This window comes from Variovorax sp. Varisp46, from assembly GCF_059491885.1.
Genome location: NZ_CP168515.1, coordinates 5,518,515 through 5,744,031 on the forward strand (window position 1 = coordinate 5,518,515; position 225,517 = coordinate 5,744,031).

Below are 225,517 nucleotides of genomic sequence, written 5' to 3' on the forward strand. Positions count from 1 at the left end.
GACCTGGCTCGGAGCGTGCTTGGTGTACACGGCGGTACCGGCGTAGCCCTTCTTCTCGGCGAAGTGGAAATGGCCCTTGAGGCCGGCCATTTCTTCGAACCGGCCCTCGACGTCGCTGGCCTGGACGCGTATCTCCTGCATGCAAATACAATCCGGCGCAAGTTCGGCCACCCAGTCGGCCACGCCTTTGGTAGCGGCCGAACGCAGGCCATTGAGATTGAGACTGGTCAGTTTGAACACAAGGAATTCCCGATGGCTGTAGATGGTGAGAAAAGCAGCGCGGTTGCACAGGACTTCGTCCAGTTCGCCCTGGATGCCGGCGTGCTGCGCTTTGGCGAATTCAAGACCAAGGCGGGCCGGATGAGCCCGTATTTCTTCAATTCGGGACTCTTCGACGACGGCGGCAAGATCGCCCGGCTCGCCGGATTCTATGCAGACCGGCTGATCGAGAGCGGGCTCGAATTCGACATGATCTTCGGCCCCGCCTACAAGGGCATCCCGCTGGGCGCCACGGTGGCCGCGGAACTCGCGCGACGCGGACGCAACTACCCCTTTGCCTACAACCGCAAGGAAGCCAAGGCGCACGGCGAGGGCGGCAACCTCGTGGGCGCCCCGCTCAAGGGCCGCGTGCTGATCGTCGACGACGTGATGTCGGCCGGCACCGCGGTGCGCGAGTCGATTGCGGCGATCCAGGCGGCCGGCGCCACGCCGCATGCCGTGGCCATCGCGCTCGACCGGCAGGAGAAGGCGACCGAGAACGGCGTCGACGTGGACCACAGCGCCGTGCAGTACGTGCGCAACCAGCTCGGCCTGTCGGTGATCGCCATCGCCACGCTGGACGACCTGCTGAGCTACCTCTCGGGCAATGCCGCGGCCGACCTGGGCGCGCACCGCGAGCGCGTGCTGGCCTACCGCACGCGCTACGGCGCCAGCTGAGGCAAGGCCGCCCGATGCACGACGCAAGCGCCCCTGGCATGCCGATCCGCCGGTTGGTGTCGGCCTCCCTGTTCCTGGTTGTTTCTTCGTTCTGCGGCGCGCTGCAGGCGCAGTCCCCGAAAGTGGAGGGCGCCTCCCCCGGCATCTACACCTGCACCGACGCCCGTGGCCGCACGCTGACCGCCGACCGGCCGATTGCCGAGTGCAGCGACCGCGAGCAGCGCGAGCTGAACCCGAGCGGCTCCACCCGCCGCAAGGTCGAGCCGACCTATACCGCGCGCGAACTGCAGGAGCGCGAAGACCGCGCCCGCGAGGCCGCCATCCAGGCCGCGCGCCAGACCGACGAGCGCCGCCGCGAGCGGGCCCTGCTGGTGCGCTACCCCAATGCCGCCACGCACGACCGTGAACGCGCCGAGGCGCTGTCTCAGATCGACGTAGTGACGCAGGCCGCGAAGAAGCGCATCGCCGAACTCGGCGAAGACCGCAAGAAGATCGACGAGGAGCTCGAGTTCTACAAGCAGGACACGAGCAAGGCGCCGGGCGCGGTGCGCCGCAAGCTCGAAGACAACACGCAGAGCGTGGCGGTGCAGAATCGCTTCATCGGTGAGCAGGAAGAAGAGAAGAAGCGGGTGAATGCGCGCTTCGATGAAGAGCGCACGCGCTTGAAAACGCTGTGGTCGCCGCAGAACGGCGGGAATCCCAGGTAACCCCCCAGGCTTCGCGCACTTCGTGTCGCTTCGCCCGCCCCCCTGCCGGGGGCAACACCGGCGGCCCGGCGAAGCCGGTTCCGCGGTGTTCCCCGAAGGGCCTTAGCCGAGCTTCGCCTTGAGCAACTCGGTGACTTGCGCCGGATTGGCCTTGCCGCCGCTGGCCTTCATGACCTGGCCCACGAGGGCGTTGAGCGCCTTCTCTTTGCCGCCGCGGTATTCCTCGACGTTCTTGGCGTTCTTCGCGATCACCTCGTCGAGGATCCTGTCGAGCGCGCCGGTGTCGGCCATCGGCTTCAGGTCCTTGGCCTCGATGATCGCGTCGACATCGCTGCCTTCGCCGGTCCACAGCGCGTCGAACACCTGGCGCGCGGCGTTGTTCGGCAGTGTGCCGTCGGCGATGCGCTTCACCAGTTGGGCCAGCTGCTGCGCCTTCACCGGCGCGGCCTCGATGCCGATCTCGGCGGCGTTCAGGCGGCGCGCCATCTCGCCGGTGATCCAGTTGCTCGCGAGCTTGGGCGTGGCGCCCGCGTTCACGGCTTCGTCGAAGTAGGCGGCCAGCGCAGCGCTCTGCGTGAGCTGGGCGGCGTCGTATGCCGACAGGCCGTGCTCGCGCACATAGCGCTCGGCCATCGCGCGCGGCAGCTCGGGCATGGTGGCCTTCACGCGCTCGATCCAGTCGGCAGCGATGACCAGCGGCGGCAGGTCCGGGTCGGGGAAGTAACGGTAGTCGGCCGAGTCTTCCTTGGCGCGCATCGCGCGCGTCTCGCCGGTGTCGGGGTTGAACAGCACGGTGGCCTGCTCGATCTTGCGGCCGTCCTCGATCTCCTCGATCTGCCAGCGGATCTCGTAGTCGATCGCCTGTTGCATGAACTTGAAGCTGTTCAGGTTCTTGATCTCGCGGCGCGTGCCTAGCTTGTCGCCGGGCTTGCGCACCGACACGTTGGCGTCGCAGCGGAAGCTGCCTTCCTGCATGTTGCCGTCGCAGATGCCGATCCAGGTGACGATCTTGTGCAGTTCCTTCGCATAGGCCACGGCCTCGGCGGTGGAGCGCATGTCGGGCTCGGTCACGATTTCAAGCAGCGGCGTGCCGGCGCGGTTCAGGTCGATGCCGCTCTGGCCGATGAAGTCCTCGTGCAGCGACTTGCCCGCGTCTTCTTCGAGGTGGGCGCGCACGAGGCGCACGGTCTTCTGCTCTTCGCCGAGGAAGAACGACACCGTGCCGCCCTGTACCACGGGAATCTCGAACTGGCTGATCTGGTAGCCCTTGGGCAGGTCGGGGTAGAAGTAGTTCTTGCGCGCAAACACGCTGCGCGGCGCGATGTGCGAGCCCAGCGCCAGGCCGAGCTTGATGGCGCGTTCGACCGCGCCCTTGTTCATCACGGGCAGCGTGCCGGGCAGCGCGAGGTCGACCGCGCAGGCCTGCGTGTTGGGCTCGGCGCCGAAGGCGGTGGAGGCGCGGCTGAAGATCTTGCTCGCGGTCGACAGCTGCGCGTGCGTCTCGAAGCCGATGATGACTTCATAGCCGCGCACCAGCGGGCCGGTCGGGCGGCCCTGTTGTTGTGCTTCGAATGTGTTCACGGTTTCGCTCATCTCAAAAGCCCCCCGGCGTGCGTGCGTGCCAGTCCGTGGCCTGCTGGAAGCGGTGCGCTGCGTTCAGCAGCTTCGCTTCGCCGAAGTAGTTGCCGATCAGCTGCAGGCCCACGGGCATGCCGCCGTCGAAGCCCGCAGGCACGCTCATGCCGGGCAGGCCGGCCAGCGATGCGGGCAGCGTGAAGATGTCGGCGAGGTAGTCGGCCACGGGGTCGCCGCCGTGCTCGCCGATCTTCCAGGCGGTGGTGGGCGCGGCGGGGCCGGCGATCAGGTCGCACTGCCTGAAGGCCTGCTGGAAGTCGTCGGCGATCATGCGGCGCACTTTCTGCGCCTGCAGGTAGTAGGCGTCGTAGTAGCCGTGCGAGAGCACGTAGGTGCCGATCATGATGCGGCGCTTCACTTCGTCGCCGAAGCCTTCGGCGCGCGTCTTCTCATACATGTCGGCGAGGTCCTTGTACTGCTTCGCGCGATGGCCGAACTTCACGCCGTCGAAGCGGCTCAGGTTGCTCGAGGCCTCGGCCGCGGCGAGGATGTAGTACACCGGAATCGACAGCTCGGTGCGCGGCAGGCTCACCTCGACGCGCTTCGCGCCGAGCTTCTCGTACTGCGAGAGCGCCGCATCGATGGCCGCGTGCACGCCGGGCGCCACGCCTTCGCCGAAGAACTCCTTCGGCACACCGATGCGCAGGCCGTCGAGCGAGTCGTTCAGCGAGCGGCCGAAGTTCTCGGCGGGCTTGTCGAGCGAGGTCGAATCGCGGTCGAGATCGGGGCCGCAGAAGGCCGACAGCAGCAGCGCGCAGTCTTCGGCCGAGCGGGCCATCGGGCCGGCCTGGTCGAGGCTCGATGCGAAGGCCACCATGCCGTAGCGCGAGGCGCGGCCGTAGGTCGGCTTGATGCCGGTCACGCCGCAGAACGACGCGGGCTGGCGGATCGAGCCGCCGGTGTCGGTGCCCGTGGCCGCGGGGGCCAGGCGTGCCGCGACGGCCGCCGCGCTGGCGCCGGACGAGCCGCCCGGAATGCGCTCGCGATTCCACGGGTTCTGCACCGGCACGGCGGTGTCGTGGCCGACGGCGGGCACGGCGACGTTCTCGTTGGCCGAGCCCATCGCGAACTCGTCGCAGCTGAGCTTGCCGAGCGTGACTGCACCAGCTTCGGCCAGGCGGCGCACCACGGTCGCGTCGAAGGGCGAGCGGTAGCCCGCGAGCATCTTCGAGCCGGCGGTGGTGGCGAAATCGGTGGTGACGAAGATGTCCTTGTGCGCGATCGGCACGCCGGCCAGTGCGGGGGCATTGCCCTTGGCGATCAGTGTGTCGGCGGCGCGGGCCTGGGCCAGCGTGACTTCTTCATTGATGTCGACAAAAGTGCCCAGCGATTCGTGCGCCTTCATGCGGCCCAGGAACGCCTGCGAGGCTTCGACGGCCGAGACCTTGCGTTCGGCCAGGGCGCGGGCCAGGGCGACCACGCCCATCTGGTGCAATCGTTCGCCGCTCATTATTCGATCACCTTCGGCACGAGGAACAGGCCGGCTTCGACGGCCGGGGCGCTCTTCTGGTTGGCTTCGCGGTTGTTCGGTTCGCTCACCACGTCGTCGCGCAGGCGCAGCGTGATGTCTTCGAGCGCGGCCACGGGATGGGCCAGCGGCTCGACGCCGGTGGTGTCCACGGAACGCATACGTTCGACTAAATCGAAGAAGCCGTTGATCTGGCTGAGCATGCGCTCGCTTTCACCGGAAGCAAGCTGCAGCCTCGCCAGCGAGGCAATGCGCGCAATATCTGAAGCGGAGAGTGACATAGGTCGGGACGGCCAAAAAAAGCGGGGGTAATCGCACGCCGAAACGGGTGCTAATACAGGAACCAGAGGGGATTCGGTTATTATCCCGCCTTTGCCGCAACCCCCGCGAACACGCCGGCTTTTGCGCCAAAAACGATCAATTCACCCCGTCACACGACCCAAAAAATAGAGCGACGACCTGCCGATGCGCAGGCCGTGCTCAGAGGATTCCGCACATGTTTGGAGCTTTCCGTCGGTACTTTTCCACCGACCTTGCGATCGACCTCGGCACCGCCAACACCCTGATATTCGCCCGCAACAAGGGCATCGTGCTGGACGAACCCTCGGTTGTCGCGATCCGCCACGAAGGCGGCCCCCACGGCAAGAAGGTGATCCAGGCCGTCGGCCGCGAAGCCAAGGCCATGCTGGGCAAGGTGCCCGGCAACATCGAGGCGATCCGCCCGATGAAGGACGGCGTGATCGCCGACTTCGTGATCACCGAGCAGATGATCAAGCAGTTCATCAAGATGGTGCACCCGCGCACGCTGCTCACGCCGAGCCCGCGCATCATCATCTGCGTGCCCTGCGGCTCCACCCAGGTCGAGCGCCGCGCCATCAAGGACGCGGCCGAAGCCGCTGGCGCCACCTCCGTCTATCTCATCGAGGAACCCATGGCTGCAGCCATCGGCGCCGGCCTTCCCGTCAGCGAAGCCTCGGGCTCGATGGTGGTGGACATCGGCGGCGGTACCACCGAGGTGGGCGTCATCAGCCTGGGCGGCATGGTCTACAAGGGCTCTGTGCGCGTGGGCGGCGACCGCTTCGACGAAGCCATCATCAACTACATCCGCCGCAACTACGGCATGCTGATCGGCGAGCCGACGGCCGAAGTCATCAAGAAGAACATCGGCTCGGCCTTCCCGGGCTCCGAAGTCAAGGAGATGGAAGTCAAGGGCCGCAACCTGTCCGAAGGCGTGCCGCGCAGCTTCACCATCAGCAGCAACGAAGTGCTGGAAGCCCTGACCGATCCGCTCAACAACATCGTCTCGGCCGTGAAGAACGCGCTGGAACAGACGCCGCCCGAGCTGGGCGCCGACATCGCCGAGCGCGGCATGATGCTGACCGGCGGCGGCGCGCTGCTGCGCGACCTCGACCGCCTGCTGGCCGAGGAAACCGGCCTGCCGGTGCTGGTGGCCGAAGACCCGCTGACCTGCGTGGTGCGCGGCTGCGGCATCGCGCTGGAGCGCATGGACCGTCTCGGCAGCATCTTCACGAGCGAGTAAAACGCGAAAGCCATCATCGGCCGGCCTCTGCTTGCGCAGGCCGGCTTTTTGTTATTTGATTCCGCACCACCGCCGGGTCTGAATTCATGCCTCTGGGCACGCTCGATCGCACAGCGCCACCCCTGTTCAACCAGGGGCAGTCGGCACTCAGCAAGCTGATCTTCTTCGGCGCGCTCGCCCTGTTCCTCATGGTGGCCGATTCACGCTTCCGCATCGTGCAGCCGATCCGTGCGGGTATCGGCGCGGTGCTCTACCCGGTGCAATGGGTGGCGATGAAGCCGGTGCAGGCGGTGCTCGGCGGCGGGCGCTACCTCGAAGACTTGCAGACCGCCCAGCGCAACGAGGAAGACGCGCGCAAGGCGCTGATGATGCAGGCCGAACGCGCCGCCCAGGCCGACACGCTGACGCAGGACAACGCCCGCCTGCGCGAACTGCTCGAACTGCGCCAGACCACCACGACGCCGGGCCGCGCGGCGGAGGTGCTCTACGACGCGGCCGACCCCTACACCCGCAAGATCGTCATCGACCAGGGCATGACCCAGGGCGTGGCGCCCGGCTCGCCGGTGATCGACGCGCGCGGCGTGCTCGGCCAGGTCACGCAGGTGCTGCCCTTCACGAGCGAGGTCACGCTGGTGATCGACCGCGACCTTTCCATTCCCGTGCAGAACACCCGTACCGGCGTGCGCAGCGTGGCCTTCGGCGACGCCTCGGCCCACGGTGGCGGGCTGGAGCTGCGCTTCATGGCCGCCAACGCCGACCTGCAGGAGGGCGACCTGCTCTCCACCAGCGGCGTCGACGGCATCTATCCCGCCGGCCTGCCGGTGGCGAAGATCGAGCGCATCGAGCGCCGCGCCGACTCCGCCTTCGCCCGCATCTACTGCGTGCCGCTGGCCCACGTGACGGCCGCGCGCTACGTGCTGGTGCTCGAACCCACCGGTGCCCCGATGGCGCCGCCGCCCGCGCCCGCGGCGGCCACGCAGCGCAAGCGGCCTGAAGGCAAGCCCGGCGCGGGCAAGAACGAGAAGAAGCCGGGAGCGCGCCAATGATCAAGCGTCCCGGCCAGCAGCAGCTCCTGCTGCCCGTCAGCCCCGTCTTCATGTGGTCGAGCCTCATCGTGGCGCTGCTCGTCAACATGATTCCCATTGGCCGCGCCGTCTGGATGCCCGACCTGCTGGCGCTGGTGATCGTGTTCTGGGGCGTGCACCAGCCCGCACGCGTGGGCGTCGGCGCGGCCTTCGTGTTCGGGCTGTGCATGGACGTGCACCAGGCCTCGATGCTGGGCCAGCACGCGCTGGCCTATACGACGCTGGGCTTCTTTGCGATCACCATCCACCGGCGCCTGCTCTGGTACCCGGTGGCGTCGCAGGCGCTGCAGGTGCTGCCGCTGTTCGCGCTGTCGCAGCTGATCGAGGTCATCACGCGGATGGTCGGCGGCGGCGTGTTCCCGGGCTGGACGGTGCTGGTCTCGCCTGCCATCGAGGCTGCGCTCTGGCCACTGGTCACTGCCTTGCTGCTCGCACCACAGCGCCGCACCCCGGAACCCGACGAGAACCGTCCGCTATGAGCTCTCCCCCAGGCTTCGCGCACTTCGTGTCGCTTCGCCAACCCCCTCGCCGGGGGCAACACCAGCGGCCGGGCAAAGCCCGTTCCGCGGTGTTTCGCGATGAATCCGCGCCGCTTCCGTTCGGCTCGGGAGGCGCATTTGCCATCGCACCTGCGCGCGCCTAAGCTCCCTCCGCCATGACCGAAATCCGCAACGTAGCCGCCGACCTTGCGCGCTTCAAGCGCCGCGTGATCGTCATCGGTCTTGCCGTACTGTTTGCCTTCGGCCTGCTGTGCGCGCGGCTGGTGTACCTGCAGGTCGTGCGCCACGAAGACCTGGCCGAGCAGGCCGAGAGCAACCGCACGGCCATCGTGCCGGTGGTGCCCAACCGGGGGCTGATCCTCGACCGCAACGGCATCGTGCTGGCCTCCAACTACTCGGCCTACACGCTGGAGATCACGCCCTCGAAGGTGGGCGACGTCGAGGAAACCATCGACAGCCTGACGCAGGTGCTCGAAGTCTCGCCGCGCGACCGCCGCCGCTTCAAGCGCCTGCGCGAGGATTCGCGCAGCTTCGACTCCATTCCGATCCGCACCCGCCTGAGCGACGAGGAAGTCGCGCGCTTCGCGGCGCAGCGCTACCGCTTTCCGGGCGTGGAGATCAAGGCGCGCCTGTTCCGCAACTACCCGCAGGGGGAGCTGGCCTCGCACGTGCTCGGCTACATCGGCCGCATCAACCAGCGCGAGAAGACCGCAATGGAAGACTGGGACGAGGAAGACCAGGCCAACTACAAGGGCACCGACTACATCGGCAAGCTCGGCATCGAGCAGAGCTACGAGAAGACGCTGCACGGCCAGACCGGCGTGGAACAGATGGAAACCTCGGCCGGCGGGCGCGCCGTGCGCCGGCTCGCGAGCCACCCCGCCACGCCGGGCAACACGGTGATGCTGTCTCTCGACATCAAGCTGCAGAAGCTGGTGGAAGACATGTTCGGCGACCGCCGCGGCGCGCTGGTGGCCATCGACCCCAAGACCGGCGAGGTGCTGGCCTTCGTAAGCAAGCCCACCTTCGACCCGAACCTGTTCGTCGAAGGCATCGACAACGAAAGCTGGGCGGCGCTGACCGAGTCCATCGACAAGCCGCTGCTGAACCGCGCGCTGCGCGGCACCTACCCGCCCGGCTCGACCTACAAGCCCTTCATGGCGCTCGCCGCGCTGCAGACGGGCAAGCGCGGGCCCAGCGTGGTGATCAACGACCCGGGCTATTTCAACTTCGGCGGCCACCGCTTCGGCAGCCCTGAAGGCAACATCGGGGGCGTCGACATGCGCCGCTCGATCCAGCTGTCGAGCAACATCTACTACTACTCGTTGGCCAACGAGATGGGCGTGGACCTGATCCACGACTTCATGAAGCCGCTGGGCTTCGGCCAGATCACCGGCATCGACCTGGGCGGCGAAGTGCGCGGTGTGCTGCCGAGCACCGAGTGGAAGCGCAACACCTACAAGCGGCCCGAGCAGAAAAAATGGTACGCGGGAGAGACCATCTCGCTGGGCATCGGCCAGGGCTACAACGCCTTCACGATGCTGCAGCTCGCGCAGGCCACGTCCATCGTGGCCGACGGGGGCATGAAGCACAAGCCGCACCTCGTGCTGGCCACGCGCAACACGGTGAGCGGGCAGGTGGTTCCGCTGCCCCAGCCCCCGGCGGAAAACCTCGGCTTTGCGGCAGCCAACGTGGCGGTGGTCCGTGAGGGCCTGACCAGCGTGGTCACCAGCGGCACCGCGCGCGGTGTGTTCGCGGGCGCGGGCTACCAGGCGGCCGGCAAGACAGGCACGGCGCAGGCGGTGACGCAGGCGCAGAACACCAAGTACAACGCGCGCGCACTCGAAGAGCATCAGCGCGACCATGCGCTGTTCATGGCCTTCGCACCGGTGAACGATCCGAAGATCGCGGTCGCGGTGATCGTGGAAAACGCGGGTTGGGGCGCCGGCGCCGCGGCGCCCATTGCGCGCCGCGTGTTCGACTACTGGTTGATGGACCAATACCCGAGCGAAGCCGACATGGCCGCGATCAAGATCGGCAAGGCCGCCGCGCCGATGGGCAAGCCGCGCGTGGCGAGCGAAGTGGCATGGCCTGCCGCTGCGGCGACTCCTGCAGCCGCGCCCTGATCTCCTGCTCCCTCTCCCCTTGGGGAGAGGGTTGGGGTGAGGGTGAGCGGCAATGAAGTCCGCGCGATGTTGCAAGGCCGGCTGCCCTCACCCTGGCCCTCTCCCAGAGGGAGAGGGGACAAGACGTCAGACCACGGTGCCGGTGACTTCACCCAGGCCGATGCGCACCGCACCGTCACGTTCGCACCAGCCACGCATCACCAGCGTATCCCCGTCCTCCAGGAACGTGCGCTTCTCGCCGTTCGGCAGCGTGATCGGTTGCTTGCCGCCCAGCGTCAGCTCGATCAGCGAGCCGGCTTCGTCGGCCTTGGGGCCCGACAGCGTGCCCGATCCCAGCAGGTCGCCCGGTTGCAGGTTGCAGCCGTTCACCGTGTGGTGCGCGACCAGCTGCGCGGCTGTCCAGTAGGCGGCCTCCGTGGTGTTGCCGCGCGTGAGGCGCACGGGCGCGACGCCCTCGGCGCGCATCTTCGCGGTCTGCAGCAGCACTTCGAGCGTGATGTCGAGCGCGCCGCTCTCGCGGTTCGGCGCCGAGTCGAGGTACGGCAGCGGCTGCGGGTCTCCGGCGGGACGCTCGAATTTCGCGCGGAAGGGCGCCAGCGCCTCCATCGTCACGATCCAGGGCGACAGCGTGCTCGCGAAGTTTTTCGAGAGGAAGGGGCCGAGCGGCTGGTATTCCCAGGCCTGCAGGTCGCGTGCCGACCAGTCGTTGAGCAGTGTCACGCCGAACAGGTGTTCCTCGGCATCGGCGATGGCGATGGGCTCGCCCTGCGCGTTGCCACGGCCGATGAAGAAGCCCAGCTCCAGCTCGTAATCCAGCCGCTTCGACGGGCCGAAGCTCGGCTCGGCCGCGTCGGGCGCCTTGGTCTGGCCCTGCGGGCGCTTGAAGACCTGGCCGCTCACGCCGATGGACGAGGCGCGGCCGTGATACCCGATGGGCACCCACTTGTAGTTGGGCATCAGCGGCTGGTCGGGGCGGAACAGCTTGCCGATGGTGGTCGCGTGGTGGATGCCGGTGTAGAAGTCGGTGTAGTCGCCGATGCGGCAGGGCACGGTCATCTCGGCCTCGGCTTGCGCGAGCAGCGCCTTCGACCACGCGGCCTGCTTGTCGCTGCCTTCGGCCAGGCCGGCGGAGATGGCGGCACGCAGTGCCTGCCGCTCCTTCGTGCCGGCTTCCATCAGCGCATTCATGTCGTCGGTGTCGACGAGGCCCGCCGCGCGCAGGTCCAGCACCTGGTCGCCGATGGCGACGCCGATGCGGAAGGCTTCATTGCTGCCGGCGAAGCGGAAGCGGCCGAAGGGCAGGTTCTGGATCGGGAAGTCGCAGCCGGCTTCATTGGCCGAGGCGACCCAGCTGCGCAGCTTCGGGTCATGGGTGGCGTTCAGTGCGGTCATGGATGTCTTTCTGCTCGATGTCTGTTTGTCTGTCTGATCAGTCTGCGGTCATGCCGGCCTTCTTGGCCACGTCACCCAGGCGCTGGTATTCGGTCTCGGTCAGCGTCGCCAGCTCATGCGGCGTCGAGCCGCGCGGCGAGAAGCCGGCCTGCGCCAGCTTGGCCTTCACGTCGGGCATCGCGAGCGCCTCGACGAAGGCGTCGTTCAGCGCCTTCACGACCGGTGCCGGCAGCTTCGCCGGCCCGTACACGCCGAACCACGGCTCCAGCGCGTAGCCCTTCAGGCCCGCCTCGGCCATCGTCGGCACGTCGGGCAGCGAGGGCGAGCGGCTCGGCCCCGCCACCGCCAGCGCGCGCAGCTTGCCAGCCTGGATGTGCGGCAGCGAGGCCGGCAGGTTGTCGAACATCACGCCGATGTTGTTGCCCAGCATGTCGGTGATGGCCGGGCCGCTGCCCTTGTAGGCCACGTGCACGAACTCGGTGCCGGTCATCTGCGCGAACATCACGCCGGCCAGGTTCATCGAGGTGCCGGCGCCCGCGGTGGCGTAGGGCAGGCCGGGGGTCTTCTTCGCGGCCGCGATCAGCTCGGGCACCGACTTCACGGCCGAGGCCGCCGGCACTTCGAGCACGATGGTCGAGGTGCCCAGCAGGCTGATGGCGGTGAAGTCCTTGCGCGGATCGAAGGCCATCGACTTGTAGATGTGCGGGTTCAGCGCATTGGTCGAGATCGCGCCGAAGCCGATGGTGTAGCCGTCGGGCGCGGCCTTGGCCACCGCGTCCATGCCGATGTTGCCGCCCGCGCCGCCGCGGTTGTCGATCAGCACCGGCTGGCCCAGTTTTTCCGACACCTTCTGGCCCACGGTGCGTGCCACCAGGTCGGTGGTGCCGCCGGGTGTATAGGGCACGATGAAGCGGATGGGCTTCGAGGGGTAGTCGGCGGCCTGCGCGAACAGGGGCGCGGCCAGCAATGCCACGGCCGCAGCGCGGCGCGTGAGGGTGAACGGTGTCTTCGTCATGCCTTGAACTGGTCCTTGAGGCCGGCCCAGCAATCGGCGTAGTCCGTGTCGAGCGCCGGGCTCTTCAGCGCGAAGTTCGTCGGCACGAAGCGATAGCGGCTCTCGAACATGAAGGCCAGCGTGTTGTCGAGCTTGTGCGGCTTGAGGTCGGCGTGCGTGGCCTTGTCGAAGGCTTCCTCGTCGGGGCCGTGCGGCACCATGCAGTTGTGCAGGCTCGCGCCGCCGGGCTTGAAGCCGCCCGGCTTGGCGTCGTACTCGCCCAGCACCAGGCCCATGAACTCGCTCATCAGGTTGCGGTGGAACCACGGCGGGCGGAAGGTGTTCTCCATCACCATCCAGCGCGGCGGGAAGATCACGAAGTCGCAGTTGGCCGTGCCGGGCGTGTCGCTCGGCGAGGTCAGCACGGTGAAGATCGACGGATCGGGATGGTCGAAGCTGATCGAGCCGATCACCATGAAGTGCGCCGTGTCGTACTTCACCGGCGAGAGGTTGCCGTGCCAGGCGACCACGTTGAAGGGCGACTGCTTCATCGGCGCCTGCCAGAAGCGGCCGCCGAATTTCTTGACGATCTCGTAGGCACCTTCTTCCGATTCGAAGGCCGCCACCGGCGCCTGGAAGTCGCGCGCGTTGGCCAGGCCGTTCGAGCCGATCGGGCCGAGTTCGGGCAGGCGGAAGTGCGCGCCGTAGTTCTCGCAGACGTAGCCGCGCGAGAGGCCGTCGGGCAACGCCACCTTGAAGGCCATGCCGCGCGGCAGCAGCGCGATCTCGCCGGGCTTCACGTCGAGCACGCCGAGTTCGGTGGTGATGACGAGGCGGCCCTGCTGTGGGACCACCAGCATCTCGCCGTCGGCGTTGACGAAGGCGCGGCGCTCCATCGAGCGGCCCGCGAGGTACATCAGCGAGCCGATGCCGACCTGCGATTCGGCGTCGCCATTGGCCGCGATGGTGCGCATGCCGTCGATGAAGTCGGCCTTGGCCGCCGCTTCGTCCAGCGGCTGCGGGTGCCAGCGCAGCGGCTCCGGCGGCAGCGCGACTTCGCGGTCGGCGCCGGTGCTCCACAGCGGCTGGGCGTACGGCTGGTAGCGGCCCGACACCACCGAGGGCTGTCGGCGATACAGCCAGCTGCGGCGGTTCTCGTGGCGCGGCGCGGTGAAGGCGGTGCCGGAGATCAGCTCGGTGTAGAGGTCGAAGGGGCCGCGCTGCGGATTGTTGCGACCCTGCGGCAGCGCGCCGGGCACGGCCTCGGAGGCATATTCGTTGCCGAAGCCGCTCTGGTAGCGCCGTTCGGGGGACCGGGTTGCTTGGGTCATGTGCTTGCTCTTTCGGGAGTCGCGATGAGGTTGGAATGCGGTGGTGCTCAGCCCGCGCGGGCCGCGTCGAAGGCTTCGCGCAGCACGGCCAGCGAACCGACGTGGTTGGCCAGCACGAGTACGAGGCGCGCGTTGAAGGCGTGGCTCTCCTCGGTCGAGAGCCCCTGGTGCGCCTCGATGAGCGCTTCGTAGAAATCGTCGGGGGCGTCGAGGTTCGGCGCGGTGATCAGGTGTTGTTGCTGCATGGTGTTCTTCACGCCTTTGCGAGTGCGCGGTCGATGGCCGCGCGGATGTCCGCCGCCGCGGGCTGGCGCCAGCGCGCGCACACATGCTGGTCGGGCCGCAGCAGGTACACGGTGCCGGGCCGGGCGTCGTAGCGCTGCGCGGCGAGTTCGCTGCCCCGGGCGCCGTCCTCGACGCGCACCACGTGCAGCGGCAGGTCGCTGGCCTTGAGCTCGCCCAGGCTGCGCTCGGCCGCCTCGCCCTCGCCGAAAACCAGCGCGGTGAATTGCGAGACGTGGCATTCGCGCAGCAGCCAGCCGGTGCTGCCGTCCGCATGCACCACCGGCGCGTCGGCCGCCGCGGCGCCTGGCACCATCGCGCCCGAGAAGGTGTCGGCATCGGCCGTGTTCAAAGGCGAATCGCGCAGCACCGTGGCCACCGACAGCCGTCCGCTGTTGACCAGCGTGCGTGCAAAGGCGTGGCGCTTCGTCAGCTCCAGCACCGCGTCGCGGAAGAGGCGGCTCACCTCGCTCTTGGGCGTGATGAAGTCGGTGGCACGGGTGGAGTTGCGGATGTTCTCGTCGGCGGCGTATTCGCGCTCGCTGGCGTAGCTGTCGAGCAGCGTGTCGGGCGCGTTGCCCTGCACCACGGCCGCGAGCTTCCAGGCGAGGTTGTCGGCGTCCTGCACGCCCGAGTTGGCGCCGCGCGCGCCGAAGGGCGACACGCCGTGCGCCGAGTCGCCAGCGAACAGCACGCGGCCTTGGCGGAAGTGCTCCATGCGCTGGCAGGCAAAGGTGTAGACGCTGGCCCAGCCGATCTGGAACTGCACGCCCTCGAAGCCGATGCTGTCGAGCAGCGCGCGCACGCGCGGCGTGATGTTCTCGGGCTTGCGTTCTTCCACCGGGTCGGCGTCCCAGCCGAGCTGGAAGTCGATGCGCCACATGCCGTCGGCCTGCTTGTGCAGCAGCACGCTCTGGCCCGGATGGAACGACGGGTCGAACCAGAAGCGGCGCTCGGTCGGCAGGTGCGCGTCCATCGTGATGTCGGCGATCAGGAAGCGGTCGCGGAACACGCGGCCCTTGGCTTCCAGGCCCAGCAGCTGGCGCAGGTTGGAGCGCGAGCCGTCGCAGGCGGCGACGTGGTCGGCCTGCAGTTGGTAGCTGCCTTCGGGCGTCTCCACGGTGAGCACCGCGCCGTCGCCGCGCTGCGCGATGCCGGTGACCTTGTTGTTCCAGCGCAGGTCGATCAGCGGCAGCGTGGCCGCGCGTTCGACGAGGTAGCCTTCGACGTAGTACTGCTGCAGGTTGATGAAGGCCGGGCGCTCGTGGCCGGGCTCGGGCAGCAGGTCGAAGCGGTAGACCTGCTCGTCGTGGAAGAACACCTTGCCCACGTTCCACGATACGCCCTTGTCGACCATGCGGTCGCCGCAGCCGAGGCGGTCGAACACTTCGAGCGTGCGCTTGGCGAAGCAGATGGCGCGCGAGCCGCTGGACAGGGTGTTGTCGTTGTCCAGCAGCACCACGGGCACCTGCCGCAGCGCGAGGTCGATGGCGAGCGTGAGGCCGACGGGGCCGGCGCCGACGATCACCACGGGGTGATGGGCGGGTGTGGCCGCGTCCTGGTCGGCGTGGCGGCGGTAGTCGAAGCGCAGACTTTGATAGTCGATCACGTGTTGTCTCCGTGTCTTTTGCCTTGCTCCTTCCCCCTTTGGCGGAAGGTCGGGATGGGGCTCGACGGCGCTCGAAACTGGCGCTCTGCCTGCCCCCGCCCCAGCCCTCCCCCAGCGGGGGAGGGAGCAATGCGGGATCAGCCTTCGAGGGCCTTCCACATGTCGATGTCGCGCTGCGCCGTCCACACGCGCGGGTCTGCATGGCCCGAGGCTTCGTCGTACGCCCGGCTCACGTCGAACGGCATGCAGTGGTCGAAGATCACCCACTGGCTGTATTTGGGCTTGAGCTTTGCGTACGTGTCCTTGTAGACCGTGTTCAGGTCGCGCCCGGCCTTCACGCCCTCCTGCACGCTGGCGTACACGTCGGAGATGAAGTTGCGCGTGCCCGTCAGGCCCTCGGCCACCTCGGCCGGCGTGGTCAGCGCTGCGCCGCGGCCCGGCACCAGCGCGGCGGGCTTGAGTGCGGCGATGTTGTCCAGCGTTTGCGGCCAGTCCTTGAAATAGGCATCGCCGGCGTACGGCGTGGCGCCGAATTCCACCAGGTCGCCCGACAGCAGCGTGCGCTCCTGCGGCAGCCAGACGACGGTGTCGCCCTTGGTGTGGCCGCGGCCCAGCTGGATCAGTTGCACTTCGAGCTTGCCGAGCCACAGCGTCATCTTGCCGGTGAAGGTCATGGTGGGCCAGGTCAGGCCCGGCGGCACGGTCTCGACGTTCTGGAACAGGCGCGGGAAGCGGCCGATCTCGCTGGCCTTGTCCTGCTCGCCGCGCTCCACGATCAGGTCGCGCGTGTCCTGGCTGGCCAGGATGTGCTCGGCACCGTAACCCGCTGCGCCCAGCACGCGCACCGCGTGATAGTGCGTGAGCACCACGTACCTGATGGGCTTGTCGGTCACTTCGCGGATGCGGCGCACCACGTCGGCCGCCATGGCGGGCGTGGCCTGGGTGTCGGCCACCAGCACGCAGTCGTCGCCGATGACGATGCCGGTGTTCGGGTCGCCCTCGGCGGTGTAGGCCCAGGCATGTTCCGAGATCTGGCTGAAGGTGACCTTTTTCTCTTCCATGTCGGCCTGGCTGGCGAATTTCTTGGCTTGGCTCATCGGGTGTCTCCGTCGGTGGGTGGGTCTTGGATTCGTTTAAAGCAAACGAATTCGCGGTTAACGAATTTCCGCAGTGTAAACCGCGGATCAGTTAATGTCTAATCCCTTCTTCATGAACGAACGACCAGAAGGCGAGGCCGGCCATGGCAGCCAATGACACCGACCGCGCCCAGCGCGGCATCCAGAGCATCGAAGTCGGCGGCCAGCTGCTGCGCGCGCTGGTGCACCACGGCCGGCCCATGGCGCTGAAGGACCTTGCGCGCGAGGCCGACATGACGGCCGCCAAGGCGCATCCGTACATGGTCAGCTTCGGGCGCCTGGGCCTGATCGAGCAGGACCGCGCCAGCGGCCACTATCTGCTTGGCCCGCTCGCCTTGCAACTGGGCCTCATCAGCCTGCAGCAGGCCGACCCGGTGCACATCGCCACCCCGCTGATCGGCCAGCTCGCGCAGCAGACCGGCCACACCGTGGCGCTGGCCGTGTGGGGCGCGCGCGGCGCGACCATCGTGCGCACGGCCGAGTCGCCGTCGCCGGTGCACGTGAACATGCGGCACGGCACGGTGTTCTCGCTGACCAACACGGCTTCGGGCCGGGTGTTCGCCGCCTACCTCGATGCCGACGCGGTGCGCCAGCTGCTCGAGGAAGAGCGCCAGCGCCGGGGCCAGCGCAAGGGGGCAGAGCCGAACCCGCCCGCCGGCATGCCGCCGGTGCAGCCTCTGCCGTCGTGGAGCGATTTCGAGCGCCAGCTGCAGGAAGTGCGCACGCACGGCATCAGCCGTTCCGACGGCGAGGTCATCCAGGGTGTCAGCGCCATGGCCGCGCCCGTCTTCGACCACACCGGTGCCATCGTGCTGGCCCTGACCGCCATCGGCCCGGCGGGCATCTTCGATACCGCGTGGGATGGCGAAATTTCCCGTGCGCTCAAGGCTTGCGCGGGCACGGTGTCGCAGCGGCTGGGCGCCACCCCCGCGCCGGCCACCCCGGGCTGAAGGTTCAGCCCTTCCTGCCGCCCAGCAGCACCAGCGCGCCGCCCACCACGATGGCGGCCACGCCGGCCCAGGCCGGGAGGTTGACGGTCTGCTTCTCCTTCATCGAGAGCTCCAGCGGGCCCAGCTTGGCCTGATGAGTTTCCTTGGTGAAGCTGAAGCTGCCGAGGCCCAGGACGGCAATGCCGCCCACGATCAGCAGGATGCCGACGATGCGTGTCGCGTTCATGGGATCGATCCTCCGTCCATCAGGTTGTGACTACCGGGGCGCCTGCGGCGATTGCTGCTGCAGCTGCCCCACCCACTGCACCACCTCGGCCACCGCGGCATCGCTGGCTGCAATCAGTGCCTTCACGCCGCCGGGCGCGTCGGCGCTGGGCGCGGGGCGGCGCACGGTGAACACGCGCTGGCCCAACACGCGGTCACCGCCGGCCGTGCTGCGGACCAGCGTGGCGCGCAGGCGCACCAGGCCGACGCTGGCGCTTGCCGAGTCGAAGTACTGGCTGAATTCGTCGAGCGAGATGCGCAGCATGTCTGGCACCTCGCCCTTGCTGCGCGAGATGGTGGCGCTTTCTGCCGGGCCGAGCACGGTGCGGCGTTCGGCCAGCGTGTCGCTGAGCCGCTGGCGCAGCAGTTGCGCCGGCGGCAGGCTCCAGCGCGACTGGCCGTAGGGGCGCAGCTCGTTGGCGTCGGCGTAGCCCAGCCGGTAGAGGATCTGCGTGCCATCCAGGCGCGTGTTACTGTCGAACTCGGCCAGCGCCAGCGTGGGGAGAGGGGCGGCGGAGGAGGGCGCGGCCGCGGCAGGCGCCGCCAGGCCGGGGCCGAAGTCGTAGAGCGTGGCGCGCGCGGGCTTGTCGGGCAGCGCGCCGCAGCCGGCGGCCAGCAGCACGCAGCCCAGGACGGCGGCAGCCGGGTTCATCAAGGAGCGAATGGCGTTCATGGTCGATGGTCCTCCCTCAATCAGGGCCGTGTCGCGGCCGGCGCGCTGAAACCCGGTTCGCCCGGACCCGCGGCCGCGCCGCCGTTGCCGAACAGCAGCGATTGCGGGTTGTCGTTGATGCTGTCCGCCGCGCGGCCCAGCCGGCGCACGGCGTGCGAGGTGTCGTCGGCTACGCGGTTCACGCGCGGCAGTGTGGCCGCGTTGAACGAATCGACCGCCTGCGCCAGCGCCTTGGTGCCCTCGCTCAGCCGTTCGACGGGGCCTTCGGGTGCGTTCAGCCGGCCCACGGTGGTGTTGAAGTTGTTGGCCACGCGCGAGACGTCGCCGGCCGCCTTCTTCACCGAGGCCATCGTGTCCGGCAGTTTGGTCAGCGCAGGGTTCAGGCCGGTCTTCACCGTGTTGTCCAGCGTCTTCAGCAGCGTGTTGGCGCTGGCCGAGGCGGCCGCGATGCTCTCCAGCGCGTCGGCCGCACGCTTCTGGTTGGGGTCGCTCAGCAGCGTGTTGGCGCGCTTCGTCACTTCCTCGACCTGGTTGATGATGGCTTCGCCGCGATCCTGCAGCTGCGCCAGTATCGACGGCTTGAGCGGGATGCGCGGCGGGTTGTCGTCGTCCGGCTTCAGTGCCACGTTCGACTCGCCCTTGTCGTCCAGCGCGATGAAGGCCAGGCCGGTCACGCCCTGGTAGCTCAGCGTGGCGAAGCTGGAGGTGGTGAGCGGCACCCGCTCGTCGACCGAGATGCGCACGCGCACATTGCCCTTGACCTTGGGGTCGAAGTCGATCGACGTCACCTTGCCCACCGCGATGCCGCGGTAGCGCACCGTCGCCTGCGGCTGCAGGCCGCTCACGGCGTCGCGCGTGGAGAGTTCGTAGATGTTGCGCACGGTGTTGTCGCGCGTGAACCAGATCACCAGCGCGACGAGCGCGGCGATCAGGCCGAGCACGAAGGCGCCGGCGGCGAGGGCGTGGGCCTTGTTTTCCATGGTGTGTCTGCCTTTCAGCGTTCGCCCGCGCTGGCGGGCTGCGATGGTGCATCGGCGGGCTTGTCGTGCAGCGCCTCCAGGGCGCGCTGGCCGCGCCCGCCGAGAAAGTATTCGTGGATGAAGGGGTGCGGATACGCGATGACCTCGCGCGCCGTGCCGGTGACGATCACCTTCTGGTCGGCCAGCACCGCGATGCGGGTGCTCAGGTCGAACAGCGTGTCCAGATCGTGCGTGACCATCACCACCGTGAGGCCCAGCTCGCGGTGCAGGCCGCGCAGCAGGTCGCAGAAGCTGTCCGACGCCTCGGGGTCGAGGCCGGCCGTGGGCTCGTCGAGCAGCAGCAGCGGCGGGTCCATGATGAGCGCGCGCGCCAGCGCCACGCGCTTGATCATGCCGCCCGACAGGTCCGCCGGGCTCTTGTTCGCATGCTGCGGACCCAGGCCCACCATCTGCAGCTTCACCAGCGCCGCGTGGCGGATCAGCTCGTCGGGCAGCAGCTTCAGCTCGCGCAGCGGAAAGGCGATGTTCTCCAGCACGCTGAAGGCCGAGAACAGCGCGCCGTGCTGGAACAGCATGCCCACGTTGGCCGCGCCCGAGGCGCTGAGCTCGCCGGGCTCCTGGCCCAGCACCTCGACATGGCCGCGCGTGGGTTTTTCGAGCCCGAGGATCTGGCGCAGCAGCACCGTCTTGCCCGTGCCCGAGCCGCCGACCAGCGAGAGCACCTCGCCGCGGTCGATGTGCAGCTGCAGGTCGCGGTGCACCACCTGTTCGCCATCGGCGCTCTGGAACGCCGTCCACAGGCCACGGATGTCCACCACGGTGGTGTCGGTGTCGGGGCGCACGGGCATGCTCATGGTTTCACGCCCTCACGCACGGAAGCCGATGCCCTTGAAGAGCACGGCGAACAACGCATCGACCAGGATCACCGCGGTGATCGAGGTGACCACCGACGAAGTGGTGCCGTGCCCGAGGCTTTCGGTGTTGGGCTTGACCTTCATGCCGAAGTAGCAGCCGATCAGCGCGATCAGGACGCCGAACACCGCCGACTTGGCCGTGGCCAGCCAGAGGTTCGAGATCGGCACCGCGCGCGGCAACGCCGAGAGAAAGTAGGCCGGCGAGATGTCCAGCGCCGCGTCGGCCGCCAGCATGCCGCCTGCCAGCGCGGCCATCGAGGTCCACAGGCTGATCAGCGGCATGGCGATGGCCAGCGCCAGCACGCGCGGCATCACGAGGCGAAAGCCGTGCGGAATGCCCATCACGCGCATCGCGTCGAGCTCTTCCGTCACGCGCATCACGCCGATCTGCGCCGTGATGGCCGAACCCGAGCGCCCGGCGATCAGCACGGCCGCCAGCACCGGCCCGAGCTCGCGCACCAGCGACAGCCCGAGGATGTTCACCACGAAAGTCTCTGCGCCATATTGGCGCAGCTGCTGCGAGATCAGGTAGGCCAGCACCACGCCGATCAGCAGCCCGACCAGCGCCGTGATGTGCAGCGCCGTGGCGCCGAACTGGTAGAGGTGCCCCGAGAAATCGCGCCACGGCCCGCGGTGCGGCGCGCGGATCAGCTTGCCGATGTCGAGCGCGAGCTGGCCAATGAGTTCCGTCAGGTCGCGCATGACGAACATCGCGCGCGGCCCGAGGTGCGTGAACGCGCGGACGCGGTCGTTCAGCGAAGGCCCGGGTTCGGCCGGCGTCGGCACGGTGTACTGCGCCACCTGGTCGAGCACTGCCTTGTGCTGCGGCGACATCTCGAGCGTCGCGGGCCATTGGTGGTGCCAGTGCTCCCACAGCAGCTGCGCGCCGATGTGGTCGAGCTGTTCGATGGGGCGCAGGTCCCAGGCGCGGTCGTCCGCGGGCGGGGCGGCTGCCAGGTCTTTCGCCAGTGCCTGCCAGGCCGGCTTGGACGACATTGCCAGCGTGGTCCAGCAGCCGCTGGCCACCGTCCATTGGCGGCCGTCCTGCTCCCGCCGCCCGACGCGGGGCCGCGCGCTGTCGGCGGCGGGAGCGTCGGCAGGCGATGTGGCAGGGGACATAGGGCGGATGAGAGGGAAAGTTAACAGGTGCAGGGCTGGATGCGCGCATCGTAACCGGGTGCATCCGTGCGCCATGTGTCGCAGACCCCTCGTTTGCGTAGGGCGCGACGCCGTTTTTCGGTTTCCTTTTTCACGATTCGCGCCGGCCTCCGGCCCGGCCGCGGCCCGCTCATGCCGCGAAGCCCGCCGCCAGCGCCTCGCGCAGCCACGCCACGAAGGCCGTCACTGCCTGCGGCACGTGCGTGGCATAGGGCCGGATGGCATACAGCCGCTCGCCGAACGCGCCCACCGAACGCCATTGCGGCAGCACCTGCTGCAGCTTGCCCGACTGCAGCGCCGATTGGGCGCTGAAGTCCGGCACCAGCGCGATGCCCAGGCCGCCGAGGGCGGCGTCGCGCAGCGCCTCGCTGTTGTTGGCGACCAGCGGTCCCGAGACCGGCACCGTGATGCGCGGCGCCGCGGCCTTGCCCTTCTGCGGCGCGCGGGCCTCGAAATGCCAGGTCGGCGTTTCCTGCGCACGCGGGTAGTGCAGGCAGTCGTGGCCGGCCAGCGCCTGCGGCTCGCGCGGCGTGCCGCGGCGGCGCAGGTAGGCGCGGCTGGCCACCAGCACCGAGCGGGTCTCGCACAGCGTCCAGGCCACGTGCGTGTCCGGCGGCGCGGCCGTGTGGCGGATGGCCAGATCGAAGCCTTCCATCGCGAGCGAGCTGAGCCGGTCCGACAGGTCGAGCTCGATGCGCACCTCGGGCTGCGCGCGCAGGAAGTCAGCCAGCCGGGGCACCAGCTGCTGGCGCGCGAAAGCCACCGGCGCCGTCACCCGCACCAGCCCGCGCGGCACGCCCGCGAGGTCGCGCACGCCGGCGAAGCTGTGGGCGATCTGCTCGAACGGGCCGCGCATGTCCTCCACCAGCCGCTGGCCGGCCTCGGTGAGCCGCACGCTGCGCGTGGTGCGCTGCACCAATGGCGCACCGGCCGCGCGTTCCAGCTCGGCGATGCGCTGGCTCATGGCCGCCTTGCTCACGCCCAGGCGCAGCGCCGCCGCCGTGAAGCTGCCCTGCTGCGCCAGCACCGTGAGCCAGTGCAGGTGCGTCCAGAGCGCTTCGATATTTTGGGGTTTCATGTATCCATTGTTCAGCAGGATGAACAATAAGTTCAAGCTTCGCGTCTAGGCGCGCGCCGAGGTGCTGCCTAAACTGGCCGCACCCCCTCATTCTTCTGCGTCAGCGAAAGCCTTCTCCATGCCCACCTCCATCGATCATTTCATCGGCGGCAAGCCCGCCGCCAACACCTCCGGCCGCAGCCAGGACGTGACCAACCCCGCCACCGGCGCCGTGACCGGCAAGGTCGGCCTGGCCGACGCCGCGCAGGTCTCGGCTGCCGTGGCCGCCGCGCAGGCCGCCTTCCCGGCCTGGGCCGACACGCCGCCGATCCGCCGCGCGCGCGTCATGTTCAAGTTCCTGCAACTGCTCAACGAGCACAAGGACGAGCTGGCCCACCTCATCACCGCCGAGCACGGCAAGGTCTTCACCGACGCGCAGGGCGAGGTCTCGCGCGGCATCGACATCGTCGAGTTCGCCTGCGGCATTCCGCAGCTGCTCAAGGGCGACTTCACCGACCAGGTGAGCACCGGCATCGACAACTGGACGCTGCGCCAGCCGCTGGGCGTGGTCGCCGGCATCACGCCCTTCAACTTCCCGGTGATGGTGCCGATGTGGATGTTCCCGGTGGCGATTGCCGCCGGCAACACCTTCGTGCTCAAGCCCAGCCCGACCGACCCGAGCGCATCGCTGCGCATGGCCGAGCTGCTGAAGGAAGCCGGCCTGCCCGACGGCGTGTTCAACGTCGTGCAGGGCGACAAGGCGGCGGTGGATGCGCTGCTCGAGCACCCCGACGTCAAGGCCATCAGCTTCGTGGGCTCCACGCCGATTGCCAACTACATCTACGAGACCGGCGCCCGCCACGGCAAGCGCGTGCAGGCCCTGGGCGGCGCGAAGAACCACATGGTGGTCATGCCCGACGCCGACATCGACCAGGCGGTGGACGCGCTGATCGGCGCGGGCTACGGCTCGGCCGGCGAGCGCTGCATGGCCATCTCGGTGGCGGTGCTGGTGGGCGACGTGGCGGACAAGCTGCTGCCCAAGCTGATCGAGCGCACGAAGACGCTGAAGGTGCTCGATGGCGAGAACCTCGCGGCCGAGATGGGCCCGATCGTCACGCGCGCCGCGCATGAGCGCATCACCGGCTACATCGATCTGGGCCAGAAGGAAGGCGCGAAGCTGCTGGTCGACGGCCGCGAGTTCGACGGCAACAAGGCAGGCGCAGGCTGCGGCGATGGCTTCTGGATGGGCGGCACGCTGTTCGACCACGTCACCCCCGAGATGCGCATCTACAAGGAAGAGATCTTCGGCCCGGTGCTCGGCTGCGTGCGCGTGGCCAACTTCAAGGACGCGGTCGACCTGATCAACGCGCACGAGTTCGGCAACGGTGTGAGCTGCTTCACCCGCGACGGCAACGTGGCGCGCGAGTTCGGCCGCCGCATCCAGGTGGGCATGGTGGGCATCAACGTGCCGATCCCGGTGCCGATGGCCTGGCACGGCTTCGGCGGCTGGAAGCGCTCGCTGTTCGGCGACATGCACGCCTATGGCGAAGAGGGCGTGCGCTTCTACACCAAGCAGAAGTCGATCATGCAGCGCTGGCCCGAGAGCATCGGCAAGGGCGCCGAGTTCGTGATGCCGACGGCAAAATAGGCTCACCCCCGACTCTCGCGCACTTCGTGTCGCTCGCATCCCCCCTCAAGGGGGCGCTCCCGGCGGCCCGGCGGAGCCGGTTCCGCGGGAGCACTGGTACTGGCAAATGGCAACGGCGCGGTGGGGCGCCGTGGGCAAATAAGAACGAGCAGAAGGAGACAACCAATTGAGCGACACCACCTTCGACTACATCATCATCGGCGCCGGCACTGCCGGCTCGCTCATGGCGAACCGGCTCAGTGCCGACAAGAGCAAGCGCGTGCTGCTCATCGAGGCCGGCCGCAAGGACGACTACCACTGGATCCACATTCCGGTCGGCTACCTCTACTGCATCGGCAACCCGCGCACCGACTGGCTCTACAGCACCGAGCCCGACGCCGGCCTCAACGGCCGCGTGCTGCGCTACCCGCGCGGCAAGACGCTGGGCGGCTGCTCCAGCATCAACGGCATGATCTACATGCGCGGCCAGTCGCGTGACTACGAGCATTGGGCCGACCTCACCGGCGATGACGGCTGGCGCTGGCAAAACGTGCTGCCGGCCTTCAGGAAGCACGAGGACTTCTACCTCGGCGCCGACGAGATGCACGGCGCGGGCGGCGAATGGCGGGTGGAGAAGCAGCGCCTGCGCTGGGACATCCTCGACGCCTTTGCCGAAGCTGCGGTGCAGGCCGGCGTGCCGCACTCCACCGATTTCAATCGCGGCAGCAACGAGGGCGTGGGCTACTTCCAGGTCAACCAGAAGAACGGCTGGCGCTGGAACACCGCCAAGGCCTTCCTGCGCCCGACCTGCTACGGCCGGCCCAACTTCGAACTCTGGACCGGCGCGCAGGTCTCGCGCCTGCTGTTCGAGACGCTGCCCGACGGCACGCGTCGCTGCACGGGCGCGGAAGTGTGGAACGGCAGCGAGATGACCACCGCGACCGCGTCGCGCGAGGTTGTGTTGAGCGCAGGCTCCATCGGCTCGCCGCAGATCCTGCAGCTCTCGGGCGTCGGCCCGGCCGAGCTGCTGCGCCAGCACGGCATCGACGTGGTGCTCGATGCCCCTGGCGTCGGCGCCAATCTGCAGGATCACCTGCAGATCCGCGCGGTCTACAAGATCGCCGGCGCGCCCACGCTCAACGTGATGGCCTCGTCGATGGTCGGCAAGGCAAAGATCGGCCTCGAATACCTGCTCAAGCGCAGCGGCCCGATGAGCATGGCGCCCTCGCAGCTGGGCGCCTTCACGCGCAGCTCGCCCGAGCACGAATGGCCCAACCTGCAGTACCACGTGCAGCCGCTGTCGCTCGATGCCTTCGGCGATCCGCTGCACAGCTTTCCGGCCTTCACCGCGAGCGTGTGCAACCTCAACCCCACGAGCCGGGGCTCGGTGCGCATCAAGAGCAAGCGCTTTGAAGATGCGCCGGCCATCGCGCCCAACTACCTGAGCACCGACGAAGACCGCAAGGTGGCAGCCGACTCGCTGCGCGTGACGCGCCGCATCGCCGAGCAGCCCGCACTGGCCAAGTACAACCCGCAGGAATGGAAGCCCGGCGTGCAGTACCAGAGCGACGAAGATCTCGCGCGGCTGGCCGGCGACATCGCCACTACCATCTTCCATCCGGTCGGCACCACGAAGATGGGCGCCGAGGGCGACCCGATGGCCGTGCTCGATTCGCGGCTGCGCGTGCGCGGCGTGCAGGGCCTGCGCGTGGTCGATGCCGGCGCGATGCCGACCATCACCAGCGGCAACACCAACAGCCCGACATTGATGATGGCCGAGAAGGCAGCAGGCTGGATCGTCGAAGACAACCGCTGAGGTCGCGCGCAGGGTGACAACGTGAAAGGCGCAGGCATTTTGTTCAAGATTTGCCGCGCCGTTTAGCCGACAGTGCGTTGTCCGGCGAGGCAATTCCGCTTTCGCTGCCCAACAACCCTGCCCTGGAAAGAAGCATGTCCGACATCAAGACGACCCCCGCGACAGGCGCCTCGCGGCGGCGTATTCTGGCCGGCGCGGCCGGCATCGCGACCGTGTCCGCCCTCGGTACTTCGAGCGCGGCTGCCGCGCAAAAGCACGCTGACCACACGAAAGGATCCCCCATGAGCTTTGTCACCACCAAGGACGGCACGAACATCTTCTACAAGGACTGGGGACCGCGCAACGCGCAGCCCATCGTCTTTCATCACGGCTGGCCCCTGAGCGCCGACGACTGGGACACGCAGATGCTGTTCTTCATCGGCAAGGGCTACCGCGTGATCGCGCACGACCGCCGCGGCCACGGCCGCTCCTCGCAGACCGCGGGCGGGCACGAGATGGACACCTACGCGTCGGACGTGGCGGCGCTGACCGACGCGCTGGACCTGAAGGACGCCGTGCACATCGGCCATTCGACGGGCGGCGGCGAGGTGGCGCGCTACGTGGCGCGCGCCAAACCGGGCCGCGTGGCCAAGGCCGTGCTGGTGGGCGCCGTGCCGCCCATCATGCTCAAGACAGCGGCCAACCCCGGCGGCCTGCCGATGGAGGTGTTCGACGGCTTCAGGGCCGCGCTCACGGCCAACCGCACGCAGTTTTTCATCGACATACCCACCGGCCCGTTCTACGGCTTCAACCGGCCGGGCGCGAAGGTCTCGCAGGGCCTCATCGACCGCTGGTGGCTGCAGGGCATGATGGGCGCGGCCAATGCGCACTACGAGTGCATCAAGGCCTTCTCCGAGACCGACTTCACCGAAGACCTGAAGAAGATCGACGTGCCGGTGCTCGTGATGCACGGCACCGACGATCAGGTCGTGCCCTATGCGAATTCGGGGCCGCTCGCGGCCAAGCTGCTCAAGCGCGGCACGCTGAAGAGCTACGAGGGCTACCCCCACGGCATGCTGTCCACGCATGCGGACGTGATCAACCCCGACCTGCTGGCGTTCGTGAAGAGCTGAGGCCGGGCGCGCCGCGGTGTACGAACGCCGCGGCGTGTCGCATCAACGCTCGATGGTCTTGTTCCAGCGCGCGTTCCACGCCGGCCGGTTCGCGTTGATGCTTTCCCAGTCGATGGTGACGGCGGTCTTCATCCACTTGTTGATGTCCGCCACCTGCGCCGCGCCTTCGCCCACGGCCGGGGCCTTGGGGTTGGTCGGAATCTGCGCGCCGTACTGCAGCACGTTGGCCTGAGCCACGGGGCTCAGCAAAAACTCGGCGAGCTTCTGCGACAGCTCGGGCTCGCTGTTGTTGGCGATCACGCACTGGCCGACCATGAGCACCACGGCGCCTTCCTTGGGCGGTGCGTACTCGACCGGAATGCCCTTGGTCTTGAGCGCGGCCACGGCCGTGGGCGTGAGCGGGAAGATCGCCGCTTCGCCGGTCTGCACCATCTCCGAGAGCTTGGCCGAGCTGGGGATGTACTCCAGCACGTTCGGCCCGATGGTGGTGGGCCAGGCCTTAAAGCCGGGCTCCACGTTCTTGTCGTTGCCGCCCTGGATGCGGTTGAACATCAGGAAGCCGTGCAGCCCGAAGGACGAGGACGACATCGACTGGAACACCACCTTGCCCTTGTACTTCGGGTCGGCCAGGTCCATCCACGAGGTGGGCGGCGCCCAGCCCTTTTCCTTGAACATCTTGGCGTTGTAGGCGAGGCCGGTCATGCCCAGGCTCACGCCGCTGGCCATGTCGTCCTTGAAGCGCGCGGCCGGGTAGATCTCGCTGAGGGACTGGCTGGGCTTCTGCTTCTGGCACAGGCCCATGCCGATGGCGCGCACCATGATGCCGTCGTCCAGGAACATCACGTGCATCTGCGGCTTGTCCTTGTTGGCCTGCGCCTTCGCGAGGATGTCGGAGGAGGTGCCGGGCACCACCACCACCTTCGCGCCGTAGGCCTTCTCGAAGGCGGGGAACACGTACTGCGTGTACGCCTTCTCCATGGTGCCGCCGTTCATGCCGATGTAGATGGTCTTGGTCTGCGCGCTGGCGATGCCCGCGGCTGCGAGCAGCGCGGCGAGGAGGAGGGGGGACTTGGCGGTGCGGGACATGGTGATGCTCTCCAATCAGTTCAGGTGGGGGAAGCGGCGAGGGATGGGGAAACGGGTTCTTCGTCGAAGCGCTCGATGGCGAAGGCGTCGATGGGCGTGTCGCTGCGGCCGTCGCGCGCCAGCTCGGCCAGCACTTCGCCGGCGGCCGGGCCGATCTGGAAGCCCGCACCCGCGAAGCCGAAGCCGTGGAACAGCCCCGGTGTGGTGCGGCTCGGTCCGAGCACTGGTTCGCGGTCGGGCAGGTAGCCTTCGGTGCCGCCCCAGGTGCGGATGATGTGCGCGTGGCGCAGCGCGGGCAGCAGCTCGACGGCCTGCCGCGCGAGCACGGCGATGGCGTCGCTTTCGGCGCGAGCGCGTTCGGCATCGAGCGTGATGCCCGTGCCGCCGCCCATCACGAGGTTGCCGCGAGCCACCTGCCGGCAGTAGATGCCGCCGCCTTCCACGCCGAGGCTCCATTGCATGAAGTGCGGCACCGGCTCGGTCACTGCCATCATGGGGCTGCGCGAGAACATCGGCGGCTTCTCGCCGAACTGCGCCGCGATGGCGCCGGCCCATGCGCCCGCGCAGTTGAGCAGCAGGGGCGCCTGCACTTCGAGCGCGTTGCCGCTGCGCACCATGAACGTGGCGCCGTCGTGCGCGACCTCGTCGACCTTGTGCCGCTCGAAGACCAGCGCACCCGCGCGCTGCGCCGCCAGCGCGAAGGCCGGCGACACGAGACGCGGATTGGCCTGCCCGTCTTCCGCGCACAGCGAGCCGCCCACGGCGCGGGTGCCGAGCCAGGGGCATTGCTGTCGCAGGCGCGTGGCGGAGATCAGTTCGAGGCCCAGGTCGAAGTCGCTGCTCATCGCGCGATAGCGCTCCAGCGAGGCCATGTCGGCTTCGCTGCGCGCGATCTTGAAATGGCCCGAGCGGACGTATTCGCCGTCGGTGCCCAGCAGCTCGGGCAGCCGGCCCCAGATGCGGTGCGCGCGCTGCGTCAGCGGCAACTGGCTCAGGGAGCGGCCCTGACGGCGCACGCCGCCGAAGTTCACGCCGCTGGAGCGCGAGCCGCAGAGGTCGCGCTCGAGAAGCACCACGCTGGCGCCCATGCGGCGCAAGGCCAGCGCGGCGGAGGAGCCGACGATGCCGCCACCGATGATGGCGACGTCGGTTTGCAACTTCTTGATCGAGCTCATTCAATAACCTCCGCGCTTCGCGCTGCGGTGCGCGCTTGCTTGGTGCGGCCCGGCGCGGCGCTCATGCGTCGGCCCCCTCGGCGGGCACGAGCCGGATCGGGATCGGCTTGATCGGCGCCTGCCCGCGCAGGCGGCCGACCTGCTGCAGCGGCTGCTGCGTCGCATGCGCGAGGATCTCGGCCGCGGCCACGCCGCACATGCGGCCCTGGCAGCGGCCCATGCCGACGCGCGACAGGGCCTTGAGCCGGTTCAGCTCGTCGGCACCGGCCGTGGCGACGGTCTGGCGCAAGGTGCCCGCCGTGACGTTTTCGCAGCGGCAGATCACGAGCTCGTCGGGCGCATGCGCGGCCCAGTCCTGCGGTACCGGGAAGGCGCGTTCGAGGCCCCGGCGGAAGCCAGCGAGCTTGTGCAGCCTGCGTTCGAGTTCGGCTGCGCGTGCCGTATCGACCGCCACGCCGTTGTCCGCCAGCAGCGCCAGCGCCGCTCGTTCGCCCGCCCACTCGGCCGCGTCCGCGCCCATGATGCCGGCGCCGTCGCCCGCGAGGTACACGCCCTCGACGCTGGAGCGCCCAGCCGCATCGCGCACCGGCAGGTGCGCGCGGTGCAGCGGCACGTAGTCGAAGCGGCAGCCCAGCAGGTCGGCCAGCTGTGTTTCGGAGCGCAGCGCGTAGCCGAAGCCGACGGCGTCGCAGGCCAGCGTGCGTTCTTCGGCACCGTCCTGCCAGGCCACGCCGGTCACGCGGCTTTGCTGTTCGTCGCCGAGCACGCGCAACGGACGCACGCCGCTGTGCAAGGCCACGCCGTGCGCGCGCAGCCAGCCGACGTAGTACACGCCCTTCGCGAACACCGCGGGCTGGGTCAGCATCGCGGGTGTGGCCGCGAGCTGGTCGGCAAGGCGCGCGGTGTCGAGCACCGCGGCCACCTTCACGCCGGCCTTCGCATATTGATAAGCCACGAGGTACAGCAATGGCCCCGTTCCCATGAACACCACGCGCTGCCCGATGGCGCAGCCCTGGAACTTGAGCGCCACTTGCGCGCCGCCCAGCGTGTAGACGCCGGGCAGCGTCCAGCCCGGCACCGGCAGCACGCGGTCGGTGGCGCCCGTCGCCGCGATCAGGTGGCTGTAGGGCACGCGGCGGTTGCTGCGCGTGGGGTTGTGCATCACGTCGAGCCGATGGTCCTGGGCGTTCCACACCAGGCTGTCGCCCAGATGCTCGATGCGGCCCTGCAGCGCGTCGAAGGCCGCGTGCACGGCATCGGCGCGCGTCGACTCGAAGCCATAGAGCGTTCGCGCCGTGCGCTGCGCGAGGCCGGCGGGCGGGCGGCGGTAGATCTGCCCGCCGGCGCGCGGCGCCTCGTCGATCACCACGGGCCGCAGGCCATGCGCCACCAGTGTCTGCGCGGCGCGCACACCGGCCGGGCCGGCGCCGACGATCACGGGGCGGATTGCGTCTGCCTTCGTCATGCGCCGTTCTTTCCGGTGACCAGCGCCATGCCCGGCGCGATGAAGGTCGAGCAGGCGCGCAGCCGCTCGCCTTCGTCCGTGGCAATCCAGCAGTCCTGGCAGGCGCCCATCATGCAGAAGCCCGCGCGCGGAAGGCCGCTGAATTCGTTGCGCCGCAGCTGGTCGCATTGCGTGAGCACGGCAGTCAGCACGGTGTCGCCGGCCAGCGCGCTCGCGGGCGCGCCATCGAGGGTGAAGGGCACGGCTTCGCGCCCGCTTTTCTCGGCCACGCGGTGAAGCAGGGCGTGTGCAGTCATGGTCATCTATCTGCGCCCCACCAGCACGCGGTCGAGTCCGTAGACACGGTCGAGCAGCACCATTGCGAAGGCCGTGACGGCCACCATCAGCGCCGACACCGCGGCCATCAGCGGATCGATCGACTCGGTCGCGTACATGTACATGCGCACCGGCAGCGTCACCGTGCTCGGTGCGGTCACGAAGATCGACATCGTCACTTCGTCAAAACTGTTGATGAACGACAGCATCCAGCCGCCCGTGACACCCGGCAGGATCATCGGCAGCGTGATGCGGCGGAACACCGTGGCCTGGCTCGCGCCCAGCGACAGCGCGGCCTGCTCGGCGCTGCGGTCGAAGCCCACCAGCGCCGCCACCACCAGCCGCAGCGTGTAGGGCGTGACGATGAGCGCATGCGCCATCACCAGCCAGCCGAAGCTGCCCGTGCCGCCGACCAGCGCGAACAGCCGCAGCAGCGCCACGCCCAGCACCAGGTGCGGCACGATCAGCGGCGAGAGGAACAGGCCGTTGAGGAAGTCGCGCCCCGGAAACGCGTAGCGCGTGATCGCCATGCCGGCCGGCACCGCGAGCAGCGTGGCGATGGTGGCCGAGCTCAGTGCGAGCCACAGGCTGTTCCAGAACGACTGCATGAAGTCGGGGTGCGCGAACACCGCCTTGAACCAGCGCAGCGAGAAGCTGGTGGTCGGAATGGTCAGCGTGTTCTCCGGCGTGAACGCCACGATGCACACGACCACCAGCGGCGCCAGCATGAAGGTGATGACGAGCGCGTTGAACGCGAGGGCGATGGGGCCGTTTCTTTTCATCCCAATGCCTTCTTGTAGCGGCCTTCGACCAGGCGGTTGTAGCTGAGCATGACCACGAGGTTGGCCACCAGCAGCACCAGCGCCACGGCCGCGCCCAGCGGCCAGTTGAGTTCGCTCAGGTATTCGTCGTAGACGATGGTCGCGACCATCTTCAGCCGGCGCCCGCCGAGCAAGCCGGGAATCGCGAACGAACTCGCGGCCAGGCCGAACACGATCAGGCTGCCCGAGAGAATGCCCGGCATCACCTGCGGCAGCACGATGCGCCGCAGCGTGGTGAAGGGCGTGGCATTGAGCGAGAGCGCCGCGTTCTCCACGCCGGGGTCGAGCTTTTGCAGCGAGGTCCACACCGGGATCACCATGAAGGGCAGCATCACGTGCACCAGCGCGATGATCACCGCCGTGTTGGTGTAGAGGATCTTCACGGGCCCGACGCCCAGCAATTGCAGCAGCGCGTTCACCGCGCCCTCGGGCCCGAGCAGCATGCTCCAGCCGAAGGCGCGCACCACCACCGACACGAGCAGTGGTGCGAGCACCACCAGCAGCAGCACCGAGCGCCACGGGTTGCGCATGCGGCTCAGCACGTAGGCCTCGGGCGCGCCGACGAGCACGCAGATCAGCGTGACCAGGCCCGAGACCCAGAAGGTGCGCCAGAAGATGCCGAGGTAGTACGAGTCGGAGAACACCAGCGCGTAGTGCGCCAGCGTGAACTCGCCGGACTTCGGGCCGGTTGCCGGGTCGTACACGTTGAACGACAGCACGGCCGTGAGTGCGAGCGGCACCAGCAGCAGCGCGCTGAACAGCAGCAGCGCGGGGCCGGAGAGCCACCAGGGCGTGGCCTTGTTCTGCAAGGTGCTCATGCCATCACGGCCTTCGCGGTGGCGTCCGCGGGCAGCAGCCGCATGCAGTGCGCCGGCCAGTCGATGCCGGTGCGGGCGCCTTCTTCGAGCGCATCGCGCCCATCGTTGGGGCTCAGCACCGTGAGGTCGCCGATGGGCGTGGCCACGCGGTAGAGCCACTGACTGCCGAGGAAGAAGCGTTCCTGCACCTCGCCGTCGAGCCGGCCCCGGCTCGTCGGCACGAGTTGCAGCTTCTCGGGCCGCACGCTCAGCAGCGCGGCCGTGTCGACGCCGAAGCCCGTGTCGTCCACGTCGAGCGAGAGCGCGCCGACTTCGACGCAGGTGCGCGCGGCGCCGCTGCCGGACACGCGGCAATCGAGCAGGTTGGCCTTGCCGACAAAGGTGGAGATGAAGCGCGTGCTCGGATGTTCGTACACGCGCTGCGGATGGTCGATCTGCGTGGCGCAGCCGCCTTCCATCACCACCACGCGGTCGCTGATCGACATGGCCTCGCTCTGGTCGTGCGTGACCATCACCGTGGTGGTGCCGACCTTGCGCTGGATCTGCCGCAGCTCGAACTGCATCTCCTCGCGCAGCTTGGCGTCGAGGTTGGACAGCGGCTCGTCGAGCAGCAGCACCGGCGGCTCGATCACCAGCGCGCGCGACAGCGCCACGCGCTGCCGCTGGCCGCCCGAGAGTTCGCGCGGATAGCGCGTGGCATGCGCTTCGAGGTGCACCAGCGCCAGCGCCTGCTTCACGCGTTCGGCGCGCTCGGCCTTGGGCATCTTGCGCATCTCGAGGCCGAAGCTCACGTTGTCGGCCACCGTCATGTGCGGAAACAGGGCATAGGTCTGGAACACGATGCCCAGCCCGCGCGTGTTGGCCTTGGCATGCGTGATGTCCTTGCCCGCGAGCTCGATGCGGCCGCTGCTCACCGCCTCGAAGCCCGCAATCATCTGCAGCGTGGTGGTCTTGCCGCAGCCCGAAGGGCCGAGCAGCGAGACGAACTCGCCCTTTTCTACCGTGAGGTTCATGGCCGACACCGCGCGGGCGGAGCCATAGAACTTGGTCACGTCGGTGAGCCGGAGGAATGACATGGGAAAGCCTTTCTGTCGGTGGCAAAAGGGGCGTGCGACACCTTGGTGCGTGCCATGGACCACTTGCCGATTTCAATTCACTCTATTGCAATGAATGCGCCAGTTCGCTTCGGGTATTCCATTAATCAGAATCTTTATTCAATTTATTCCGTTCAATGGAATATGATTGTCTTAATAGATAGATTGAATTCCACAGGAGCAAGGTATGGAAACCCCATCGGCGGCCAGCGGCGGCGTGCCGCGCGTCTTCTCGGTGATCCGCGCGCTCGGCGCGGTGCAGGGCGAGGGCGGCCGCGTGACCCAGATCGCACGTTCCGTGGGCCTCACGCAGGCCACCACGCACCGTTTGCTGCAGTCGCTCATGGCCGAAGGCATGGTCGAGCAGGACGAGCGCAGCAAGCTCTATCGGTTGAGCATTGATTTCTTCGCGCTCGCAGCGAGCGCGGGCAACCCGGGCGACCTGCGCTCCATCTGCCGGCCCGTGCTGCTGCGCCTGTGCGCGAGCCTGGGCGACAGCATCTTTTTATTGGCGCGCAGCGGCTTCGACGCCATCTGCTTGGACCGCAGCGAAGGGCCGTTCCCGATCCGCTCGTTCACCGGCGACATCGGCGGGCGCATCGCGCTGGGTGTGGGGCAGGGCGCGCTGGCGATCCTTGCCTTCCTGCCCGAGGCCGAGCGCGAGGAAGTGATCCGCTTCAACCTGTCGCGCGTGCGCGAGTACGGCGTGTACGACGAGGTGTACCTGCGCACCGAGATCGAGCGCGTGCGCCAGGCGGGTTATGCCGGGCGCAACACCGGGCTGCTCGAAGGCATGGCGGGCGTGGCGGTGCCGATCCTCGACCGCGAAGGGCGCGCGGTGGCGGCATTGAGCGTGGGCACGATCGCCGACCGTCTCAATGCGGACCGCATGCCGACCGTGGTCGAGTTGCTCAAGCGAGAGGCGGCGGCCATCGGGCCGAAGATCAATCCGTTCGATGCGACGTTGAGGAGGCCGGCGCAGAGCCTGGCAAGCTCGCCGGCTGGGCAGCGCATCAGCCTGCCCGAGGCTCCGGCCTGAAGTCAGAGGCCGAAGAATCTTGACCACGACACCCGGGGGGCAGCGAATTTGTGTACATGTTGGTTCTGATCCGCAGCACATTGCGCAGGCCTGCTTCCGCCCTCGTGGGTTGCCCGTCAATGAAGGTGATGCCGTTATATGCGTCGTCAATGATGATGAGCGAAATGTGCAAGCTTGGATGCGGGTGGGTGATGGCGGCCGCCCGGTTGGTGCGCCAGCCGCACATGAACCGTGCGAGTTCATTCCTGAAACGCATCAGGTCCTTCCATATTTTCACTAGGCAAGCGCGCGGGATTCGCAGATATTGGCCGGGTCCTCCTTTCTCCTCCTTCCCGGAGCGCGTCCATGTCCGAAGCCAACACCTCCCCCTCCGTCGCCACCGAAGTCGAGCAGCTGCTGCAGCGCCTGGGCGTGCCCCCCGAGGCCCATACCGGGGGCACACTGACGGTGCGCTCGCCGGTCAGCGGCGAGGTCATCGCACAGGTGCCACAGACCACGCCGGCCGAGGCCACCGCTGCCATCGGCCACGCGCACGAAGCCTTCAAGGCCTGGCGCAGCGTGCCGGCCCCGCGCCGCGGCGAGCTGGTGCGCCTGCTCGGCGAAGAGTTGCGCGCCGCCAAGGCCGACCTCGGCCGCCTCGTCACGCTCGAGGCCGGCAAGATTCCGTCCGAAGGTGCGGGCGAAGTGCAGGAAATGATCGACATCTGCGACTTCGCGGTCGGTCTCTCGCGCCAGCTCTACGGCCTCACGCTGGCCACCGAGCGCGCCGAGCACCGCATGATGGAAACCTGGCATCCGCTGGGCGTGTGCGGCGTGATCTCGGCCTTCAACTTCCCGGTGGCCGTGTGGTCGTGGAACGCGGCGCTGGCGCTGGTGTGCGGCGACTCGGTGGTGTGGAAGCCTTCCGAGAAGACGCCGCTGACCGCACTGGCCGTGCATGCCATCGCGCAGCGCGCCGTCGCGCGCTTCGGCGATGCGCCCGAGGGCCTGCTCGGCCTGCTGCTGGGCCAGCGTGACATCGGCGAGGTGCTGGTCGATGACCATCGCGTGCCGATCCTCTCGGCCACCGGCTCGACGGCAATGGGCCGCCAGGTGGGACCGAAGCTGGCCGCGCGCTTCGCCCGCGCGATTCTCGAACTCGGCGGCAACAACGCGGCCATCGTCACCCCCTCGGCCGACCTCGACCTCACGCTGCGCGGCATCGCGTTCGCTGCCATGGGCACGGCCGGCCAGCGCTGCACCACGCTGCGCCGCCTGTTCGTGCACGACAGCGTGTACGACGCGCTGGTGCCCAAGCTTGCGAAGGTTTATGGCAACGTGCAGGTGGGCGATCCGCGCGAGGCCGGCACGCTGGTCGGCCCGTTGATCGACCGCGCAGCCTTCGACGGCATGCAGAAGGCGCTCGGCGAAAGCCGCGAGGCCGGCGCCACGGTGCACGGCGGCCAGCGCGTCGAAGGCCTCGGCACCAAGGACGCGTACTACGTGCGCCCCGCGCTGGTCGAGCTGAAGACGCACGACGGCCCGGTGCTGCGCGAGACCTTCGCGCCCATCCTCTACGTGGTGCGCTACAGCTCGCTCGATGAGGCCATCGAATGGCACAACGCGGTGGGCGCGGGCCTGTCGTCGTCGATCTTCACGCTGAACGTGCGCGAGGCCGAGCGCTTCATGTCGAGCTCGGGCTCGGACTGCGGCATTGCCAACGTCAACATCGGCCCGAGCGGCGCGGAGATCGGCGGCGCCTTCGGTGGCGAGAAGGAAACCGGCGGCGGCCGCGAAGCCGGCTCCGACAGCTGGAAGGCGTACATGCGCCGTGCGACGAACACCATCAACTACTCGACGGCATTGCCCCTGGCGCAGGGCGTGACCTTCGACATCGGAGAGTAAGACTCACCCCAGGCTTCGCGCACTTCGTGTTGCTGCGCCAACCCCCTTTGGGGGGCGGCATCTGCGGCCCGGCGAAGCTGGTTCCGCGATGTCTCGCGAATCAAGAATAACCACCAGGAGACAGAAGACATGAGGACGAGATTCAAGACCATCGCCGCCGCAGCATCGCTCGCGTTCGCATTGGGCGCCGCCGCGCAAACCGCCGGCGGCACGCTCGACAAGATCAAGGCCAGCGGCAAGGTGGTGCTCGGCGTGCGCGAAGCCTCGCCGCCGATGGCCTACATGCTGGGCGCGGGCGAGAAGTACGTGGGCTACCACGTCGAGCTGTGCGAGCGCGTGCTGAAGGACATCGTGCCGCAGGCGAAGCTCGAATACATGGCCGTGACCGCGCAGAACACCATCCCCCTGGTGCAGAACGGCACGCTCGACATCGGCTGCGGCCCCACCACCAACAACACCGCGCGCCAGCAGCAGGTGGCGTTCGCGCTCACCACGTACGTGAGCGAAGTGCGCATGGCGACCAAGGTCGACTCGGGCATCGCCAACCTCGACCAGCTCGCGGGCCGCAACGTGTCGGCATCGACCGGCACCACCGCCGTGCAGCTGCTGCGCAAGCGCGAGCGCGCGCAGAATGTCTCGTACAACACGATGCTCGGCAAGGACCACCTCGAGAGCTTTCTGCTGATGGAGTCGGGCCGCGCCGACGCCTTCGTGCTCGACGACAACCTGCTGGCCGGGATCATCGCGAACTCCAAGAACCCCGCGGCCTACCGCATCGTGGGCGAGCCGCTGGGCTCGGAGCCGATCGCGCTGCTGTTCCGCAAGGACGACCCGGCCTTCAAGGCCGCGGTGGACGATTCGCTGCGCCGCATGATGAAGAGCGGCGACCTGGAGAAGATCTACGCCAAGTGGTTCGTGGCGGCCATCCCGCCGAAGAACACGAGCCTGAACCTGCCGATGAGCACGGCGCTCAAGCAGCTGATGCTCGAACCCAACGACAAGCCACTGGAGGCCTACGCCAAGTGACCACGGACACTGTCGTCTTCTCGCCGGCGCAGCGCGTGCGCGCCATCGGCGTCTCGGAAATCCTGCGCATCACCGACCACGCCAACGCGCTCAAGCGCGCGGGCCGTCCGGTGATCGTGCTGGGCGCGGGCGAGCCCGACTTCGACACGCCGCAGAATGTGCGCGACGCGGCGGTGCGCGCCATCGGGCGGGGCGACACGCGCTACACGGTGCTCGACGGCAGCCCGGCGATGAAGGCGGCAGTGCAGCTGAAGTTCAAGCGCGACAACGCGCTCGACTTTGCACTCGACGAGATCAGCGTGAGCGCAGGCGCCAAGCAGGTGATCTTCAACGCGCTGATGGCCAGCCTGGACCCGGGCGATGAAGTCATCCTGCCCGCGCCGTACTGGACCTCGTACGCCGACATCGTGCAGATCTGCGGCGGTGTGCCGGTGCCGGTGGCGTGCACCGAGGCGAATGGCTTCCGGCTCGATGCCGCGCAGCTCGAGGCGGCGATCACGCCGCGCACGCGCTGGCTGTTCGTCAATTCGCCGTCGAACCCGAGCGGCGCGGCCTACAGCGCGGCGCAGCTGAAGCCGCTGTGCGAGGTGCTGCTGCGGCATCCGCAGGTGTGGGTGCTGGCCGACGACATCTACGAACACATCCTCTACGACGGGCTGGCCTTCGCGACGCCCGTGGCGGTAGAGCCGCGCCTGCGCGAACGCACGCTGACCGTCAACGGCGTATCGAAGGCCTATGCGATGACCGGCTGGCGCGTGGGCTACGGTGCGGGGCCGCGCGCGCTGGTCGCGGCGATGGCCGTGGTGCAGAGCCAGACGACCTCGTGCCCTTCGTCGATCAGCCAGGCCGCGGCCATCGAGGCGCTGACCGGGCCGCAGGAGATCGTGGCCGGGCGCTGCGCCGACTTCCAGGCGCGGCGCGACTTCGTGGTGGCCGCGCTGAACCGCGCGCCGGGGCTGCATTGCCGCGTGCCCGAAGGCGCGTTCTATACCTTCGCCAGCTGCGCCGGCGTGCTCGGCAAGCGCACGCGCGGCGGCACGCTGCTGCAGACGGACAGCGACTTCTGCCGCTACCTGCTGCAGGACTTCGAGGTGGCGGTGGTGCCGGGCAGCGTGTTCGGGCTGGCGCCGTATTTCCGCATCTCGTATGCGACGTCGATGGCGCAGCTGGAAGAGGCATGCCAGCGCATCGCTGCTGCATGCGAAGCCCTCGAATGACCCCGCATTTCTCCCTCCCCCGCTGGGGGAGGGAGCAAGACCCAACACCTTCATTCCATTGGACACAGCATGACTTCCTCCCGCACCGGCGGCCAGATCCTGGTCGACCAGCTCATCACCCACGGCGTCAGGCAGCTGTTCTGCGTGCCCGGCGAAAGCTTTCTGGCCGTGCTCGACGCGCTGCATGACGCATCGATCGACGTGACCGTGTGCCGCCAGGAAGGCGGCGCGGCGATGATGGCCGAGGCGCAGGGCAAGCTCACGGGCCAGCCCGGCATCTGCTTCGTCACGCGCGGCCCCGGCGCCACCAACGCGGCGGCCGGCGTGCACATCGCGCACCAGGACTCGACGCCGCTGCTGCTGTTCGTGGGCCAGGTCGCGCGCGACGCCATGGGCCGCGAGGCTTTCCAGGAGCTGGACTACGGCGCGGTGTTCGGCACCATGGCCAAGTGGGTGGTGCAGATCGACGATCCGGCGCGTGTGCCCGAGCTCGTGTCGCGTGCCTTCCATGTCGCCACCTCCGGCCGACCCGGGCCGGTGGTGATCGCGCTGCCCGAGGACATGCTGACCGAGGCCGCAGCGGTGGCCGACGCGCAGCCCTACGCGGTGACCGAAACCCATCCCGGTGCGGCGCAGCTCGCCGAGCTGCAGCAGCGGTTGTCGCAGGCGCAGCGCCCGGTGGTCATCCTCGGCGGCAGCCGCTGGTCGGAGCAGGCGGCGCTGCAGTTCGCTGATTTCGCGGCCGCGTTCTCGCTGCCCGTGTACTGCTCGTTCCGCCGCCAGATGCTGATGTCGGCCGAGCACCCCTGCTATGCGGGCGACCTGGGCCTGGGCGCCAACCCGCGCATGCTGGAGCGCATCCGCAATGCCGACCTCGTGCTGCTGGTCGGCGGGCGCCTGTCGGAAGTGCCGTCGCAAGGCTATGAACTGCTGGCGATCCCGCAACCGAAGCAGGCCCTGGTGCATGTGCACGCCGATGCCGACGAGCTCGGCAAGCTCTACCGCCCCGCGCAGGGCATTCACGCCACGCCGCGGGCGTTCGCCGAAGCGGTGTCCACGCTGCGCCCCGCGCAAGCGCCGGCCTGGCAGGCAGAGACAAAGACCGCACGCGAAGACTTCCTGCGCTGGAGCGACCCGGCCCCCATCCGCATTCCCGGCCCGCTGCAGATGGGCGAGGTCATGCGGCACCTGCGCGAAGTGCTGCCGGCCGACACCATCTTCTGCAACGGCGCGGGCAACTTCGCCACGTGGGTGCACCGCTTCTGGCCGTTCCGCGCCTTCGCGAGCCAGCTCGCGCCCACCAGCGGCTCGATGGGCTACGGCCTGCCGGCCGGCGTCGGCGCCAAGAGGCTGTGGCCGCAGCGCGAGGTGGTCGTGTTCGCGGGCGACGGCGACTTCATGATGCACGGCCAGGAGTTCGCCACCGCCGTGCAGTACGGCCTGCCGATCATCGTGGTGCTGCTGGACAACGCCATGTACGGCACGATCCGCATGCACCAGGAAAAACACTATCCCGGCCGCATCAGCGCCACGCAATTGAAAAACCCCGATTTCCGCGGCTATGCCGAAGTGTTCGGCGGCCACGGCGAACGCGTGACCAGCACCGAAGAGTTCGGCCCCGCGCTGGCCCGTGCGCGTGCGAGCGGCAAGCCGGCGATCCTGCACTGCCTGCTCGATCCGGAAGCGATCACGCCGGGCAGCACGCTGCAGTCGATCCGCAAGGCCGCGCTGGCCGCGTCCTGAACAGCGCCGCGGCAGGAAGGCGTCAGCCCAGTCCGTCCGCGTGGCGAATGGGTGTGGGCAGGGCGCCGTCGGGCTGCCGCGCCGCCAGCCGCTTGGCCCGAGCCAAAGGTTCCATCGCCTGTTCGAGCCGCATCGCGAGCTGGTAGAGCTCCTCGTCCCTGGTGTCCGCGGCATGCGCGCGCGTCATGCGCACGATCTCGGCGGCGTATTCGGCGTTGGTGGCCATCCATTCGGTGTCGGTCACGCGCCCGTGCTTTCGCCGAAGCGCCACATGAAGGCGCGCGGCGAGGGCGATGCGTTCGCTTTCGGACATGGATGGCATGCTTCCTCCGTCGGGTGGGCGACTCCCGGGTTCTTCCTGATGTGCAAGATCGGGGCCTGACCGCGCGTGCATGAATTGTGCCGCGCCGTTAACCATCGGAAACACTTTGGTTTGCGAATCGGGCTTTCCGGGCCGGCAAAGCGGGTAATTCCCAATGCACTGAGGCGGTGCGCCCCCTAAAGTCTGCGCACTCGCGAACGGGCCCTGCTCGTGCTGCCGAGGGTCCGAGGAGACAAATCTCGAGCAACTATAAAAATGCTTCCAAGGCTCCGTACGAGATGCCGTGTTTGACTTTGAAGGGCGCCGCTGGTCGGCGCCTTTTTTATGCCCGCGCGCGCCGTGCCCGAAGGGTTTTTCCTCAGTGCCAAATTGACCTCCCACAAAGGCCACGCGTGCACATGAAGCTATATTTTCGATAGCGCCACGAGTGAGACAATCGCCGCCATGGAAATGCTGGTGGTGACGGGCGCTTCGCTGCTCGCGGGTTTTGTCGATTCGATCGTGGGCGGAGGCGGGTTGATCCTGGTGCCGGCGCTGTTTGCCGTGTTCCCGGGCGCGACGCCGGCAACGCTGCTGGGCACCAACAAGAGTGCGTCCATTTGGGGCACGGCAGCCGCCGCGGCCCAGTTCAGCCAGCGGGTGCAGATGCGCTGGGGCGCGCTTTGGCCTGCTGCGGTGCTCGGTTTCGCCGGCTCGATGCTGGGCGCCTGGGGCGTCACGCTATTCCCGGGCGACTTCCTGCGCCGGGCGCTGCCGGTCATCCTGCTGGGCGTGCTGCTCTATACGCTGGCGCGCAAGGACATGGGGCGGATGCATGCGCCGCGCTTCTCCGGCCGGGCCGAGACGCTGGCGGCCTGCACCATCGGCCTGTCGATCGGGTTCTACGACGGCTTCTTCGGGCCGGGCGCGGGGAGCTTCCTGGTGTTCCTGTTCGTGCGCTGGATGGGCTACGACTTCCTCAACGCCTCGGCCTCGGCCAAGATCATCAACACGCTGACCAACGCCGCGGCGCTGATCCTGCTGGCTGCCAAGGGCCATGTCTGGTGGCACTACGGGCTGGTGATGGCGGTGGCCAACGTGGCGGGCAGCCTGCTCGGCACGCGGGTTGCGCTGAAGCACGGGGCGGGCTTCGTGCGGGTGGTGTTCATCGTGGTGGTGAGCGCGCTGATCCTGAAGACCGCCTACGACGCGTTCCTGAAATAGCGAAACACGAAAGTCAGCCGATGTCCTCCTCCGAAGCGCCTGCCGAGCCGCCCGTCCCCGTCAGCTTCTGGCAGGCCTTCGGCTATTGGCTCAAGCTGGGCTTCATCAGCTTCGGCGGGCCTGCCGGGCAGATCGCGCTGATGCACCAGGAACTGGTGGAGCGCCGCCGCTGGATCTCGGAGAAGCGATTCCTCCATGCGCTGAATTACTGCATGGTGCTGCCCGGCCCCGAGGCGCAGCAGCTTGCGACCTACATCGGCTGGCTCATGCACCGCACCTGGGGCGGCATCGTGGCGGGAGGGCTGTTCGTGCTGCCGTCGCTGTTCATCCTGATCGCGTTGTCGTGGGTCTACATGGCGTATGGACAGGTGCCGGCGGTGGCGGGGCTGCTCTACGGCGTAAAGCCTGCGGTGACGGCCATCGTGCTGTTCGCGGCCTGGCGCATCGGCTCGCGGGTGCTGAAGAACGCCTGGCTCTGGGCGATCGCGGCGGCCGCCTTCGTGGCGATCTTTGCGCTTCGCGTGCCGTTTCCGCTGATCGTGCTCGTGGCGGGGGCCATCGGCTACCTTGGCAGCCGGGTGGCGCCAGAGCGCTTCGCGCCGGGCGGCGCTCACGCCGCGGCGGCCGCCTCGGTCGGTCCCGCACTGATCGACGACGACACGCCGACGCCCGCGCATGCGCGCTTCGGCTGGGGCCGCTTCTTGCGCGTGCTGGGCGTGTTCCTCGCGCTGTGGCTCGTCGCCATCGGCGCCCTCGCGGCACTGTTCGGCTGGCACGGCGCGCTCACGCAGATGGGCTGGTTCTTCACCAAGGCCGCGCTGCTGACCTTCGGCGGCGCCTATGCGGTGCTGCCCTACGTGTTCCAGGGCGCGGTCGACCACTACGGCTGGCTCAGCGCCACGCAGATGATCGACGGGCTCGCGCTGGGCGAAACCACGCCGGGGCCGCTGATCATGGTGGTGTCGTTCGTGGGCTTCGTGGGCGGCTGGAACCAGGCGTTGTTCGGTGGGCAGTCGCTGTTCCTGGCGGGCGCGGTGGCGGCGACGGTGGTGAGCTTCTTCACCTTCCTGCCATCGTTCCTGTTCATCCTGCTGGGCGGGCCGTTCATCGAATCGACGCACGGCAACCTGAAGCTCACCGCGCCGCTGACGGCCATCACGGCGGCCGTGGTGGGCGTGATCGTCAACCTCGCGGTGTTCTTCGCCTGGCACGTGCTGTGGCCGAAGGGCGCGGGCGGTGGCTTCGACGCAGCATCGGCGGCGATCGGGCTGATCGCCGCCGTGGCGCTGTTCCGCTTCAAGGCCGGGGTGATCCCGGTGGTGCTCGGCGCGGCCCTGCTCGGACTGGCCTGGCAACAGGCGCTGCTGCCGCTACTCCAGCGCTGACTATTCCAGGAACACCGCGGAACCGGCTCCGCCGGGCCGCAGGTGTTGCCCCCGGAAGGGGGTTGGCGCAGCGACACGAAGTGCGCGCAGCCTGGGGGCGAGCCAATTACTCCTCGACGAAGGCTTCTTCGCGCTTGGCCTTGATCGCCGGCAGCAGCACGATGCCAAGCAGCAGCGCCGCAGCCACCAGCAGTCCCGCCGACAGCGGCCGCGTGACGAACACGCTCCACGCACCGCGCGACAGCAGCAGCGCGCGCCGCAGGTTCTCTTCCATCATCGGGCCCAGGATGAAGCCCAGCAGCAGCGGGGCGGGCTCGGTGCGCAGCTTCAGGAACAGGTAGCCGATGAAGCCGAAAGCCGCCACCATCCAGATGTCGAAGGTGTTGTTGTTGGTCGAGTACACGCCGATCGCGCAGAACAGCACGATCGCCGGGAACAGGAATTTGTAGGGCACCGTCAGCAGCTTGATCCACATGCCGATCAGCGGCAGGTTCAGCACGATCAGCATCGCGTTGCCGATCCACATCGAGGCGATCAGGCCCCAGAACAGCTCGGGGTTGCTGGTCATCACCTGCGGGCCGGGCTGGATGTTGTGGATCGTCATCGCACCCACCATCAGCGCCATCACCGCGTTGGGCGGAATGCCCAGCGTCAGCAGCGGGATGAAGGAGGTCTGCGCGCCGGCGTTGTTGGCCGACTCGGGCGAAGCCACGCCGCGGATGTTGCCCTTGCCGAAGGGCACTTCGCCGGGGCGCATCTTGATCTTCTTTTCCAGCGCATAGGCCGCGAAGGCTGCCAGCAGCGCGCCGCCGCCGGGCAGGATGCCCAACGCCGAACCCAGTGCCGTGCCGCGCAGCACCGCGGGCGTCATGCGCTTGAAGTCTTCCTTGGTGGGCCACAGGCCCTTCACCTTGTGCGTGAACACCTCGCGCTCGTCGTCGGGCTGCGAGAGGTTGCCGATGATTTCGCCGTAGCCGAACACGCCCATGGCGATCACCACGAAGCCGATGCCGTCGGTGAGCTCCGGAATGTCGAAGCTGTAGCGCGCCACGCCCGAATTCACGTCGGTGCCGACGATGCCCAGCAGCAGGCCCAGCACGATCATCGCCACCGCCTTCAGCAGCGAGCCCGAGGCCAGCACCACCGCGCCGATCAGGCCCAGCACCATCAGCGAGAAATACTCCGCCGGGCCGAACTTGAAGGCCAGCTCGGTCAGCGGCGGTGCGAAGGCGGCCAGGATCAGCGTGCCCACGCAGCCCGCGAAGAACGAACCCAGGCCCGCCGCGGCGAGCGCCGGGCCTGCGCGGCCCTGCCTTGCCATCTGGTAGCCGTCGATACAGGTGACCACCGAGGACGACTCCCCGGGCAGGTTCACCAGGATGGCCGTGGTCGAGCCGCCGTACTGCGCGCCGTAGTAGATGCCGGCCAGCATGATCAGCGCCGACACGGGCGGCAGCGCGTACGTGGCGGGCAGCAGCATCGCGATGGTCGCGACCGGGCCGATGCCCGGGAGCACGCCGATCAGCGTGCCCAGAATGCAGCCGATCAGGCAGTACAGCAGGTTGGTGAAGGTGAACGCGACGCCGAAGCCGGTCGCGAGGTTGTGGAACAGTTCCATGGCGGTGCGCTCCTCAACCCGAAATGAAAGTAGGCCAGACCTGGATCTGGAGCTTCAGCGCCCAGATGAAGGCCACGTAGCTGCCGGCCGCCAGGATGGTGGAGAGGATCAGCACGTCGCGCAGCTTGAAGTGCTCGCCCGCCATGCTCGAGATGATCGTGAGCGCGTAGATCGCGATGATCATCCCCATCGCCGGCAGCCCGATGCTGGGCAGGCCGCCCAGCAGCACGCCGAAGGCGAGGTTGGCGCCGAGCACGAAGGCCAGCGGCTTCCAGGCCCATTTGCCGATCGGGTCGCCGGTGGGGGTTTCGACCACCAGCGCCTGGAACATGATGATGGCGCCGAGGACGGCCAGCAGGATGCCGAGCATCAGCGGGAAGTACCCCGGTCCCATGCGGGCACCGTTGCCGACGGTGTAGGTGGTGGCGCCTATCGCAAAGGCCCCTCCCACGGCAGTGAACATGACTCCTGAAAAGAAGTCCGCCTGACTCTTGATGCGCATGTCTCGCCCCTCTTATATGAAGGGTCGAGGGTCGTTCTGCGCGGCTGACTGTTGGCTGACCGCGGAGGTACGGACTATTGCTTACCGGGTTTTCATTAGGCCGAGCTGACCAAGGCGCTCGAGCCTGGCGCAGAAACGAAAAAAGCTCCCGAAGGAGCTTTTCATTCAGAAGCCCGAAGGCTCTGGAGGGAAGGGCTTAGTAGCCGCCGCGACCACCGCCGCCGCCGCCGTAGCCGCCGCCACCACCGCTGCGGCCACCGCCGCCGCCACCATAGCCGCCGCCACCACCGCCGTAGCCGCCACCGCCGCCACCACCGTAGCCGCCACCACCGGTACGGGGGGGACGGGCTTCCATCGGACGGGCTTCATTCACCGTCAGGGCGCGGCCCTGCAGCGAGTGGCCGTTCATGGCTTCGATGGCTGCCAGTGCTTCGGCATCCGAACCCATTTCGACAAAGCCGAAGCCCTTCGAACGGCCGGTGTCACGTTCCATCATGACCTTGGCACTGACGATGGCGCCGAACTCGCCGAAGGCTTGTTCCAGATCGTTGTCACGCACGGAGTAGGCGAGGTTGCCTACGTAGAGTTTCTTGCCCATTGAGGGACTCCTAATTCAAACCAACAAGACAAAGCGATGGAGTCCCAGAATCACAACAAACAAAATGCGCTGTGGCGCGAAACTGACCGATCACCGAATTACGTGCACGGGAGACAAAGCTCACAGACACGTAAACCGGATTATCCGGCCCGATTTACAAAAAGCGTGGGGAAATCGTGTGTTATTGAGAAACATCTCGGCCCGATGGGCGGTTTCGCAACGGTTTCAGCAGGCCGGAGAGCCCGTTGTGGTCTATTTCATGCATCAGCGCGAGCAGCCGGCCAATTTCTCCTGAGGGAAAACCCTCGCGTGCAAACCAGGTCAGGTAATTTCCGGGCAGATCGGCAATCAGCGTGCCCTTGTGCTTGCCGAAAGGCATTTGGAGCGTCACCAGACGCTGCAGGTCTTCGGGTTGCATCGGTGCTCAGCCTCCCGCCCGCTTGACCGTGTGGCCCTGCTTCACGAGTGCGGCGATCACTGTTTCGCGGTGGTCGCCCTGGATCTCGATCACGCCGTCCTTCACCGTGCCGCCCGAGCCGCAGGCCGTTTTCAGCTGCTTGCCGAGCGCCGCCAGCGCCGCCGCATCGAGCGCCACGCCCTTGACGACGGTCACGCCCTTGCCCTTGCGTCCCTTGGTTTCGTGCGATACGCGGACAATGCCGTCCGTGGCCGGCAGGCGCGCCTTGAGCTCCTTGCAGCGGCACCGGGCCATGGGCTCGCCGCAGTCGGGGCACATGCGGCCGCCCGCTTCCGTGGAGTACACCAGGGCGCTGCCGGCCTGATTGCGCTGCTGTTTCATCGTCGACATCCGATCCGTCTTTCTTCTCTTCTGTGTCTGCTTACATGCCATTCGACTCACTGGGCCTGGCCCCCGCGCTCGTGCAGGCCGCCGCCGAAAGCGGCTATGCCGCGCCGACCGCCATCCAGGCCGCGGCCATCCCCGCGATTCTGCAAGGCCGCGACCTGCGGGGCTCGGCGCAGACCGGCTCCGGCAAGACCGCCGCATTTTCCCTGCCCCTGCTGCAGCGCCTGGTCGCCGAGCGCGCACAGGGCTCGCGCCGCGTGCGCGCGCTGGTGCTCGTGCCCACGCGCGAGCTCGCGGCCCAGGTGGGCGAGACCATACGCAGCCTGGCGCAGCACCTGCCCGAGCGCCTGAAGATCGTCGTCGCCTTCGGCGGCGTGTCGATCAACCCGCAGATGATGAGCCTGCGCGGCGGCGCCGACATCGTCGTCGCCACGCCGGGCCGGCTGCTCGACCTCGTCGACCACAACGCGCTCAAGCTCGATGCCGTGTCGACGCTGGTGCTCGACGAGGCCGACCGCCTGTTCGACCTCGGCTTTGCCGAAGAGCTCGGCCGCATCCTCGCGCTCTTGCCGAAGCAGCGCCAGAACCTGCTGTTCTCCGCCACCTTCCCGAGCGCCATCCAGGCGCTGGCCGACGGCATGCTGCGCGATCCGGCCGTCGTCGACGTGCAGGGCGAGCCCGGCACCGAGCCGAACATCGTGCAGCGCGTGATCGAGGTCGACGCCATCCGCCGCACGCAGTTGCTGCGCCATCTGTTGAAGCAGCACGAAGGCGAATGGGATCGCGTGCTGGTCTTCGTCGCCACGCAGCATGCGGCCCAGACCGTGGCCGAGAAGCTCTACAAGAACGGCATCTACGCCGTGCCCTTCCACGGCGACATCGCGCAGGGCACGCGCACCGACATCCTTTCGCAGTTCAAGCAGAGCCGCTGGGACGTGGTGATCGCCACCGACCTCGCAGCGCGTGGCATCGACATCGCGCAGCTGCCCGTGGTCATCAACTACGACCTGCCGCGCTCGCCGATCGACTACATCCACCGCATCGGCCGCACCGGCCGCGCGGGCGAGAGCGGACTGGCGATCAGCTTCGTGAGCGCGGCCACCGAGGCGCACTTCCGGCTGATCGAGAAGCGACAGGGGCTGAGCCTGCCGCGCGAACGCGTCGAAGGCTTCGAGCCGACGGAGGTGGCAGTGCCCGTGGTCGATGCGTCGGGTACCGGCGGCGTCAAGGGCAAGCGGCCGAGCAAGAAGGACAAGCTGCGCGCGGCGGCCGCGCTTGCGGCTGCACGGGGCGAAACGCCCGAGAAGAACGACTGACCCCGTGCCGCGCAGGCTAGGAACGCTTGCCCAGGAAGCTCGTCAGCAGGTCCACCGGCAGCGGAAACACGATGGTCGTGTTCTTGTCCGCGCCGATCACCGTCAGCGTCTCCAGGTAGCGCAGCTGGATGGCCTGCGGCTCCTGCGCCAGCACGCGCGCGGCCTGGAACAGCTTTTCCGAGGCCTGCAGCTCGCCCTCGGCGTGGATCACCTTGGCGCGCCGTTCGCGTTCGGCCTCCGCCTGCCGCGCGATGGCGCGCACCATCGATTCGGTGAGGTCGATCTGCTTGATCTCCACGTTCGACACCTTGATGCCCCATGACGCCGTCTGCACGTCCAGCGACTCGCGCACGTCGAGGTTGAGCTTCTCGCGCTCGGCCAGCATGTCGTCGAGCTGGTGCTTGCCGAGTACCGAGCGCAGCGTGGTCTGGGCCAGCTGGCTGGTGGCGTTGAAGAAATCCTTGACCTGGATGATGGCCTTCTCGGCATCGACGATGCGGAAATACACGACCGCGCTGACCTTGACCGACACGTTGTCGCGCGAGATCACGTCCTGCGTCGGCACTTCGAGCACCACGGTGCGCAGGTCGACGCGCACCACCTGCTGGATGGCCGGTATCACGATCACCAGCCCAGGCCCAGAAACCTTGGAGAACCGTCCGAGCGTGAACACGATGCCGCGCTCGTATTCCCGGAAGATCCATATCGCGGAAAAGAGCAGCACCGCCAACAGGACAAGAATGACGGTGCCGATGCCGGAGGTGAGAGAGAGCATGTCGGGCTCCTGCGACCCAGCGAAAGCGCTGGCTCGTTGGACACCCGGCGCGCGGCGGCGTTCCCTGGCGCCTACCAGCCCATCTGCCTGGCCGCCAGTTCCTTCATGATCTCCTCGGCCCCGCCGCCGATCATCATCACCTTCACCTCGCGGTAGATGCGCTCGCTCACCGTGCCGCGCATGAAGCCCATGCCGCCGAGGATCTGCACCGCCTGGTCGGCGCAGAACTGCATGGTCTGCGTCGCATGGTTCTTCAGCATGCAGACCTGCGCGACCCATTCGGGTGCGTTGAAGCGCCCGGCCGCTTCGTGCGCGTCGCCTTCGGCCGAAACCGCCTCGATCCACGCCTCGGTGGAGGCGATGCGCATCTGCATGTCGACCAGCTTGTGGCGCACCGCCTGGTGCTCGATGAGCGCGGCACCGAATGTCCTGCGATCGCGCGCCCAGGCCAGCGCCTCGTCGAGGCAGGCTTGCGAGAAGCCGAGTGCGCCCGCCGCGAGCCCGATGCGCTCGCCGTTGAAGTTGCCCATGACCATGCGGAAGCCCGCGCCTTCGTTGCCGAGCAGGTAGCGCGCCGGCACGCGCACGTTGTCGAAGTGCAGCGTCGCGGTGTCGGAGCACAGCCAGCCCATCTTCGCGAGGCGCGTGCGCGAAAGGCCGGGCGCATCGCCGGGCACGAGGAGCATCGAGATGCCGCTCGCGCCGTGCCCTTCGCCGGTGCGCACGGCCACCGTGATCCAGTCGGCGCGCATGCCCGAGGTGATGAAGGTCTTCTCGCCGTTCACCACGTAGTGATCGCCGTCGCGCCTTGCCATGGTGCGCAGCGCGGCCACGTCGGAGCCGCCGCCGGGCTCGGTGATGGCGAGCGCGGCAATCTTCTCGCCGCGCAGCACCGGCGGCACGACCTCGCGGCGCACCGCATCGCTCGCATGCAGCACCACGGGCGGCAATCCGATGTTGTGCGAGAACAGGCTTGCGAGCACACCGCCGCTCTTGCCGTGGCGCGCCAGTGCGATCCATGCGGGCAGCTTGAGCGAATACGAAGCGGGCGTACCGCCCAGGTCTTCGGGGTAGCCCAGTCCGAGCAGTCCCAGTTCGGCGGCGCGTGCATAGAGCGCGCGCGGAAACTCGCCCGCGTCATCCCAGGCCTGCACGTTCGGCGCGATCTCGCTTTCGGCAAGGCGCCGCACCGTGTCGGCGAGCGCCGCGCGGTCGGCTTGCAGTTCGGCGTCCATGGGCGCCTCAGCCGCGCGGCGGCCGCTTCGCGATGCCCATCGTCTTTGCGAGGATGCCGAGCATGACCTCGTCCGCGCCACCGCCGATGGAGCCGAGCCGGCCGTCGCGGTACAGGCGCGAGACGCGGTTCTCGAGCGTGAAGCCCATGCCGCCCCAGAACTGCAGGCAGGTGTCGGCCACCTGCCGCGTGAGGCGGCCGGTTTTGAGCTTGGCCATCGACGCGAGCTCGAGCACGTCCTCGCCCTGCACATGCAGGTCGCAGGCACGGTAGGTCAGCGCGCGCAGCGCTTCCACCTCGGTCTTGAGTTCGGCCAGCTTGAACTGCACCCACTGCTGGTCGGCCAGCGTGGCGCCGAACATGTGGCGCTGCTGCGCCCACTCGATGGTCTGCGCGATGCAGTCTTCCATCGGCTCCAGCGAACTCGCGGCGGCCCACAGGCGCTCTTCCTGGAACTGCTGCATCTGGTAGACGAAGCCCTGGCCTTCCTCGCCGATGCGAAAGCGTTGCGGCACACGCACGTTGTCGAAGTAGATGAGCCCGGTGTCGCTCGAGTTCATGCCGATCTTGCGGATCTTCTTTGCCTTCTCGATGCCGGGGCTGTCCATCGGCACCATCACGAGCGACTTGTTTCGGTGAACCGGTCCGTCGCTGGTGTTGACCAGCATGCACATCCAGTCGGCCTGCAGGCTGTTGGTGATCCACATCTTCTGGCCGCTGATGAGGTAGTCGTCGCCGTCCTTGCGCGCGTGGCTCTTGAGGCCCGCCACATCGCTGCCCGCGCCGGGCTCGCTCACGCCAATGCAGCCGACCGTGTCGCCGGCGATGGCGGGCACGAGGAATTCGCGGCGCAGTTCGTCGCTGCCGAAGCGCGCGAGCGCGGGCGTGCACATGTCAGTCTGCACGCCGACGGCCATCGGCACGCCGCCGCAACTCACGTGGCCGAGCGCCTCGGCCATCGCCATCGCATACGAGTAGTCGAGCCCCGCGCCGCCGAAGGCCTCGGGCTTGTTCAGCCCCAGCATGCCCAGGTTGCCGAGCTTCTTGAAGACCTCGTGCGCGGGGAAGATCTCTGCCTCTTCCCATTCGTCCACGTGCGGGTTGATTTCTTCGTCGATGAAGCGGCGCAGGGTCTTCTGGATCTCGAGGTGTTCGTGGGTGTACTGCATGTCGCTTGTCTCCAATCAGTCGTTGGGCTCGTCGTTCCGGAACACGCGCGGCGTCTGTGCGAGGTGAAAGCCGTCGAAAGGCCTTACCGCCGCGCGCTGCTGTGTCTGCGCATCGGGAATCTCCATTGGCCAGCCCATGCGCACCTGCGGCCGCGCGCCGTCCACGCGCAGCACGCTGCCGCTGATGAAGCTGGCAGCGGGGCTCAGCAGGAAGGCGATGGCGGCGGAGGTCTCGGCCTCGTTGCCGAAACGGCCCGCTGGCACGGTGTTGCGCATGGCGCGCAACATGCCGCCGGCCTCGGGCGGGTAATGGTCCATGCCGCTGGACGCGATGTAGCCCGGCGCCACCGCGTTCACGCGCACGCCGCTCGCGGCCCATTCGAGCGCGGCGGTCTCGGTGAAGCTCACCATGCCGGCGCGCGCCGCGCCGCTGTGGCCCATGTTGGGCATCGAGCCCCAGATATCGGCCACGATGTTGACGATGGCGCCGCCGTTGGCCTGCATGCTTTGCACGTAGCACTCGCGCGCGACCAGGAAGCCGCCCGTGAGGTTGGTGTGGATCACCGCCTCCCAACCCTTGGCCGTGATCGCGGCGAGCGGCGTGATGTACTGGCCGCCCGCGTTGTTCACCAGGCCGTCGATGCGGCCGTGGGTGGAAATGACAGCGGCGATGGCCGCGCGCACCGCTTCCTCCTGCCGGATGTCGAAGGCCTGCGTGGTTGCCTTGCCGCCGCTGGCTTCGATCTCGGCCTTCACCTGCTCGAGCTTCTCGGGCTTGCGGCCGACCAGCACCACCTGCGCGCCGAGCGCGGCAAGCTCGTGCGCGGTGCAGCGGCCGATGCCGGAGCCGCCGCCGGTGACAACGATGACCTGTCCGTCGAACAGGCCGGGCGCGAAGACGGAGCGGTAGCGGGAGGAGGGGGCGTTCATGCGAATGACCTTCGGAAATTGGCAGGAGCCGTCGCCGTCATGCGTCCGCGACCTGCGCGACCACATGGCGCGCGGCCACCTGCGCGCCCACCGCGACATGCAGGGCGACGCGGCCGGCGCGCGGCGCGCAATGGACGTGCTCCATCTTCATCGCCTCGAGCGTGACCAGCGGCTGGCCCGCAGCGACCGCATCGCCTTCGGCCACGAGCAGCGCGATCACCCGGCCGTTCATGGAGGCGCGCAGCAGGCCGTCGCTGCCGGTGCCGTCGGTGCGCGCCACCGCGACGTGCGTGAGGTTCTCCAATCGGAACGACTGGCCGCGAAAGTGGAAATCCACGCGTTCGGCTTGCCGCGCGACGAACGCCTGCTCGGCCAGCCCGCCGCACGAGAAGCGCAGGCCGCCGTCGCCAGGCAGTGCGAGCAATGCGAGCTGCACGGGGGCTGCGCCGTCCAGTGCGATGTCGAATCGGCCGGCACCACGCGGTGTCACGCGGGCCGCACGCACCACGCCGTCGAGCGAGAAGCGCAGGGAATTGGGAAGCTTGTGCGCCAGCGGCGAGGGCCGGCCGCGCTCGCCCAGTTGCAGCAACAGCGCCGCCAGCAATGCAGCGCGGGTTTCGTTGACGGCATCCGCGGCAAGCAGCGATTCGAGGTGATCGCCGATGAAGGCGGTCGTTGCCGCGCCGCTCGCGAACACATCGTGCGACAGTGCACGCTGCAGCAGTTGCTGGTTGGTCGAGAGGCCGAGCGCCACCGTGTCCTGCAGGCCCGCGGCCAGCCGCTGCCGGGCTTCCTCGCGCGTGCGGCCGTGCGCCACGAGCTTGGCGATCATCGAGTCGTAGAAGGGCGGCACGGCGGCACCGTCGCGCAAGGCGTGCTCGGTGCGCAGCGCGGGCGAAGGCCGCCATGCCGCGAGCGCACCACTTTGCGGCAGGAAGCCCTGCCGTGGGTCTTCGGCGCACAGACGCACCTCGATGGCGTGGCCGGCGATGCGCACGTCCTGCTGCGTCAAGGGCAGGGGCTCACCGGCCGCGACGCGCAGTTGCAGCTCGACCAGGTCGAGGCCCGTCACTGCTTCGGTCACCGGGTGCTCCACCTGCAGGCGCGTGTTCATTTCCATGAACCAGTACTGGCCCTCTGCATCGAGCAGAAATTCCAATGTGCCCGCGCCTTCGTAGGCGATGGCTTTCGCCGCCGCGACGGCGGTCGCGCCCATGCGTTCGCGCAGCGCGTCGGACACGGCCGGCGAGGGCGCTTCCTCGATCACCTTCTGGTGCCGCCGCTGCACCGAGCAGTCGCGTTCGCCGAGGTGGATGGCGTTGCCGTGCCGGTCGGCGAACACCTGGATCTCGATGTGGCGCGGCGCGATGATGGCGCGCTCCAAGATCACGGTGGCATCGCCGAAGGCATTGAGCGCTTCGGATTGCGCGCTGTGCAACTGCTCGGCGAAGTTGGCCGCCGAGGTGACGAGCCGCATGCCGCGCCCGCCGCCGCCCGCGGTCGCCTTGATCATCACGGGCCAGCCGATGCGCGCCGCCTCGGCCGCGAGCTTTTCCGTGCGCTGGTCTTCGCCCTGGTAGCCCGGAATGCATGGCACGCCCGCCGCCTGCATCAGCCGCTTGGCGCCGGCCTTGTCGCCCATCGCGCGGATGGCTTCGGGCGATGGCCCGATGAAGACCAGCCCCGCATCGCGGCAGGCCTGTGCGAATGCCGCGTTCTCCGCGAGGAAGCCGTAGCCCGGGTGCACCGCATCGGCGCCGCTCGCATGCGCGGCCTCGACGATCGCGGCGATGTTCAGGTAGCTCTGCGCGGGCAGCGACTCGCCGATCCACACCGCCTCGTCGGCCTGCCGCACGTGTTCAGCATCCGCGTCGGCGCTCGAATACACGGCCACCGTGCGGCAGCCCATGGCGCGCGCGGTGCGCATCACGCGCGCCGCGATCTCGCCGCGGTTCGCGATCAGGATCTTGTGGAACGCGCTGCTCATGGCCGTGCCACCGAGAACTGCATGGCCTGCGGCACGCGCGCATCGGCATCGCGGCACACGGAAAGAACTTCGGCCAGCACTGCGCGCGTGTCGCGTGGATCGATCACGCCGTCGTCCAGCAGCAGCGCGCTGGTCGTGAACACGCTCATCTGGCTCTCGAAGCGCTCGACGACCTGCTGCTGCATCGCCTCGATCTTCGCGTGATCGACCGCGCCCTTTCTTGCCATGCCGGCCTCCATCACGATGGCCATGGTCTTCGCCGCCTGCTCGCCGCCCATCACCGCGGTGCGCGCGTTGGGCCACGAGAAGCAGAAGCGCGGCGCGAAGCCGCGGCCGCACATGCCGTAGTTGCCGGCGCCGTACGAGGCGCCGCAATGCAGCGTGATCTGCGGCACCGTCGCGCTGGTCACGGCCTGGATCATCTTCGCGCCATGCTTGATGATGCCGGCCTCCTCGTGTGCGCGGCCCACCATGTAGCCCGTGATGTTCTGCAGGTAGACGATGGGCGTGCGCGACTGGCAGCAGGCCTGGATGAAGTGCGTGGCCTTGGTCGCGCCGTCGGAGTCGATGGGGCCGTTGTTGGTGACGATGCCCACCGCATGCCCTTCGAGCCGGATGTGGCCGCAGACGGTGGCGCTGCCGTAGTGCTCGCTGAACGCCAGGAACTCGGAGCCGTCGGCGATGCGCGCGATGACCTCGCGCATGTCCACCGGCCGGCGGCCGTCGCTCGGCATGATGCCGAGCAGGTCTTCGGCGTCGTAGCGCGGCGGCGCGAACCGGCGCGGCTCTTCGTCGCGCGCCCAGTCGATGCCGCCGAGGATGGCGCGCGCGATGCGGATGGCGTCGCGGTCGTCTTCCGCCAGGTAGTCGCCCAGGCCCGAGATGTGGGTGTGCATCACGGCGCCGCCCAGCTCTTCTTCGGTCGCGATCTCGCCGGTGGCCGCCCTCAGCAGCGGCGGCCCCGCGAGAAAGGCCCGCGTGCGGTCGCGCACCATCACGATGTAGTCGGACAGCCCGGTCTGGTAGGCGCCGCCCGCGGTCGAGGAGCCGTGCGTCACCGTCACCACCGGCAGCCCCGCGGCCGACAGCCGCGCGAGGTTGCGGAAGATGTTGCCGCCGCGCACGAAGTCCTGCACGCGGTATTGCATGAGGTTGGCGCCGGCGCTTTCCACCAGCTGCACGTAGGGCAGCTTGTTCTCGAACGCGATCTCCTGCACGCGCAGCTGCTTGTCCAGGCCCATGGGCTGCAGCGCACCGGCATCGATGCCCGAGTCGGAGGCGCTGACCATGCAGCGCACGCCCGACACCTGGCCGATGCCGGAGATCAGGCCGCCGCCCGGCACGCTCCTGGCCAGATCGGGCTCGTCATGCCCCAGCCCCGCGAGCGAGGCCAGCGGCAGGAAGGGCGCGCCCGTGTCGAGCAGCAGCGCGAGGCGCTCGCGCGGCAGCAGCTGCCCGCGCTTGGCAAAGCGCTCGGCCGAGGCGCCGGAGGCTGCGACGGCGCGGGCCTCGTGTGCGCGCACCTGGCCGAGCAGCGCGAGCATGCCGGTGCGGTTGGCCTGGAAGGTGTCGCTGGCCGCTTGCAGCCGGGATTCGATGACTGGCATGTGGAGTCTGTGCAGGTCGCTTGTTTTCGCTCTGCACCGACTCTAGGGGGCGGGCGCCGCCCCCGCTTGCGCTTACTGGCTGGCCGCAGGGAGGTCAGCTTGCGCGGGCGCGCCGCGCGGCCACCGGGGCGTCGAGGCTGCTGCCGGTGACCACCCAGTAGATGAAGATCAGCACCGCGCCGGCCGTGCCGAACACCGTGAGGCCCATGTAGCTGCCGCCGATGGCCAGCGCGTCAGTGGGCGCCGTGGCGATGCACACCATGCTGGCCGCGCTCATGCCCACGTAGTGCATGGTGCAGACCGCCACGCCCATCACCACGGCCGCCGCAACCTTGTGCGTGAACTTGCGCAGGTTGAACGCCAGCCACAGGGCCGCCCCGGCGGCGGTGACGGCGATCAGCACCGACAGCCCGACCCTCGTCAGGTCGAAGTCCATCGAGGCGCGCATGTTCATCGCGAACATGCCCATGTAGTGCATCACGCAGACACCGATGCCGGCCAGCAGGCTGCCGCCGAGCCACCCCGATTTGCTGAACTTGCGCCGTCCGCCGGCCATGTAGAGGGCAATGCCGGAGATCAGGATGGCCGCCACCAGCGACACCACCGTGAGCGGCATGTTGTACGAGATGGCCACCGGCAGGCGGTACGCCAGCATGCCGATGAAGTGCATCGACCAGATGCCGATGCCGCCCAGCGCCACTGCTGCGCAGGCCACGACGGCGAGGTTGGGTTTGCCGTCCGCCCCGACCATGCGGCCGGCGCAGATGAGGGCCACCAGCGAGCCCGCGAAAGAAATGACGAACGAAAGCGCGACCATGCCCAGTGCGTACTCGGGCGACAGAAGTTGGCCTGTGACGAGCGGTGTCATGCGATGTCCCTTTCAAGAAAAGAGCGCCTCGCGGACTCCCGACCACCGGATGCGATCGGGACGCTGCAAGACGTCCCGCGCAGTCTGTAATATTTGTTTTTAAAAGTAAACCGAAATCTAAACTTTTCGTTACGCTACCTTACGGGCCGAATTCGATATATCGCATTGTTGCGATCGGCAGCCATGTAGATCGTGCCGTCGCGGCCCACTGCAACGCCTGTCACCACATAGGGCGGGGGCAGTCCCGGCCCGGGCGCGAGGCCGATCGGCAGGTTCTCGGCGACCGTCCGGCGCGTGCCGTTCACGGGGTCGATTTCCACCAGCCGGCGCGCCGCGCTCTCTGCCACGATGAAGCTGCCCCACGGCGTTTGCGCCAGCCCCTCGGGCAGCGCCAGCCCGTCGGCCACGGTGCGCAGCGGCGCACTGGCGTCCAGCGGAATGCGCAAGAGCTTGCCGGCCGCCTCGGTCACGTAGAGCGCGCCGTCTCGGCCGACGACCATCTGCACCGGGCCGTTCAAGCCGCTAGCAAGCACTGACTTTTCGGAGAACTTCGGCCCACTCGCGCGGGTGATGCTGCCGGTGGCGATCTCGGCGTAGATCACGCTGCCGTCGGGCATGGGGATGGCGTCGAACGGCGCTTTCAGGCCGTGAATGGTTTCGACGGTCTTCAGCGTCTGGCGGTCGACCAGCTGCACCGTGCCCGTGAACCACGAGCTCAGCGCGAAGAGCCTGGCCGAAAGCCCGACCGCGAACGGATAGTCGAGGTCGGGGTCGCGCTGCATGCGGAACACGTCGCGCACCTCGCCGGTGCGCACGTCGACCTGGCGAAAGCCGAAGACGTCGGCCACCCAGAGGTCGTTGCCGTCGATCTTCATGCCGGCCGGCACGGCCAACTTGCCGCTGGTGAGCGTGCGCAGGTCACCGGTGGCGGGGTTGAAGGCCTGCACCTCGTTGTTCGCCATGTTGGAGACGTAGATGGTTCCGTCCGGCGCGATGGCGAGGTTGTCGAGCGAGGGCCGCAGCTGTTTCGCGACGGTCTTGCGGCCGGTGGCGAGGTCCACCCGCACCAGCTCGCCGCTGCGCGCATCGACCACCCAGAGGTTGCCCTTGCCGTCGAGGTTGGCGGCGGCCGGGATCTTGAAGCCATCGGCGAGCACGGTCATGGCGCCGGTCGCCGGGTCGATCTTCACGACCTGGCCCTTGAACCAGAGCGGCCCGTAGAGCATGCCGTCGGACCCCACCTCGAAGCCGTTGAAGCCGCCCATGTCCTTCTTGATGAGCCGCGGCGGCTTCTGGCCTTCGCGGTCGATTTCCCACAGCGCGTCGCCCAGGAACACCTGCGAGGCGTAGAGCCTGCCGTTGCGGCGGTCGAAGTCGAGCGAGTTGAGGCCGGGCAGGTCCTTGGCGAGCACGCGCATGGGCGCGGCGTCGCTCTCGCGGTAGCGCAGCATGCCCATGAGGTAGTTGGTCCAGGCCAGCTCGCCCTTCGGGCCGACGGCGATGTCGTCGGCCTGGCCCTCGGGCGCGTCGATCAGCACCTTGGCTGCGCCGGTGCTGCGGTCGACCTCCCACAGCGTGTTGCCGAGCACCGAGCCGGCGAGCAGCCGGCCCTTGGCGTCGATGGCCAGCCCATGCACCCCGGCGAAGGACGACGGGGCGACCAGCGCCTCGGGCGGGCCCCAGGAAGCGGGCCGCGTGGCCGATGGCGGCGCGAGGCTGCCGCAGGCGCCCAGCAGGGCGAGGGTGGCGGTCAGCGCGAGGGCGCCGAGGCTGCTTCGACGGGGCATGGTGCGTGTCTCCTCTGGTTGATCGATGCGCGAAACAGTCTAGGAGGCGGGAGGGGCCGCGGGGTCTCTCCGGAGACAGGATGCGGACTTTCGTCCGCTGTGGATTACCCGGGGCCGCTCAGCCGCGCAGCAGCTGCGTGACCGTGTGGATCAGCAGTCCCACGAGCCCGCCCACCAGCGTGCCGTTGATGCGGATGAACTGCAGGTCGCGCCCGATGTGGCGCTCCAGCTCGAGCGTCATTTCCTGAGCGTTCCACTCGCCCACGCGTTCCTCGATGTAGCGGCGGATGTCTTCTCGGTAGCGCTCGATGGCCAGCGGCGCGGCCGCCTCGATCTGCTCGTTGATCCAGCGGCGGATGGCCTCGTCGCCCTGCAGCCGCGTGCCCAGCGCGGCGGCCATCGAGGCGATGCGCCGGCGGATGGTCGAGTCGCCGCGGCCCAGGTCGTCGTGCAGCCACGCCAGCAGCTCGCCCCACAGGCCATGCAGGTAGTCGCCCAGGGCCGGGTGCGCGACGAGCTCGGCGCGGATCTGCTCGCCGCGCTGCTGGAACTCGGGGTCGAGCTTCAGGCGCACCACGAAGTCGTCGACGAAGTGATCGAAGCGCCTGCGCATCGGATGGTCGGGCTCGGCCGCCAGCTCGCCGATGGTGCGCGCCACGGCTGCGACGATCTTGCGCGTGGCCAGCTTGGCGGCCACCTGGTCGAGGCCGACGTAGCGCAGCGTCTTGATCTCGCGCGCGATGGCCTCGGTGATGTGCGCCTGCACCTCGTCGCCTTCGAGCAGGCCGGCCACCTGCTGCAGCACGTCGTCGAGCAGGGCCTGGTGGCGCCCGCCGGCGGTGAGCGCGTCGAGCGCCTGGCCGGTGAGGCGCGAGAGATCGATCTTCTCGAGGCCCGCCGCGGCGGCGCGCCCCAGGAAGTCGCGCACCCGCTCGTCGTCGAAGGCCGAGAGCCCGTAGCGCGCGGCGGCCACGCCCCATTCGCCGAGCTTCTCGCCGCTCGCGGGCCGGGCCAGCCAGTCGGCGATGCGCCCGGCCGCATCGAATTCCCGCAGCTTGCCGAGCACCTGCCCGGTGCTCAGGAAGTTGTCGCAGATGAAGCCCGCGAGCTTGGCGCCGATGCGGTCCTTGTTGCTCGGGATGATGGCGGTGTGCGGAATCGGCAGGCCCAGCGGATGGCGAAACAGCGCCACCACCGCGAACCAGTCGGCAATGGCGCCGACCATCGCGGCTTCGGAGAAGGCGGCGACGTAGCCCCACGCCGGGTGCTGCGCATGCAGTGCACTGGCCACTGCGTAGAGCACGGCGGCGCCGCACAGCAGGCCGAGGGCGACGCGCTTCATGCGCTGCAGTGGAGTGCTGCTTTCGGTCAATTCAAGCCCGTCAGTCTTCCATCGCACAGCCGCGATGCTCCGGGGTGCGTGCACAGGGCACCGGGTACCCCCCTCCGCGAATGTCCCCCGTCGGCGTGAGCGCGCCCCGAACGACGCCCCGGAAAGCAATGCCCATCTCAGCCGATGGCAGAAGAAGAAGCCAGCCGCTCCATGAACAGCTCGCAGCGCGCCAGCTGCTCGAGGCTCACGTACTCGTCGGGCTGGTGCGCCTGCTCGATGCTGCCCGGACCGCACACCACCGTGGGGATGCCGGCGTTCTTGAACAGGCCCGCTTCGGTGCCGAAGGCCACCAGCGTGGTGCGATCCTCGCTTGCCAGGCGCTGCGCCAGCAGCGTGACGGGGTCGTTGGCAGAGCCCAGGAAGCTCGGGATCTCGCAGATGGTCTCGAAGCTGAAGCCCGCATCGGGCGCCACCTTCTTCATCGCGGGCTCGATGCTGCCCGCGTAGGCCACCACGTCGGCCTGCATGCGCTTCGCATCGGCGGTCGGCAGGTCGCGGAACTCGTAGCGGAACTCGGCGTCGCGCGGCACCACGTTGTCGGCGATGCCGCCGTGGAACTGGCCCACGCTCGCGGTACTGAATGGCACGTCGAAGCCCTCGTAGCGCGGCTCGCTGCGCTCGAAGCCTTCCGCCATGTCGCGCACCTTGCCGATCACGCGCGCCGCCATCTCGATGGCATTGACCGACTTCGGCGTGAGCGACGAATGCGCCTCCTTGCCGCGCACGCAGCACTTGTAGCGGTAGACGCCCTTGTGCGCGATGGCGGGCACCATGCTGGTGGGTTCGCCCACGATGCAGGCCAGCGGCTTGATGTTGGCTTCGCGCATGTCGGCGATGAGTTCCTTCACGCCGAAGCAGCCGATCTCTTCCTCGTAGCTGAATGCGAAGTGCACCGCGAAGGGCGAGTCGCTTTCCAAAACGCGCTTCGCGTTCGACAGCGCGATGGCGATGAAGCTCTTCATGTCGGCCGAGCCGCGGCCGTACAGCCGCTCGTCGCGCACCACGGCGGAGAGCGGGTCGACGCTCCAGTCCTGCCCGTCCCACGGCACCGTGTCGGTGTGGCCCGAGACGATCACGCCGGCCGGCTTGCCTTCGCCCAGCGTGGCGAACAGGTTCGCCTTGGTGCGCTCGGCGTTGTAGGTGATGCGGCTCTTGACGCCCAGGGCCGCGAGGTGGCTCTGCGCGAAGTCGATCAGTTGGAGGTTGCTGTTGGCACTGACGGTGTTCATGCGCACCAGGGTCTGGGCCAGCAGCAGGCTTTGGGGGGAAAGCGTATGGAGCATGCAACACATTCTCCAGGAAGTCGGCGCCGCGCGAGCGTGGGTGCCGAAGCTGTCACGCGAAGCGGTTACCCTGCGCCTCTTCATTCGGACGGAGAAACCACGACCATGCGCACCCTTCAGATCGCCCTGACCGCCACAGCCGCCCTTTGCGTGGCAGCCTGCAGCAGCACCGGACCCTCCAGCAACAAGCTGCTGACGCTCGACGGCAACCCGCCGCTGGTCATCGCCCACCGCGGCGCATCGGGCTATCTGCCGGAAGAAACGCTCGAAGCCTATGCGCGCGCCATCGAACTCGGCGCCGACGTGATCGAGATGGACCTGGTCTCCACCAAGGACGGCGTGCTCATCGCCCGCCACGACCCCAACCTCGCCATCAGCACCGACGTGGCCAAGCACCCCCGCTTCGCTTCGCGCAAGAAGACCATCAAGGTCGACGGCGAGACCCAGACCGGCTGGTTCAGCAACGACTTCACGCTGGCCGAGATCAAGACCCTGGGGGGCATCTCCACCGATGCCGAGCGCCCGCAGGAGTTCAACGGCAAGTACAAGATCCCGACCTTCCAGGAGATCATCGATTTCGCCAAGGCGAAGTCGAAGGAAACCGGCCGCACCATCGCCATCTACCCCGAGACGAAGAACCCGACCTACTTCCGCGACCTGGGCCTGCCGCTGGAAGACAAGGTCATCGCGGCCATCAACGCCGCCGGCTGGAACAGCAAGACCGCGCCGATCTACGTGCAGTCGTTCGAGCCGGGCAGCCTGAAGTACATGAAGAGCAAGGGCCTGAACACGAAGATCGTCCAGCTGATCGACGGCGACAGCGTCGACCTGAAGACCGGCGCGGTGACCTTCGCCGTGCCCAGCGACCGCCCCTACGACTGGACCAAGGCCGGCGACAAGCGCAACTTCGACGCCATGGTCACGCCCGCGGGCCTGGCCGAGATCAAGACGTATGCCGACGGCATCGGTCCCTGGAAGCGCTACATCGTGTGCATCAAGGGCACCATCGGCGCCGACGGCAAGCCGGTGGACGTCAACAAGGACGGCAAGATCAACGACGCCGACGCCACCTCCACGGCGCCCACCTCGCTGATCGCCGACGCGCACAAGGCGGGCCTGTTCGTGCACCCCTTCACCTTCCGCAACGAGTCGCGCCGCCTGGCCTCCGACTACAACAAGGACGGCAAGAACGAATACGGCGTGTACTACAAGCTCGGCGTGGACGGTGTGTTCACCGACTTCACCGACACTGCGCTGGCCGCGCGCGCCGACTACCTGAAGAGCATCGGCCGCTGAACGCGGGGCGTCGTCCAGACATGAGCGCCGACCTGTCCCCGCGCGACCTCGAACTGCTTCGCATGGCCATCCGGCTGTCGGACGAATCGAAGGCGCGTGGGCGCCATCCCTTTGCCGCGCTGGTGGCGAACGAGCACGGCGAAGTCGTGGCCACCGCGGGCAACAACTCGATGCCGCCCGAGGGCGACCCCACGCAGCATGCCGAGCTGGCGGCAGCGGCGCAGGCCGCGCGCCTGCTTACGCCCGGGCAGCTGGAGCGCTGCACGCTGTACACCAGCGCCGAGCCCTGCTGCATGTGCGCGGGCGCCATCTACTGGACGAACATCGGGCGGGTGGTCTACGCGCTGTCCGAGCATGCGCTGCTCGGCCTGACCGGCGACCATCCCGAGAACCCGACCTTCTCGCTGCCCTGCCGCGAGGTCTTCGCGCGCGGGCAGCGGCGCGTCGAGGTGGTGGGGCCGCTGCTGGAGGAAGAAGCCTCCGCGCCGCACATCGGCTTCTGGACCGCCGGGCACTGAATACCGGATAACGAGGCTTTGCGGGTGCCTCGAAACGCCGGAGTGGATAGACTGGCGTTTTGAGACGACCACGCCATGAAACTCATCGACTCGCTCGTCACGCAGGCCGCCGGCATCGCCGCCGTCCGACGTGACCTCCACGCCCATCCCGAACTCTGCTTCGAAGAAGTCCGCACCGCCGACGTGGTGGCAGGCAAGCTCACCGAATGGGGCATTCCCATCCACCGCGGCCTGGGCACCACCGGGGTGGTGGGCATCGTGAAGAACGGCACCAGCAGCCGCGCCGTGGGCCTGCGCGCCGACATGGACGCGCTGCCCGTCACCGAGCTCAACACCTTCGCCCACGCCAGCAAGCACCACGGCAAGATGCACGCCTGCGGGCACGACGGCCACACCGCCATGCTGCTGGCGGCCGCGCAGCACCTGGCGAAGCACCGCAACTTCGACGGCACCGTGTACCTGATCTTCCAGCCGGCCGAAGAGGGCGGCGGCGGTGCCCGCGAAATGATCAAGGAAGGGCTGTTCGAGCAGTTCCCCATGGACGCCGTCTTCGGCATGCACAACTGGCCCGGCATGAAGGCCGGCCAGTTCGCCGTGAGCCCCGGTCCGGTGATGGCCTCGGGCAACAAGTTCTTCGTCAACGTGATCGGCAAGGGCGGCCACGCCGCGCTGCCGCAGACCGGCATCGACCCGGTGCCGATCGCCTGCGAGATCGTGCAGGCCTTCCAGACCATCCTCACGCGCAAGATGAAGCCGACCGATTCGGCCGTCATCTCCGTCACTACCATCCACGCCGGCGAAGCCAACAACGTGATTCCCGACAACTGCGAGCTGTCGGGCACGGTGCGCACCTTCTCGATCGAGGTGCTCGACATGATCGAGGCGCGCATGAAGCAGATCTGCGACCACATCTGCGCGGCGCACGACGCCACCTGCGACTTCCGTTTCGAGCGCTACTACCCGCCCACCGTCAACACCGAGGCCGAGGCCGACTTCGCGCGCCGCGTGATGGGCGGCATCGTCGGCCCCGAGAACGTGCTGAAGCAGGAGGCCGCCATGACCTCGGAAGACTTCGCCTTCATGCTCCAGGCCAAGCCGGGCGCGTACGCCTTCATCGGCAACGGCGACGGCACGCACCGCGACATGCACCACGGCGAAGGCCCGTGCACCCTGCACAACGCGAGCTACGACTTCAACGACGATCTCATCCCGCTGGGTGCCACCTGCTGGGTGCAGATCGCCGAGCAGTTCCTCAAGCCCGGCGGCGCAAGCGCCTGATCGCCACATGATCGGAATCGCCGAAGCCTTCTCGCCGCGCTATGCCCAGGCGCGCCAGAAGTTCCTGCAGGGTTGCGTGAGTGCCGGCCTCTCGGTCGAGCCGCATGCGCATCCGCTCAAGGGGCGCGACGGCGAAGACCTGTCGATGGACGTCGCGCTCGACGGCGACGCGAACGCGCAGAACCTGCTGATCGTCACCAGCGCCTGCCACGGCGTCGAGGGCCACTGCGGCAGCGGCGTGCAGGTGTTCGCGCTGCACGACGCCGAATGGCGCGAGAAGGCGAAGGCGCAGGGCGTGGCGGTGCTGTATGTGCACGCGCTCAATCCGCACGGCTTTTCGCACGGCCGTCGCGTGACGCACGAGAACGTCGACCTGAACCGCAATTTCATCGATTTCTCGAAGCCGGTGCCGGTCAACGAGCCCTACGCCAAGCTGCACGAGCTGCTGCTGCCCGCCACCTGGCCGCCCACCCCCGAGAACCAGGCGGCGGTCGCCAAGTGGATCGAGAAGCACGGCGCCACTGCCTTCCAGGCGGCAGTGACTAGCGGGCAGTACCAGTTCGACGACGGCCTGTTCTTCGGCGGCAGGGCGCCGACCTGGAGCAACAAGACGATTCGCAGCGTGCTGAAGCGCCATGCGGGCAATGCTCGGCGCATCGCCTGGATCGACCTGCACACGGGGCTAGGCCCCAACGGGCTGGGCGAACGCATCTTCGCCGGCCGCGACGACAAGGCCGCCTATGCTCGCGCCAATGCATGGTGGGGCACGCCGGCCGCGCCCGTCACCTCGATCTACGACGGTTCTTCGACATCGGCGCTGCTGCGCGGGATGATGTGGGATTCGGCGTACGAGGAATGCCCGCAGGCCGAGTACACCGGCATCGCGCTCGAATACGGCACGCTGCCGATGCTCGAAGTGACCGGTGCCCTGCGCGCCGACCACTGGCTGCACAAGCATCCCGAGGCGCCGGCCGATCTGGCCGACGGCATCCGCGCGCGGATGCTCGAGGCGTTCTATACCGACACCGATGCCTGGCGCGGGCAGATCGTCAGCCAGGCTCGGCAGGCGATGTTCCAGGCTGTGGATGGCCTGACGGCCTGACCCCCCCGGGGGCTTCGCGCACTTCGTGTCGCTACGCCAACCCCCTCAAGGGGGCAATACCTGCGGCCCGGCAAAGCCGGTTCCGCGGTATTCCACGAAAGAAGTTCAGGTCCTGACGCGGCCGTCGCCCGTCAGCATCGAGAGCTCGACGAACTTCGAGCCCACGTGGTTCTTGGCCGAGAACGACACCTCGAAGCCGCCGAACTGCTGGCGGTCGATGCTTTCGAGCCCTGCGATCAGGCTCTCGCGCGTGGGCTTGCCCGGCGCCTTGCGCAGGCCCTCGGTCAGCACCTTCGCGGCCAGGTAGCCTTCCATGCTCGAAAAATTGGCGCTCGCGCCGCCGCCGGCCTTGCGCACCGCGTCGGTGAACTCGCGCGCCAGCGCATTGGCCGCGTTGTAGGGCGAGGGCACCACCTGGGTCACCATCACGCCGGCCGCATCCTTGCCCAACTCGTCCGCCAGCGCCTGCGTGCCAACGAAAGACATGTTGAAGAAAGTGCCGCCGTAGCCCGCCTTGCGCGCCTCGCGGATGAAGGCCGCGCAAGCCTTGTACGCGCCGACCTGCACCACCGCGTCGGGCCGGGCCGCCACCAGGGTCTTCACTGCCTGCGCCACGTCGGCCGAGTTGCGCTCCACCGTGGCCAGCGCCACCGGCTTGAGCTGCTGTTCGCCGAGCGCGAGCGTCACGCCGTCGAGCCCGGCCTTGCCGTAGGCGTCGTTCTGGTAGAAGACCGCGATCTTCTTCAGGCCCAGGTGCGTGAGCTGCTTCACCATCAGCGCGGTCTCGTCGTTGTACGAGGCGCGCAGGTGGAACACGTTCTTCTGGAAAGGCTCGCGCAGCGACATCGCGCCGGTGAGCGGTGCGATGAACGGCACCTTGTCCTTCACCGCCAGCGGCAGCGCGGCCAGGCTGGTCGGCGTGCCGACGTAGCCGAAGAGGGCGAACACGTCCTCTTCGATCAGCTTCTGCGTGTTGGCGGCGCAGCGCTCGGGCTCGTAGCCGTCGTCGAGGTTCTTGATCACCACGTCGCGGCGGCCCGGCTGGGCGTTGTAGGCATCCAGGAACAGCTTGGCGCCCTGGTTGAACTGGATGCCCAGCTGCGCCGCCGGCCCGGTGAACGGCGCCGACTGGCCCAGCACCAGCGGCGTGTCGCCCTGCGCCCGCGCAATGCCGAAGCCACCCAGCGTGGCGGCCGCGCCAGCGGCCAGGGAAAAACGTCGTCGATTCATCATGTCCAAAACCCACTCCTGCGCTCTGTCTCGCGCACACAAATTAGACTCGCCCGATGGCCCACGCATCGGATACCTTGCTCGAAGAAGCACCTTCCCAACCCGCATCGACCGCCGTGCTGGGCGCCTGCCCTCACGATTGCCCGGACACATGCGCACTCGTCACCACCGTCAGGGACGGCGTGGCCGTGAAGCTGCAGGGCAACCCCGCCCATTCGCACACGGGCGGGGTGCTGTGCACCAAGGTGTCGCGCTACATCGAGCGCAACGACCATGCGGAACGGCTGATACAGCCCCTGAAGCGTGTCGGCCCCAAGGGAAGCGGCCAGTTCGAGCCGGTGAGCTGGGACGCCGCCCTGGACGACATCGCCGCGAATCTTCGAGTATTACAGGGAAAACCCGAAGCTATTGTCCCCTATAGCTATGCGGGCACCATGGGGCTGGTGCAGGGCGAGTCGATGGACCGGCGCTTCTTCCACAAACTGGGCGCCACCCTGCTGGACCGCACCATCTGCTCGATGGCCGGCGGCGAGGCCATGGTCCACACCCTGGGCGCCAAGGTCGGCATGCGCATCGAGTTCTTCGCCGAGGCGAAGCTGATCCTGATCTGGGGCAGCAACTCCATTGCCAGCAACCTGCATTTCTGGCGCCACGCCCAGGCCGCCAAGCGCGCCGGCGCGCGGCTGGTGTGCATCGACCCGCGCAGGACCGAAACCGCCGACAAGTGCGACGAGCACATCGCGCTGCTGCCCGGCACCGACGCCGCGCTGGCGCTGGCCCTGATGCACGAGCTGATCGTGCACGACTGGCTCGACCACGACTACATCGCCAACCACACGCTGGGTTGGGAGCAGCTGCGCGAGCGCGCGCTGCAATGGCCGCCGTCGCGCGCGGCCCAGGTCTGCGGCATTCCCGAAGAACAGATCGTATCGCTGGCCAGGGCCTACGGCACCACCAAGCCGGCCGCCATCCGCCTGAACTACGGCATGCAGCGCGTGCGCGGCGGCGGCAACGCGGCGCGCGCCGTCGCGTGCCTGCCGGCGCTGGTGGGGGCCTGGCGCGACCGCGCCGGCGGCCTGCTGCTGAGCAGCTCGGGCCACTACCCGGTCGACCGCGCCGCGCTGCAGCGCCCCGACCTGCTGGCCGGGCGCAAGCCGCGCACCATCAACATGAGCACCATCGGCGACGCGCTGCTGGACACCGCCAACCCGGTGAAGGCCATCGTGGTCTACAACAGCAACCCGGTGGCGGTGGCGCCCGAATCGGCCAAGGTGGCGGCGGGCTTCGCGCGCGAAGACCTGTTCACCGTGGTGCTGGAGCAGTTCCGCACCGACACTGCCGACTATGCCGACTACCTGCTGCCCGCCACCACGCAGCTGGAGCACTGGGACATCCACTGCAGCTACGGCCACACCGACGTGCTGCTGAACCGGCCGGCCGTGGCGCCGCGCGGCGAGGCCCGCAGCAACGCCTGGGTGTTCCGCGAGCTGGCGCGCCGCATGGGTTTCGACGAGCCCTGCTTCTCCGACGACGACGAGACGTTGTGCCGCACCGCCTTCGCCGGGAACACCATCGACTTTCCCGAGCTGCTGGCGCAGGGCTTCACCAGCTTGAAGCTGCCCGAGGCGCCGTTTGCCGATGGCAAATTCCCCACGCCCTCGGGCCGCTGCGAATTCTTCAGCGCGCGACTCGAGGCCATGGGCATCGACGGCCTGCCCGATCACGTGCCCAACTGGGAGCCGGCCGGCAGCTCGACCGAATTCCCGCTGGCCATGATCTCGCCGCCGGCGCGCAACTTCCTCAACTCGACCTTCGTCAACGTGACCAGCCTGCGCGCCATCGAGGTCGAGCCGCTGCTCGAGATCCACGAGGCCGATGCCGCCGCGCGCGGCATCGAGGACGGCGCGATGGTGCGTGTGTTCAACAAGCGCGGCGAACACCGCTGCCGCGCAGAAGTCTCGCGCCGCGCGCGGCAGGGCGTGGTGCATGGCATGGGCATCTGGTGGCGCAAGTTCGGCGTGGACGGCACCAACGTCAACGAACTGACGAGCCAGCGCCTGACCGACATCGGCCGGGGGCCCACCTTCTACGACTGCCTCGTCGAGGTCGAGAAGGCGTGAGGCCCCTGCGCGCTCTCGCGCTGGCCGGCTCGCTGTTCCTGGCCGGCTGTGCCGACCTCGGCTACTACTGGCAGTCCGCCAGCGGCCACATCGGCATCATGCGGGCCGCCAGGCCCGTGCCCGAATGGCTGGCCGATCCGGCCGTGTCTGCGCCGCTGAAGGCCAAGCTCGAACTCGCCCAGCGCATCCGCCGCTTCGCTTCCAGCGAACTCGGCCTGCCCGACAACGCCAGCTACAAGTCGTACGCCGACCTGCACCGCCGCGCCGCCGTGTGGAACGTGGTGGCCGCGCCGCCGTACTCGCTCACGCTCAAGAGCTGGTGCTTCCCGGTCGCGGGCTGCGTGGGTTACCGCGGCTACTACAGCGAGGATGCGGCCAATGCCGAAGCCGAGGCGCAGAAGAAGCAGGAGCTGGAAACGGCGGTGTACCCGGTGCCCGCGTACTCCACGCTGGGCTGGATGAACTGGGCCGGCGGCGATCCGCTGCTGTCCACCTTCATCGGCTACCCCGAGGGCGAGCTTGCGCGCATCGTGTTCCACGAGCTGGCGCACCAGGTGCTCTACGTGTCCGGCGACACGGTGTTCAACGAGTCGTACGCCACCGCGGTCGAGCGCATCGGCGGGGCGCTGTGGCTGCAGCGCGAGGCCGGCGAGCCGGCGCGGCGCGAGTACGCGCAGTTCGACGCGCAGCGCCAGGAATTCCGCGCGCTGGCGCTCGACACGCGCCGCGCGCTGAACCGCATCTACGAATCGCCCGAAGCCAAAGCCGGGGACCGGACCAGGGTCGACGCCATGAAACGGGCCGCCATGGCCGATTTCCACGAACGCTATGCGAAGCTGAAGGCGGGCTGGACCGGTCCGCGCCAGAACGCCTACGACGCCTGGGTGGCGCGCGCCAACAACGCAGCTTTCGGTGCGCAGGCCGCCTACGACGACCTCGTGCCCGGCTTCGAGAAACTCTTCGAGCGCGAAGGCCGCGACTGGCCGCGCTTCTACACTGCGGTCCGGCGCATTGCCGCGCTGCCGACCGACGCGGAACGCCGCAGTGCGCTTCAGTCGGCGACCGGCATCCTGCAGACCCATTCCAGCCCGGAACACAAAAACGGAGACCACGGTGCCTGACATCCATATCGAACGCAACCACACGCTGGGCATTGCCGGGGCGCGCGCCGTCGCGCACAAATGGATCGCACAGGTCGAGCAGGAGTTCGGCCTCGAATGCGTCTACACCCAGGGCGACGGCCGCGACGTGGCGACCTTCACCCGCGCGGGCATCGACGGCACGGTCGAAGTCACGGAGAGCACCTTCACGCTCGACGCGACGCTGGGCTTCCTGTTCAGCAGCTTCAGCGAAATGATCGAGCAGAAAATCACGCGCAGCCTCGACGCAATGCTCCAGTCTCACCGGGGCCGCAGCCGCCTCGCCTGACCGTCTCCGGGATCCGGACGGCGGTGGCACGGCACACTCTGGCGCCATGACGACGACCACAACCTCTTCCCCTCCGGCCGCGGGCCCGCTGGCCGGCCTCAAGGTCATCGAGCTCGGGCAGCTGATCGCCGGGCCTTTCGCGGCGCGCACGCTGGGCGACTTCGGTGCCGAGGTCATCAAGATCGAGCCGCCCGGCGCGGGCGATCCGCTGCGCACCTGGCGGCTGCTGAAGGACGGCACCTCCGTCTGGTGGCAGGTGCAGTCGCGCAACAAGCGCTCGCTGGCGCTGGACCTGCGCGAGCCCGAGGCGCAGGCCATCGTGCGGCAGCTCGCGGCCGAAGCCGACGTGCTGATCGAGAACTTCCGCCCCGGCGCGATGGAAGGCTGGGGCCTCGGCCCCGACGATCTGCTGGCCGCCAACCCCGCGCTCGTCATGCTGCGCATCAGCGGCTACGGCCAGACCGGGCCTTACCGCGACCGCCCCGGCTTCGGCGTGGTGGCCGAGGCCATGGGCGGGCTGCGCCATCTCACGGGCGAGCCAGGCCGCGTGCCGGTGCGCGTGGGCGTGTCGATCGGCGACACGCTGGCCTCGCTGCACGGCGTGATCGGCGTGCTGCTGGCCATGCAGCACCGGCATGCCACGGTGAGCGCCGACTATCCGAAGGGCCGCGGACAGGTGATCGACGTGGCGCTCTACGAGGCGGTCTTCAACTGCATGGAAAGCCTGCTGCCCGAGTACGGCGCGTTCGGCGCGGTGCGCGAGGCGGCCGGCAGCGCCTTGCCCGGCATCGCGCCGACCAATGCGTACCGCTGTTCGGATGGCGGCTATGCCATCGTCGCGGGCAACGGCGACAGCATCTTCCGCCGCCTGATGGAATGCATCGGCCGTCCCGACCTGGCGGCCGATCCGGCGCTGGCCGGCAACACGGGCCGCGTGGCGCAGGTCGAAATGCTGGACGCCGCCATCGGCGACTGGACCGCACAGCGCACCGTGGACGAGGTGCTGGCCGCGCTCGACGCGGCGCATGTGCCGGGCGGGCGCATCTACACCATCGCCGACATCGCGGCCGACCCGCACTATGCGGCGCGCGGCATGCTGCAGCAGGTGCGCATGCCCGACGGCAGCGCGCTCGCGGTGCCCGGCTTCGTGCCCAAGCTGTCGCTCACGCCGGCGAGCCACCGGCACAACGCGCCGGCGCTGGGCGCGGACACCGATGCGGTGCTGAAGGAAATCGGCCTGAGCGCCGAGCAGATCGCCGCGCTGCACGCGCGGGGGATCATCGGCTGAGGGTCGCGGTCAGCCTCGCAGCGATTCGATGAGGTCGATGTATTTCTGCTTGGCTTCATCGGCGCTCGCACCTTTCTGGGCCGTCCAGGCGTCCCACTTGGCGCGCGCGACGATGTCGCTGAAGCTGGGCTTCTTGGCGGTGTTGTCGCCCTCGGTGGCTTGCTTGAAAAGGCCGTAGATCTTCAGCAGCGTCGGATTGTCGGGACGCTCGGCGAGCAGCTTGGAGTTGGCCTGGGCGGCTTCGAATTGGGCGTTGAGGTCGGACATGGGGCTCGAATTGAAAAGCGGAAACCGCGCATCTTAAATTGAGCGGTACCGTTGGGTACCAGGTTCAGTCTTTCAGTCCCGCCCGGGCCAGCTCCACGTCCAGCCGTTCGCGCGCATCGGCCGGCTTCAGCGCCGCTGCCTTTTCATAGAGCCGCGTCGCCTCACCCATGCGCGACTCGCCGTGCAGCATCAGTTGCGCGCGGGCGTATTCCATCATTCCGGCGGCCGAATGCGGGTGCAGCTCCAGGCCCCGCTCGAACAGCGCGAGCGAGGTTTCCGAGCGCACGCCGTAGGTCATGCGGCCGACCAGCGCGCCGACCTTGTCGATCACCTCGGCATGGAACGAGGCCAGCGCGAGGTGGGCGTCCGCATGCCGCGGCTGCAGTTCGATCACCCGTTCCAGCGCGCCCTTGAGCTTGCCGCCCAGGCCTTGGGCCAGTGCGCGCGCCACGCTGATGCCCTGGCTGTAGCGGCCCAGCGCATAGGCCTGCCAGTAGAGCGCCTGGCAGTTCTCGGGCTCGGTGGCGGCCTGCGCGCCGGCACGCTCGATGACCTGGCGCAGCATCGCGAGCCGCACGGCCTCGCGCGGCTCCAGGTAGTTGGCGTAGATCGCGGTCGCCTGGTTGGCCAGCGCCATTCCCTCGCCGCCCAATTGCAGGCCGATGGCGGCGGCGCGTTCGAATTCGCCGCTGTGGTACAGCGCCCAGCCTTCGGCGAGCGGCGAGCCTTCGGCCGGCAGCGGCAGCTCGTGGCCGGCATGCAGGCGCGGCCAGTGGTCCAGCACGCTGCGCACGTCGAAGCGGGGCAGGTCGGCCCAGGGCAGGGGCGTCCAGGGGCCCGGGCTGGCGGCGGCAACCGGGCTGGCGGACATCAGCGAGAGCGGTTTGAAATCGGGGTGGGGCATGGTTGTCTAGGCCGCCATATCGACAGGAGATGCCGCGGCGCCGGCGCCCAGACTGCCGCTGCTGGCGGCATCTTCACCGTTGTAGGCGTTGCTCAGTGTCAGCAAATGCCGCCGCTGCTCGTGCTCAAGGTAGGGTGCGAGCAGGTGCAGGGTGTGATGGCCGCCACGCATCAGCGCGCCCTGTGCGTGCGCGGGTTCCAGCGCTTCCCGCGGATTGCGCACGTACTCGTAGCTGAGCCAGTAGGTCAGCACGACGACCATGCTCTGCGCCAGCGTGTCGACCTCGTGCACGTCGATCTCGAGATGGCCGGCGCGGCTCAGGCCGGCGATCAGCTGGCGGATGGCGCGGGCCTTGTTCTTCAGCACCAGCTGGAACCGGGTTTCCAGCAGCCGGTTCTTGCTGAGCAGGTCGTTCAGGTCTCGGTAGAGAAAGCGGTAGCGCCAGATCAGCTCGAACAGGCTGTGCATGAAGAACCACGCGTCCTCCACGTCGTGCACGCCCTCGCTCGCGTGCAGCAGCTCGTTGAGCTCGGTTTCGTAGGCTTCGTAGAGCTTGTTGATCAGCTCTTCCTTGGCCGGGTAGTGGTAGTACAGGTTGCCCGGACTGATGTTGAGTTCGCCCGCCACCAGCGTCGTCGAGACGTTCGGCTCCCCGAAGCGGTTGAACAGATCCAGTGCGGCTTCGAGGATTCGTTGCGCCGTGCGGCGTGGCGCCTTCTTTGCCATGTCGGTGCCCCCGTGTGCTCGTGTTCTTGGGGACACTCTAGCCTATGTGCACCGCACCATGGACGGTGCGGGACATGTTTTGCAGCGCCGGGTTCTTGTGCGGTGCCGCAATACCGGCCGGCCGCTCGGGGCCGGCGCGGTGTCAGCCCGGCTTGCTGCGGCGCAAGGTGGTTTTCTTGGCGGCGGGGGCGGCTGTCTTGCGCGCCGTGGGCTTGCGGGGGGCCGCACCCGCTTGCTTCTTCAGCTGGGCTTCGAGCGCCTCGACGCGCGCCTGCAGCGCGGCCATGTCGGCTGCGGTGGGTGCGCCCAGTTTTTCGAGGGCGCGCGCCACGCGGTCTTCGAAGATGTTCTCCAGCTTGCCCCACTGGCCTGCGGCTTTGGTGCCGAACTCGCTGGCGAAGCCGGCCATGCGCTGCTGGGCCTGGGCCAGGGTTTCCTCGGCGGCCTGCTGGGTCTTCTTCTGCATGCCGGCGCCGTCCTTCACCAGCGCCTCGAAGGCTTTGCTGCCTTCCTGCTGCATCTTGGCGAAGGCGCCGAGCCCTGCGAGCCAGATCTGCTGGGCGGAATCCTTGATGCGGTCGGCGGCCTTGCCGTTGCTGTCGTCGTCCTGGGTAGCCATGCGAATGTTCCTTTTTGCAAACGATCGCCTGACTCTAGCCGCTCGGCGTGCTCCCCATTAGAGCTTCACGTCTACATGCGAAGCCGGGAGGGTCTACGGTGTCGCGCCGGCTGCGCGGCTCGCATCGAGGTGCATCTTGGCGCGCTCGGCCAGTGCCATTTCGCCGGGGGTGCCGGGCACGAAGCTTTCCACCGGAAGTGGCCGGCCGTGCGAGTCGACCGAGACGAACACGATCAGGCATTCGGTGGTCTTTTCCATCGCGCCGCCCTTCATGTCGCCGCTGCGCACCTCGACCGAGATGTTCATGCTGGTGTTGCCCGTGTAGGCCAGGCGGGCCTCCACCTCGACGAGGTCGCCGATCATGATCGGGCGGTGGAAGCGGATGCTGCCGATGAAGGCGGTGACGCAGTAGCGCTTGGACCAGCTGGTCGCACAGGCGTAGCCGGCCTCGTCGATCCACTTCATGACCGTGCCGCCGTGGACCTTGCCGCCGAAGTTGACGGTGCTGGGTTCGGCGAGAAAGCGCAGGGTGATCGAAGACATGGGGCCGCCTTTTGTGGATATGGCTGTGGGAGGAGCCGCGATTATGCGAGCGGGGCCACGCCTGCGGACGCCGCCCGTCGCTCGGGCATGCACGCCCGGTCAGCTGCCGCTGAACAGCTGGGCCAGCGTGCGCCGCAGCCAGGCATTGCCCGGGTCGGCGTGGAAGCGCTCGTGCCAGTGCTGCTTCACCGCGTAGTCGGGCAGCACGAAAGGCGGCTCCAGCAGCTTCACCGGCTCCTGCGTGGCCAGCACGTTGCCGAGGATGCGCGGCACCACCACGATCAGTTCGGTGTGCGCCACGATGCGCGCCACGCTCAGGAAGCTCGACAGCCGCACCACCACGTTGCGCTTCAGGCCCAGCCGCGCGAGGGTCGTGTCGACGATGGCATGCCCGGTGCCCGAGGTGGACACCACCGCATGCGCCTCCGCCTCGAAGCGCTTGCGCGTGAGCTTCGCGCCGATGCGCGGGTGGTTCTGTGCTGCCAGGCAGACGAAGTTCTGCATGAACAGCGTCTGCTGGTAGAAGCCCGCGTCCAGCTGCGGCATGAAGCCCACGGCGAGGTCGACCTCGCCGTCCTGCAGGCGGCGGCCGCTGAGGGTGGAGATGATCTCGGTCTCGATGTGCACGCCCGGCGCCGCGCGCCGCAGGTGGTCGAGCAGGCCGGGCAGCAGCACCACCTCGCTGATGTCGGTCATGCAGATGCGAAAGCGCCGCTGCGCCTGCGCGGGCTCGAAACTGCTGCGGTTGCCCTGGGCCTGAGCCAGCTGGGCCAGCGCCTCGCGCAGGTTCGGGTAGATGCGCTCGGCGTGCGGCGTGGGCTGCATGCCCTGCGCGGTGCGGGTGAACAGGCGGTCGTCGAAGTGCGCGCGCAGCTTGTTCAGCGCGGTGCTGGCCGCCGCCTGCGCCATGCCCAGCCGCTCCGCGGCCTTCGAGACGTTGCCGGTCTTGTAGACCTCGTCGAACACGGCGAGCCATTCGAGATCGAGCTTGGACATGGGCGATTTACGCTGCGGTGAAAGTCACCATTATCGAAATTTCGAATTCCGTGTATTGGCAGGCGGTCTTGAGGAAATAGTGGTGCGGACCAACAATGCCGCCACGGAGACACCCAAGCCCAATGAAACCCGCGCCTTCCAATGCGGCCGAACGCCGCGACTACTACGCCCGCATCAGCCCCCTGCACCTCACGCCGCTGTGGGAATCGCTGCACGCGCTGGTGCCGCGCGAACCGCAGACGCCCTGCGTGCCCGCGCTGTGGCGCTACGACGAGATCCGCCCGCTGCTGATGGAGTCGGCCGACCTCATCACCGCCGAGGAGGCCGTGCGCCGCGTGCTGGTGCTGGAGAACCCGGCGCTGCCCGGCAATTCGTCGATCACCCAGTCGCTCTACGCCGGACTGCAGCTCATCATGCCGGGCGAGGTGGCGCCTTCGCACCGCCACGTGCAGTCGGCGCTGCGCTTCATCGTCGACGGCAAGGGCGCCTACACCACGGTCGGCGGCGAGCGCACCACCATGCATCCGGGCGACTTCATCATCACGCCTTCCTGGGCCTGGCACGACCACGGCAACGAAGGCATCGGCGGATCGGTCGAGCCGGTGGTGTGGCTCGACGGCCTCGACATCCCGATGCTGCGCTTCTTCGACGCCGGCTTCGCCGAGAACGACGATGCCAAGGTGCAGCACGTGGCGCGCCCCGAGGGCCACAGCCTCGCTCGCTTCGGCCACAACATGGTGCCGGTGCGCCACGACCACGCCTCGGCCACCTCGCCGATCTTCAACTACCCCTATGCCCGCAGCCGCGAGGCGCTGGCCCAGCTGCAGAAGCAGGAGGCGCCGGACGCTTGGCTGGGCCACAAGCTGCGCTACATCAATCCGCTGACGGGCGGCTCGCCGATGCCGACCATCTCGACCAACCTGCAGCTGCTGCCCAAGGGCTTCGCGGGCAGGACGCATCGGGCGACCGACGGCGCGGTGTACAGCGTGGTCGAAGGCCACGGCACGGCCGAGATTGGCGGCCAGCGCTTCGCGTTCGGTCCGCGCGACACCTTCGTGGTGCCTTCGTGGGCGCCGCTGCGCCTGTCTTCGCCCGACGAAGACACGGTGCTGTTCAGCTTCTCCGACCGTCCCGTGCAGCAGGCCATGGGCATCCTGCGCGAAGCCTTCCTCGAAGACGCCTGAACCGGGCGCCCGGCTTTTCTTCTTGTTTGTTCGACCCAGCGCCGCCCCATGCGGCAGGAGTTTTCATGTCCTTCGTCTTCACGCCTCCTTCCATCGTCGGCCTGCCCATCGTGGGCTCCGACCAGCAGTTCCCCGTGCGCCGCGTCTACTGCGTGGGCCGCAACTACGCGGCCCATGCGCGCGAGATGGGCTTCGACCCCGACCGCGAACCGCCGTTCTTCTTCTGCAAGCCGAACGACGACGCCTCCGTCGTGCCCGTGGCGGACGGCAAGGGCGCCTCGATCCCCTATCCGCCGCTCACCAGCAACTACCACTACGAAGCCGAGCTGGTGGTCGCCATCGGCAAGGGCGGAAAGGACATCCCGGCCGAGCAGGCCGCCAGCCACATCCACGGCTACGCCGTCGGCCTGGACATGACCCGCCGCGACCTGCAGATGAAGATGCGCGAGCAGGGCCGTCCGTGGGAAATCGGCAAGGCCTTCGACTTCTCCGCGCCCATCGCGCCGCTGCGCACGCTGGCCGACGTGGGCGAACTCAACGCCGGCACCATCACGCTCGAAGTCGACGGCGAGGTGCGCCAGAACAGCGACATCACGCACCTGATCTGGTCGGTGAACGAAGTCATCGCCAACCTGTCGACGCTCTTCACGCTGCAGCCCGGCGACCTGATCTTCACGGGCACGCCCGAAGGCGTGGGTGCGGTGAAGCCGGGCCAGACGATCAAGGTGAGCATCGAGCGCCTGCCTTCGCTCACCGTGCACATCGACTGACTCCCTCCACCGCGCAGGCCTGCCATGACTCCCTCGAAGAATCCTCCCTCGGTGCTGCTGGTCGGCGGGGGCATCGGCGGCATGGCTGCCGCACTGGCACTGGCGCGCCTGGGCGTTTCCATCGACCTGCTGGAGCAGAGCGCTGCCATCGGCGAGATCGGCGCCGGACTGCAGCTCGGCCCCAACGCCTTTGCCGCGCTCGATGCGCTGGGCGTGGGCGAGGCGGTGCGCCGCGGTTCGGTCTTCACCGATCGGCTCGTGATGATGGACGCCGTCGATTGCGGCGAAGTGGCCTCGGTGCCGGTCGGCGAAGCCTTTCGCGCACGTTTCAGGAACCCGTACGCGGTGAGCCATCGCGCCGACCTGCACGGCGCGATCCATGAAGCCGTGAGGCAGCACCCGCTGATCCGCTTCCACACCTCGGCGCAGGTCGAGGCCATCGACACCGGTGCGCACGGTGTCACGGCTGTCACGCGCGATGGCCGCCGCTTCCAGGCCGATGCCATCGTCGGTTGCGATGGCGTGAAGTCGGTGGTGCGCAGCAAGCTCATCGGCGACGCGCCGCGCGTGTCGGGGCACGTGGTGTACCGCGCCGTCGTGCCCGCGGCCGACATGCCCGCCGACCTGCGCTGGAACGCGCCCGTGGTCTGGGCCGGCCCCGACTGCCACCTGGTGCACTACCCGCTGCGCCATGGCGAGCAATACAACCTCGTCGTCACCTTCCACAGCCGCGGGCAGGAGGAGTGGGGCGTGACCGATGGCAGCAAGGCCGAAGTGCTTTCGTACTTCGAGGGCGTGCATGCGCGCCCGCGCCAGCTGCTCGACCGCCCGACCTCGTGGCGCCGCTGGAGCACCGCCGACCGCGACCCGGTCGAACGATGGAGCGAGGGCCCTGCCACGCTGCTGGGCGATGCGGCCCATCCGATGATGCAGTACCTCGCGCAGGGCGCCTGCATGGCGCTCGAGGATGCCGTGACGCTCGGCGCCGCTGTGCAGGCCTGCGGTTTCGACATGCCCGCCGCGTTCAAGCTGTACGAAGCGGCGCGCATTGCCCGCACGGCGCGCGTGGTGCTGTCGGTGCGCGAGATGGGGCGCCTCTATCACGCCAGGGGCGTGGAGCGCCTGGTGCGCAACAGCCTGTGGGCAGGGCGCTCGCCCGAGCGCTTCTACGATGCGGTCGAGTGGCTCTACGCCTGGCGGCCGGAGCATTGCCTGGACGACGCGCCCGAGGCGCTGCGGCCCGGGGCGGTCGCCGTGCTTTCGCCGCATTGAAGCCTGCTTCTTCCATCACCCATAACCATCGAGGCCACAGGCCCAGGAGACAAGACACCATGAACTTTTCGCGCGCACTGCTGACCGCGGGGCTTGCCCTGACCGTCGCTACAGGGGCGTTGGCGCAAGCCGGCGACTTTCCCAACAAGCCCGTGACCCTGGTCACGCCCTTCGCGGCCGGCAGCGGCCCCGACGCGGTGCTGCGCCTCGTCTCCGACAAGCTCTCGCGCCTGTGGGGCCAGCGCGTGCTGATCGACAACAAGCCCGGCGGCGGCGGCTTCATCGCCATCGACCAGGCCCGGCGCGCGGCGCCCGACGGCTACACGCTGCTGCAGCTCGACAGCGAGCACATCGCCGCGTTGCCGCACCTGTACAAGTCGCGCAACTTCGTGACGCTGCAGCACTTCGATCCGGTGGCCTCGCTGTTTCGCACGCCCTTCTTCGTGGCCGTGGCCACCGATTCGAAGTGGAAGAACATGAGCGACCTGATCGGCGCGGCCAGGGCCAACCCCGATGGCATCGTCTACGGCTCGTGGGGCGTCGGCAGTCCTGGCCACCTGGGTGCGCAGCAGCTCGAGGCGCTCACCGGCATCCACATGCGCCACGCGCCCTACCGCGAGGTGTCGCAGCTGTTTTCCAACGTGGGCGCCGGCGAGGTGCCGTGGAGCTTCGCGAGCATTCCGTCGAGCCAGGGCATCTACAAGGCCGGCAAGCTGCGCTACCTGGCCATCGCGGCGCCCAGGCGCATTCCGCAGATGCCCGACGTGCCCACCATGGCCGAGGCCGGCGGCCCGGCCTCGTTGGAGGTCAACTCGTTCGTGTCGCTGCTCGCGCCCAAGGGCGTGCCGGCGGCCGTCAAGGCGAAGATCAATGCCGACGTGGCCAAGGTCATCGCCGACCCCGAGATCCGCGCGCGCTTCGACACCTTCGCCTTCGAGCCGCTGGCCTGGTCGCCCGAGGAAATCGAGCGCAATGCCGAGGCCAAGTCGAAGGTGTATGGCGAGCTGGTGCGCAGGGGCAACATCAGCCTCGAATAGCGAGGACGTGCCTTGCCCGGCGCTTCGCTCGGCAGTTAAGCTGGCCTGCTCTGGTTTTTGACAACTTTCTCACACTTTTTTTCCATGCAAGCCACCAAGAGAGCTCTCCTGATTGCCTGCGGCCTGGCTGCCGCCGCCGCACTGCCGCTGGCCGCCAGCGCACAGAACGCCGCCTGGCCGACCAAGCCGATCCGCCTGCTCGTGGGGTTCCCGGGCGGCTCCACGCCCGACATCGCGGCGCGCACCATCGCCGAGCCGCTGGGCAAGGCGCTGGGCCAGCCGATCGTGGTCGACAACAAGGCTGGCGCCTCGGGCAACATCGCGGCCGACCAGGTGGCCAAGGCCACAGACGACCACACGCTGGGCCTCGTCATCAACGGCAATCTCACGTCGTCGAAGATGCTGTACCCCAAGCTGCCCTATGACCCGGCCAAGGACTTCACGTACCTCTCGCTGATTGCCACGGCGCCGCTGGTGCTGGTGGCGCAGAACAACCTGCCCTCGGGCACCGCCTTCTTCGACGCGGGCCGCAAGGCCGGCGACAAGTGGAACTACGGCTCGGTGGGCATCGGCTCGGTCGGCCACCTGGGCATGGAACTGCTCAAGACCCGCGTGAGCGGCTTCAAGCCCGAGCACGTGCCCTACCAGGGCAATCCGCAGGTCGTCACGGCGATGCTGGGCGACCAGGTGCAGATGGGCCTGATCCCGCCGGGCGTGGCCATGCCGCAGATCCGCGCCGGCAAGCTCAAGGCCATCGGCCTCACGGGCGGGCGCAGCGCGCTGGTGCCCGAGATCCCGCCGCTGGCCGAGGCCGGCGTGAAGGACTTCAACCTCGAGGTGTGGGTGGCGCTGCTCGGTCCGGCCAACCTGTCGAAGGCCGCGCAGGCCCGCATCAGCCGCGAACTCGAAGTGGTCATGAAGAACCCCGACGTGCGACGCAAGCTCTTCGAGCAGGGCTGGCAAGCCGTGGGCACTTCGCCGGACGGCATGCGCACGCGCGTCAATGAAGAGGCCGCGATCATGACCAAGATCATCTCGGCCCGCGGCATCAAGTTGCAGTGATGACAGCGCAGACATTGAACGAGCCGGCGCGCGCGCTGCCGGTGTTCGGCGAATACGACGTGGTGGTGGTCGGCGGCGGCCCCGCCGGCATCGCGGCCGCCGTGAGCGCCGCGCGCCACGGTGCGAGCACGCTGCTGGTGGAGCGCTACGGCTTTCTCGGCGGCATGGGCACGGCCGGCGGCGTCACCAACTTCGCGGGCCTGTACGGCAAGCGCAAGGGCGAGATGACGCAACTGGTGCGCGGCGTGGTCGACGAGCTGATCGACCGCATCGCCGCGTTGAACGGCGTGAACGCGCCGCAGAACGGCATGGGCGGGCGCATCTGCGTGCGTTCGTACGACACCTCGGCCTACAAGCTGGCCGCCGACCAGCTGCTCGGCGCCGCCGGCGTGAAGCTGCTGTTCCACGCGCTGGCCGCGTCCGTCATCCGCGACGGCAGCCGCATCGACGCGCTGGTGGTCGAGACCAAGTCGGGCCGCCAGGCCATTCGCGCCAACGCCTTCATCGACGCCAGTGGCGACGCCGACGTGGCGGCCTTTGCCGGCGTGCCCTTCGAGGTGGGTGACGGCCACGGCAGCGGGCTGTTTCCGACCACGATGTTCCGCATCGGCCAGGTCGACGCGCCGGCCGCGCTGGCGGCTGTGGGCGAGTTCTCGGCCATCAACGACTACATGGCGCGCGCCGAGCAGCAGCATCCGGGCAAGTACAGGTTTCCGCGCGAAGGCGCCATCCTGCGGCCCAACAGGGACCCGCGCGAATGGCGCGCCAACGTCACGCAGATCCGCAATGCCCAGGGCCGCGCGATGAACGGCGTCGACGCGCGCGAGCTCAGCGAGGGCGAGCTCGAAGGCCGCCGCCAGATCGCCGAGTACTTCAAGTTCTTGAAGGCCGAGGTGCCCGGCTTCGCGCAGTCGGCCATCGTGGAGATCGCGCCGCAGGTCGGCATCCGCGAGACGCGGCGCATCCAGGGTCTGTATGCGCTCGGGCGCGAGGACATCCTGGGTTCGGCGAAGTTCGACGACAACATCGGCCTGAACGCCTGGCCGATGGAAATGCACGCCGACGGCCGCATCGAGTGGGCCTTTCCGCACGACGAAGCCAACGCCTACAACCACCTGCCCTGGCGCATGCTGGTGCCGCAGGCGGTCGACAACCTGCTGGTGGCCGGGCGCTGTGCATCGATGACGCACGAAGGCCAGTCGGCCGCGCGTGCAAGCGGCGGCTGCTTCGTCATGGGGCAGGCCGCGGGCACGGCGGCGGCGGCGCTGGGCAGCACCGCGTTCGCCGGTGTGGACGTGGCCGCGCTGCAGAAGAAGCTGGCCGCGGACGGCGCCGATCTCGACCGCCAGAGGCTAGAGTCCGGGGCTTGATGAACTCGAACCCTGGACGAAAAGTGCACCTCCCTTCGTTGCCGACCTCCGCACGTCGCATCTTCCTGGCGCTGTCCTGCGCCGCCCTCGGCCTGCTGCAGGCCGGCTGCGCCAGCACGCCCGAAGGCGACCCGGTCCACGGCAAGGACCGGGTCGTGAGCTTCGTGGCGGCGAAGGACGGCCGCAAGGTCGCCATTGCCGGCGAGAACTACCACTACGTGTTCGACGGTGATCCGTCCGTGGCGGCGCTGCTGCGCTGGGATGGCCGCACCAAAGTCACGCCCGCGCTGATCGGCGAACTCAAGGTGGCGCGCAACCAGAGCTTCGAGGGCCAGTACGTGCTGATGGCCTTCGACGCCGACCTGACGCCCGAAGACCGCACCTTCCTCGTCCAGACCGGCTTCGCGAAGGCCGACGTGAAGTACGGCGACCGCACCGGGCCGGCACTGCGCTACTTCGGCACGGTGTACGGCAAGCGCTACGAGGCCGCGCCGCTGAAGTCGGCCGACAAGGTCGACTTTTCGCGGCGCCAGTACCTCAAGTACGTCGAGCAGGAAACGCTCAGCGGCACCTTCGCCAGGGCCGCGCCTTCGCCGCTGGTGTATGCCGACGACGGTTCGATGCTGCTGGGCGGCGTGCCGGTGCGCGTGGTTCAGGGCGGCACGGATTCCGGTTGCAGCGCCCGCTTCATGGGTGTCTGCTTCTACAAATAGGCCTATCGGGAGCGCCGGCTGACCGGCCCGCGACAGTTTTCGGGCGCGGCCTTTGCTATGGTCGAGGGTTGCTTTTCCGCTTGCCCTGAATGCCTCCGATGACCACCGATCACGCCACCGCCTCCCGCCTCGTCAACGAACTCGTCGCGCTCATGCAGCTCGAGCCACTGGGCGGCGACCGCTTCCTGGCGCAGAGCGAAGACATCGGCACGCCCGCCGTGTTCGGCGGCCAGGTGCTGGGCCAATCGCTGATGGCCGCCAGCCTCACCGTGGGCGCCGAGCGCCCCGTGCATTCGATGCACGCCTACTTCCTGCTGCCCGGCGAGCACGCGCCCATCGAGTACAGCGTCGACCGCGTGCGCGATGGCCGCAGCTTTACCACCCGCCACGTGGTGGCGCGCCAGCAGGAGCGGATCATCTTCGAGATGTCGGCCTCGTTCCAGACTGTGGACGACGGCGTCGTGCACCAGTTCGACATGCCCGAGGTGGCCGGCCCCGAAGGCTTGATCAGCGAGCTCGACCAGCGCATCGCCCTCGGCGATCGCCTGCCCGAGCCCTGGCGCGCCAAGGCGGTCCAGCCGCACGGCATCGAGTACCGCCGCGTCGACCCCGAAGACCTGATCGCCCCGCAGGTGCGCCCGGCCTCGGCGCAAAGCGCCATCTGGATGCGCGCCATCGCGCCGCTGCCCGACGACCCGATGGTGCACCGCGCGCTGCTGGCCTACGCCTCCGACCACGGCCTGCTGCGCGCCGCGATGCTGCCGCACGGCCTGAGCTTCATGAGCGGCCAGGTGCGCCCCGCCAGCCTCGACCACGCGATGTGGTTCCACCGCGATTTCCGCATGGACGACTGGCTGCTGTACGTGCTCGACTCGCCCAGCGCGGGCGGCGCGCGCGGCCTGTGCCGCGGCAGCCTCTATGCGCGCGACGGCCGGCTCGTGGCCTCGGCAGCGCAGGAAGGCATGCTGCGCATCCGGCGCAAGTAAAAAAACAGGGCCTCAGCCGAAGGGGTTGGCGGTCGCGAACCAGAGGGCGATGCCCGTCGCGATGATGAATGCGCCGTCCGTCACGCCCGCGATCAGGAAGAACTTGGTCTGCAGCGTGTCGACCAACTCGGGCTGGCGCGCGGTGCTTTCCAGGAACTTCTGGCCGACCAGTCCGATGCCGAGGCACGAGCCGAGCGCGGCGATGCCGATCAGCAGGGCGACTGCGAGGGGAAGGATGTTGAAGCCGGTCATTGTGTTTTCTCCTGGTGGTTGATTGATGGATCGATGGAGGTACTTTCCCAGAGCGGGTGCGCACGGTCCATGACGTGGGAGGTCATGGGCGGCATGAAAAAAGCCGGCCGCATGAAGCGGCCGGCCTTTCGTGGAACGCTGCTGGCGCTACGGAAGCTGTGTCCAGTTCTGGTTGTTCCCGCCGTTGCAGGTCCATGTGATCAGCGCCGTGTCCTGCGCCGTCGAGCTGTTCGGCACGTCCAGGCACGAACCCGAGGCGCGGTTGCGGATGCTCCCGCCGACCATGCTCCACTGCGCCGTGTTGCCCGCCGTGCACGCCAGCTGCACCACCGGCGCGTTCGTCGTCGCCGTGCCGTTCTGCGCCAGGCACAGCCCGCTGTGCTCGGCCACGAACTGCACGTAGCCGCCGGGGAGGCTCGTCACCGTGAACTTCTCGTTGCCCGCCGTACCGCATGGCCATTGCACGGCCGTCGCGCCGCTGGTGGTCGCCGCACCCTTGATGTTCACGCACAGGGTGGGGTTGAGGTCCGAGCGGATGCGCGAGATGACGGCCGGGGCCGTGTCCTGCGAGCGCACGTACTCGCGGATCGCCACCACGTCGGCGGCCGGCAGGCTGTTGGCATTGCCATGGCCGCTGCCGAGCACGTCCTGCAGCGTGGCCGCCTGGCCGTTGTGGAAGAAGGCGGCGGTGTTCCAGGTGCCCGACAGCGTCGGCGTGTCGAAGCCGATGCCCGCGAGCGGCTGGTTCATGCCCTTGCCCGACGAGGCCTGGATCGTGCCCACGTCGTGCCGGATGCCGTCGCGGAAGGTGCCGCCCGCGTGGCAGGTCACGCACTGCGCCGAGGTGAACAGTGCCTGGCCCCGCGCCGCATCGACGCTCAGGCTGCCATCGGCATTGCGCGCCGGGCTGCGCATGTACTTGTTCAGCGAGCTCAGGTAGGCCGCGAGGTCGTCGAGCTGCGCATTCTTGCCGGCCTTGGGCGCACCGAGCGGGTCGGAGGTGGCCGCGAGGTCCGCATTCGTCAGGAAGCCGGTGCCGCCGAACTCGTTGCGGATGTCGTTCTCGAAGTCCTGCACCTCGTCGAAGTTGGCCGTCCAGTGCAGCTTGCCGTGGCCCAGCCCGCGCCGCCCCTGCAGGCTGATGGTGCGGCGCAGGCCTTCGCCGCGCTGGGTGAAGTCCCACACCATGCCGTCGTCGCCGGCGTCTGCGTGGCAGCTCGCGCAGGAGATGTAGTTGTCCTTGCTCATGCGACGGTCGGAGGCGTTGTAGAACACCTGCTTGCCGCGCAGCGCCGCGGCCGCCATCGGTTCCTGTGCCACCGTCGCCACGTTCTGCAGGAAGATCGCGGCCGCCGTCTCGGACGACAGCACCGAAGCCACGTCGTGCACGGACACCGAGCGCGCCAGGAAGTTGTTGACGAACAGGCGCTTGCGCGTCGCGTCCAGGTACAGGCCATGCGGCGCGCTGCTGGTGTTGATCTCGCCGCGCACCGCGCGGCTGTACGGATCGACGATGGCCACGCGGTTGCCTTCCATCTGCGCCACGAAGAGGTAGTCGCCCGACGGCGAGAACAGCGCCGCGCGCGCCGGTGCGCGGTCGTCGAAGTCGATCTGCTCGGCGAACACTTCCGCGGCCGTCTGCAGGTTGACCTGCGAGAGGATGGAGCGCACCGTCTTGTCGTGCTCCAGCGCAAGGCCGTCCCTGAACTTGCCGCGCACGATGTTGTCCTTCTTCGAGGGCAGCACCGCCCGCGTTCCGTCCGGCGAGATCACCACCTGGCTCAGGTAGTTGGCCACGCCGCGCGCGTGGCTCTCGGTGTCCACCGTGGCGGTGTCCACCGGCAGCGCGATGGTGGTCATGGCGCTCATGCCCTGCAGGTTGACCTTGTGCAATTGGCCGCCGGTCATCTTCGACTTGAAGCGCGTGACATAAGCCACCTGCGAGTCGGCGTTGACCGCGATGCCGCGCAGGTTGCCTTCGAGCGCGACCGCGCCGGTAGTGCTGCCGTTGCTCGGGTCGAAGCTCATCAGCACCGACTTGCTCTCCAGCGTGAGCAGACCTTTCGCACCGTCCGGCGTGAAGGCCACGCCGTAGGGGCCGCTGCCGTAGGCCAGTGGCACGGTGGTCGAGAGGCTGCCGTCGGCCGCGCTCAGCGCGACCAGCTTGTCCTCGCCCTGCACCGTGACCCAAATGCGTCCGTCGGGGCCGACGGCCAGCGTCTTCGGCTCGTCGCCCACGCGCGTTTCCCAGCGCTTGGCCAGGGTCTGCGCATCGATGGCGGCGACCGTGCCGCTGTCGGGGTTTACCGAGTACACCGAATTCGCATCGCCCGCGATGTTGGTGGTGTGCGTCGGCGCCCGCGCCGTGACCGGGGCGATCACGGTGAGGTTGTAGGTGTAGAAGGTCTCGCGGCCGTTCACGTCCTTCACCGTCAGCGTCACCGTGAAGTGGCCCGGGCGGTTGTAGGTGTAGGTGTAGTTCGGCTGGTTCGAGTACGCCGTCTGCGTGCCGTCGCCGAAGTTCCAGCGGAACTGCGCGCCGCTGCTGCCGAGCGTGTCCGGGTTGAACACCAGCTGGCCGTTGACCAGCTTCGGACCGCCGCCGATGCCGGGGTCGCCGATGATGGCCTGGCTGCGCAGCGTGTTGACCTCGGTGTCGCTCAGCACGCGGCTGTAGACGCGCACCTCTGCCAGCGTGCCCTTGAAGAGCGCGGCATTGCCCTGGATCTGCCCCAGCACGCTGAACTTGTTCGTGAGGCCCTTGTTGCCCGTGGGGCCGGTGGAGGTGGTCTTCACGCCGTCCACGTACACGGCCTGGGCGCCGGAGGCCGCCTCGCGCGTCAGCACCACGTGGTGCCAGGTGCCGTCGTTCACCGCCGCGGTGGAGGTGGTGCCGGCGTCGTTGCCAGCCGACAGCTTGATGCGCCCGCCGTTGTCGAGCCAGCCCCAGAACACGTCGTCCGTGCCGCTCGCCTGGTCGCGCCCGAAGATGCCGGGCGCGGTCCACGAGTTCGCACCGCCCGCCTGCGTGGTCTTCATGTAGAAGCTCAGCGACGCGGTGCCGCCGAGCACGGTGGCCACTGAATCGTTCTTCAGCGGCACACCGGCGGTGCGGTTCGCGAAGTTCAGGCCGATGCTCTCGAACGCGTCGCCCGCGACCGGCGTGCCGTTGTTGCTGCCGATCTGGTCGGACAGGTTGCCTGCCAGCGTCCAGTAGTGCATCAGGTTGATGTCGGTCGCGTTGCCGGTGTTGAAGGTCGACTTGTAGTCGGCCGCGATGGCGTTGCCCGCATAGTCCTTCACGCCGTTGGCCGGCAGGAACACTTCATAGCTGGTGCCGGGTTGCAGCGGCTGGTCGGGCGAGAAGTTGATGATGCCCAGCTGCACGCTGTAGGTGCCCGCCAGCGTGTTGCCGCCCACCGGCCGCACGATGAAGGTGTTGGAATTCACGCTCTCGGGCCGGATGTTGTCCGTCATGCCCAGGCCGATGCGCGAGGTCAGCGCCTGCTGCTTCGCGCCGTTGGCCGGCGAGACCTGCTTGACTTCAGGCTTGGTGGTGTCGGGGTCCACCGCATGCACGATGAAGCCGCTGCCCGAGCCGTGGTCGTTGCCCACGAAGACCAGGTTGCCAAACATCGCGACCTGGCCGTTGTCCGAATGCGAGAAGTTCGGGTCGTCCTCGCGCAGGATGCTGCCGCGGCCCACCTCCACGTGATTGAGCGGATTGCTCACATCGACCTTGTGGATGCGCGTTTGCGCGCCCTGGATCACGTAGTTGTCCTGCGTGGCGCAGTACAGCATTTCGTCGATGACGAGCCGGTTGTCCTCGGCCACGAAGCGCGAGCGGTCGCTCAGGTCGTAGCTGTACATCCTGGCGCCGCTGTTGCGCGCGGAGGCGTGCAGGTTCCTGCCGTCGAAACAGGTGGCGTAGTAGAACGGCGTGGTGCCCACGATGGAATCGAGCACCTTGGGGTTGAGCGGATCGGAGATGTCCAGGCTCGCGAAGCCGCCGTTGCTTTCCATCGCGGTCAGCACCATGTGGTTGCCCATCGTGAAGATCGGGCCGATGCGGAAACCGCCGAGTTCGCCGGTGGGCACTGGATTGGGCTTGCCCGCACCGCGGTTCGCGATCACGGCGTTCGCAGGGTCCCTGGCATCGACGATGAAGATGCCTCGGCCGGCCGACGCCACGTACAGGTAAGGCGCCTGCCACCAGAGCTGCCAGGCGACGTCCTCGTAGTCGCCCCCGTTGACGCCTGGCAGTGCCAGCTTCTTCACCTGCTTGATGTCGTTGATGTCGGAGAAGTCCCAGAACTCGATGCCGTTGATGCTGGGCAGGACGACATACGTCTTGCCGCCGATCTTCACGGTGCCGAAGGAATGGGTCTCGCGGAACTCCTTGGTGCGGGCCTCGGGCTCGTAGATCTTCTTGACGAGCTGGATCTGGCGCGGGTTCGACACGTCGTACAGCAGGAAACCGCCCGGCCCGAGGCCGCTGTCCGGCGCGAAGGAGGTGAGGAAGTAGCCGTTGATCATGATGCCCGCGTTCATGCCGTAGTCCTTGCGGCCCGGGTAGGTGGCGGGCACCTCGCGCGACTCGTAGGCGCTGCTGTGTGCCGGATCGAGCGGGTGCGCCGCGCTGGTGATCATCGACACCGGCTTGAACAGTTCCGCCGAGGTGTAGGTGAGGTTGCCCAGGCCCGGACCCTGCAGCGGGAGCGGGTCGGCGACAGCTTCGGAAACCGCCGCCGCCATGTTGCCCAGGGTCGTCATCGGACTGACCCCGGTGATTGCCGCGTGCGTCAGCAGTGTGACGAACGGCACCATCAAAGCCATCAGGTAATACCGGATCTTCATCGTCGCCTCCAAGTTGTGGTGTTCACTCGCGAAAGCGCGCGCGCAGGGCGCACCCCGGCCGGCGACGAGTGCGCCGCCTGCCGTACAGCCTCTCCCTCTCTTTTTTCCGGCGGCGCTGCGTTACTTCTTCGTGCCGCCCGATTCGTAGATGCCCCACGCCTTCTCGGCGCTTGCGCCGCGGTGGATCATGGCCATCAACGCATTCACCACCGCCGACGGGTTGGTGTGCTGGTACACATTGCGCCCGTAAACCATGCCGACCGCGCCCTGGTCCAGCAGCACGCGCGAGCGCGCGAACACCTGCTGCAGGTCTTCGCGCCCGCCGCCGCGCACGAGCACGGGACAGCGCGCGGCCTGCACCACGCGGTGGAACTCGGCGGGATCGGTGGTGGGGTCGGCCTTGACGATGTCGGCGCCCATCTCGCGCGCAAGGCGCACCAGCGTGACGATTTTTTCGGCGTCGCCATCGACCATGTAGCCGCCCTGCTCGCTGTGCGGGCGCATCACCAGCGGCTCGATCATCAGCGGCATGCCGTAGCGGTCGCAGTCGGCGCGCACGCGCGCGATGTTCTGCACGCACTGGCGCAACAGGTCGGGCTCGTTCGGCAGCATGAACAGGTTGACGACCACGCAGGCTGCGTCGCGCTGCACTGCCGGCAGTACCGGGTCGTGCTCGTTCTGCAGCACGGCCCACATCACGCGGTGGGCGGTGGCGTTGTAGGGGTTGCCCATGTCGATGCGCTGCACCAGCGCGGGCTTGCCTCGGCCCGGGCGGTCCTGCAGCAGATCGGCCTGGCCGTAGTTGAGCTGGATGGCGTCGGGGCCGGCGGCCACGAGCTTGTCGATCACCTGCGGCATGTCTTCCAGCCCGTTGAGGAACGAGGGCTCGTTGCACACGCCGTGGTCGAGCGCGATGTCCAGGCAGCGCCCGTTGTTCAGCAGCCGGTTCAGGCGTGCGGTCTTGTCCTTCGACATACGAAAGAGGTCCTTGTATTGAAAGTGGAGAGGATCAGGCCAGCGCGTTCAGGTGCTTGGCCGCAACGGCGTCGACGAGTTGCAGTGCGTCGTCGCGCAGGCGCACCGAACCGGCCGCTGCGTTCTCGACCGCCTGCTTGCTGACGCGCGCGCCGCACAGCGCCACAGAGACGCTGCCGCGTGCCAGCGTCCACGCGATCATCAATTGGCCGAACGAGCATTCGAGCTGCTTGCGCAGCGGCTCCAGCTCGTCGAAGAAGGCCTTGAGCTTCGCGCGGTTCTGCGCGCTGAAGCGCGGGTTGCTCGCGCGCTGGTCGTCGCCGGTGAACTTGCGCCCGGGGTCGATCGGGCCGGCCAGCAGGCCCAGCGCCAGCGACGAATAGCCCAGCACCGCCACGTCGTGCTCGCTGCACAGTGGCACGAGCGCCTGCTCGATTTCGCGGTCGATCAGGCTGTAGCGCTCCTGCGCCGCATCGACCGGGCCATGGCGCAGGTATTCGGCGAGCGTTTCGGGGCTCACATTGCTCACGCCGATGGCGCGGATCTTTCCCTGCTTCTTGAGCTCCAGCAGCGCGTCCATCGTTTCCTCGACCGGCGTGGTGCTGTCCTGCCAGTGCGTGATGTAGAGGTCGATGTAGTCGGTCTGCAGGCGCTTGAGGCTCTCTTCGCACTCATGGACGATCGATTCGCGCCCGAGGTAGCGATGCACCGGGTGGCCATCCTCTTCGAAGAATTGCGTTCCCTGTTGCGTGTGCCATACCAGTCCGCACTTGGTGGCGACGACGGCCTCGTGGCGGCGTCCCTTCAGCGCGGTGCCGACGATGCTCTCGGAGCGCCCGAGCCCGTACGCCGGCGCGGTGTCGATCAGGTTCACGCCCGCGTCGAGCGAGGCCTGGATGGCCAGCACGGCGGCCGCGTTGTCCCCGCCGCCCCACATCCAGCCGCCCATCGCCCAGGTGCCCAGGCCGATGGCCGAGCATTCGATGCCCGACGGGCCGAGGGTGGTCTGCTTCATCGATGCGTTGTTGCTGCTGTTCATCGCTTGGTCTTTCTCGTGTTCAGGATGTGGTCGATGGTCACGGCCGCGAGCAGGATCAGGCCCTTGATCACGTCCTGCCAGTAGGGCGACACGTCGAGCAGGATCAGCGAGCTGGTCACCACCGACAGCAGCGCAAGCCCGAGCACCGCGCCCAGCACGGTGCCCGAGCCGCCCTTGAGGCTGGCGCCGCCGATCACCGCCGCGGCGATCACGTTGAGCTCCATGCCCATGCCGAAGGTCGGCGTGGCGGCGCCGAAGCGCGCGGTGTAGATCACGCCCGCCAGGCCCGCCGAGGCCGCGCACAGCACCGTGACCCAGAACTTCACGCGGCCCACGCGGATGCCGGAGTAGAGCGCGGCCTTCTCGTTGCTGCCGGTGTAGAACACGCGGCGCAGCAGAGTGGAGCGGCGCAGCAGGAAGTCGCTCACCACCACGATCGCCAGGAAGATCAGGATCACGGCCGGAATGCCGAACAGCGTGCCCTGGCCGATGAACTTGAACTCCGCCGGCAGCGAGAACAGCGACTGCGGCGTGCCCTGCGTGAGCGCGAGGCACAGGCCGCGCACGATGACCATGAAGGCCAGCGAGGCGATGAAGTGGTTCAGGCCGATGCGCGTGACGCAGCCGCCGATCATCGCGCCGATCATGGCGCTCGCCGCAATGGCGATGAGCCCGGCGGTCCACGGGTCGAAGCCCATGAGGAAGAGCTTGCCCGTGACCACCATGGCGAAGCACACCACCGAGCCCACCGACAGGTCGATGCCACCGACGATCAGCAGGATCGTCATGCCGACGACCACGATGCCTTCGATGGAGAACGACAGCAGCATGGCGCGCACGTTGTCCCAGGTCAGGAAGTAGGGCGACGCGAAGCTCATGCCCGCGCACAGCACGGCGATGATGAGCAGCAAGCCCATCTCGCGCATGCTGCCGAGCTTGCTGGCGGGTTTTGCGGGGGGTCTTCCTTGCTGTCTTGCTGGAAGGCCTGCGTCGAGTTGGGCCGGGTAGTTCATGTCGGATGCTCCACTGCGCGTTGTCTTGCTTGTCGGTTGTGTTCTTGATGCTCTCGTTCGGGGCGTGTGCACAGGCCACCGGGTACTCCCCTGCGCGAATGCCCCCCGCCGGCGTGATCGCGCCCCGAACCGACCGAAGCGCCATACGAACCCTGCAGGTCTTTCATGCCGCTTCCTGTTCACAGAGTCCGGAGGCGAGCCGCAACAGGGCTTCCTCCGTCATCTCGTTAGATGCCAGTTCGCCCGCGAGCCGGCCATCGCGGATCACCAGCGCGCGGTCGCACAGTCCGATGATCTCGGGCAGCTCCGACGAGATCACGATCACGCCCACGCCCTGGCCGGCCAGCTCGCGCAGGATGTGGTGGATCTCCGACTTGGCGCCCACGTCCACGCCGCGCGTGGGCTCGTCCATCAGCAGCACCGATGGGTTGGTGGCCAGCAGCTTGGCGATGGCCACCTTCTGCTGGTTGCCGCCCGACAGGCTCGCCACCTCGATGGCCACGCCGTCGGACTTGAGCTTGAGCTTCGCACCGAGGTCGACCGCCAGCCTGTGCTCGGCCGCGCGCTGCAGCAGCCCGAAGCGCGAGCTGACGCGCGCGAGCGCCATCGAGGCGATGTTCTGCGCAATGGGCAGGTCGAGGTACACGCCGGCCGCCTTGCGGTCTTCGCTGAGGTAGGCGATGCCCTCGCGCAGCGCGTCCCCGTACTTGCGGATCGCCAGTGCCCTGCCGCGCAGGCGCACGGTGCCGCCGCGCGCGGGGCGCAGGCCGCACACGGTCTCTGCGAGCTCGCTGCGACCGGCGCCCATCAAGCCCGCGATGCCGAGGATCTCTCCGCGCTTCAGCGTGAACGACACGCCGTGCACGCGCTCGCCGTCGGCGATGTCGGTCACTTCGAGCACGTGTTCCTCCGATGCAGGCGCTTGCTGCTTCGGCGGGTAGTAGTTGCCCAGGTCGCGCCCGACCATGCGGCGCACCAGCCCGTCGGCGTCCAGTTCGGCCAGCGGCCCGCAATGCACGTTGCGCCCGTCGCGCAGCACGGTGACGCGGTCGCAGTGCGCAAAGATCTCGGCCATGCGATGGCTGATGTAGATGATGCCGATGCCCTGCGCCTTCAGGTCGTGCAGCACCCTGAAGAGCGCGGCCGATTCGTTGTCGGTGAGCGCGGCGGTGGGCTCGTCGAGGATCAGCACCTTGCAGTCCAGCGTGAGCGCCTTGGCGATCTCGATCAGCTGCTGCGTGGAAATGCTCAGGTCCTTCACCAGCGCAGCCGGGTCGACGTCCTGCCCCAGCCGCTGCAGCACCTTGGCGGCGCGCTCGTCGAGGCTCGCGTAGTCCATCCATGCGTGCCTGCCGGCGTTGATCTCCGGCATGAAGATGTTCTCGGCCACGGTGGCGTCGGCGCACAGGGCGATCTCCTGGTGCACCAGGCCGATGCCCAGGCGCATGGCGTGCGCGGGGCCGTCGATGACCACCTTCCGGCCGTCGAGCGAGATCTCGCCCTCGTCCGGCTGGTGGATGCCGTCGATGATGTTCATCAGCGTGGACTTGCCCGCGCCGTTCTCGCCGCACAGGGCGTGGATCTCGCCGCGCTGAAGCGAGAAATCCACGCCGGAGAGCGCGCGCGAAGCGCCGAAGCGCTTGCCGATGCCGCGCAGTTCGAGCAGGTGGCTCACTCGCCGATTCCCTTGGTGCCGCGGCGTGCGAGGTACTTGTCCCAGTAGAAGTCGTCGGCATTGGCCTTGCTGACCACCGCCAGGCCGTTGTCCAGGAAGGGCACGGCCATCGGGTTGGTGCCGTTGCGTTTGGCATCGTTCATCGGGTCGATGAGCGTGGGGTTCCTGGCCAGGAACAGCATCATCATGCCCATGTAGCCCTGCATGCCCTGGTTCGGGTTGATGGCGCCGAACACGTCGCCCGACTTGATCATGTCGAGGATCTTGGCGTTGACGTCGCAGCACATCACCTTGATGTTCTTCTTGGTCTCCACCTTGGCCTGCGCCGCGCCGAGGGCCGAGTTGGCCTCGGGCATGAACAGCGCGCCCAGGTTCGGGTTGGCCTGCGCGAGGCTCAGCACCGCCTGGTAGGCCTTGTTCGGGTCCTGGTTGCTGGCGGCGCGGCCGACCAGCTTCATGCCCGGGTGCTTGGCCTTCATGCGGTTCACGAAGGCGGCGATGCGGCGGTCGTGGTTGTCCTGGCCCGGGTTCTCCAGCACGGCGTATTCGCCCTTGCCGTTGAGCGAGGCGGCAAGGGCGTCGGCGGCCTGCGTGCCTTCGCGGTCGTTGTCGGAGGTGACGAACGATGTGCGCTTGGAGTTCGGCGAGTCGGCCGCGAAGGTGACGACCGGGATGCCCATCGCCGCGGCGCGATTGATCGGCTCGATGAACGGGTCGGGGTTCATCGGGTGCAGCAGGATGCCCGCGGGCTTGCGCGCCAGCTCCTGCTCGAAGGAGGCGAGCTGCTTGTTCACGTCGTACTCCGGCGTGCCGGTGTAGCGCGTGCGCACGCCCAGCGTGCGGCCGAGCTGCTTCATCATTTCGTAGACCGGAAACCAGTACTCCACGCCCGACACCATCACGTTCATCACGTAGACGTCGCTCGGGTTGCCGCGCAGCCCGCCGCCTGCTGCAGGGGCAGCCGCCTGCTGCTGCGCCAATGCGCTGGCGCCAGCCAGGCCGATGCCGGCTGCCGCGGCGGACTTCAGGAAATTACGCCTCATTTTTGTCTCCTCACGTTGGGGGGCACAGCTTGCGATGCCGCTTTTCAGGACAGCATCTTGATCTTCGGTGTCGCGTCACTTGTTATGACAGGTAGAATGTACGCGCTGGACGTTTGACGGGATAACTAGGGGAAACACTACTGGCGAGGTGCTTTTATTCCGCCGAAGCTGTTATGACATGAAGCCAAACATACTGATCGGCATCGACATGGGATCGAGCAGCCTGAAGGCCCTGGCCCTCGAAGCCGGGAGCGGCCGCTCCATCGCCCTGTCACGCATGCCGCTGCCGCACGACCGGCTGCCTGGAGGGGGATGCGAAGTGGGCGCGACTGCGATCCGCACGGCCCTGACCCACGTGCTGCGCGATGTCGCCCACCAGCTCGGCGAGCGCGTGACCGAGGTTCGCGCCATCGGCTGCACGGGCCATGGCGCGGGGCTCTATGCGCTCGATGCGCGCAACGAACTCGTGGGGGGAAGGGCGGTTGCCTCGACCGACCAGCGCGCCGACGCACGGGCGCGCTCGCTGTCGCTCGGCCATGGCGAGGCGCTGTTCGCGGACGTCGGCTGCAGGCCGTGGCCGGGGCAGCCCACCGTGATCGCCGCCGCGCTGCTCGGCACCGATGCCGTGCAGCGCGGCGCGGTGCACCGGCTGCTGTTCGCGAAGGACTACCTCGGCTTCCTGCTGACCGGCGAGATCGCCACCGACGCGAGCGATGCGAGCACCGCGGGGCTGGTGTCGATTGCCACGGGCAGGTGGTCGCAGGCGGCCTTCGATGTCTCGGGCATCGCGGAGCTCGGGCCGCACGTCTTCGGGCCGCTGCTGCCGAGCGGCGAAGTGATCGGCAGGCTGCGGCCTTCCGAGGCCGCGCTGTGCGGCCTGCCTGCCGGCATTCCGGTGGCGATGGGAGCCATCGACCTGCTCGCGTCGATGACCGCGATCTGCGCGGAAGGGCGCGGACGCGCGGTGTCGGTCTTCGGCACGTGGTGCGTGAACGCGGTGATCGGCCCGGTGATCGAGCCCAAGCCCGATGTTGCCGCCGTCGTGAACTTCGGCCGCGAGGACAAGCGGCTCTACATGGAGAACAGCCCTTCGTCGATGGCCAACATCGCGTGGCTGGCCGGCGTGCTGGGACTGCCCGATTCGCGCGCCGTCGTCGACCTGGCGATGTCGGTGCCGCTGGGCGCGGGCGGCCTGCGCTTCCTGCCGTTCGTCAATGGCGGTGGCGGCGTGACGGCGGGCTTCGTCGGCCTCAAGAGTCATCACACGCGGGGCGACATGGCGCGCGCGGTGGTCGATGCGGTCGCGGCACTGCATGCGCGGCACACGGCACGCCTCGCGGCATGCGGCCTGCCTGTGTCCGCATCGACCGTGCTCGGCGGCGGCGCGAGCGACACGCGCCTCGTGCGCCTGCTCGCATCCTTCCTCGGCCATCCGGTGGAACGCTGCGCCGACGACGAAACCGGCGCGCGCGGCGCCGCGATCTACGCCGCCATGTCGCAGGGCATCGGCCACGCCGGGCAGGGCAGCGCCTTGCTCGCGCCCTGCGACACGGTCGAGCCCGATGCCACCGAGGCCTGCGCCCATGCCGACTTCAACGCCGGTTTCAACGAACTGATCGACACCATGTCCCCTGTGTTTTTCCATCTGTCGGGAGGCTCGAGATGAGCGCCTGGCAGCTGCCCTTCGTGCGCCCGGCCTCGCTGGCCGATCGTCATTTCTCTACCGTGATCGTCGGCGCCGGCATCAACGGCGTGGGCGTGTTCCGCGACCTGTGCCTGCAGCGCGTGGACTGCCTCATCGTCGACAAGGGCGACTTCAGCGCGGGCGCCAGCAGCGCGCCCTCGCGCATGATCCACGGCGGCCTGCGCTACCTGGAGAACGGCAGCTTCTCGCTGGTGGCCGAGGCCACGCGCGAGCGCAACCTGCTGCTGCGCAACGCACCGCACCTGGTGCAGCCGCTGAAGACGGTGGTGCCGCTGTCCAGCTTCTTCGGCGGGCTCATGAGCAGCGCGCTCAAGTTCTTCGGCCGCACGCCGCCGCAGCGAACGCGCGGCCTGCTTGCGGTGGCCGCGGGCCTTCGCCTGTACGACCTGCTGGGCCGCCGCCAGCGCGTGATGCCCAACCACCGCATCAGCCGCGTGCCGCCGAATGACCGCAGCCTGTTCCGCGCGGCGGTGCGCTGGACGGCCACCTTCTTCGATGCGTGGATCAGCCACCCCGAGTGGCTCATCCTCGAACTCATCGGCGATGCCTGCCGCGACCAGCCGCGCTCGGCCGCGGCCAACTACTGCCGCGTGACGGGCTGCGCGGGCAACATCATCACGCTGCGCGACGAGATCACCGGCGCGCTGGTGCGCGTGACGGCCGACACCGTGGTGAATGCCAGCGGCGCGTGGCTCGATCGCAGCACGGCCGTGCTCGGCGGCGCGGGCTCGCGCGTGATGGGCACCAAGGGCTCGCACCTCGTGCTCGACCATCCCGCGCTGCGCGATGCGCTCGAGGGCCGCATGGCCTACTTCGAGGCGGTCGACGGGCGCGTGTGCATCGTCTATCCCTTTCTCGACCGGGTGCTGGTGGGCTCCACCGACATCCCGGTGGACGACCCCGACCAGATCGGCACCGAGCCGGCCGAGGTCGATTACCTGCTCGACGTGCTGGCCGAGGTGTTCCCCAACCTGCGCTTTGGCCGCGGCGACGTGGTCTATACCTACGTCGGCGTGCGGCCGCTCGCGCGCTCCGACGCCGACAAGCCGGGGCAGATCTCGCGCGACCACTCGGTGGTGCTCGACCCGCCCAACGCCACGCGCGACATTCCCATCGTCGGCCTCGTGGGCGGCAAGTGGACCACCTTCCGCGCGCTCGCGGAAGAAGCGGCCGACGAGGTGCTGAAGCAGCTGGGCCGCCCGCGCACCGCATCCACCGAATTGCTGCCCATCGGCGGCGGCGCCGAGCTGCCGGCCGATGCGCAGGCGGTGGAGCGTTTTGTCGATCGACTGGTCGGCGCCTCGGGCATGAGCCGCACGCGCGCGCAGGTGCTTCTGAAGCGCTATGGATCGAAGGCGCTGCCGCTGGCGCAGCGCCTCGCCGCATCGGGCGACATGCCGCTGCGCCATGCGCCCGGCTACTCCGTGGCCGAGCTTTCGTACCTTTGCCTCGAAACCGGCGTGGTGCATCTCGACGACCTCGTGATCCGCCGCACGCTGCTGGCCATCCGCGGGTTCGTCACCGATGCCGCGCTGGCCGAGATGGCGGGCATCGCGGCCGAGGCGCTGGGCTGGGATGCGGCGCAGCAGCACGCAGAGTTGCATGCCTGCGCCACCGCCCTGCGCGAGCGCCACGGCGTGCGGCTTTCGCCGGTGGCAGCGGATGCGCCTGCATCTTTCGATGCATCATTGATGACTCCTCAGGCCCTGGGCCAACCCTCGACGTGAACTCTCCGACCGAAATCTCGACCGTGCTCGACCGCGACTCCGAGTCGCCCCTGTGGGCCCAGTTCCGCGACGCGCTTCGCATGCAGATCCTGCAGGGCGTGCTGCCCATCGGCGCCAAGCTGCCGTCCGAGGCCGAGCTCGGCGAGCAGTTCGGCATCTCGCGCATCGTGGTGCGCGAGGCGCTGGCAGACCTCGTGCGCAACAACCTCATCTACAAGATCAAGGGCCGCGGTGCCTTCGTGTCGGCCCGCGAGCGCGACGAGGATTTCGTTTCCACCGTGCTCGGCTTCTCCGACGAAATGGAGCGCAAGGGCCGCTCGGTGCGCACGCAGATCCTCACGCAGGAACTGCGCGCGCCCACCGAGCAGGAAGCCGCTTCGCTGGGGCTCACCGACGACACCCAGGTGGTCGCGCTCAAGCGCCTGCGCAGCGTCGACGGCGAACTGCGCCTGCTGGTGGAGACCGCGGTGCCCGCCGACCTCGCGCCGGGTTTGCACCGCACGCGTCTGGACGATCGCTCGCTGTACGACGTGCTGCGCCGCCAGTACGGGCTGCGCCTGGTGCGCGCCGAGCGCTGGATCGATGCGGTGCTGCCCGATGCCGAGACCTGCCGGCTGCTCAACCTGCCGCAGCCCGAGCCGCTGCTGCGCATCGAGTCGATCGCCTACGGTGCCAATGGCAGGCCGCTGGAGCACTACCGCGCGCTGCACCGCTGCAAGAGCAGCCGGCTGCACGTACAGACGACGACCTGAAAAAAGAAAAAGGCGCGCTCAGGCCTTCGCTGCGTTGCGCGAGGGCCACAGCACGGAGGCGATGGCGACCATCATCAGCGCCACCGCCACCCAGTCCTGCCAGTGCACGGCTTCGCCCAGCCACACCGCGCCGCTGAAGACGCCGAGCACCGGGATGAACATCACGCTGAGCGTCGAGGCGATGGGCGGCAGGCCGCGCGCCAGGTAGAACCAGGCGGCATGCGCGAAGCCGAAGATCAGCACGGCGTTGTAGCCGATCGAAGCCCAGGTCACGCGGCCCGGCCAGTACATCTGGCCGCGCTCGAACAGCAGCGAGAGCACCGTCATCACCACCGCGGTCAGCGCCGTCATCCAGAACGACAGCGTGAGCGTCGGCAGCCCGATGCGCGTGTGCCGCAGCAACTGCGTGCCCAGCGCCCATGTGGCGGCCGCCACCAGTGCCAGCGCCACGTAGCCGGGCCGCCCCGCGAAGTCGGTGAGTTCATGCCACAGCAGCAGCCCCACGCCGACCGCGCAGGCGCCCACGCCCAGCCACGCGCGCCGTGTGAGCACCGCGGAGAACAGCAGCGCGCCGATGACGGCCGAGAACACCGGCATCGTGTAGCCCAGGATCGCCGCGCGCCCGCCCGAGAGCGCCTTCACCGCGAGGATGATGCAGGCGTGCCAGACGAACATGTTGGTCGCGCCCAGCCACAGCAGCTCGGGCCACGCGCTGCGCGGCACGCGGAACGGCACCTTCATCCATACCAGCGCGAGGGCCAGCACCGGCACGCCGAGCCAGATCGAGATCGCGCGAAAGGCGAGAGGTGGATAGTCGGCGACGCCCAGTTTCATCACGGGCCAGTTGAACCCCCATGCAAGGGTCAGGAGAACGAGCAGTACCAGCTGGCGCGGGGTGAAGGAAGGCATGGGCCGCGCCGGCTACAGCAGCCGCTTCAGATACCGCCCCGTGTGGCTCGCCTCGTTCGCCGCGATGTCTTCAGGCGTGCCTTCGCCCACCACCGTGCCGCCGCCCGCGCCGCCCTCGGGGCCCATGTCGATCAGCCAGTCGGCCGTCTTGATGACGTCCAGGTTGTGCTCGATCACGACGATGGTGTTGCCCGCGTCGCGCAGCTGGTGCAGCACCTTCAGCAGCAGCTCGATGTCGGCGAAGTGCAGGCCGGTGGTCGGCTCGTCGAGAATGTAGAGCGTGCGGCCGGTGTCGCGCTTGCTGAGCTCCAGCGCGAGCTTCACGCGCTGCGCCTCGCCGCCCGACAGCGTGGTGGCCGACTGGCCCAGCTTGATGTAGCTCAGGCCCACGTCGAGCAGCGTGCGCAGCTTGCGCTCGATGGTGGGCACGGCCTTCAGGAATTCGTGCGCCACCTCCACCGTCATCTCGAGGATCTGCGCGATGTTCCTGCCCTTGTAGAGCACCTCGAGCGTCTCGCGGTTGTAGCGCTGGCCGTGGCACACCTCGCAGGGCACGTACACGTCGGGCAGGAAGTGCATCTCGACCTTCACTACGCCATCGCCCTGGCAGGCCTCGCAGCGCCCGCCCGCCACGTTGAAGCTGAAGCGGCCGGGGCCGTAGCCGCGCTCGCGCGCGGTGTTGGTCTCGGCCATCAGTTCGCGGATCGGCGTGAACAGGCCCGTGTAGGTGGCCGGGTTGCTGCGCGGCGTGCGGCCGATGGGGCTCTGGTCGACGTTGATGACCTTGTCGAAATACTCGATGCCCTCCACCGATTCGTGCGCGGCCGGCTCTTCGTGTGCGCGGTACAGCGTGCGTGCAACGGCGGTGTAGAGCGTGTCGTTCACCAGTGTCGACTTGCCGGAGCCCGACACACCGGTCACGCAGGTCAGCAGGCCGACCGGGAAGGCCACGCTCACGTTCTTCAGGTTGTTGCCTGTGGCGCCGACCACGCGGATTTCCTGCAGGTCGGTCTGCGTGGCGAGGTGGGCCGCCTCGCGCGCGGCGCGGCGTTCGGCCGCGGGGCTCTGCGGAAAGCGCGAGGGCTTCCTGCCTTCGTTGAAGGCCGGCTTCTTCACGACCGGCAGCCAGGCGGTGCGGTGCCTGGGCACTTCGATCTTCTTGGTGCCCGAGAGGTACTGGCCCGTGAGCGAATCGGGGTTGGACGACACCTCGGCGTACGTGCCCTGCGCCATCACGCGCCCGCCATGCACGCCGGCGCCGGGGCCCATGTCGATCACGTGGTCGGCGGCGTGGATCATGTCCTCGTCATGCTCCACCACGATCACGCTGTTGCCGATGTCGCGCAGATGCTTCAGCGTGCCGATCAGGCGGTCGTTGTCGCGCTGGTGCAGGCCGATGCTGGGCTCGTCGAGCACGTACATCACGCCCGTGAGGCCCGAACCGATCTGCGAGGCCAGGCGGATGCGCTGCGCCTCGCCGCCCGAGAGCGTTTCGGCGCTGCGGTCCAGGCTCAGGTAGTTGAGGCCCACGTCGTTCAGGAACTTCAGCCGCAGGCCGATCTCGCGCACCACCTTGTCGGCGATGTCGGCCTTGGCGCCGCGCAGCTTGAGCGTCTGGAACCACGCGAGCGAGTCGCGCAGCGTGAGATGGCTCAGTTCGAAGATCGCCATGCGCGGCGGCTCGCTGCCATCGGCCGGGCGGGCCGATTCGTCCACCAGGAACACGTTGCGCGCTTCGGGCCGCAGCCGCGAGCCGCCGCAGTCGGGACACGGCTGCAGGTTGCGAAAGCGCGCAAGGTCTTCGCGCACCATCACCGAATCGGTCTCGCGGTAGCGCCGCGCCATGTTCGGGATGATGCCCTCGAAGGGGTGCTTCTTCGTGAGCTTCTTGCCCGCGAAGTTGCCCGACTCCATGGTGTAGTTGAACTTGATCTCCTCGGCCGCCGAGCCGTTCAGCAGCACCTGCTGCACCGAGGCTGGCAGCGACTCGAAGGGTGCATCGACGTCGAACTTGTAGTGCTTCGCGACGCTCTCGATCATGCTGAAGTAGTAGCCGTTGCGGCGGTCCCAGCCCTTGATGGCGCCGCTCGCGAGCGAGAGCGAGGGGAAGGCCACCACGCGCGCCGGGTCGAACACCTCGCGATGGCCCAGGCCGTCGCAGCTCGGGCAGGCGCCCACGGGCGAGTTGAACGAGAAGAGGCGCGGCTCCAGTTCCGACAGCGAGTAGTGGCAGATCGGGCAGGCGAACTTGGCGTTGAACAGGTGTTCCTTGTCGGGCGCACCCTCGGCGCCGAGTTCGAGCGCTATCGCGCGGCCCTCGGCCAGGCGCAGCGCGGCCTCGAAGCTCTCGGCCAGGCGCTGCTGCATGTCGGGGCGCGCGCGCAGGCGGTCGATCACCACGTCGATGTCGTGCTTCTCGGTCTTCTTGAGCTTGGGCAGGTCGTTGTATTCGTAGGTCTGCCCGTCGACGCGAAAGCGCACGTAGCCGGCCGCCTGCATCTCGGCGAAGAGCTCGAGGAACTCACCCTTCTTCTCGCGCGCCACGGGCGCCAGGATCATGAGGCGCGGTTCGTCGGGAATCGCGAGCGTCGCATCGACCATCTGCGAGACCGTCTGCGCCTGCAGCGGCAGGCGGTGGTCGGGGCAGTAGGGCGTGCCGGCGCGGGCGTAGAGCAGGCGCAGGTAGTCGTGGATCTCGGTCACCGTGCCCACGGTGGAACGCGGGTTGTGGCTGGTGGCCTTCTGCTCGATGCTGATCGCGGGCGAGAGGCCCTCGATCACGTCGACGTCGGGCTTGTCCATGAGCTGCAGGAACTGCCGCGCATAGGCCGACAGGCTCTCGACGTAGCGCCTCTGCCCTTCGGCATACAGCGTGTCGAAGGCCAGGCTCGACTTGCCCGAGCCCGACAGGCCGGTGATGACCACCAGCTTGTTGCGCGGGATGTCGAGATCGACGTTCTTCAGGTTGTGGGTGCGCGCGCCGCGGATGCTGATGCGCTGCTGCGCCAGCACGGCGCCGAGGTAGGTGTTTCGCTCGAGTTCCGCGTCGCGTGCGCTTTCCTCGTCGGCGGCGGCGTATTCAGTGGCTTTTGAATTCAAAGGGGGCGATCGTCCGAGGGCAACCGGACATGATAGACCGCCGCGCATTTCATGGCGAGGTGCCGGGTTGCGGCGCAGACGGATGCACCGGCTCCGAGCTGCCGATGGCCCGTCCCACCATGTGCTCGGCCAGCGTGTCGTACAGCGGGCGGCTGATCATCCGCGAGACCAGGCTGGCCAGCATGGCCGCGGCCATCAGGCTCAGCACCATCGAGTGGCCGTCGACCATCTCCATCACGATGATGAAGGCGGTGAGCGGTGCCTGGGTCACCGCGGCCAGGAAGCCCGCCATGCCCATGGCAATGAGCGCGGGGCCGAGGTCGCTGCCGGCCAGCCGCGCCACCGCGTTGCCGATGCCCGCTCCGATGGACAGTGACGGCGCGAAGATGCCGCCCGGCACGCCGCACCAGGCCGTCAGCCAGGTGGCGATGAACTTGAGCACGGTGTAGATCGGCGTCAATTCGTCATGCCCCTGCAGCATCTGCTTGACCGCCTCGGAGCCCGCGCCGAAGGTGGCGCCGCCCGTGACCAGCCCGATGACGGCCACCGCCAGTGCGCCGCAGGCCGCGAAACGCACCGGAAAGCGCGCCCGCCAGCGGTTGAGGCGCCCCGGCGCACCGGTGAGCGAGGCGCTCAGCAGCCGCGCGAACAGCCCGCCGGCCGCGCCGCTCAGCAGGGTGACCAGCAGTCCCGGCCCGAGCGCCTCCCAGCCCAGCCGGGGCACGCGGATCACGCCGAAGTAACTGGTATTGCCGAAGGCCGATACAGCCACCAGGCCCGCCAGCACGATGGCCGTGATGATCAGGCCGCTGGAGCGCGCCTCGAGCCGGCCCGACAGCTCCTCGATGGCGAACACCACGCCCGCCAGCGGCGCATTGAAGGCCGCCGCGATGCCGGCCGCGCCGCCCGCCACCAGCAGCGCGCGTCCGTCGATGGCCGTGTTGGGCGACAGCCAGCGGCGCGCATGCTGCATCACCCCGGCAGCTACCTGTACCGAAGGCCCCTCGCGCCCGATCGACAGCCCGGCCGCGAAGCCTGCTGCGCCCAGCCCGATCTTGGCGAGCGTGAGCCGCAGCGAGGCGAAGGCGAAGCGCCGCTCTTCGGGCAGGGCCGGATGCAGCGCCGCCTTGATCTGCGGAATGCCCGAGCCGCCCGCGCCGGGAAAGAAACGCAACGTGAACCAGACGATCCCGGCCGTGAGCAGCGGCGTCGTCAGCAGCACCGCCCAGGGCCAGCTGCGGTAGAAACTGTGGAACTGGCCGAAGACCCAGTCGCTCGCCATGGTGAAGCCCACCACGAAGAGGCCGGCCGCAATGGCGTAGCCGAGCACGATCGCCCGGTCGAGCCAGATGCGGCCACCGCGCAATTCGGCGCGCAGATGCTCGAAAAAGTCGGGTTCTCTGTTCATCGGGAAGGCTCATTCTGGCATTCGCCGGGCATGCCGCCGACAGCCTTGGGGCACAATCGAGGGTTCCTCTCAACCTCCTCCTTCATCTACTTATCAGGGGCAGTGCATATGGCATCGGTCAATAAAGTCATCGTCGTCGGCAACCTGGGGCGCGACCCCGAAATGCGGACCTTCCCGAGCGGCGATCAGGTCGCGAACGTCACCGTGGCCACCACCGATCGCTGGAAAGACAAGCAAAGCGGCGAAATGCGCGAAGCCACCGAATGGCACCGCATCGTCTTCAACGGCCGCCTGGCCGAAATCGCCGGCCAGTACCTGCGCAAGGGCTCGCAGGTGTACGTCGAAGGCAGCCTGCGCACGCGCAAGTGGACCGACAAGGACGGCATCGAAAAGTACACCACCGAAATCCGTGCCGACCAGATGCAGATGCTCGGCAGCCGCCAGGGCCAGGGCGGCCCGTCGGGTGGCCCCGGCGATGACGACGGCGGCTACTCGCAAGGCGGTGGCGGCGGTGGTTATTCGCAGGGCGGTGGCGGTGGCGGCGGGTACGCCGCGCGTGCGCCCGCGGCGGCACCGCGCGCTCCGGCGCCGGCTCCACGCCAGGCTCCGGCCAAGTCGTCGTCGGGCTTCGACGACATGGATGACGACATTCCGTTCTGAACGGGCCTTTTTACTTTTTGAACAAGAGCCAGGCGTCGCGAGACGCCTGGCTCTTTGCAATTGGGGAGATGACTGGGTAGAGCTAATACTTTGATTTTCAAAATTAGGCAAAAATCATTTGTAACGCCCTTACATCCCCCGTATATTGTTCCAAAATGCAACCGTTGCGTTCTCTGCCGTGCCACACTGTTGTCCACGGAGCTACCCGGCTCGTACAAGCGACAGGATCAAACCCATGTCTTTGTCCGTCTGGGCCAGGATTCGCCTGCCGCTGGTAATTTTCATCCTCGGCGCGGCGCTATCGATCGCCCTCAGCATTTCGGCGCGCCAGGAAATCGGGCGCAGCGCCCAGGCGCGCTTCGACGCAACCGCGTTCGATCTGGCACGCAAGGTCGAGGCTCGCTTCGACGACTACATTGCCGTCCTCATCGGCCTGCGTGCGCGATTCAACACCTCCGAGGCCGTGACGCGAAGCGATTTCAGGGACTACGTCGCGGGGCTGAACCTTGCGACCGCGTACCCCGGTTTCCAGGCCGTCACCTATGCGCCCCGCGTTGCGGCGGGCGACAAGCAGTTCTTCGAGGCACAGGTCCGTGGCGATGCCAGTCTCGACGCCAGCGTTGCCTCCCGCTTCGCCATCAAGCCGCCCGGCGAGCGTGACACCTACTACCCGCTGATCTACATCGAACCGCAGGCCGGCAACGAGAAGCTGCTCGGCAACGACCTGGGCGCGATGCCCGACAGGGGGGACGCGCTCGAGCAGGGGCGTGACACCGGCGGGCTCGTCTCCTCCGGGCGCAAGGTGCGCATCCCGGGTCGCGAGTCCGACATCGGATTGGCGATGCGGCTGCCGGTCTATCGCACGGGGCAGCCGCTCGATACGCTCGAGCAGCGGCGCAGCGCCTATATGGGTTCGGTCGGCGCGGGCTTCAGCATCGCAGGCATGCTGCGCGACATGGTGGGCGACGATGCCGCGAGGACGCTCCGGCTGCGCCTGATCGATGCCGGCCCGGGCCAGGGGGCGGTCGGCACGCGCGTCGAGACCAGGTTCGTGAAGCCGACCCCCTTCGGCGAGCGGCAACTGCTGTTCGACAGCGCGGCCTTGGCGAAGTCGGCCGTCGCACCGGCGCGCAGCCTCGAGCGTGTGCTCGGCTTCGAGTTGGGCGGCCACTCCTGGCTGGTCGAGGTCGGCCAGGACGAGCGCCAGGTCTTCGGTCCGCTCGACAAGGCCATCCCCTGGTTCATCGTCCTCGGCGGCCTGGCCACCAGCATGCTGATTGCCGGCATCGTCTTTTCGCTGACCACTTCACGCAGCCGGGCCCAGGTCCTGGCGACCGAGATGACCAGCCACCTGCGCACCAGCGAACGACAGTTGGAGGATGCCCAGCACCTGGCGAGCCTGGGCAGCTGGATCCTCGATCCCGAAACCGGAGCCCTGCAATGCTCCGAGGAAGCCCGGCGCATCCTCGGTTTCGAGGCCGACCCCTTGCTGCCAGACCTGCCGGCGCTGCTCTCGCGAGTTCCGGACTCGGAACGCTCCGAGGTCGAACAACAGATCGCGCAGGCCTCCCGGTCCATGGAACGCAGCGAATTCGAGCACCGCCTGTGCCTGCCCGATGGCACCGAACGCTGGCTTCATGTCATCGCGCAGTCGGCCGAGGAAGACGGAAAGACGCTGGTGCGCGGTACCGTGCGCGATGCCACGCGGCGCCGCAAGGATGCGTTGCGCCAGAAGCTCGAGTACGAGATCGCCCGGCTGCTTGCCGGCGATGGCGCGGCAGAGACGGTGATCACGCAGGCGCTGGAGGCAGTATGCACCGAGCTGCGCTGGGACTGCGGCATGTTGTGGAGCGTCGGCGACGACGGCCTGGTTCGCTGCGCCGCCGCCTGGCATGCCGACAGCGGCCCGGCCGTGCGGCAATTCGTCAGCGACAGCCGCTCGCTCGAATACCGGCCTGGCGAAGGCTCGCTGGGCCGCGCCTGGGGGACCGGCGGCGTCGTGCAAATCGACACGCGGGCAGCCCCGGGCGACTTTGTGCGCGATGCGATGGCGGGGCAGGCCGGACTGGCTGGCGGCCTCGTTGTGCCGATGGTCACCACCGGTGTGACCACCGCGCTGGAGCTTTTTGCCCGCAATCCGTACGTGGACGACGCCGAGACGCTGGAGTCGCTGCGTGTGATCGCCCTGCAGATTGCCCAGTACGAGCAACGCAAGCTGGCCGAGCGAAATCTTCGTTTCATGGCCAGCCACGACGAACTCACCGGGTTGTTCAACCGCGCCGCGCTGCAACACGAGCTTGATCGCGCCATCAAGCGCAGCAACCGCCATCAGAAGCAGTTCGCAGTGATGTTCGTCGACCTGGATCGCTTCAAGCACATCAACGACACGCTCGGCCATGGCGTGGGCGACGAGATGATCAAGACCTGCGGCGAGCGCCTCACGGCGCTGCTGCGCGAGGACGACGTGGTGGCGCGTTTCGGCGGCGACGAGTTCGTGCTGCTCCTGGAGAACCTGTCCAGCGCGAACGATGCCGCGGTACTCGCCGAAAAGGTGCTGGCCTGCTGCGCCGAGCCTTTCGTCATCGAGGGGCGCGAACTGCACGTCAGCGCCAGCGTCGGCGTGAGCATCTACCCGGACAACGGCGGCGACGCCGAAGCGTTGCTGAAGAACGCCGACACCGCGATGTACCGGGCCAAGGAAAGAGGCCGCAACACCTTCCGGTTCTACGCGGCGAAGATGAATGCACAGAGTACCGAGCGGCTGATCCTGGAGAGCGCACTGCGCCATGCCGTGGAACGAGGCGAACTGGAGATGCACTATCAGCCGAAGATGAATCTGCAGACCCGGCGCATCGTCGGTGTCGAGGCGCTGATGCGCTGGCACCATCCGGTTCTGGGCATGATCCCGCCCGTGCAGTTCATTCCGATCGCCGAAGAGATCGGCTTGATCGTGTCCATGGGCCGGTGGGCGCTGGAGAGGGCCTGCGCCGATGCGCGCGCGTGGCGGAATTACGGTCTGCCGGATGTGTTGATGAGCGTCAACCTGTCGCCGCGCCAGTTCGAAAGCCAGACGCTCGTCGCCGACATACGGGGCATCCTGGAAGCCTCGGGCCTGGAGCCGGCGCTGCTCGAGCTGGAAATTACCGAAGGTGCGGTGATGGAGAACCCCGAATATGCGGCCAATTTGCTCCGGACGATTCGAGACATGGGCGTCGGCCTCGCCATCGACGATTTCGGAACGGGCTATTCCTCGCTCTCCTATTTGAAGCTTTTCCCGCTGTCGACCGTCAAGATCGACCGTTCCTTCATCAACGATCTCTCGCAGGACGCCGATGCACGGGCGCTCATCGACGGCATCATCACCCTGGCCCACGGGCTGCGAATGAAGGTGGTGGCCGAGGGCGTGGAAACCGAAGCACAACTCGACTACCTGCGCATCCGCGGATGCGACGAGGTCCAGGGCTATTGGCTGTGCAAGCCCGTGCCCGCCGACGAGGCACGCAATTTCATGGCGCGTCACCTGCGCAACCAGTTTGCTCCGTCGGTAGCGGCCTGACGGCCGGACCTTCGGGCAATCGTCACCGGGCACGTTGCTCGGACCTACTCGCAACTTCACAGGAGCATTCATGATCGATTCCACCCAAGGCAAGACGCTCGAGCAGACGATCGCCGCCATCCAGGCCCTCGACCTCACGCTGATCAAGTTCAAGGCCAGCCGCAAAGAGGACGGCTACGGCTGGTCGGCCGGCTACGCGGACCAGATGGAGGTGGCCTACAAACGCTACCTGATACTGCACGCCAAGCACCCCGACCTGACGCTTGCTCCCGAGCAGGACGTCGACCGCTTCTGGCACATGCACATCCTCGACACGAGAAAGTACGCAGCCGATTGCGAAGCCACCTTCGGCCATTTCCTGCACCACTTCCCGTACCTTGGCCTGCGCGGCGAGGATGACGCCAAGGCGCTGCAGGAGGCCTTCCTGGAAATGCAGCGCTTGTCTGCCGAGGAGTTCGGCGAGCCGATGCCCCATCGCGAGCCGGGCAAGGATTCAGCCGCATGGTGCTCGCTCGAAGCGGGCAAGCCTTCAGCCGCATGGTGCTCGCTCGAGGCAGGCAAGCCTTCGGCCGCATGGTGCTCGCTCGAGGCAGGCAAGCCTTCGGCCGCGTGGTGCTCGCTCGAGGCGGGCAAGCCTTCGGCCGCGTGGTGTTCGCTCGAGGCGGGCAAGCCTTCAGCGGCGTGGTGTTCGCTCGAGGCGGGTAAACCTTCAGCGGCGTGGTGTTCCCTCGAGGCGGGCAAACCTTCAGCTGCGTGGTGCTCGCTCGAGGCGGGCAAGCCTTCGGCCGCATGGTGTTCGCTCGAGGCGGGCGCCGCGGCAGGAGCTTCGGTGAAGGCCGGTGTGTATGAGTCGGCAGCTTCGCGTGCGGGTTCGAATCTGCGCGAATAAATGAAGGAATAGCGGCGCCACCGCGAAGGCGGTGCTGGCACCGCATCCCGGCTCGCTGACATTCCTGGCTTCGCCGGAGGCCTCGCCGACTTCAGCATCAGCGCCTGGCTGTACATCGACAGCCTGGCGACCTGGCCGCGGGTCTTCGACTTCGGCAGATGGGCTTTGCGCCCATCGACCTGGGCGCCACCACGCAGAACTGGCTGGACCGCTCGCAATATTCCAGCGACCCGTCCCGGAAGGGCCGCATCGACGACTTCCGGATCTACGGCGGCGCGCTGGGCAGCGCGGAGGTGGCGGCGCTGGCTGCCGCGTAGCGGGCTTCTTCTAGACCGGCCCCGCCAGCTGGCCCTGGCAGACGTACTTGGTGTGCATGTAGTCGTCCAGGCCATGCACCGAGCCTTCGCGGCCGTAGCCCGATTCCTTCACACCGCCGAAGGGCGCGGCCTCGGCCGCCAGCGCGCCTTCGTTGATGCCGACGATGCCCGACTCCAGCGCGTCGGCCACGCGCCAGATGCGCCGCACGTCGCGCGAGTAGAAGTACGCCGCGAGTCCGAAGGGCGTGTCGTTGGCGGCGGCGATCACCTCGGCCTCGCTCTCGAAGCGCGTGACCGGCACCACGGGCCCGAAGGTTTCCTCGCAGCTGCAGGCCATCGTCGCGTCGGCGTTCACCAGCACGGTGGGCGCGTAGTAGTTGGGGCCGTCGCAGCGCGCGGAGCGCAGCCGCTCGCCGCCGACCACGATGCGCGCGCCCCTGGCCACGGCGTCGCGCACGTGCCGCTCGATCTTCTCCACGGCGCGCGCGTTGATCATCGGGCCGATCTGCGAGCCGGGTTCGGTGGCGGGGCCGACCTCGAGCGCGCCGACCCGCGCAGCCAGCTTGTCGACGAACGCGTCGTGCACGCGGGCCTGCACGAACACCCGGTTCGGGCTCACGCAGGTCTGGCCGCCGTTGCGGAACTTGGCGGCCATCAGGCCCTCCACGGCGGCATCGACGTCGGCGTCGTCGAACACGATGAAGGGCGCATTGCCGCCGAGCTCCAGCGACAGCTTCTTGAGCGTATCGGCCGAACGCCTTGCGAGGTGCTTGCCGACCGGCGTCGAGCCGGTGAACGTGACCTTGCGCACGCGCGCATCGTCGAGCCAGGCATCGACCACCTCGGGCGTGCGCTCGCGCGAGGCCGTCACGATGTTGAGCACGCCCGGCGGCACGCCGGCTTCTTCGGCCAGCGCCACCAGCGCGAGCGAGGTCAGCGGTGTGTCTTCCGCCGGCTTGCACACCACCGTGCAGCCCGCCGCGAGGGCCGGTGCGATCTTGCGCGCGATCATGGCCGCCGGAAAGTTCCATGGCGTGATCGCCGCGATCACGCCCACGGGTTCCTTCAGCGCGAACATGCGCCGGCCCGGCACGGGCGCCGGGATGATGTCGCCGTTGGCACGCGTGGCCTCCTCGGCGAACCATTCGATGTAGCTGGCCGCATAGGCGACTTCGCCGCGGCCCTCGGCCAGCGGCTTGCCCTGCTCGCGCGAGATGAGGCGGCCCAGGTCTTCCTGGTGCGCGATCACGAGGTCGTTCCAGCGCTTGAGGATCTGCGCGCGCTGCTTGGCCGGCACCGCGCGCCATGCGGGAAAGGCGGCGTGCGCGGCATCGACGGCGGTGCGCGCATCGGCGGCCGTGCCGTCGGGCACGCTCGCGAATACGGCGTCGGTGGCGGGATCGCTGACGTCGAGGCGGCGCGAATCGCTCGCTTCGCGCCATTCGCCGCCGATGAGCTGGCGTCCGGGCATCAGGTTCCTGTATTCGGGTTCGAGTGTCATGGTCGGAGGGTCTTTCTCTTCATTCAGGATGCGGTTACGCGCTCGGCGATCGCGATGCCCACCTCGGTGGTGCTGGCCGAGCCGCCGAGGTCGGGCGTGCGCGGCCCCTCGCGCAGCACCGCCTCGATCGCGCCCAGGATCGCGTCGTGCGCGGCGCGGCCCGCGCCCTGGCCCTGCGTGAGGAAGTCCAGCATCAGCGCGCCGGACCAGATCATCGCGATGGGGTTGGCGATGTTCTGGCCATGGATGTCGGGCGCCGAGCCATGCACCGGCTCGAACAGCGACGGGAACTTGCGCTCCGGGTTGAGGTTGGCCGATGGCGCGAGGCCGATGGTGCCGGTGGTCGCGGGCCCGAGGTCGGACAGGATGTCGCCGAACAGGTTGCTCGCCACCACCACGTCGAAGCGCGTGGGCTGCAGCACGAAGCGCGCCGACAGAATGTCGATGTGCTGCTTGTCGACCGTCACCTCGGGGTAGTCGAGCCCGACGGCGTCGGCGCGCGAATCCCACCACGGCATGCTGATCGCGATGCCGTTGCTCTTGGTGGCCACCGTCAGGTGCTTGCGCTTTCGTGCCCGCGCGGTCTCGTAGGCGTAGCGCAGCACGCGGTCGGCGCCATGGCGCGAGAAGACCGATTCCTGGATCACGATCTCGCGCTCGGTGCCCTCGTACATCACGCCGCCGAGCGAGGTGTATTCGCCCTCGGTGTTCTCGCGCACCACGAGGTAGTCGATGTCGCCGGGCTTGCGGCCGGCGAGCGGGCAGGGCACGCCCTCGAACAGGCGCACCGGGCGCAGGTTGATGTACTGGTCGAACTCGCGGCGGAACTTCAGCAGCGAACCCCAGAGCGACACGTGGTCGGGCACGGTGGCGGGCCAGCCGACGGCGCCGAAGTACAGCGCGTCGACGCCCTTGAGCTGCTCCTTCCAGTCGTCCGGCATCATCTGGCCGTGCTGCGCGTAGTAGTCGCAGCTGGCCCAGTCGACGGTGCGGCAGTCGAGCTCGAAGCCGAAGCGTTCCGCGGCGGCCTGCACCACGCGCAGGCCCTCGGGCATCACTTCCTTGCCGATGCCGTCGCCGGCGATCAGCGCGATGCGGAAGGTGGGTGTCATATCGGTCTTTCTCATGAAGCGTGGACGGCCGCGCAGTCCATCTCGTCGAGCCAGCCGCGGCGCAACTCGGGCACCGAGCGCGCCAGCAGCTCGTAGTAGGGGTGGTGCGGGCCGCGGTCATAGTCGGCGCGCGCCACCTGCGCGAGCTTGCGGCCGTGCTGCATGACAACGATCTCGTCGCACACCGCGCGCACCGTGTGCAGGTCGTGGCTGATGAAGAGATAGGACACGCCGAGCTCTCGCCGCAGCTGCGCGATCAGGTCGAGCACCGCCGCGCCGACCACGGTGTCCAGCGCCGACGTGACTTCGTCGCACAGGATCAGGTCCGGGTCGGCCGCCAGCGCGCGCGCGAGGTTCACGCGCTGCTTCTGCCCGCCCGAGAGGCCGCCCGGCAGGCGCCCGGCCACGGTCTGCGGCAGCTGCACCAGGTCGAGCAGCTCGCGGATGCGCCGCTGCAGCGGCTCGCCGCGCAGGCCCTTGTAGAACTGCAGCGGCCGCGCCAGGATGCGCTCGATGGTCTGCGACGGGTTCAGCGCCGTGTCGGCCATCTGGAACACGATCTGGATCTGGCGCAGCTCTTCCCGCTCGCGCTGTGCCAGCGTTGGCTTGAGTGCGCGGCCGTTGAACAGCACGCTGCCGTGGCACGGCTTGAGCAGGCCGGCGACGGCGCGCGCCAGCGTGGTCTTGCCCGAGCCCGACTCGCCGATCACGCCGATGGCCTGGCCCCGGTAGAGCTTGAGATCGATGTTCTCGAGGATCATCTTGGCCGGCCGTCCCTGTGCGTCGACAGGGCCATAGCCGGCGGAAAGCTCGCGCACCTCGAGCAGCAGCTCGGCGCCGCCCGGGGTCGCGCCGGATTCGCGCGGTGCCGGGCGGGCGGCGGCCAGCAGGCACTTCGTGTACTCATGGGCCGGCGTCGCGAGAATCTGCTCGGTGGCATTCACCTCCTGCATCCGGCCGTTGCGCAGCACCAGGATGTGGTCGGCCATCTGTGCCACCACAGCGAGGTCGTGGCTCACGTACACCGCGGTCGCGCGACGCTCGCGCACCGCACGGCGGAAGGCGCGCAGCACCTCGATCTGCGTCGTCACGTCGAGCGCGGTGGTCGGCTCGTCGAGGATCACGAGATCGGGGTCGGCGATCAGCGCCATGGCCGCCATCAGCCGCTGCAGCTGGCCGCCCGACACCTGGTGCGGGTAGCGCGTGCCGATGGTCTCCGGCTCGGGCAGCGCGAGCTCGCGGAACAGCTGGATCGCCTTCGCCTCGGCCTCGGCGCGCGTGCACAGGCCATGGATGCGGCACGGCTCGACCACCTGGTCCATGATCGTGCGCGAGGGATTGAAGGAGGCCGCCGCGCTCTGCGCGATGTAGGTGACCGTGCGTCCGCGCAGCGCGCGCTGCCGGGGTGCATCGAGCGCCAGCACGTCGGTGCCGCCGATGCGCACGCTGCCTGCCGAGATGCGGCAGCCCTGGCGCGCGAAGCCCATCAGCGCGAGCGCCGTGGTGGTCTTGCCGGAGCCCGATTCGCCGATCAGCGCCAGCACCTCGCCGGGCTGCACGGAGAAGCTCAGGTTGTCGACCAGCGTGCTCGCGCCGGCCGTGATGCTCAAGTCGTTGACGATCAGTGTTGCGCCCATGTCAGTGGCTCCCGTTTGCGCCGGGAACACCGCGGAACCGGCTTTGCCGGGCCGCTGGTGTTGCCCCCGGAGAGGGGGTGGGAGGCCACACGGAGTGGGCAAGCCTGGGGGTGAGCTTCATCTTGCTCCTCGTTCGCGGGCGGCGCGGCCCGGCAGGTTGTCGATGACGAGGTTGACCGAGATGGTCAGGCTCGCGATGGCCAGCGCCGGCACGATCACCGAGGCGCCGCCCATGGCCAGTGCGCCGATGTTCTCCCGCACCAGCGAGCCCCAGTCGGCCGCCGGCGGCTGGATGCCGAGGCCGAGGAAGCTCAGGCTCGCCAGCAGCAGCACGGTGTAGACGAAGCGCAGGCCGAGGTCGGCCAGCATCGGCCCGAGGATGTTGGGCAGGATCTCGCGCAGCATGATGTAGAGCGTGCCCTCGCCGCGCGTGCGCGCCACGGTCACGTAGTCGAGCGCGTTGATGTTGACGGCCAGCGAGCGTGCGATGCGATAGGCGCCCGGCACGTAGATGATGGCCGCCGTCACGACCAGCATCGGCACCGAGGAGCCGAAGCCCGCCACCATGATGAGCGCGAACATCTTGCTCGGTATCGCGGTCAGCGTGTCGAGGCAGCGGCTGAGCAGCGTGTCGGTCCAGGGTCCGCTGGCCGCGGCCAGCAGCGCCAGCGTGGTGCCGGTGCCGCTGGCCAGCAGCGTGGCGAGCAGCGCGACGCCGACCGTATAGCGTGCGCCTTCGACGATCAGCGCCAGCATGTCGCGCCCGAGGTAGTCGGTGCCCAGCCAGTGCGCCGCGCTCATGGGCGCGAAGACGCTGTTGCCGCCCATGGTGCCCGAGGAGTGCGACAGCAGCCAGGGCCCGAGCGCGGCCGCGAGCAGCCAGAACAGCAGCACCGCGAGGCCCAGCAGGCCGGAGACGCCGAAGCCGCGAAGCCAGCGCAGCGGATGCCGCCCGCGTTGCTCGCTCGGCGCTGCGACGGCGGTGGCCGTGGCGCCCAGGGCCGATGAGGAGGTGGATGTTTCCATGGGGCTCGCCTCAGCGGTGGCGCAGTCGGGGGTTGGCGACGATGCCGCAGATGTCGGCCGCCGTCACGAGGATCAGGTAGCCGGCGCAGAAGATCATGGCGCAGGTCTGCACCAGCGGCATGTCGCGCTGCGAGACGCCGTCGACCATCAGCTTGGCGATGCCGGGATAGTTGAAGATCGTCTCGACGATGATCACGCCGCCCAGCAGGTACGACAGGCTCAGCGCCACCGCATTCGCGATCGGTCCGACCGCGTTGGGCAGCGCATGCGCCAGCACCATGCGCATCGGCGAGGCGCCCTTGAGCCGCACCATCTCGATGTAGGGCGCCTCGAGTTGGTCGATCACCGCGGCGCGCGTCATGCGCATCATCTGCGCGACGATCACGCAGCACAGCACCAGCACCGGCATCGCGAAGGCGCGCAGCAACTGTCCGACCGACTCGATCTCGTTGACGAAAGAGAGCGCCGGCAGCCAGCGCAGCTTGACCGCGAACACCAGCACCGCGAGCGTCGCGACCAGGAACTCCGGCACCGACACCACCGCCACCGCCGACGTGGAAGCCGCGCGGTCGAACCAGGAGCCGCGCCACACGGCCGAGGCGATGCCCAGCGCCAGCGCGATCGGAACCGAGAACAGGGCCGTCACGGCCGCGAGCAGCAGCGAGTTGGGAAGGCGGCTTGCCACCAGCTCCGACACCGGCATCTGCGTGGTGGCCGAGCGGCCGAGGTCGCCCCTGGCCATGCCGAGCAGCCATTGCGCATAGCGCCGCGGCGCCGGCATGTCCAGCCCCATCTGCGTGCGCAGCGCGGCCAGCGCCTCGGGCGTGGCTTCCTGGCCGAGCTGCTCCTGGGCTGCATCGCCCGGCAGCACGGCGGTGATCGAGAACACGATCACCGACACCGCCAGGAGCGACAGCAGCGCCAGCGCGATGCGCTGGACGAGGAGCTTGAGGATCACATGGTTCATGAAGAATGTTCCGGCGCGCGGATCAGGCTTCCAGCCACACGTTCTCGGCGAAGTTGTAGCCCATCAGCCCGCCCAGCGGAATCGGCGACAGCCCCTTGAGCTTGGAGCTATGGCCGTCGATGCTCGCAAGGAACAGCGGGATGCCGATGCCGGCGTCCTGGTGGATCATGGTCTGCATGTCGGCGTACATCTGCTTGCGCTTGGCCAGGTCGGTCTCGGCGCGCGAGGCCAGCAGCAGCTGGTCGAACTTCTCGTTCTTCCAGCGCGACTCGTTCCAGGCCGCGCCCGACTGGAAGAACTGCGTCAGCAGCACGTCGGCGCTCGGGCGCGGGTTGACGTTGCCGAAGCCCACCGGGCTGTTGAGCCAGTGGTTCGACCAGTAGCCGTCGGCCGGCATGCGCTTGATGTCGATCTCCAGGCCCGCGCGCTGCGCGGTCTGCTGCAGCATCAGCGCCATCTCCACCGAGTAGAGTGCCGCCGGCGAAGCCACCATCGGCACCTTGCCGGTGACGCCGGACTTCTGCAGATGGAACTTGGCCTTGTCGAGGTCGAACGGGCGCTGCGGCAGGCCCGCGAAGTAGAAGCGGTTGGTCGGATCGATCGGCTGGTCGTTGCCGAGCACGGCGTAGTCGAGCGCGATGGTCTTCTTCATCTGCGCACGGTCGAACATGTACTTCATCGCGAGCACGAAGTCGGGGTTGGCGCCGGGGCCCGTGTCCTTGCGCATGATGAGGTCGGAGTACTGGCCCGACTGGGTGAGGAAGATGCCGAACCCGGGCGTGCCCTTCACGCGCTCCACCGAGCGCGGATTGACCGAGCCCACGAGGTCCATGCCGCCGGACAGCAGCGCGTTGACGCGCGCGCTCTCGTCGCCGATGCCCACGAACTCGATCTCGTCGAGGTAGGGCTTGCCGGGTTTCCAGTAGGCGTCGTTGCGCACCATCAGCGAACGCACGCCGGGCTTGAATTCCTTGAGCTTGTACGGGCCGGTGCCGATGCCTGCGTTGAAGTCGGTGGTGCCCTCCTTGACGATCTGGAAGTGGAAGGTGCCCAGGATCACCGGCAGGTCGGCGTTCGGCGCGCTGAGCACCATCGTCACCTCGTTCGGGCCGCTGGCCTTGACGCTCTCGATCTGGTCGGCGAGCACCTTGGCCTTGGAGGCGGTGGCGGGGTCCTTGTGGCGCATGACCGAGAACACGACGTCGGCGGGCGCGAGCGCCTTGCCGTCGTGGAAGTTCACGCCCTTGCGCAGCGTGAACACCCAGGTCTTCGCGTCCTTGGTGGTGAACGATTCGGCCAGCGCGGGCTGCGGCGCGAGGCTGCCGTCGAGCGAGGTGAGGCCGTTGTAGACCATGTTGCAGCGCGAGTAGTCGGTCTGGTTCGACTGCTTGGCCGGATCGAGCGTGTCGGTCGCCGCGGCGGTGGCGCCGGCCACCCGGAGGCGGCCGCCCTTCCTGGGCGTCTGCGCATGGGCGGACATCGCCGCGCCCGCGATGCCGCCGGCCAGCGTGGCCTGCATGCCGCCGGCCATCAGCATCGAAAGGATGTCGCGCCGCGTGGCGCCGCGCTTGAGCGACTCCATCATGCGCAGGCTTTCGCCGGGGCCGACGAGTCTGTCGAAACTCTTGTTGCTGCTGTCGCTCATGATGAAGTGCTCCTGGGGCCGTGGGTTGGAAAAAAACGAACGCGTGTTGCGGGACTGCGGACCCTCAGGCCAGCCTGTCCTTGAGCCGGTAATAAAAGCCCACCGCGGGCAGGAACCACGGCGGGCCGAAGTGGCCGGGAATGGCGGGCCAGTCGCGGCCCCGCCAGGGGTTGGCGGACGCGTCGCCGTTCATCACGGCGGCCATGCGTTCGCCCATGTGGACCGACATCTGCGTGCCGTGTCCGCTGTAGCCCATCGCGTAATAGAGGCCGTTGCGCTCGCCGGCATGCGGCAGGCGGTCCTGCGTCATGTCGACCAGTCCGCCCCAGCAATAGTCGAGCCGCACCGCGCCGAGCTGCGGGAAGGTCTCGGCCAGCCCCGCGCGCAGGATGTCGCCGCTCGCGGCATCCGACTGCGGGCTGGAAATCGCGAAGCGCGCGCGCCCGCCGAACACCAGCCGGTGGTCGGCCGTGAGCCTGAAGTAGTGGTGGATGTTCGCGATGGTCGTGTAGGTGCGCCGGGCCGCGAGCAGCGCCTGCGCGCGCTCCGCGCCGAGCGGTTCGGTGACCACGATGAAGCTGCCGATCGGCACGATGCGCCGGCGCAGCCAGCCGAAGCTGCCGTAGCCGCCATGGCGCGTCGCGCCCGTGGCCAGCAGCACCTGCTGCGCCGTGACCACGCCGCGCGCGGTGTGCAGCCGGTGGGCATGGCCCTGGCCCAGGCGTTCGATGCGGCGCACTTCCGTGCCCGTGTGGATCGCGGCGCCGTTGCGCTGCGCGGCCACCGCCAGCCCGTGCGCGAAGCGGCCCATGTGCATCTGGGCGCTGCGCTTGTAGAGCAGGCCGCCGTGGAAGCGCTCGCTCTGCACCTCGGCGCGCACGCGCGGTGCGTCGAGGATCTCGACGTCGTTGTCCACACCGTCGTCGATCAGGCGTTGCACGCTGCGTTCGAGCGCGGCCATCTGGTTGGCGCGCGTGGCGAGCTTGAGCTTGCCGTGGCGCATGAAGTCGCAGTCGATGGCCTCGTCGCGCACCAGCCGCGCCACGGTGTCGACCGCGTCGTCGTAGGCGTTGTACCAGCCGCGCGCCCGCTCGACGCCGACCTTGGCCGCCACATCGGCGTAGTCGACCGCGAGGCCGTTGTTGACATGCCCACCGTTGCGCCCCGAGGCTTCGGCCGCCACGCGCGGGCCGGCTTCCAGCACCGCGACCCGGGCGCCGCGCCTGGCCATTGCCAGTGCGGCCGAAAGGCCGGTGAAGCCGCCGCCGACGATCGCGACATCGACCTGCGCCGGCAGCTCCTGCGGCGCGGCCAGAAACGCGGGGGCCGAATCGGTCCAGTAGGAGTCGAGCTTCATGGCATCCGGCCCACGCAGGAGCGAGCCGGCATGCCGCGGCGATCGAGGGCGATTTGCCTGGGGCGGGGGCTCATGGTTTCAAGTTCCTTGGACGACAAATGCGACAAGCTCATGACGAAGTGATTGCAGCACGCAGCCGTGCCGCAGGTATTGGGAAATACGGCATCCGGCGCATGAAAGCTGCGGTTTGGAGGGGGCGCGGCGGCATGCCGTGCGGTCTGCCCCTGGCGCGTGCGGCCATGCACCTCGTTGCGTCGCGGCGAAGTCGATCGGCACGCTTTTGAAGCGCAGGCCGGCATCGGGGACGAAGCGTCCGCCGATGAACTGCCCCGGAGGCACGCGGATCTTGAGCGGGCGACGACTTGCATGGGAAGAATGGAAGGAGGCCACGATGGCGCCGGAGAATGGACGGACGATGCTAGGCAGGTCGGCGCGGCATTTGTGTGCGTAAGCGAACCCGTGGCGGCAGCGAATTGCAAACCCCGGGCCCTTGGCAGGCGAAGCTTGCGAGTTGCGCCGGCAGGCGATTTCGGTCTGGCATCGGGCGCTGATGTCGTCCAAGATGCAAGGGACATCCCCTTCGCTACAGAGACCCTTCATGCCCGATCAGACCCCGAATGCACCCGACGACGGCGTGGTGCTCCGACCGATGACGTCCGCCGACTTGCCCTCCACGCATGCGCTGTCGGCCCAGTTGCGCTGGCCGCACCGGCTGGCCGACTGGGCGCAGGTGTTCGCGCATGCCGAGGGCATCGTGGCCGAGCGCGACGGCGAGATCGTCGCCACCGCACAGCGCTGGCACTGGGGCGAGCGCCATGCCAGCATCGGCCTCGTGATCGTGACGCCGGCCTGCCAGGGCCGGCGCATCGGGCACAGGCTGATGAGCGCGATGCTCGAAGGCCTGGAGGAACATACGGTGCTGCTGCATGCCACCGCCGAAGGGCGCGGCCTGTACGAGCGGCTGGGCTTCGTGCGAACGGGTGAACTGAGGCAGCACCAGGGCATCGCGCAGCCGGCGCCGCTGGTTGCGCTGCAGCCGGGCTGGCGCCTGCGGCCCGCCGGCCTGAACGAGGCGGCCACCCTGCAGGCGCTCGACGCTGCGGCGCGTGGCATGCCGCGCGATGCGCTGATCGCCGACCTGCTGGCCAACGCCGATGCCTGCGTGGTGCTCGACCACGACAACGAAGCGCGCGGCTTCGCGATGCTGCGCCGCTTCGGGCGCGGGCATGTCATCGGGCCTGTGGTTGCGCCCGACCTCGACGGCGCGAAGGCGCTGATCGCCCATCTCGCCAGCGTCAACGCCGGGCACTTCACGCGCATCGACATCGACTTCGACAGCGGGCTGGCCGAGTGCCTGGAGAGCATCGGGCTGCTGCGCGTTGATGCGCCTACGACGATGGTGCGTGGTGTGCCGCTGGTTACGCCGGCTGGCGGGCCTTCGCTCTTTGCTGTTGTTACTCAGGCTGTTGGGTGAAGACTTGCTCTTTGGTGGGGCGATCACGCCGACGGGGTACCTTGCTCCGCGAATGTCCCCCGGCCTTCGGCCTCCTCCTTTATTTCGCTGCGCAAGGCACCCCGCCGTCGTGATCGAGCAGAGCAGTCGTTGATCAGCCAGCACAACGGCAGCGCCCACTGTGCACAGGGCGTCGGGTGCTCCCCGCAGCGGAATAAAGGAGGAGCCGAGGGCGGGGGACATTCGCGGAGGGGAGTACCCGGCGGCCTGTGCACGCACCCCGAATACAGCGCCCGAAAACGCGCCCACAAACAAAACCCATGACCACCACCACCTTCCTCTACAAATCCGACCCCGTGCGAGGCCGCCTGTGGGCCGAAGTGTTCCGCCGCCGCGCCCCCGACATCGACTTCCGCATCTGGCCCGACAGCGGCGATCCCGCGCAGGTACGCTTTCTTGCCGCCTGGGAGCCGCCGGACGATCTGGCCGAGCGCTTTCCGAATCTCGAAGTGCTGTTCTCCTCGGGCGCGGGCGTCGACCAGTTCGACTTCGCCGCGCTGCCGCCCGCGCTGCCCGTGGTGCGCATGGTGGAGCCCGGCATCGTGGGCGGCATGGTCGAGTACGTGACGCATGCGGTGCTCGGCCTGCATCGCGACATGCCGCAATACAGGCGCCAGCAGCAGGAAGGGCAGTGGAAGCCGCTGCCGGTGCGGCCCGCGGGTGAACGGCGCGTCGGCGTGCTCGGGCTCGGCTCGCTCGGGCAGGCCGTGCTGGCGCAACTCGTCGGCATGGGTTTTGATTGCGCGGGATGGAGCCGCTCGCGGCACACGGTCGACGGCGTGCAATGCCATGCCGGTGCCGACGAGCTGCCGGCCTTTCTTGCGCGCACCGACATCCTCGTGTGCCTGCTGCCGCTGACCGATTCGACGCGCGGCTTCCTCGACGCGCGGCTGTTCTCGATGCTGCCTGCCGGTGCCGGCCTGGTGCATGTGGGCCGTGGCCCGCAACTCGTCGACACCGACCTGCTGGCCGCGCTCGCCAGTGGCCAGGTCGGCGAAGCCGTGCTCGACGTGACCGACCCCGAACCGCTGCCGCCGGCGCATGCCTTCTGGCGCCATCCGCATGTGCAGCTCACGCCGCACATCGCGAGCATGACGCAGCCGCTCAGTGCCGCCGAAGCGGTGCTCGACAACGTGCAGCGCTTCGCCGCGGGCGAGCCCATGGTCGGGCTGGTCGATCGCCAGAAGGGGTACTGAGCGCGAGTTGCCGGAGGCACGCCGCACGATCTGCTGTCGCGGCACGCACAACGGCAGCGTGCTTCGTGCAGAGGCCTCAAAGCAGCACCAAGCCGAGGGTCGCGCATCCTAAGCTGGGGGCATCGAAAGCCTCCTTCGCCACCAGCTTCCTCCGGACACAGCCCATGACGCATCCCTCCGCATTGCCTCACCAAGCCGCGCTCGACGCGATCGATCGTGCGCACCTGATCCACCCCGTCTCGCCCTGGCGCGTGCATGAGCAGCGCGGCCCCACCGTGCTGGCCTCGGGCCGCGGCGCCTGGCTGACCGACAGCAACGGCCACGAACTGCTCGACGCCTTCGCCGGCCTGTGGTGTGTGAACGTGGGCTACGGGCAGGAGAGCGTGGTGCAGGCCGCGGCCGAGCAGATGCGCCGGCTGCCCTACGCGACCGGCTACTTCCACTTCAGCAGCGAGCCGGCCATCCGCCTTGCCGAAAAGCTGGTGCAGATCACGCCGGCATCGCTGACCCGCGTGTACCTCACGCTGGGCGGTTCCGAGGCGGTCGATGCCGCCGTGCGCTTCATCGTGCAGTACTACAACGCGACCGGCCGGCCGTCGAAGAAGCACTTCATCGCGCTGGAGCGCGGCTACCACGGCTCGTCGTCCACCGGCGCGGGCCTGACCGCGCTGCCGGCCTTCCACCGCGGCTTCGACCTGCCGCTGCCCACGCAGCACTACATTCCTTCGCCGAATCCGTACCGCCAGCCGGACGGGGCCGACGCGCAGTCATTGATCGCCGCATCGGTCGCGGCCCTGCGCGCCAAGGTGGCCGAGCTGGGCGCGGACAACGTGGCCGCATTCTTCTGCGAGCCGATCCAGGGCTCGGGCGGCGTCATCGTGCCGCCCAAGGGCTGGCTCAAGGCCATGCGCGAGGCGGCGCGCGAGCTCGACATCCTCTTCGTGGTGGACGAGGTCATCACCGGCTTCGGCCGCACCGGCCCGATGTTCGCGTGCGAGGCCGAAGGCGTGGAGCCCGACCTCATGACCATGGCCAAGGGCCTGACCGCCGGCTACGTGCCGATGGGCGCCACGATGATGTCGGAGAAGGTCTATGCCGGCATCGCCGATGGCGTGCCCGAAGGCGCCCTGGTCGGGCACGGCGCGACCTATTCGGCGCACCCGGTCAGCGCCGCGGTCGCGCTCGAGGTGCTGCGGCTCTACGAAGAGGGCGGCGTGCTCGCCAACGGCCAGCATGGTGCGGCGCACTTTGCGGCCGGGCTCGACGCGCTGCGTGCGCATCCGCTGGTGGGCGACGCCCGCCACCGCGGCCTGCTGGGCGCGCTGGAACTGGTGAGCGACAAGGCGAGCAAGCGCGGTTTCGACGCATCGCTCGGACTGCCGGAGCGCATCTTCGCCGCCGCCTACCGCAATGGCCTGGTGTTCCGCGCCTTCGGCGACCACGTCCTCGGCTTCGCGCCCGCGCTCACCTTCACCGAGGATGAGTTCGCGCAGCTGTTCGCGCGGCTGAGGAAGACGCTCGACGAAGTGCTCGACGCGCCTGACGTCCGCGCCGCGCTGGCGGCCTGAACAAGCCGGTACACATAGGCCCCGCAAGACCCGGCGGCGACGCAGAATCGGACTTTCCTTCTCTCCAGGCACCGCCATGTCAGAAGCTTTCAAGATCGACCGACTCGACCTGCGCATCCTGGCCCAGCTGCAGAAGAACGGGCGCATGACCAACGTCGACCTGGCCGATGCGGTCGGGTTGTCGCCCAGTCCCTGCCTGATCCGCGTGAAGCGGCTGGAGCAGGCCGGCTACATCGCGGGCTACGGCGCGCACCTGCGGCTCGAAAAGCTCGGCGACACGCTGACCGTGTTCACCGAGGTCACGCTGTCGGACCACCACCGCGAGGACTTCGTGCGCTTCGAGGCCGCGATCCGCGAGGTCGACGAGGTGCTCGAATGCCACCTCGTCAGCGGCGGCTACGACTACCTGCTGCGCTTCCTCACGCGCGGCGTGAATCACTACCAGGAAGTGATCGAGGGGCTGCTCGAACGCAACATCGGCATCGCGAAGTACTTCAGCTACATCGTCATCAAGTCGCCGTTCATCAAGACGCACTGTCCGATCGAACGGCTTTTCCCCCACGAGCGCTGACCGGCGCCTTCATCCATCCATGCCCGAAACCCATCTTCCCTCTGCTTTGCCCAACCGCTTCGTGCGGCTCGCGGAGACCGACCGGCCCGCGTTGACGCTGCACATCGACGGCGAGGCCCGCACCGCGCTGGCCGGCGACACCCTGCTGGTGGCGCTGCTGAGCAACGGACGGCGCGTGCGCGACAGCGAGTTCGGCGACGGACCTCGCGCCGGCTTCTGCCTGATGGGCGCCTGCCAGGATTGCTGGGTGTGGACGCCGGCGGGCGAGCGGCTGCGCGCCTGCTCGACGCCCGTCGAGGCGGGGATGTCGGTGCTCACGCGGCCGCCCGCGGCCCATTGGCCCGCCACGCCCGACCTGCAGCAGCTGCTGGCGCGCGGCGCCGCGGCGGCCGTGCGGTGAGCGCGATGCCGCCAACTTCGCCTTCGCCGCGCATCGTCGTGGTCGGCACCGGCCCTGCGGGCGCTGGTGCGCGCCGGTGTTCGGCCCGTGGTGGTGGACGAAGGCCGGCGCGACGGCGGACAGATCTACCGCCGCCAGCCCGAAGGCTTCAAGCGGCCCTACGCCAAGCTCTACGGCACCGAAGCCGAGAAGGCACAGGCGCTGCACCACGACTTCGACGCGCTGCGCGCCCACATCGACTACCGCGGCGAGACGCTGGCCTGGAACGTGAGCGAGGGCGCGCTGCACGTCGTGCATGCCGGCGAGCCGCAGGTGCTGCCGTTCGATGCCTTGCTGGTCTGCAGCGGCGCGACCGACCGCCTGATGCCCGTGGCGGGCTGGCACCGCGCCGGCTGCTACAGCCTGGGCGCCTCGCAGATCGCGCTGAAGGCGCAGGCCTGCGCCATCGGTTCGCGCGTGGTCTTCATGGGCAGCGGCCCGCTGCTGTATCTCGTGGCGTCGCAGTATGTGCAGGCCGGCGCTCAGGTGGCGGCGGTGCTCGACACCGCGCCGGCCGCCAAGTCCTGGAGTGCCGTGCGCGGGCTGCTCGCGCGGCCGCGGCTGGCGCTGCGCGGGCTCGCGCTGATCCGCGGGCTGCGCGGCGCGGGCGTGCCGGTGCTGCAAGGCGTGGTGCCGCTCGCCATCGATGGCGACGACAGCCTCGGCGTGCAGGCCGTTGCCGTGCGCGATGCACGGGGGCGCGAGCAGCGCTTCGCGTGCGATGCCGTCGGCCTCGGCTGGCACCTGCGCGCAGAGACGCAGCTGGCCGATCTGGCGCGCTGCGAGTTCGACTTCGAGCCCGTGAGCCGGCAGTGGCTGCCGCACATCGATGCCGACGGCCGCAGCAGTACGCGCGGCGTGTACCTGGCTGGTGACGGCGTCCGCATCCTCGGTGCCGACGGCGCCGAGGCCGCTGGCCGGCTGGCCGCGCTCGCGGCGCTGGCCGACCTCGGCCACGCGCCGGGCCGCGCGCTCTACGACACGGAGTCCGCCGCGCTGCGCCGCACGCTGGCGCAGATGAACCGCTTCCGCGAAGGTCTTGCGCGCGCCTTTCCGTGGCCGCATGCGCAGGCCGCGGCACTGCCCGACGAGGCGGTCGTGTGCCGCTGCGAAGCCGTGACGGCGGGCGAACTGCGCCGCTGTGTCAACGAGATGGACAGCCACGAAGTCAATCGCGCCAAGGCCTTCAGCCGCGTCGGCATGGGGCGCTGCCAGGGCCGTTTCTGCGGCCATGCGTCGGCCGAGATCGTGGCGCAGGCCAGCGGCGTGCCGGTGCAACTGGTGGGTCGCCTGCGTTCGCAGGCGCCGGTCAAGCCATTGATGATGAATACGCGCGAGGTCAGTCCATGAGCGAAACCACGAACACCGACGTGCTGGTGCTCGGCGGTGGCCTGATGGGCACCACCGCTGCCTTCTTCCTGCGCCGCCAGCACGGCCTGTCGGTCACGCTGCTCGAGCGCGAACTGGTGGGGCGGCAGGCCAGCGGCACCAACTTCGGCAACGTGCGCCGCCAGGGCCGCGTGCTGGCGCAGATGCCGCTGGCCAACCGCGCGCGCGCCGTCTGGGGCCGCGTGAACGAACTGCTCGGCGAAGACCTGGAGTTCGTGCCCTACGGCCACCTGCGCGTTTGCTACACCGAGCAGCAGGCCGTGGTGCTCGAGCAGCACGCGAGAGACGTGAAGCCGCTGGGCCTCGACCTGGAGCTCTTCAGTGCCGCGCAGCTGCGCAAGCGCTGGGGCATCTTCGCGCCCGAGGTGGTGAGCGGTTCGCTGTCGCCGAACGACGGCCATGCCAACCCGCGCCTGGCCGGACCGGCCTTCGCGCGGGCGGCGCGGCGCGCGGGCGCGAACATCGTCGAGCATGCCGAGGTGATGAAGGTCGAGCGTGACGGCGGGGGCTTCGCGGCGCACACCGCGGACGGCCGGCGCTTTCGCGCGCCGCAGCTGCTCGTGGCCTGCGGCGCCTGGTCGAACCGCATGGCCGAGCAGTTCGGCGAGCCCGTGCCGATGGAGGCGCGCGGACCGCAGATGGGCGTGACCGAGCCGCTGCCCTATGCGGTAGGTCCGTCGATCGGCGTCTCCTCGCCGATCGAGCAGGAGGGGCTGTATTTCCGCCAGATCTCGCGCGGCAACATCGTCTTCGGCGGCGGCTTCAAGGGGCCGGCGCACGCCGACCGTATCCGCGCCTACGTCAAGCCCGACAACGTGCTGCGCCAGATGCGCGAACTGCGCCGCGTGGTGCCGGCGTTCGAACACGTGCAGCTGATCCGCGTGTGGAGCGGCATCGAGGGCTACATCGCCGACTGGCAGCCGGTGATGGGACCCAGCGCCCGCGTGCCCGGCCTGCACTACGCCTTCGGCTTCTGCGGCGAGGGCTTCGCGATCAGCCCCGGCGTGGGCGAGACCATGGCCGAGCTGATCGCCACCGGCCGCACGTCGACGCCGATCGAGAGCTTCTCCATCGGCCGCTTCGCGGCGGCTTCGCAGAAACGGGCGGCTTGAAAGAAGCGATCGCCGGTCATGCCGGCGATCGCTCCAGATTCAGAGGCCGACCAGCGCCGGCAGGCCGCCGATGTCGGAGATCTCGGTCGTGCCGTAGGCTGGAACGCCGGGTTCGTGCTTGCGATTGACGAAAGCCTTGTCCTTGATGCCCACGTCGCGCGCCGACATGTGGTCATAGCGCATCGACGACGACACGTGCAGGAAGTCTTCCGGCTTCGCGTTCAACGAGTCGATCATGTATTCGAAGGCGCGCAGGCGGGGCTTGTAGGCCTTGGCCTGCTGCGCCGTGTAGACCCGGTGGAAGGGCACGCCGAGCAGCTTCACGTTGTGCACGAGCTGCGCGTCCATGGCGTTCGAGATGATGACCAGAGGGATCTTGTCGGCGATCCTGGCCAGGCCCGCGGTCACGTCCGGGTGCGGGCCCCAGGTGGGCACGGCGTTGTAGATTTCCGAGACGTCGGCCTCGCGGAACGGCACGCCCCAGCGGTTGCAGGTGCGCAGGACCGAGTTGTAGACGACGTCGTAGTAGGGCTGCCAGTCGCCCAGCACCTCGTCGAGCCGGTAGGCCGCGAAGTCCTCGCAGAACCGCTCGATGTTTTCCGGACTGACGCGGTCGGCGAAGAGCCTGCGCGCCATCGGTGCCATCTGGAAGTTGGTGAGAGTGCCGTAGCAATCGAAGCTGATGTACTTGGGCCGGAAGACAGTGGTCATGGAAGCTCCTTGTGAATATTCGAATCGCGATATGGGAATGGATCGATGGCAGGCAGGGTGCCTTGGGCGGCCATCATGACGAAGGCGTTGCGATGGCGATGGCCGCCGTGCTCAGCGCCCCGCCTCGACCGCATCGGCCAGCTCGGCCAGCGTGTGGAAGTGATGGTCGGGCACGGTGTGCTTCGACTCGATGGTGCCGCCGGAGCCCTTCTGCGCATGGCGGCGCTCGATCCAGCAGGTGGCGATGCCGAGCTGTTTCGAGATGCCGATGTCGTGGTACTGGCTTTGCGCCACGTGCAGGTTGTCCGCCTGCTTGAACCCCCAAGCGCCTTCGAAGCGGCCGCGGGCGTAGGCGAAATAGCGCGCGTCGGGCTTCTCGCACAGTGCGTCGTCGCAGCTCAGCAGCATGTCGAAGGGCGAGCCCAGGGTCTTGTCGAAATGCGCCAGCGCCCAGGCCTGCGCGTTGGTCATCGTCACCAGCTTGAAGCGCTTGCCGAGCCGCTTCAGCGCTTCCACCGAATCGGGGAACGCCGGCCACCGGGCGACCGAGTCGCGCAGGCCCTTCGCAATGGCATCCGTGTCGGGCAGGCCCAGCGCGGGGGCGATGGCGTGCCAGCAGCGCTCGAGGTCGTCGGGATACCAGCCGGCGCTGCCATCAGCGCGGGCTCGCCGGTAGGCGGCGAGGAAGTCGTCATCGCTCACGTCGGCATCGGGCGCCGCGCTGCGCAGGTAGGCGAGCATGCCGCCCTCGAAGTCGATCAGCGTGCCGACGACATCGAAGGTGAGGACCTTGAAATCTTGCAGTGACATGGGAAAGCTCCACGGATGAAGAAAGAGAGTTCATCGAGCATAGGAGCGCTCCCTGCTTGCGCAGGCCCGAACTGGGGCCGCGCTACGGCACAGGATGTCGTTGTCGGCGCCGGGCCGGCATCTTCTTGCGCGGGCGGTTCAGCTCCCCCCGGCGTGGCCCTTGTGTTGCGGCAGGTCGTCCGTGATCGTGAACCATGGAGCCTTCGAGCCGACGAAGATGTGCGCGCTCGGCCGGACGGTGGGCGTGTCGACCAGCGTGCCCTGCGTGACGTGCACGAACTGCCCGCCTCGCACGACCGAGCACAGCAGCGAGCCGCACTTGGCGCAGTGCAGGTCGCCCGCGTCAGGCTTGCCGTAGACCGTGATGCCGTCCTCGCCCTGTGTGATGGCGAACTTGCCGCGCTCGATGCCCGCGAAGGGCTTGAAGGCCGAGCCCGTCGCGCGCCGGCAGTCGGAGCAATGGCAGTTCAGCGCGTAGGCAAACTCATCCGCCACCGAGTAGCGGACCGCGCCGCACAGGCATCTGCCGGCGAGCATGCGCGGCCGGGAGCTCAACCCGCCAGGCCCACGAACACGTTCTGCACGTCGTCGTTCGCGTCGATGGCCGCCAGAAAGGTTTCGACTTCTTCCAGGTCTTCCGCGCTCAGGCTCGCCGGATCGACCGGGTTCTTCGGCTTGTAGCCCAGCTTGGCCGACAGCACGGTGAAGCCCTGGGCCGGCAATGCGCGGCTCACGAGGTCGAGGTCGGTGGGGTCGGTCAGGAAGACCGCCGCATGGCCTTCGCCGGCCGGCTCGAAGTCTTGCGCGCCGGCTTCGATGGCGGCCACTTCGGGGTCGGCGTCGGGCCTGGCGGGTTCGGCTTCGATCATGCCGACGTGGTCGAAGTCCCACGACACCGAGCCCGAGGTGCCCAGCTGGCCCTTGCGGAACAGCACGCGCATTTCAGGCGCGGTGCGGTTCACGTTGTCGGTCAGGCACTCGACCATCACCGGCACGCGGTGCGGCGCGAAGCCTTCGTAGATCACGTGCTCGAAATGCACCGCCTCGCCCGTGAGTCCCGCGCCCTTCTTGATGGCGCGGTCGAGCGTTTCCTTGGGCATCGAGACCTTGCGGGCCTGCTCCACGACCAGCCGCAGGCGCGAGTTGGAGGCCGGGTCGGCGCCCGCGCGCGCGGCGATCATGATTTCCTTGGCGAGCTTGCCGAAGAGCCGGCCCTTGGCATTGGCCGCCAGGTCCTTGTGTTTTGCTTTCCATTGGGCGCCCATGTCTGATTCCTCGAATGTGTGTTGCGGCCTTGTCTGGCTCTTTTGCAGAAAGAAGGGCTGGACGACCGGATTGGGGCGACTACTGTAGCCTTCTTCCCATGACCTCTTCGCGAGCCACACCGTACTCCACGCCGTTCGAGGCAGGCAACGGCAACCAGACCACCACCTGGGCCGAATGCGTGGCCTTCTACCAGCGGCTGGCCGACCACTTTCCCGGCGTGCTGCACTGGGGCGAGATCGGCGTGTCGGACACCGGCGTTCCCCTTCACGCCGGCGTGGTCACTGCGGACGGCGTGTTCGACCGCGAGACGCTCAAGCAGCAGGGCCGCCCGGTGTTCTTCAACAACAACGGCATCCACCCCGGCGAGCCCGAGGGCATCGACGCCTGCATGGCGCTGGTGCGCGATTTCTGCACCCGGCCCGAGCAGCTCGCGGCGCTGGGCGGCACCGTGTTCCTGTTCATCCCGGTCTACAACGTGGACGGCTGCATCAACCGCCAGGACACCTCGCGCGTGAACCAGCTCGGCCCCGAGTCGTTCGGTTTCCGCGGCAACGGCCGGCACCTCGACCTGAACCGCGACTTCATCAAGTGCGACAGCCTCGCCGCGCAGGTGTTCAACAAGTTCTTCACCGCGTGGGACCCGGACGTGATGGTCGACACCCACACCTCCAATGGCGCGGACTACAGCTACACCATGACGCTGATCCCGACCCAGCCCGACAAGCTGGGCGGCGGGCTGGGACAGTTCCTGCGCGAGAGCATGCTGCCGGCGATCTACGGCGGCATGGACCGGCGCGGCTGGCCAACCTGCCCGTACGTGAACCTGCTGGCCGAGACGCCGGACGACGGCATCGAAGATTTCCTCGACTTGCCGCGCTTTTCCACCGGCTATGCCGCGCTGCACCACACCATCGGCTTCATGCCCGAGACCCACATGCTCAAGCCCTTTGCCGACCGCGTGGCTGCCATGCGGACGCTGGTCGAGGTGGTGCTGGAGTTCACCGTGGGGCATGCGGCGCGCATTCAGGAACTGCGCCGCGAGGCCCGGGCCGCAACGGCGCAACAGGCGCGCTGGCCGCTGACATGGCGCAACGACCGCAGCCGGTCGGCGAGCCTGCGCTTCAAGGGCTATCGCGCGGTTCGCACGCCCAGCCGGCTGGGTACTTATGAGCGCCTGGCCTACGACCGCGGCCAGCCTTGGGAGAAGGACATCGTGCACTTCGACCGCTGCGTCGAAGTCGCGTCCATTGCCGCGCCCAAGGCCTATCTCGTGCCCCGGGCCTGGCGCGAAGTGATCGAGCGGCTGGCGTGGAATGGCGTCGAGTTGCAGCGTCTCGAAGCGGACCGGCTGTTCGATGCGGCGCGCGTGTATCGCATCCGGAGCGTGGCCTCCCGCGCGAACGCCTACGAAGGGCACATGTTCCATGACGAGGTGGTGCTCGCTGCGCACACCGAGCCCTTCCAGGCGCATGCGGGCGACGTGTGGGTGCCGCTGGACCAGGCCAATGCCCGCTACGTGGTCGAGACGCTGGAGCCCGAAGCCCACGACAGCTTCTTCCGCTGGGGCTTCTTCAACAGCGTGCTGGAGAAGAAGGAGAACTTCTCGGCCTACGTCTTCGAGGACACGGCGCTGCGCATACTGGAGGAAGAGCCCGGGCTGCAACATCGCTTCGAGCAATGGAAGGCCGAAAACCCCGCTCTGCTGTCCGACCAGAAGGCGGTGCTGGACTTCATCTTCATGCACGGGCGGCGCCATGCGGAGCCGGAGTGGCGGCGCTATCCGGTGGTTGCGCTGATGCCATAGCAGCGGCTCAATCCGCCGGCCGGAACCCCGGCAGTGCATGCATGCGCCGCCGCAGCGCCTCGACGAAGGCCGTGACGCGCGCTGGCCGGTACAGCCCCGGCGGCAGCGCGACGTGCACGCCGATGGGCTCCAGCCACCAGTTGGGCAGCACGCGCTTCAGACGGCCGGCCTGCATGTCTTCATGGCACATCCAGGGCGCCGCCGCGCCGATGCCCGCGCCGTTGAGGATCGCGCGGTAGCTCGCGAGCAGGCTGTCGGTGCGGATGGGCGTATCGAGCGGCACGATGCGCGAGCGGCCCGCGCGATTGATGAGCCGCACGTTGCCCGTCACGTACGGGATCAGGCCCACGCAGGGCAGCTGGGGCAGCCGTGCCAGCGTGACGGGGCCCGTGCGCTTGAGCAGCTCGGGCGTGGCGATCAGCACGCGCTCCATGCGGCCCACGGTGCGGCAGACTAGGCCGGGGTCGCGCACCTCGCCCACGCACACCCAGCATTCGGCGCCGGAAGCCGCGAGGTCGACCACGCGGTCGGTCAGCGTGAGCTCCACGCGCAGCTGCGGATGCGCGGCGCGCAGGTCGGTCACCGCGTCGGTGAGAAAGCCGGTGCCGTAGCCCGAGGGGCCGATCACGCGCAGCGTGCCCTCGGGCCGGCTCTGCCCGCCCTGCAGCCGCTGCGACAGGCCCGACCAGCGGTCGGTCAGGTCGTGCGCCTCGGCCAGCAGCGAGCGGCCCTCGTCGGTGAGTGAGAAGTTGGCCGTGTTGCGGATCGCCAGCTTGCAGCCCAGCAACCGCTCCAGCTCCAGCAGGCGGCGGCTCACCGTGGGTTGCGTGGTGTCGAGCAGGCGCGCCGCCTTGCTGAGCGAGCCGCTCTCGCCGATACGGATGAATGTCTGCAGCAGGTCGAGCCGGTCGTGGGTGTTCTTCATGCGCCAGACGTATAGCACTTCATCGACCCATACGTCTACCCGAGGCGGCGGCCTCTGCCTATCGTCCAGGGACTGCGAATGAATGGATACCCACCGATGAGCGCCTCGACCGAAGACAACATCCCCCGCACCGTGGGCGACACGCCCAAGGGCGGCTCCGTGCTCGGCTTCTATGCCGCCAAGGGCTCGCCCCGGCCGCCACGCATCGCGTGCGGCGAGGGCGTCTACCTTTGGGACGAGGGCGGGCGCCGCTTTCTCGACGCGACGGCCGGCGCGGTGGTCGCCAACATCGGCCACAGCAATCCGCGCGTGCTGGCGGCCATGCAGGAGCAGGCTGCGCGCGTGAGCTTCGCCTATCCGCGCTTCTTTGAGAGCGAGCAGAGCATCCAGCTGGCCGATCGCGTCTGCGCGCTGGCGGGCGAAGGCTTCGACCGCGCCTTCTTCGTCTCGGGCGGCTCGGAGGCCAACGAGTCGGCCATCAAGCTGGCGCGGCAGTACGCGGTGGTCACGGGCCAGCCCAAGCGCGCCAAGGTCATCTCGCGCAACCCGAGCTACCACGGCTCCACGCTCGGCGCGCTGGCCGTGACGGGCGATGCGCACACCCAGTCGATCTACGGGCCGATGGTGCGCGAGATGCCGAAGGTGAGCGCGCCGCTGTCCTACCGCGTGCCCGCCGGCCACACCGCCGAGAGCCATGCGATGGCCTGCGCCGACGAGCTGGAGACCACCATCGTGCGCGAGGGCGCCGACACGGTGCTGGCCTTCATCATGGAACCCATCGGCGGGCTCTCCACCGGCGCGGCGGTGGTGCCGGCCGCGTACTTCGAACGCGTGCGAAAGATCTGCGACCGCCACGGCGTGCTGCTGATCTACGACGAGATCATGAGTGGCGCGGGCCGCACCGGCGCCTTTCTGGCGGCGCATCACTGGGCCGGCGCGCGGCCCGACCTCGTCACGCTGGCCAAGGGGCTGGCGGCGGGCTACACGCCGCTGGGCGCGCTGCTGGCACCCGACCGCATCGTCGACGCGGTCGCGGGCAGCGGCGGCTTCGTGCATGGCCACACCTACTTCACCAATCCGCTGTCGTGCGCGGTGGCGAACGCGGTGCTCGGCGAGGTGATCGGGCAAGACCTCGTGACCCGCGCACGCGACATGGGCGAGCTGCTGATGGCGCGCCTGCACGAGGTGGCGGCGCGCTCGCCCATCGTGGGCGACGTGCGCGGCAAGGGGCTCTTCACCGCCATCGAGATCGTGGCCGACAAGGCGACGAAGCGGCAGCTGCCGGTGGGCTTCAACGCGCCGGCGCGGCTCACCGAGCACGGGCTGAAGCACGGCATCGCGCTGTACAACCGGCGCGCCAACCTGGGCGCCTTCGGCGACTTCCAGATGATCACGCCGCCGCTGACCATTACGCCCGCCGAGATCGACGAGCTGGCGGAACTGCTCGAACGCTCGCTGCGCGGCCTGGCCGACGAGATCGCGGCCAAGGGCCTGGCCACCGCGGCATGACGATGCAGCAGCAGAAGATTCTTCCGCCCCACCGCAGCCTGCAGGTGCCCGGCGTGCACGGCTACACCGACCGCAAGAGCGTGGCCGCCGGCGAGGTGGTGCGCTTCCACATCAGCAGCGACGTGCCCTACACGCTCTCGGTGTGCCAGCTCGGCCCCGACACCGAGGGACGCACGGCCGACACGGTGCTGCACAGCTTCGAGCCATCCCCGCCGCGCGTGCACCCGATCCACCCCGGCTCCTATGTGCGGGTCGAGCGCGGCCTCGACCAGCCGCTGCGTGCGCTCACGCTGGAGTGCTGGGTGCAGGTATGGAGCGTGGGCACGCGCCAGAGCGTGATCGGGCAGTTCGACCTGCCGGGCGCCTGCGGCTACGGGCTCTTCATCGACGAAGAAGGACGCGCGGTGTTCTACCTGGGCGACGGCGCGGCGTTCCGGGCCGAGGGCCAGCTTACGGGCGGCACGTTGCAGCCCAGGCACTGGCACCACATCGTCGCGACGTGGGACGGCAGCGAGACGGTGCTGTGGATCGATGGCGAGGCGGTCGCGCGTGGTCGCTTCGACGGCCCGCTGCAACCGGGCAGCGCACCGCTGCGCCTCGGCGCCAGCGGCACCGACGGCCTGACGGACGCTTTCCTCGAAGGCGACGTCGTCATGCCCGCGATCTACTCGCAGGCGCTGCGGCCCGACGAGGTGCGCGCGCGTTTCGCCGACCGGGGCCTGCACACGCCGCGCGGGCGCGCCGTACTCGCCTGCTGGCCATTGCGCGAGGAGCGCGGCGACGCGGTGGCCGATTCCAGCGGCCACCAGCGCAGCGGCCGCATCGTGAATCACGGCACCTGGATGATCGTCGGCCCCGCCTTCGAGCCGGGCCGCGTGAACGAGTTTTCAGACGAGGGCTACGACCCGCTGGCCGACCCCACGCGCGGCCACGGCCTGCGGCTGGCGAGCGACGATCTCTACGACTGCCGCTGGCCGGAGAGCCATGCACTGCGCATTCCGCCGGATGCGAAGTCCGGCGTGTACGTGGGCCGCGTGCGCTTCCTGCTCGACGGCCGGCCCGCCGATTACGACATCGCCTTCATCGTGCGCCGCGCCGCGCACCGGGCCCCCGCGCCGGTGCTGGTGCTTTGCGCCACGAACAGCTGGCTGGCCTATGCGGCCACGCCCTTCGCGAAGAACACCGCGAGCGATCCGGTATGGCCGCGTCGCTCCGCCGGCCTGGAGAACAGCCACCCCGAGGCGCCCGCCTTCTGCAGCTACACCTACCACCGCGGCGGCCAGCCGACCTATCAGGTGGGCCTGCGCATGCCCTGGCCCAACGCCAGCCCCAACGCGCTGTACGACCCGGCCGATGCCGGCTTCAGCCAGTGGACGCGGCTGGAGCGCCGCCTGCACGTGTGGCTGGACCGCTGCGGCTACGACTACGACGTGGTGAGCGATCTCGACCTGCACCGCGACCCCGGCCTGCTGAAGGCCTACAAGACAGTCTTCATCAACGGCCACAGCGAATACTGGTCGCTGCCGGCCTGCGACGGGCTCGACGACTACCTGTCGAACGGCGGCACCGCCATCGTGCTGTCGGGCAACACGATGTACCTGCGCGTGAGCTATGACGAGGGATGCACGGTGATGGAGCAGCGCAAGGTGCGCGGCCCCGGCGACGAGGACGGCGCGGAGTCGGTGGAGCTGCGCCCGCCCGCCGGCCCCTACGGCGAGCAGTACCACTCGCAGGACTGGGCGCGCGGCGGCCAGTTCAGACAGGCCGGGCGTTCCTGCGCCGAGCTCATCGGGCTGGAGTCGGCGGGCTGGGCCTTTGCCGATGGCGACGACTTCGGCGTGTACCACGCCACGCAGCCGGAGCACTTCCTGTTCACGCAGCCGCATCCGCTGGGCCTGGCCGAAGGCGCCACCTTCGGCCATGCGCCGGGCGGCGGCCTGCCGCGCGCCATCGGCCATGAATGGGACCTGAGCGTGGCGACGCTGACCCGCATGACGCGCAGGCTGCCGACCGGCGAGAGCCTGCCCGAGTCGCAGCGCGGCATCCAGGTCATAGCCGAAGGGCGCAGGCAGCGCCCAGGTCGTCTCGACGCCTATCTGGACTACTACTCGCAGCCGACCGATTCGCTGGGCGGCCTTTCGGCCGAGATGATCTATTGGGAGCGCCCGCAAGGCGGCCGCGTGTTCAACGCAGGGGCCGTCGGTGCGAGCTGGGTGCTCGGCGCCGACCCCCGTTTCGAAGGGCTGCTGCGCAACGTGCTGCATCACTTCGGCGTCCGGCCCGCGACGGGCACGGCGCATCCGGTTCAATCACCCCTGGAGCACGCAGCACCATGAGCACAATCGCCCCACGCACGGCAGCCATGTCCGATTCCGCCGAACCATCAGCCACAAAGCAGAGCACGCTGCGGGTCATCACCGCCATCTCCATCGGCAATGCGCTGGAGTGGTTCGAGATCGTGATCTACGGCTTTCTCGCCGTGACCATCTCCAAGCTGTTCTTTCCCGCAGAGAACGACACCGTGTCGCTGCTCATCACGCTGGGCACCTTCGGCGTGACCTTCGTGATGCGGCCCGTCGGCTCGCTGGTGCTGGGCGCGTATGCCGACGCCAAGGGGCGCAAGAACGCGCTGACGCTGTCGATGGCGCTGATGCTGTGCGGCACGCTGCTGATCGCGGTGGCACCGACCTTCGCGCAGATCGGGCTGTGGGCGCCGGGGCTGGTGATCCTCGCGCGGCTGCTGCAGGGTTTCGCGGCGGGCGGCGAGTTCGGCAGCGCCACCGCGCTGCTGGCCGAGCAGGACCCACGCAGGCGCGGCTTCTTCTCCAGCTGGCAGTTCGCGAGCCAGGGCGTCACCACCTTCCTGGCGGCGGGCTTCGGCATGGGGCTCAACGCACTGCTCACGCCCGAGCAGCTGCTGTCGTGGGGCTGGCGCATTCCGTTCTTCTTCGGGCTGCTGATCGGGCCGGCGGGGCTGTACATCCGCCGCCATCTCGACGAGGGGCTGGAGTTCAAGCGCGCCGCGCAGGAAGCCGCGCCGGTGCGCGCCACGCTGGTCGACCAGCGCGGACGCACGCTGGCGGCGATGGGACTCATCATCCTCGCGACCATCGTGGCGTACACGGGCCTCTTCATGCCCACCTTCGCGGTGCGGCAGCTGGGCCTGCCGCCGTCGATGGCCTTCGCCGGCACCTTCTGGTTCGGCGTGCTGCAGTTCGCGCTGGTGCCGCTGTTCGGCAGCATGTCGGACCGGGTGGGGCGCATACCCGTGATGCGCGCGGCGGCGCTGGTCATGCTGGTGATGATCGTGCCGCTCTTCTACCTGCTGGTGAACCATCCGTCGGTGCCGGCGCTGATGCTGGCGCTCACCGCCATGGGCGTGGCGGCCTCGGCCTACTGGGGGCCGATCTCGGCGGCGATGTCGGAGCTGTTCCCGGCGGCCACACGCGGTACCGGGCTGTCGGTGAGCTACAGCTTCGGCGTGGCGATCTTCGGCGGCTTCGCGCCCTTCATCAGCGCCTGGCTCATCACGATCACGGGCAGCAAGATCGCGCCGGCGTTCTACGTGGGCTTCGGCGTGCTGGTGAGCCTGGCAGCGCTGCGGGCGGCGCGCGGCTACGGCGTGAAATGAAATAGCAGTTTTTTCCAAGTCGGCGCGGCGCGCCGTTCCTAAGCTGCGGTCATTCTTCAACTTGCCGAACGGATGACCATGCGAGCCAGCGACGCGCAGCAAAAGACAGAGACATTCCACCAACTGCACGAAGGCCCCAGGCCGCTGGTGCTCGTCAACGCCTGGGACGCCGCCAGCGCGCGCATCGTCGAGCGCGCCGGGGCCACGGCCCTCGGCACCACCAGCGCGGGCATGGCCTGGTCGCTCGGCTACGCGGACGGCGAGCGCATGCCGGCGAGCGAGTTGCTCGCGGCCTGTGCGCGCATCTGCCGCGTGGCGAGCGTGCCGGTGAGCGTCGACATCGAAAGCGGCTTCGGCGACAGCGCGCAGGCGGTGTGCGACGTGGCGAGCGCGCTGATCGACATGGGTGCGGCCGGCATCAACATCGAGGACGGCACGCGGCCGGGCACGCGCGAGCTGGCGTCGCCGGAGGTGCTGTGCGAGCGCATCGCCGCCATCCGCAAGCTGGACGCGCGCTTTTTCATCAACGCGCGCACCGACGCCTACTTCGTGCCTTGGGACGACCCGGCGGCGCGCTTCGAGGAGGCGAAGCGCCGCGCTCGGCTCTACGCGGCGGCGGGCGCCGACGGCATCTTCGTGCCCGGCATGTCCAGCCTCGAAGAAATCGCCGGCATGGCCGGCGCGGTGAGCCTGCCCGTGAACGTGTATGCGGGCTATGCCGGTGCGCCGCCGGCCGAGGGCTTTGCGCGTGCCGGCGCGCGGCGCATCAGCCTCGGCTGCGGCCCGCTGCAGTCGGCGCTGGGGCTGGTCGGCCGCATCGCCAGGGAGGCCTTCGAGCATGGCCGCTTCGGCGCGATGGGCGAGGGCATGCTGTCGGTCGGTGAGATCAACGGGCTCTTCGCCGCCACGCCCTGAGCTCCGCGCCGCAAGGGTGCGTTCGGGTACAGTGGGCGCCCCTTGCCGCAGCCGACCCCGCCCGAACCCGATTCCCCGCACAGCATCCGCCTCGAAGCGGTGACGCTGGTGCGCGGCAGCCAGCATGTCTTCGAGGGGCTGACGCTCCACCTGCAGGAGGCGCGCATCGGCCTGATCGGCGACAACGGGGCGGGCAAGAGCAGCCTGTTCCGCCTGATCAGCGGGCTCGACCAGCCGCAGCAGGGCCGGGTGGTGGTGCATGGCTGCGACACGCAGGCCGACCGCAAGCAGCTGTCGAAGCACGTGGGGCTGATGTTCCAGAACCCCGACGACCAGATCATCTTTCCGACCGTGGCCGAGGAACTGGCCTTCAGCCTCACCGCGCGCGGCGAAACGCGGCAGGCGGCGCGGCAGCAGGCACGCGACTTCCTCGCTCGGCGCGGGCTCGAGGCCTGGGCCGCTCGCGCGGTGGGCGAGCTGAGCCAGGGCCAGCGCCAGCAGGTTTGCCTGCTGGCCTTGCAGATCAGCGAGCCCGCCACGCTGCTGCTCGACGAGCCCTTCGCCAGCCTCGACCTCCTGAGCCAGGCGCGGCTGGCCGCGCAGCTCGACGCCAGCGATCACCAGATCCTCGTGTCCACGCACCTGCTCGAACACGTCTACGACTTCGAGCGCGTGCTGTGGCTCGAACAGGGCAGGGTGCGCGACGACGGGCCGGGCCGCGAGGTGTGCGAGGCCTACGCCGAGAACGTGCGCGAGCGCGCCGCATCGGAGCGGGGCCGCCGTGCGTAGCCTCTACTCGGAGCAGCCGACGTGGATGCATGCGATCGCCGCGTGGGTCAAGCTCGCGCTGCTGTCGGTGTGCGGCACGCTGCTGGTGCTGGTCGAACGGCCGGTGCACCTGGCCATCGCCTGTGCGGTGGTGCTGCTGATCTTCGCCTCGCTCGGGCCGCCCGCATGGCGCCGCGCGCGCATGCTGCTCGGCGTGGCGATCGCGGGCGGGATGATCGTCGGCTTCCACTGGGCGATGGGCACGACCTCGCTCGGCGTGGCCAGCGCGCTGCGCCTTGCCAGCGCGGCCACGCTCGCGCTGATGCTCACGCTGACCACGCGCTTCGAAGACCTGCTCGCGGTGCTCGAGGCGGTGCTGCACCCGCTGCAGCGCTTCGGCGTGCCGACCGAGCGGATCGCGCTCGGGCTTGGCCTGATGCTGCGCTTCGCCGAGAATTTCTACGTGCAGTGGCAGCGCCTCGACGACGCCTACCGCGCGCGCGCAGGCCACGGCGGCGGCCTGCGGCTGCTGGCACCGCTGACCATCCGCACGCTGCAGACGGCGGAGCGCGTGGCCGATGCGCTGGCCGCGCGGCTCGGGCGCTGAGCTCCAGTCCTATTCCTCGAAAGCGATCGCCATGACCACCACCACAGGCTCCCTCACTTCGTCCCGCTCGCTCTCCTACATCGCTCTGTTCGCGGCGCTGATGGCGGTGTTCGGCCTGATCCCGAAGATCGACCTGCCGTTCGGCGTGCCGATCACGCTGCAGTCGCTGGGCGTGATGCTGGCGGGCTGCCTGCTGGGGCCGCGCCGCGGCTTCCTGGCCATCGCGCTGTTCCTGCTCGCGGTGGCGCTGGGCCTGCCGTTGCTGCCCGGCGGCCGAGGCGGCCTGAGCGTGTTCGTGGGGCCGACGTCGGGCTTCCTGTTCGGCTGGATGTTCGGCGCCTTCGCCTGCGGCCTGCTGATGCGCCTGGCGGTGCGCCGCATGGCTGGCGCCACGGGCCTGCCGCTGCTGGCGGCGGCCTTCCTGTCGTCGGTGATCGGCGGCATCTTCGTGATCTATGCCTTCGGCATCGTCGGGCTGTCGTGGGTGGCCCACATGCCGCTGCCGAAAGCGGCGCTGGCCATGCTGGTCTTCATTCCCGGCGACCTGATCAAGTGCGGCCTCTGCGCGATGCTCGTGCAGACCGTGATGCGCGGCATGCCGGGCTGGCGCCTCGATCGCGACTGACCCGTCGATCTAGCCGCCGCGCCGTGTGAAGACGGTGGCCGAGAGATAGTCCTTGCGCGGGCCGCGCACCGCGTGGCGGATCGTGAAGGAGCCGTCCGGCAGAAAGCGGTAGCCGCTGTCGTAGGTGTCGGGCGTGCACAGATGGGTGGCCGACCCCGCGAGCACATCGCCGTCGCGCACGATGCCGATGGCGTGGAACAGGCGCGTCGGGCTCTCGGCAAAGTGCACCGCGAAGCCACCGGGAGTGCGCTCGAAGAAGTATTCGCGATGCCCGTCGAACTCCTTGCCGTCGGCCAGCCGGATCCGGCCCTCTTCGCGGTACTTCAGCATTCCAGTCTCAAGCGGCGTGAACACCGCGACGCCGCTCATGGAGGCCTGGCCCTCGATGGTCCGCTCCAGGTCCCACGCGCCTGCCAGCCCGTCGAAGACGGTGTCCGCGGTGCCCCAGGCCGCCAGGGGTGGGAGGGGTGGAAGAGGGGAGGCGGGCTCGCGCATGCAAAGACTCTACGGCAAGCCGCGATCTCCTCCGGAAACGGGAGATTGTTTCCAACGTGTGAACGCCGTGGTTCTGTTTGCTAAGGGTTTTTACTTAGATAACGACGCACAATTCATCTCACAGACCGGCCCCCAAGCCGATCTGGGTGAACAGGGCCCCGAGCGAGGTGGCCGCCCCCCGACGGGGCGGTGACCCACCCAAGACCGGTTCGAAATCATCCAAGTGCAAAAGAACTGAAACGAATTGAAGGACATCCAAATGACCGCCTCGAAGCTCCTCTCCGCTATCTCCATCGCCCTGCTGGCCGCTGCCGGCGCCGCTCACGCTGAATCGTACGAAGGCGTGCACCAGCTGACCTCGGCCGCCAGCCGCGCCGACGTCGCCGGCCAGGCCGTGGTTGCTGCCCACAGCGCCAACCCTTACGCCACCGGCGCCGATGCCGGCCCGGCCCGCGCGATCGTCTCGACCGTCAGCCGCGCCGCCGTTCGCGCCGATGCCGTGGCCGCTGCGCACAGCGCCGATCCGTATGCCGAAGGCGCTTCCGCCGTTGCGGCACCGGTCTTGGCCAGCACGGTGGACCGCGCCGCGGTGCGTGCCGCCGCCCGCGCTGCAGCCCGCGGCGACAGCCTGCCGCTGTAATCCGCCGCGGCAGCCTCCCGCCTGGCGAAAGACAGAAACCGGGCCATGCGTTTGCATGGCCCGGTTTTTTTGGCCGGCTCAGCCCGAAGGCAGTTCCCGCAGCGCCGCCACGAGGAAGGGCGGGCCGCCGGGCAGCGCCGCGTCGTGCAGCGTGATGAACCATTGCGTCGCGCCTTCGTGCGCTGGGCCCGCGCGCAGCGTCCACGCATAGACCCGCCGGCTGCCGCGCGCATCGTCGGTGGCTTCGCAATGCGCCACCGTTTCGCCGCGGCACTCGTCGACCAGCACGGCGTGGCCGTCGGGGTCGTGGCGGATCGCGCGCTGCATCAGGCGCACGCGGATGCGCTCCGGCGCCGCGGTGCGTTCGCCGTCCCGCGCGGGCGGCACTGTCGCGCGCAGGCGCTGGTCCAGCGGCATGTCCGCGCGGAAGCCTTCGCCGCGTTCAAGCGACATGTTTTCGAGTGCCACGCGCACGCGGCGGCGCTCGCGCAGCGTGGTCACGAGGAACATCACCGTCGACGCCCAGAAGATGCCGGAGAACGGCAGCCCCACCAGCAGCCAGAGCCACTGCCAGCCGCCGCGCAGCGACCACGTGACGGCCTGGAAGCCGAACGCGGCCATGAAGGCCAGCACCGCCAGCGCGACCAGCCATGCGATCCAGTCGGAGAACGGCTTCTGCATGCGCTCGGTGGCCTGTGGCGCGTCGGAGCACCATTCGGTGGGCACGTGTTCGTCGAAAGGCGGCAGCCCGGCCACGCGAGGGTGGGCGATCAGGTCGATGGAAGGATGGCGCTGCGGCATGAAGAGCCGCCGAGCATAGCCAGCCGCAGGGGGCCGCGTTGCATTGCCTTGTCCTGGCGCATCCTTCATGATGGCGCGGCGCGGAAGGGGTGGCCGCAGGGGCTCATGCTTTCGCATTACTGCGCCGCTCTGGTGCGGTGGGCGAAAATAAACCGCTCCCGCCAGCAGACAAACAAGAAAGCACGATTCGTCGCCGCCGATGCGGCAACCCAACACGCATGGCCCTCACTCTCGATCCCGAAGACACACGCGGACGCATCCACGATCTTGTGTGGAGCGGCTTCCATCCCGATGCCGACGTCGAATGGATGATCACCGACGAGTACCTCGATCCGGATGAGCTCTCCGCCGAGGACCGTGCCTGGGTGAAGGCCGAGGCCGCACGCGCCTGCGCCGCCAAGCGCGCGGCTGAATCCGGGTGGCCCGCGCAGACCGAATACGACCGGCTCGAAGCGGTATTCGCGCAGCTGCGCGGCGAGAAGATCATTGCGCTGCATCGCGCGGGCAACACGCTGGCCGACGGCCACGACGACGTGCGCGAGCAGTGGCGCGCCGCGGGGCGGCTGGCCTCGGGCGTTCGCGGCTGCTGCTTCTATCACTCGCAGGACCTCGACACCGCGGTGCGCACCGGCCGCCTGCGCCTGGCCTTCAGCGGCGGCATGATCCCCGAGATCGAGCAGCGCGAAGCCAACACCGTGGTGGTGGGCCACCGCATCGTGGAGTTGCTGCGCGCGGCCGGCTTTGGCGCGCATTGGAGCGGCAACGTCGACGAGCGCATCGAAGCCGACCTCGGCCAATGGCGCAAGCGGAGCCCCGGCGCGTGAGCGTGATGACGCCATACCCAAACGAATAGCCCCTCGCGCGACGGCTTCGGCGGTTCGCGCCATGATCGCGCCATGATTCCGTTATCGATCCTCGACCTTTCCCCGATCACCGAAGGCAGCGACGCCGCGCAGTCGTTCCGCAACTCGCTCTCGCTGGCGCAGCATGGCGAGAAGCTGGGCTACACGCGCTACTGGCTGGCCGAGCACCACGGCATGCCGGGCATCGCGAGCGCGGCCACTGCGGTGCTGCTGTCGTATGTGGGGGCGGGCACGTCGACCATCCGCATCGGCGCCGGCGGCGTGATGCTGCCGAACCATTCGCCGCTCGTGATCGCCGAGCAGTTCGGCACGCTAGAGTCGCTGTACCCGGGGCGCATCGACCTCGGCCTCGGGCGCGCACCGGGCTCCGACCAGCGCACCGCGCGGGCCTTGCGGCGCAACCTTGAATCGGACGCGGACCAGTTTCCGCAGGACGTGATCGAGCTGATGGACTTCATGTCGAAGACGCCGCAGCAGCCGGTGCGGGCCGTGCCCGGCGCGGGGCTCGAGGTGCCGGTGTGGATCCTCGGTTCGAGCACCTTCGGCGCGCAGCTCGCGGCGCACCTGGGCCTGCCCTACGCCTTTGCCTCGCACTTCGCGCCGCAGCAGATCATGCAGGCCATCCAGATCTATCGCGAGACCTTCAAGCCCTCGGCGCAGCTGCAGAGGCCGTACGTGATGCTGGGCTTCAACGTGTTCGCGGCCGACACCGATGCCGAAGCCGAGTTCCGCGCCACCTCGTGGCAGCAGGCTTTCGTGAACCTGCGCAGCGGCCGGCCGGGGCGCCTGCCGCCGCCGGTGGAAAACTACCGCCAGAAGGTCGGGCCGGCGGAGAACGCGCTGCTCGACTCGGTGCTGTCGTGCTCGGCGGTCGGCTCGGTCGAGACGGTGAAGAAGGGCGTGGAAGCTTTCGTCGCACGCACCGGCGCCGACGAACTCATGATCACCTCACAGGTGTTCGACCATGTCGCCCGGCTGCGCTCCTACGAGCTGCTGGCCGAGGCTTTCGGCCAGCAGAAGAAGCAGTAGCCTGGCTCACGCCGCCCGCTTGCGGGCTTCCTCATCGACGAGATCCTTCTTCGAGAGCTTGCCCACGGGTGTCTTGGGCAGCTCGGCGCGGATCTCCAGCGCGCCGATCATCTCGTGCTTGCCCAGGCGGTTCTTCAGGAATGACTTGAGCTCGTCGAGCGTCAATTCGGGCGCGCCTTCCTTCAGCTTCACGAAGGCCTTGGGCGACTGGCCGCGGTACTCGTCGGGGATGCCGATCACGCAGACCTCGGCCACCGAGGGATGCTCGTACACCGCCTCTTCCAGCACGCGCGGATAGACGTTGTAGCCGCCGCAAAGCAGCATGTCCTTGGTGCGGTCGACGATGTAGAGGTAGCCGTCGGAATCCATCTTCGCCACGTCGCCGCTGCGGAAGTAGCCGTCGGCCGTCATCGACTCGGCCGTGGCCTTGGGGTTGTTCCAGTAGCCCTTCATCACGTTCGGGCCCTTGATGCAGAGCTCGCCAGCCTCGCCGAAGGCGGTGACGTCCTTCGAGGGATCGTCCAGGCTCACGAGCTTGATGCGCACCTGCGGCAGCGGCATGCCGCACGAGCCTGCCTTGCGCAGGCCGCGTGCGGGCGTGAAGGTGCCCACGGGCGAGGTCTCGGTCATGCCCCAGCCCTCGTTGAGGTGGCAGCCGGTGAGCTCGAAGAAGCGCTGCTCCACTTCCACCGGCAGCGGCGCGCCGCCGGAGCCGCAGAACTTGAGCGAGCGCAGGTCCATCTCCTTCGCCTTGGGGTGCGAGAGGATGGCGGTGTACATCGTCGGCACGCCGGGGAACACGCTGATCCGGCTGGCGGCGAGCTCGTTCATCACCGCGTCGACGTCGAAGCGCGTGTGCAGCACCAGCGCCGCGCCCAGGCGCACGCCAAGCAGCATCGCGGCGCTGAGCGCGAAGATGTGGAAGAGCGGCAGCACCACCAGGAAGCGCTCGGTGCCCTCGACCAGGATGGGCGGATCGCCCTTGGTCGATTCGTAGTACTGCGCCGAGGCCGACGTGAGATTGGCGTGCGTGAGCATCGCGCCCTTGGGCAGGCCGGTGGTGCCGCCGGTGTACTGGAGCACCACGATCTCTTCGGCGAGGTCGCCCAGCGGATAGGTCTTGTGGGCGCCTTCGCTCCTGAGCAGGTCGGTGAAGCGCACGTGCCGGTCGTCCACGGGCACGGGGGCGATCTGGCCGGCGCCCTGCAGCTGGGCCTGCACCTTGTCGCCCATGGCGCCGTAGTCGCCGAGGCTGCCGACCACCAGCGTCTTCAGGCGGGAGTTGTCGAGCAGGCGCGCCATCTGCGGGTAGAGGTTGACGAGGTCGAGCGTGACCAGGATGTCGGTGCGGCTGTCCTCGATCTTGTGGGCCAGCACGCGCTCGGCGTCGAGCGGCGAATAGTTCACCACCGTGCCGCCGGCTTTCAGCACGGCGAAGAAGGCGATCGGGTAGTGCGGCGTGTTCGGCAGGTAGAGGCCCACGTGCACGCCGGGCTTCACGCCCAGGTCCTGCAGGCCCTTGGCCGCGCGCTCGACGGCGGCGCCGAGTTCGCGGTAGGTGATGACCTGGCCCATGAACTCGACGGCGGAGCGCTCGGGCCAGCGCTCGACGGCCTCGTCGAGCATCTGCTGCACCGGCTTCACGGGCAGCTCGGCGTCCCAGCGCATGCCCGCGGGGTAGGCGCGTGTCCAGGGGAGGGTGTCGCCGGAATTCGAGGCGGTGGAAGGTGTGGCCATGCGTCTTGTCTCCGCTTGCTGTTGTCGTGAATGGCGTGGCGGGTCTTGCTGCCGCTTCGTCCGGAATCACTTTAGCGCCGGCCCTCCCGTCGATGGCCCGTGGGCTGACAAACCGGCGACACGGGTTTTCCCGATTTCCCACACGCCGGAAGCCCCTTCGACGGGGCTGGGACAATAGGGGGCTTATGGCAAAGCATCGGATCGTTGTGGGACTGAGTGGCGGAGTGGACTCCGCGGTGACGGCGCACCTGCTCAAGCAGCAGGGGCACGAGGTGGTCGGCATCTTCATGAAGAACTGGGAAGACGACGACGACAGCGAATATTGCTCGTCGAACATCGACTTCGTGGACGCCGCCAGCGTGGCCGACGTGCTGGGCATCGAGATCGAGCACGTCAACTTCGCGGCCGACTACAAGGACCGCGTGTTCGCCGAGTTCCTGCGCGAATACAAGGCCGGCCGCACGCCGAACCCCGACGTGCTGTGCAACGCCGAGATCAAGTTCAAGGCCTTCCTCGACCATGCCATGCGGCTCGGTGCCGAGAAGATCGCGACCGGGCACTATGCGCGCGTGCGCCTGAACGAGGGCACCGGCAAGCACGAACTGCTCAAGGGGCTCGATCCGTCGAAGGACCAGAGCTACTTCCTGCACCGCCTGAACCAGGCGCAGCTGTCGAAGACGCTGTTCCCGGTCGGCGAACTGCACAAGACCGAGGTGCGCCGCATCGCGGAAGAGATCGGCCTGCCCAACGCGAAGAAGAAGGACTCGACCGGCATCTGCTTCATCGGCGAACGGCCGTTCCGTGAGTTCCTCAACCGCTACATCTCCAAGGAGCCCGGCCCCATCAAGGACGACCGCGGCCGCAAGCTGGGCGAGCACCAGGGGCTGAGCTTCTACACGCTGGGGCAGCGGCAGGGGCTGGGCATCGGCGGCGTGAAGGAAAAGGGCGCGCAGCGCGGCTCGGGCGACCATTCGCCGTGGTTCGTGGCGCGCAAGGACGTCGAGAAGAACACGCTGTGGGTGGTGCAGGGGCACGACCATCCGTGGCTGCTGTCGTCGGCGCTGAAGGCGGACGATGCGAGCTGGGTCTCCGGCGAGCCGCCGGCGCCGGGCAGCTACGGCTCGAAGGCGCGCTACCGGCAGGCCGATGCGGCCTGCGAAATGGATGCTGGGGAAGACTCCGGCGCCGCCTTCGCCTTGCGCTTCGGTGAGCCGCAATGGGCCGTTACGCCGGGGCAGTCGGCCGTGCTCTACGACGGCGAACGCTGCCTTGGCGGCGGCGTCATCGTCTGACTCAGGGCGCCGAGCGCACCGATTCGTCGACGTGGACCACGTCCAGCGGGTGGCGCTTGCCCGCCAGATGGTCTTCGATGCACTGCAGCAGCAGCGGGCTGCGGTGCCGCGCCACGCTGGCGCGGATTTCATCCGCCGTCATCCAGACGGTGCGCACGATGCCTTCATCGAGCGGGCGGCCTTCTTCGAACGCGCCCAGCGTGCCCGCGAAGGCGAAGCGCATGTAGGTGGTGTCTTCGCTCCGCTCGGCCAGCGGCCGGGAGCGCGCCATGTAGACGCCGATGAGCGCCGTTGGCGTGAAATGATGGGCGGTTTCCTCGAGGGTTTCGCGCACGCAGCCCTCGGCCGGGGATTCGCCGGGGTCGAGGTGCCCCGCGGGCGTGTTGAGCCGCAGGCCATCGGCAGTCTGCTCCTCGACCAGCAGGAAGCGCCCGTCGCGCTCGATCACCGCGGCCACGGTGACGTTGGGTTTCCAGCGCGGGCCTGCTGCCATGTTTTCGGCCTTCTTATTTCAGCGCGTAGCCGCTGAAGCGCCAGACACGATCGCTGTCGAGGTGAAAGCTCACGAGTTCGCGCAAGGTGCCGTCGGGCTTGTTCGCGAAGCGGGTCTCGTATTCGACGCTGACGTACTGGCCGGCCGTATCGCCGTCGGCGTCGGCCACGATCTGGCGGTTGACCGACACCCAGATGCGCATCTGCGGTGCGCCGATCGGGGCGCGACTCCTGGCGATCTGGGTGGTGAAATCGTTGCGCGTCACGCGCTTGCGGGCGGCGGGGGTGGCGCCGTCCCACAGTTCGCCGGCCTTGCCCTGGTCGATCATCTGGATCGCCTGCATGCCGCCTCGCACCATGTCGCTGGCTTCGACCTCTTGTGCGGCGGCCGGGCCGAACCAGCTCCAGAGCAACGTGGCTGCGAGCAGCAATCGGATCATCGGGTTCATTCGTCTCAATCTTTCTGGGGGCTCACAGCCAATCCTGCAAGGCTGGGGGCGCAACGGTGGAAACCGTTCGAGACTTTAGCGTGCCGGAGATTCCCGGCTCAGCGCACGCCGGTCCCCGACAGCGCATCGGCCTCGATCGTTTCCAGCCTGTACCCCAGGCCGTAGATGGCCAGCAGCAGGAAACCATTCGCGGGGCGCAGGTCGAGCTTGGTCCGCAGGCGCGAGATGTGGGTGTCGAGCGATCGCGACAGCGCCTCGACGCCAAGGCCCCAGACGGCCTCGTGCAGGTGTTCGCGCGAGAGCAGCCGCCCGAGGTTCTGGAACAGGAACAGCGCGAGTTCGTACTCCCGGTTCTTCAACTCGACCTGCACCCCGCGAACCTTCAGGAGCCGCGAGGGCGGATAGAAGTGGTAGGGGCCGAAGATCAGCTCGGCCTCGTGCTGGGCCGGGTAGGAGCGGCGCAGCAGCGCATTCACGCGAGCTTCGAGTTCACCGGCGCGGGCGGGCTTGACCATGAAGTCGTCCGCGCCCGCATTGAGGCCTTCGACCAAATCTCCCTCGTCGTGCCTGTCGGTCACGAAAAGAATGGGAAGCCGGCTGTTGAGTTCGCGGCGGATGGACTTCACGACGTCGGGGCCCTTCATGTCGGGCAGATTCCAGTCGAGTATCAGCAGGTCGAAGGTCTGCCGGCGCATCGCCTGCAACAGCGCCCTTCCTTCCGTATAGGAATGGCACTCGTGCTCGAGTGCCGTCATGGTTTGGCTGATCCGCTTGGGTTGATCTACACCGTCGTCGAGTACTGCAATTCGCATTCCATCCCCTTCTTCCTCCTTCGTCAGTCTCGGTGAGCTGACGATTTGGGGTCGAAGTGTATCCATCTGCGACTAACGTAAAGTTCAAAGGCCGCAACTAATGCACGCAAATCGCATTTTCCAGATTAATTGTTAATAAATTTGGTCACAATTAGATGCAAATGGTGAATTGGATTGTGAATCTCATTAATGACTGTTAACAATTTTTTACTGGACAAACGGCCTTAATTTTCTTGGCCAGTCGAGGATGGGCGCGTGTCGCCTCCCTCGAACGCGCTATCGAATATCCGAATTCGCTATTGAATGAATAGCGGTGGCGACAACGTTCATCGGCACTTTGGGGTGAAAACCACAGAGCGTTTTTGCGACAACGAAGGCTTGTAATCTTGCTGTAAGCTCTGCCCGCGTTCCGTTTGCCCCCTTGCTCTGAGGAGATCTCTATGCTGATAGGCGTGCCTGCCGAGACGACGGCCGGCGAAACCCGCGTGGCCGTTACGCCCGAGACGGTGAAGAAACTGGTGGCCTCGGGGCACACCGTACGGGTGCAGTCGGGGGCTGGCGTTGCCGCCAGCGTCACCGATGCCGCCTACCAGGCCGCCGGTGCCGAGATCACCAACATGAACGCCGCATTTGCCGCCGACATGGTGCTCAAGGTGCGCACGCCCACCGATGCGGAGACCGCGCTGCTGAAGTCCGGCGCCGTCGTCATCGGCATGCTCAATCCCTTCGATGCCGCAGGCCTGCAACGCCTGGCCTCCGCCGGTGTCACCGGCTTCGCGCTCGAAGCCGCCCCGCGCACCACCCGCGCCCAGAGCATGGACGTGCTCTCATCGCAGGCCAACATCGCCGGCTACAAGGCCGTGATGATCGCGGCCGACAAGTACCAGCGCTTCTTCCCCATGCTGATGACCGCCGCCGGCACCGTGAAGGCTGCACGCGTGGTCATCCTGGGCGTCGGCGTGGCGGGCCTGCAGGCCATTGCCACCGCCAAGCGCCTGGGTGCCGTCATCGAGGCTTCCGACGTGCGTCCCAGCGTGAAGGAGCAGATCGAATCGCTGGGCGGCAAGTTCATCGAAGTCTCCTACGACACCGATGAAGAAAAGGAAGCAGCCGTCGGCGTCGGCGGCTACGCCAAGCCGATGCCCGCGAGCTGGCTCGCGCGCCAGCAGATCGAAGTCGCCAAGCGCGTGGCGCTCGCCGATGTCGTCATCAGCACTGCACTCATCCCGGGGCGCGCCGCGCCGACGCTCATCACCGAGGACATGGTCAAGTCGATGAAGCCGGGTTCCGTCATCGTCGACATCGCAGCCGGCAAGGGGCCCGACGGCGTGGGCGGCAACTGCCCGCTGTCGGAGGCCGACAGGACCGTGATCAAGCACGGCGTGACCATCGTGGGCGAGACCAACCTCGCCGCGCTGGTCGCGGCCGACGCCTCGGCGCTCTATGCACGCAACGTGCTCGACTTCCTCAAGCTCATCGTCACCAAGGAGGGCGCGCTGAAGATCGACCTCGAGGACGACATCGTCGCCGCCTGCCGCGTCACGCAGGACGGCCAGGTCACGAAGAAGTAAGCGAACACGCGAGGAGAAGAACCCATGGATCCCGTTTCCCATACCGTCATCAACCTGATCATCTTCGTGCTGGCCATCTACGTGGGCTACCACGTGGTGTGGACCGTCACGCCCGCGCTGCACACGCCGCTGATGGCCGTGACCAACGCCATCTCGGCCATCGTGATCGTGGGCGCCATGCTGGCGGCCGCGCTCACCGAAACAGGCCTGGGCAAGACCATGGGGGTGCTCGCGGTCGCTCTCGCGGCGGTGAACATCTTCGGCGGCTTCCTCGTCACGCGGCGCATGCTCGAGATGTTCAAGAAGAAGGAAAAGAAGGCCGCACCGAAGGCTGACGCAGGAGCAGCCCAATGAGCATGAACGTCGTCACGCTGCTGTACCTGATCGCCAGCGTCTGCTTCATCCAGGCCTTGAAGGGCCTGAGCCATCCCACCACTTCGATCCGCGGCAACGTCTTCGGCATGGCCGGCATGGCCATCGCCGTGCTCACCACCGGCGCGCTGATCTACAACATCGCCGGCGGCCACCTCATGGGCCTGGCCTGGGTGCTGCTGGGGCTGGTGGCCGGCGGCGGCTACGGCGCCTGGCGCGCCAAGACGGTCGAGATGACCAAGATGCCCGAGCTGGTGGCCTTCTTCCACAGCATGATCGGCCTGGCGGCGGTGTTCATCGCGGTCGCGGCCGTGGTCGAACCCGCGGCCATGCTCGAAGGCATCGCCAAGGGCGCGGCCATTCCCACCGGCAACCGGCTCGAGCTGTTCCTGGGGGCGGCCATCGGCGCCATCACCTTCAGCGGCTCGGTCATCGCCTTCGGCAAGCTCTCGGGCACCTACAAGTTCCGCCTGTTCCAGGGCGCGCCGGTGCAGTTCGCGGGCCAGCACATGCTGAACCTCGTGCTCGGCCTGGCCATGATCGGGCTGGGTCTGGTGTTCATGTTCACCGAGAGCTGGCCGGCCTTCTTCGCGATGCTGGCGCTGGCCTTCGTGATGGGCGTGCTCATCATCATCCCGATCGGCGGGGCCGACATGCCGGTGGTGGTGTCGATGCTCAACAGCTACTCGGGCTGGGCGGCCGCGGGCATCGGCTTCAGCCTGAACAACGCGATGCTGATCGTGGCGGGCAGCCTCGTGGGCAGCTCGGGCGCGATCCTGAGCTACATCATGTGCAAGGCGATGAACCGCTCGTTCTTCAACGTGATCCTGGGCGGCTTTGGCGGCGAGGCGGTCAGCGCGGGCGGCGGTGCGAAGGAACAGCGTCCGGTCAAGAGCGGCAGCGCCGACGACGCGGCCTACATGCTGTCCAACGCCGAGACCGTGATCATCGTGCCGGGCTACGGCCTGGCGGTGGCGCGCGCGCAGCATGCGGTCAATGAGCTGGCGGAGAAGCTCACGCACAAGGGCGTGACGGTGAAGTACGCGATCCACCCGGTGGCCGGGCGCATGCCGGGCCACATGAACGTGCTGCTGGCCGAGGCCGAGGTGCCGTACGACCAGGTGTTCGAGATGGAAGACATCAACGGCGAGTTTGCGCAGGCGGACGTGGCGATCATCCTGGGGGCCAACGACGTGGTGAACCCGGCCGCGCTCACCAAGGGCACGCCGATCTACGGCATGCCGATCCTGGAGGCCTACAAGGCTAAGACCGTCATCGTGAACAAGCGCTCCATGGCCGCCGGTTATGCGGGCCTGGACAACGAGCTGTTCTACATGGACAAGACGATGATGGTCTTTGGCGACGCAAAAAAAGTAGTGGAAGATATGGGCAAGGCCATCGAATAGGCCGAAGGTCCACGCCCGCGCAGCGGGCGAGCTCTTCGCGGCGCCACCTCGTGCGCCGTTTTCGTTTTCAACAGTCCGACTCCCGGAGGAGACAAATCCAATGACCGATCGTCCCTGGCTCAGCAGCTATCCGCAGGGCGTGCCCGCCGATATCGATGCCTCGCAGTACACCTCGCTGGTCGCACTCATGGAAGAGAGCTTCGCGAAGTACGCCGACCGCACGGCCTACAGCTTCATGGGCAAGGACATCAGCTACGGCGAGACCGACAGGCAGAGCAAGGCCTTCGCAGGTTACCTGCAGAGTCTGGGCCTGGCCAAGGGTGACCGCGTGGCGGTCATGATGCCCAACTGCCCGCAGTACCCGATCGCGGTGGCGGGCACCCTGCGCGCCGGCCTGATCCTGGTCAACGTGAACCCGCTGTACACGCCGCGCGAACTCGAGCACCAGCTCAAGGACTCGGGCGCGAAGGCCATCGTCATCATGGAGAACTTCGGCACCACGCTGCAGCAGTGCATCGCAGCCACGCCGATCAAGCACATCGTGCTGGCCTCCATGGGCGACCGCCTCGGCTTCCTGAAGGGTGCGCTCGTCAACTACATGGTGCGCAACGTCAAGAAGCTGGTGCCCCAGTTCAGCCTGCCGGGTGCGGTGCGCTTCAACGAAGCGCTCGACAAGGGCGCGAGTGCTTCGGTGAAGCCCGTGGCCATCGGGCCCGACGACGTGGCCGTGCTGCAGTACACCGGCGGCACCACCGGCGTGTCGAAGGGCGCAGTGCTGCTGCATCGCAACGTGATCGCGAACGTGCTGCAGTCCGAGGCGTGGAACGAGCCGGTCATGAACAAGGTACCGGCCGGCGAGCAGCCCACCAGCGTGTGCGCCCTGCCGCTGTATCACATCTTCGCGTTCACGGTCGGCATGATGCTGAACATGCGCACGGGCGGCAAGCTGATCCTGATTCCGAATCCGCGTGACATCGCGGGCGTGCTGAAGGAGCTGTCGAAGCACACCATCCACAGCTTCCCGGCCGTCAACACGCTGTTCAACGGGCTGGCGAACCACCCCGACTTCAACACCGTCAACTGGAAGAACCTCAAGGTCTCGGTCGGCGGCGGCATGGCGGTGCAGGCCGCGGTCGCGAAGCTGTGGCTCGAGAAGACCGGCTGCCCGATCTGCGAAGGCTACGGCCTGTCGGAAACCTCGCCGTCGGCCACCTGCAACCCGACCAACAGCACTGCCTACACCGGCACCATCGGCCTGCCGCTGCCGAGCACCTGGCTCAAGCTGCTCGACGACGACGGCAACGAAGTACCGGCCGGCGAGCGCGGCGAAATCGCCATCAAGGGCCCGCAGGTGATGGCCGGCTACTGGCAGCGCCCCGACGAGACCGCCAAGGTCATGACGCCCGACGGTTACTTCAAGAGCGGCGACATCGGCGTGGTCGACGAGCGCGGCTACTTCAAGGTGGTCGACCGCAAGAAGGACATGATCCTGGTGTCGGGCTTCAACGTGTACCCGAACGAGGTCGAGGACGTGGTTGCACTGATTCCGGGCGTGCTCGAATGCGCCGCGGTCGGCGTGCCCGACGAGAAAACCGGCGAGGCCGTGAAGCTGGTGATCGTCAAGAAAGACCCTTCGCTCACGGAAGCGCAGGTGCGCGAATACTGCCGGGCAAACCTTACGGGTTACAAGCAGCCGCGAATCGTGGAGTTTCGTAGCGACATGCCGAAGACACCGGTCGGAAAGATCCTTCGCCGCGAGTTGCGCGACGCGAAGAAGTAAGGGTTCGGCCCGGTGAGGGCTGCGGCATCGATCTTGCATATTCGCGGTCGATGTTTCGATTCCTCCTGACCCGCGTGAGCCTGCTGGTGCCGACCTTCATCGGCATGACGCTGCTCGCTTTCTTCCTCATCCGGCTGGTGCCGGGCGACCCCATCGAGACGATGGCCGGCGAGCGCGGGATCGACCCCGTGCGCCACGCCCAGCTGCGCACCGCGTACGGCTTCGACAAGCCGGTGATCGTGCAGTACGGCATCTACATCGGGCGCGTGCTGCACGGCGACCTCGGCAAGTCGCTGATCACGCAGGACACGGTGATGAGCGAGTTCCTTGCGCTCTTCCCGGCCACCGTCGAGCTCGCGGCCTGCGCCATTCTTTTCGCGCTGCTGCTCGGGCTGCCGGCCGGCATCCTCGCGGCAGTGCGGCGCAATTCCATCTTCGACCACGGCGTGATGGCCACCTCGCTCACCGGCTACTCGATGCCGATCTTCTGGTGGGGGTTGCTGCTGATCCTGTTCTTCTCGGTGCAGCTCGGGTGGACGCCTGTGTCGGGGCGCATCGCGGTGCAGTACTACATCGAGCCCGAAACCGGCTTCCTGCTGATCGACTCCCTGCGCGCCGGTGACATCGGTGCCTTCTGGTCGGCATTGCACCACCTGATCCTGCCGGCCATCGTGCTCGGCACGGTGCCGCTCGCGGTCATTGCGCGCATGACGCGCTCGGCCATGCTCGAAGTGCTGGGCGAGGACTACATCCGCACCGCGCGCGCCAAGGGGCTGTCGCGCTTTCGCGTGGTGGGGCTGCATGCGCTGCGCAATGCGCTGATCCCGGTCGTGACCGTCATCGGGCTGCAGGTGGGCGTGCTCTTCACGGGCGCCATCCTCACCGAGACCATCTTCTCCTGGCCCGGCGTCGGCAAGTGGCTCATCGAGGCCATCGGCCGGCGCGACTATCCGGTGCTGCAGGGCGGCATGCTGCTGCTCGGAGGAATCGTGATGCTGGTCAACCTGCTGGTCGACGTGGCCTACGGCGTCATCAACCCGCGCATCAGGCACTGAAGCCATGGCGACGACACAACAAGCAGTCCCGGCCGGCACAAGAAGCGCGGCGCCCCCAGGACCCTGGCGCGAGTTCTGGACGGCCTTCTCCGCCAACCGCGGCGCGGTCATCGGGCTCGCCACCATCGTCGTGCTGCTGCTGGTCGCGCTGTTCGCGCCGTGGATCGCACCGCACGCGCCCAACGAGACCAACAGCGCCGTCTTCCTGCTGCCGCCAGCGTGGCAGCAGGGCGGTTCCGCGAGCTACCTGCTCGGCACCGACGCGATCGGGCGCGACATCCTCTCGCGCCTGATGCACGGCGCACGGCTGTCGCTGTCCATCGGCGTCGCGGTGGTGGCCATTTCGGTGGCCGTGGGCGTGGTGCTCGGGCTGATCGCGGGCTTCTTCCGCGGCGTGCTCGAGATCGCGATCATGCGGTTGATGGACATCGTGCTCACGATGCCGAGCCTGCTGATGGCGATCGTGATCGTCGCGATCCTCGGGCCGGGGCTGATCAACGCGATGATCGCCGTGGCCATCGTCGTGCTGCCGCACTATGTGCGCATCACGCGTGCGGCCGTCATCGCCGAAATCTCGCGCGACTACGTGACCGCCGCACGCGTGAGCGGTGCCGGCACGCTGCGCCTGATGTTCCGCGAGGTGCTGCCCAATTGCGCCGCACCGCTGATCGTGCAGGCCTCGCTCGGCATCTCGACCGCCATCCTCGATGCGGCCGCGCTCGGCTTCATCGGCCTGGGGGCGCAGCCGCCGTCGCCCGAATGGGGAACCATGCTGGCCGACGCGCGCGAGTTCGTGCTGCGCGCCTGGTGGGTCGTCACCTTCCCGGGCCTGGCGATCCTTGCGGCCGTGCTGGCCTTCAACCTGCTGGGCGACGGGCTGCGCGATGCGCTCGACCCCAAATTGAAACGATGAACAGTATTGACCGCCTCATTCCAGGGATACCGCGGAACCGGCTTTGCCGGGCCGCAGGTATCGCCCCCTGCAAGGGGGTCGGCGCAGCGACACGAAGTGCGCGAAGACTGGGGGTGAGATGAGTCTCCTGGACATCAAGGACCTGCACGTCGAGTTCCCGACGCAGGGCGGCGTGCTGCATGCGGTGGACGGCGTGAGCCTCACGCTCGAAGAAGGCGAGGTGCTCGGCATCGTCGGCGAGTCGGGTTCGGGCAAGAGCGTCACGATGATGGCGCTGATGGGCCTCGTCGGCTTTCCGGGCCGCGTGCGCGCCGAGCACATGCGCTTCGCGGGCAAGGACCTGCTCGGCATCTCCGACAAGGCGCGCCGCGCGTTGGTCGGCAAGGAGGTCGCGATGATCTTCCAGGAGCCGACCACCAGCCTCAACCCCTGCTTCACCATCGGCTTCCAGCTCATGGAGACGCTGCGGCTGCACCTGAAGCTCGACAAGCGCGAAGCGAAGAAGCGCGCGACCGAACTGCTCGAGCAGGTGGGCATTCCGGCCGCATCGTCGCGCCTGGGCAGCTATCCGCACCAGCTCTCGGGCGGCATGAACCAGCGCGTGATGATCGCCATGGCCATCGCCTGCAATCCGCGCCTCCTGATCGCCGACGAGCCGACCACCGCGCTCGACGTGACCATCCAGGCGCAGATCCTCGACCTGCTGCGCGAGCTGCAGAAGGAGCGCGGCATGGCGCTGGTGCTCATCACGCACAACATGGGCGTGGTGAGCGAGATGGCGCAGCGCATCGCCGTGATGTACGCGGGGCAGGTGATGGAGCACCAGCGCGTCGACCGGCTCTTCGCATCGCCGCAGCATCCGTACACCGAGGCCCTGCTGGCGGCGCTGCCGGAACGCGCTGCGCCCGAGGGGCGGCTCGCCACCATCAGCGGCGTGGTGCCGGGCATGCACGACCGGCCCGCGGGCTGCCTGTTCGCGCCGCGCTGCGGCTACATCACCGAGCGTGCCTGCCAGGTGCGGCCGGCGCTGCGCGAATCGCAGGGCGCCGAGGTGCGCTGCCACTTTCCGCTCGGCGAACCGGGGCGCATGGCGGCCATCGCGCAAGACCCGCCGCGGCAACAGGCGATCGAGGTGCTGCCATGAGCGGGACATCGAACGCCGTTTCGACCGAAGTGGTCGTGGAGGCGAGCAACCTCCAGCGCACTTACGACATCCGCCGCGGGCTGTTTCGCGCGCCCGCGCACCTGCGGGCCGTGGGCGACATTTCCTTTCGCATCGAGCGCGGGCGCACGCTGGCCGTGGTCGGCGAGTCGGGCTGCGGCAAGTCGACGCTGGCGCGCATGGTCGCGCTGATCGAGAAGCCGACCGCGGGGCAGCTCACGCTGGTGGGGGCCGACGCGGTGAACCCGCCGTCCGAACGCAGGCGCGAGCTGCGCCAGGCCGTGCAGCTGGTGTTCCAGAACCCCTACGGCTCGCTCAATCCGCGCAAGAAGATCTCGACGGTGCTCGAGGATCCGCTCGCCATCAACACCACCATGGGCAAGTCGGAGCGCGCCGCCAGGGCCGGCGACATGCTCGCGCGCGTGGGCTTGCGGCCCGAGTACGCCAACCGCTACCCGCACATGTTCTCGGGCGGCCAGCGCCAGCGCATTGCCATCGCGCGCGCGCTGATGCTCAACCCGCGCCTCCTTGTGGCCGACGAGCCGGTGTCTGCGCTCGACGTGTCGATCCAGGCGCAGGTGCTCAATTTGCTGGCCGACCTGCAGGCCGAACTGGGCCTGGCTTACCTTTTCATCTCGCACGACCTGGGCGTGGTGCGCCACATCGCGCACGACGTGCTCGTGATGTACCTCGGCCACGCGGTGGAGCAGGGCCCCAAGTCGCGCATCTTCGCGCGGCCGCTGCATCCGTACACGCAGGCGCTGCTGGCGTCCACGCCGGGGCTCAGCAGCCGGCGCATCGTGCTCAAGGGCGAGCTGCCGTCGCCGCTGAGCCCGCCTCCCGGCTGCGTCTTCAGCACGCGTTGCCCGCACGTGCAACCGCGCTGCCGCGAGGAGCGGCCACTGCCGCGCTTACTCGACGAACGTCTGGTGGCCTGCCACTACGCCGAGCAGTTTCTCGATGGTGCGGCCCCCGTGCGCGCCGATGGTCCCGTGCTCGCCGCGCCGTAGGCGGCGGCTTTTTCTCAACCCTGTCTCGAGGAGTCCCCATGAAGACCCAGCCCACCGTTTCGCGCCGCTCACGAAGCCTGGCGCTCCTGGCGCCGACAGCGCTTGCAGCCCTTACCCTGGCCTGCGGCGCGGTGTCTGCCAAGACGCTGGTGTATTGCTCCGAAGGAAGCCCGGAGAACTTCTACCCCGGGATGAACACCACCGGCACCTCGTTCGACGTGACCACGCAGGTCTACAACACCATCGTCGAATTCGAGCGTGGCGGCACCAAGGTCGTGCCGGGCCTGGCCGAGAAGTGGGACATCTCCGCCGACGGCACGCAGTACACCTTCCACCTGCGCAAGGGCGTGAAGTGGCACAGCACCAGCAAGAGCTTCAAGCCCACGCGCGACTTCAACGCCGACGACTTCATCTTCATGCTCGAGCGCCAGTGGAAGGAGAGCGACCCGTTCTTCAAGGTCACGAGCCAGAACCACTCGTACTTCAACGACATGGGCATGCCCAAGCTGCTGAAGACGGTGGACCGCATCGACGACTACACGGTGAAGATCGTGCTCAACCAGCCCGAGGCGCCGTTCCTGGCCAACCTGGCGATGCAGTACGCCGGCATCCAGTCGAAGGAATACGCCATCGCCATGCTGAAGGCCGGCACGCCCGAGAAGGTCGACCAGGATCCGATCGGCACCGGGCCGTTCTACCTCGTGCAGTACCAGAAGGACGCGATCATCCGCTTCAAGGCCTTCCCGCAGTACTGGGGCGGCAAGGCCAAGATCGACGACCTCGTGTTCGCGATCACGCCCGACGCATCGGTGCGCTGGGCCAAGCTGCAGAAGGGCGAGTGCCATGTCATGCCGTACCCGAACCCGGCCGACCTCGACGCGATCCGCAAGGACCCGAATGTTCAGCTGCTCGAGCAGCCCGGCCTGAACGTCGGCTACCTCTCGTACAACACCACGAAGAAGCCCTTCGACGACGTGCGCGTACGCAAGGCCATCAACATGGCGATCAACAAGAAGGCCATCATCGACGGCGTGTACCTCTCGACCGGCGTGGCCGCGAAGAACCCGATTCCGCCGACCATGTGGTCCTACAACGACGCGGTGAAGGACGACCCCTACGACCCCGAAGCCGCGAAGAAGCTGCTGGCGCAGGCCGGCTTCCCCGACGGCTTCTCGACCGACCTGTGGGCCATGCCGGTGCAGCGCCCGTACAACCCGAACGCCAAGCGCATCGCCGAGCTGATGCAGGCCGACCTCGCCAAGATCAACGTCAAGGCCGAGATCAAGAGCTTCGAGTGGGGCGAGTACCGCAAGCGCCTGCAGGCCGGCGAACACCAGATGGGCATGCTGGGCTGGACCGGGGACAACGGGGACCCCGACAACTTCCTCTACACGCTGCTGGGTTGCGCTTCGGCCAAATCGGCCAGCGGCAGCAACATCTCGAAGTTCTGCTACCAGCCGTACGAAGACCTCGTGGTGAAGGCCAAGAGCGTCACCAAGCAGGCCGAGCGCGACGCGCTCTACAAGAAGGCACAGCTCATCTTCAAGGAGCAGGCGCCGTGGTTCACCATCGCGCACGCGGTGCAGCTGAAGCCGGTGCGCAAGGAGGTCGTCGACTTCAAGCTCAGTCCGTTCGGCCGCCACACCTTCTACGGCGTGGATATCAAGTAGCCGATGCACGCGCCCGTTGCCATCGTCGCCGCGATGCACGAGGAGTTGAGTGCGCTCCTTGCGCAGATGCCCGACGAGCAGCGCGTGCGCGTCGCCGGCCGCGACTTCTGGGTCGGCCACCTGCAGGGCCAGCCCGTGGTTGCGGTGCTCTCGCGCATCGGCAAGGTCGCGGCCGCGGTCACCGCCACGGTGCTGCTTGAACGCTTCGGCGTGCGGGCCCTCGTGTTCACGGGCGTGGCGGGCGGGCTCGCGCCGGGCGTGCGCGTGGGGGACGTGGTGGTCGCGACCGAACTGCTGCAGCACGATCTCGATGCATCTCCGATCTTCCCGAAGTACGAAGTGCCGTTGATGGGCCTGTCGCGTTTCGTTGCGGACCGCGTGATCGGCGATGCGCTGTCGGGCGTCGCCGCCAGCGTGCTGCGCGATCCAGTGGCACTGACGGGACGGGCGGCCGTCGACGAGTTCGGCCTGCAGTCGCCGAGGGTGCACCGGGGCCTGCTGGCGAGCGGCGACCGCTTCGTGTCGACCACCGCCGAGAGCGAAGCGCTGCGGCGCGATCTGCCCGATGCGCTTGCGGTCGAGATGGAAGGCGCGGCGGTGGCGCAGGTGTGCCACGACTACGGCGTGCCCTTCGCGGCCATGCGAACGATCTCCGACCGCGCGGACGACGAAGCGCATGGCGACTTCGCGCGCTTCGTCTCGCTGGTCGCGAGCCGCTACAGCCTCGCGCTGGTCGGCGCGTGGCTCGCCACGCTGCCGGCCGTCAGCTGAGCGAGGCGCCGCGACGCGGAATGTCGCGCAGCAGCGGCGGTATCGACAGTGCGAGCAGCAGCGCGGCCAGTGGCACGACGCAGACGAACCCCACGTACTTGAAGCCGAGCGCTCCCACCGCCCCGCCGAGCACGAACATGCCGACCAAGCCGCCAGCGCGGCGCATGCGGCGGCGGTCGTGGCGCACCGCCATCGGGGCGGATCCGGCGCGGCCGTTCCAGTAGAGCATCTTGCCGATCTCGATCCCCATGTCGGTGATGTTGCCCGTCATGTGGGTGGTGCGGATGCTGCCGCCCGAGGTCTTCGACGCCACCGCGTTCTGCAGGCCCATGATGAAGGACAGCAGCAGCACCGTGAGCGGCACGGCGAAGGGCGTGGGCCAGGTCAGCGTGATCGCGCCCATGAGCCCGAATGGGAACATCAGCGCAGCTTCGAGCATCAGCGGCAGGGCGTAGACGCCGTGCATGCGGTGCTGCCGGCCCCAGTTCACCAGCATGGCGCAGACCGCGGCGCCGGTCACGAAGGCCAGGATCGCGCCGAGCGCGTTCAGCAGCAGCTTGACGTTGCCCAGCACCATGCCGTCCGCCAGCTGCGAGGCGAAGCCGGTCATGTGCGAGGTGTACATGTGAAGCACGAGGAATCCGCCCGCGTTGACGGCCCCGGCATTGAAGGCCAGCAGCAGGCCCAGCGCGGTGTTGGTCGACGGCGCGCGGTGGCGGTTGGTGAGGAAGCGGATTCTGCGCACTGTGGCTCTCCGGGTCAGCGCTTGCTGCCAGCCACTCTAGCATCCGCCGCGCGGCGCCTACTTGAGCCAGCCGCGCCGGCGGAAGTACCACATCGGCACCAGCGCGCTGGCCGCCATCAGCACGATGGCATACGGATAGCCCAGCGACCAGTCGAGCTCGGGCATGAACTTGAAGTTCATGCCGTAGATGCTCGCGATCAGCGTGGGCGGCAGCAATGCGACGCTGGCCACCGAGAAGATCTTGATGGTCTTGTTCTGGTTGATGTTGATGAAGCCGACGGTCGCATCCATCAGGAAGTTGATCTTGTCGAACAGGAAGGCCGTGTGGTTGTCGAGCGACTCGATGTCGCGCAGGATCTGCCGCGCCTCCTCGAACTGCTCGGCGTTGAGCATGCGGCTGCGCATCATGAAGCTGACCGCGCGGCGCGTGTCCATCACGTTGCGGCGGATGCGGCCGTTCAAGTCTTCCTGGCGGGCGATGGCGCCCAGCACCTCGCCGGCCAACTCGTCGCTGACGTTGCCCTCGAGCACTTTCTTGCCCGCGATCTCGAGTTCGTCGTAGATGTTCTCGAGCGTGTCGGCCGAGTACTCGGCGTCGGCATCGAACAGCTTGAGCAGTACTTCCTTCGCGTCCTCGATGAGCCCGGGCGCGCGGCGCGCGCGCATGCGCAGCAGCCGGAACACGGGCACGTCCTCGTCATGGATCGAGAACAGCACGCCGCGGCTGCGAAGCTCGGTGTTGTGCTGGTTCAGGATGAACGCCACGCGCACCGAGCGCGGATCTTCGTCGTCGTCGATCAGGAAGTCGGAGCGGATGTGCAGCTCGCCGTTGTCTTCCTCGTAGAAGCGGGCCGACTCCTCGATGTCCTCGTCCATCGCGTCTTCGGGAATCGAGAGGCCGTAGTACTGCTTGATCCAGCGCTTCTCTTCGAGCGTGGGCGACTCGAGGTCGACCCAGATCGGCTGGAACCTGGAGAGCTCCTCGAGCGACTCGATCTCTTCCTGGACGAGGCGGCCGTTGGCGAGCGTAAAGATGTTGAGCATGGGCTCACTCCCGGGTATGACTGAAACGTTGGGCGAGGGAGGGGCGCTTTCAATTCCCGGGCCCGACGCGCGAAAAAAGCGTCAGTGAAAGGGAGTTGAAAGCTGCCGAGACGGGGCGGTTTCCATAGGAAGAATCTCCGGTTGCAGCGAGGCGCGATTATGTCACCGGCCACATGACTGCCCCATGGTTGGGCTGGACGGACATACAGTAAAGTCGCTCTCCATGCAGACCGCTGCGCTCCCTGTTTTTCCCGCCGCGCCGAAGACCCAGGCCGAGCGCCTGGCCGCCGCGCTTGCGACGCTCAACGATGCGCAGCGCGCTGCGGTCGAGCATGGCGTGGGTGCTGCGATAGCCGAGCGCGACGAGCGGCCGCTGCTCGTCATTGCCGGCGCCGGCTCGGGAAAGACCAGCACGCTGGCGCACCGCGTCGCACACCTGATCGCGGGCGGTGTCGATCCGCAGCGGCTGCTGCTGCTGACTTTCTCGCGCCGCGCCGCGCAGGAGATGGAGCGCCGCGCCGGCCAGGTGCTGGCGCGGGTGCTCGGCCTGAAGTCCGAGGTGCCGCCCGCGCTGCCGTGGGCCGGCACCTTCCACGGCATCGGCGCGCGGCTGCTGCGCGAGTACGCGCCGCAGATCGGGCTCGGCGAGAACTTCACGATCCATGACCGCGGCGATGCCGAAGACCTGATGGGGCTGGTGCGCCATGAGCAGGGCCTGTCTTCCACCGTGAACCGTTTTCCGCGCAAGGGCACCTGCCTGTCGATCTACTCGCGCTGCGTCAACACGCGCGCGCCGCTGGCCGAGGTGCTGAAGGAAGCCTTTCCCTGGTGCGGCGAATGGGAGGCCGAGCTGAAGAAGCTGTTCGGTGCGTATGTCGAGGCCAAGCAGCAGCAGAACGTGCTCGACTACGACGACCTGCTGCTCTACTGGGCCGGGATGGCCGCCGAGCCCGCGCTGGCCGCGCACATCGGCGCGCGCTTCGATCATGTGCTGATCGACGAGTACCAGGACACCAACCTGCTGCAGGCCTCGATCCTGCTGGCGCTCAAGCCCGATGGACGCGGGGTGACGGTGGTGGGCGACGATGCGCAGTCGATCTATTCGTTTCGCGGCGCGACGGTGCGCAACATCCTCGACTTTCCGTCGCAGTTCACGCAGCAGGCCCGAGTCGTCACGCTGGAGCGCAACTACCGCTCGACGCAGCCGATCCTGGACGTCTCGAACCGCGTGATCGCGCAGGCCGCCGAGCGGCACGCCAAGACGCTGTGGACCGACAAGCCCTCGGCCGGCAAGCCGCTGCTGGTGCTCGTGCCCGACGAGGCCGGGCAGGCACGCTGGGTGGCCGACAAGGTGCTGGCGCACCGCGAAGGCGGGCTGGCGCTGAAGTCGCAGGCGGTGCTGTTCCGCACCTCGACGCACAGCGCGGCGCTCGAGCTCGAGCTGGCGCGGCGCAACATCCCCTTCGTGAAGTTCGGTGGGCTCAAGTTTCTCGAGGCCTCGCATGTGAAGGACCTGCTCGCGGTGCTGCGTTTTGCGCAGAACCCGCGTGGGCGCATGGCGGGGTTCCGTGTGACGCAACTGATACCGGGCATAGGCCCCGTGACCGGCGCGCGGCTGCTCGATGCGATGGACCAGGCGGCAGACCCGGCCGCGGCAGTGCGCGACTTCGCGCCACCGGCCACTGCTCGCGTGCAATGGGGCGACTTCGCTGCAGCCTACGCCGCTTTGCGCGCGCCGGCGTTGAAGTGGCCGGCCGATGTCGAACTGGCGATGGCCTGGTATCTGCCGCACCTGGAGCGCCTGTACGAGGACACGTCCGGCGTGCGGCGCGCCGACGTCGAGCAATTGGCCCGCCTCGCCGCCGGGTATGCCTCGCGCGAACGCTTCCTCGCCGAACTCACGCTCGACCCGCCCGAGGCCACCAGCGACCGTCCGGGCCCGCCGCTGCTCGACGAGGACTACCTGATCCTCTCGACGATCCACTCGGCCAAGGGGCAGGAATGGAACTCTGTACATGTGCTCAACGTGGTCGACGGCTGCCTGCCGGCCGACGTGGCGCAGAGCGCGCACGAGCTGGAAGAAGAGCGCCGGCTGCTCTACGTGGCGATGACCCGGGCGCGCGACCACCTGCACCTGCTGGTGCCGCAGCGCTTCCACATCACGCAGCAGGCGGCGCGCGGCGACCGGCACCTGTATGCCAACCGCACGCGCTTCATTGCCGAAGCCGATCTGGCCGGCTTCGAGCAGCAGACCTGGCCCCCTCCGCCGGAGCGGCCGCCGGCCGTGCCGCCGCCGAGCGCGGTGATCGACCTGCGCAACCGGATGCGCGCGGCCTGGCGCTGACTGGGCAGCTGCCGGCCCTTCCGGCGGCAGGGTCACGCGCTGCCGGAAGATGAAACACTTGTTCCGGATGAATCGCCGCATCGCCTGCCCTGCGCGCGGCAGATGCTATCGATTCGCTAGCGTGTGAAATGCCGCACACAAAGCGCAGAAACCCCGGGCAACTCAGGTATTGCAATACCGTGACAGCTTGGGCATAGTGAATCGAACTTGCCCTCTGCCTTCTTCTTTTCTTCCCCCCGCCCCTCCCTCCCACAACTCCCGTTTCTCGCCGGCCAAGCTGCATTCCGCAGTGCGGTCATTTCCCCAACCGTCAATTCCAGGAGGTCATTCATGAATTTGACGATCAGCGGTCATCACCTCGACGTCACACCTGCCTTGCGCACCTACGTCACGAGCAAGCTGGACCGGATCACCCGACATTTCGACCAGCTCGTCGATGTGAAGGTGATCCTCACGGTGGAAAAGCAAAAGGAAAAGGAACGCCGCCAAAGGGCGGAATGCAACATCCACGTCAAGGGCAATGACATGTTCGCGGAATCGAGCCACGCTGATCTCTACGCCGCGGTCGATGAACTGGTCGACAAGCTCGACCGCCAGGTGGTGCGCCACAAGGACCGCCTGCAGGACCACCATCACGCCGCGCCCAAGCGCGTGATGTAGAGGAGCCCTCGGGCTCGCATCCAAGGCCGCCTTCGGGCGGCTTTTTGTTTTCCGACTGCAGCGGTGGGGCTTTGGCAAGCTCCCAGAGGGCGCGCGAGGCCTCTGGGCAACATGTAGACAGAAAGTAAATAGGGGGACTGGGGGTTTTTACCAAGCGGGTGCATAATCGCCCCCGCCCTGCACCCACCATGAATCGCCTCGCGTCCATCCTGCCGCCCGCTCAAGTGCTTGTGAGCGTTGACGCTACCAGCAAGAAACGTGCTTTCGAAGAAGCCGGCCTGCTGTTCGAAAGCCTTCACGGTCTGGGCCGTGCCCTCATCACCGACAGCCTGTTTGCGCGCGAGCGCCTCGGTTCCACCGGTCTGGGCCATGGCGTGGCCATTCCGCATGGCCGCATCAAGGGCCTCAAGGCGCCGATGGCGGCCGTGTTCCAGCTGGCCAATCCCATCGGCTTCGACGCACCCGACGAGCAGCCCGTCGCGCTGCTGATCTTCCTGCTGGTGCCCGAAGCGGCCACGCAGAAGCACCTCGAAATCCTCTCTGAAATCGCCGAACTGCTGAGCGATGCCAGCCTGCGCGAACAGATCAAGTCCAGCACCGACGCGTCCGTCCTCCACGGCCTGATCGCCGGCTGGCAATCCACGCAAGTCGCCTGACCTGTGGCTCGCCCCCAGGCTTCGCGCACTTCGTGTCGCTTCGCCAACCCCCTACCGGGGGCAATACCAGCGGCCCGGCAAAGCCGGTTCCGCGGTATTCTGGCCTGCCCCAACTCTGGTGCGTGAGCGCCGTCTCCTGAACGCATGAAGCCGACCGTCATCAGTGCCGATGCCATGTTCGAGGAGTTCCGCGGGTCGCTCCGCTGGGAATGGCTCGCAGGGCTCGGCGCTTCAGAACGCCAGTTCGACTCCGAAGTCATCAGCCGGGCCCAATCGGCGGCCGACCTCGTCGGCTACCTCAACTACATCCACCCCTACCGCGTGCAGATCCTCGGCGCCCGCGAGGTGGCCTATCTGACGCGCGGCAGCGAGGAAGACTGCGCCCGGCGCATCGCCCGCATCGTTACGCTGGAGCCCCCGATGCTGGTGCTGGCCGACGGCCAGGCCGCACCGGACGAACTGCTGTCGATCTGCGAACGCGCCCAGCTGCCGCTGTTCGCCACGCGCGAGTCGTCGGCTTTCGTGATCGACCTGCTGCGCGCCTACCTGTCCAAGCACTTTGCCGAGCGCACCTCGATGCACGGTGTGTTCATGGACATCCTGGGCATGGGCGTGATGATCACGGGCGAATCGGGCCTGGGCAAGAGCGAGCTCGGGCTGGAGCTGATCTCGCGCGGCAACGGCCTCGTGGCCGACGATGCGGTCGATCTTTTCCGCATCAACCAGAACACCATCGAAGGGCGCTGCCCCGACCTGCTGCTGAACCTGCTGGAAGTGCGCGGCATCGGCCTGCTGGACATCCGCGCGATCTTCGGCGAGACGGCGGTGCGCCGGAAGATGCGGCTCAAGCTCATCGTGCACCTCGTGCGGCGCGACAGCTTCGAGCGCGACTACGAGCGCATGCCATCGGCGCCGCTCACGCAGGACGTTCTGGGCATTCCGGTGCGCAAGGTCATCATCCAGGTGGTGGCGGGGCGCAATATCGCCGTGCTGGTGGAGGCGGCGGTGCGCAACTCGATCCTGCAGCTGCGCGGCATCGACACCTATGCCGACTTCGTGGCGCGCCACCACAAGGCGATGGAAAACGGCCGCGAAGGGGACTGACCGGTTGGGGGTATGCGGCCGCCGCCGGGCCGCCCCAAGGCGGGCCGCGCCTCCCTCTCGGGGGGGAGTTACACGCAGCGAAGCGCAGTGAAAAGCCGGGGGGTCAACGTTTCTTGGCGCAGTCCCCGCAAAGGCCATACAGCGACATGGCATGGTCCTGCAGGATCCAGTCCTTGTCCTTGGCGATCATCTGCTGGCGGCGTTCGATCTCGGCGTCGTAGAACTCCTCGACCTTGCCGCACGAGGTGCAGATCAGGTGGTCGTGGTGCGTGCCTTCGTTCAGTTCGTAGACCGCCTTGCCGCTTTCGAAATGGCTGCGCTCGAGGATGCCGGCCTGCTCGAACTGCGTGAGCACGCGGTAGACGGTGGCCAGGCCGATGTCGGAGTGTTCGTTCAGCAGCACGCGGAACACGTCTTCCGCCGTCATGTGCCGTTGGCTGCCGGTCTGGAAGATCTCGAGGATCTTCAGGCGTGGCAAAGTGGCCTTGAGGCCGGTATTCTTGAGTTCGTCGATGTTGGCCATGTGATTCCTGCGCCCTGGGCTGCGGCAAAGGCCCTGAAAAGGGCCAGCCGCTACAATGGCCGATCATATCGCTACCCCCCCTTTTTCCTCCCATGCCTGCCATTCTCCAACGCCGTCCCTGGCTGCTGGTTGCTGCCGTTGCCGCAACGCTCTGCCTTGGTGCCTGCAGCGGTTTCAGCGATCGCACGCGTGGCGCGCTGGCCGCCGTCACTCCGTACAAAGTCGAAGTGGTGCAGGGCAATTTCGTGTCGAAGGAACAGGTCGCGGCGCTCAAGCCGGGCATGTCGCGCCAGCAGGTGCGTGAAATCCTCGGCACCTCGCTGTTGAACGACGTGTTCCACGCCAATCGCTGGGACTACGTGTTCACCATTCGCCGCCAGGGCGTGGACCCGCAGGAACGCCACCTGACCGTGTTCTTCAACGGCGAACTGCTCGACCGCTTCGAGGGCGACGAGATGCCCAGCGAGGAAGAGTTCGTCGCCACGCTCGACACCCGCAAGAAGTCCGGCAAGGTGCCCACGCTCGAGGCCTCGGAAGACGAGCTCAAGAAATTCGCACCCTCCAAGGACGAGAAAAAAACCGACTCCGCCGCGGGCGCATCGGCCTCCCTGCCGCCGCTGCCGGCTGCCTATCCTCCGCTCGAAGCCGCGCGCTGAGCGCGGCGCGAGCAGCATCGGCAGCGGGCGGCGCCCGCCGAGCCAGGTGGCGTCCGTCCCGTGTGCATGCATGCCATTGGCCGTTTCGAAATCCTCGAAGACTGAATCCGCGTGACTGAATCCACCTCCACTCCTGCCAATTCCACTCCCGCGCCACGCCGCATCGCCGTCGCGGGAGCATCCGGCCGCATGGGCCACATGCTGATCGAGGCGGTGCGCAATGCGCCTGACCTGCGCCTGGCCGGCGCGCTCGACATTGCCGGCAGCCCGGCACTCGGCACCGATGCCGGCGCCTTCCTGGGCTTCGAGAGCGGCGTGTCCATCGTGTCCGAACTGCGCGCAGGCCTGAAGGACGCGCAGGTGCTCATCGACTTCACCCGCCCCGAAGGCACGCTTGCGCACCTCGCGGCATGCCGCGAGCTCGGTGTGCAGGCGGTCATCGGCACCACCGGCTTCAGCGACGCGCAGAAGGCCGAGATCGCCGAGATCGCGAAAGACATCGCGATCATGATGGCGCCCAACATGAGCGTGGGCGTCAACGTCACCTTCAAGCTGCTCGAAATGGCGGCCAAGGCCATGTCGACCGGCTACGACATCGAGATCATCGAGGCGCACCACCGCCACAAGGTCGATGCGCCCTCGGGCACCGCGCTCAAGATGGGCGAAGTCATCGCCGATGCGCTGGGCCGCGACCTCAAGGACTGCGCCGTGTACGCCCGCGAAGGCATCACCGGCGAGCGCGATCCCTCCACCATCGGCTTCTCGGCCATCCGCGGCGGCGACATCGTGGGTGACCACACCGTGCTGTTCGCGGGCACCGGCGAGCGCATCGAGATCACCCACAAGTCGTCGAGCCGCATCACCTACGCGCAGGGCAGCCTGCGCGCGGTGCGCTTCCTGGAGGGGCAGCGCGCCGGCCTGTTCGACATGTACGACGTGCTGGGCCTGCGCTAGCTCAAGGGACCATCGATGAGCGTGCTCGAACTGCTGACCCATGGCGACGGCGTCAGCCGTTCGGTGGCGCTGCTGCTGCTGGCGATGTCGGTCGCGAGCTGGGTCATCATCCTTTGGAAGGCGTGGCTGCTGCGCGGCGGCACGCGCGATGTGCTGCGCAGCATCGCGGCGTTCTGGCAGTCGTCCACGCTGGCCGACGCAGAGCAGAAGCTCAAGGCCTTCGACCGCGCGACGCTCGTGTCGCCTGCCGTGTCAGCCATCAAGAGCGTGGCCGCCGGTGCGCCGGCCGGCACGCTGGGCGCCACGGTCGACCGCAACCAGCGGCTCACGCGCGTGCTGCGCGACGCCCTGCACGGCGCGCTGCGCCGGCTGCAGGCGGGGCAGATTCTGCTCGCCACGGTTGGCGCTACGGCGCCCTTCGTCGGATTGCTGGGCACGGTCTGGGGAATCTACGGTGCGCTGTCGGGCATCGCCGGCCAGACCGGCGGCTTCACCATCGACAAGGTGGCAGGCCCGGTCGGCGAGGCGCTCATCATGACGGCCTTCGGCCTCGCCGTGGCCATTCCGGCCGTGCTGGCCTACAACGTCTTTGGACGCGTCATCGGCCGCATCGAAGCCGAGCTCGAAGGCTTCGCGCACGACCTGCTGGGCAGCTTCGGTGAGGCGGCCGGGCCCGCGGCACCGCCGCCGGCGCGGCCGATGCCGGTCTAGGGAGCGCACGCGCCATGGCCTTCGGTCGCACTTCACTGGGCAGCAGCGCCGCAGGTGGCGGGCGGGCCATGGGCGCCGGTGCGCAGCGGCCGCTGTCCGACATCAACGTGACGCCCCTGGTCGACGTGATGCTGGTGCTGCTGGTGATCTTCATCATCACCGCGCCGCTGATGGCCAGCTCGATCAAGCTCGACCTGCCGCAGACCGATGCGGGCCAGCCCAACGACACGCCCAAGTTCGTGAGCCTGTCGGTCGACGCCTCGGGCAAGGTCTTCTTCAACGACAAGGCTGTGACCGACGAGGAACTGGCGCAGCAGCTCGAAAAGGCCGCCGCCGACAGCAGGGACACCGAGGTGCAGCTGCGCGCCGATCAGGCCGTGCCCTATGGCAAGGTGGTGGCGCTGATGGGCATCGCGAACAAGGCAGGGCTGAGTCGCATCGGATTCGTGACCGAGGCAGAGCCGGCAGGCGAGAAGAAGCCGCGCTGACCCTGTCTTGCTCCTTCCCCCAGCGGGGGAGGGAGCAAATATCGGATGCTCAGCTCAACACCACCGGCTTGGTGTGCCAGATCTCATGCGCGTACTGCGCAATGGTGCGGTCCGACGAGAACGCCCCCATCCCCGCCACATTGAGGATCGCCATCCGCGTCCAGGCATCCGAGTCGCGGTACAGCGCATCGACCTCGGCTTGCTTGGCCACGTAGCTCGCATAGTCGGCCAGCAGCAGGTAGTGGTCGCCCCAGTTCACCAGCGCGTCGTAGATGCCCTGGTAGCGCGCCGGTTCGCCCGCTGAAAACGCGCCGTCCCGGATCGCGTCGAGCACGCGCTTGAGTTCGGCGTTCCCTTCGTAGATCTCGCGCGGCTGGTAGCCCCGCGCGCGGATGTCGGCCACTTCGGGCGTTGTGTTGCCGAAGATGAAGATGTTCTCCGGCCCCACGTTCTCGCGCATTTCCACGTTGGCGCCGTCCAGCGTGCCGATGGTCAGCGCACCGTTGAGCGCGAACTTCATGTTGCCGGTGCCCGAGGCCTCGGTGCCGGCCGTCGAGATCTGCTCCGACAGGTCGGCCGCCGGCATGATGACTTCGGCCAGGCTCACGCTGTAGTTCGGCAGGAACACCACCTTCAGCAGCTTGCCCACGCGCGCGTCGGCGTTGATGGTGCTCGCGACGTCGTTGATGAGCCGGATGACGAGCTTGGCCATCGCGTACGCCGACGCCGCCTTGCCCGCGAACACCACCACGCGCGGAACGATGTCCAGCGGCGTGCCCGCGGCCTGCGCGTCGAGGATGCGGTGGTAGCGCGCCACCACGTGCAGCACGTTGAGCAGCTGCCGCTTGTATTCGTGGATGCGCTTGACCTGCACGTCGAACATCGCGTCGGTGTCGATGTCGATCTTGAGGTGCTGCTCGATCCAGTTGGCCAGTCGCAGCTTGTTCTCGCGCTTGGCATGGCGGAATGCGCGCACGAAGGCCGGTTGCTCGGCCATGGGCCTGAGCGCCTCGAGCTGCGACAGGTCGCGCCGCCAGCCCTTGCCGATGCGCTGGTCGAGCAGCGCCGCCAGCGGCGGGTTGGCCTGCGCGAGCCAGCGCCGGGGCGTGACGCCGTTGGTCTTGTTGTTGAAGCGATCGGGAAAGATCTTCGCGAAGTCCGAGAAGATCGACTGCTTCATCAGCTCCGAGTGCAGCCCCGACACGCCGTTGATCGAGTGGCTCGCCAGCACCGCCACGTAGGCCATGCGCACGCGGCGCTCGCCGGTCTCGTCCACCAGCGACAGGCGGCGCATCAGCTCCACGTCGTTGCCCACCTTCTGCGTCACCGTGGCGAGGAACTTCGCGTTGATGTCGTAGATGATCTGCAGGTGCCGCGGCAGGATGCGCCCCAGCATCTCGACCGGCCAGGTCTCCAGCGCCTCGTGCATCAGCGTGTGGTTGGTGTAGCTGAACACCTTCTGCGTGTGCGCCCAGGCCATGTCCCATGTGAGGCCGTACTCGTCGAGCAGCAGGCGCATCAGCTCCGGCACGGCGAGCACGGGGTGCGTGTCGTTCAGGTGGATGCTGACCTTTTCCGAGAGCTGGTCGAAGGTCTTGTGGTTGCGCAGGTAGCGCCGCAGCAGGTCCTGCACGCTCGCGCTGCAGAAAAAATACTCCTGGTGCAGCCGCAGCTCGCGGCCCGAGGGCGTGGAGTCGTCGGGGTAGAGCACGCGCGAGACGTTCTCCGAGTGGTTCTTGCTTTCCACCGCCTGCATGTAGTTGCCGCGGTTGAAGGCCGAGAGGTCGATCTCTTCGGTGGCGCGCGCCGACCACAGCCGCAGCGTGTTGGTGGCCTGCGTGCCGTAGCCGGGAATGATGGTGTCGTAGGCCACGGCCAGCACATCGTGCGTGTCGACCCAGTCGGCCGCGCCGTAAGGGGCGTTGGTGCCTTCCCGCTTCTGCACATGGCCGCCGAAGCGCACGCGGTAGTTCACCTCGGGCCGCTGGAACTCCCACGGGTTCCCGCGCGTGAGCCAGTAGTCGGGTGTTTCCACCTGCTGGCCATCGACGATGCGCTGGCGGAACATGCCGTATTCGTAGCGGATGCCGTAGCCCATGCCCGGCACGCCCAGCGTGGCCATCGAGTCGAGGAAGCAGGCGGCGAGCCGCCCCAGGCCGCCGTTGCCCAGCGCCGCGTCGGGTTCGCGCTCGGCCAATGCGTCCATGTCGACGCCGAAGTCGGCCAGCGCCTCGCGCACGGTGTCGTAAAGGTCGACCGCCAGCAGCGCGTTGGTGAAGGTGCGCCCGATCAGGAACTCCATCGACAGGTAGTAGACGCGCTTGAGGTCCTGCGCGTAGTTGGCGCGCGTGGTCATCATCCAGCGCTCGACCAGCTGGTCGCGCACGGCCTGCGAGGTGGCGTTGAGCCAGTCGTCCTGGCTGGCGGCGACCGGGTCCTTGCCGACTGCGTAGATCAGCTTGTTGGCCACCGCGCGCTTGAAGGCTGCGACGTCGCGGTCGGGGTGGTCGTAGGCGAAGTCTTTGATCGTCATGATTGGCGCTCTTCGGGGTGGGTGATGGTGTTTTGCTGCTGTGCGTTTGTCTTGGGTGCGTGCGAATGACACCGAGTGCTCCCCTGCGCGTGAGCGCACCCCGCATCACGAACGCATCGAATCGAGAAGAGGCGCGTCATCCCAGTGCCTGCCGATAAACGTCGATGTACTGTGCCGCCGCAGTGGCCCAGTCGGCGGGCCGGCGCATGGCGTTGCCCCGCACGCGCCGCCAGTCGGGCGCGCGTTGGTACAAGGCAAAGGCGCGGCGCACGGCGCGTTCGTAGCTCTGGACATCGAAGCTGTCGAACACGAAACCGGTGGCGCCCCCACTGGCGAGGTCTTCGAGCGAGCTGTCGACCACCGTGTCGGCCAGCCCGCCGACGCGGCGCACCAGCGGCAGGCTGCCGTACTTGAGGCCGTACATCTGCGTGAGGCCGCAGGGCTCGAAGAGCGAAGGCACCAGCGTCACGTCGCCCGCACCGAACAGCTGGTGGGCCAGCGTCTCGTTGTAGCCGATGGTGGCACTGACCGACTGCGGCGCGGCCGCCGCTCGGTGGCGGAAGGCCTCCTCGAGCCAGGCCTCGCCGCTGCCCAGCAATGCGAGCTGGCCGCCCTGGGCGAGCAGCGCATCGAGCCCGCCGAGCACCAGATGCAGCCCCTTCTGCTCGGTGAGCCGGCTCACGAGGATGAAGAGCGGCGCATCCGGCCGATCGGCCAGCCCCAGCTGGTGCTGCAGCACCGACTTGCAGCGCGCCTTGCCGGCCATGTGGCGGCCTTCGGGCGTGTGATAGCCCTGCACCAGCGCGGCGTCGGTCGCCGGGTTCCAGACCTGGTCGTCGACCGCGTTGAGGATGCCGGTGAGCGCGCTGCTGCGCAGCCGCAGCAGGCCGTCGAGCCCGCAGCCCTGCTCGGGCGTCTGGATCTCGAGCGCATAGGTCGGGCTGACCGTGGTGAGCCGGTCGGCGAAATACAGGCCGCCCTTCATGAACGAAACCTGCCCGTGGTACTCGAGACCGTTCATCTGGAACGCGGGGCCGGGCAAGCCGAGCTCCGCGAAGTTCCACGGCGCGAAGAGGCCCTGGTAGGCGAGGTTGTGCACCGTGAAGACACTGCCCACACGCGGGCCACCGGCCTGCCGCGCGAAGTGCAGGTAGGCCGGCGCGAGCGCGGCGTGCCAGTCGTGCGCATGCACGACTTCGGGCTGCCACAGCGGATCGAGCCCTTGCGCCAATTGCGCCGCGGCCCAGCCGAGCAGGGCGAAGCGGCGGTGGTTGTCGCCGTAGGGCTGGCGCGAGGTGTCCTCGTAGGGGTTGCCGGGCCGGTCGTAGAGCACCGGCGCATCGATCACGTAGGCCGGGATGCCGGGCGCCCCGTCGATGTCGACATGCCCGAGGCTCAGCCCGAAGCGCTCGCCCCAGGGCGCGTCGAAACCGGCCACGGGCGCCAGGTCGCGCACGCCCGAGACGATGGCCGGAAAGCCCGGCAGCAGCACGCGCGCGTCCTGTCCTGCGGCCATGAGCGCCAGGGGCAGGGCACCGGCGACGTCCGCCAGGCCGCCGGTCTTGAGGAGGGGGAAGAGTTCGGCGCTGACCTGGAGGATTCGCATCGTCAGTGCTGCCTCCGTGCAAGGTGGGATGGCACAAAGACCTGGTTTCTTCCAGGAATACCGCGGAACCGGCTTTGCCGGGCCGCTGGTATTGCCCCCGGCGAGGGGGTTGGCGAAGCGACACGAAGTGCGCGAAGACTGGGGGCGAATCTCATGCAGCCAGTCGTTTGAGCATCTCGCGCGTGACCAGCACCACGCCGTTCTCGGTGCGCTCGAAGCGCGCGGCGTCGACTTCGGCGTCCTCGCCGATCACCATGTCGTCGGGGATCACGCAGCCACGGTCGATCACCACCCGGTTGAGCCGGGCACCGCGCCCGACTTCCACGTCGGGCAGCAGCACAGCCTCGTTGATCTCGCAGAAGGAGTGGATGCGCACGCCCGAGAACAGCACCGAGCTGCTGACCTTGGAGCCCGAGACAATGCAGCCGCCCGACACGATGGTGTTGACCGTCATGCCATGCTTGCCCTCGCGGTCGAGCACGAACTTGGCCGGCGGCAACTGCCGCTGGTAGGTCCAGATGGGCCAGTCGGTGTCATAGATGTCGAGCTCCGGGGTGATGGAGGCCAGGTCGAGGTTGGCTGCCCAGAATGCATCAATCGTGCCCACGTCGCGCCAGTAGGCCTTGGCGTCGGGTCCGCGCGAGGCCCGCGTGACGCACGACAGGCCGAAAGGATGGGCCAGCGCGCGGCCCTGGGCCACGGCGCGGGGAATGATGTCCTTGCCGAAATCGTGGCTCGAATCGGGGTTGGCGCTGTCTTCTTCGAGCAGCTGGTAGAGGTACTCGGAGTCGAACACGTAGATGCCCATGCTCGCCAGCGCCACGTCGGGATGGCCGGGCATGGCGGGCGGGTCGGCGGGCTTTTCGAGGAAGTCGGTGATCCGGCGGCTCTCGTCGATGGCCATCACGCCGAAGGCCGTGGCTTCCATGCGCGGCACTTCGATGCAGCCGACCGTGCAGCCCAGGCCGTGCTCGGCATGGTCCTTGACCATGATCGAGTAGTCCATCTTGTAGATGTGGTCGCCAGCCAGCACCACCACGTAGTCGTGCTTGGTGGAGCGGGTCTGGATGATGTCGAGGTTCTGGAACACCGCGTCGGCCGTGCCGCGGTACCAGTGCTCGTCGCCCACGCGCTGCTGGGCGGGCAGCACGTCGACCATTTCGTTGAGCTCGGCGCGCAAAAAGCTCCAGCCGCGCTGCAGGTGGCGCATGAGCGAGTGCGACTTGTACTGCGTGACCACCGCCATGCGCCGGATGCCGGAGTTCAGGCAGTTGGACAGCGCGAAGTCGATGATGCGGAACTTGCCGCCGAAGTACACGGCCGGCTTGGCGCGCCGGTCGGTCAGCTGCTTGAGGCGGGAGCCGCGTCCGCCGGCCAGCACCAGGGCGATGGTGCGGCGGACCAGTTGATGGGCCTGCAGCTCCTGCGGGGGCTGCGCTTGCGGTGTGAGGTTGTCCATCCTGAGTCTCCGTTCGTTCGCTTGTTGGAATTCATTCGCCGTCAGGGTCTCTGCATCGAGACTAGCACCGCGCCGTGCGCCTGGCTCCTACGTTCTTGCGATCCCGATGCTTGAAAAAGGCACTTGCGCCGTGCCGCCGAGCGGCCGGCCCATCTCACCCGGATCGTCCTCGGGATCGGTGGACAGGCGCAGGCGCCACGCGCCCGCGGGCAGCCTGAAGGGCACAGCCTGCGGGCCTGCGTTCACCAGCACCAGCCACGAGCCGCCGTCGCCGGCGCCATCGCCGAAAAGGATTGCAAGTGCCGTGCCCGTGCGCCAGTCGCTGGCCGTCATCGGTTCGCCGTCGGGGCGCAGCCAGCGGATGCCCGGCGGCATGCCCTGCGGCGTCTCGGGCGGCCACCAGCGGGTGCTGCGCAGGGCCGGGGCTTCGCGGCGCAGGGCGGCCAGGCGCGCCACGAAGGCGCTCGTGCGGGCCACGTCGCTGTCGGGGGCGGAGGTGCCGATCCACGCGAGCCATGTGGTCTCGTTGTCCTGGCAGTAGGCGTTGTTGTTGCCCTGCTGGCTGTGGCCCAGCTCGTCGCCGGCCAGCAGCATGGGTGTGCCCTGTGACAGCATCAGCGTGGCGAGCAGCGCGCGCTGCAGGCGGCTGCGCAGGGCCAGCACGGCGGGGTCGTTGCTCGGCCCCTCGACGCCACAGTTGTTGCTCATGTTGTGGCCATGGCCGTCACGGTTGCCCTCGCCGTTGGCGAGGTTGTGGCGCTCGTTGTAGCTCACGAGGTCGCGCAGCGTGAAGCCGTCGTGCGCGGTGACGAAGTTGACGCTCGCGGCCGGCGCGCGGCCCCGATGGGCGAACTGCGTGCTGGAAGCGGTGAAGCGATGGGCGAAGTCGCCCAGGCCGGCCCTGTCGTCGTGCGCCTGGCGCAGCCAGAAGCCGCGCTGCGTGTCGCGGTAGCGGTCGTTCCATTCGAGCCAGCCCGGCGGGAACTCGCCGAGGCGGTAGCCGCCGGGGCCGATGTCCCAGGGCTCGGCGATGAGCAGGGTGCGCGAGAGCACCGGGTCTTGCGCGATGGCGGCGAAGAAGGGCGCGCGTGGGTCGAAGCCTCGCTGCGCGTCGCGCCCGAGCACCGGGGCGAGATCGAAGCGGAAACCGTCGACACCCATCTCGCAGGCCCAGAAGCGCAGGCTGTCCATCACCAGCTGCAGCACGCGCGGCTCGCCGAGATTCAGGCAGTTGCCCGTGCCGGCCCAGTTCTCGTAGAGGGCGCGGTCGTCGGGGCGCAGGTGGTAGTACAGCGCGTTGTCGATGCCGCGCAGCGAGAGCGTGGGACCGAGCTCGTCGGTCTCGGCGCTGTGGTTATAGACCACGTCGATCACCAGCTCCATGCCACGTGCGTGTATGGCGTCGGCCATCGCGCGGAACTCGCTGGCGGGCGTGGTGCCGGCGCGGCCGCTCCAGTAGCGGGCCTCGGGAGCGAACCAGCCGATGGTGGTGTAGCCCCAGTAGTTGCTCAGGCCCATGCGCAGCAGGCGCTGCTCGTCGGCGCGGTGCTGCACGGGCATGAGGCTCAGGGTGGTGACACCCAGGCGCTGGAGGTGGTCGAGCACGGCGGGCTCCGCGAGGCCGGCGTAGGTGCCCCGGAGTGCCGCGGGGACTGCGGGGTGGAGCCTGGTCTGGCCTTTGACGTGCAGCTCGCAGAGCACGCGCTCGCCGGCGGGGATGCGGGCGTGGCCGGATGCCGCTGCCGGACCGGCGGGTTGCGCGACGCGGGCCTTGAGCGCGACGGCTGCGTTGTCGCGGGCGTCCCTCTGGGCCGGGTTCGCGGGGTCGTGGCCCAGGAAGATGTCGCTGCCGTCGTAGCTGCCGACGATCTCTCGGGCGTAGGGGTCGAGCAGCAGCTTGGCTGGGTTGAAGCGCTGGCCTTCGTGGGGGGACCACGGGCCGTGGACTCGGTAGCCGTAGACGAGGCCGGGCTTGCCGCTGGGCAGGTGGCCGTGCCAGATGCCGTCGGTGCGTTCTGGGAGTTTGAGGCGCTGCTGCTCGCTGTTGCCGGTGCCATCAAAGATGCAGAGCTCTACTGCTTCTGCTGTTGGCGCTGCTATTGCGAAGTTGACTCCCTGGTGCGACGGTGTTGCGCCCAAGGGGAAGGGGGTGCCTGGGTTCAGCATGTTGCTGCCTCCGGCGGGCGGTTGCTTTCCGGGGCCGGGGCGAGACCCGGCCCCGGAAAGCAAACCAAGTCAAGCAACGTCAAGCCAACACCCACATCACAGTAGCCAGTGGCGGCACGCTGATCGAAACAGAGTCCGCCTTCCCATGCCATGGCACGGGAGAACTCTCGACAACGCCGTTTCCGACCCCACTGCCCCCATAAATCGAGCCATCCGTATTGACAATCTCCCGATAAGAGCCAGCACAAGGAACCCCCAGCCGATAGCCATGCCGAGGCACCGGCGTGAAATTGCAGACCGCCACCACGAACGCCCCATCCCGAGCCCGCCGAACAAACGCAAACACCGACTGGTCCGCATCGTCATGCACGATCCATTCGAACCCCGCACCCTCATGGTCGAGCTCATGCAGCGCAGGAAAGTGCCGATACACGTTGTTCAGGTCGCGCACCAGCCGCCGCACCCCTTGATGCGCCGCATGCTCCAGCAGATGCCAGTCGAGGCCGCGGTCGGCATTCCACTCCGCGTACTGCGCGAACTCGCCCCCCATGAACAGCAGCTTCTTTCCCGGATACGCCCAGAGGTAGCCATACAGGTTACGCAGGCCCGCGAACTTCTGCCACTCGTCGCCAGGCATCCGCCCGATCATCGAGCCTTTGCCGTGCACCACTTCGTCATGCGACAGCGGCAGCACGAAGTTCTCGCTGTGCGCGTACATCAGCCCGAAGGTGATCTGCTGGTGGTGATGCTTGCGGTAGACCGGATCGGTGCCCGCATACGCCAGCGTGTCGTTCATCCACCCCATGTTCCACTTGTAGTGAAAGCCCAGCCCGCCGTCTTCCGGCGGCCGGGTCACGCCGGGAAAGCTTGTCGATTCCTCTGCCACCGTCATGGCCCCGGGCCGCTCGATGCCCACCACGCGGTTCATGCGACGCAGGAAGTCGATGGCCTCCAGGTTCTCGCGCCCGCCGAGCACGTTCGGCACCCACTCGCCGGCCTTGCGGCTGTAGTCGCGGTACAGCATCGAAGCCACCGCATCCACGCGCAGGCCGTCCACGCCGTAGCGCTCCAGCCAGTACAGCGCATTGCCGACGAGGTAGTTGCGCACCTCCGTGCGCGCGTAGTTGAAGATCAGCGTCTGCCAGTCGTTGTGGAAGCCTTCGCGCGGATCGGCGTACTCGTACAGCGCGGTGCCGTCGAAGCGGCCGAGGCCGTGCGAATCGGTCGGGAAGTGCGCGGGCACCCAATCGAGGATCACGCCCAGCCCTGCGGCATGCGCCGCTTCCACGAAATGCCGGAAGTCGCCCGGCGTGCCGAAGCGCGAGGTAGGCGCGTAGAGCCCGATCGGCTGGTAGCCCCATGAGCCGTCGAAGGGGTGTTCGCTGATCGGCAGCAGTTCGATGTGCGTGAAGCCCATGTCGCGCGCGTAGGGCACCAGCGTGTCGGCCAGCTCGCGGTAGTCCAGCCATTCGTGGCCGTTGTTCTTGCGGCGCCACGAGCCCAGGTGCACTTCGTAGATGCTGATCGGCGCATGGCGCCCGTTCGCGGCGGCACGGCCTTCGGGCAGCTTCACCGGCGCGGGCAGGGGCTGCACCACGCAGGCGGTGTCAGGCCGCAGCTGCGACGAGAACGCGAAGGGATCGGCCTTGCGCAGCACCTCGCCCTGCGCCGACAGGATCTCGAACTCGTAGCTGTCGCCCACCGTCACATGCGGCGCGAAGATCTCCCACACGCCGCACTCGCGGCGCAGCCGCATCATGTGGCGCCGGCCGTCCCAGTTGTTGAAGCTGCCCACCACCGACACGCGCTTTGCATTCGGCGCCCAGACGGCAAAGGCCACGCCCTTCACGCCGTCCATCTCGCGCAGGTGCGCACCCAGCCGTTCCCAGGGGCGCAGGTGCGTGCCCTCGGCCAGCAGCCACACGTCGGTTTCGCCGAGCACGAACGGAAAGCGGTAGGGGTCTTCGAGCCGCGAGGTGTGCGCCTCCCAGTCGACCTGGAACGAGTAGCCCATGCGGGCCTCCGCGGCCGGGACCAATCCGCTGAACAGGTCCGATTCGGCATGCCGTGCCAGGATCGCAAGCGGCCAGCCGGTGCGCGAATGCAGCACGGCCACGCGCTGCGCACCGGGCAGCAATGCGCGCACTTCCAGGCCTTCGGGCGTCTCGTGCGGGCCCAGCACGGCGAACGGGTCGCCATGCTCCGCGCGCATCAGCGCATGGACTTCGGATTCGGGCAGCGGCTTGGAGGAGGGCATGGTGCTCAGCTTTGTCCTTCGGCGGCGGGCGTGCCGAAGAAGACGCCGTACGGCGCCAGCGCGAGCATGCGCTTTGCGCCTTCGGCCTGCATGACGGCGCTCGGCGCGAGCGGATGTCCGACGAGAGGCATCAGGGCTTCGGCCAGCGGCATCGAAACCGGTTCGCTCCCGAGGTTGAAGACCGCCTGCAGCGACGAATGCCCGTCGCGCCGCTCGAAATGCAGCAGAGGGTCGGGCGCATCGATGAAGCGGATGCCGCCGGTGCGCAGCAGGGGCTGCGTGCGCCGCCAGTGCAGCAGCGTGCGGCTGAAGGCGAGCATCGAATCGGGCCGCGCGGCCTGCCGTTCGACGGCCAGCGGAAGGTGGGGGCCGTACACCGGCAGCCAGGGCGTACCGGTGGTGAAGCCGCCGTTCGGCGCCGCGGTGGCCCACGGCATCGGCGTGCGGCAGCCGTCGCGGCCCTTGAACTCGGGCCAGAACGCGCGGCCGTACGGGTCCTGCAGCAGTTCGAAGGGCACTTCGGCCTCGGGCAGGCCCAGTTCCTCGCCCTGGTAGATGCTGGCGCTGCCGCGCAGTGCGAGCAGCAGCGCCAGCCAGAGCCGGTCGCGCCGGGTGTCGGCCGGGCCGCCGTCGCTCCATCGCGTGGCGACGCGCGGCACATCGTGGTTCGACACCGCCCAGCAACCCCAGCCACCGGTGGGCGCCAGCGCGTCGTCGAGCGCCTCGACTTGGTGGCGCAGGTGGGCGGGGCGGTGGTCTGCCGTCAGCAGGCTGAAGCTGTAGGCCAGGTGCAGGCGCTTGCCGAGCTCGGTGTATTGCGCCATGACGGGCGGCGCGTTCTCGTCGCCGACCTCGCCCAGCGCCACCGCGCCGTAATCGTCGAGCAGGCGGCGCAGGCTTTCGAGGAAGGCCAGGTTCTCCATCTGGCTCTTGTCGTACAGGTGCTGCTGCATCGCGTAGGGGTTGTCGGCGCGCACTGTGCTGACCCCGTCGATCGACGCCGGTGAGGCCGGCGGGTTGTCGCGCAGCAGCGCATCGTGAAACTGGTGGTTGCAGGCGTCGAAGCGAAAGCCGTCCACGCCGCGCTCGCACCAGAAGCGGACCTCGCCCAGCAGGGCCTCCTGCACGGCGTCGCAGTGGAAGTTGAGGTCGGGCTGCTCGGCGAGGAAGCTGTGCAGGTAGTACTGCCGCCGGCGCGAGTCCCACTGCCAGGCCGAGCCGCCGAACACCGACAGCCAGTTGGTCGGCGGGGTGCCGTCGGCCTTGGGGTCGGCCCAGACGTACCAGTCGGCCTTGGGGTTGTCGCGGCTGCTGCGGCTTTCGGCGAACCAGGCGTGCTGGTCGGAGGTGTGCGAAAGCACCTGGTCGATGATGAGCTTCAGGCCCAGCGCGTGCATGCGCGCCAGCATGGCGTCGAAGTCGGCCAGCGTGCCGAACAGCGGGTCGACTGCGCGGTAGTCGGCCACGTCGTAGCCGAAGTCCTTCATCGGCGAGCGGAAGAAGGGGGAAACCCAGACGGCATCGACGCCGAGGCTGGCCACGTGCTCGAGCCGGGACGTGATGCCCGGCAGGTCGCCGATGCCGTCGCCATCGCTGTCCATGAAGCTGCGCGGGTAGATCTGGTAGATCACCGCGCCGCGCCACCATTCGCTGTCGCTCTTGCTGCCCATGCCGGCCCCTGTGGTCTGAAAATCATTGTGGCATGCGAAATCCGGGCCACCCGCGAAGCTTTCTACACTGGGCGTCGTTCCCCGCTCTTCAAGATGACATCAGATTCCGCTTCCTCCCTCGCCGCGCTCGAAGCGCGGCTCGCCCAGGACCTCGAATATCTCGGCTGGCCCGGCCGCAACTGGATGCCCGCCCGACAGGCCGGCGATGAATCCATGCTCGACGTGGCCATCATCGGCGGCGGCCAGGCCGGCCGGGCCGCCTCGGTCGCGCTGGCGCAGCTGGGCATTCGCGCCGTGGTGTTCGACCGCTCGCCCGCGGGCAAGGAGGGCCCCTGGGCGACGACGGCGCGCATGGAGACGCTGCGCTCGCCCAAGGAGCTCACCGGCCCCGCGCTCGGCCTGCCGTCACTCACCTTTCGCGCCTGGTTCGAGGCCCAGTTCGGGCTGGAGGCCTGGACCGCGATGGACAAGATCCCGCGCCTGCAGTGGATGGACTACCTGGTCTGGTACCGCCGCGTGATGGACGTGGACGTGCGCAACGACACCGCGGTGGTCGGCATCCACCCGCTGCCCAATGCGTCCGGCGTGAGGCTGGCCCTGCGCACGCCGCAGGGCGAGCGCAGCGTGCTGGCGCGCCGCGTCGTCCTTGCGACGGGGCGTGACGGCCTCGGCGGGCCGGCCGTTCCGGCTTTCGTCGACGCACTGCCGCGCTCGAAATGGGCGCATTCGTCCGACGACATGGACTACGGCCGGCTCGAAGGCCTGCGCGTGGGCGTGGTCGGCGCTGGCTCCTCGGCCATGGACAGCGCGGCCACCGCGCTGGAGGCCGGTGCGCGCAGCGTCGAGCTGCTGATCCGCCGGCCCGACCTGCCGCGCGTCAACAAGGGCAAGGGGGCGGGTGTGCCGGGGCTCACGCAGGGGCACTACGATTTGCCCGACGAGCTCAAGTGGCGCATCCGCCACTACATCAACGTGGCGAACGTGCCGCCGCCGCACGGCAGCACGCTGCGGGTGTCGGGGCACATCAATGCCTTCTTCAACTTCGGTTGCCCCATCCTCGCCATCGAGCCGCGGGGCGAGGCCATGCGCGTGTCGACGCCGAAGGGGGTTTTCGAATTCGACTTCCTGATCGTCTCGACCGGCTTCAAGGTCGACTGGCCGAACCGTCCGGAGTTTGCCGGCATCTCGGCCCACATCCGGACATGGAAAGACCGCTTCGAGCCCGCGCCCGGCGACGAAGACCAGGAACTGGCCGACTCGCCCGACCTCGGGCCCGCCTTCGAATTCCGGCAGCGCGTGCCGGGCGAATGCGCGGGGCTCGGGCGCATCCACTGCTTCTGCTACCCGGCCGCGCTGTCGCACGGCACGGTGTCGGGCGACATCCCGGCCATCAGCGATGGCGCCAGGCGGCTGGCGAGCGGCATTGCCAGCCTGTTCTACCGCGAGGACTTTGACCACCACTACGCCAACCTCGAGGCCTATGCCGAGCCGGAACTGTTCGGCGACGAATGGACGCCCGCGCTGCCGCCCCAAGAAAGAAACCGACCATGACAAGCACTCCCCACGATGTGATCGATGCCGCCGTCCCGCTGGCGCCGGACCACCCCCTCTGGGCGCTGCGGCGCCAGCGCGACAAGGTCGTTGCAGCCACGCAGGGCAGCTATGACGCGATGTTCTCGCCGGCCGTCGAAGGCCTGTCGGTAAGCGAGCGGCTGCTCGTGGCGCTGCATGCCTGCCGCGTGTCGAAGGCGGACAGCCTGGCCGCGCACTACCGCGACAGGCTGGCGGCCGAAGGCGCGGATGGCGACGTGATCGCTGCCGTGGACGCCGGGCGGCCCGTGGCCGATGCGCGCCTGCAGGCCGTGCTGGCCTTCACCGGCAAACTGATCGAGCGCCCCATCGAGGGCGACAAGGCCGCCGTGCAGTCGCTGGCCGCGAGCGGCCTCTCGACGCCCGCCATCGTGGCGATGAGCCAGTTGATCGCCTTCCTCTCGTACCAGATCCGCGTTGCCGCGGGCCTGAAGGCGCTGGTCGCCGCGGAGGCTGCGGCATGACGGCCCCGATCCGCATCAAGGGCTTCACCACCGAGGTGCTCCAGTGGAAGCCGTGGCTCGACACGGTGAACGTCGACACCGCCACGCCTGCCCAGCTGGCCGCACTCGACGAGATGAGCCCGCAGGCGCGCAGCTCGCCGTACTTCCTGGTGCTGGCGCATCAGCCCGAGATACTGCTGCAGCGCTCCATCGCCTTCAACGCGATCATGTTCGCACCGGGCGGCATGCCGCGTGCCGAGCGCGAGCTGGGCGCCACGGTGGAATCGCGCGTCAACGGCTGCGTGTACTGCGCCTCGGTGCATGCGCAGCGCTTCGAGCAGCTGGCCAGGCGCAACGACGTGATCTCGCAGGTGTTCGAGGAGCCGCAAGGCGCCGGCACCACGGCGCGCGAGAAGGCCATCGTCGCGTTCTCGATCCGTCTCGGTGCCGAGCCCGACAAGGTCTCGGCCGACGACGTGCGCGGGTTGAAGGAGGCCGGGCTGACCGAGCAGGAGATCCTCGACCTGATCCATTCGGTCGCCCTGTTCGCCTGGGCCAACCGGCTGATGCTCAACCTCGGGGAGCCGGTGTTTCCCGAAGCCGACGCTTCATAAGCGCTCGAGCAGCCCGGCGACGGTTTCGTTCGCCAGGCCCAGCGGTTCGAGCAGGTCGTTCTCGCAGCGGAAGTCGATGCCGTTGACCAGCGAGGCCGCATCCACGATGGTGCGGGTCGCGGGCGTCGGCACGCCGGCGATGGCGCCCAGCGCCTCGACGAACGCCAGGCCGTAGGGCATGTCCTCGGTGACGTAGCGGGTGTCGGCCTGCGTGGGGCCGGGCGGACCGCCGCGCTTGGCGTGCAGCTCGGCGGCGATGTCCTCCAGCTTTGCCGACGCGGTGCCGAAGGAGCGCGCGAAATGCGCTTCGATGGGACCGAGCTCGATGCCGAACGCGGCGGCCACGGCGCGCCGCTCCCGGTCCAGCGCCTCGATCACGCGCGACACGCCGGGCGTCATGCAGTGGTACTGCGGCCAGTTCTCGGCGCGCTCGATGCGCGTCCAGTTGAACACCGCGAGCGGGCCGTGGGACTGCGGATTGACGTTGGCCAGGGCGCTCGCGAGGGCGCTGCCGTCGGGGAAGAAGCCGTCGCCGAAGAGGGCGGTGCACAGCGCGACGGCCTCTTCCACCCGCGAGCCGGGCAGGGCGGAGACGCCGACCGCCTTGCGCCGCGTCATCACCCTGACCTGCGTGCCGGACTCGCGGCGCGCGGTCAGCACGGTCGTGCCGAAGCTGGCGACCGTGATCCGCCGGCCTGCGCGCGCAGCTGCTTCGTGCAGATAGAGCGAGGACAGCGAGGCCATCGAGCTGACGATCACGGTCTGGCCGTCGCGCAGGAAAGGGAGCAGCGCGTCCATCACGCGCCTGTGGCCGTTGACGGGGAGGGCGAGCAGCAGCACGTCCGAAGCGGCGCAGAGCCCGGCCGCGCCGTCGGCGACCTCGACCTTCACCGAGAACGACTGGATGCCGCAGGCTTCCAGCGGCTGAGTGCGCAGCCCGTCCGCGCCCCGGCCGCCCGGCGACCACACCGTGACGCCATGGCCCGCCCGCCGCAGCCACGCCGCACTGGCCAGCGCGATCGCCCCGGCGCCGGCGATGCCGACGCGGTACTGCTTCGCCGCGACCGTCACAGGCGCATCCCCATTCGTGAACACCGTGGAACCGGCTTTGCCGGGCCACCGGTGTTGCCCCCGGCGAGGGGGTTGGCGAAGCGACACGAAGTGCGCGAAGCCTGGGGGAGAGCCAAGCTAGTCAACCTTGATTCCGCCTTGCTTGATCACTTTCGCCCAGCGCTGGCTGTCTTCCGCCACCACCTTGCCCAGCGCGGCCGGGCCGCCGCAGGTATTGACCGCGCCCAGCTGGGCGAAGCGCTGCCTCGTCTCCGGCAGGTTGCACACCTCGACCAGCGCCGCGGACAGCTTCTCGACGCTCGCCGCCGGCATGCGCGCCGGCGCCATCACGCCGACCCAGACTGGCACTTCCATGCCCGGCAGGCCCGTGGCCTCGCCGATGGTCGGGGCCGTGCCCATGCCGGGCAGCGCCGCATGGGAGAAGGTGCCGAGCACGCGCGCCTTGCCGCTGGCGACCATCGGCTCGATCGAGGCCACGCTGGTCACGATGGCCGCCACCTGCCCGCCCAGCAGGTCCGTCATGGCGGGCGCGGCGCCCCGGTAGGGCACGTGCAGCAGGTTCACGCCGCTCGCCTGCGCCAGCAGCGCCCCGGTCAGGTGTGACACGGTGCCGTTGCCGGTCGAGGCGTAGGTAACCTGGCCCGGCCTGGCCTTGGCGTCGCGCAGCACGTCGGCCACGGTCTTGTAGGGGCTTTCGGTGCGCACGGACAGCGTCATCGGCGTGTCCGCCACCAGGGCCACCGGCACCAGTTCGTGCACCGGGTCGTAGGGGAGCTTGGCCTGCAGGTGGGGTGCGATGGTGATGGCGCCGCCCGTTGCCAGCAGCACCGTGGCCCCGTCCGCCGCCTTGGCCACCGCGTCGGCGGCCACGATGCCGCCGGCGCCTGCCTTGTTGTCGACGATGACGCTCTGGCCAAGCCTGTCGGTGAGCTTGGCGCCCAGGTAGCGGGCGATGACGTCCTGGGCGCCGCCGGTGGCGAAGGGCACGACGAGGCGCAGGGGCTTGTCGTTCTGCTGGGCCCACAGCGGCGTGGCGGCAAGGCCGGCGGCGGCCGCGAAGGACAGGGCGAGATGTTTCCAGAGCAATTTCATTGTGTCTTTCCGTCCGCGTGAGGCGGCAAGCTGGGGAGCGAGTCTAGTCCGGCGCGATAATCCGTCCTCCCCGGCCACCCCGCGCCGGGTCTTGCCGAACCCGTCATGAATCCCAGCTACAAACCCAGCGACGTCGAGTCCGCTGCCCAGGCGCAATGGAGCGCCGCCGATGCCTACCGCGTCACCGAGGACGCGAGCCGCAAGAAGTACTACGCCTGCTCGATGCTGCCGTACCCCAGCGGCAAGCTGCACATGGGCCACGTGCGCAACTACACCATCAACGACATGCTCACGCGCTACCTGCGCATGAGCGGCTACAACGTGCTGATGCCCATGGGCTGGGACGCCTTCGGCCTGCCGGCCGAGAACGCGGCGCTGAAGAACGGGGTGCCGCCGGCCAAGTGGACCTACGAGAACATCGACTACATGCGCGGCCAGCTCCAGGCCATGGGCCTGGCGATCGACTGGAGCCGCGAGATCGCCACCTGCGATCCGAGCTACTACAAGTGGAACCAGTGGCTGTTCCTGAAGATGCTCGAGAAGGGCATCGCCTACCGCAAGACCCAGGTCGTCAACTGGGACCCGGTCGACCAGACCGTGCTGGCCAACGAGCAGGTGATCGACGGCAAGGGCTGGCGCACCGGCGCCACGGTCGAGCGCCGCGAGATCCCTGGCTACTACCTGAAGATCAGCGACTACGCCGAAGAGCTGCTCGAGCACACCCAGCACAAGCTGCCGGGCTGGCCCGAGCGCGTCAAGCTGATGCAGGAGAACTGGATCGGCAAGAGCGAGGGCCTGCGCTTCGCCTTCACGCATGACATCCATGGCGCCGACGGCAAGCTCATCCAGGACGGCCGCATGTACGTGTTCACCACGCGTGCCGACACCATCATGGGCGTGACCTTCTGCGCCGTCGCGCCCGAGCATCCGCTGGCCGCACACGCCGCCACGCTCGATCCGAAGGTCGCGGCCTTCATCGAGGAGTGCAAGGCCGGCGGCACCACCGAGGCCGAACTCGCCACGCAGGAGAAGAAGGGCGTGCCCACCGGCCTCACGGTGATGCATCCGATCACCGAGGAGCAGGTGCCGGTGTGGGTCGGCAACTACGTGCTCATGGGCTATGGCGACGGCGCCGTGATGGGCGTGCCCGCGCATGACGAGCGCGACTTCGCCTTCGCCAACAAGTACGGCATCGAGATCATCCAGGTCGTGCTGGTCGACGACGAGCCGCATTTCGACTATCACAAGTGGCAGGACTGGTACGCCGACAAGCAGCGCGGCGTGACCATCAACTCCGACAACTTCAGCGGCATGACCTACAAGGAGGCCGTGGCCGCCGTGGCGCACGCACTGGGCCAGAAGGACCTGGGCGAGCTGCAGACCACCTGGCGCCTGCGCGACTGGGGCGTGAGCCGCCAGCGCTACTGGGGCACGCCGATCCCGATCATCCATTGCGAAGAGCACGGCGCGGTGCCGGTCCCCGAGAAGGACCTGCCCGTGGTGCTGCCGACCGACTGCGTGCCCGACGGCTCGGGCAACCCGCTGAACAAGCACGAAGGCTTCCACGCCGGCGTGACCTGCCCCGTGTGCGGCAAGGCCGCGCGGCGCGAGACCGACACGATGGACACCTTCGTGGACAGCTCGTGGTACTTCATGCGCTACTGCGACCCGAGGAACGACGACGCCATGGTGGCCGGCGGCGCCGACTACTGGATGCCGATGGACCAGTACATCGGCGGCATCGAGCACGCGATTCTTCACCTGCTGTACGCGCGCTTCTGGACCAAGGTGATGCGCGACCTCGGCCTGGTGAAGGCCGACGAGCCCTTCAGCAAGCTGCTCACGCAGGGCATGGTGCTCAACCACATCTACTACCACCGCGACGAGAAGGGCGGCAAGAACTACCACCCGCCGCTGGAAGTCACGCCCACGCTCGATGCGCAGGGCCGCATCGTCGGCGGCATCGCCGCGGACGGCACCAAGGTCGAATACGGCGGCGTCGGCAAGATGGGCAAGAGCGAACGCAACGGCGTCGACCCGCAGGACCTGATCGAGAAGTACGGCGCCGACACCGCGCGCCTGTACACCATGTTCACCGCGCCGCCCGAGGCCACGCTCGAGTGGAACGACGCGGCCGTCGAAGGCAGCTACCGTTTCCTGCGCCGCGTGTGGAACTTCGGCGTGGCGCAGGCGGACGTGGCGCCGGTCGCGATCGAGGGCCAGAGCTTCGGCAAGTCCGCCCAGGCGCTGCGCCGCGAGGTGCACACCGTGCTGCGCCAGGTCGACTACGACTACCAGCGCATGCAATACAACACCGTGGTGTCGGGCGCGATGAAGCTGCTCAACGCGCTGGAGGGCTTCAAGCCCGACGGCAGCACCGGCGACGCGGCCGCGCTGCGCGAAGGCTTCGGCATCCTGCTGCGCTGCCTCTACCCGGCCACGCCGCACATCGCCCAGCAGCTCTGGAACGAACTCGGCTACGACAAGGACCTGGGCGGCCTGCTCGACGCGGCCTGGCCCACGGTCGATGTCGGCGCGCTGGTGCAGGACGAGATCGAACTGATGCTGCAGGTCAACGGCAAGCTGCGTGGCAAGCTCAGCGTGCCGGCCGGCGCGTCGAAGGACGAGATCGAGAAGCTCGCACTCGCCTGCGACGACTTCGTCAACTTCGCCGAAGGCGCTCCGCCCAAGCGCGTGATCGTGGTTCCCGGCCGCCTGGTCAACGTGGTTCTCTGAACGACTCAAGCAAGCATGAACACTCGCAATGCCTCGCTGCCGCGCCGCGGCTTTCTTCTCGGGCTGACGGTGGCGGGCGCTTCGCTCGGCCTGGCGGGCTGCGGCTTCGAGCTGCGCAAGGCGCCGGTCTTCGCCTTCAAGACGCTGTCGGTGTCGGGCAACTCGGCCATGATCAATCAGATCCGGCGCGAGCTGCGGGCCACCGGCTCGGTGACATTGGTGCCGGCCGACCAGTCCTCCACCGCCGACGTGGTGCTCGAGATCCTCGGCGAGGATCGCAACCGCTTCGTGATCTCGACCAATTCGGCCGGCCTCGTGCGCGAGTTGCAGCTGCAGTTGCGCGTGCGCTTTCGCCTGCGCACGCCGGGCGGCAAGGACCTGCTGCCGGCCTCCGAGGTTTCGCAGACGCGTGACCTGAGCTTCAACGAAACCAACGCGCTGGCCAAGGAAGGCGAGGCCGATCTGCTGTTCCGCGACATGCAGGCGGATATCGCGCAGCAGCTGATGCGTCGCCTGGCAGCCGTCAAGGAACTCTGAGGCTGCGCGCTCCGGCCTCCATTCGATTGCCATGCAACTCGCCAGCGCCCAGCTCGGGGCCCATCTCCAGAAGGGCCTGAAGCCGCTCTACACGATCCACGGCGACGAGCCGTTGCTCGCGCAGGAGGCGGCCGACGCCATCCGCACCGCCGCGCGTGCGCAGGGCTACACCGAGCGCAGCTCGTACACCGTGGCCGGCGCGCACTTCGACTGGAGCGCGGTGCTTGCGGCCGGGGGCTCGCTCTCGCTGTTCGCCGACAAGCAGATCGTCGAGATCCGCATTCCCTCGGGCAAGCCCGGCAAGGACGGCAGCGCGGCGCTGCAGCAGCTGGCCGAGGCTGCGCCGGGCAACGACAGCACGCTCACGCTCGTGATGCTGCCGCGGCTGGACAAGGCCACGCGCACCGGCGCCTGGTTCTCGGCGCTGGAGAACAACGGTGCGAGCATCCAGGTCGACCCGATCGAGCGCAACGCGCTGCCGCAATGGATCGCGCAGCGCCTGGGCCAGCAGGGCCAGCGCGTGATGCCCGGCGACGAAGGCCAGCGCACGCTGCAGTTCTTCGCCGATCGCGTGGAGGGCAACCTGCTCGCCGCGCACCAGGAAATCCAGAAGCTCGCGCTGCTGCACCCGGCCGGCGAGCTGAGCTGGGAGCAGGTCGAGGCTGCGGTCAACAACGTGGCGCGCTACGACGTGTTCAAGCTGTCCGAAGCCGTGCTGGCCGGCAATCCGCAGCGCGTGGCGCGCATGCTCGACGGCCTGCAGGCCGAGGGCGAGGCCGAGGTGCTGGTGCACTACACGATCGCGGAGGACATCCGGGCGCTCAAGCGCGTGAAGGACGCCATGGCCTCGGGGCGCCCGCTGCCGATGGCGCTGCGCGAGAACCGCATCTGGGGCCCGCGCGAGCGCGCCTTCGAGCGCGTGCTGCCGCGCCTGGACGACCGCATGCTGGCCCGGCTGCTGCGCGCGGCGCACGTGGTGGACGGCATCGTGAAGGGCCTGAAGCAGCCCGACTGGCCCGCCAGCGGCTGGCAGGCCCTGCAGCGGCTGGCGCTGATGCTGTGCCGCGCGTGCAGCAGCGCGGCGACCGCTCCGCGACGCGCCTGACTCGGCCCGCGCACGATGGCTCCAGCCATCAAAAGGCCCGTGTAAGCCGGGTCACAGGTCGGCGTGGGAAAATGAACACATGAATGCGTTCAACGTCAGCGAGCACATGCAGACCCTGGGTCTGCAAGCCAAAGCCGCTGCATTCCTCATGGCCCGTGCGGATGCAGCCACCAAAAACAAGGCATTGAAGGCGCTGGCCCGGCGCCTGCGCGAAGCCGGCCCGGTGCTGGCCGTAGCCAACCAGAAGGACCTCGAGCGCGCCACGGCCGCCGGCCTCTCGGCGCCGATGGTGGACCGCCTCAAGCTCACGCCCAAGGTCATCGAGACCGTGGCGCTCGGCTGCGAGCAACTCGCCGGCATGGCCGACGTGATCGGCGAGATCATCGGCATGAAGCAGCAGCCCAGCGGCATCCGCGTGGGCCAGATGCGCGTGCCGATCGGCGTCTTCGGCATGATCTACGAGAGCCGCCCCAACGTGACCATCGAGGCCGCGAGCCTGGCCATCAAGAGCGGCAACGCGGCCATCCTGCGCGGCGGCTCGGAAGCCATCGAGTCGAACAAGGCGCTGGCGCTGCTGGTGTCCGAGGCGCTGGCCGAAGCCGGCCTGCCGGTCGATGCGGTGCAGCTGGTACAGACCACCGACCGCGAAGCCGTCGGCCAGCTGATCGCCATGCCCGAGTTCGTCGACGTGATCATTCCGCGCGGCGGCAAGGGCCTGATCGAGCGCATCAGCCGCGACGCCAAGGTGCCGGTCATCAAGCACCTGGACGGCAACTGCCACGTCTACGTGGACGATACGGCCGAGTTCGACATGGCGCTGCGTATCGTCGACAACGCCAAGACCCAGAAGTACAGCCCCTGCAATGCCGCCGAAGGCCTGCTGGTGTCGGCCTCGGTGGCCGACGACTTCCTGCCCGAGATCGCCGCCATCTTCGCGGCCAAGGGTGTGGAAATGCGCTGCGACCCGGCCGCCGCCGCCATCCTGCGCGCCGACGGTGCGATCGATCCGAAAGCCAGGGTGGTCGATGCGGTCGAATCAGACTGGTCCGAGGAATACCTGGCCGCCGTCATCAGCATCAAGGTGGTGGCTGGCGTGGACGAGGCCATTGCGCACATCAACCGCTATTCGAGCCATCACACCGACGCCATCGTCACGCGCGACCACGTGCATGCGCAGCGCTTCCTGCGCGAGGTTGATTCGGCCAGCGTGATGGTCAATGCGAGCACACGCTTCGCGGACGGTTTCGAGTTCGGTCTGGGTGCCGAAATCGGCATCAGCACCGACAAGTTCCATGCGCGCGGACCGGTGGGGATCGAAGGGCTGACCTCGCTCAAGTACGTGGTGCTGGGCCAAGGCGAAGTGCGGACCTGATGCGCGCCGCTGTCGTGGTCTTGTCTTCGGGATGGGCACCCCCAATTCCTACAATTCCGCTCTACCTTTAAGCACAAAACCAACAAGGCCGCCCGCATGGTTCCGCATCTCGTCACCGCCCTGACCGGCCCGATCAACGAACTGGAGCAGCGGGTGCTCGACTCGATGCCTGCCATCGAGCGCTGGTTCCGGCTCGAGTGGATGGAGCACACGCCGCCGTTCTACAGCGCCGTCGACATCCGCAACGCCGGCTTCAAGCTGGCCCCGGTCGACACCAACCTGTTCCCGGGCGGCTGGAACAACCTCACCAAGGAAATGCTGCCGCTGGCGGTGCAGGCCGCGCAGGCGGCCATCGAGAAGATCTGTCCGGAAGCGCGCAACCTGCTCGTCATTCCGGAAAATCACTCCAAGAACACCTTTTATCTCGCCAACGTTGCGCAACTGGTGCGCATCTTCCATATGGCGGGGCTCAATGTGCGCATCGGGTCCATCGACCCCGCCATCAAGACTTCCAAGAAGATCGAGTTGCCCAACGGCGACACCGTGACGCTCGAGCCGGTGGTGCGCAGCAAGCGCCGCCTGGGGCTGAAGAACTTCGATCCCTGCACAATTCTCCTCAACAACGAGCTTTCTGCGGGAACGCCTGGCATCCTCGAAGACTTGCACGAGCAGTATCTGCTGCCGCCGCTGCATGCAGGCTGGTCGGTGCGCCGCAAGAGCAACCACCTGCACAGCTACGAGGAGCTGTCCAAGCGCTTCGGCAAGCTGCTGGGCATCGACCCCTGGCTCATCAACCCGATCTATGCGCGCGCCGAAGGCGTGGACGTGGCCGAGGGCCGCGGCATCGACGTGCTGACCAGCCATGTGGACGCGGTGCTGACCAAGGTGCGCCGCAAGTACAAGGAATACGGCATCAACGAGAAGCCGTTTGTGGTCGTCAAGGGCGGTCACAGCGGCAGCGGCAGTCCGGGCGTCGTGACGGTGCGCGACGCCAAGGACGTGGAGGCGCTGATCGGCAAGCCCCGCGCTGCGGCCGGCGTTCCCGCCGCCAAGCCGGGCGCCAGCCGCGATCTGCGCGACCCCACCGAGCTGATCGTGCAGGAAGGCGTGCTGACCAACGAGCGCGTGCACAACGGCGTGGCCGAACCGGTGGTCTACATGATGGATCGCTACGTGGTGGGCGGCTTCTACCGCGTGCATGCCGAGCGCGCCGCCGACGAGAACCTGAAGCTGCCGGGCGCGAGCTTCGTGCCGCTGGCTTTCTCTGAAAGTGCGCACTTGCCTCAGCCCGGTGCCAAGCCCGGCGCCAGTGCCCCGAACCGCTTCTACATGTACGGCGTGGTGGGCCGGCTGGCCATGGTGGCCGCCAGCTACGAAATGGAAGCGACCGATCCGGACGCCGAAATCTACGAATGATTTCCCGGGGTGGCTGGCGGCGGCTTGCGCCGGTCGCAAGCAGCGGCAAAATAGCGGCCCCACAGCAACGGAAACAAAAGGGCGGGAGGGGTGACAATGGTGAACTAAAGTTCCCCCGTGTCGCACCCTGGCGTGTCTGACGCGTCGATTCCAGCAGCCTGTCCCTTTCCCATCGACCTCGTGTCAGCCCCCAAAAATCTCTCAGCCGGCCTGATCGTCGGCGCCATCGGCGTCGTCTATGGCGACATCGGCACCAGCGTGCTGTATGCCGTCAAGGAAGTGTTCGGCCACGGCCATGTGCCGTTCACCGTCGGGAACGTCTACGGCATCCTCTCGATGTTCTTCTGGACGCTCACCGTCATCGTCTCCATCAAGTACGTCGTGCTCGTGCTGCGCGCCGACAACGAAGGCGAAGGCGGCCTCGTCGCCATGCTCGCGCTGGCCTCCCGCGCGGTGGCCGACAAGCCCAGGCTGCGCCACGTGCTGCTGGTGGTCGGCATCTTCGGCACCTCGCTTTTCTATGGCGACGGGGTCATCACCCCGGCCATCTCGGTGCTCTCGGCGGTCGAGGGCCTGGAGGTGGTGTCGCCGCACTTCACGCACTACGTCATTCCGCTCACGCTGGTCGTGCTGTTCTGCCTGTTCGTGGTGCAGAAGCGCGGCACGGCAGGCATCGGCAAGTTCTTCGGGCCGATCACGCTGGTGTGGTTCCTGGCGATCGCCGTGCTCGGCGTGTCCCAGATCCTGCACCACCCCGAGATCCTGAAGGCGCTGAATCCGTTCTACGCGCTGAAGTTCATGTGGGACAACCCCGGCACCAGCTTCATCCTGCTGGGCGCCACCGTGCTGTGCGTGACCGGCGCCGAGGCGCTGTACGCCGACCTGGGGCACTTCGGCAAGAGCCCGATCCGCATCGCGTGGTTCTCGGTGGTGATGCCGGCGCTCACGCTCAACTACTTCGGCCAGGGCGCGCTGCTGCTGGAGAACCCCGAGGCGGTGAAGAACCCGTTCTTCATGATGGCGCCCGAATGGGCGCTCATCCCGCTGGTGCTGCTGGCCACCGCGGCCACCGTGATCGCGTCGCAGGCCCTGATCACGGGCGCCTTCAGCGTCACGCGCCAGGTCATTCAGCTGGGCTACCTGCCGCGCCTGAACATCGAGCACACCAGCGTGCGTACGGCGGGCCAGATCTATATCCCGCTGGTCAACTGGGGCCTGTTCGTGGCCATCGTGCTGGCGGTGGTTATGTTCCGCTCGTCGAGCAGCCTGGCCGCGGCCTACGGCATCGCCGTGACCACCGACATGCTGATCACCACGGTGCTGACCTTCTTCGTGATCCGCTATGCGTGGAAGCTGCCGCTGGCGCTTTGCATCGCGTCGACCGCGGTCTTCTTCGTCGTCGACTTCCTGTTCTTCGCGTCGAACCTGCTCAAGCTGTTCGAAGGCGGCTGGTTCCCGCTGCTGATCGGCGGCTTCGTCTTCACGCTGATGATCACGTGGAAGGAAGGCCGCCGCCTGATGGGCGAGGCGCAGCATGCCGATGCGATCGACCTGAAGTCCTTTCTCGGCTCGGTGTTCGTGAGCCCGCCGGCACGCGTGGACGGCACGGCGGTGTTCCTCACGGCCGAGCCGGGCACCGTGCCCAACGCGCTGCTGCACAACCTGAAGCACAACAAGGTGCTGCACGAGCAGAACATGTTCGTGACCGTGCGCAACCACGAGGTGCCATGGATCCCGATGGACAAGCGCATCGAGATCGAGGCGCTCGGCCACCACTGCTGGCAGATCATGGTGCACTACGGCTTCAAGAACGACATCGACCTGCCGCGCGCACTCGAAAACGCGCGCATGCGCGGCTGCCAGCTGGAACAGATGACGACCAGCTACTTCCTGTCGCGCGACGTGGTCATCCCCACGCTCGGCAGCGGCATGGCGCCGTGGCGCGAGAAGCTGTTCGCGCAGATGCACCACAACGCGAGCGGAGCGGCGGCGTTCCTGGGGCTGCCGAACAACGCGGTGGTGGAGCTGGGGTCGAAGATCGAGATCTGAGGCCTGGCGCGGTACGCCTCAGCCGAACTCCCCGGGCCGATCCCTCTCGAGCCTCGCCACATGCGAGGCGATCGCGCCCGGCGTGGTGAACCAGACATCGCCCCGCTCGCGCGCCTGCGCCAGGCGCGCGAGCGCGGTGCGCAGGTGCCTCAGCCGGTAGGGCTGCCCGACGATGTACGGATGCAGCGCCAGGCCCATCACCAGCGGCTGCGCGCGCGACTGGTCAAGCATTTCCTCGAAGTTGTCGATCACCATGGCGCTGAAGTCCTTCGCGTCCATCAGGCGGCCGACGATCATCGGGATGTCGTTGAGTTCCTGCGGGTACGGCACCGACCACAGCGAACCGCCACCGCGCGTGCGCATGCGCAGCGGCTGGTCGTCGTGGCACCAGTTGAGGGTGTAGCCGTAGCCGGTCTCGGCCAGCAGGTCGGGCGTGAGGACGCTTTCGGAGATCCATGGCGAGAGCCAGCCGGTGGGCGCCTGCCCGCTTTCGCGCAGCATGCGCTCGCGGCAGCGCAGCAGCAGTGCGCGCTCGTGCTCCTCGTCGAGCACGCCCTGGCGCTCGGCATTGCTGTGGCCGTGGCCGATCAGTTCGTCGCCGCGCGCCACCAGCGCCTGGACCAACTCGGGGCAGTGGTCGTACAGCGCGGTGTTGACGAGCGCGCCTGTGGGCAGCGCGAGCGCGTCGAACAGTTCCAGGCAACGCCACGCGCCGACGCGGTTGCCATACTCGCGCCAGCCGTGGTTGAGCACGTCGGGTTGCGGCGAGGCCGGGCCGATGCACGCGCCCAGCCCGTCGCCGAAGGCGAAATGCTCGACGTTGAAGCCGATGTACACCGCCAGCCGCGCGCCGTTCGGCCACGCGTAGTCGGGACGCCGCGTGATGGGCCGGTAGTCGAAGCGGTCGTGCGTGGGGAGCCGGTCGGGCCAGCGCGTGCTCATGCCGGCGGCCTCACAGCACGGCGAGGCCGGCGCGCACCAGCAGCCATTCGGCGCTGTCGTTCCAGACGTCCATCTGCACGATCAGGCCGTGGCGCACCACATAACGGTCGACATAGCGATTGCCTTCGAAGGCCGTGCCGTCGGGCCATGCACCGTAGAGCGTGCCGAGGCTGTAGACCACCGTTTCCTCGGGCGTGCCGCCAGCCACCGTTTCGGTGCGCTCGATCTTCTTCTTGACCCATGCATAGCGCTTCGCGTTGAAGGCCGAGGTGTCGCCGGGCGCCTTCATCGGGCGGTTGCCGGTGAAGCGGATGCGGATGTCGGGCGCGGTGAAGCGGGAGGCCGACTGCGGGTCCGGGATCATCACCAGGCGAAGGAATTCGTCGACCACGGCGGCGGGATCGGGAGCAGGGCTGCCCTGCGAAACGGATGTCTCCACGAGGTTCTCCGGTAGTTGTCGGAGCCGGATTTATGCAATTCCCGTGCCGGATGGTTGACGTTACGAGGCCGGGATTGTTGACAATCCTGCGATTGCGGGCTCCCGGCACAATCGTCCGATGCTGCGGGTTCAAGAGGGGAAAAAGCCCCCGCCGGCAAGGACATCGCCGCTTCCGGCAACATCGCGCCCGATATCCCATGCCATTGGCCACCGTACCCGGCACCGCAAGAAAGAACGCCTGATGAAAAACATCCTCTTCGTCGCCGATCCGCTCGATCACTTCAAGATCTACAAGGACACGACCTTCTCGATGATGCGCGAGGCGCAGCGCCGCGGTTATCGCATTGCCGCCTGCCTGCCGCAGGACATCCAGTGGAAATCGGGCGGCGTGGTCACGGCCACGGTGCAGCAGATCACGCTGACCGGCGACGCCCGGGACTGGTACGCCGTCGACATCACCGAGGCCAAGGCGCTGAAGGATTTCGACGCCGTGCTGATGCGCAAGGACCCGCCCTTCGACGCCGAATACATCTATGCCACGCACCTGCTGGAGCAGGCCGAGCGCGAGGGTGCGCAGGTGGTGAACTCGCCGCGCGCGCTGCGCGACCACCCCGAGAAGCTCGCGATCATGGAGTTTCCGCAGTTCGTCACGCCCACGCTGGTCACGCGCAGCGCGCAGGCCGTGCGCGACTTCCACGCGGAGCACGGCGACATCATCCTGAAGCCGCTCGACGGCATGGGCGGCATGGGCATCTTCCGCGTGAAGCAGGACGCGCTGAACCTCGGCTCCATCGTCGAGACGCTCAACAAGGACGGCGCCGAAACGATCATGGTGCAGCGCTTCGTGCCGGAAGTGGTACAGGGCGACAAGCGCATCCTGATCATCGCGGGCGAGCCGGCGCCTTTCGTGCTGGCGCGCATTCCGCAGGGCACCGAGGTGCGCGGCAATCTGGCGGCCGGCGGCAAGGGCGTGGCGCAGCCGCTCACGGCGCGCAATCGCGAGATCGCCGAGACCGTGGGACGCACGCTCGCGCCGCGCGGTCTGCTGCTGATCGGGCTCGACGTGATCGGCGACTCGGTCACCGAGATCAACGTGACCAGCCCGACCTGCTTCCAGGAAATCACCGAGCAGACGGGCTTCGACGTGCCGGCGATGTTCGTCGATGCGCTCGAGGCGCACCTGGCCCGGGCTTCAGCGCACTGAGCGCTGACCGTCCACGAACACATGCAGTTCGCCTGGCGTGAACTGCGTCCATGTCTCGTTGGTGGTCAGCGGTGCGGTCACGACCACGGCCACGCGGTCGTTGGGCGTGGTGTGCCGTGCGAAGTCGATCTCCAGGTCTTCGTCCGACAACTGCGCCGTCACGAAGGGATGGCGGCGCTCCACGTACCAGAGGTTGGTCGAGGCATGCGCCCACAGCGCCTGCCCGTTGGACAGCATGAAGTTGAAGGTGCCGTGCGCCGCGAGCTGCGGTGCCAGTTCGCGCAGCGTGAGCGTCAGCTCATCGATGCTCGGCACGCCCGCATGCGACTTGGCCAGCTCCTGCATGATCCAGCAGAAGGCGTGCTCGCTGTCAGTGTTGCCCACCGGATGGAAGTTGCCGTGCAGGCGCGGGCGGAATTCCTTCAGGTCGCCGTTGTGGGCGAACACCCAGTAGCGCCCCCAGAGCTCCCGCACGAACGGGTGGCAGTTCTGCAGGTTGACCTCGCCCTGCGTCGCCTTGCGGATGTGCGCGATGACGTTGCGGCTCTGTATGGGGTAGCGCCGGATCAGCTCCGCCACCGGCGATTCGCACGCCGGCTGGTGATCGACGAAGTGGCGCAGCCCGCGGTCCTCGAAGAACGCGATGCCCCAGCCATCGGCGTGATGATCGGTGCGGCCGCCGCGTTGAGCGAAGCCGGTGAAGCTGAAGGTCACGTCCGTGGGCGTGTTGCAATTCATTCCAAGCAATTGGCACATGGCGCCATTAAAGCGCGAGCGCCAGCCGCTTGGCGAATCCGCTCGCCCTTTCAGCGCACGAAGCGGCCTTCGGGCGTGACGCGCACCATCTCGATGAAGCGCGAGCCGGTGGTGCCGCCGGTCGAGAAATCGATGTCCATGCCGGCCAGGCGCAGCTTGAGCGCGCGCAGCGTCGCGTGCAGGCGCGCGCGCGTCAGGTCGCGGCCGGTGCGCTTGAGCGCTTCGATCATCACCAGTGCGTTCAGGTAGCCCTCGAAGCTGCCGTAGCCCACCGGCACCTGCGCCCGCTCGGCCAGCCGGCGATAGTCGCGCGTCACGGTTTCCACCTCGCCCCAGGGATAGGGCATGACCTGCGAGATCGCCAGGCCGCCCGCCTGCAGGGGCACCACCTTGGCCGTGACCTCGCCCGGCACGATCGACATGCCATAGAACATCGGCTTGCTGCCGGCGTCGTAGGTGGCCTTGATCACCTCGCCCGCCACGGTGCCGGCCAGGTACATCAGGATGGCCTGGGACTGGCTGTCGGCCAGCGCCTTGCCGGCGGCGGCGGCGTTCGAGCCGTCGCCCTTGACCATGACCGTGGCCGTCGGGGCGAGCTTGCGGGGGGCCATGGCCGCCTCGATCAGCTTGACCGCCTCGGCGCCGCCGGGGTTGTCGAGGTGGGCGATGGCAATCTTGTTCACGCCGATGGTGGCCAGGTGCTCGACCAGGGCCTGTGCTTCGCGTGCGTTGCTGGCGCGCACGAAGTAGGCCGAGCCCGCCACGCGTTCGCGCGCGCTGTCGCCCACCCCGTAGCCGCCCACGCTGGGCGCGCCGCTCTGCTGCAGCAGCTTGGCCGCAGCGGCCGTCGTGCCCGAGCCCACGCAACCGAAGAAGGCGAACACGCGGTGGTCGTTCAGCAGCTTGCCGTAGTTTTCCACCGCCTTGTCGGCCTTCAGCTCGTCGTCCAGCGCCACCATCTTGATCTTGCGTCCGCCCACGCCGCCCTGTTCGTTGACCGAATCGAACGCCAGCGCGGCACCGTTGTGCACGACCTTGATCTGCGAGCCGAGCGGACCGCTCAGCACGGCCGAACTGCCGAGCACGATTTCACTGTCGCTCACCCCCGCCTCGGCGGCTTGCACAGACGAGAGCCGCGCGAGGCCGCCGGCGAGAACTGCCGTCGAGGCGATAAAACTTCTGCGTTGCATGATGTAAGACCCACTCTAACTGTGTTTAACAACTGTTAACAATTAGAAACGATGGGGTCTTAGGTAGTACTGAGTGCTTACCCTTGTTGTGGTGGGTGGCGCAACTGCCAAGCCGCGCAGATGGCAATCGCGCAAAGCCCTGCCAGCATCGCGAACACCTCATCGAAGGCGGCCAGCCGCGCCGGGCTGCTCATCGGGTTGGCGAGCGAATCGCCATGCGCCGCCAGCCGCCACTCGAGAACGATGGCGCACAGGCTCACGCCCGCCGCGCCGCCCAGCATGCGTACGAAGTTGATGGCGCTCGCGCCCTGCGGGATCAGCGGCTTGGCCAGCGGCCGCATCGAGCCCAGGTTGAGCGAGGGCAGGATGAAGCCCAGCCCGATGCGCCCGATGATCGCGAAGGCCACCAGCAGCCACAGCGCGCTGTCGAGCCGCAGCACCATCATCAGCGCGAACGACGCCGCCAGCAGCGCGAGGCCGATCGTCACCAGCACCCAGGTCGGGTGCTGGTCGGCCAGCCGGCCGACGCCGGCGATGGTCAGCGCGAGCACGATGCCCGCCGGCAGCAGGATGGTGCCCACGTGCGAGGCCGACAGATGCAGGCCCACCTGCATGTATACCGGCAGCAGGTAGGTCGAACCGAACAGCGCCGTGCCGTAGATGAAGGCCACCACGCTGCCCATGGCGAATTGCCGGTACTGGAACAGCGCGAGGTTCATCAGCGGCGTGCCGCCCGAGGCCGCGAGCCGCCGCTGCCACCACACGAAGGCGGCGAACGACACCAGCGCGCCCGCCAGCAGCAGGCCGGCCTGCAGGGGCGAATCGCCGCGCAGCGCGACCAGCCCGTTCAGCAGGCACAGCGTGCCGACCGTGCCCAGCGCCAGCCCGCGCGCGTCGAGCCCCCCGCCGCGCGCCGCAGCCACGCCGCCCGGCGCGGTGGTCGGCACGAACTTGTAGGCCAGCCACAGCGAGGCCAGGCAGAACGGCACCACCATGAAGAAGATCGAGCGCCAGCCGAACAGGTCGACCAGCACCCCGCCGATGCTCGGCCCCACCGCCGGCGCCAGCACCACGCCCATGCCGAAGATGCCGCTCGCGCGTCCCTGTTCGTGCGGCTCGAAGGCGCGCAGGATGATGATGGCCGGGATGGGCTGCACCACGCCCGCCGCCAGCCCCTCGGCCACGCGCGCGAGCAGCACCAGCGAGAAGTCGTTGGCCACGCCGCCCACGATACCGCCTGCGAGCAGCAGCAGCATGGTGCCCACGTAGGTGCGCCGGTAGCCGTAGCGCGACAGCAGCCAGGGCGTGGTGAGCATCGACACCGTCATCGCCACCATGAAGCCGGAGCTCACCCACTGCGCGCGTTCCTGGCCGAGCGAGAAGTGGTGGCTCATGCCCGGGATCGCCACGTTGACGATGGTCGAGGACATGATCGACGCCATCGTGCCCACCATGACCGACAGCAGCAGGTACCAGCGGTAGCGCTCGCCATAGCGTTCGCGCAGCGTGCCGATGGAGGGCGGGGCCGGCGTGGTCGCTGCTTCGGAGGTCTGTGGGGAGGTCATGGGGGCGGCGGAATGTCTCGGGTCCGTCGTCCTACAAGCATATCGGTCTTTGCGCGGGCGGGGGCGCGACGGGTGGCCCGCACAATGCGTCGGCTGTCCCCTCAGCGTCAGGAACAAGATCGAAACAACACATGGACACCGTGCCCGACGAACAACAAGCCAACGCCCAACCGGCCCCCGCCGAGCCGGAAGGTTCCCCCACGCTCGCGACCGAGCTGGCCGCGCCGACCGTGAGCCGCGCCTACCGCTGCCAGTGCGGCCGCCCCGTGTTCCTGCGCAACAGCAAATGCCTGGCCTGCCACACGCCGCTCGGCTACGTGATCGACCGGCTCGGCGTGATGCCGCTCGCGCCGGCGGTGGGCGAGGGCGCCCAGCCCGACACCTTCACCGTGTTCGGCGATCCGCATGGCAAGACCTACCGCCGCTGCACGAACCTCATGACCCCGGCAGCCTGCAGCTGGATGGTGCCTGCCGCACGCGAAGGCGAGACCCTGCCCGACGACACCCAGGGCCTCGCGCCCGGCTACTGCCTGGCCTGCAGCGTCACCCGCACCATTCCCGATCTTTCGGTGGAAGCCAACGGCGAACTCTGGGGCAAGCTCGAGACCGCCAAGCGCCGGCTCATCTCGCAGCTGCTCGCACTCGGCCTGCCGGTGGTGAGCCGCCACGCCGATCCCGTGCACGGGCTGACCTTCGACTTCCTGAGCAACATGCCGGGCGGCCCGCATGTGATGACCGGCCACCAGCACGGCGTGATCACGCTCAATGCCGAGGAGGCCGAGGACGCCGTGCGCGAGCGCATCCGCGCCGAGATGCGCGAGCCCTACCGCACGCTGCTGGGCCACTTCCGCCACGAGGTCGGCCACTACTACTGGGACCTGCTGGTGCTGCCCACGCCGTGGATCGACGACTTCCGCGCGCTCTTCGGCGACGAACGCGCCGACTACGCCGCTGCGCTGCAGCACCACTACGAACAGGGTCCGCCGCCCGACTGGGCCGACCGCTTCGTGAGCAGCTACGCGAGCACGCATCCCTGGGAAGACTGGGCCGAGACCTGGGCCCACTACCTGCACATGGCCGATACGGCGGACACCGCGATGAGCTTCGGTGTCGACGCAACCAACGTCGAGCTGGCAAGCGACCTCTTCACCACCGACGACCTCTGGCAGCCGGATGCTCCCGATGCCGGCAAGTTCCTCGACTTCATCAACGGCTGGGTGCTGCTCACCAACGTGCTCAACGAGCTGTCGCGCAGCATGGGGCAGCCCGACTACTACCCCTTCGTGCTGCCGCGCGCGGCCGTGGGCAAGCTGCAGTTCATCCACCGGGTGATCACTCAGCAGCGGCCGGGCAGTGCGCCGACGATGGTGGTGGCCAGCGACGTGGCCGATTCCGCACCCGACGAACAGGAGCAGTCACAGGGGCAATCGCAGAGCCCTGCTCAGTCCTGAGCCGGTGGTGCGCCGGTCGCGCAGCGCATGCAGATGCACGCCAGCCCGCGCATGTCTTCCGGCAGGTTCGTGAGCGGCGCCTTGCCGAAGTCGGCCTGCATGCACCAGCAGGGCGGCTGCGCCTGGCCCGTCTCGCGTTCGATTTCCATTGCGCAGCGGTTCGCCTCGCCGCACAGCGGGCAGCGCGTGGCGTCGATCAGGCCGGTGGCCGCCGCCGAAGTCGTCATGCGATCTCGAAAGCCGGCAGCTTCTTCGCCACCGCCACGTTCTGCAGCGTCACGTAGACCGGCAACCCGCCGCTGTAGTCCGGGTAGTCCTCGCCCTCGATCAGCGGCAGCAGGTAGCGCCGGCACTGCTCGGTGATGCCGTAGCCATCGTCCGAGATGAAATCGCGCGGCATCGGCTTCTCGACGTTGGCCACGGATTCGAGCGGCGCGCAGCCCAGGCGGTAGGCATAAGGCACATCGGACGTGCGCTCGATGGTGGGCATGACGGCATTGCGGCCTTCGAGCGCCAGCTCCACCGCGCGCTGTCCCAGCTCGTAGGCCTGCTTCACGTCGGTGGCCGAGGCGATGTGGCGCGCCGCGCGCTGCAGGTAGTCGGCCACCGCCCAGTGGAACTTGTGGCCCAGCGCTTCCTTGACCATCTGCGCCACCACCGGTGCCGCGCCGCCGAGCTGCGCATGGCCGAAGGCGTCGCGCGTGCCCTGCTCGGCAAGGAAGGTGCCGTCGGGGTGGTGGCAGCCTTCGGACACCACCACCGAGCAATACCCGTGCTGCTTCACCAGTTCGTCGACGCGCGCGATGAAGCGCGGCTTGTCGAACTCGATCTCCGGGAACAGCACCACCACCGGAATGCCCTGGTCCGCTGCCAGCCCGCCCGCCGCGGCGATCCAGCCCGCGTGCCGCCCCATCACTTCGAGCACGAACACCTTGGTCGATGTTGCCGCCATCGAACGCACGTCGAACGAGGCCTCGATGGTCGACACCGCCACGTACTTCGCAACCGAGCCGAAGCCGGGACAGCAGTCGGTCAGCGGCAAGTCGTTGTCGATGGTCTTGGGCACGTGGATGGCCTGCAGCGCATAGCCCATCGACTGCGACAGCTGGCTCACCTTGAAGCAGGTGTCGGCCGAATCGCCGCCGCCGTTGTAGAAGAAGTAGCCGATGCCGTGCGCCTTGAACACCTCGATCAGCCGCTCGTACTCGCGCCGGTTCTTCTCGAGCGACTTGAGCTTGTAGCGGCACGAACCGAAAGCGCCCGAGGGCGTGCTGCGCAGCGCCGCGATCGCCTCGGGCGATTCGGCGCCGGTGTCGATCAGCTCCTCGGTCAGCGCGCCGATGATGCCGTTGCGCCCCGCGTAGAGCTTGCCGATGCGGTCGGGATGTTTTCGCGCCGTCTCGATCACGCCGCAGGCCGACGCGTTGATGACCGAGGTGACACCGCCCGACTGGGCGTAGAAGGCGTTGAGGATGGGCATGCGCGGCATTCTCCCGCAGCCCCCCGGCAGGCGCCAGTGTCAGGGTGACAGGATGTCAGCGGCTTTCGAAGACCGGCGGGCGTTTCTGCAGGAAGGCGCTCACGCCTTCGCGGAAGCTCGGGCGGTCGATCAGCTCGCGCTGGCGCTCGCTCTCGTAGTGCAGCTGCTCCTTCAGCGTGTGGCGCTCCGAGGCCTCGAAGGCCTCGCGTGCCTCGAGCACTGCATGCGCCGGCAGGCGGGCGAGGCGCTGCGCGATGCCCTTGGCCTCCTCCATCAACTGCTCGTCGTCCACGCAACCCCAGATCAGGCCCCATTGCACAGCACGCCCCGCGCCCACGCGCTCGTCGAGCAGCGCCATGCCCATGGCGCGCGCCCGGCCGGCGCGGCGCGGAATGGCCCAGGTGCAGCCTAGGTCCGGCACGATGCCGAGCTTGGGCAGAAAGGGCAGGTAGAAATATGCGCTGCGCGCGGCAATGGTCACGTCGGCTGCCAGCGCAAGGCCCACGCCAGCGCCGGCCGCGGGGCCATTGACGGCGGCGACCACGGGAACAGGCAGCGTGCGCAGCGCCTCGATCAGCGGATTGCTGAGCTCCTGCATCCACTCGGCCGTCTGCGTGCCGAGGGACTTGCCCTCGTCGCCCGGCGCCATCGCGCTCAGGTCGGCGCCCACGCAGAAGGCCTTGCCGGCGCCCGTGAGGATCACTGCGCGCACCGCGCGGTCGTCGCGGATGCGTTCCAGCGCATCGCGCAGTTCGACCTGCAGCTCGCGCGCGATCGGGTTGAGCTTGGCGGGAAGATTCAGCGTGAGCGTGGCGATGCCGTCGACCAGCTCCTGGAGGATGTAGGGCTGGTCGCTCATCGGGCGGTGGAGGTGGGTGCGTCGGGGCTCATGGGCATCGATGGTTCGATGCACGCGAGCCCGGGTCAAGCCGGGGACAACCCGTGTGACGGAAGTCGCCAAGGCGACCGGGTGCCCGTGCCCTTCGACAGAGGCATGGCGGCCGGCCGCGCATCCGACACGGTGATGCACGACGCCTCCAGCGCCGACACCAGCACGCGCCGGTGCTCGGTGCTCTCGAAGCGATTGCCGGGCTCCAGCACGATGTCGCGCGGGTCGCGGTCGAGCGTGACCCAGACCGAGCCGCTTCGGCATTCGATGCCCACGCCCGCGCCATCGGGTACGGCGAAGACGGAACGTTTCGGCAGGCTGACGTGGAAGCGGGAAGAAGCGGGGGAAGAGGTGCTCATGGCAAGCTCCATTGCATTCGTGATACGAATGAATATAGTGAGCTGGTCCCTCATTTGCACACGGTCATTCGGAACTCTTTGCATGCGCCTAGAGAATGTCAAACCCTCCGGCGCCATGAATGGCGAGCTGCCGCCGCTCGAATTGCTGCGCAGTTTCGAGGCGGCCGCGCGCCGGCTGAGCTTCACGCTCGCGGCCGGCGAGCTGCACCTGACGCAGTCGGCCGTGAGCCGGCAGATCCAGCAGCTCGAAGCCAGCCTGGGCGTGCTGCTGTTCGAGCGCCGCCACCGCGCGCTGTCGCTCACCGAGGCCGGCGGCGTGCTGCAGCGTGCCGTCACCGACAGCCTGGAGCGCCTGCGCGACGCCACTGCGCGCGTGCGCGCCAGTGCCGCGCCGCGCCAGGTGGCGATCACCACCACGCCGGGCTTCGCATCGCTGTGGCTCATTCCGCGGCTCGTGCGCTTCACCGGCAGCCATCCGCAGGTCGACGTGCGCGTGTCGGCCACGCTCGACGTGCTCGACCTGGAGCGCAGCCGCATCGACCTGGCGGTGCGCTTCGTGCCGATCGATCGCGGCGTCGGCGCGGCGCTGTTCGAGGAGTCGTTGGTGCCGCTGTGTGCCCCGCAGCTCGCGGCGGCCTTGCACGCGCCCTCGGATCTTTCGGGACTCACGCTGCTCACCATCGAGTACCCGGACCACAGCGAAGCACCGACGACCGACTGGGAGCCCTGGCTCAAGGTCATGGGGCTCGCCGACCTGCGCATGAAGAGCACGCTGCGCTTCACGCAATACGCCGACGCGGTGGCCGCGGCCGTGGCGGGCCAGGGCGTGGTGATCGGCCGGTTGCCGCTGCTGCAGGACCTGGTGAGAGACGGCCACCTGGTCGCACCGCTGGGCGAGGGCGCCGCGTCGCGCCGCGGCTACTTCGTCGAGATGTCGAAGCGCGCCGGGAGCAACCGCGACGCGCAGGATTTCGCGCAGTGGCTGCGCGACGAAGCGGAAGCGGCGCGGCGGACCTGAAGGCACGTCGCGCCGGCGCTGAAGAAGGTTGCGATCAACCCGGCAGCAGCACCTTGTTCACGACGTGGATCACCCCGTTCGACTGGTAGACGTTGGCGATCGTCACCATCGCCGTGCCGCCCTTGGCATCGGTCACCATCACGTTGCTGCCGCTCATCGTCGCGATCAGCGTGCCGCCGCTCGCGGTCTTCAGCGTGGCCTTGCCGCCGCCTGCGTTGATGGCGCTCATCAGCGCCGGGCCATCCATCCGGCCGGGCACCACGTGGTAGGTCAGCACCTTGCTCAGCGTGGGCTTGTTCTCGGGCTTGAGCAGCGTGTCGACCGTGCCGGCCGGCAGTGCAGCGAAAGCCGCGTTGGTCGGTGCGAACACGGTGAACGGGCCGGGGCTCTTGAGCGTGCCCACGAGGTCCGCGGCTTTCACGGCCGCGACCAGCGTGGTGTGGTCCTTCGAATTCACGGCGTTGTCGACGATGTCCTTCGTCGGGTACATCGCCGCGCCGCCGACCATCGGGTTCGACGACATGCCGCCGCCGCTGTCGCTCATGGCCGTGCCGCTCGCGCAAGCGCCGAGCAGGACCGAAACGCCGACTGCAATCATGAGTTTCTTCATTGAAGGCTCCTGGAAAGAAAGGTTCTTGGTGGAAGGTGACTGTGGAAACCGCCAGCAGCTCGGAGGCGCGATGCGCTTGAGTCGGATACGGCGCGGCCGCGCAACTGGATTCACGCGACGGCACCGCGTCGGCTTCGCGCCACAACCACCCATGCGGCGCTTGCGCGTCGCATGCGGGCTCGCCAAAATCCGCCCTTCGTTTTTCAGCGACTGTTTCTTTTCACCGCGCCTGGCGACGACCAACCTCCCGGGCGACAAACCAATCCAATGAACCGTTTCCTGAACACCTGATCCGCACACCGACCGCCCCGGCCGGACGTGCATCCATGCACCCGCCCGAGGCCCGTCGACAAAGGCCCCGCGCAGCCATTCGCCGGGGCCTTTCTGTTTTTCGGAGTGTGCGCACATGAGTGCTCAACGAAAGGCCCGAGACGACGACAAGCGTCTGGGCCGGTTTTACTTTTCGGTGCCCGGCGTGGCACCTCGCAATCCTGTAGTGGCCGCGATGGCGCGCGGCGAATCGAACCAGAAGGCAGGGCGCCACCTGCGCACGCATCGCGCCGAGCGGCGTGCGCAGAAAGTTGCGCTGCAGAAGGCGGCCCGCAGCCTGCAGGAAGACTGACGGCATGCGCGAAGACATGGACGAGGCCGTCGTCGCAATGACCGCGGGCGGCGTGCTGATGCTGGCGATCAAGCGCTGAGCCGCACCGGCGCCGCGCGCGGCAGCACGAGGAACGCGAGCGTGCCCGCGGCCAGCATGCCCGCGACCGTGAGGAACACCGCGCGGAACGGCTCGACGCCATTCGCCACGGCCCACGACGCGGCCACGCCCGTCGTCCACTGCATCAGCGACACGCCGAGGAACATCGCCATGTTGAGCAGCGCCATCGCGCGTCCCGTCATCGCAGCGGGGTAGGCGTTCCTGGTGTAGGCGTACTGCAGCACGCTGTAGCCCGAAAGCAGGCCGTAGAAGACCGGCAGGCCGATGTCCACCGCGCGCGATTGCGTCAGCGCCATGGCGCCGAACATCAGCGCGCCGGCGAACGAACATCCCATCATCCAGTGTGCGCGGCGTGCGCCGCCCGGGTCCATCCGGCCGAACAGCGCCGGGCTGAGCATGCCGGCGACCGTCATGACCAATGCGACATTGCCGCTGGCCACCAGCGACAGGCCGTGCCGGTCGTGCAACACCGGCCCGAGCCACAGGCCGCGCAGCGTGATGAAGGCCGCGTACGACACGCAGGCGAAGCACAGCAGGCCCAGGGTGTGCGGCATCGCGAACAGCGGCAGCAGCTCGCGCACCGCCTTGCGTAGCGACTGGCGCTCGGCCGGCACTGCCTGCGGGCTCGCCTGGTCCACCGCACGCACCGGCTCGTGCACGCGCCAGAAGATGACGATCCACGAGAGCACGGCGAACCCGGCCAGCACCGCGTACCCCGCGCGCCACGAGGAAGCCTCGATCAGCAAGGCCAGCGGCGTGCCGGTGAACAGGATGCCCAGGCCGGCCATGCTCATCACCAGTCCCGACATGGCGGTGAAGCGCGAGGCGTCGAAGTGCCGTGCGATGAACACCGTGCACACCAGGAAGGCCGGCGCGCAGCCGACGCCGATCAGCGCCTGCCCCAGCAGCAGGGCGCCGAAGCTCGACGCCATTGCGCACAGCGCCGCGCCCGCGATGGCCAGCGGAAAGGCGACCAGCACCGTACGGCGCACGCCGAACATGTCGATCGACACGCCCATCGCGAGCTGCATGATGCCGAACATGAAGTGAAAGGTGCCGGCCCAGGTGCCGAGCTGTTGTGGCGTCAGGCCGAAGTGACTGGCGAGCGGCGTTGCCATCATGGCGCCGACGGTGCGGAAGGCCTGGCTCAGGGCGAAGGCGCTGGCGAGTGCGACCAGCATCGCGGCGGCCGAGGTTGACCAGCGCGGCGGAGGCGGCAATGCCGCATTCGTGTTCATTGAAGGGAAGGATCGGGAAGAGAAGGGGGCGCCAAGAATGCTAACGGCACGCGGCCCTCATGCAGAACGGCGCCCTCGGGCGCCGTTCGTTCGCTTGAACCCCGGCAGGGTGCCGGGGATGCAGATCAGGCCTCGCCCTTCACCTTCAGCCGCCACGCATGCAGCAGCGGCTCGGTGTACCCGCTCGGCTGCTCGATGCCCTTGAACACCAGTTCCTGCGCAGCCTTGTAGGCCGCCGAGGTCGCGAAGTTGCCGGCCATCGGCTGGTAAAGCGGGTCGCCCGCGTTCTGTTCGTCGACCACCTTGGCCATGCGCTGGAAGGTCTCGTCGACCTGCGCCTTGGTCACCACGCCGTGCAGCAGCCAGTTGGCGATGTGCTGGCTCGAGATGCGCAGCGTCGCGCGGTCTTCCATCAGGCCGACGTTGTGGATGTCGGGCACCTTGGAGCAGCCCACGCCCTGGTCGATCCAGCGCACCACGTAGCCGAGGATGCCCTGCACGTTGTTGTCGATTTCCTGCTGGCGCTCTTCGGGCGTCCACTTGGCCTCGGGCGTGATCGGCACCTGCAGCAGCGCATTGAGGATGTTGTCGCGCTCGGCATCGGCGTCGATCTTCTCCAGCTCCTGCTGCACGGCGGTCACGCTGACCTGGTGGTAGTGCAGCGCGTGCAGCGTGGCGGCGGTGGGCGAGGGCACCCAGGCGGTGTTGGCGCCGGCCTTGGGGTGGCCGATCTTCTGCTCGAGCATGGCGGCCATCAGGTCGGGCATGGCCCACATGCCCTTGCCGATCTGCGCCTTGCCGCGCAGGCCGCACGAGAGGCCGACCAGCACATTGTTCTTTTCGTAGGCGCCAATCCACGCGCTGGACTTCATGTCGCCCTTGCGGATCATCGGGCCGCCCTGCATGGCGGTGTGCATCTCGTCGCCGGTGCGGTCGAGGAAGCCGGTATTGATGAAGGCCACGCGCGCGGCCGCTTCGGCGATGCAGGCCTTGAGGTTCACGCTGGTGCGGCGCTCCTCGTCCATGATGCCGAGCTTCACGGTGTTGGCGGGCAGGCCGAGCAGCTGCTCGACGCGGCCGAACAGCTCGCTGGCGAAAGCCACTTCGGCCGGGCCGTGCATCTTCGGCTTGACGATGTAGATGCTGCCGGTGCGCGAGTTGCCCTTGCGCTTGAGGTCGATGGTGGCGATGGTGGTGGTCACCACGGCGTCGAGGATGCCCTCGGGGATTTCCTTGCCGCCGGCATACAGCACGGCGGGGTTGGTCATCAGGTGGCCCACGTTGCGCAGGAACATGAGCGAGCGGCCGTGCAGCTTCACGGGTTGGCCGTTGGCGCCGGTGTATTCGCGGTCGGGGTTCAGGCCGCGCGTGAAGGTCTTGCCGCCCTTGGCGACTTCTTCCGTGAGCGTGCCTTCGACGATGCCCAGCCAGTTCGAGTACGCGACCACCTTGTCGGCCGCGTCGACCACGGCCACCGAGTCTTCGAGGTCGAGAATGGTCGAGAGCGCGGCTTCGAGCACGAGGTCGCTCACGCCGGCCGCGTCGGTCTTGCCGATGGCGGTGTTGCGGTCGATGCGGATGTCGAGATGGATGCCGTTGTGCTTCAGCAGCACGGAAGACGGTGCCGCCGCATCGCCCTGGTAGCCGATGAACTGGGCGGGGTCGGCCAGGCCGGTGCTGCTGCTCTGCAGCGCAACGACGAGCTTGCCGTCCTTCACGCTGTAGCCGGTGGCGTTCTTGTGCGAGCCGTTGGCCAGCGGCGCGGCCTGGTCGAGCACGTTGCGCGCGAACTCGATGACCTTGGCGCCGCGCACGGGGTTGTAGCCCTTGCCCTTCTCGGCGCCGCCGGCTTCGGAAATGGCGTCGGTGCCGTAGAGCGCGTCGTACAGCGAGCCCCAGCGCGCGTTGGCGGCGTTGAGCGCATAGCGTGCGTTCAGGATCGGCACCACCAGCTGCGGGCCGGCCTGCAGCGCGAGTTCGGAGTCGACATTCGCGGTGGTGGCCTTCGCGCCCTTGGGCTGCGGCAGCAGGTAGCCGATCTTCTCGAGGAAGGCGCGGTAAGCCGGCATGTCGGCGATCGGACCGGGATTCTTCTTGTGCCAGGTGTCCAGCTCGGTCTGCAGGCGGTCGCGTTCGGCGAGCAGGGCGATGTTCTTCGGTGCGAGGTCGCTGACGATGGCGTCGAAGCCCTTCCAGAAGACGTCGCTGGCCACGCCGCTGGCGGGCAGGACCTTGTCTTCGATGAAGCGGTGGAGCTCGGCCGCGACCTGAAGTCCGTGGGCGGTGGTGCGAGTGGTCATGGGGGTTCTCCTTGAGAAAGATGCAATCCTGAACCGAACTTTATTCGATACTTTGCTGGCGAGTAAGGGCCGGGGGCGGGATTTATCTGTGACAAAAATAGAGGTAATCGAAGCTCTTCCGCGATGGCGTCAGACCTGCCCGGTGAGCTCGCGCGCGGCCGCGCGCACTGGCTCGATATAGCGCTCGTCGTAGCGGTGCGTGGGCATCGTCAGCGTGACGGCCGCAGCGAGGCTGCCATCGGCATGGAACACCGGCGCCGAGATCCCCGCCAGTTCGGCCGTGCGGTCGCCCACCAGCGCGCAATAACCCTGCGTGCGGATGGCGTCGTACAGCTTGCGTTCCCTGGTGCCGCGCGGCCGCTCGGCCTCGGGTCCGAAGGCGATCAGCACGCGCGCCCCCGCGCCGCGGTCGTTGGGCAGCAGGTCGCCAGCGCGCACGTGGTCGCGCACCACATGCGATGAGTCGACCCGGAACTGGCACAGCCGCACCCAGCTGTCGCCCTGGTCCTGCCGCACGTGGTACGCGGCGCTTTCGCCCGTTGTTGCGGCGAGCGCGCGAAGCACCGGCGGCACGATGCGGTCGAGCGACAGCGACGCCGCGTACAGCCCGTGCAGCCGCGCGATCTCCATGCCCAGCGCGTAGCGGCCGTCGTCCTGCCGGCGGATGAGCCGCGCATGTTCGAGCGAGGCCAGCAGCCGCAGCACCGTGCTCTTGTAGAGCTGCGTGCGCTCGGCGAACTGCGCGAGCGACAGCGCCTCGTCGCCCGGCTGGAAGGCGCAGAGCAGGCTCAGCGCGCGATCGACCGCGGCGGCGCCGCCGGGGGCGGCATTGAGGTCGGACACCGATTCGGTCAGGGCTTTGCGGGGCATGGCGTGGCTTGACATTCGATTGGATCGACTGTCTAATTCTGTTTGTTGGAATGTAGTTCTATAAGATAGAACAGTCAAGCCCAAGGAGACAAGTCCGATGACACCCCCCGACGTCCTCATCAGCGAGGTCGGCCCGCGCGACGGCCTGCAATCGGTCAAGGCCACCATGCCGACGGCCGACAAGCTGCGCTGGATCGACGCGCTTCATGCGGCCGGCGTGCGCGAGATCGAGGTCGCCTCCTTCGTGCCCGCGAAGCTGCTGCCGCAGATGGCCGACGCCGCCGAGGTGGTGCGCCACGCCATCACGCTGCCCGGCCTCACGGTGATGGCGCTGGTGCCCAACCGCAAGGGCGCGCAGGCCGCGCTCGAAGCGGGCGTGCACAAGCTCACGATGCCGGTGTCGGCCAGCGTGGCACATTCGCTGGCCAACGTGCGCAAGACGCCGACGGAAATGGTGGAAGAAGTGCGTGCCATCGCCGAACTGCGCAACGCCGTCGCGCCGCAGGTGAAGCTGGAGGCCGGCATCTCCACCGCCTTCGGCTGCACGCTGCAGGGGCTGGTGCCGGAAGACGACGTGATCCGCCTTGCCGCGCAGTGCATCGAGGCCGGTGCCGACGAGTCGGGCCTGTCCGACACCGTGGGCTACGCCAACCCGGCACAGGTGCGCCGCCTGTTCAAGCGGCTGCGCGCCGAACTCGGCCAGCACGCCGGCGCGGCCCACATGCACAACACGCGCGGCCTCGGCATCGCGAACTGCCTCGCCGCGTGGGACGAGGGCGTGCGCACCTTCGATGCCTCGCTCGGCGGACTCGGCGGCTGCCCTTATGCACCGGGTGCGTCGGGCAATGCGGTCACCGAAGATCTCGTCTTCATGTTCGAGGCCATGGGCGTGCGCACCGGCATCGACCTGGAAAAACTCATCGCGGCGCGCGCGCCGCTCATGGCCGGGCTGCCCGGCGAACCGGTCTATGGCATGACGCCCGAGGCCGGCCTGCCCAAAGGTTTTGTTCAGGGCTTTGTCCAGGAAACCAGCGCACATGTCTGAAGCCAACCCACTTCCCTACGCCGGCGTGCGCGTCGTCGAGTTCACCCACATGGTCATGGGCCCGACCTGCGGCCTTCTGCTGGCCGACCTCGGTGCCGAGGTCATCAAGGTCGAGCCCATCGAGGGCGACAGCACGCGCCGCCTGCTGGGGTCGGGATCGGGCTTCTTCCCGACCTTCAATCGCAACAAGAAGAGCATCGCGCTCGACCTCAAGAAGCCCGAGGGCGTGGAGGCCGCGCTGCGCCTCATCGCCACCGCCGACATCGTGAGCGAGAACTTCAAGCCCGGCACCATGAAGAAGCTGGGGCTCGATTACGACACGCTCGCCAAGCTCAACCCGCGCCTCATCTACGTGAGCCACAAGGGCTTCCTGCCCGGCCCCTACGACCACCGCACCGCGCTCGACGAGGTGGTGCAGATGATGGGCGGCCTCGCCTACATGACCGGCCGCGCGGGCGACCCGCTGCGCGCGGGCACCAGCGTGAACGACATCATGGGCGGCATGTTCGGCGCCATCGGCGCCATGGCCGCGCTGCGCCAGCGCGATCTCACCGGCAAGGGTTGCGAGGTGCAGTCCGCGCTGTTCGAGAACAACGTGTTCCTGGTGGCGCAGCACATGATGCAGTTCGCCGCCACCGGCAAGGCGGCCGACCCGATGCCCAGCCGCATCTCGGCCTGGGCCGTGTACGACGTGTTCACCGTGAAGGACGGCGAGCAGATCTTCCTGGCGGCGGTGAGCGACAAGCAGTGGACCATATTCTGCAAGGCCTTCGGCCTCGAGGAGATGCTGGCCGACCCGCGCCTGAAGACCAACAACGACCGCGTGCTGGCGCGCGAATGGATGATGCCCATCCTGCGCTCGCACCTCGCCAACCACAGCGCGGCCGAACTCGCCGCGGTGTTCGAGAAGAACGAGCTGCCCTTCGCGCCCATCACGAAGCCGCAGGCGCTGTTCGACGATCCGCACCTCAACGCCACCGGCGGCCTCGCGCCGGTGCGCATGAACGACGGCAGCATGGCAAAGGTGCCGCTCATGCCGTTCACGCTGGCCGGCGAACGCCCGGGCATCCGCCTGCAGCCGCCGCGCGTGGGCGAGCACGGCCGCGAGCTGCTGAAAGAAGTGGGCTACAGCGACGAGGAAATCGCCGCGCTCCAAACGCACAACATCACCCTCGGAGACTGAACTCATGTTTTCCAATGCACGGCGCGCCTTTCTGGCGTGCGCCGCGGCCGCCGCATGGCTGAACGCCGCACCTGCCTTCGCCGACACCGCCTGGCCCGACAAGCCGGTGCGGCTCATCGTTCCCTACACGCCCGGCGGCGCCACCGACATCGTGGCGCGGCTTGTCGCGCAGAAGCTGGCCGACGACACCAAGTGGACCTTCATCGTCGACAACCGCGCGGGCGGCAACGGCAACATCGGCATGGACGTGGTGGCCAAGGCCAAGCCCGACGGCTACACCGTCGGCCTGGGCCAGACCGCCAACCTCGCGATCAACCCGACGCTTTTTCCGAAGATGCCCTACGACGCATTGAAGGACCTGATGCCGGTGTCGGTCGTGGCCTCGCAGCCGGTGGTGCTGGTGGTGCGTGCCGACGCGCCGTTCAAGACGCTGGCCGAGCTGGTCGCCGCCGCCAAGGCCAAGCCGGGCGAGATCCGCCAGGCGCTCGCAGGCACCGGCACGCTGGGCCACATGGCTGGCGAAGTGCTGGCCAAGCGCGCGGGCTTCAAGGTGCTCAACGTGCCCTACAAGGGCGCCGCGCCCGCCATCACCGACCTGCTCGGCGGCCAGACCGACTACATGTTCGCCACGCCGCAGGGCGCGCTCTCGATGGTCAAGGGCGGCCGTCTGCGCGCGCTGGCCGTCACCTCGGCCAAGCGCCTGCCGGTGATGCCGGACGTGCCCACCGTGGCCGAGAGCTACAAGGGCTTCGAGGCGGTGGACTGGAAGGCGCTGGTCGCGCCGGCCGGCACCAGCCCCGAGATCGTGAAGAAGCTCAGTGCCGCCGTCGACAAGGCGCTGGCCAAGCCCGCGACCATCTCTCAGCTGCTGGCCGAAGGCAGCACGCCCGTCGGCGGCAGCCCGGAGCAGGCGGCGCAGTACATCAAGTCGGAGCACGCGCGCTGGGGCGCCGCGGTGCGCGAGGCGGGCGTGCAGCCCGAATAAAGAAGAGGGCGAAACAAGGCGGGCGATATAGTTTCCGCCCCATGGACCGCCTCAAGCAGCTCGAATCCTTCGTTTCCGTCGCAACCCGCGGCGGTCTCACGGCTGCGGCCAAGGCCGAAGGCGTGGCGCCGGCCATCATGGGCCGCCGGCTCGATGCGCTCGAGGAGCGGCTGGGCGTCAAGCTGCTGGTGCGAACCACGCGTCGCATCACGCTCACGCACGAGGGCAGTGCCTTTCTCGAAGACTGCCAGCGCCTGCTGACCGAGTTCGCCAACGCCGAGGCCAGCGTGAGCGCCGGCGGCGTCAAGGCCAGCGGCCACCTGCGCGTGACCGCACCAGCGGGCTTCGGCCGCCGCCACGTCGCGCCGCTCGTGCCGCGCTTTCATGCGCTGCACCCCGAAGTGACGATCTCGCTGAACCTCAGCGACCGCGTGGTCGACGTCACCGGCGAGAGCTTCGACTGCGCCGTGCGCGTGGGCGACCTGCCGGATTCCTCGCTGGTGAGCGTGCGGCTGGCCGACAACCGCCGCCGCTGCGTCGCCACGCCGGAGTTCGTGCGGCGCCACGGCAAGCCGAAGCACCCGGGCGAGCTCTCGCGCTTTGCCTGCCTCGCGCTGTCCAGCGATGCCTCGCAGACGCGCGGCTGGGCCTTTCGCATTACCGCCGAGAGCGGCACGCAGGAACTGATCCACCTGCGCCCCAGCGGCCCGCTCGATTGCTCCGATGGCCAGGTGCTGCACGACTGGTGCCTGGCAGGCCACGGCATTGCATGGCGCAGCACCTGGGAGGTCGAGGCCGAGATCGACGCCGGCCTGCTCGTGCCGCTGCTCGACGAATTCGCCGCGCCGCCCAACGGCATCTACGCGGTGTTCGCGGGCGCCAAGCACCTGCCGCTGCGGGTGCGGCTGTGGCTTGATTTCCTCAAGGAGCAGTACGGGAAGCCGGAATTCTGGGGCGGGAGGGCGTAGAGCGCTTTCGCCGCGTCACAATCTGTTTACATTCCAATTCCATTGACGCTCCACCCACGCTGAAGGTGATTGCGGCTTCTTCGCGGAACACCGAGGGACCGGCTTTGCCGGGCCTCAGGTGTTGCCCCCGGCAGGGGAAGGAGAAGCGACACGAAGTGCGCGAAGCCTGGGGGCGAGTCACAGCCTTGAAAGCCAACGATGACGCTCGAAGCCATCCTCGCCTATCTGCATTTGCTCGCCATCCTGACGATGGTCGTTTTCATTTCCAGCGAAGCGGCGCTGTGCCGTGTGCAGTGGCTCAACGCGGCCGTGGTGGAGCGGCTGGCCAGGGTCGACATGGTCTACGGCATGGCCGCCATCGCGGTGCTCGCCACGGGCATCGCGCGCACCTGGTGGGGCGTGAAGGGCACGGCCTGGTACTGGACCAACCCGCTGCTGCATGTGAAGCTGGGGCTCTTCATCATCGTCGGCGTGATCTCGATCTTCCCGACGCTGACCTACTTCCGCTGGCGCAAGACGCTGCGCGCCACCGGCAAGCTGCCGGCCGAGGCCGACGTGAAGAAGACGCGCCGGCTGGTGATGATCCAGGCGCACCTGATCGCGCTGATTCCGCTGGTGGCGGTGTTCCTGGCGCGGGGCTTCGGCAAGTAGGCCTCCGGGCGGGAAGAATCGCACGGGTTCGCCGGACTTCAGGGCCGGTCACGGACATGAAAAAGGCCCGCACGCGGCGGGCCTCGTTTCACAAGCAGTGCCGTTTTCAGGCCTTGGCTGCATCCGCCGTGCACTTCTTCATGAAGCTGTTCTTGGCGGCGCCGGCCAGAGCTTTGCCGTTCTTGTCGACCGCCTTGGTTGCGCATGCGGGGGTCGCTGCAGCCTTGGCTTCCTTTTCGCACTTCTTGATGGAGCTGCTCTTGGCGGCGCCGGCCAGGGCCTTGCCGTTCTTGTCGACCGCCTTGGCTTCGCAGCTGGCGGCGGGTGCGGCCGCAGCGGCCGGGGCTGCCGCAGGCGCGGCCGCCTTGTCTTGCGCCTGTGCGGCACCGAAGGAAAGACAAGCGCCGAGTGCGAGCAGGGAAAGGAGCTTCTTCATGGTGATATGTCCTTGCAGGGTTGAGTTGTGACAGGAGCCCCGCCTTTGGGGCCGGCCCTCCTAACGGCCGAAGACAACAATCGGATGACGATCGTTAATTGGGCCCGGGTTTGCCCCCGGTAAAATTCGCGGATGCTATTGGTCAAACAGGAGCTGCTCGCGGCGCTCGCGAACACGCTCGAATCCCTCTCGCCCGGCGCCGGCTCCAAAGCCGCGTTCGAGTCGCCCAAGGTGGCTGCGCATGGCGATTTCGCCAGCACGGCCGCGATGCAGTTCGCCAAACCGCTAGGGCGCAAGCCTCGCGAGCTGGCCGAGCAACTGAGCGCTGCGCTGCTCGCCACCCCCGCTTTCGGCCAGTGGGTCGAGGCGATCGAGATCGCCGGCCCCGGCTTCCTCAACATCCGCCTGAAGACGGCGGCCAAGCAGCAGATCGTGCGCGAGGTGCTGTCCGCCGCGAATGCTTTCGGGCAGCAGCCGGCCACCGGCGAGAAGGTGCTGGTCGAGTTCGTCTCGGCCAACCCGACCGGCCCGCTGCACGTCGGCCACGGCCGCCAGGCCGCGCTCGGCGACGCCATCTGCAACCTGCGCGCCTCGCAGGGCGAGAGCGTCTGGCGCGAGTACTACTACAACGACGCCGGCGTGCAGATCCAGACGCTGGCCAACAGCACGCAGCTGCGCGCCCGCGGCTTCAAGCCCGGCGATGCCGAGTGGCCCAGCGGCGACAAGGCCCCGGCCTACAACGGCGACTACATCGCCGATATCGCGGCCGACTTCAAGGCGAAGAAGACCGTCAAGTCGGAAGACCGCGAAGTCACCGCCAGCGGCGACATCGAGGACATCGACGCCATCCGCGAGTTCGCCGTGGCCTACCTGCGCCGCGAGCAGGACCTGGACCTGCAGGCTTTCCGCGTGCGCTTCGACCAGTACTACCTGGAGTCCAGCCTGTACACCAGCGGCCGCGTCGAGGCTGCGGTGCAGAAGCTCGTAGCCGCCGGCAAGACCTACGAGCAGGACGGCGCGCTGTGGCTGAAGTCGACCGACTACGGCGACGACAAGGACCGCGTGATGAAGAAGCAGGACGGCACGTACACGTATTTCGTGCCCGATGTCGCGTACCACATCGCCAAGTGGGAGCGCGGCTTCCACAAGGTCATCAACATCCAGGGCACCGACCACCACGGCACCATCGCGCGCGTGCGCGCCGGCCTGCAGGCCGCGGGCGAAGGCATTCCCGAGGGCTACCCCGACTACGTGCTGCACACCATGGTGCGCGTCATGAAGGGCGGCGAAGAGGTCAAGATCAGCAAGCGCGCCGGCAGCTACGTCACGCTGCGCGACCTGATCGAGTGGACCAGCACCGATGCCATCCGCTTCTTCCTGCTCAGCCGCAAGCCCGACACCGAATACACCTTCGACGTCGACCTCGCGGTGACAAAAAACAACGACAACCCGGTTTATTACGTGCAGTACGCGCATGCGCGCATCTGCTCGGTGCTGGCCGGCTGGGGCGGCGACGCCGCCACGCTCAAGGACGTCGACCTGTCGCCGCTGGAGAGCCCGGCGGCCCAGGCGCTGATGCTGCTGCTGGCCAAGTACCCGGCCATGCTGACGGCCGCGGCCAAGGATTTTGCCCCGCACGACGTCACGTTCTACCTGCGCGAGCTGGCCGCCAGCTACCACAGCTACTACGACGCCGAGCGCATCCTGGTCGACGACGAAAAGGTCAAGCTGGCCCGCCTGGCGCTGGTCGCCGCGACCGCGCAGGTGCTGCACAATGGCCTCGCGATTCTCGGCGTCAGTGCGCCGAGCAAGATGTGAACTCCTCACCATGAAGAAGACAACCAGACAACGCGGCAACATCGTCATCGGCCTGATCATCGGGCTGGTGCTCGGCTTGGGCGTCGCGCTGGGCATCGCGGTCTACGTGACCAAGGTGCCGATCCCGTTCGTGACCAAGACGCAGCGCGGCGGCGCCGAGCAGGACGAGGCCGAAGCCCGCAAGAACCGCGACTGGGACCCGAACGCGCCGCTGGCCGGCAAGGCCGGCGCCGCCAAGCCCGCGCCGGCGGCCCCGGCCGCTCCGGTCAATCCCGTCACCGGCGAGCCGGCAACCACCGCCGTGGCCCCGGCCACCGCCCCGCCCACGACCGCACCCCCGTGCCCGTGGTGGTGGCGCCCAAGCCGCCGCGCCCTGCGCCGGTGCCGGCCGAAGCCAACTCCCTGCCGGCATCGAACGATCCGCTCGGCGACCTCGCCCGCGCGCGCTCGGGCAACGTTTCGGGCTCCGGCACGACCACTGCCTCGGCCGCGCCGAGCAGCAGCAACAACAGCAACGCCAGCAGCAGTTCAGGCGCCGATCCGTTCATGTACTTCGTGCAGGCCGGCGCCTTCCGCACCACCGACGACGCCGAGGCGCAGCGCGCCAAGCTGTCGCTGATGGGCGTCGAGGCCAAGGTCACCGAGCGCGAGCAGGCGGGCCGCACCGTCTACCGCGTGCGCGCCGGCCCCTTCAACAAGAAGGACGACGCCGATCGCCTCAAGGAGCGGCTCGACGGCGGCGGCATGGATTCGGCGCTGGTTCGCGTGCAGCGTTGACCCGGCGGCCGACACGAATAGCCCCTAAGCTTCGCGCCGCGGCATTTGCCGCCACCATTCATCGTTGCCCTGGGCGCGCCGGGTGCGGGGGAACTCCCCGCCGCGCGCCGGCTCAGTCTGCGTACCAACTGGAGAACCTTTTCAATGAAACGTCGTGACTTTTCGCTGGCCGCCACTTCGCTGGGCCTGCTTTCGCTGGCTGGCAACACCGCGCACGCCCAGGCGCGCGCGCCCAAGGCCGGCACCGAGTACCTGGCGCTCGACAAGCGCGTACCGGTCGACGCGCCAGCCGGCAAGATCGAAGTGGTCGAGTTCTTCTCGTACAACTGCCCGCACTGCAACGACTTCGAACCGGCGCTGGAAGCCTGGCTCAAGACCGTGCCGAAGGAAGTGGCGTTCCGCCGCATTCCCGTGCCCTTCGTGGGCAACGACGTCGAGGCCAAGCAGCGCCTGTACTATGCGCTCGAGGCCATGGGCAAGGTCGACGAATTCCAGCCGAAGGTCTTCAACGCGATCCACGCACAGCGCCAGAATGTGAACGGCGACGCCAACATCATTGCCTGGGCAGCGGCCAATGGCCTGGACGGCGCCAAGTTCAAGGAGGTCTTCACCTCGTTCGGCGTGGCCAGCAAGGCCAAGCGCGCTTCGCAGATGACCGACGCCTACAAGGTCGCCGGCGTGCCGGCGATGGCCGTGGCCGGCCGCTGGTATGTGGATGGGGAAACCGCCGGCAACATGACCAAAGTGCTTCAGGTCGTGAACTATCTGGTCGGCGAAGCAAGGAAGGGCTGACCCCAGGCTGCGCGCACGTCGTGTCGCTTCGCCTGCCCCTTGCAGGGGGCAACACCTGCGGCCCGGCGGAGCCGGTTCCGCGGTGTTTCTGGTAGAACCAGAAGGAAAGTCAAGCCCGCTTCGGCGGGCTTTTTCATCTGTGCGGGCGGGGCTGACGCAATCAGCCGCATACAATGCCGAGCAAGTTTCGTGCCTCTATGACATTGCACTCTCACCCCACCACCTCCTTCCTTCGTCGCATCGGCCGCCTGGCCGCCGGCGCGCTGTTGCTGGCCGGCCTCGCCTCGGGCGCCGCGGCCGAGACCGCCGACCGCGCCAAGCCGATGAACATCGAGTCCGACTCGATGCGCTACGACGACCTGAAGCAGACCAGCGTGTTCACCGGTAACGTTCTGGTAACGAAGGGCACGATCATCATCCGCGGCGCGCGGCTGGACGTGCGCCAGGACGCCGAGGGCTACCAGTACGGCGTGGTCACCGCCGCGCCCGGCAAGCGGGCCTACTACAAGCAGAAGCGCAATGCGCCCGACGAGTGGATCGAGGGCGAGTCCGACGTCATCGAGTACGACAGCCGCGCCGACAACGTCAAGTTCATCCGCAACGCCACGATGCGCCGCCTGATCGGCGCCACGCCGAACGACGAAAGCCAGGGCGCGCTGATCGTCTACGACCAGAGCAACGACACCTACACGGTCAACGGTTCCACCGTGCCGCCGAACACCGCCGTCAACGCGGCCACCCCGGGTGGCCGCGTGAAGACCATCCTGACCCCCAAGGCCGCGACCGCGCCGGGTGCGCCCGCTGCCGGCGCCCCGGCCGGCGCCAAGGCGCCGCCGCCGGCGCCCACCCCGGCGCCCGGCAAGGGCCTGCGCCCGAGCACCACGCTCGGTGACGAGGGAGAAACCCGCAAGTGATCGAATCCGTTGTATCGCAGGACGCCAACAGCACGCCGGGCAGCCGCCTGGTCGCGCGCGGCCTGAAGAAGAGCTATGGCAGCCGCACGGTCGTGAAGGACGTCTCGCTCGACGTGCAGAAGGGCGAAGTCGTCGGGCTGCTCGGGCCGAACGGCGCGGGCAAGACCACCTCGTTCTACATGATCGTGGGGCTGGTGCGCGCCGATGCGGGCGACATCACCATCGACGGCGAGCCCATCGCCCACATGCCGATCCACCGCCGCGCCCGCATGGGCCTGAGCTACCTGCCGCAGGAGGCCTCGATCTTCCGCAAGCTCACGGTCGAGGAAAACGTGCGCGCCGTGCTCGAGCTCCAGAGCGAGCCCGATGCCAACGGCAAGATGGCGCCACTGTCGAAGCAGCACATCGAAGAGCGCCTGTCCGAACTGCTGGCCGACCTGCGGGTGGACCACCTGCGCGACTCGCCCGCGCTGGCGCTGTCGGGCGGCGAGCGCCGCCGCGTCGAGATCGCGCGCGCGCTGGCCACCCAGCCGCGCTTCATCCTGCTGGACGAGCCCTTCGCCGGCATAGACCCGATCGCGGTGATCGAAATCCAGCGGATCATCAGCTTCCTGAAGGAGCGCGGCATCGGCGTGCTCATCACCGACCACAACGTGCGTGAAACGCTGGGCATCTGCGATCACGCGTTCATCATCAGCGACGGGCATGTGCTGGCACAAGGCACACCCTCGGAGATCGTCGACAACGCCGAAGTACGCAGGGTGTACCTGGGCGAACACTTCCGGATGTGATCGTGCGGCGAGGGTCAAGGATCATCGTGGCCACCGTCCGCGCGGAGCTTCCTCGCGGGGGCCGCCGTGCACGGCCGCCCGAAGCGGCCGGCCCGCCCCCGGTAGGGGGTTGGCGTAGCGCGAAGCGCGCAGCCTGGGGGGGGGCCATTTCCTCATGAAGCAAGGGCTGTCCCTTCGCGTCTCGCAGCATCTGGCACTGACGCCACAGCTGCAGCAGTCCATCCGGCTGCTTCAGCTTTCCACGCTCGAACTGAGCCAGGAAGTCGAGCAGATGCTGGACGAAAACCCGTTCCTCGAACGCACCGCGGAAGAAGCGGCGCGCGAGGAATTCGGGCTCGACACGGCTGATGCGCCGGTTCCGCGCGATGAGGGCGAGAGCGACTTTGCGCCTTCGGCCGCCAGTGCGCCCGCCGAGACCACCAGCACCACCACGGCGGATACCGACGGGCCAGCTGCCGAGATCGCCGAGCGTGAGCCCGACTGGGAAGGCGACGGCACCGTCGACATGGCGGCGCCCGACGACAGCGAGTGGGGCAGCGACGCGCCCGCGCGCCAGAACAACCTCGGCGACGACGAACGTGCCGACGCTACCGAACTCGCGCGCAGCCAGGAGTCGCTGCAGTCGTTCCTGCACCGCCAGGCGCTGAGCCTGCGCCTGAACGAGAACGACAGCGCCGCGCTGCGCTTTCTCATCGAATCGCTCAACGACGACGGCTACCTCGAAGACTCGCTGCCCGCACTGGCCTCGGGCCTGGCTGGCGACGACAACGACCAGTTCGACGACCTCGTGCATCACTTCCAGGTGGCGCTCGGACTGCTGCAGAGCCTGGAGCCCGCGGGCGTAGGCGCGCGCGACCTCGGCGAATGCCTGGGCATCCAGCTGCGCGCCATGGCCAGCGAGGACGAGACCGACGAAGAGGCGTTGGTCCGCAAGACCGCCATCACCGTCTGCAAGCAGCCCATGGAGCTGCTTGCGCGCCGCGATTTCAAACGCCTGGCCACGCTCACCCGCAGCAGCGAGGAGCTGGTGCGCTCGGCGCTGCAGATCATCGCGCGGCTGGAGCCCAAGCCGGGCCGGCGCTTCGTCGACGTGGAGCGCAACATCGTCATTCCCGATGTGATCGTCACCAAGACCGGCCGCGGCACCAACGTGAAGTTCCGCGTCATGTTGAACCCCGAGGTGATGCCGCGCCTGCGCGTGCACGACATCTATGCCGGCGCGCTCAAGTCGCACAAGGGCGAGGGCAGCCAGGCGCTG

At 68.2% G+C, this 225,517-nt stretch carries 200 protein-coding genes and 2 pseudogenes (2 of these 202 only partly in view); 102 read left to right on the plus strand and 100 right to left on the minus strand.

Annotated elements, in window-relative coordinates; genetic code table 11:
* Positions 1-240 carry the 5' portion of an exodeoxyribonuclease III gene (locus tag ACEN9N_RS26155; protein ID WP_495654869.1) on the minus strand. It extends 564 nt beyond the left edge of the window, so the window shows 240 of its 804 coding nt (coding positions 1-240); it begins with the start codon at positions 238-240; its stop codon lies off the left edge, out of view.
* A gap of 12 nt (positions 241-252) precedes the next feature.
* On the opposite strand from ACEN9N_RS26155, the gene pyrE reads away from it, so the two are divergent.
* The gene (gene pyrE / locus ACEN9N_RS26160) at positions 253-936 is read left to right on the plus strand and encodes an orotate phosphoribosyltransferase (RefSeq protein ID WP_007838033.1); all 684 of its coding nucleotides are present in this window, start codon (positions 253-255) and stop codon (positions 934-936) included.
* 14 nt (positions 937-950) lie between these two features.
* Positions 951-1,643: a DUF4124 domain-containing protein gene (locus ACEN9N_RS26165; RefSeq protein ID WP_495654870.1), complete on the plus strand. Its 693-nt coding sequence runs from the start codon at positions 951-953 to the stop codon at positions 1,641-1,643.
* Between the two features lie 102 nt (positions 1,644-1,745).
* Here ACEN9N_RS26165 and gatB read toward each other — a convergent pair whose 3' ends face one another.
* From gatB to gatC, 3 genes are read right to left on the minus strand one after another with little or no spacing between them, the layout of a single operon-like run.
* Entirely contained in the window at positions 1,746-3,236 is a 1,491-nt protein-coding gene (gene gatB / locus ACEN9N_RS26170) for an Asp-tRNA(Asn)/Glu-tRNA(Gln) amidotransferase subunit GatB (RefSeq protein WP_007833429.1), read from the minus strand.
* Position 3,237: 1 nt separating this feature from the next.
* On the minus strand, positions 3,238-4,728 hold the full coding sequence (gene gatA, locus ACEN9N_RS26175; protein ID WP_495654871.1) for an Asp-tRNA(Asn)/Glu-tRNA(Gln) amidotransferase subunit GatA: 1,491 nt from the start codon (positions 4,726-4,728) through the stop codon (positions 3,238-3,240).
* Positions 4,728-5,027, minus strand: coding sequence for an Asp-tRNA(Asn)/Glu-tRNA(Gln) amidotransferase subunit GatC (gene gatC / locus ACEN9N_RS26180; protein ID WP_007833433.1), 300 nt, complete (start codon positions 5,025-5,027; stop codon positions 4,728-4,730). The genes gatA and gatC overlap by 1 nt, the downstream gene beginning before the upstream one ends.
* A 215-nt stretch (positions 5,028-5,242) precedes the next feature.
* Here gatC and ACEN9N_RS26185 point away from each other — a divergent pair, with 215 nt between their 5' ends.
* From ACEN9N_RS26185 to mrdA, 4 genes are all read left to right on the plus strand, one after another.
* The gene (locus ACEN9N_RS26185) at positions 5,243-6,286 is read left to right on the plus strand and encodes a rod shape-determining protein (protein WP_007833435.1); all 1,044 of its coding nucleotides are present in this window, start codon (positions 5,243-5,245) and stop codon (positions 6,284-6,286) included.
* An 86-nt stretch (positions 6,287-6,372) separates the two neighbouring features.
* Positions 6,373-7,332 (plus strand): rod shape-determining protein MreC, encoded by a 960-nt coding sequence (gene mreC, locus ACEN9N_RS26190; protein ID WP_007833437.1) that lies wholly within the window; start codon positions 6,373-6,375, stop codon positions 7,330-7,332.
* Positions 7,329-7,850, plus strand: a complete 522-nt coding sequence (gene mreD / locus ACEN9N_RS26195; protein WP_007833440.1) for a rod shape-determining protein MreD — start codon at positions 7,329-7,331, stop codon at positions 7,848-7,850. Before mreC ends, mreD begins: the two co-directional genes overlap by 4 nt.
* A gap of 176 nt (positions 7,851-8,026) precedes the next feature.
* A complete protein-coding gene (gene mrdA, locus ACEN9N_RS26200) occupies positions 8,027-9,997 on the plus strand; it encodes a penicillin-binding protein 2 (protein ID WP_007833442.1) in 1,971 nt (656 codons plus the stop codon).
* 126 nt (positions 9,998-10,123) lie between these two features.
* On the opposite strand, the gene fahA is transcribed toward mrdA, so the two are convergent.
* From fahA to ACEN9N_RS26230, 6 genes are all read right to left on the minus strand, one after another.
* Complete coding sequence (gene fahA / locus ACEN9N_RS26205) at positions 10,124-11,389, minus strand: fumarylacetoacetase (protein ID WP_495654872.1); 1,266 nt, start codon at positions 11,387-11,389, stop codon at positions 10,124-10,126.
* Positions 11,390-11,426: 37 nt separating this feature from the next.
* Positions 11,427-12,404, minus strand: coding sequence for a Bug family tripartite tricarboxylate transporter substrate binding protein (locus ACEN9N_RS26210; protein WP_495654873.1), 978 nt, complete (start codon positions 12,402-12,404; stop codon positions 11,427-11,429).
* Entirely contained in the window at positions 12,401-13,714 is a 1,314-nt protein-coding gene (gene hmgA / locus ACEN9N_RS26215) for a homogentisate 1,2-dioxygenase (protein ID WP_495654874.1), read from the minus strand. The genes ACEN9N_RS26210 and hmgA overlap by 4 nt, the downstream gene beginning before the upstream one ends.
* 47 nt (positions 13,715-13,761) lie before the next feature.
* Positions 13,762-13,959, minus strand: coding sequence for a DUF2783 domain-containing protein (locus ACEN9N_RS26220; protein ID WP_007833460.1), 198 nt, complete (start codon positions 13,957-13,959; stop codon positions 13,762-13,764).
* A gap of 8 nt (positions 13,960-13,967) precedes the next feature.
* Positions 13,968-15,605 (minus strand): FAD-dependent oxidoreductase, encoded by a 1,638-nt coding sequence (locus ACEN9N_RS26225; RefSeq protein WP_413312282.1) that lies wholly within the window; start codon positions 15,603-15,605, stop codon positions 13,968-13,970.
* A 137-nt stretch (positions 15,606-15,742) separates the two neighbouring features.
* Positions 15,743-16,702 carry an MBL fold metallo-hydrolase gene (locus ACEN9N_RS26230; protein WP_413312284.1) on the minus strand — a complete coding sequence of 320 codons (960 nt, stop codon included), beginning with the start codon at positions 16,700-16,702 and terminating at the stop codon, positions 15,743-15,745.
* A 143-nt stretch (positions 16,703-16,845) separates the two neighbouring features.
* On the opposite strand from ACEN9N_RS26230, the gene ACEN9N_RS26235 reads away from it, so the two are divergent.
* Positions 16,846-17,691, plus strand: a complete 846-nt coding sequence (locus ACEN9N_RS26235) for an IclR family transcriptional regulator (RefSeq protein WP_007833466.1) — start codon at positions 16,846-16,848, stop codon at positions 17,689-17,691.
* A 4-nt stretch (positions 17,692-17,695) separates the two neighbouring features.
* On the opposite strand, the gene ACEN9N_RS26240 is transcribed toward ACEN9N_RS26235, so the two are convergent.
* The 6 genes from ACEN9N_RS26240 to ACEN9N_RS26265 form a co-directional block, all read right to left on the minus strand.
* A complete protein-coding gene (locus ACEN9N_RS26240) occupies positions 17,696-17,917 on the minus strand; it encodes a hypothetical protein (protein WP_007833468.1) in 222 nt (73 codons plus the stop codon).
* 30 nt (positions 17,918-17,947) lie between these two features.
* Entirely contained in the window at positions 17,948-18,628 is a 681-nt protein-coding gene (locus ACEN9N_RS26245; RefSeq protein WP_413312287.1) for an ABC-type transport auxiliary lipoprotein family protein, read from the minus strand.
* A gap of 20 nt (positions 18,629-18,648) precedes the next feature.
* Entirely contained in the window at positions 18,649-19,608 is a 960-nt protein-coding gene (locus ACEN9N_RS26250; protein ID WP_007833473.1) for an MlaD family protein, read from the minus strand.
* Between the two features lie 14 nt (positions 19,609-19,622).
* Positions 19,623-20,462, minus strand: coding sequence for an ABC transporter ATP-binding protein (locus ACEN9N_RS26255; RefSeq protein ID WP_007833475.1), 840 nt, complete (start codon positions 20,460-20,462; stop codon positions 19,623-19,625).
* 12 nt (positions 20,463-20,474) lie between these two features.
* The gene (locus tag ACEN9N_RS26260) at positions 20,475-21,641 is read right to left on the minus strand and encodes an MlaE family ABC transporter permease (RefSeq protein WP_495654875.1); all 1,167 of its coding nucleotides are present in this window, start codon (positions 21,639-21,641) and stop codon (positions 20,475-20,477) included.
* 169 nt (positions 21,642-21,810) lie between these two features.
* Positions 21,811-22,758 carry a LysR family transcriptional regulator gene (locus ACEN9N_RS26265; RefSeq protein ID WP_007833492.1) on the minus strand — a complete coding sequence of 316 codons (948 nt, stop codon included), beginning with the start codon at positions 22,756-22,758 and terminating at the stop codon, positions 21,811-21,813.
* A gap of 118 nt (positions 22,759-22,876) precedes the next feature.
* On the opposite strand from ACEN9N_RS26265, the gene ACEN9N_RS26270 reads away from it, so the two are divergent.
* From ACEN9N_RS26270 to ACEN9N_RS26280, 3 genes are all read left to right on the plus strand, one after another.
* Positions 22,877-24,385 (plus strand): CoA-acylating methylmalonate-semialdehyde dehydrogenase, encoded by a 1,509-nt coding sequence (locus ACEN9N_RS26270; protein ID WP_413312292.1) that lies wholly within the window; start codon positions 22,877-22,879, stop codon positions 24,383-24,385.
* 166 nt (positions 24,386-24,551) lie between these two features.
* Positions 24,552-26,180, plus strand: coding sequence for a GMC family oxidoreductase (locus ACEN9N_RS26275; RefSeq protein ID WP_007833494.1), 1,629 nt, complete (start codon positions 24,552-24,554; stop codon positions 26,178-26,180).
* Between the two features lie 281 nt (positions 26,181-26,461).
* Complete coding sequence (locus ACEN9N_RS26280; RefSeq protein ID WP_007833495.1) at positions 26,462-27,292, plus strand: alpha/beta fold hydrolase; 831 nt, start codon at positions 26,462-26,464, stop codon at positions 27,290-27,292.
* A 42-nt stretch (positions 27,293-27,334) separates the two neighbouring features.
* On the opposite strand, the gene ACEN9N_RS26285 is transcribed toward ACEN9N_RS26280, so the two are convergent.
* The 7 genes from ACEN9N_RS26285 to ACEN9N_RS26315 form a co-directional block, all read right to left on the minus strand.
* Complete coding sequence (locus ACEN9N_RS26285) at positions 27,335-28,378, minus strand: ABC transporter substrate-binding protein (RefSeq protein WP_007833498.1); 1,044 nt, start codon at positions 28,376-28,378, stop codon at positions 27,335-27,337.
* Between the two features lie 20 nt (positions 28,379-28,398).
* Entirely contained in the window at positions 28,399-29,553 is a 1,155-nt protein-coding gene (locus ACEN9N_RS26290) for an NAD(P)/FAD-dependent oxidoreductase (protein WP_007833500.1), read from the minus strand.
* Positions 29,554-29,614: 61 nt separating this feature from the next.
* Positions 29,615-31,018, minus strand: coding sequence for an FAD-dependent oxidoreductase (locus ACEN9N_RS26295; protein ID WP_413312297.1), 1,404 nt, complete (start codon positions 31,016-31,018; stop codon positions 29,615-29,617).
* Positions 31,015-31,320, minus strand: a complete 306-nt coding sequence (locus tag ACEN9N_RS26300) for a (2Fe-2S)-binding protein (RefSeq protein ID WP_007833505.1) — start codon at positions 31,318-31,320, stop codon at positions 31,015-31,017. The genes ACEN9N_RS26295 and ACEN9N_RS26300 overlap by 4 nt, the downstream gene beginning before the upstream one ends.
* Complete coding sequence (locus ACEN9N_RS26305; protein WP_007833510.1) at positions 31,321-32,115, minus strand: ABC transporter permease; 795 nt, start codon at positions 32,113-32,115, stop codon at positions 31,321-31,323.
* Positions 32,112-32,972, minus strand: coding sequence for an ABC transporter permease (locus ACEN9N_RS26310; protein ID WP_413334194.1), 861 nt, complete (start codon positions 32,970-32,972; stop codon positions 32,112-32,114). The genes ACEN9N_RS26305 and ACEN9N_RS26310 overlap by 4 nt, the downstream gene beginning before the upstream one ends.
* Positions 32,969-34,048 carry an ABC transporter ATP-binding protein gene (locus tag ACEN9N_RS26315; protein WP_007833514.1) on the minus strand — a complete coding sequence of 360 codons (1,080 nt, stop codon included), beginning with the start codon at positions 34,046-34,048 and terminating at the stop codon, positions 32,969-32,971. Before ACEN9N_RS26315 ends, ACEN9N_RS26310 begins: the two co-directional genes overlap by 4 nt.
* 205 nt (positions 34,049-34,253) lie before the next feature.
* Between ACEN9N_RS26315 and ACEN9N_RS26320 the strand changes: the two genes are divergently transcribed.
* The 5 genes from ACEN9N_RS26320 (at position 34,254) to ACEN9N_RS26340 (ending at position 40,975) form a co-directional block, all read left to right on the plus strand.
* A complete protein-coding gene (locus tag ACEN9N_RS26320; RefSeq protein ID WP_007833523.1) occupies positions 34,254-35,105 on the plus strand; it encodes an IclR family transcriptional regulator in 852 nt (283 codons plus the stop codon).
* 345 nt (positions 35,106-35,450) lie between these two features.
* Entirely contained in the window at positions 35,451-36,989 is a 1,539-nt protein-coding gene (amaB, locus tag ACEN9N_RS26325; RefSeq protein WP_413312309.1) for an L-piperidine-6-carboxylate dehydrogenase, read from the plus strand.
* Between the two features lie 129 nt (positions 36,990-37,118).
* A complete protein-coding gene (locus ACEN9N_RS26330) occupies positions 37,119-38,015 on the plus strand; it encodes an amino acid ABC transporter substrate-binding protein (protein WP_007833528.1) in 897 nt (298 codons plus the stop codon).
* Positions 38,012-39,232 carry a pyridoxal phosphate-dependent aminotransferase gene (locus tag ACEN9N_RS26335; RefSeq protein WP_495654876.1) on the plus strand — a complete coding sequence of 407 codons (1,221 nt, stop codon included), beginning with the start codon at positions 38,012-38,014 and terminating at the stop codon, positions 39,230-39,232. The genes ACEN9N_RS26330 and ACEN9N_RS26335 overlap by 4 nt, the downstream gene beginning before the upstream one ends.
* 69 nt (positions 39,233-39,301) lie before the next feature.
* Entirely contained in the window at positions 39,302-40,975 is a 1,674-nt protein-coding gene (locus ACEN9N_RS26340) for a thiamine pyrophosphate-binding protein (RefSeq protein ID WP_413312312.1), read from the plus strand.
* Positions 40,976-40,997: 22 nt separating this feature from the next.
* Here ACEN9N_RS26340 and ACEN9N_RS26345 read toward each other — a convergent pair whose 3' ends face one another.
* A complete protein-coding gene (locus ACEN9N_RS26345) occupies positions 40,998-41,297 on the minus strand; it encodes a hypothetical protein (protein ID WP_495654877.1) in 300 nt (99 codons plus the stop codon).
* A 444-nt stretch (positions 41,298-41,741) separates the two neighbouring features.
* Between ACEN9N_RS26345 and ACEN9N_RS26350 the strand changes: the two genes are divergently transcribed.
* On the plus strand, positions 41,742-42,500 hold the full coding sequence (locus ACEN9N_RS26350; RefSeq protein WP_056587939.1) for a TSUP family transporter: 759 nt from the start codon (positions 41,742-41,744) through the stop codon (positions 42,498-42,500).
* Positions 42,501-42,520: 20 nt separating this feature from the next.
* Positions 42,521-43,885, plus strand: a complete 1,365-nt coding sequence (gene chrA / locus ACEN9N_RS26355; RefSeq protein ID WP_007833544.1) for a chromate efflux transporter — start codon at positions 42,521-42,523, stop codon at positions 43,883-43,885.
* 106 nt (positions 43,886-43,991) lie between these two features.
* On the opposite strand, the gene ACEN9N_RS26360 is transcribed toward chrA, so the two are convergent.
* From ACEN9N_RS26360 to ACEN9N_RS26380, 5 genes are all read right to left on the minus strand, one after another.
* Positions 43,992-45,503 (minus strand): tripartite tricarboxylate transporter permease, encoded by a 1,512-nt coding sequence (locus ACEN9N_RS26360; RefSeq protein WP_413312315.1) that lies wholly within the window; start codon positions 45,501-45,503, stop codon positions 43,992-43,994.
* A gap of 13 nt (positions 45,504-45,516) precedes the next feature.
* Positions 45,517-46,005, minus strand: a complete 489-nt coding sequence (locus ACEN9N_RS26365; protein ID WP_007835454.1) for a tripartite tricarboxylate transporter TctB family protein — start codon at positions 46,003-46,005, stop codon at positions 45,517-45,519.
* Positions 46,006-46,201: 196 nt separating this feature from the next.
* Entirely contained in the window at positions 46,202-46,603 is a 402-nt protein-coding gene (gene rbp / locus ACEN9N_RS26370) for an RNA-binding regulator (protein WP_495654878.1), read from the minus strand.
* Between the two features lie 181 nt (positions 46,604-46,784).
* Complete coding sequence (locus ACEN9N_RS26375; RefSeq protein WP_007835452.1) at positions 46,785-47,021, minus strand: DUF3820 family protein; 237 nt, start codon at positions 47,019-47,021, stop codon at positions 46,785-46,787.
* A gap of 6 nt (positions 47,022-47,027) precedes the next feature.
* On the minus strand, positions 47,028-47,402 hold the full coding sequence (locus ACEN9N_RS26380; protein ID WP_413312440.1) for a translation initiation factor Sui1: 375 nt from the start codon (positions 47,400-47,402) through the stop codon (positions 47,028-47,030).
* A gap of 44 nt (positions 47,403-47,446) precedes the next feature.
* Here ACEN9N_RS26380 and ACEN9N_RS26385 point away from each other — a divergent pair, with 44 nt between their 5' ends.
* Positions 47,447-48,724: a DEAD/DEAH box helicase gene (locus ACEN9N_RS26385; RefSeq protein ID WP_495654879.1), complete on the plus strand. Its 1,278-nt coding sequence runs from the start codon at positions 47,447-47,449 to the stop codon at positions 48,722-48,724.
* 16 nt (positions 48,725-48,740) lie between these two features.
* Here ACEN9N_RS26385 and ACEN9N_RS26390 read toward each other — a convergent pair whose 3' ends face one another.
* The 10 genes from ACEN9N_RS26390 to argE form a co-directional block, all read right to left on the minus strand.
* Positions 48,741-49,499: a slipin family protein gene (locus ACEN9N_RS26390; protein WP_413312318.1), complete on the minus strand. Its 759-nt coding sequence runs from the start codon at positions 49,497-49,499 to the stop codon at positions 48,741-48,743.
* A gap of 71 nt (positions 49,500-49,570) precedes the next feature.
* A complete protein-coding gene (locus ACEN9N_RS26395; protein ID WP_413312319.1) occupies positions 49,571-50,734 on the minus strand; it encodes an acyl-CoA dehydrogenase family protein in 1,164 nt (387 codons plus the stop codon).
* Between the two features lie 7 nt (positions 50,735-50,741).
* On the minus strand, positions 50,742-51,902 hold the full coding sequence (locus ACEN9N_RS26400; protein WP_495654880.1) for an acyl-CoA dehydrogenase family protein: 1,161 nt from the start codon (positions 51,900-51,902) through the stop codon (positions 50,742-50,744).
* Between the two features lie 15 nt (positions 51,903-51,917).
* Positions 51,918-52,832: an SDR family oxidoreductase gene (locus ACEN9N_RS26405; RefSeq protein WP_495654881.1), complete on the minus strand. Its 915-nt coding sequence runs from the start codon at positions 52,830-52,832 to the stop codon at positions 51,918-51,920.
* A 37-nt stretch (positions 52,833-52,869) separates the two neighbouring features.
* Positions 52,870-54,819: an acetyl/propionyl/methylcrotonyl-CoA carboxylase subunit alpha gene (locus tag ACEN9N_RS26410; RefSeq protein WP_495654882.1), complete on the minus strand. Its 1,950-nt coding sequence runs from the start codon at positions 54,817-54,819 to the stop codon at positions 52,870-52,872.
* Positions 54,816-56,426, minus strand: a complete 1,611-nt coding sequence (locus ACEN9N_RS26415; RefSeq protein WP_495654883.1) for an acyl-CoA carboxylase subunit beta — start codon at positions 56,424-56,426, stop codon at positions 54,816-54,818. Before ACEN9N_RS26415 ends, ACEN9N_RS26410 begins: the two co-directional genes overlap by 4 nt.
* A gap of 94 nt (positions 56,427-56,520) precedes the next feature.
* Complete coding sequence (locus ACEN9N_RS26420) at positions 56,521-57,294, minus strand: MHYT domain-containing protein (protein WP_007835438.1); 774 nt, start codon at positions 57,292-57,294, stop codon at positions 56,521-56,523.
* A 134-nt stretch (positions 57,295-57,428) separates the two neighbouring features.
* Positions 57,429-59,081, minus strand: a complete 1,653-nt coding sequence (locus ACEN9N_RS26425) for a Vgb family protein (protein ID WP_495654884.1) — start codon at positions 59,079-59,081, stop codon at positions 57,429-57,431.
* A 118-nt stretch (positions 59,082-59,199) separates the two neighbouring features.
* A complete protein-coding gene (locus ACEN9N_RS26430) occupies positions 59,200-60,423 on the minus strand; it encodes a DUF445 domain-containing protein (protein ID WP_495654885.1) in 1,224 nt (407 codons plus the stop codon).
* A 167-nt stretch (positions 60,424-60,590) separates the two neighbouring features.
* On the minus strand, positions 60,591-61,757 hold the full coding sequence (gene argE / locus ACEN9N_RS26435) for an acetylornithine deacetylase (protein ID WP_495654886.1): 1,167 nt from the start codon (positions 61,755-61,757) through the stop codon (positions 60,591-60,593).
* A 105-nt stretch (positions 61,758-61,862) separates the two neighbouring features.
* Here argE and ACEN9N_RS26440 point away from each other — a divergent pair, with 105 nt between their 5' ends.
* The 4 genes from ACEN9N_RS26440 (at position 61,863) to ACEN9N_RS26455 (ending at position 65,951) form a co-directional block, all read left to right on the plus strand.
* Positions 61,863-63,053, plus strand: a complete 1,191-nt coding sequence (locus ACEN9N_RS26440) for a glycerophosphodiester phosphodiesterase (protein WP_495654887.1) — start codon at positions 61,863-61,865, stop codon at positions 63,051-63,053.
* A gap of 20 nt (positions 63,054-63,073) precedes the next feature.
* Complete coding sequence (locus ACEN9N_RS26445; protein ID WP_413312333.1) at positions 63,074-63,571, plus strand: deaminase; 498 nt, start codon at positions 63,074-63,076, stop codon at positions 63,569-63,571.
* Between the two features lie 75 nt (positions 63,572-63,646).
* The gene (locus ACEN9N_RS26450; protein ID WP_495654888.1) at positions 63,647-64,849 is read left to right on the plus strand and encodes a M20 aminoacylase family protein; all 1,203 of its coding nucleotides are present in this window, start codon (positions 63,647-63,649) and stop codon (positions 64,847-64,849) included.
* Positions 64,850-64,856: 7 nt separating this feature from the next.
* A complete protein-coding gene (locus ACEN9N_RS26455; protein ID WP_495654889.1) occupies positions 64,857-65,951 on the plus strand; it encodes a M14 family metallopeptidase in 1,095 nt (364 codons plus the stop codon).
* 105 nt (positions 65,952-66,056) lie between these two features.
* On the opposite strand, the gene ACEN9N_RS26460 is transcribed toward ACEN9N_RS26455, so the two are convergent.
* Complete coding sequence (locus ACEN9N_RS26460) at positions 66,057-67,184, minus strand: ABC transporter substrate-binding protein (protein WP_413312337.1); 1,128 nt, start codon at positions 67,182-67,184, stop codon at positions 66,057-66,059.
* A gap of 53 nt (positions 67,185-67,237) precedes the next feature.
* On the opposite strand from ACEN9N_RS26460, the gene ACEN9N_RS26465 reads away from it, so the two are divergent.
* Genes ACEN9N_RS26465 through ACEN9N_RS26480 form a run of 4 tightly spaced genes read left to right on the plus strand, consistent with a single transcriptional unit; the run spans position 67,238 to position 72,017 of the window.
* Positions 67,238-69,301, plus strand: coding sequence for a molybdopterin-containing oxidoreductase family protein (locus ACEN9N_RS26465; RefSeq protein WP_495654890.1), 2,064 nt, complete (start codon positions 67,238-67,240; stop codon positions 69,299-69,301).
* On the plus strand, positions 69,298-70,422 hold the full coding sequence (locus ACEN9N_RS26470; protein WP_413312339.1) for an aminopeptidase: 1,125 nt from the start codon (positions 69,298-69,300) through the stop codon (positions 70,420-70,422). Before ACEN9N_RS26465 ends, ACEN9N_RS26470 begins: the two co-directional genes overlap by 4 nt.
* Positions 70,415-70,729, plus strand: a complete 315-nt coding sequence (locus ACEN9N_RS26475) for a polyhydroxyalkanoic acid system family protein (protein ID WP_413312341.1) — start codon at positions 70,415-70,417, stop codon at positions 70,727-70,729. Before ACEN9N_RS26470 ends, ACEN9N_RS26475 begins: the two co-directional genes overlap by 8 nt.
* Before the next feature lie 46 nt (positions 70,730-70,775).
* Positions 70,776-72,017 carry a CaiB/BaiF CoA transferase family protein gene (locus ACEN9N_RS26480; RefSeq protein WP_495654891.1) on the plus strand — a complete coding sequence of 414 codons (1,242 nt, stop codon included), beginning with the start codon at positions 70,776-70,778 and terminating at the stop codon, positions 72,015-72,017.
* A gap of 9 nt (positions 72,018-72,026) precedes the next feature.
* Here ACEN9N_RS26480 and ACEN9N_RS26485 read toward each other — a convergent pair whose 3' ends face one another.
* The 6 genes from ACEN9N_RS26485 to ACEN9N_RS26510 all read right to left on the minus strand — a co-directional run bounded on the left by ACEN9N_RS26485 (position 72,027) and on the right by ACEN9N_RS26510 (position 76,072).
* Entirely contained in the window at positions 72,027-72,284 is a 258-nt protein-coding gene (locus tag ACEN9N_RS26485) for an acyl-CoA-binding protein (RefSeq protein ID WP_007835415.1), read from the minus strand.
* 64 nt (positions 72,285-72,348) lie between these two features.
* Positions 72,349-73,188 (minus strand): hypothetical protein, encoded by an 840-nt coding sequence (locus tag ACEN9N_RS26490; protein ID WP_495654892.1) that lies wholly within the window; start codon positions 73,186-73,188, stop codon positions 72,349-72,351.
* 6 nt (positions 73,189-73,194) lie between these two features.
* The gene (locus ACEN9N_RS26495; protein ID WP_413312346.1) at positions 73,195-73,914 is read right to left on the minus strand and encodes a TetR/AcrR family transcriptional regulator; all 720 of its coding nucleotides are present in this window, start codon (positions 73,912-73,914) and stop codon (positions 73,195-73,197) included.
* A 142-nt stretch (positions 73,915-74,056) separates the two neighbouring features.
* On the minus strand, positions 74,057-74,533 hold the full coding sequence (locus ACEN9N_RS26500) for a phasin family protein (RefSeq protein ID WP_495654893.1): 477 nt from the start codon (positions 74,531-74,533) through the stop codon (positions 74,057-74,059).
* A 93-nt stretch (positions 74,534-74,626) separates the two neighbouring features.
* Positions 74,627-75,076 carry an acyl-CoA thioesterase gene (locus ACEN9N_RS26505; protein ID WP_495654894.1) on the minus strand — a complete coding sequence of 150 codons (450 nt, stop codon included), beginning with the start codon at positions 75,074-75,076 and terminating at the stop codon, positions 74,627-74,629.
* A 99-nt stretch (positions 75,077-75,175) separates the two neighbouring features.
* Positions 75,176-76,072, minus strand: a complete 897-nt coding sequence (locus ACEN9N_RS26510; protein ID WP_007835407.1) for a LysR family transcriptional regulator — start codon at positions 76,070-76,072, stop codon at positions 75,176-75,178.
* Between the two features lie 122 nt (positions 76,073-76,194).
* Here ACEN9N_RS26510 and gtdA point away from each other — a divergent pair, with 122 nt between their 5' ends.
* The 8 genes from gtdA to ACEN9N_RS26550 all read left to right on the plus strand — a co-directional run bounded on the left by gtdA (position 76,195) and on the right by ACEN9N_RS26550 (position 84,466).
* Positions 76,195-77,256: a gentisate 1,2-dioxygenase gene (gtdA, locus tag ACEN9N_RS26515; RefSeq protein ID WP_413312350.1), complete on the plus strand. Its 1,062-nt coding sequence runs from the start codon at positions 76,195-76,197 to the stop codon at positions 77,254-77,256.
* Positions 77,257-77,321: 65 nt separating this feature from the next.
* On the plus strand, positions 77,322-78,026 hold the full coding sequence (locus ACEN9N_RS26520; protein WP_007835403.1) for a fumarylacetoacetate hydrolase family protein: 705 nt from the start codon (positions 77,322-77,324) through the stop codon (positions 78,024-78,026).
* 24 nt (positions 78,027-78,050) lie between these two features.
* Complete coding sequence (locus tag ACEN9N_RS26525) at positions 78,051-79,298, plus strand: 3-hydroxybenzoate 6-monooxygenase (protein ID WP_495654895.1); 1,248 nt, start codon at positions 78,051-78,053, stop codon at positions 79,296-79,298.
* 59 nt (positions 79,299-79,357) lie between these two features.
* Entirely contained in the window at positions 79,358-80,335 is a 978-nt protein-coding gene (locus tag ACEN9N_RS26530) for a Bug family tripartite tricarboxylate transporter substrate binding protein (protein ID WP_007835399.1), read from the plus strand.
* Between the two features lie 84 nt (positions 80,336-80,419).
* Complete coding sequence (locus tag ACEN9N_RS26535) at positions 80,420-81,397, plus strand: Bug family tripartite tricarboxylate transporter substrate binding protein (protein WP_007835397.1); 978 nt, start codon at positions 80,420-80,422, stop codon at positions 81,395-81,397.
* Positions 81,397-82,767 (plus strand): FAD-dependent oxidoreductase, encoded by a 1,371-nt coding sequence (locus ACEN9N_RS26540; RefSeq protein WP_495654896.1) that lies wholly within the window; start codon positions 81,397-81,399, stop codon positions 82,765-82,767. Before ACEN9N_RS26535 ends, ACEN9N_RS26540 begins: the two co-directional genes overlap by 1 nt.
* 23 nt (positions 82,768-82,790) lie before the next feature.
* Positions 82,791-83,480 carry a hypothetical protein gene (locus tag ACEN9N_RS26545; protein WP_413312357.1) on the plus strand — a complete coding sequence of 230 codons (690 nt, stop codon included), beginning with the start codon at positions 82,791-82,793 and terminating at the stop codon, positions 83,478-83,480.
* A gap of 98 nt (positions 83,481-83,578) precedes the next feature.
* On the plus strand, positions 83,579-84,466 hold the full coding sequence (locus ACEN9N_RS26550) for an acyl-CoA thioesterase (protein WP_495654897.1): 888 nt from the start codon (positions 83,579-83,581) through the stop codon (positions 84,464-84,466).
* A 12-nt stretch (positions 84,467-84,478) separates the two neighbouring features.
* Here ACEN9N_RS26550 and atpE read toward each other — a convergent pair whose 3' ends face one another.
* From atpE to ACEN9N_RS26585, 7 genes are all read right to left on the minus strand, one after another.
* Positions 84,479-84,718, minus strand: a complete 240-nt coding sequence (gene atpE / locus ACEN9N_RS26555) for a F0F1 ATP synthase subunit C (RefSeq protein WP_007835387.1) — start codon at positions 84,716-84,718, stop codon at positions 84,479-84,481.
* 147 nt (positions 84,719-84,865) lie between these two features.
* Entirely contained in the window at positions 84,866-89,575 is a 4,710-nt protein-coding gene (locus ACEN9N_RS26560; protein ID WP_495654898.1) for an Ig-like domain-containing protein, read from the minus strand.
* A 120-nt stretch (positions 89,576-89,695) separates the two neighbouring features.
* Positions 89,696-90,550, minus strand: a complete 855-nt coding sequence (locus ACEN9N_RS26565) for a class I fructose-bisphosphate aldolase (protein WP_495654899.1) — start codon at positions 90,548-90,550, stop codon at positions 89,696-89,698.
* 34 nt (positions 90,551-90,584) lie between these two features.
* The gene (locus ACEN9N_RS26570) at positions 90,585-91,589 is read right to left on the minus strand and encodes an aldo/keto reductase (protein ID WP_495654900.1); all 1,005 of its coding nucleotides are present in this window, start codon (positions 91,587-91,589) and stop codon (positions 90,585-90,587) included.
* Entirely contained in the window at positions 91,586-92,602 is a 1,017-nt protein-coding gene (locus ACEN9N_RS26575) for an ABC transporter permease (protein ID WP_413312367.1), read from the minus strand. Before ACEN9N_RS26575 ends, ACEN9N_RS26570 begins: the two co-directional genes overlap by 4 nt.
* A gap of 163 nt (positions 92,603-92,765) precedes the next feature.
* Positions 92,766-94,277, minus strand: a complete 1,512-nt coding sequence (locus ACEN9N_RS26580; RefSeq protein WP_495654901.1) for a sugar ABC transporter ATP-binding protein — start codon at positions 94,275-94,277, stop codon at positions 92,766-92,768.
* Positions 94,274-95,320, minus strand: a complete 1,047-nt coding sequence (locus ACEN9N_RS26585; RefSeq protein ID WP_495654902.1) for a substrate-binding domain-containing protein — start codon at positions 95,318-95,320, stop codon at positions 94,274-94,276. Before ACEN9N_RS26585 ends, ACEN9N_RS26580 begins: the two co-directional genes overlap by 4 nt.
* Positions 95,321-95,498: 178 nt before the next feature.
* Between ACEN9N_RS26585 and ACEN9N_RS26590 the strand changes: the two genes are divergently transcribed.
* From ACEN9N_RS26590 to ACEN9N_RS26600, 3 genes are read left to right on the plus strand one after another with little or no spacing between them, the layout of a single operon-like run.
* Entirely contained in the window at positions 95,499-96,986 is a 1,488-nt protein-coding gene (locus tag ACEN9N_RS26590; RefSeq protein WP_495654903.1) for an FGGY family carbohydrate kinase, read from the plus strand.
* Positions 96,983-98,752: a glycerol-3-phosphate dehydrogenase/oxidase gene (locus ACEN9N_RS26595; protein ID WP_495654904.1), complete on the plus strand. Its 1,770-nt coding sequence runs from the start codon at positions 96,983-96,985 to the stop codon at positions 98,750-98,752. Before ACEN9N_RS26590 ends, ACEN9N_RS26595 begins: the two co-directional genes overlap by 4 nt.
* Positions 98,749-99,504, plus strand: a complete 756-nt coding sequence (locus ACEN9N_RS26600; RefSeq protein WP_495654905.1) for a GntR family transcriptional regulator — start codon at positions 98,749-98,751, stop codon at positions 99,502-99,504. Before ACEN9N_RS26595 ends, ACEN9N_RS26600 begins: the two co-directional genes overlap by 4 nt.
* Positions 99,505-99,522: 18 nt before the next feature.
* Here the strand turns inward: ACEN9N_RS26600 and ACEN9N_RS26605 are convergent, their stop codons facing one another.
* The 3 genes from ACEN9N_RS26605 to ACEN9N_RS26615 are packed head-to-tail and all read right to left on the minus strand — an operon-like array spanning position 99,523 to position 104,920.
* Positions 99,523-100,413 (minus strand): DMT family transporter, encoded by an 891-nt coding sequence (locus tag ACEN9N_RS26605; protein WP_495654906.1) that lies wholly within the window; start codon positions 100,411-100,413, stop codon positions 99,523-99,525.
* Between the two features lie 12 nt (positions 100,414-100,425).
* On the minus strand, positions 100,426-103,512 hold the full coding sequence (gene uvrA, locus ACEN9N_RS26610; protein WP_495654907.1) for an excinuclease ABC subunit UvrA: 3,087 nt from the start codon (positions 103,510-103,512) through the stop codon (positions 100,426-100,428).
* A gap of 49 nt (positions 103,513-103,561) precedes the next feature.
* Positions 103,562-104,920: a chloride channel protein gene (locus ACEN9N_RS26615; protein WP_495654908.1), complete on the minus strand. Its 1,359-nt coding sequence runs from the start codon at positions 104,918-104,920 to the stop codon at positions 103,562-103,564.
* A 108-nt stretch (positions 104,921-105,028) separates the two neighbouring features.
* Between ACEN9N_RS26615 and ssb the strand changes: the two genes are divergently transcribed.
* The 4 genes from ssb (at position 105,029) to ACEN9N_RS26635 (ending at position 110,342) form a co-directional block, all read left to right on the plus strand.
* The gene (ssb, locus tag ACEN9N_RS26620) at positions 105,029-105,580 is read left to right on the plus strand and encodes a single-stranded DNA-binding protein (protein WP_413312380.1); all 552 of its coding nucleotides are present in this window, start codon (positions 105,029-105,031) and stop codon (positions 105,578-105,580) included.
* 235 nt (positions 105,581-105,815) lie between these two features.
* Positions 105,816-109,136, plus strand: a complete 3,321-nt coding sequence (locus tag ACEN9N_RS26625) for a bifunctional diguanylate cyclase/phosphodiesterase (protein ID WP_495656425.1) — start codon at positions 105,816-105,818, stop codon at positions 109,134-109,136.
* 70 nt (positions 109,137-109,206) lie between these two features.
* Positions 109,207-110,025, plus strand: a complete 819-nt coding sequence (locus ACEN9N_RS26630; protein ID WP_413312383.1) for a glycine-rich domain-containing protein — start codon at positions 109,207-109,209, stop codon at positions 110,023-110,025.
* A 158-nt stretch (positions 110,026-110,183) separates the two neighbouring features.
* Positions 110,184-110,342 (plus strand): hypothetical protein, encoded by a 159-nt coding sequence (locus tag ACEN9N_RS26635; RefSeq protein ID WP_413312384.1) that lies wholly within the window; start codon positions 110,184-110,186, stop codon positions 110,340-110,342.
* 10 nt (positions 110,343-110,352) lie between these two features.
* Here ACEN9N_RS26635 and ACEN9N_RS26640 read toward each other — a convergent pair whose 3' ends face one another.
* From ACEN9N_RS26640 to ACEN9N_RS26675, 8 genes are all read right to left on the minus strand, one after another.
* Complete coding sequence (locus tag ACEN9N_RS26640) at positions 110,353-111,843, minus strand: NAD-dependent succinate-semialdehyde dehydrogenase (RefSeq protein WP_495654909.1); 1,491 nt, start codon at positions 111,841-111,843, stop codon at positions 110,353-110,355.
* Positions 111,844-111,866: 23 nt separating this feature from the next.
* A complete protein-coding gene (locus ACEN9N_RS26645) occupies positions 111,867-112,955 on the minus strand; it encodes a tartrate dehydrogenase (protein ID WP_413312387.1) in 1,089 nt (362 codons plus the stop codon).
* An 11-nt stretch (positions 112,956-112,966) separates the two neighbouring features.
* Positions 112,967-114,592 (minus strand): ABC transporter ATP-binding protein, encoded by a 1,626-nt coding sequence (locus ACEN9N_RS26650; RefSeq protein ID WP_495654910.1) that lies wholly within the window; start codon positions 114,590-114,592, stop codon positions 112,967-112,969.
* Between the two features lie 117 nt (positions 114,593-114,709).
* Positions 114,710-115,618, minus strand: a complete 909-nt coding sequence (locus ACEN9N_RS26655; RefSeq protein WP_495654911.1) for an ABC transporter permease — start codon at positions 115,616-115,618, stop codon at positions 114,710-114,712.
* Positions 115,619-115,628: 10 nt separating this feature from the next.
* Complete coding sequence (locus tag ACEN9N_RS26660) at positions 115,629-116,585, minus strand: ABC transporter permease (protein WP_495654912.1); 957 nt, start codon at positions 116,583-116,585, stop codon at positions 115,629-115,631.
* A 22-nt stretch (positions 116,586-116,607) separates the two neighbouring features.
* Positions 116,608-118,230, minus strand: coding sequence for an ABC transporter substrate-binding protein (locus tag ACEN9N_RS26665; protein ID WP_007828495.1), 1,623 nt, complete (start codon positions 118,228-118,230; stop codon positions 116,608-116,610).
* Positions 118,231-118,294: 64 nt separating this feature from the next.
* On the minus strand, positions 118,295-119,587 hold the full coding sequence (locus ACEN9N_RS26670) for an NAD(P)/FAD-dependent oxidoreductase (RefSeq protein ID WP_413312393.1): 1,293 nt from the start codon (positions 119,585-119,587) through the stop codon (positions 118,295-118,297).
* Positions 119,588-119,665: 78 nt separating this feature from the next.
* A complete protein-coding gene (locus tag ACEN9N_RS26675) occupies positions 119,666-120,148 on the minus strand; it encodes a hypothetical protein (RefSeq protein WP_495654913.1) in 483 nt (160 codons plus the stop codon).
* 37 nt (positions 120,149-120,185) lie between these two features.
* Between ACEN9N_RS26675 and ACEN9N_RS26680 the strand changes: the two genes are divergently transcribed.
* The 7 genes and pseudogenes from ACEN9N_RS26680 (at position 120,186) to ACEN9N_RS26710 (ending at position 127,375) form a co-directional block, all read left to right on the plus strand.
* Positions 120,186-121,061, plus strand: a complete 876-nt coding sequence (locus tag ACEN9N_RS26680; protein ID WP_007828491.1) for a GNAT family N-acetyltransferase — start codon at positions 120,186-120,188, stop codon at positions 121,059-121,061.
* A 299-nt stretch (positions 121,062-121,360) separates the two neighbouring features.
* On the plus strand, positions 121,361-122,296 hold the full coding sequence (locus tag ACEN9N_RS26685; RefSeq protein WP_495654914.1) for a 2-hydroxyacid dehydrogenase: 936 nt from the start codon (positions 121,361-121,363) through the stop codon (positions 122,294-122,296).
* Positions 122,297-122,460: 164 nt separating this feature from the next.
* Positions 122,461-123,864, plus strand: coding sequence for an aspartate aminotransferase family protein (locus ACEN9N_RS26690; RefSeq protein ID WP_495654915.1), 1,404 nt, complete (start codon positions 122,461-122,463; stop codon positions 123,862-123,864).
* A 76-nt stretch (positions 123,865-123,940) separates the two neighbouring features.
* The gene (locus ACEN9N_RS26695) at positions 123,941-124,435 is read left to right on the plus strand and encodes an Lrp/AsnC family transcriptional regulator (RefSeq protein ID WP_007828485.1); all 495 of its coding nucleotides are present in this window, start codon (positions 123,941-123,943) and stop codon (positions 124,433-124,435) included.
* A gap of 19 nt (positions 124,436-124,454) precedes the next feature.
* Positions 124,455-124,835: a (2Fe-2S)-binding protein gene (locus ACEN9N_RS26700; protein WP_413312400.1), complete on the plus strand. Its 381-nt coding sequence runs from the start codon at positions 124,455-124,457 to the stop codon at positions 124,833-124,835.
* A gap of 5 nt (positions 124,836-124,840) precedes the next feature.
* Positions 124,841-126,224: pseudogene (locus ACEN9N_RS26705) on the plus strand (FAD/NAD(P)-dependent oxidoreductase).
* Positions 126,221-127,375 (plus strand): NAD(P)/FAD-dependent oxidoreductase, encoded by a 1,155-nt coding sequence (locus tag ACEN9N_RS26710; protein ID WP_007828479.1) that lies wholly within the window; start codon positions 126,221-126,223, stop codon positions 127,373-127,375. The pseudogene ACEN9N_RS26705 and the gene ACEN9N_RS26710 overlap by 4 nt, the downstream one beginning before the upstream one ends.
* Before the next feature lie 39 nt (positions 127,376-127,414).
* Here the strand turns inward: ACEN9N_RS26710 and ACEN9N_RS26715 are convergent, their stop codons facing one another.
* The 4 genes from ACEN9N_RS26715 to ACEN9N_RS26730 form a co-directional block, all read right to left on the minus strand.
* On the minus strand, positions 127,415-128,086 hold the full coding sequence (locus ACEN9N_RS26715; protein ID WP_007828477.1) for a haloacid dehalogenase type II: 672 nt from the start codon (positions 128,084-128,086) through the stop codon (positions 127,415-127,417).
* Positions 128,087-128,197: 111 nt separating this feature from the next.
* A complete protein-coding gene (locus ACEN9N_RS26720) occupies positions 128,198-128,896 on the minus strand; it encodes an HAD-IA family hydrolase (protein WP_007828475.1) in 699 nt (232 codons plus the stop codon).
* Positions 128,897-129,034: 138 nt separating this feature from the next.
* Complete coding sequence (locus ACEN9N_RS26725) at positions 129,035-129,433, minus strand: GFA family protein (protein ID WP_495654916.1); 399 nt, start codon at positions 129,431-129,433, stop codon at positions 129,035-129,037.
* 14 nt (positions 129,434-129,447) lie between these two features.
* On the minus strand, positions 129,448-130,161 hold the full coding sequence (locus ACEN9N_RS26730; RefSeq protein ID WP_007828471.1) for a YebC/PmpR family DNA-binding transcriptional regulator: 714 nt from the start codon (positions 130,159-130,161) through the stop codon (positions 129,448-129,450).
* Positions 130,162-130,259: 98 nt separating this feature from the next.
* Between ACEN9N_RS26730 and ACEN9N_RS26735 the strand changes: the two genes are divergently transcribed.
* Entirely contained in the window at positions 130,260-131,966 is a 1,707-nt protein-coding gene (locus ACEN9N_RS26735; protein ID WP_495654917.1) for a M14 family zinc carboxypeptidase, read from the plus strand.
* 7 nt (positions 131,967-131,973) lie between these two features.
* Here ACEN9N_RS26735 and ACEN9N_RS26740 read toward each other — a convergent pair whose 3' ends face one another.
* Positions 131,974-132,891 carry a LysR family transcriptional regulator gene (locus ACEN9N_RS26740; RefSeq protein WP_495654918.1) on the minus strand — a complete coding sequence of 306 codons (918 nt, stop codon included), beginning with the start codon at positions 132,889-132,891 and terminating at the stop codon, positions 131,974-131,976.
* Between the two features lie 96 nt (positions 132,892-132,987).
* Between ACEN9N_RS26740 and ACEN9N_RS26745 the strand changes: the two genes are divergently transcribed.
* From ACEN9N_RS26745 to ACEN9N_RS26775, 7 genes are all read left to right on the plus strand, one after another.
* Positions 132,988-134,400: an aminotransferase family protein gene (locus ACEN9N_RS26745; protein ID WP_495654919.1), complete on the plus strand. Its 1,413-nt coding sequence runs from the start codon at positions 132,988-132,990 to the stop codon at positions 134,398-134,400.
* Positions 134,397-136,736: a N,N-dimethylformamidase beta subunit family domain-containing protein gene (locus tag ACEN9N_RS26750; RefSeq protein ID WP_495654920.1), complete on the plus strand. Its 2,340-nt coding sequence runs from the start codon at positions 134,397-134,399 to the stop codon at positions 136,734-136,736. Before ACEN9N_RS26745 ends, ACEN9N_RS26750 begins: the two co-directional genes overlap by 4 nt.
* On the plus strand, positions 136,733-138,031 hold the full coding sequence (locus ACEN9N_RS26755; protein ID WP_495654921.1) for an MFS transporter: 1,299 nt from the start codon (positions 136,733-136,735) through the stop codon (positions 138,029-138,031). Before ACEN9N_RS26750 ends, ACEN9N_RS26755 begins: the two co-directional genes overlap by 4 nt.
* Positions 138,032-138,109: 78 nt before the next feature.
* Entirely contained in the window at positions 138,110-138,946 is an 837-nt protein-coding gene (locus ACEN9N_RS26760; protein WP_495654922.1) for an isocitrate lyase/PEP mutase family protein, read from the plus strand.
* A 42-nt stretch (positions 138,947-138,988) separates the two neighbouring features.
* A complete protein-coding gene (locus ACEN9N_RS26765; protein ID WP_495654923.1) occupies positions 138,989-139,735 on the plus strand; it encodes an energy-coupling factor ABC transporter ATP-binding protein in 747 nt (248 codons plus the stop codon).
* Entirely contained in the window at positions 139,728-140,321 is a 594-nt protein-coding gene (locus ACEN9N_RS26770) for an energy-coupling factor transporter transmembrane component T family protein (protein ID WP_495654924.1), read from the plus strand. The genes ACEN9N_RS26765 and ACEN9N_RS26770 overlap by 8 nt, the downstream gene beginning before the upstream one ends.
* A gap of 31 nt (positions 140,322-140,352) precedes the next feature.
* On the plus strand, positions 140,353-140,946 hold the full coding sequence (locus tag ACEN9N_RS26775; RefSeq protein WP_413312414.1) for a biotin transporter BioY: 594 nt from the start codon (positions 140,353-140,355) through the stop codon (positions 140,944-140,946).
* A 9-nt stretch (positions 140,947-140,955) separates the two neighbouring features.
* On the opposite strand, the gene ACEN9N_RS26780 is transcribed toward ACEN9N_RS26775, so the two are convergent.
* Positions 140,956-141,441 carry a DUF6314 family protein gene (locus tag ACEN9N_RS26780; RefSeq protein ID WP_495654925.1) on the minus strand — a complete coding sequence of 162 codons (486 nt, stop codon included), beginning with the start codon at positions 141,439-141,441 and terminating at the stop codon, positions 140,956-140,958.
* Positions 141,442-141,700: 259 nt separating this feature from the next.
* Here ACEN9N_RS26780 and ACEN9N_RS26785 point away from each other — a divergent pair, with 259 nt between their 5' ends.
* Positions 141,701-142,081, plus strand: a complete 381-nt coding sequence (locus ACEN9N_RS26785; RefSeq protein ID WP_007828449.1) for a hypothetical protein — start codon at positions 141,701-141,703, stop codon at positions 142,079-142,081.
* A gap of 78 nt (positions 142,082-142,159) precedes the next feature.
* Here ACEN9N_RS26785 and ACEN9N_RS26790 read toward each other — a convergent pair whose 3' ends face one another.
* Positions 142,160-142,882 carry a hypothetical protein gene (locus ACEN9N_RS26790; protein ID WP_495654926.1) on the minus strand — a complete coding sequence of 241 codons (723 nt, stop codon included), beginning with the start codon at positions 142,880-142,882 and terminating at the stop codon, positions 142,160-142,162.
* 218 nt (positions 142,883-143,100) lie between these two features.
* On the opposite strand from ACEN9N_RS26790, the gene ACEN9N_RS26795 reads away from it, so the two are divergent.
* Together ACEN9N_RS26795 and ACEN9N_RS26800 are read left to right on the plus strand one after the other, a co-directional pair.
* Positions 143,101-143,706, plus strand: a complete 606-nt coding sequence (locus ACEN9N_RS26795; RefSeq protein ID WP_007828446.1) for a DUF6891 domain-containing protein — start codon at positions 143,101-143,103, stop codon at positions 143,704-143,706.
* Positions 143,707-143,778: 72 nt separating this feature from the next.
* The gene (locus ACEN9N_RS26800; protein WP_495654927.1) at positions 143,779-144,774 is read left to right on the plus strand and encodes an LLM class flavin-dependent oxidoreductase; all 996 of its coding nucleotides are present in this window, start codon (positions 143,779-143,781) and stop codon (positions 144,772-144,774) included.
* A gap of 6 nt (positions 144,775-144,780) precedes the next feature.
* Here the strand turns inward: ACEN9N_RS26800 and ACEN9N_RS26805 are convergent, their stop codons facing one another.
* Complete coding sequence (locus ACEN9N_RS26805) at positions 144,781-146,511, minus strand: long-chain-fatty-acid--CoA ligase (RefSeq protein WP_495654928.1); 1,731 nt, start codon at positions 146,509-146,511, stop codon at positions 144,781-144,783.
* Between the two features lie 185 nt (positions 146,512-146,696).
* On the opposite strand from ACEN9N_RS26805, the gene mnmA reads away from it, so the two are divergent.
* On the plus strand, positions 146,697-147,803 hold the full coding sequence (gene mnmA / locus ACEN9N_RS26810; RefSeq protein ID WP_495654929.1) for a tRNA 2-thiouridine(34) synthase MnmA: 1,107 nt from the start codon (positions 146,697-146,699) through the stop codon (positions 147,801-147,803).
* Between the two features lies 1 nt (position 147,804).
* On the opposite strand, the gene ACEN9N_RS26815 is transcribed toward mnmA, so the two are convergent.
* The 3 genes from ACEN9N_RS26815 to ACEN9N_RS26825 form a co-directional block, all read right to left on the minus strand.
* Positions 147,805-148,296: an NUDIX hydrolase gene (locus ACEN9N_RS26815; protein ID WP_495654930.1), complete on the minus strand. Its 492-nt coding sequence runs from the start codon at positions 148,294-148,296 to the stop codon at positions 147,805-147,807.
* 13 nt (positions 148,297-148,309) lie between these two features.
* Complete coding sequence (locus ACEN9N_RS26820) at positions 148,310-148,744, minus strand: DUF4019 domain-containing protein (RefSeq protein ID WP_413312426.1); 435 nt, start codon at positions 148,742-148,744, stop codon at positions 148,310-148,312.
* A 98-nt stretch (positions 148,745-148,842) separates the two neighbouring features.
* Positions 148,843-149,556 (minus strand): response regulator transcription factor, encoded by a 714-nt coding sequence (locus ACEN9N_RS26825; protein WP_042672645.1) that lies wholly within the window; start codon positions 149,554-149,556, stop codon positions 148,843-148,845.
* A 440-nt stretch (positions 149,557-149,996) separates the two neighbouring features.
* On the opposite strand from ACEN9N_RS26825, the gene ACEN9N_RS26830 reads away from it, so the two are divergent.
* The 10 genes from ACEN9N_RS26830 to ACEN9N_RS26875 all read left to right on the plus strand — a co-directional run bounded on the left by ACEN9N_RS26830 (position 149,997) and on the right by ACEN9N_RS26875 (position 161,266).
* Positions 149,997-151,127, plus strand: a complete 1,131-nt coding sequence (locus ACEN9N_RS26830; RefSeq protein WP_413312428.1) for a Re/Si-specific NAD(P)(+) transhydrogenase subunit alpha — start codon at positions 149,997-149,999, stop codon at positions 151,125-151,127.
* Between the two features lie 24 nt (positions 151,128-151,151).
* Entirely contained in the window at positions 151,152-151,481 is a 330-nt protein-coding gene (locus ACEN9N_RS26835; protein WP_007828438.1) for an NAD(P) transhydrogenase subunit alpha part 2, read from the plus strand.
* Positions 151,478-152,905 carry an NAD(P)(+) transhydrogenase (Re/Si-specific) subunit beta gene (locus tag ACEN9N_RS26840; RefSeq protein ID WP_495654931.1) on the plus strand — a complete coding sequence of 476 codons (1,428 nt, stop codon included), beginning with the start codon at positions 151,478-151,480 and terminating at the stop codon, positions 152,903-152,905. The genes ACEN9N_RS26835 and ACEN9N_RS26840 overlap by 4 nt, the downstream gene beginning before the upstream one ends.
* Positions 152,906-153,005: 100 nt before the next feature.
* Positions 153,006-154,685 (plus strand): long-chain-fatty-acid--CoA ligase, encoded by a 1,680-nt coding sequence (locus ACEN9N_RS26845; RefSeq protein WP_413312430.1) that lies wholly within the window; start codon positions 153,006-153,008, stop codon positions 154,683-154,685.
* Between the two features lie 50 nt (positions 154,686-154,735).
* The gene (locus ACEN9N_RS26850; protein WP_056515149.1) at positions 154,736-155,740 is read left to right on the plus strand and encodes an ABC transporter permease subunit; all 1,005 of its coding nucleotides are present in this window, start codon (positions 154,736-154,738) and stop codon (positions 155,738-155,740) included.
* Positions 155,741-155,744: 4 nt separating this feature from the next.
* Entirely contained in the window at positions 155,745-156,653 is a 909-nt protein-coding gene (locus tag ACEN9N_RS26855) for an ABC transporter permease subunit (protein WP_007828433.1), read from the plus strand.
* 118 nt (positions 156,654-156,771) lie between these two features.
* Positions 156,772-157,797 (plus strand): ABC transporter ATP-binding protein, encoded by a 1,026-nt coding sequence (locus tag ACEN9N_RS26860; protein ID WP_495654932.1) that lies wholly within the window; start codon positions 156,772-156,774, stop codon positions 157,795-157,797.
* Positions 157,794-158,825, plus strand: a complete 1,032-nt coding sequence (locus ACEN9N_RS26865; RefSeq protein WP_413312434.1) for a dipeptide ABC transporter ATP-binding protein — start codon at positions 157,794-157,796, stop codon at positions 158,823-158,825. The genes ACEN9N_RS26860 and ACEN9N_RS26865 overlap by 4 nt, the downstream gene beginning before the upstream one ends.
* A 38-nt stretch (positions 158,826-158,863) precedes the next feature.
* The gene (locus tag ACEN9N_RS26870) at positions 158,864-160,495 is read left to right on the plus strand and encodes an ABC transporter substrate-binding protein (protein WP_007832675.1); all 1,632 of its coding nucleotides are present in this window, start codon (positions 158,864-158,866) and stop codon (positions 160,493-160,495) included.
* 3 nt (positions 160,496-160,498) lie between these two features.
* Positions 160,499-161,266, plus strand: coding sequence for a 5'-methylthioadenosine/adenosylhomocysteine nucleosidase (locus ACEN9N_RS26875; RefSeq protein ID WP_413312436.1), 768 nt, complete (start codon positions 160,499-160,501; stop codon positions 161,264-161,266).
* On the opposite strand, the gene ACEN9N_RS26880 is transcribed toward ACEN9N_RS26875, so the two are convergent.
* Positions 161,259-162,011 carry a YoaK family protein gene (locus tag ACEN9N_RS26880; RefSeq protein ID WP_007832679.1) on the minus strand — a complete coding sequence of 251 codons (753 nt, stop codon included), beginning with the start codon at positions 162,009-162,011 and terminating at the stop codon, positions 161,259-161,261. The two genes, ACEN9N_RS26875 and ACEN9N_RS26880, sit on opposite strands and share 8 nt — an antisense overlap.
* Before the next feature lie 57 nt (positions 162,012-162,068).
* Positions 162,069-163,055: a magnesium/cobalt transporter CorA gene (corA, locus tag ACEN9N_RS26885; RefSeq protein ID WP_007832681.1), complete on the minus strand. Its 987-nt coding sequence runs from the start codon at positions 163,053-163,055 to the stop codon at positions 162,069-162,071.
* Between the two features lie 223 nt (positions 163,056-163,278).
* Here corA and ACEN9N_RS26890 point away from each other — a divergent pair, with 223 nt between their 5' ends.
* From ACEN9N_RS26890 to hprK, 4 genes are all read left to right on the plus strand, one after another.
* Complete coding sequence (locus ACEN9N_RS26890; protein ID WP_495654933.1) at positions 163,279-165,399, plus strand: ATP-dependent helicase; 2,121 nt, start codon at positions 163,279-163,281, stop codon at positions 165,397-165,399.
* A 330-nt stretch (positions 165,400-165,729) separates the two neighbouring features.
* Positions 165,730-166,059, plus strand: coding sequence for a ribosome hibernation-promoting factor, HPF/YfiA family (hpf, locus tag ACEN9N_RS26895; RefSeq protein WP_007832687.1), 330 nt, complete (start codon positions 165,730-165,732; stop codon positions 166,057-166,059).
* Positions 166,060-166,247: 188 nt separating this feature from the next.
* Complete coding sequence (locus ACEN9N_RS26900; protein WP_007832688.1) at positions 166,248-166,715, plus strand: PTS sugar transporter subunit IIA; 468 nt, start codon at positions 166,248-166,250, stop codon at positions 166,713-166,715.
* Between the two features lie 144 nt (positions 166,716-166,859).
* Complete coding sequence (hprK, locus tag ACEN9N_RS26905) at positions 166,860-167,819, plus strand: HPr(Ser) kinase/phosphatase (RefSeq protein ID WP_007832689.1); 960 nt, start codon at positions 166,860-166,862, stop codon at positions 167,817-167,819.
* A 103-nt stretch (positions 167,820-167,922) separates the two neighbouring features.
* Here hprK and fur read toward each other — a convergent pair whose 3' ends face one another.
* Complete coding sequence (gene fur / locus ACEN9N_RS26910; protein ID WP_007832691.1) at positions 167,923-168,342, minus strand: ferric iron uptake transcriptional regulator; 420 nt, start codon at positions 168,340-168,342, stop codon at positions 167,923-167,925.
* A gap of 92 nt (positions 168,343-168,434) precedes the next feature.
* On the opposite strand from fur, the gene ACEN9N_RS26915 reads away from it, so the two are divergent.
* The 4 genes from ACEN9N_RS26915 (at position 168,435) to ACEN9N_RS26930 (ending at position 171,151) form a co-directional block, all read left to right on the plus strand.
* The gene (locus ACEN9N_RS26915) at positions 168,435-168,998 is read left to right on the plus strand and encodes an outer membrane protein assembly factor BamE (RefSeq protein WP_007832693.1); all 564 of its coding nucleotides are present in this window, start codon (positions 168,435-168,437) and stop codon (positions 168,996-168,998) included.
* Positions 168,999-169,187: 189 nt separating this feature from the next.
* Entirely contained in the window at positions 169,188-169,952 is a 765-nt protein-coding gene (dapB, locus tag ACEN9N_RS26920; protein WP_495656426.1) for a 4-hydroxy-tetrahydrodipicolinate reductase, read from the plus strand.
* Positions 169,953-169,967: 15 nt separating this feature from the next.
* A complete protein-coding gene (locus tag ACEN9N_RS26925) occupies positions 169,968-170,663 on the plus strand; it encodes a MotA/TolQ/ExbB proton channel family protein (protein ID WP_413316283.1) in 696 nt (231 codons plus the stop codon).
* A gap of 14 nt (positions 170,664-170,677) precedes the next feature.
* A complete protein-coding gene (locus tag ACEN9N_RS26930) occupies positions 170,678-171,151 on the plus strand; it encodes an ExbD/TolR family protein (RefSeq protein WP_495654934.1) in 474 nt (157 codons plus the stop codon).
* A gap of 49 nt (positions 171,152-171,200) precedes the next feature.
* Here ACEN9N_RS26930 and ACEN9N_RS26935 read toward each other — a convergent pair whose 3' ends face one another.
* From ACEN9N_RS26935 to ACEN9N_RS26960, 6 genes are all read right to left on the minus strand, one after another.
* Positions 171,201-173,684 (minus strand): glycogen/starch/alpha-glucan phosphorylase, encoded by a 2,484-nt coding sequence (locus tag ACEN9N_RS26935; protein ID WP_413316285.1) that lies wholly within the window; start codon positions 173,682-173,684, stop codon positions 171,201-171,203.
* A gap of 136 nt (positions 173,685-173,820) precedes the next feature.
* Positions 173,821-175,290 carry a glycogen synthase GlgA gene (glgA, locus tag ACEN9N_RS26940; protein ID WP_495654935.1) on the minus strand — a complete coding sequence of 490 codons (1,470 nt, stop codon included), beginning with the start codon at positions 175,288-175,290 and terminating at the stop codon, positions 173,821-173,823.
* A 151-nt stretch (positions 175,291-175,441) separates the two neighbouring features.
* Positions 175,442-176,749 carry a glucose-1-phosphate adenylyltransferase gene (gene glgC, locus ACEN9N_RS26945; RefSeq protein ID WP_495654936.1) on the minus strand — a complete coding sequence of 436 codons (1,308 nt, stop codon included), beginning with the start codon at positions 176,747-176,749 and terminating at the stop codon, positions 175,442-175,444.
* 87 nt (positions 176,750-176,836) lie between these two features.
* Positions 176,837-178,915: a glycogen debranching protein GlgX gene (gene glgX, locus ACEN9N_RS26950; RefSeq protein ID WP_495654937.1), complete on the minus strand. Its 2,079-nt coding sequence runs from the start codon at positions 178,913-178,915 to the stop codon at positions 176,837-176,839.
* A 79-nt stretch (positions 178,916-178,994) separates the two neighbouring features.
* A complete protein-coding gene (glgB, locus tag ACEN9N_RS26955; RefSeq protein WP_495654938.1) occupies positions 178,995-181,172 on the minus strand; it encodes a 1,4-alpha-glucan branching protein GlgB in 2,178 nt (725 codons plus the stop codon).
* Positions 181,173-181,177: 5 nt separating this feature from the next.
* Complete coding sequence (locus ACEN9N_RS26960) at positions 181,178-182,842, minus strand: alpha-amylase family glycosyl hydrolase (protein WP_495654939.1); 1,665 nt, start codon at positions 182,840-182,842, stop codon at positions 181,178-181,180.
* Between the two features lie 93 nt (positions 182,843-182,935).
* Here ACEN9N_RS26960 and ACEN9N_RS26965 point away from each other — a divergent pair, with 93 nt between their 5' ends.
* From ACEN9N_RS26965 to ACEN9N_RS26975, 3 genes are read left to right on the plus strand one after another with little or no spacing between them, the layout of a single operon-like run.
* Positions 182,936-184,393: an NAD(P)-binding domain-containing protein gene (locus ACEN9N_RS26965; protein ID WP_495654940.1), complete on the plus strand. Its 1,458-nt coding sequence runs from the start codon at positions 182,936-182,938 to the stop codon at positions 184,391-184,393.
* Positions 184,390-184,896 carry a CMD domain protein gene (locus tag ACEN9N_RS26970; protein WP_413334159.1) on the plus strand — a complete coding sequence of 169 codons (507 nt, stop codon included), beginning with the start codon at positions 184,390-184,392 and terminating at the stop codon, positions 184,894-184,896. Before ACEN9N_RS26965 ends, ACEN9N_RS26970 begins: the two co-directional genes overlap by 4 nt.
* Entirely contained in the window at positions 184,893-185,489 is a 597-nt protein-coding gene (locus ACEN9N_RS26975; RefSeq protein ID WP_495654941.1) for a peroxidase-related enzyme, read from the plus strand. Before ACEN9N_RS26970 ends, ACEN9N_RS26975 begins: the two co-directional genes overlap by 4 nt.
* Here the strand turns inward: ACEN9N_RS26975 and ACEN9N_RS26980 are convergent.
* Positions 185,484-186,584 (minus strand): NAD/NADP octopine/nopaline dehydrogenase family protein, encoded by a 1,101-nt coding sequence (locus ACEN9N_RS26980; RefSeq protein WP_495654942.1) that lies wholly within the window; start codon positions 186,582-186,584, stop codon positions 185,484-185,486. The two genes, ACEN9N_RS26975 and ACEN9N_RS26980, sit on opposite strands and share 6 nt — an antisense overlap.
* A gap of 93 nt (positions 186,585-186,677) precedes the next feature.
* Complete coding sequence (locus ACEN9N_RS26985; RefSeq protein WP_413315451.1) at positions 186,678-187,652, minus strand: Bug family tripartite tricarboxylate transporter substrate binding protein; 975 nt, start codon at positions 187,650-187,652, stop codon at positions 186,678-186,680.
* A gap of 105 nt (positions 187,653-187,757) precedes the next feature.
* Here ACEN9N_RS26985 and leuS point away from each other — a divergent pair, with 105 nt between their 5' ends.
* The 6 genes from leuS (at position 187,758) to ACEN9N_RS27015 (ending at position 196,867) form a co-directional block, all read left to right on the plus strand.
* Complete coding sequence (gene leuS / locus ACEN9N_RS26990) at positions 187,758-190,388, plus strand: leucine--tRNA ligase (RefSeq protein WP_495654943.1); 2,631 nt, start codon at positions 187,758-187,760, stop codon at positions 190,386-190,388.
* Positions 190,389-190,403: 15 nt separating this feature from the next.
* Positions 190,404-190,925: an LPS-assembly lipoprotein LptE gene (locus ACEN9N_RS26995; RefSeq protein WP_413315453.1), complete on the plus strand. Its 522-nt coding sequence runs from the start codon at positions 190,404-190,406 to the stop codon at positions 190,923-190,925.
* A 31-nt stretch (positions 190,926-190,956) separates the two neighbouring features.
* On the plus strand, positions 190,957-192,030 hold the full coding sequence (gene holA / locus ACEN9N_RS27000) for a DNA polymerase III subunit delta (RefSeq protein ID WP_478179661.1): 1,074 nt from the start codon (positions 190,957-190,959) through the stop codon (positions 192,028-192,030).
* A gap of 79 nt (positions 192,031-192,109) precedes the next feature.
* Positions 192,110-193,402 (plus strand): glutamate-5-semialdehyde dehydrogenase, encoded by a 1,293-nt coding sequence (locus tag ACEN9N_RS27005; RefSeq protein ID WP_007837640.1) that lies wholly within the window; start codon positions 192,110-192,112, stop codon positions 193,400-193,402.
* A 96-nt stretch (positions 193,403-193,498) separates the two neighbouring features.
* Complete coding sequence (gshA, locus tag ACEN9N_RS27010) at positions 193,499-194,818, plus strand: glutamate--cysteine ligase (protein WP_495654944.1); 1,320 nt, start codon at positions 193,499-193,501, stop codon at positions 194,816-194,818.
* A 180-nt stretch (positions 194,819-194,998) separates the two neighbouring features.
* Positions 194,999-196,867 (plus strand): potassium transporter Kup, encoded by a 1,869-nt coding sequence (locus tag ACEN9N_RS27015; protein ID WP_007837644.1) that lies wholly within the window; start codon positions 194,999-195,001, stop codon positions 196,865-196,867.
* 18 nt (positions 196,868-196,885) lie between these two features.
* Here ACEN9N_RS27015 and ACEN9N_RS27020 read toward each other — a convergent pair whose 3' ends face one another.
* Positions 196,886-197,809 carry a polysaccharide deacetylase family protein gene (locus ACEN9N_RS27020; RefSeq protein ID WP_495654945.1) on the minus strand — a complete coding sequence of 308 codons (924 nt, stop codon included), beginning with the start codon at positions 197,807-197,809 and terminating at the stop codon, positions 196,886-196,888.
* A 10-nt stretch (positions 197,810-197,819) separates the two neighbouring features.
* Positions 197,820-198,248, minus strand: coding sequence for a hypothetical protein (locus ACEN9N_RS27025; RefSeq protein WP_007837651.1), 429 nt, complete (start codon positions 198,246-198,248; stop codon positions 197,820-197,822).
* 241 nt (positions 198,249-198,489) lie between these two features.
* Between ACEN9N_RS27025 and gshB the strand changes: the two genes are divergently transcribed.
* On the plus strand, positions 198,490-199,452 hold the full coding sequence (gshB, locus tag ACEN9N_RS27030; RefSeq protein ID WP_413315457.1) for a glutathione synthase: 963 nt from the start codon (positions 198,490-198,492) through the stop codon (positions 199,450-199,452).
* Here gshB and ACEN9N_RS27035 read toward each other — a convergent pair.
* The 3 genes from ACEN9N_RS27035 to ACEN9N_RS27045 all read right to left on the minus strand — a co-directional run bounded on the left by ACEN9N_RS27035 (position 199,441) and on the right by ACEN9N_RS27045 (position 202,963).
* Complete coding sequence (locus ACEN9N_RS27035) at positions 199,441-200,208, minus strand: class II glutamine amidotransferase (RefSeq protein ID WP_042674183.1); 768 nt, start codon at positions 200,206-200,208, stop codon at positions 199,441-199,443. The genes gshB and ACEN9N_RS27035 overlap by 12 nt on opposite strands.
* Before the next feature lie 50 nt (positions 200,209-200,258).
* The gene (locus ACEN9N_RS27040) at positions 200,259-201,398 is read right to left on the minus strand and encodes an ABC transporter substrate-binding protein (RefSeq protein ID WP_007837654.1); all 1,140 of its coding nucleotides are present in this window, start codon (positions 201,396-201,398) and stop codon (positions 200,259-200,261) included.
* A gap of 77 nt (positions 201,399-201,475) precedes the next feature.
* The gene (locus ACEN9N_RS27045) at positions 201,476-202,963 is read right to left on the minus strand and encodes a DHA2 family efflux MFS transporter permease subunit (protein WP_413315458.1); all 1,488 of its coding nucleotides are present in this window, start codon (positions 202,961-202,963) and stop codon (positions 201,476-201,478) included.
* Between the two features lie 131 nt (positions 202,964-203,094).
* Here ACEN9N_RS27045 and ACEN9N_RS27050 point away from each other — a divergent pair, with 131 nt between their 5' ends.
* On the plus strand, positions 203,095-204,414 hold the full coding sequence (locus tag ACEN9N_RS27050; RefSeq protein ID WP_495654946.1) for a zinc-binding metallopeptidase family protein: 1,320 nt from the start codon (positions 203,095-203,097) through the stop codon (positions 204,412-204,414).
* Here ACEN9N_RS27050 and ACEN9N_RS27055 read toward each other — a convergent pair.
* From ACEN9N_RS27055 to ACEN9N_RS27070, 4 genes are all read right to left on the minus strand, one after another.
* On the minus strand, positions 204,405-204,641 hold the full coding sequence (locus ACEN9N_RS27055; RefSeq protein WP_007837657.1) for a cysteine-rich CWC family protein: 237 nt from the start codon (positions 204,639-204,641) through the stop codon (positions 204,405-204,407). The genes ACEN9N_RS27050 and ACEN9N_RS27055 overlap by 10 nt on opposite strands.
* Positions 204,638-205,894 (minus strand): 6-phosphofructokinase, encoded by a 1,257-nt coding sequence (locus tag ACEN9N_RS27060; RefSeq protein ID WP_495654947.1) that lies wholly within the window; start codon positions 205,892-205,894, stop codon positions 204,638-204,640. Before ACEN9N_RS27060 ends, ACEN9N_RS27055 begins: the two co-directional genes overlap by 4 nt.
* Positions 205,895-205,949: 55 nt before the next feature.
* Complete coding sequence (locus tag ACEN9N_RS27065) at positions 205,950-206,753, minus strand: enoyl-CoA hydratase-related protein (RefSeq protein ID WP_495654948.1); 804 nt, start codon at positions 206,751-206,753, stop codon at positions 205,950-205,952.
* Positions 206,754-206,818: 65 nt separating this feature from the next.
* Positions 206,819-207,142 carry a DUF2917 domain-containing protein gene (locus tag ACEN9N_RS27070; RefSeq protein WP_007837663.1) on the minus strand — a complete coding sequence of 108 codons (324 nt, stop codon included), beginning with the start codon at positions 207,140-207,142 and terminating at the stop codon, positions 206,819-206,821.
* A gap of 82 nt (positions 207,143-207,224) precedes the next feature.
* Between ACEN9N_RS27070 and ACEN9N_RS27075 the strand changes: the two genes are divergently transcribed.
* Positions 207,225-208,160, plus strand: coding sequence for a LysR substrate-binding domain-containing protein (locus ACEN9N_RS27075; protein WP_495654949.1), 936 nt, complete (start codon positions 207,225-207,227; stop codon positions 208,158-208,160).
* A 34-nt stretch (positions 208,161-208,194) separates the two neighbouring features.
* Here ACEN9N_RS27075 and ACEN9N_RS27080 read toward each other — a convergent pair whose 3' ends face one another.
* Positions 208,195-208,770, minus strand: coding sequence for a fasciclin domain-containing protein (locus tag ACEN9N_RS27080; RefSeq protein ID WP_007837667.1), 576 nt, complete (start codon positions 208,768-208,770; stop codon positions 208,195-208,197).
* A gap of 406 nt (positions 208,771-209,176) precedes the next feature.
* On the opposite strand from ACEN9N_RS27080, the gene ACEN9N_RS27085 reads away from it, so the two are divergent.
* Positions 209,177-209,392 (plus strand): hypothetical protein, encoded by a 216-nt coding sequence (locus tag ACEN9N_RS27085; protein ID WP_007837669.1) that lies wholly within the window; start codon positions 209,177-209,179, stop codon positions 209,390-209,392.
* A 68-nt stretch (positions 209,393-209,460) separates the two neighbouring features.
* Here the strand turns inward: ACEN9N_RS27085 and ACEN9N_RS27090 are convergent, their stop codons facing one another.
* From ACEN9N_RS27090 to ACEN9N_RS27100, 3 genes are all read right to left on the minus strand, one after another.
* Positions 209,461-210,729 carry an MFS transporter gene (locus tag ACEN9N_RS27090; RefSeq protein ID WP_007837671.1) on the minus strand — a complete coding sequence of 423 codons (1,269 nt, stop codon included), beginning with the start codon at positions 210,727-210,729 and terminating at the stop codon, positions 209,461-209,463.
* Between the two features lie 125 nt (positions 210,730-210,854).
* The gene (locus tag ACEN9N_RS27095) at positions 210,855-213,029 is read right to left on the minus strand and encodes a malate synthase G (protein ID WP_495654950.1); all 2,175 of its coding nucleotides are present in this window, start codon (positions 213,027-213,029) and stop codon (positions 210,855-210,857) included.
* A gap of 129 nt (positions 213,030-213,158) precedes the next feature.
* Positions 213,159-213,899 carry an IclR family transcriptional regulator gene (locus ACEN9N_RS27100; RefSeq protein WP_007837677.1) on the minus strand — a complete coding sequence of 247 codons (741 nt, stop codon included), beginning with the start codon at positions 213,897-213,899 and terminating at the stop codon, positions 213,159-213,161.
* Positions 213,900-213,996: 97 nt separating this feature from the next.
* Between ACEN9N_RS27100 and ACEN9N_RS27105 the strand changes: the two genes are divergently transcribed.
* The 5 genes from ACEN9N_RS27105 to ACEN9N_RS27125 all read left to right on the plus strand — a co-directional run bounded on the left by ACEN9N_RS27105 (position 213,997) and on the right by ACEN9N_RS27125 (position 218,731).
* A complete protein-coding gene (locus tag ACEN9N_RS27105; protein ID WP_413315465.1) occupies positions 213,997-214,944 on the plus strand; it encodes a hydroxymethylglutaryl-CoA lyase in 948 nt (315 codons plus the stop codon).
* The gene (locus tag ACEN9N_RS27110) at positions 214,937-216,127 is read left to right on the plus strand and encodes a CaiB/BaiF CoA transferase family protein (RefSeq protein WP_413315466.1); all 1,191 of its coding nucleotides are present in this window, start codon (positions 214,937-214,939) and stop codon (positions 216,125-216,127) included. The genes ACEN9N_RS27105 and ACEN9N_RS27110 overlap by 8 nt, the downstream gene beginning before the upstream one ends.
* Positions 216,128-216,131: 4 nt before the next feature.
* Entirely contained in the window at positions 216,132-217,112 is a 981-nt protein-coding gene (locus tag ACEN9N_RS27115) for a Bug family tripartite tricarboxylate transporter substrate binding protein (protein WP_495654951.1), read from the plus strand.
* Positions 217,113-217,153: 41 nt separating this feature from the next.
* Positions 217,154-218,080, plus strand: a complete 927-nt coding sequence (locus ACEN9N_RS27120) for a LysR family transcriptional regulator (protein WP_007837687.1) — start codon at positions 217,154-217,156, stop codon at positions 218,078-218,080.
* Between the two features lie 198 nt (positions 218,081-218,278).
* Positions 218,279-218,731, plus strand: a complete 453-nt coding sequence (locus ACEN9N_RS27125) for a DUF2214 family protein (RefSeq protein WP_007829859.1) — start codon at positions 218,279-218,281, stop codon at positions 218,729-218,731.
* 106 nt (positions 218,732-218,837) lie between these two features.
* Here ACEN9N_RS27125 and ACEN9N_RS27130 read toward each other — a convergent pair whose 3' ends face one another.
* Positions 218,838-219,167, minus strand: coding sequence for a hypothetical protein (locus ACEN9N_RS27130; protein ID WP_007829861.1), 330 nt, complete (start codon positions 219,165-219,167; stop codon positions 218,838-218,840).
* A gap of 132 nt (positions 219,168-219,299) precedes the next feature.
* On the opposite strand from ACEN9N_RS27130, the gene argS reads away from it, so the two are divergent.
* The 6 genes and pseudogenes from argS to rpoN all read left to right on the plus strand — a co-directional run.
* The gene (gene argS / locus ACEN9N_RS27135) at positions 219,300-220,985 is read left to right on the plus strand and encodes an arginine--tRNA ligase (RefSeq protein ID WP_495654952.1); all 1,686 of its coding nucleotides are present in this window, start codon (positions 219,300-219,302) and stop codon (positions 220,983-220,985) included.
* Positions 220,986-220,995: 10 nt separating this feature from the next.
* Positions 220,996-221,762, plus strand: a pseudogene (locus ACEN9N_RS27140) (SPOR domain-containing protein).
* Between the two features lie 144 nt (positions 221,763-221,906).
* The gene (locus tag ACEN9N_RS27145) at positions 221,907-222,554 is read left to right on the plus strand and encodes a thiol:disulfide interchange protein DsbA/DsbL (protein ID WP_007829867.1); all 648 of its coding nucleotides are present in this window, start codon (positions 221,907-221,909) and stop codon (positions 222,552-222,554) included.
* Between the two features lie 197 nt (positions 222,555-222,751).
* Positions 222,752-223,468, plus strand: a complete 717-nt coding sequence (lptA, locus tag ACEN9N_RS27150; RefSeq protein WP_007829869.1) for a lipopolysaccharide transport periplasmic protein LptA — start codon at positions 222,752-222,754, stop codon at positions 223,466-223,468.
* Positions 223,465-224,259 carry an LPS export ABC transporter ATP-binding protein gene (lptB, locus tag ACEN9N_RS27155; protein WP_007829871.1) on the plus strand — a complete coding sequence of 265 codons (795 nt, stop codon included), beginning with the start codon at positions 223,465-223,467 and terminating at the stop codon, positions 224,257-224,259. Before lptA ends, lptB begins: the two co-directional genes overlap by 4 nt.
* A gap of 154 nt (positions 224,260-224,413) precedes the next feature.
* On the plus strand, positions 224,414-225,517 hold the 5' portion of the coding sequence (rpoN, locus tag ACEN9N_RS27160; RefSeq protein WP_413315469.1) for an RNA polymerase factor sigma-54. 474 nt of this gene lie beyond the right edge of the window; 1,104 of the gene's 1,578 nt are visible here — the first part of the coding sequence; its start codon is at positions 224,414-224,416; its stop codon lies off the right edge, out of view.

Excerpts from the sequence above, each read along its gene's own strand:
- pyrE (WP_007838033.1), top strand. The coding sequence starts at position 253 with ATGGCTGTAGATGGTGAGAAAAGCAGCGCGGTTGCACAGGACTTCGTC.
- ACEN9N_RS26165 (WP_495654870.1), top strand. The coding sequence starts at position 951 with ATGCACGACGCAAGCGCCCCTGGCATGCCGATCCGCCGGTTGGTGTCG.
- gatB (WP_007833429.1), bottom strand. The coding sequence starts at position 3,236 with ATGAGCGAAACCGTGAACACATTCGAAGCACAACAACAGGGCCGCCCG.
- gatA (WP_495654871.1), bottom strand. The coding sequence starts at position 4,728 with ATGAGCGGCGAACGATTGCACCAGATGGGCGTGGTCGCCCTGGCCCGC.
- gatC (WP_007833433.1), bottom strand. The coding sequence starts at position 5,027 with ATGTCACTCTCCGCTTCAGATATTGCGCGCATTGCCTCGCTGGCGAGG.
- ACEN9N_RS26185 (WP_007833435.1), top strand. The coding sequence starts at position 5,243 with ATGTTTGGAGCTTTCCGTCGGTACTTTTCCACCGACCTTGCGATCGAC.
- mreC (WP_007833437.1), top strand. The coding sequence starts at position 6,373 with ATGCCTCTGGGCACGCTCGATCGCACAGCGCCACCCCTGTTCAACCAG.
- mreD (WP_007833440.1), top strand. The coding sequence starts at position 7,329 with ATGATCAAGCGTCCCGGCCAGCAGCAGCTCCTGCTGCCCGTCAGCCCC.
- mrdA (WP_007833442.1), top strand. The coding sequence starts at position 8,027 with ATGACCGAAATCCGCAACGTAGCCGCCGACCTTGCGCGCTTCAAGCGC.
- fahA (WP_495654872.1), bottom strand. The coding sequence starts at position 11,389 with ATGACCGCACTGAACGCCACCCATGACCCGAAGCTGCGCAGCTGGGTC.
- ACEN9N_RS26210 (WP_495654873.1), bottom strand. The coding sequence starts at position 12,404 with ATGACGAAGACACCGTTCACCCTCACGCGCCGCGCTGCGGCCGTGGCA.
- hmgA (WP_495654874.1), bottom strand. The coding sequence starts at position 13,714 with ATGACCCAAGCAACCCGGTCCCCCGAACGGCGCTACCAGAGCGGCTTC.
- ACEN9N_RS26220 (WP_007833460.1), bottom strand. The coding sequence starts at position 13,959 with ATGCAGCAACAACACCTGATCACCGCGCCGAACCTCGACGCCCCCGAC.
- ACEN9N_RS26230 (WP_413312284.1), bottom strand. The coding sequence starts at position 16,702 with ATGAGCCAAGCCAAGAAATTCGCCAGCCAGGCCGACATGGAAGAGAAA.
- ACEN9N_RS26235 (WP_007833466.1), top strand. The coding sequence starts at position 16,846 with ATGGCAGCCAATGACACCGACCGCGCCCAGCGCGGCATCCAGAGCATC.
- ACEN9N_RS26240 (WP_007833468.1), bottom strand. The coding sequence starts at position 17,917 with ATGAACGCGACACGCATCGTCGGCATCCTGCTGATCGTGGGCGGCATT.
- ACEN9N_RS26245 (WP_413312287.1), bottom strand. The coding sequence starts at position 18,628 with ATGAACGCCATTCGCTCCTTGATGAACCCGGCTGCCGCCGTCCTGGGC.
- ACEN9N_RS26250 (WP_007833473.1), bottom strand. The coding sequence starts at position 19,608 with ATGGAAAACAAGGCCCACGCCCTCGCCGCCGGCGCCTTCGTGCTCGGC.
- ACEN9N_RS26255 (WP_007833475.1), bottom strand. The coding sequence starts at position 20,462 with ATGAGCATGCCCGTGCGCCCCGACACCGACACCACCGTGGTGGACATC.
- ACEN9N_RS26260 (WP_495654875.1), bottom strand. The coding sequence starts at position 21,641 with ATGTCCCCTGCCACATCGCCTGCCGACGCTCCCGCCGCCGACAGCGCG.
- ACEN9N_RS26265 (WP_007833492.1), bottom strand. The coding sequence starts at position 22,758 with ATGAAACCCCAAAATATCGAAGCGCTCTGGACGCACCTGCACTGGCTC.
- ACEN9N_RS26270 (WP_413312292.1), top strand. The coding sequence starts at position 22,877 with ATGCCCACCTCCATCGATCATTTCATCGGCGGCAAGCCCGCCGCCAAC.
- ACEN9N_RS26280 (WP_007833495.1), top strand. The coding sequence starts at position 26,462 with ATGAGCTTTGTCACCACCAAGGACGGCACGAACATCTTCTACAAGGAC.
- ACEN9N_RS26285 (WP_007833498.1), bottom strand. The coding sequence starts at position 28,378 with ATGTCCCGCACCGCCAAGTCCCCCCTCCTCCTCGCCGCGCTGCTCGCA.
- ACEN9N_RS26290 (WP_007833500.1), bottom strand. The coding sequence starts at position 29,553 with ATGAGCTCGATCAAGAAGTTGCAAACCGACGTCGCCATCATCGGTGGC.
- ACEN9N_RS26295 (WP_413312297.1), bottom strand. The coding sequence starts at position 31,018 with ATGACGAAGGCAGACGCAATCCGCCCCGTGATCGTCGGCGCCGGCCCG.
- ACEN9N_RS26300 (WP_007833505.1), bottom strand. The coding sequence starts at position 31,320 with ATGACCATGACTGCACACGCCCTGCTTCACCGCGTGGCCGAGAAAAGC.
- ACEN9N_RS26305 (WP_007833510.1), bottom strand. The coding sequence starts at position 32,115 with ATGAAAAGAAACGGCCCCATCGCCCTCGCGTTCAACGCGCTCGTCATC.
- ACEN9N_RS26310 (WP_413334194.1), bottom strand. The coding sequence starts at position 32,972 with ATGAGCACCTTGCAGAACAAGGCCACGCCCTGGTGGCTCTCCGGCCCC.
- ACEN9N_RS26315 (WP_007833514.1), bottom strand. The coding sequence starts at position 34,048 with ATGTCATTCCTCCGGCTCACCGACGTGACCAAGTTCTATGGCTCCGCC.
- ACEN9N_RS26320 (WP_007833523.1), top strand. The coding sequence starts at position 34,254 with ATGGAAACCCCATCGGCGGCCAGCGGCGGCGTGCCGCGCGTCTTCTCG.
- amaB (WP_413312309.1), top strand. The coding sequence starts at position 35,451 with ATGTCCGAAGCCAACACCTCCCCCTCCGTCGCCACCGAAGTCGAGCAG.
- ACEN9N_RS26330 (WP_007833528.1), top strand. The coding sequence starts at position 37,119 with ATGAGGACGAGATTCAAGACCATCGCCGCCGCAGCATCGCTCGCGTTC.
- ACEN9N_RS26340 (WP_413312312.1), top strand. The coding sequence starts at position 39,302 with ATGACTTCCTCCCGCACCGGCGGCCAGATCCTGGTCGACCAGCTCATC.
- ACEN9N_RS26345 (WP_495654877.1), bottom strand. The coding sequence starts at position 41,297 with ATGCCATCCATGTCCGAAAGCGAACGCATCGCCCTCGCCGCGCGCCTT.
- ACEN9N_RS26350 (WP_056587939.1), top strand. The coding sequence starts at position 41,742 with ATGGAAATGCTGGTGGTGACGGGCGCTTCGCTGCTCGCGGGTTTTGTC.
- chrA (WP_007833544.1), top strand. The coding sequence starts at position 42,521 with ATGTCCTCCTCCGAAGCGCCTGCCGAGCCGCCCGTCCCCGTCAGCTTC.
- ACEN9N_RS26360 (WP_413312315.1), bottom strand. The coding sequence starts at position 45,503 with ATGGAACTGTTCCACAACCTCGCGACCGGCTTCGGCGTCGCGTTCACC.
- ACEN9N_RS26365 (WP_007835454.1), bottom strand. The coding sequence starts at position 46,005 with ATGCGCATCAAGAGTCAGGCGGACTTCTTTTCAGGAGTCATGTTCACT.
- rbp (WP_495654878.1), bottom strand. The coding sequence starts at position 46,603 with ATGGGCAAGAAACTCTACGTAGGCAACCTCGCCTACTCCGTGCGTGAC.
- ACEN9N_RS26375 (WP_007835452.1), bottom strand. The coding sequence starts at position 47,021 with ATGCAACCCGAAGACCTGCAGCGTCTGGTGACGCTCCAAATGCCTTTC.
- ACEN9N_RS26380 (WP_413312440.1), bottom strand. The coding sequence starts at position 47,402 with ATGAAACAGCAGCGCAATCAGGCCGGCAGCGCCCTGGTGTACTCCACG.
- ACEN9N_RS26385 (WP_495654879.1), top strand. The coding sequence starts at position 47,447 with ATGCCATTCGACTCACTGGGCCTGGCCCCCGCGCTCGTGCAGGCCGCC.
- ACEN9N_RS26390 (WP_413312318.1), bottom strand. The coding sequence starts at position 49,499 with ATGCTCTCTCTCACCTCCGGCATCGGCACCGTCATTCTTGTCCTGTTG.
- ACEN9N_RS26395 (WP_413312319.1), bottom strand. The coding sequence starts at position 50,734 with ATGGACGCCGAACTGCAAGCCGACCGCGCGGCGCTCGCCGACACGGTG.
- ACEN9N_RS26400 (WP_495654880.1), bottom strand. The coding sequence starts at position 51,902 with ATGCAGTACACCCACGAACACCTCGAGATCCAGAAGACCCTGCGCCGC.
- ACEN9N_RS26405 (WP_495654881.1), bottom strand. The coding sequence starts at position 52,832 with ATGAACGCCCCCTCCTCCCGCTACCGCTCCGTCTTCGCGCCCGGCCTG.
- ACEN9N_RS26410 (WP_495654882.1), bottom strand. The coding sequence starts at position 54,819 with ATGAGCAGCGCGTTCCACAAGATCCTGATCGCGAACCGCGGCGAGATC.
- ACEN9N_RS26415 (WP_495654883.1), bottom strand. The coding sequence starts at position 56,426 with ATGCCAGTCATCGAATCCCGGCTGCAAGCGGCCAGCGACACCTTCCAG.
- ACEN9N_RS26420 (WP_007835438.1), bottom strand. The coding sequence starts at position 57,294 with ATGACACCGCTCGTCACAGGCCAACTTCTGTCGCCCGAGTACGCACTG.
- ACEN9N_RS26425 (WP_495654884.1), bottom strand. The coding sequence starts at position 59,081 with ATGCCCCGTCGAAGCAGCCTCGGCGCCCTCGCGCTGACCGCCACCCTC.
- ACEN9N_RS26430 (WP_495654885.1), bottom strand. The coding sequence starts at position 60,423 with ATGAAGCGCGTCGCCCTCGGCCTGCTGTGCGGCGCCGCCGTGCTCTAC.
- argE (WP_495654886.1), bottom strand. The coding sequence starts at position 61,757 with ATGCTCCATACGCTTTCCCCCCAAAGCCTGCTGCTGGCCCAGACCCTG.
- ACEN9N_RS26440 (WP_495654887.1), top strand. The coding sequence starts at position 61,863 with ATGCGCACCCTTCAGATCGCCCTGACCGCCACAGCCGCCCTTTGCGTG.
- ACEN9N_RS26445 (WP_413312333.1), top strand. The coding sequence starts at position 63,074 with ATGAGCGCCGACCTGTCCCCGCGCGACCTCGAACTGCTTCGCATGGCC.
- ACEN9N_RS26450 (WP_495654888.1), top strand. The coding sequence starts at position 63,647 with ATGAAACTCATCGACTCGCTCGTCACGCAGGCCGCCGGCATCGCCGCC.
- ACEN9N_RS26455 (WP_495654889.1), top strand. The coding sequence starts at position 64,857 with ATGATCGGAATCGCCGAAGCCTTCTCGCCGCGCTATGCCCAGGCGCGC.
- ACEN9N_RS26460 (WP_413312337.1), bottom strand. The coding sequence starts at position 67,184 with ATGATGAATCGACGACGTTTTTCCCTGGCCGCTGGCGCGGCCGCCACG.
- ACEN9N_RS26465 (WP_495654890.1), top strand. The coding sequence starts at position 67,238 with ATGGCCCACGCATCGGATACCTTGCTCGAAGAAGCACCTTCCCAACCC.
- ACEN9N_RS26480 (WP_495654891.1), top strand. The coding sequence starts at position 70,776 with ATGACGACGACCACAACCTCTTCCCCTCCGGCCGCGGGCCCGCTGGCC.
- ACEN9N_RS26485 (WP_007835415.1), bottom strand. The coding sequence starts at position 72,284 with ATGTCCGACCTCAACGCCCAATTCGAAGCCGCCCAGGCCAACTCCAAG.
- ACEN9N_RS26490 (WP_495654892.1), bottom strand. The coding sequence starts at position 73,188 with ATGCCCCACCCCGATTTCAAACCGCTCTCGCTGATGTCCGCCAGCCCG.
- ACEN9N_RS26495 (WP_413312346.1), bottom strand. The coding sequence starts at position 73,914 with ATGGCAAAGAAGGCGCCACGCCGCACGGCGCAACGAATCCTCGAAGCC.
- ACEN9N_RS26500 (WP_495654893.1), bottom strand. The coding sequence starts at position 74,533 with ATGGCTACCCAGGACGACGACAGCAACGGCAAGGCCGCCGACCGCATC.
- ACEN9N_RS26505 (WP_495654894.1), bottom strand. The coding sequence starts at position 75,076 with ATGTCTTCGATCACCCTGCGCTTTCTCGCCGAACCCAGCACCGTCAAC.
- ACEN9N_RS26510 (WP_007835407.1), bottom strand. The coding sequence starts at position 76,072 with ATGTCCAAGCTCGATCTCGAATGGCTCGCCGTGTTCGACGAGGTCTAC.
- gtdA (WP_413312350.1), top strand. The coding sequence starts at position 76,195 with ATGAAACCCGCGCCTTCCAATGCGGCCGAACGCCGCGACTACTACGCC.
- ACEN9N_RS26520 (WP_007835403.1), top strand. The coding sequence starts at position 77,322 with ATGTCCTTCGTCTTCACGCCTCCTTCCATCGTCGGCCTGCCCATCGTG.
- ACEN9N_RS26525 (WP_495654895.1), top strand. The coding sequence starts at position 78,051 with ATGACTCCCTCGAAGAATCCTCCCTCGGTGCTGCTGGTCGGCGGGGGC.
- ACEN9N_RS26530 (WP_007835399.1), top strand. The coding sequence starts at position 79,358 with ATGAACTTTTCGCGCGCACTGCTGACCGCGGGGCTTGCCCTGACCGTC.
- ACEN9N_RS26535 (WP_007835397.1), top strand. The coding sequence starts at position 80,420 with ATGCAAGCCACCAAGAGAGCTCTCCTGATTGCCTGCGGCCTGGCTGCC.
- ACEN9N_RS26540 (WP_495654896.1), top strand. The coding sequence starts at position 81,397 with ATGACAGCGCAGACATTGAACGAGCCGGCGCGCGCGCTGCCGGTGTTC.
- ACEN9N_RS26550 (WP_495654897.1), top strand. The coding sequence starts at position 83,579 with ATGACCACCGATCACGCCACCGCCTCCCGCCTCGTCAACGAACTCGTC.
- atpE (WP_007835387.1), bottom strand. The coding sequence starts at position 84,718 with ATGACCGGCTTCAACATCCTTCCCCTCGCAGTCGCCCTGCTGATCGGC.
- ACEN9N_RS26560 (WP_495654898.1), bottom strand. The coding sequence starts at position 89,575 with ATGAAGATCCGGTATTACCTGATGGCTTTGATGGTGCCGTTCGTCACA.
- ACEN9N_RS26565 (WP_495654899.1), bottom strand. The coding sequence starts at position 90,550 with ATGTCGAAGGACAAGACCGCACGCCTGAACCGGCTGCTGAACAACGGG.
- ACEN9N_RS26570 (WP_495654900.1), bottom strand. The coding sequence starts at position 91,589 with ATGAACAGCAGCAACAACGCATCGATGAAGCAGACCACCCTCGGCCCG.
- ACEN9N_RS26575 (WP_413312367.1), bottom strand. The coding sequence starts at position 92,602 with ATGAACTACCCGGCCCAACTCGACGCAGGCCTTCCAGCAAGACAGCAA.
- ACEN9N_RS26585 (WP_495654902.1), bottom strand. The coding sequence starts at position 95,320 with ATGAGGCGTAATTTCCTGAAGTCCGCCGCGGCAGCCGGCATCGGCCTG.
- ACEN9N_RS26590 (WP_495654903.1), top strand. The coding sequence starts at position 95,499 with ATGAAGCCAAACATACTGATCGGCATCGACATGGGATCGAGCAGCCTG.
- ACEN9N_RS26595 (WP_495654904.1), top strand. The coding sequence starts at position 96,983 with ATGAGCGCCTGGCAGCTGCCCTTCGTGCGCCCGGCCTCGCTGGCCGAT.
- ACEN9N_RS26605 (WP_495654906.1), bottom strand. The coding sequence starts at position 100,413 with ATGCCTTCCTTCACCCCGCGCCAGCTGGTACTGCTCGTTCTCCTGACC.
- ACEN9N_RS26615 (WP_495654908.1), bottom strand. The coding sequence starts at position 104,920 with ATGAACAGAGAACCCGACTTTTTCGAGCATCTGCGCGCCGAATTGCGC.
- ssb (WP_413312380.1), top strand. The coding sequence starts at position 105,029 with ATGGCATCGGTCAATAAAGTCATCGTCGTCGGCAACCTGGGGCGCGAC.
- ACEN9N_RS26625 (WP_495656425.1), top strand. The coding sequence starts at position 105,816 with ATGTCTTTGTCCGTCTGGGCCAGGATTCGCCTGCCGCTGGTAATTTTC.
- ACEN9N_RS26630 (WP_413312383.1), top strand. The coding sequence starts at position 109,207 with ATGATCGATTCCACCCAAGGCAAGACGCTCGAGCAGACGATCGCCGCC.
- ACEN9N_RS26635 (WP_413312384.1), top strand. The coding sequence starts at position 110,184 with ATGGGCTTTGCGCCCATCGACCTGGGCGCCACCACGCAGAACTGGCTG.
- ACEN9N_RS26640 (WP_495654909.1), bottom strand. The coding sequence starts at position 111,843 with ATGACACTCGAACCCGAATACAGGAACCTGATGCCCGGACGCCAGCTC.
- ACEN9N_RS26645 (WP_413312387.1), bottom strand. The coding sequence starts at position 112,955 with ATGACACCCACCTTCCGCATCGCGCTGATCGCCGGCGACGGCATCGGC.
- ACEN9N_RS26650 (WP_495654910.1), bottom strand. The coding sequence starts at position 114,592 with ATGGGCGCAACACTGATCGTCAACGACTTGAGCATCACGGCCGGCGCG.
- ACEN9N_RS26655 (WP_495654911.1), bottom strand. The coding sequence starts at position 115,618 with ATGGAAACATCCACCTCCTCATCGGCCCTGGGCGCCACGGCCACCGCC.
- ACEN9N_RS26660 (WP_495654912.1), bottom strand. The coding sequence starts at position 116,585 with ATGAACCATGTGATCCTCAAGCTCCTCGTCCAGCGCATCGCGCTGGCG.
- ACEN9N_RS26665 (WP_007828495.1), bottom strand. The coding sequence starts at position 118,230 with ATGAGCGACAGCAGCAACAAGAGTTTCGACAGACTCGTCGGCCCCGGC.
- ACEN9N_RS26670 (WP_413312393.1), bottom strand. The coding sequence starts at position 119,587 with ATGAAGCTCGACTCCTACTGGACCGATTCGGCCCCCGCGTTTCTGGCC.
- ACEN9N_RS26680 (WP_007828491.1), top strand. The coding sequence starts at position 120,186 with ATGCCCGATCAGACCCCGAATGCACCCGACGACGGCGTGGTGCTCCGA.
- ACEN9N_RS26685 (WP_495654914.1), top strand. The coding sequence starts at position 121,361 with ATGACCACCACCACCTTCCTCTACAAATCCGACCCCGTGCGAGGCCGC.
- ACEN9N_RS26690 (WP_495654915.1), top strand. The coding sequence starts at position 122,461 with ATGACGCATCCCTCCGCATTGCCTCACCAAGCCGCGCTCGACGCGATC.
- ACEN9N_RS26695 (WP_007828485.1), top strand. The coding sequence starts at position 123,941 with ATGTCAGAAGCTTTCAAGATCGACCGACTCGACCTGCGCATCCTGGCC.
- ACEN9N_RS26700 (WP_413312400.1), top strand. The coding sequence starts at position 124,455 with ATGCCCGAAACCCATCTTCCCTCTGCTTTGCCCAACCGCTTCGTGCGG.
- ACEN9N_RS26710 (WP_007828479.1), top strand. The coding sequence starts at position 126,221 with ATGAGCGAAACCACGAACACCGACGTGCTGGTGCTCGGCGGTGGCCTG.
- ACEN9N_RS26715 (WP_007828477.1), bottom strand. The coding sequence starts at position 128,086 with ATGACCACTGTCTTCCGGCCCAAGTACATCAGCTTCGATTGCTACGGC.
- ACEN9N_RS26720 (WP_007828475.1), bottom strand. The coding sequence starts at position 128,896 with ATGTCACTGCAAGATTTCAAGGTCCTCACCTTCGATGTCGTCGGCACG.
- ACEN9N_RS26725 (WP_495654916.1), bottom strand. The coding sequence starts at position 129,433 with ATGCTCGCCGGCAGATGCCTGTGCGGCGCGGTCCGCTACTCGGTGGCG.
- ACEN9N_RS26730 (WP_007828471.1), bottom strand. The coding sequence starts at position 130,161 with ATGGGCGCCCAATGGAAAGCAAAACACAAGGACCTGGCGGCCAATGCC.
- ACEN9N_RS26735 (WP_495654917.1), top strand. The coding sequence starts at position 130,260 with ATGACCTCTTCGCGAGCCACACCGTACTCCACGCCGTTCGAGGCAGGC.
- ACEN9N_RS26740 (WP_495654918.1), bottom strand. The coding sequence starts at position 132,891 with ATGAAGAACACCCACGACCGGCTCGACCTGCTGCAGACATTCATCCGT.
- ACEN9N_RS26745 (WP_495654919.1), top strand. The coding sequence starts at position 132,988 with ATGAGCGCCTCGACCGAAGACAACATCCCCCGCACCGTGGGCGACACG.
- ACEN9N_RS26750 (WP_495654920.1), top strand. The coding sequence starts at position 134,397 with ATGACGATGCAGCAGCAGAAGATTCTTCCGCCCCACCGCAGCCTGCAG.
- ACEN9N_RS26755 (WP_495654921.1), top strand. The coding sequence starts at position 136,733 with ATGAGCACAATCGCCCCACGCACGGCAGCCATGTCCGATTCCGCCGAA.
- ACEN9N_RS26760 (WP_495654922.1), top strand. The coding sequence starts at position 138,110 with ATGCGAGCCAGCGACGCGCAGCAAAAGACAGAGACATTCCACCAACTG.
- ACEN9N_RS26775 (WP_413312414.1), top strand. The coding sequence starts at position 140,353 with ATGACCACCACCACAGGCTCCCTCACTTCGTCCCGCTCGCTCTCCTAC.
- ACEN9N_RS26780 (WP_495654925.1), bottom strand. The coding sequence starts at position 141,441 with ATGCGCGAGCCCGCCTCCCCTCTTCCACCCCTCCCACCCCTGGCGGCC.
- ACEN9N_RS26785 (WP_007828449.1), top strand. The coding sequence starts at position 141,701 with ATGACCGCCTCGAAGCTCCTCTCCGCTATCTCCATCGCCCTGCTGGCC.
- ACEN9N_RS26790 (WP_495654926.1), bottom strand. The coding sequence starts at position 142,882 with ATGCCGCAGCGCCATCCTTCCATCGACCTGATCGCCCACCCTCGCGTG.
- ACEN9N_RS26795 (WP_007828446.1), top strand. The coding sequence starts at position 143,101 with ATGGCCCTCACTCTCGATCCCGAAGACACACGCGGACGCATCCACGAT.
- ACEN9N_RS26800 (WP_495654927.1), top strand. The coding sequence starts at position 143,779 with ATGATTCCGTTATCGATCCTCGACCTTTCCCCGATCACCGAAGGCAGC.
- ACEN9N_RS26805 (WP_495654928.1), bottom strand. The coding sequence starts at position 146,511 with ATGGCCACACCTTCCACCGCCTCGAATTCCGGCGACACCCTCCCCTGG.
- mnmA (WP_495654929.1), top strand. The coding sequence starts at position 146,697 with ATGGCAAAGCATCGGATCGTTGTGGGACTGAGTGGCGGAGTGGACTCC.
- ACEN9N_RS26815 (WP_495654930.1), bottom strand. The coding sequence starts at position 148,296 with ATGGCAGCAGGCCCGCGCTGGAAACCCAACGTCACCGTGGCCGCGGTG.
- ACEN9N_RS26820 (WP_413312426.1), bottom strand. The coding sequence starts at position 148,744 with ATGAACCCGATGATCCGATTGCTGCTCGCAGCCACGTTGCTCTGGAGC.
- ACEN9N_RS26825 (WP_042672645.1), bottom strand. The coding sequence starts at position 149,556 with ATGCGAATTGCAGTACTCGACGACGGTGTAGATCAACCCAAGCGGATC.
- ACEN9N_RS26830 (WP_413312428.1), top strand. The coding sequence starts at position 149,997 with ATGCTGATAGGCGTGCCTGCCGAGACGACGGCCGGCGAAACCCGCGTG.
- ACEN9N_RS26835 (WP_007828438.1), top strand. The coding sequence starts at position 151,152 with ATGGATCCCGTTTCCCATACCGTCATCAACCTGATCATCTTCGTGCTG.
- ACEN9N_RS26840 (WP_495654931.1), top strand. The coding sequence starts at position 151,478 with ATGAGCATGAACGTCGTCACGCTGCTGTACCTGATCGCCAGCGTCTGC.
- ACEN9N_RS26845 (WP_413312430.1), top strand. The coding sequence starts at position 153,006 with ATGACCGATCGTCCCTGGCTCAGCAGCTATCCGCAGGGCGTGCCCGCC.
- ACEN9N_RS26850 (WP_056515149.1), top strand. The coding sequence starts at position 154,736 with ATGTTTCGATTCCTCCTGACCCGCGTGAGCCTGCTGGTGCCGACCTTC.
- ACEN9N_RS26855 (WP_007828433.1), top strand. The coding sequence starts at position 155,745 with ATGGCGACGACACAACAAGCAGTCCCGGCCGGCACAAGAAGCGCGGCG.
- ACEN9N_RS26860 (WP_495654932.1), top strand. The coding sequence starts at position 156,772 with ATGAGTCTCCTGGACATCAAGGACCTGCACGTCGAGTTCCCGACGCAG.
- ACEN9N_RS26865 (WP_413312434.1), top strand. The coding sequence starts at position 157,794 with ATGAGCGGGACATCGAACGCCGTTTCGACCGAAGTGGTCGTGGAGGCG.
- ACEN9N_RS26870 (WP_007832675.1), top strand. The coding sequence starts at position 158,864 with ATGAAGACCCAGCCCACCGTTTCGCGCCGCTCACGAAGCCTGGCGCTC.
- ACEN9N_RS26875 (WP_413312436.1), top strand. The coding sequence starts at position 160,499 with ATGCACGCGCCCGTTGCCATCGTCGCCGCGATGCACGAGGAGTTGAGT.
- corA (WP_007832681.1), bottom strand. The coding sequence starts at position 163,055 with ATGCTCAACATCTTTACGCTCGCCAACGGCCGCCTCGTCCAGGAAGAG.
- ACEN9N_RS26890 (WP_495654933.1), top strand. The coding sequence starts at position 163,279 with ATGCAGACCGCTGCGCTCCCTGTTTTTCCCGCCGCGCCGAAGACCCAG.
- hpf (WP_007832687.1), top strand. The coding sequence starts at position 165,730 with ATGAATTTGACGATCAGCGGTCATCACCTCGACGTCACACCTGCCTTG.
- ACEN9N_RS26900 (WP_007832688.1), top strand. The coding sequence starts at position 166,248 with ATGAATCGCCTCGCGTCCATCCTGCCGCCCGCTCAAGTGCTTGTGAGC.
- hprK (WP_007832689.1), top strand. The coding sequence starts at position 166,860 with ATGAAGCCGACCGTCATCAGTGCCGATGCCATGTTCGAGGAGTTCCGC.
- fur (WP_007832691.1), bottom strand. The coding sequence starts at position 168,342 with ATGGCCAACATCGACGAACTCAAGAATACCGGCCTCAAGGCCACTTTG.
- ACEN9N_RS26915 (WP_007832693.1), top strand. The coding sequence starts at position 168,435 with ATGCCTGCCATTCTCCAACGCCGTCCCTGGCTGCTGGTTGCTGCCGTT.
- dapB (WP_495656426.1), top strand. The coding sequence starts at position 169,188 with ATGGGCCACATGCTGATCGAGGCGGTGCGCAATGCGCCTGACCTGCGC.
- ACEN9N_RS26925 (WP_413316283.1), top strand. The coding sequence starts at position 169,968 with ATGAGCGTGCTCGAACTGCTGACCCATGGCGACGGCGTCAGCCGTTCG.
- ACEN9N_RS26930 (WP_495654934.1), top strand. The coding sequence starts at position 170,678 with ATGGCCTTCGGTCGCACTTCACTGGGCAGCAGCGCCGCAGGTGGCGGG.
- ACEN9N_RS26935 (WP_413316285.1), bottom strand. The coding sequence starts at position 173,684 with ATGACGATCAAAGACTTCGCCTACGACCACCCCGACCGCGACGTCGCA.
- glgA (WP_495654935.1), bottom strand. The coding sequence starts at position 175,290 with ATGCGAATCCTCCAGGTCAGCGCCGAACTCTTCCCCCTCCTCAAGACC.
- glgC (WP_495654936.1), bottom strand. The coding sequence starts at position 176,749 with ATGGACAACCTCACACCGCAAGCGCAGCCCCCGCAGGAGCTGCAGGCC.
- glgX (WP_495654937.1), bottom strand. The coding sequence starts at position 178,915 with ATGCTGAACCCAGGCACCCCCTTCCCCTTGGGCGCAACACCGTCGCAC.
- glgB (WP_495654938.1), bottom strand. The coding sequence starts at position 181,172 with ATGCCCTCCTCCAAGCCGCTGCCCGAATCCGAAGTCCATGCGCTGATG.
- ACEN9N_RS26960 (WP_495654939.1), bottom strand. The coding sequence starts at position 182,842 with ATGGGCAGCAAGAGCGACAGCGAATGGTGGCGCGGCGCGGTGATCTAC.
- ACEN9N_RS26965 (WP_495654940.1), top strand. The coding sequence starts at position 182,936 with ATGACATCAGATTCCGCTTCCTCCCTCGCCGCGCTCGAAGCGCGGCTC.
- ACEN9N_RS26970 (WP_413334159.1), top strand. The coding sequence starts at position 184,390 with ATGACAAGCACTCCCCACGATGTGATCGATGCCGCCGTCCCGCTGGCG.
- ACEN9N_RS26975 (WP_495654941.1), top strand. The coding sequence starts at position 184,893 with ATGACGGCCCCGATCCGCATCAAGGGCTTCACCACCGAGGTGCTCCAG.
- ACEN9N_RS26985 (WP_413315451.1), bottom strand. The coding sequence starts at position 187,652 with ATGAAATTGCTCTGGAAACATCTCGCCCTGTCCTTCGCGGCCGCCGCC.
- leuS (WP_495654943.1), top strand. The coding sequence starts at position 187,758 with ATGAATCCCAGCTACAAACCCAGCGACGTCGAGTCCGCTGCCCAGGCG.
- ACEN9N_RS26995 (WP_413315453.1), top strand. The coding sequence starts at position 190,404 with ATGAACACTCGCAATGCCTCGCTGCCGCGCCGCGGCTTTCTTCTCGGG.
- holA (WP_478179661.1), top strand. The coding sequence starts at position 190,957 with ATGCAACTCGCCAGCGCCCAGCTCGGGGCCCATCTCCAGAAGGGCCTG.
- ACEN9N_RS27005 (WP_007837640.1), top strand. The coding sequence starts at position 192,110 with ATGAATGCGTTCAACGTCAGCGAGCACATGCAGACCCTGGGTCTGCAA.
- gshA (WP_495654944.1), top strand. The coding sequence starts at position 193,499 with ATGGTTCCGCATCTCGTCACCGCCCTGACCGGCCCGATCAACGAACTG.
- ACEN9N_RS27020 (WP_495654945.1), bottom strand. The coding sequence starts at position 197,809 with ATGAGCACGCGCTGGCCCGACCGGCTCCCCACGCACGACCGCTTCGAC.
- gshB (WP_413315457.1), top strand. The coding sequence starts at position 198,490 with ATGAAAAACATCCTCTTCGTCGCCGATCCGCTCGATCACTTCAAGATC.
- ACEN9N_RS27035 (WP_042674183.1), bottom strand. The coding sequence starts at position 200,208 with ATGTGCCAATTGCTTGGAATGAATTGCAACACGCCCACGGACGTGACC.
- ACEN9N_RS27040 (WP_007837654.1), bottom strand. The coding sequence starts at position 201,398 with ATGCAACGCAGAAGTTTTATCGCCTCGACGGCAGTTCTCGCCGGCGGC.
- ACEN9N_RS27045 (WP_413315458.1), bottom strand. The coding sequence starts at position 202,963 with ATGACCTCCCCACAGACCTCCGAAGCAGCGACCACGCCGGCCCCGCCC.
- ACEN9N_RS27050 (WP_495654946.1), top strand. The coding sequence starts at position 203,095 with ATGGACACCGTGCCCGACGAACAACAAGCCAACGCCCAACCGGCCCCC.
- ACEN9N_RS27055 (WP_007837657.1), bottom strand. The coding sequence starts at position 204,641 with ATGACGACTTCGGCGGCGGCCACCGGCCTGATCGACGCCACGCGCTGC.
- ACEN9N_RS27060 (WP_495654947.1), bottom strand. The coding sequence starts at position 205,894 with ATGCCCATCCTCAACGCCTTCTACGCCCAGTCGGGCGGTGTCACCTCG.
- ACEN9N_RS27065 (WP_495654948.1), bottom strand. The coding sequence starts at position 206,753 with ATGAGCGACCAGCCCTACATCCTCCAGGAGCTGGTCGACGGCATCGCC.
- ACEN9N_RS27070 (WP_007837663.1), bottom strand. The coding sequence starts at position 207,142 with ATGAGCACCTCTTCCCCCGCTTCTTCCCGCTTCCACGTCAGCCTGCCG.
- ACEN9N_RS27075 (WP_495654949.1), top strand. The coding sequence starts at position 207,225 with ATGCGCCTAGAGAATGTCAAACCCTCCGGCGCCATGAATGGCGAGCTG.
- ACEN9N_RS27080 (WP_007837667.1), bottom strand. The coding sequence starts at position 208,770 with ATGAAGAAACTCATGATTGCAGTCGGCGTTTCGGTCCTGCTCGGCGCT.
- ACEN9N_RS27085 (WP_007837669.1), top strand. The coding sequence starts at position 209,177 with ATGAGTGCTCAACGAAAGGCCCGAGACGACGACAAGCGTCTGGGCCGG.
- ACEN9N_RS27090 (WP_007837671.1), bottom strand. The coding sequence starts at position 210,729 with ATGAACACGAATGCGGCATTGCCGCCTCCGCCGCGCTGGTCAACCTCG.
- ACEN9N_RS27095 (WP_495654950.1), bottom strand. The coding sequence starts at position 213,029 with ATGACCACTCGCACCACCGCCCACGGACTTCAGGTCGCGGCCGAGCTC.
- ACEN9N_RS27100 (WP_007837677.1), bottom strand. The coding sequence starts at position 213,899 with ATGCCCCGCAAAGCCCTGACCGAATCGGTGTCCGACCTCAATGCCGCC.
- ACEN9N_RS27105 (WP_413315465.1), top strand. The coding sequence starts at position 213,997 with ATGACACCCCCCGACGTCCTCATCAGCGAGGTCGGCCCGCGCGACGGC.
- ACEN9N_RS27110 (WP_413315466.1), top strand. The coding sequence starts at position 214,937 with ATGTCTGAAGCCAACCCACTTCCCTACGCCGGCGTGCGCGTCGTCGAG.
- ACEN9N_RS27115 (WP_495654951.1), top strand. The coding sequence starts at position 216,132 with ATGTTTTCCAATGCACGGCGCGCCTTTCTGGCGTGCGCCGCGGCCGCC.
- ACEN9N_RS27120 (WP_007837687.1), top strand. The coding sequence starts at position 217,154 with ATGGACCGCCTCAAGCAGCTCGAATCCTTCGTTTCCGTCGCAACCCGC.
- ACEN9N_RS27125 (WP_007829859.1), top strand. The coding sequence starts at position 218,279 with ATGACGCTCGAAGCCATCCTCGCCTATCTGCATTTGCTCGCCATCCTG.
- ACEN9N_RS27130 (WP_007829861.1), bottom strand. The coding sequence starts at position 219,167 with ATGAAGAAGCTCCTTTCCCTGCTCGCACTCGGCGCTTGTCTTTCCTTC.
- argS (WP_495654952.1), top strand. The coding sequence starts at position 219,300 with ATGCTATTGGTCAAACAGGAGCTGCTCGCGGCGCTCGCGAACACGCTC.
- ACEN9N_RS27145 (WP_007829867.1), top strand. The coding sequence starts at position 221,907 with ATGAAACGTCGTGACTTTTCGCTGGCCGCCACTTCGCTGGGCCTGCTT.
- lptA (WP_007829869.1), top strand. The coding sequence starts at position 222,752 with ATGACATTGCACTCTCACCCCACCACCTCCTTCCTTCGTCGCATCGGC.